The organism is Pseudobutyrivibrio sp. YE44 (assembly GCF_900104335.1).
Taxonomy (GTDB): Bacteria; Bacillota; Clostridia; order Lachnospirales; family Lachnospiraceae; genus Pseudobutyrivibrio.
This window is the reverse complement of the sequence record NZ_FMXT01000001.1, coordinates 692,059-891,515: the sequence shown is the minus strand read 5'-3', so window position 1 is coordinate 891,515 and position 199,457 is coordinate 692,059. Positions and strand designations below refer to the sequence as shown.

General features: G+C 38.0%; 202 protein-coding genes, 5 tRNA genes, 1 rRNA gene, 1 pseudogene and 1 riboswitch (1 of these 210 running past the window's edge). Of the genes and pseudogenes, 195 read left to right on the top strand and 14 right to left on the bottom strand.

What is annotated here, in order from left to right; all coding sequences use genetic code 11:
• The 9 genes from BLR54_RS04230 to carB form a co-directional block, all read left to right on the top strand.
• Positions 1 to 368: ribosomal RNA gene (locus BLR54_RS04230) — 23S ribosomal RNA — on the top strand; the annotation flags it as partial.
• Positions 369 to 478: 110 nt separating this feature from the next.
• Positions 479 to 551 (top strand) — tRNA-Ala (locus tag BLR54_RS04225).
• Between the two features lie 165 nt (positions 552 to 716).
• A tRNA-Trp gene (locus BLR54_RS04220) sits at positions 717 to 787 on the top strand.
• Positions 788 to 989: 202 nt separating this feature from the next.
• Positions 990 to 2,210 (top strand): EAL and HDOD domain-containing protein, encoded by a 1,221-nt coding sequence (locus BLR54_RS04215; protein WP_090417236.1) that lies wholly within the window; start codon positions 990 to 992, stop codon positions 2,208 to 2,210.
• A 227-nt stretch (positions 2,211 to 2,437) separates the two neighbouring features.
• On the top strand, positions 2,438 to 2,665 hold the full coding sequence (locus tag BLR54_RS04210; protein ID WP_090417234.1) for an HPr family phosphocarrier protein: 228 nt from the start codon (positions 2,438 to 2,440) through the stop codon (positions 2,663 to 2,665).
• 189 nt (positions 2,666 to 2,854) lie between these two features.
• Positions 2,855 to 5,260, top strand: a complete 2,406-nt coding sequence (locus BLR54_RS04205; RefSeq protein WP_090417232.1) for an ATP-dependent DNA helicase — start codon at positions 2,855 to 2,857, stop codon at positions 5,258 to 5,260.
• A 211-nt stretch (positions 5,261 to 5,471) separates the two neighbouring features.
• Positions 5,472 to 9,272 (top strand): phosphoribosylformylglycinamidine synthase, encoded by a 3,801-nt coding sequence (locus BLR54_RS04200; RefSeq protein WP_090417230.1) that lies wholly within the window; start codon positions 5,472 to 5,474, stop codon positions 9,270 to 9,272.
• 20 nt (positions 9,273 to 9,292) lie between these two features.
• Entirely contained in the window at positions 9,293 to 10,363 is a 1,071-nt protein-coding gene (locus tag BLR54_RS04195; protein ID WP_090417228.1) for a carbamoyl phosphate synthase small subunit, read from the top strand.
• Complete coding sequence (gene carB / locus BLR54_RS04190) at positions 10,363 to 13,566, top strand: carbamoyl-phosphate synthase large subunit (RefSeq protein ID WP_090417226.1); 3,204 nt, start codon at positions 10,363 to 10,365, stop codon at positions 13,564 to 13,566. The genes BLR54_RS04195 and carB overlap by 1 nt, the downstream gene beginning before the upstream one ends.
• Before the next feature lie 177 nt (positions 13,567 to 13,743).
• On the opposite strand, the gene BLR54_RS04185 is transcribed toward carB, so the two are convergent.
• A complete protein-coding gene (locus BLR54_RS04185) occupies positions 13,744 to 14,301 on the bottom strand; it encodes a TetR/AcrR family transcriptional regulator (protein ID WP_090417224.1) in 558 nt (185 codons plus the stop codon).
• Positions 14,302 to 14,508: 207 nt separating this feature from the next.
• On the opposite strand from BLR54_RS04185, the gene BLR54_RS04180 reads away from it, so the two are divergent.
• From BLR54_RS04180 to BLR54_RS04145, 8 genes are all read left to right on the top strand, one after another.
• Positions 14,509 to 15,855, top strand: a complete 1,347-nt coding sequence (locus BLR54_RS04180) for a glycosyl hydrolase 53 family protein (protein WP_090417222.1) — start codon at positions 14,509 to 14,511, stop codon at positions 15,853 to 15,855.
• 211 nt (positions 15,856 to 16,066) lie between these two features.
• Entirely contained in the window at positions 16,067 to 17,272 is a 1,206-nt protein-coding gene (gene nifS / locus BLR54_RS04175; protein ID WP_090417219.1) for a cysteine desulfurase NifS, read from the top strand.
• A gap of 40 nt (positions 17,273 to 17,312) precedes the next feature.
• A complete protein-coding gene (nifU, locus tag BLR54_RS04170; protein WP_090417217.1) occupies positions 17,313 to 17,750 on the top strand; it encodes a Fe-S cluster assembly scaffold protein NifU in 438 nt (145 codons plus the stop codon).
• Between the two features lie 77 nt (positions 17,751 to 17,827).
• Positions 17,828 to 19,138, top strand: coding sequence for a Na+/H+ antiporter NhaC family protein (locus BLR54_RS04165; protein ID WP_090417215.1), 1,311 nt, complete (start codon positions 17,828 to 17,830; stop codon positions 19,136 to 19,138).
• Between the two features lie 16 nt (positions 19,139 to 19,154).
• A complete protein-coding gene (locus BLR54_RS04160) occupies positions 19,155 to 19,913 on the top strand; it encodes a tRNA threonylcarbamoyladenosine dehydratase (RefSeq protein WP_090417212.1) in 759 nt (252 codons plus the stop codon).
• 106 nt (positions 19,914 to 20,019) lie between these two features.
• Positions 20,020 to 20,880: an ATP-dependent sacrificial sulfur transferase LarE gene (gene larE / locus BLR54_RS04155; protein ID WP_090417210.1), complete on the top strand. Its 861-nt coding sequence runs from the start codon at positions 20,020 to 20,022 to the stop codon at positions 20,878 to 20,880.
• Between the two features lie 5 nt (positions 20,881 to 20,885).
• Positions 20,886 to 22,055, top strand: coding sequence for a PP-loop family protein (locus BLR54_RS04150; RefSeq protein ID WP_090417209.1), 1,170 nt, complete (start codon positions 20,886 to 20,888; stop codon positions 22,053 to 22,055).
• Positions 22,056 to 22,133: 78 nt separating this feature from the next.
• Positions 22,134 to 23,078, top strand: coding sequence for a LysR family transcriptional regulator (locus BLR54_RS04145; RefSeq protein ID WP_090417207.1), 945 nt, complete (start codon positions 22,134 to 22,136; stop codon positions 23,076 to 23,078).
• Between the two features lie 48 nt (positions 23,079 to 23,126).
• On the opposite strand, the gene BLR54_RS04140 is transcribed toward BLR54_RS04145, so the two are convergent.
• Positions 23,127 to 23,528, bottom strand: a complete 402-nt coding sequence (locus tag BLR54_RS04140) for an RrF2 family transcriptional regulator (protein WP_090417205.1) — start codon at positions 23,526 to 23,528, stop codon at positions 23,127 to 23,129.
• 244 nt (positions 23,529 to 23,772) lie between these two features.
• Between BLR54_RS04140 and BLR54_RS04135 the strand changes: the two genes are divergently transcribed.
• From BLR54_RS04135 to BLR54_RS04045, 19 genes are all read left to right on the top strand, one after another.
• The gene (locus BLR54_RS04135; RefSeq protein ID WP_090417203.1) at positions 23,773 to 24,393 is read left to right on the top strand and encodes a GDSL-type esterase/lipase family protein; all 621 of its coding nucleotides are present in this window, start codon (positions 23,773 to 23,775) and stop codon (positions 24,391 to 24,393) included.
• Between the two features lie 36 nt (positions 24,394 to 24,429).
• Complete coding sequence (locus tag BLR54_RS04130) at positions 24,430 to 25,323, top strand: transporter substrate-binding domain-containing protein (protein ID WP_090417201.1); 894 nt, start codon at positions 24,430 to 24,432, stop codon at positions 25,321 to 25,323.
• A 44-nt stretch (positions 25,324 to 25,367) separates the two neighbouring features.
• Positions 25,368 to 26,027, top strand: coding sequence for an amino acid ABC transporter permease (locus BLR54_RS04125; protein ID WP_090417199.1), 660 nt, complete (start codon positions 25,368 to 25,370; stop codon positions 26,025 to 26,027).
• A complete protein-coding gene (locus BLR54_RS04120) occupies positions 26,008 to 26,682 on the top strand; it encodes an amino acid ABC transporter permease (RefSeq protein ID WP_090417197.1) in 675 nt (224 codons plus the stop codon). Before BLR54_RS04125 ends, BLR54_RS04120 begins: the two co-directional genes overlap by 20 nt.
• Positions 26,683 to 27,423 (top strand): amino acid ABC transporter ATP-binding protein, encoded by a 741-nt coding sequence (locus BLR54_RS04115; RefSeq protein ID WP_090417195.1) that lies wholly within the window; start codon positions 26,683 to 26,685, stop codon positions 27,421 to 27,423.
• 193 nt (positions 27,424 to 27,616) lie between these two features.
• A complete protein-coding gene (locus BLR54_RS04110; protein ID WP_090417193.1) occupies positions 27,617 to 28,225 on the top strand; it encodes a DUF3793 family protein in 609 nt (202 codons plus the stop codon).
• A 35-nt stretch (positions 28,226 to 28,260) separates the two neighbouring features.
• Positions 28,261 to 28,692 carry a flavodoxin gene (locus BLR54_RS04105; RefSeq protein WP_090417311.1) on the top strand — a complete coding sequence of 144 codons (432 nt, stop codon included), beginning with the start codon at positions 28,261 to 28,263 and terminating at the stop codon, positions 28,690 to 28,692.
• Positions 28,693 to 28,892: 200 nt separating this feature from the next.
• Positions 28,893 to 29,201 carry a hypothetical protein gene (locus BLR54_RS04100; protein WP_090417190.1) on the top strand — a complete coding sequence of 103 codons (309 nt, stop codon included), beginning with the start codon at positions 28,893 to 28,895 and terminating at the stop codon, positions 29,199 to 29,201.
• A gap of 58 nt (positions 29,202 to 29,259) precedes the next feature.
• Positions 29,260 to 30,324 carry a metal ABC transporter substrate-binding protein gene (locus BLR54_RS04095; RefSeq protein WP_090417188.1) on the top strand — a complete coding sequence of 355 codons (1,065 nt, stop codon included), beginning with the start codon at positions 29,260 to 29,262 and terminating at the stop codon, positions 30,322 to 30,324.
• Positions 30,324 to 30,995, top strand: a complete 672-nt coding sequence (locus tag BLR54_RS04090) for a metal ABC transporter ATP-binding protein (RefSeq protein ID WP_090417186.1) — start codon at positions 30,324 to 30,326, stop codon at positions 30,993 to 30,995. The genes BLR54_RS04095 and BLR54_RS04090 overlap by 1 nt, the downstream gene beginning before the upstream one ends.
• On the top strand, positions 30,989 to 31,822 hold the full coding sequence (locus tag BLR54_RS04085) for a metal ABC transporter permease (RefSeq protein WP_090417184.1): 834 nt from the start codon (positions 30,989 to 30,991) through the stop codon (positions 31,820 to 31,822). The genes BLR54_RS04090 and BLR54_RS04085 overlap by 7 nt, the downstream gene beginning before the upstream one ends.
• Positions 31,823 to 31,825: 3 nt before the next feature.
• Positions 31,826 to 32,362, top strand: a complete 537-nt coding sequence (locus tag BLR54_RS04080; protein ID WP_090417182.1) for a hypothetical protein — start codon at positions 31,826 to 31,828, stop codon at positions 32,360 to 32,362.
• Positions 32,363 to 32,494: 132 nt separating this feature from the next.
• Positions 32,495 to 33,118: a TetR/AcrR family transcriptional regulator gene (locus BLR54_RS04075; RefSeq protein WP_090417180.1), complete on the top strand. Its 624-nt coding sequence runs from the start codon at positions 32,495 to 32,497 to the stop codon at positions 33,116 to 33,118.
• A gap of 94 nt (positions 33,119 to 33,212) precedes the next feature.
• On the top strand, positions 33,213 to 34,991 hold the full coding sequence (locus BLR54_RS04070) for an ABC transporter ATP-binding protein (RefSeq protein ID WP_090417178.1): 1,779 nt from the start codon (positions 33,213 to 33,215) through the stop codon (positions 34,989 to 34,991).
• A gap of 2 nt (positions 34,992 to 34,993) precedes the next feature.
• Positions 34,994 to 36,727 (top strand): ABC transporter ATP-binding protein, encoded by a 1,734-nt coding sequence (locus BLR54_RS04065; RefSeq protein WP_334292235.1) that lies wholly within the window; start codon positions 34,994 to 34,996, stop codon positions 36,725 to 36,727.
• 10 nt (positions 36,728 to 36,737) lie between these two features.
• Positions 36,738 to 37,505, top strand: a complete 768-nt coding sequence (locus tag BLR54_RS04060) for a ZIP family metal transporter (protein WP_090417174.1) — start codon at positions 36,738 to 36,740, stop codon at positions 37,503 to 37,505.
• 137 nt (positions 37,506 to 37,642) lie between these two features.
• Positions 37,643 to 38,023, top strand: a complete 381-nt coding sequence (locus tag BLR54_RS04055) for a hypothetical protein (RefSeq protein ID WP_090417172.1) — start codon at positions 37,643 to 37,645, stop codon at positions 38,021 to 38,023.
• Between the two features lie 16 nt (positions 38,024 to 38,039).
• Positions 38,040 to 38,348 carry a hypothetical protein gene (locus BLR54_RS04050; RefSeq protein WP_090417170.1) on the top strand — a complete coding sequence of 103 codons (309 nt, stop codon included), beginning with the start codon at positions 38,040 to 38,042 and terminating at the stop codon, positions 38,346 to 38,348.
• 328 nt (positions 38,349 to 38,676) lie between these two features.
• Positions 38,677 to 39,966: a GNAT family N-acetyltransferase gene (locus tag BLR54_RS04045; protein ID WP_090417168.1), complete on the top strand. Its 1,290-nt coding sequence runs from the start codon at positions 38,677 to 38,679 to the stop codon at positions 39,964 to 39,966.
• An 18-nt stretch (positions 39,967 to 39,984) separates the two neighbouring features.
• Here the strand turns inward: BLR54_RS04045 and BLR54_RS04040 are convergent, their stop codons facing one another.
• Positions 39,985 to 40,881 carry a LysR family transcriptional regulator gene (locus BLR54_RS04040; protein WP_090417166.1) on the bottom strand — a complete coding sequence of 299 codons (897 nt, stop codon included), beginning with the start codon at positions 40,879 to 40,881 and terminating at the stop codon, positions 39,985 to 39,987.
• 152 nt (positions 40,882 to 41,033) lie between these two features.
• Here BLR54_RS04040 and BLR54_RS04035 point away from each other — a divergent pair, with 152 nt between their 5' ends.
• The 15 genes from BLR54_RS04035 (at position 41,034) to BLR54_RS03960 (ending at position 55,823) form a co-directional block, all read left to right on the top strand.
• Positions 41,034 to 42,149 (top strand): 5-methyltetrahydropteroyltriglutamate--homocysteine S-methyltransferase, encoded by a 1,116-nt coding sequence (locus BLR54_RS04035; protein WP_090417164.1) that lies wholly within the window; start codon positions 41,034 to 41,036, stop codon positions 42,147 to 42,149.
• A 69-nt stretch (positions 42,150 to 42,218) separates the two neighbouring features.
• A complete protein-coding gene (locus BLR54_RS04030; protein WP_090417162.1) occupies positions 42,219 to 42,692 on the top strand; it encodes an NUDIX hydrolase in 474 nt (157 codons plus the stop codon).
• Positions 42,693 to 42,703: 11 nt separating this feature from the next.
• Positions 42,704 to 43,597: a hypothetical protein gene (locus tag BLR54_RS04025; RefSeq protein WP_090417161.1), complete on the top strand. Its 894-nt coding sequence runs from the start codon at positions 42,704 to 42,706 to the stop codon at positions 43,595 to 43,597.
• A gap of 185 nt (positions 43,598 to 43,782) precedes the next feature.
• Positions 43,783 to 45,081 carry a phosphopyruvate hydratase gene (gene eno / locus BLR54_RS04020; protein ID WP_090417159.1) on the top strand — a complete coding sequence of 433 codons (1,299 nt, stop codon included), beginning with the start codon at positions 43,783 to 43,785 and terminating at the stop codon, positions 45,079 to 45,081.
• A gap of 92 nt (positions 45,082 to 45,173) precedes the next feature.
• On the top strand, positions 45,174 to 45,791 hold the full coding sequence (locus BLR54_RS04015) for a formate/nitrite transporter family protein (protein ID WP_090417157.1): 618 nt from the start codon (positions 45,174 to 45,176) through the stop codon (positions 45,789 to 45,791).
• 111 nt (positions 45,792 to 45,902) lie between these two features.
• Positions 45,903 to 46,850 carry an L-lactate dehydrogenase gene (locus BLR54_RS04010; RefSeq protein WP_090417155.1) on the top strand — a complete coding sequence of 316 codons (948 nt, stop codon included), beginning with the start codon at positions 45,903 to 45,905 and terminating at the stop codon, positions 46,848 to 46,850.
• Positions 46,851 to 47,007: 157 nt separating this feature from the next.
• The gene (locus BLR54_RS04005) at positions 47,008 to 47,715 is read left to right on the top strand and encodes an ABC transporter ATP-binding protein (protein ID WP_090417153.1); all 708 of its coding nucleotides are present in this window, start codon (positions 47,008 to 47,010) and stop codon (positions 47,713 to 47,715) included.
• A gap of 166 nt (positions 47,716 to 47,881) precedes the next feature.
• Positions 47,882 to 50,218: an ABC transporter permease gene (locus BLR54_RS04000; protein ID WP_242871194.1), complete on the top strand. Its 2,337-nt coding sequence runs from the start codon at positions 47,882 to 47,884 to the stop codon at positions 50,216 to 50,218.
• A 244-nt stretch (positions 50,219 to 50,462) separates the two neighbouring features.
• Positions 50,463 to 51,623 (top strand): DUF4332 domain-containing protein, encoded by a 1,161-nt coding sequence (locus BLR54_RS03990; protein WP_176761845.1) that lies wholly within the window; start codon positions 50,463 to 50,465, stop codon positions 51,621 to 51,623.
• Positions 51,623 to 52,210, top strand: a complete 588-nt coding sequence (locus BLR54_RS03985; RefSeq protein WP_090417144.1) for a hypothetical protein — start codon at positions 51,623 to 51,625, stop codon at positions 52,208 to 52,210. The genes BLR54_RS03990 and BLR54_RS03985 overlap by 1 nt, the downstream gene beginning before the upstream one ends.
• Positions 52,211 to 52,252: 42 nt before the next feature.
• On the top strand, positions 52,253 to 52,861 hold the full coding sequence (locus BLR54_RS03980; protein WP_090417142.1) for a hypothetical protein: 609 nt from the start codon (positions 52,253 to 52,255) through the stop codon (positions 52,859 to 52,861).
• A gap of 55 nt (positions 52,862 to 52,916) precedes the next feature.
• Complete coding sequence (locus tag BLR54_RS03975) at positions 52,917 to 53,585, top strand: hypothetical protein (RefSeq protein ID WP_090417140.1); 669 nt, start codon at positions 52,917 to 52,919, stop codon at positions 53,583 to 53,585.
• A 79-nt stretch (positions 53,586 to 53,664) separates the two neighbouring features.
• Positions 53,665 to 54,567: a hypothetical protein gene (locus tag BLR54_RS03970; RefSeq protein ID WP_090417138.1), complete on the top strand. Its 903-nt coding sequence runs from the start codon at positions 53,665 to 53,667 to the stop codon at positions 54,565 to 54,567.
• On the top strand, positions 54,548 to 55,198 hold the full coding sequence (locus BLR54_RS03965; RefSeq protein ID WP_090417136.1) for a hypothetical protein: 651 nt from the start codon (positions 54,548 to 54,550) through the stop codon (positions 55,196 to 55,198). The genes BLR54_RS03970 and BLR54_RS03965 overlap by 20 nt, the downstream gene beginning before the upstream one ends.
• A gap of 4 nt (positions 55,199 to 55,202) precedes the next feature.
• Positions 55,203 to 55,823 carry a tetratricopeptide repeat protein gene (locus BLR54_RS03960; protein ID WP_090417134.1) on the top strand — a complete coding sequence of 207 codons (621 nt, stop codon included), beginning with the start codon at positions 55,203 to 55,205 and terminating at the stop codon, positions 55,821 to 55,823.
• Positions 55,824 to 55,853: 30 nt separating this feature from the next.
• Here BLR54_RS03960 and BLR54_RS03955 read toward each other — a convergent pair whose 3' ends face one another.
• A complete protein-coding gene (locus BLR54_RS03955; RefSeq protein ID WP_176761844.1) occupies positions 55,854 to 56,837 on the bottom strand; it encodes a radical SAM/SPASM domain-containing protein in 984 nt (327 codons plus the stop codon).
• Positions 56,838 to 56,848: 11 nt separating this feature from the next.
• Positions 56,849 to 58,570, bottom strand: coding sequence for a DUF2207 domain-containing protein (locus BLR54_RS03950; RefSeq protein WP_090417130.1), 1,722 nt, complete (start codon positions 58,568 to 58,570; stop codon positions 56,849 to 56,851).
• A 206-nt stretch (positions 58,571 to 58,776) separates the two neighbouring features.
• On the opposite strand from BLR54_RS03950, the gene BLR54_RS03945 reads away from it, so the two are divergent.
• From BLR54_RS03945 to BLR54_RS03850, 20 genes are all read left to right on the top strand, one after another.
• Positions 58,777 to 59,115, top strand: a complete 339-nt coding sequence (locus BLR54_RS03945) for a metal-sensing transcriptional repressor (RefSeq protein WP_176761843.1) — start codon at positions 58,777 to 58,779, stop codon at positions 59,113 to 59,115.
• 8 nt (positions 59,116 to 59,123) lie between these two features.
• The gene (locus tag BLR54_RS03940; RefSeq protein ID WP_090417129.1) at positions 59,124 to 61,694 is read left to right on the top strand and encodes a heavy metal translocating P-type ATPase; all 2,571 of its coding nucleotides are present in this window, start codon (positions 59,124 to 59,126) and stop codon (positions 61,692 to 61,694) included.
• A 10-nt stretch (positions 61,695 to 61,704) separates the two neighbouring features.
• Entirely contained in the window at positions 61,705 to 62,229 is a 525-nt protein-coding gene (locus BLR54_RS03935; protein WP_090417127.1) for a 2'-5' RNA ligase family protein, read from the top strand.
• A 378-nt stretch (positions 62,230 to 62,607) separates the two neighbouring features.
• A tRNA-Cys gene (locus tag BLR54_RS03930) sits at positions 62,608 to 62,677 on the top strand.
• A 36-nt stretch (positions 62,678 to 62,713) separates the two neighbouring features.
• Positions 62,714 to 62,857, top strand: coding sequence for a YezD family protein (locus BLR54_RS03925; RefSeq protein ID WP_090417126.1), 144 nt, complete (start codon positions 62,714 to 62,716; stop codon positions 62,855 to 62,857).
• Positions 62,858 to 63,005: 148 nt separating this feature from the next.
• Complete coding sequence (gene metK / locus BLR54_RS03920; protein ID WP_242871193.1) at positions 63,006 to 64,250, top strand: methionine adenosyltransferase; 1,245 nt, start codon at positions 63,006 to 63,008, stop codon at positions 64,248 to 64,250.
• Positions 64,251 to 64,276: 26 nt separating this feature from the next.
• Positions 64,277 to 65,353: an aliphatic sulfonate ABC transporter substrate-binding protein gene (locus BLR54_RS03915; protein ID WP_090417124.1), complete on the top strand. Its 1,077-nt coding sequence runs from the start codon at positions 64,277 to 64,279 to the stop codon at positions 65,351 to 65,353.
• Between the two features lie 14 nt (positions 65,354 to 65,367).
• Positions 65,368 to 66,063 (top strand): SDR family NAD(P)-dependent oxidoreductase, encoded by a 696-nt coding sequence (locus BLR54_RS03910; RefSeq protein ID WP_090417122.1) that lies wholly within the window; start codon positions 65,368 to 65,370, stop codon positions 66,061 to 66,063.
• Positions 66,064 to 66,076: 13 nt separating this feature from the next.
• Positions 66,077 to 67,261 carry a radical SAM protein gene (locus BLR54_RS03905; RefSeq protein ID WP_090417120.1) on the top strand — a complete coding sequence of 395 codons (1,185 nt, stop codon included), beginning with the start codon at positions 66,077 to 66,079 and terminating at the stop codon, positions 67,259 to 67,261.
• Positions 67,254 to 68,033 (top strand): ABC transporter permease, encoded by a 780-nt coding sequence (locus BLR54_RS03900; RefSeq protein ID WP_242871192.1) that lies wholly within the window; start codon positions 67,254 to 67,256, stop codon positions 68,031 to 68,033. Before BLR54_RS03905 ends, BLR54_RS03900 begins: the two co-directional genes overlap by 8 nt.
• Positions 68,034 to 68,052: 19 nt before the next feature.
• Positions 68,053 to 68,841: an ABC transporter ATP-binding protein gene (locus tag BLR54_RS03895; RefSeq protein ID WP_090417117.1), complete on the top strand. Its 789-nt coding sequence runs from the start codon at positions 68,053 to 68,055 to the stop codon at positions 68,839 to 68,841.
• Between the two features lie 9 nt (positions 68,842 to 68,850).
• A complete protein-coding gene (locus BLR54_RS03890; protein ID WP_090417114.1) occupies positions 68,851 to 69,729 on the top strand; it encodes a nucleotide-binding protein in 879 nt (292 codons plus the stop codon).
• Positions 69,730 to 69,748: 19 nt separating this feature from the next.
• Entirely contained in the window at positions 69,749 to 71,152 is a 1,404-nt protein-coding gene (locus BLR54_RS03885; protein WP_090417112.1) for a nitrogenase component 1, read from the top strand.
• A 1-nt stretch (position 71,153) separates the two neighbouring features.
• Positions 71,154 to 72,581 (top strand): nitrogenase component 1, encoded by a 1,428-nt coding sequence (locus tag BLR54_RS03880; protein WP_090417110.1) that lies wholly within the window; start codon positions 71,154 to 71,156, stop codon positions 72,579 to 72,581.
• 135 nt (positions 72,582 to 72,716) lie between these two features.
• Positions 72,717 to 73,418, top strand: coding sequence for a 5'-methylthioadenosine/S-adenosylhomocysteine nucleosidase (gene mtnN / locus BLR54_RS03875; protein ID WP_090417108.1), 702 nt, complete (start codon positions 72,717 to 72,719; stop codon positions 73,416 to 73,418).
• A gap of 19 nt (positions 73,419 to 73,437) precedes the next feature.
• A complete protein-coding gene (locus tag BLR54_RS03870; protein ID WP_090417106.1) occupies positions 73,438 to 74,439 on the top strand; it encodes an ABC transporter substrate-binding protein in 1,002 nt (333 codons plus the stop codon).
• A 10-nt stretch (positions 74,440 to 74,449) separates the two neighbouring features.
• Entirely contained in the window at positions 74,450 to 75,232 is a 783-nt protein-coding gene (locus tag BLR54_RS03865) for an ABC transporter permease (protein ID WP_090417104.1), read from the top strand.
• A gap of 18 nt (positions 75,233 to 75,250) precedes the next feature.
• Entirely contained in the window at positions 75,251 to 76,498 is a 1,248-nt protein-coding gene (locus BLR54_RS03860) for a radical SAM protein (protein WP_090417102.1), read from the top strand.
• A 15-nt stretch (positions 76,499 to 76,513) separates the two neighbouring features.
• Positions 76,514 to 77,854 carry an MATE family efflux transporter gene (locus BLR54_RS03855; RefSeq protein ID WP_090417100.1) on the top strand — a complete coding sequence of 447 codons (1,341 nt, stop codon included), beginning with the start codon at positions 76,514 to 76,516 and terminating at the stop codon, positions 77,852 to 77,854.
• Between the two features lie 22 nt (positions 77,855 to 77,876).
• Positions 77,877 to 78,311: a pyridoxamine 5'-phosphate oxidase family protein gene (locus tag BLR54_RS03850; protein WP_090417097.1), complete on the top strand. Its 435-nt coding sequence runs from the start codon at positions 77,877 to 77,879 to the stop codon at positions 78,309 to 78,311.
• Positions 78,312 to 78,352: 41 nt separating this feature from the next.
• On the opposite strand, the gene BLR54_RS03845 is transcribed toward BLR54_RS03850, so the two are convergent.
• The gene (locus BLR54_RS03845) at positions 78,353 to 79,483 is read right to left on the bottom strand and encodes an aldo/keto reductase (RefSeq protein WP_090417095.1); all 1,131 of its coding nucleotides are present in this window, start codon (positions 79,481 to 79,483) and stop codon (positions 78,353 to 78,355) included.
• A gap of 173 nt (positions 79,484 to 79,656) precedes the next feature.
• Here BLR54_RS03845 and hemA point away from each other — a divergent pair, with 173 nt between their 5' ends.
• The 42 genes from hemA to rsmH all read left to right on the top strand — a co-directional run bounded on the left by hemA (position 79,657) and on the right by rsmH (position 124,858).
• Positions 79,657 to 80,766 carry a glutamyl-tRNA reductase gene (gene hemA, locus BLR54_RS03840; RefSeq protein WP_090417093.1) on the top strand — a complete coding sequence of 370 codons (1,110 nt, stop codon included), beginning with the start codon at positions 79,657 to 79,659 and terminating at the stop codon, positions 80,764 to 80,766.
• A 2-nt stretch (positions 80,767 to 80,768) separates the two neighbouring features.
• Positions 80,769 to 81,740: a porphobilinogen synthase gene (hemB, locus tag BLR54_RS03835; protein ID WP_090417091.1), complete on the top strand. Its 972-nt coding sequence runs from the start codon at positions 80,769 to 80,771 to the stop codon at positions 81,738 to 81,740.
• 2 nt (positions 81,741 to 81,742) lie between these two features.
• Entirely contained in the window at positions 81,743 to 82,996 is a 1,254-nt protein-coding gene (gene hemL, locus BLR54_RS03830; protein WP_090417089.1) for a glutamate-1-semialdehyde 2,1-aminomutase, read from the top strand.
• A gap of 177 nt (positions 82,997 to 83,173) precedes the next feature.
• On the top strand, positions 83,174 to 84,265 hold the full coding sequence (locus BLR54_RS03825; protein ID WP_090417086.1) for a sulfate ABC transporter substrate-binding protein: 1,092 nt from the start codon (positions 83,174 to 83,176) through the stop codon (positions 84,263 to 84,265).
• A 71-nt stretch (positions 84,266 to 84,336) separates the two neighbouring features.
• Positions 84,337 to 85,170, top strand: a complete 834-nt coding sequence (gene cysT, locus BLR54_RS03820) for a sulfate ABC transporter permease subunit CysT (protein ID WP_090417084.1) — start codon at positions 84,337 to 84,339, stop codon at positions 85,168 to 85,170.
• 11 nt (positions 85,171 to 85,181) lie between these two features.
• A complete protein-coding gene (cysW, locus tag BLR54_RS03815) occupies positions 85,182 to 86,012 on the top strand; it encodes a sulfate ABC transporter permease subunit CysW (protein WP_090417082.1) in 831 nt (276 codons plus the stop codon).
• A gap of 13 nt (positions 86,013 to 86,025) precedes the next feature.
• Entirely contained in the window at positions 86,026 to 87,087 is a 1,062-nt protein-coding gene (locus BLR54_RS03810) for a sulfate/molybdate ABC transporter ATP-binding protein (RefSeq protein ID WP_090417079.1), read from the top strand.
• 11 nt (positions 87,088 to 87,098) lie between these two features.
• Positions 87,099 to 88,829: an adenylyl-sulfate reductase subunit alpha gene (locus BLR54_RS03805; RefSeq protein ID WP_090417077.1), complete on the top strand. Its 1,731-nt coding sequence runs from the start codon at positions 87,099 to 87,101 to the stop codon at positions 88,827 to 88,829.
• The gene (locus BLR54_RS03800; protein WP_090417075.1) at positions 88,826 to 89,137 is read left to right on the top strand and encodes a 4Fe-4S dicluster domain-containing protein; all 312 of its coding nucleotides are present in this window, start codon (positions 88,826 to 88,828) and stop codon (positions 89,135 to 89,137) included. Before BLR54_RS03805 ends, BLR54_RS03800 begins: the two co-directional genes overlap by 4 nt.
• A 15-nt stretch (positions 89,138 to 89,152) precedes the next feature.
• Entirely contained in the window at positions 89,153 to 90,058 is a 906-nt protein-coding gene (gene cysD / locus BLR54_RS03795) for a sulfate adenylyltransferase subunit CysD (protein ID WP_090417073.1), read from the top strand.
• Positions 90,058 to 91,695 (top strand): sulfate adenylyltransferase subunit 1, encoded by a 1,638-nt coding sequence (locus tag BLR54_RS03790; protein WP_090417071.1) that lies wholly within the window; start codon positions 90,058 to 90,060, stop codon positions 91,693 to 91,695. The genes cysD and BLR54_RS03790 overlap by 1 nt, the downstream gene beginning before the upstream one ends.
• A gap of 189 nt (positions 91,696 to 91,884) precedes the next feature.
• The gene (locus BLR54_RS03785) at positions 91,885 to 92,352 is read left to right on the top strand and encodes a M67 family metallopeptidase (RefSeq protein ID WP_090417069.1); all 468 of its coding nucleotides are present in this window, start codon (positions 91,885 to 91,887) and stop codon (positions 92,350 to 92,352) included.
• Between the two features lie 4 nt (positions 92,353 to 92,356).
• The gene (locus BLR54_RS03780; RefSeq protein ID WP_090417066.1) at positions 92,357 to 93,814 is read left to right on the top strand and encodes a ThiF family adenylyltransferase; all 1,458 of its coding nucleotides are present in this window, start codon (positions 92,357 to 92,359) and stop codon (positions 93,812 to 93,814) included.
• A gap of 58 nt (positions 93,815 to 93,872) precedes the next feature.
• Complete coding sequence (locus BLR54_RS03775; RefSeq protein ID WP_090417064.1) at positions 93,873 to 94,832, top strand: family 2A encapsulin nanocompartment shell protein; 960 nt, start codon at positions 93,873 to 93,875, stop codon at positions 94,830 to 94,832.
• Positions 94,819 to 96,450, top strand: coding sequence for a cysteine desulfurase (locus BLR54_RS03770; RefSeq protein ID WP_090417062.1), 1,632 nt, complete (start codon positions 94,819 to 94,821; stop codon positions 96,448 to 96,450). Before BLR54_RS03775 ends, BLR54_RS03770 begins: the two co-directional genes overlap by 14 nt.
• Positions 96,443 to 97,465 carry a serine O-acetyltransferase EpsC gene (epsC, locus tag BLR54_RS03765; protein WP_330388132.1) on the top strand — a complete coding sequence of 341 codons (1,023 nt, stop codon included), beginning with the start codon at positions 96,443 to 96,445 and terminating at the stop codon, positions 97,463 to 97,465. Before BLR54_RS03770 ends, epsC begins: the two co-directional genes overlap by 8 nt.
• 14 nt (positions 97,466 to 97,479) lie before the next feature.
• A complete protein-coding gene (locus BLR54_RS03760; RefSeq protein WP_090417059.1) occupies positions 97,480 to 98,700 on the top strand; it encodes an O-acetylhomoserine aminocarboxypropyltransferase/cysteine synthase family protein in 1,221 nt (406 codons plus the stop codon).
• A gap of 11 nt (positions 98,701 to 98,711) precedes the next feature.
• Positions 98,712 to 99,581 carry a 4Fe-4S binding protein gene (locus BLR54_RS03755; protein WP_090417057.1) on the top strand — a complete coding sequence of 290 codons (870 nt, stop codon included), beginning with the start codon at positions 98,712 to 98,714 and terminating at the stop codon, positions 99,579 to 99,581.
• 39 nt (positions 99,582 to 99,620) lie between these two features.
• Entirely contained in the window at positions 99,621 to 99,869 is a 249-nt protein-coding gene (locus tag BLR54_RS03750) for a sulfurtransferase TusA family protein (RefSeq protein ID WP_090417055.1), read from the top strand.
• A gap of 1 nt (position 99,870) precedes the next feature.
• On the top strand, positions 99,871 to 100,188 hold the full coding sequence (locus BLR54_RS03745; RefSeq protein WP_090417053.1) for a thioredoxin family protein: 318 nt from the start codon (positions 99,871 to 99,873) through the stop codon (positions 100,186 to 100,188).
• A gap of 17 nt (positions 100,189 to 100,205) precedes the next feature.
• The gene (gene thiS, locus BLR54_RS03740) at positions 100,206 to 100,412 is read left to right on the top strand and encodes a sulfur carrier protein ThiS (RefSeq protein WP_090417051.1); all 207 of its coding nucleotides are present in this window, start codon (positions 100,206 to 100,208) and stop codon (positions 100,410 to 100,412) included.
• Positions 100,412 to 101,248, top strand: a complete 837-nt coding sequence (thiF, locus tag BLR54_RS03735; protein WP_090417050.1) for a thiazole biosynthesis adenylyltransferase ThiF — start codon at positions 100,412 to 100,414, stop codon at positions 101,246 to 101,248. The genes thiS and thiF overlap by 1 nt, the downstream gene beginning before the upstream one ends.
• A 49-nt stretch (positions 101,249 to 101,297) precedes the next feature.
• Positions 101,298 to 101,732 (top strand): M67 family metallopeptidase, encoded by a 435-nt coding sequence (locus tag BLR54_RS03730; protein WP_090417048.1) that lies wholly within the window; start codon positions 101,298 to 101,300, stop codon positions 101,730 to 101,732.
• Positions 101,733 to 101,968: 236 nt separating this feature from the next.
• Positions 101,969 to 102,874 (top strand): hydroxymethylbilane synthase, encoded by a 906-nt coding sequence (gene hemC, locus BLR54_RS03725; RefSeq protein ID WP_090417046.1) that lies wholly within the window; start codon positions 101,969 to 101,971, stop codon positions 102,872 to 102,874.
• Between the two features lies 1 nt (position 102,875).
• Positions 102,876 to 104,390, top strand: coding sequence for a uroporphyrinogen-III C-methyltransferase (gene cobA, locus BLR54_RS03720; protein WP_090417044.1), 1,515 nt, complete (start codon positions 102,876 to 102,878; stop codon positions 104,388 to 104,390).
• A 14-nt stretch (positions 104,391 to 104,404) separates the two neighbouring features.
• Entirely contained in the window at positions 104,405 to 104,998 is a 594-nt protein-coding gene (locus tag BLR54_RS03715; protein ID WP_090417043.1) for a precorrin-2 dehydrogenase/sirohydrochlorin ferrochelatase family protein, read from the top strand.
• 133 nt (positions 104,999 to 105,131) lie between these two features.
• Positions 105,132 to 105,785: a DUF3990 domain-containing protein gene (locus tag BLR54_RS03710; protein ID WP_090417041.1), complete on the top strand. Its 654-nt coding sequence runs from the start codon at positions 105,132 to 105,134 to the stop codon at positions 105,783 to 105,785.
• 1 nt (position 105,786) lies between these two features.
• On the top strand, positions 105,787 to 106,428 hold the full coding sequence (locus BLR54_RS03705; protein ID WP_090417039.1) for a helix-turn-helix domain-containing protein: 642 nt from the start codon (positions 105,787 to 105,789) through the stop codon (positions 106,426 to 106,428).
• Positions 106,429 to 106,570: 142 nt separating this feature from the next.
• Complete coding sequence (locus BLR54_RS03700; RefSeq protein ID WP_090417037.1) at positions 106,571 to 107,497, top strand: ABC transporter substrate-binding protein; 927 nt, start codon at positions 106,571 to 106,573, stop codon at positions 107,495 to 107,497.
• Positions 107,498 to 107,518: 21 nt separating this feature from the next.
• Positions 107,519 to 108,280: an ABC transporter permease gene (locus BLR54_RS03695; RefSeq protein ID WP_090417035.1), complete on the top strand. Its 762-nt coding sequence runs from the start codon at positions 107,519 to 107,521 to the stop codon at positions 108,278 to 108,280.
• On the top strand, positions 108,280 to 109,053 hold the full coding sequence (locus BLR54_RS03690; RefSeq protein ID WP_090417033.1) for an ABC transporter ATP-binding protein: 774 nt from the start codon (positions 108,280 to 108,282) through the stop codon (positions 109,051 to 109,053). Before BLR54_RS03695 ends, BLR54_RS03690 begins: the two co-directional genes overlap by 1 nt.
• Before the next feature lie 16 nt (positions 109,054 to 109,069).
• Positions 109,070 to 111,190: an anaerobic carbon-monoxide dehydrogenase catalytic subunit gene (gene cooS, locus BLR54_RS03685; RefSeq protein WP_090417031.1), complete on the top strand. Its 2,121-nt coding sequence runs from the start codon at positions 109,070 to 109,072 to the stop codon at positions 111,188 to 111,190.
• A 119-nt stretch (positions 111,191 to 111,309) separates the two neighbouring features.
• On the top strand, positions 111,310 to 112,695 hold the full coding sequence (locus tag BLR54_RS03680; protein WP_242871191.1) for an MATE family efflux transporter: 1,386 nt from the start codon (positions 111,310 to 111,312) through the stop codon (positions 112,693 to 112,695).
• A 269-nt stretch (positions 112,696 to 112,964) separates the two neighbouring features.
• Entirely contained in the window at positions 112,965 to 114,296 is a 1,332-nt protein-coding gene (locus BLR54_RS03675; protein ID WP_090417029.1) for an O-acetylhomoserine aminocarboxypropyltransferase/cysteine synthase family protein, read from the top strand.
• A gap of 62 nt (positions 114,297 to 114,358) precedes the next feature.
• Complete coding sequence (gene cysK, locus BLR54_RS03670; RefSeq protein ID WP_090417027.1) at positions 114,359 to 115,291, top strand: cysteine synthase A; 933 nt, start codon at positions 114,359 to 114,361, stop codon at positions 115,289 to 115,291.
• A gap of 119 nt (positions 115,292 to 115,410) precedes the next feature.
• Positions 115,411 to 117,096 (top strand): two-component system response regulator, encoded by a 1,686-nt coding sequence (locus tag BLR54_RS03665; RefSeq protein ID WP_090417025.1) that lies wholly within the window; start codon positions 115,411 to 115,413, stop codon positions 117,094 to 117,096.
• A gap of 38 nt (positions 117,097 to 117,134) precedes the next feature.
• Entirely contained in the window at positions 117,135 to 119,495 is a 2,361-nt protein-coding gene (gene feoB, locus BLR54_RS03660; protein ID WP_090417021.1) for a ferrous iron transport protein B, read from the top strand.
• Between the two features lie 54 nt (positions 119,496 to 119,549).
• On the top strand, positions 119,550 to 119,957 hold the full coding sequence (locus BLR54_RS03655; protein WP_090417019.1) for an ATP-binding protein: 408 nt from the start codon (positions 119,550 to 119,552) through the stop codon (positions 119,955 to 119,957).
• A 22-nt stretch (positions 119,958 to 119,979) separates the two neighbouring features.
• Positions 119,980 to 120,276 (top strand): STAS domain-containing protein, encoded by a 297-nt coding sequence (locus tag BLR54_RS03650; protein ID WP_442960227.1) that lies wholly within the window; start codon positions 119,980 to 119,982, stop codon positions 120,274 to 120,276.
• 128 nt (positions 120,277 to 120,404) lie between these two features.
• Complete coding sequence (locus tag BLR54_RS03645; RefSeq protein WP_090417015.1) at positions 120,405 to 121,316, top strand: LysR family transcriptional regulator; 912 nt, start codon at positions 120,405 to 120,407, stop codon at positions 121,314 to 121,316.
• A 5-nt stretch (positions 121,317 to 121,321) separates the two neighbouring features.
• On the top strand, positions 121,322 to 123,760 hold the full coding sequence (locus tag BLR54_RS03640; RefSeq protein WP_090417013.1) for a homocysteine S-methyltransferase family protein: 2,439 nt from the start codon (positions 121,322 to 121,324) through the stop codon (positions 123,758 to 123,760).
• Positions 123,761 to 123,814: 54 nt separating this feature from the next.
• The gene (gene rsmH / locus BLR54_RS03635) at positions 123,815 to 124,858 is read left to right on the top strand and encodes a 16S rRNA (cytosine(1402)-N(4))-methyltransferase RsmH (RefSeq protein WP_090417011.1); all 1,044 of its coding nucleotides are present in this window, start codon (positions 123,815 to 123,817) and stop codon (positions 124,856 to 124,858) included.
• Positions 124,859 to 124,977: 119 nt separating this feature from the next.
• Here rsmH and BLR54_RS03630 read toward each other — a convergent pair whose 3' ends face one another.
• Positions 124,978 to 126,036 carry a metallophosphoesterase gene (locus BLR54_RS03630; protein ID WP_090417008.1) on the bottom strand — a complete coding sequence of 353 codons (1,059 nt, stop codon included), beginning with the start codon at positions 126,034 to 126,036 and terminating at the stop codon, positions 124,978 to 124,980.
• Between the two features lie 182 nt (positions 126,037 to 126,218).
• Between BLR54_RS03630 and BLR54_RS03625 the strand changes: the two genes are divergently transcribed.
• The 33 genes from BLR54_RS03625 to BLR54_RS03465 all read left to right on the top strand — a co-directional run bounded on the left by BLR54_RS03625 (position 126,219) and on the right by BLR54_RS03465 (position 147,446).
• On the top strand, positions 126,219 to 126,764 hold the full coding sequence (locus tag BLR54_RS03625; RefSeq protein ID WP_090417006.1) for a prolyl-tRNA synthetase associated domain-containing protein: 546 nt from the start codon (positions 126,219 to 126,221) through the stop codon (positions 126,762 to 126,764).
• A 26-nt stretch (positions 126,765 to 126,790) separates the two neighbouring features.
• Positions 126,791 to 127,327, top strand: a complete 537-nt coding sequence (locus BLR54_RS03620; protein WP_090417004.1) for a BUD32 family EKC/KEOPS complex subunit — start codon at positions 126,791 to 126,793, stop codon at positions 127,325 to 127,327.
• A 56-nt stretch (positions 127,328 to 127,383) separates the two neighbouring features.
• Complete coding sequence (locus BLR54_RS03615) at positions 127,384 to 127,902, top strand: isochorismatase family protein (RefSeq protein WP_090417002.1); 519 nt, start codon at positions 127,384 to 127,386, stop codon at positions 127,900 to 127,902.
• Between the two features lie 170 nt (positions 127,903 to 128,072).
• Positions 128,073 to 128,489, top strand: coding sequence for a pyridoxamine 5'-phosphate oxidase family protein (locus tag BLR54_RS03610; RefSeq protein WP_090417000.1), 417 nt, complete (start codon positions 128,073 to 128,075; stop codon positions 128,487 to 128,489).
• Between the two features lie 147 nt (positions 128,490 to 128,636).
• Entirely contained in the window at positions 128,637 to 129,080 is a 444-nt protein-coding gene (locus BLR54_RS03605; RefSeq protein WP_090416999.1) for a hypothetical protein, read from the top strand.
• 223 nt (positions 129,081 to 129,303) lie between these two features.
• Positions 129,304 to 129,771: an HIT family protein gene (locus BLR54_RS03600; protein ID WP_090416998.1), complete on the top strand. Its 468-nt coding sequence runs from the start codon at positions 129,304 to 129,306 to the stop codon at positions 129,769 to 129,771.
• Positions 129,768 to 129,956 (top strand): hypothetical protein, encoded by a 189-nt coding sequence (locus tag BLR54_RS03595; protein ID WP_090416996.1) that lies wholly within the window; start codon positions 129,768 to 129,770, stop codon positions 129,954 to 129,956. Before BLR54_RS03600 ends, BLR54_RS03595 begins: the two co-directional genes overlap by 4 nt.
• A 94-nt stretch (positions 129,957 to 130,050) precedes the next feature.
• Complete coding sequence (locus BLR54_RS03590; protein ID WP_090416994.1) at positions 130,051 to 130,836, top strand: class I SAM-dependent methyltransferase; 786 nt, start codon at positions 130,051 to 130,053, stop codon at positions 130,834 to 130,836.
• Between the two features lie 20 nt (positions 130,837 to 130,856).
• On the top strand, positions 130,857 to 131,402 hold the full coding sequence (locus tag BLR54_RS03585; RefSeq protein ID WP_090416992.1) for a GNAT family N-acetyltransferase: 546 nt from the start codon (positions 130,857 to 130,859) through the stop codon (positions 131,400 to 131,402).
• A gap of 185 nt (positions 131,403 to 131,587) precedes the next feature.
• On the top strand, positions 131,588 to 131,761 hold the full coding sequence (locus tag BLR54_RS03580) for a chorismate--pyruvate lyase (RefSeq protein WP_090416991.1): 174 nt from the start codon (positions 131,588 to 131,590) through the stop codon (positions 131,759 to 131,761).
• A gap of 73 nt (positions 131,762 to 131,834) precedes the next feature.
• On the top strand, positions 131,835 to 132,245 hold the full coding sequence (locus BLR54_RS03575) for a peptide deformylase (protein ID WP_090416989.1): 411 nt from the start codon (positions 131,835 to 131,837) through the stop codon (positions 132,243 to 132,245).
• A 29-nt stretch (positions 132,246 to 132,274) separates the two neighbouring features.
• Positions 132,275 to 132,895, top strand: a complete 621-nt coding sequence (locus BLR54_RS03570; RefSeq protein ID WP_090416987.1) for a glycoside hydrolase family 25 protein — start codon at positions 132,275 to 132,277, stop codon at positions 132,893 to 132,895.
• A gap of 119 nt (positions 132,896 to 133,014) precedes the next feature.
• Complete coding sequence (locus BLR54_RS03565) at positions 133,015 to 133,452, top strand: GNAT family N-acetyltransferase (protein ID WP_090416986.1); 438 nt, start codon at positions 133,015 to 133,017, stop codon at positions 133,450 to 133,452.
• 70 nt (positions 133,453 to 133,522) lie between these two features.
• The gene (locus tag BLR54_RS03560; RefSeq protein ID WP_090416983.1) at positions 133,523 to 133,978 is read left to right on the top strand and encodes a GNAT family N-acetyltransferase; all 456 of its coding nucleotides are present in this window, start codon (positions 133,523 to 133,525) and stop codon (positions 133,976 to 133,978) included.
• Positions 133,979 to 133,988: 10 nt separating this feature from the next.
• Positions 133,989 to 134,426, top strand: coding sequence for a GNAT family N-acetyltransferase (locus tag BLR54_RS03555; protein WP_090416981.1), 438 nt, complete (start codon positions 133,989 to 133,991; stop codon positions 134,424 to 134,426).
• A gap of 58 nt (positions 134,427 to 134,484) precedes the next feature.
• Positions 134,485 to 135,078, top strand: a complete 594-nt coding sequence (locus BLR54_RS03550) for an HD domain-containing protein (RefSeq protein WP_090416979.1) — start codon at positions 134,485 to 134,487, stop codon at positions 135,076 to 135,078.
• A 5-nt stretch (positions 135,079 to 135,083) separates the two neighbouring features.
• On the top strand, positions 135,084 to 135,536 hold the full coding sequence (locus BLR54_RS03545; RefSeq protein WP_090416977.1) for a GNAT family N-acetyltransferase: 453 nt from the start codon (positions 135,084 to 135,086) through the stop codon (positions 135,534 to 135,536).
• A gap of 114 nt (positions 135,537 to 135,650) precedes the next feature.
• Positions 135,651 to 136,163 carry a DJ-1/PfpI family protein gene (locus BLR54_RS03540; RefSeq protein ID WP_090416975.1) on the top strand — a complete coding sequence of 171 codons (513 nt, stop codon included), beginning with the start codon at positions 135,651 to 135,653 and terminating at the stop codon, positions 136,161 to 136,163.
• Between the two features lie 371 nt (positions 136,164 to 136,534).
• A complete protein-coding gene (locus BLR54_RS03535) occupies positions 136,535 to 137,047 on the top strand; it encodes a GNAT family N-acetyltransferase (protein WP_090416973.1) in 513 nt (170 codons plus the stop codon).
• A 33-nt stretch (positions 137,048 to 137,080) separates the two neighbouring features.
• Positions 137,081 to 138,031 (top strand): ketopantoate reductase family protein, encoded by a 951-nt coding sequence (locus BLR54_RS03530; RefSeq protein WP_090416971.1) that lies wholly within the window; start codon positions 137,081 to 137,083, stop codon positions 138,029 to 138,031.
• Positions 138,032 to 138,112: 81 nt separating this feature from the next.
• Entirely contained in the window at positions 138,113 to 138,829 is a 717-nt protein-coding gene (locus BLR54_RS03525; protein ID WP_242871190.1) for a sulfite exporter TauE/SafE family protein, read from the top strand.
• A gap of 19 nt (positions 138,830 to 138,848) precedes the next feature.
• On the top strand, positions 138,849 to 139,448 hold the full coding sequence (locus BLR54_RS03520) for a 5' nucleotidase, NT5C type (RefSeq protein ID WP_090416969.1): 600 nt from the start codon (positions 138,849 to 138,851) through the stop codon (positions 139,446 to 139,448).
• Between the two features lie 68 nt (positions 139,449 to 139,516).
• A complete protein-coding gene (locus BLR54_RS03515; protein ID WP_090416967.1) occupies positions 139,517 to 140,068 on the top strand; it encodes a GNAT family N-acetyltransferase in 552 nt (183 codons plus the stop codon).
• 47 nt (positions 140,069 to 140,115) lie between these two features.
• Complete coding sequence (locus BLR54_RS03510) at positions 140,116 to 140,889, top strand: class I SAM-dependent DNA methyltransferase (protein WP_090416965.1); 774 nt, start codon at positions 140,116 to 140,118, stop codon at positions 140,887 to 140,889.
• Positions 140,883 to 141,632, top strand: coding sequence for a nucleoside phosphorylase (locus BLR54_RS03505; RefSeq protein ID WP_090416963.1), 750 nt, complete (start codon positions 140,883 to 140,885; stop codon positions 141,630 to 141,632). Before BLR54_RS03510 ends, BLR54_RS03505 begins: the two co-directional genes overlap by 7 nt.
• Before the next feature lie 20 nt (positions 141,633 to 141,652).
• On the top strand, positions 141,653 to 142,294 hold the full coding sequence (locus tag BLR54_RS03500; RefSeq protein WP_090416961.1) for a methylated-DNA--[protein]-cysteine S-methyltransferase: 642 nt from the start codon (positions 141,653 to 141,655) through the stop codon (positions 142,292 to 142,294).
• A gap of 5 nt (positions 142,295 to 142,299) precedes the next feature.
• Positions 142,300 to 142,674 carry a DUF1284 domain-containing protein gene (locus tag BLR54_RS03495; RefSeq protein WP_090416959.1) on the top strand — a complete coding sequence of 125 codons (375 nt, stop codon included), beginning with the start codon at positions 142,300 to 142,302 and terminating at the stop codon, positions 142,672 to 142,674.
• Between the two features lie 66 nt (positions 142,675 to 142,740).
• Entirely contained in the window at positions 142,741 to 143,505 is a 765-nt protein-coding gene (locus BLR54_RS03490) for a P-loop NTPase family protein (RefSeq protein WP_090416957.1), read from the top strand.
• A 133-nt stretch (positions 143,506 to 143,638) separates the two neighbouring features.
• The gene (locus tag BLR54_RS03485) at positions 143,639 to 144,403 is read left to right on the top strand and encodes an amidohydrolase family protein (RefSeq protein ID WP_090416955.1); all 765 of its coding nucleotides are present in this window, start codon (positions 143,639 to 143,641) and stop codon (positions 144,401 to 144,403) included.
• Position 144,404: 1 nt separating this feature from the next.
• Complete coding sequence (locus BLR54_RS03480; protein ID WP_090416953.1) at positions 144,405 to 144,908, top strand: ECF transporter S component; 504 nt, start codon at positions 144,405 to 144,407, stop codon at positions 144,906 to 144,908.
• A gap of 152 nt (positions 144,909 to 145,060) precedes the next feature.
• Positions 145,061 to 145,381, top strand: coding sequence for a PepSY domain-containing protein (locus BLR54_RS03475; RefSeq protein WP_090416951.1), 321 nt, complete (start codon positions 145,061 to 145,063; stop codon positions 145,379 to 145,381).
• Between the two features lie 156 nt (positions 145,382 to 145,537).
• Positions 145,538 to 146,245 (top strand): hypothetical protein, encoded by a 708-nt coding sequence (locus BLR54_RS03470; RefSeq protein ID WP_090416949.1) that lies wholly within the window; start codon positions 145,538 to 145,540, stop codon positions 146,243 to 146,245.
• A complete protein-coding gene (locus BLR54_RS03465; RefSeq protein WP_090416947.1) occupies positions 146,232 to 147,446 on the top strand; it encodes a hypothetical protein in 1,215 nt (404 codons plus the stop codon). The genes BLR54_RS03470 and BLR54_RS03465 overlap by 14 nt, the downstream gene beginning before the upstream one ends.
• A gap of 62 nt (positions 147,447 to 147,508) precedes the next feature.
• Here BLR54_RS03465 and BLR54_RS03460 read toward each other — a convergent pair.
• Both BLR54_RS03460 and BLR54_RS03455 read right to left on the bottom strand, forming a co-directional pair.
• A tRNA-Met gene (locus BLR54_RS03460) sits at positions 147,509 to 147,582 on the bottom strand.
• Between the two features lie 28 nt (positions 147,583 to 147,610).
• Positions 147,611 to 147,683, bottom strand: a tRNA-Val gene (locus tag BLR54_RS03455).
• A 164-nt stretch (positions 147,684 to 147,847) separates the two neighbouring features.
• Here BLR54_RS03455 and BLR54_RS03450 point away from each other — a divergent pair.
• The 5 genes from BLR54_RS03450 to alr all read left to right on the top strand — a co-directional run bounded on the left by BLR54_RS03450 (position 147,848) and on the right by alr (position 153,119).
• Positions 147,848 to 148,597, top strand: a complete 750-nt coding sequence (locus BLR54_RS03450) for a sce7726 family protein (RefSeq protein WP_143008395.1) — start codon at positions 147,848 to 147,850, stop codon at positions 148,595 to 148,597.
• Positions 148,598 to 148,684: 87 nt separating this feature from the next.
• Entirely contained in the window at positions 148,685 to 149,443 is a 759-nt protein-coding gene (locus BLR54_RS03445; protein WP_090416945.1) for a response regulator, read from the top strand.
• Between the two features lie 116 nt (positions 149,444 to 149,559).
• Positions 149,560 to 151,059, top strand: coding sequence for an ABC transporter permease subunit (locus BLR54_RS03440; RefSeq protein ID WP_090416943.1), 1,500 nt, complete (start codon positions 149,560 to 149,562; stop codon positions 151,057 to 151,059).
• Positions 151,060 to 151,074: 15 nt separating this feature from the next.
• Positions 151,075 to 151,812: an amino acid ABC transporter ATP-binding protein gene (locus BLR54_RS03435; protein WP_090416941.1), complete on the top strand. Its 738-nt coding sequence runs from the start codon at positions 151,075 to 151,077 to the stop codon at positions 151,810 to 151,812.
• A 137-nt stretch (positions 151,813 to 151,949) separates the two neighbouring features.
• Positions 151,950 to 153,119: an alanine racemase gene (gene alr / locus BLR54_RS03430; protein WP_090416939.1), complete on the top strand. Its 1,170-nt coding sequence runs from the start codon at positions 151,950 to 151,952 to the stop codon at positions 153,117 to 153,119.
• A gap of 113 nt (positions 153,120 to 153,232) precedes the next feature.
• Here the strand turns inward: alr and BLR54_RS03425 are convergent, their stop codons facing one another.
• Positions 153,233 to 153,781, bottom strand: a complete 549-nt coding sequence (locus BLR54_RS03425; RefSeq protein WP_090416937.1) for a YgjV family protein — start codon at positions 153,779 to 153,781, stop codon at positions 153,233 to 153,235.
• A gap of 155 nt (positions 153,782 to 153,936) precedes the next feature.
• On the opposite strand from BLR54_RS03425, the gene BLR54_RS03420 reads away from it, so the two are divergent.
• The 4 genes from BLR54_RS03420 (at position 153,937) to BLR54_RS03405 (ending at position 157,678) form a co-directional block, all read left to right on the top strand.
• Positions 153,937 to 154,404, top strand: a complete 468-nt coding sequence (locus BLR54_RS03420) for a LeuD/DmdB family oxidoreductase small subunit (protein ID WP_090416935.1) — start codon at positions 153,937 to 153,939, stop codon at positions 154,402 to 154,404.
• Positions 154,405 to 154,527: 123 nt separating this feature from the next.
• The gene (locus tag BLR54_RS03415; RefSeq protein ID WP_090416932.1) at positions 154,528 to 155,775 is read left to right on the top strand and encodes a 3-isopropylmalate dehydratase large subunit; all 1,248 of its coding nucleotides are present in this window, start codon (positions 154,528 to 154,530) and stop codon (positions 155,773 to 155,775) included.
• Positions 155,776 to 155,937: 162 nt separating this feature from the next.
• Entirely contained in the window at positions 155,938 to 156,423 is a 486-nt protein-coding gene (locus tag BLR54_RS03410) for a LeuD/DmdB family oxidoreductase small subunit (RefSeq protein ID WP_090416930.1), read from the top strand.
• Positions 156,424 to 156,436: 13 nt separating this feature from the next.
• Positions 156,437 to 157,678, top strand: a complete 1,242-nt coding sequence (locus tag BLR54_RS03405; RefSeq protein ID WP_090416928.1) for a 3-isopropylmalate dehydratase large subunit — start codon at positions 156,437 to 156,439, stop codon at positions 157,676 to 157,678.
• A 102-nt stretch (positions 157,679 to 157,780) separates the two neighbouring features.
• On the opposite strand, the gene BLR54_RS03400 is transcribed toward BLR54_RS03405, so the two are convergent.
• A complete protein-coding gene (locus BLR54_RS03400) occupies positions 157,781 to 158,713 on the bottom strand; it encodes a GTP-binding protein (RefSeq protein WP_090416926.1) in 933 nt (310 codons plus the stop codon).
• Positions 158,714 to 158,810: 97 nt separating this feature from the next.
• Here BLR54_RS03400 and BLR54_RS03395 point away from each other — a divergent pair, with 97 nt between their 5' ends.
• From BLR54_RS03395 to BLR54_RS14910, 16 genes are all read left to right on the top strand, one after another.
• Positions 158,811 to 159,743 carry a carbohydrate kinase family protein gene (locus BLR54_RS03395; RefSeq protein WP_090416925.1) on the top strand — a complete coding sequence of 311 codons (933 nt, stop codon included), beginning with the start codon at positions 158,811 to 158,813 and terminating at the stop codon, positions 159,741 to 159,743.
• 102 nt (positions 159,744 to 159,845) lie between these two features.
• Positions 159,846 to 159,974, top strand: coding sequence for a hypothetical protein (locus BLR54_RS15150; RefSeq protein WP_255396672.1), 129 nt, complete (start codon positions 159,846 to 159,848; stop codon positions 159,972 to 159,974).
• A gap of 78 nt (positions 159,975 to 160,052) precedes the next feature.
• Positions 160,053 to 160,667: a cyclodeaminase/cyclohydrolase family protein gene (locus BLR54_RS03390; RefSeq protein ID WP_090416923.1), complete on the top strand. Its 615-nt coding sequence runs from the start codon at positions 160,053 to 160,055 to the stop codon at positions 160,665 to 160,667.
• Positions 160,668 to 160,678: 11 nt separating this feature from the next.
• A complete protein-coding gene (locus BLR54_RS03385) occupies positions 160,679 to 161,533 on the top strand; it encodes a bifunctional 5,10-methylenetetrahydrofolate dehydrogenase/5,10-methenyltetrahydrofolate cyclohydrolase (protein ID WP_090416921.1) in 855 nt (284 codons plus the stop codon).
• Positions 161,534 to 161,630: 97 nt separating this feature from the next.
• Positions 161,631 to 162,317: a PilZ domain-containing protein gene (locus BLR54_RS03380; protein ID WP_090416919.1), complete on the top strand. Its 687-nt coding sequence runs from the start codon at positions 161,631 to 161,633 to the stop codon at positions 162,315 to 162,317.
• A complete protein-coding gene (locus BLR54_RS03375) occupies positions 162,307 to 163,236 on the top strand; it encodes a hypothetical protein (RefSeq protein ID WP_090416917.1) in 930 nt (309 codons plus the stop codon). The genes BLR54_RS03380 and BLR54_RS03375 overlap by 11 nt, the downstream gene beginning before the upstream one ends.
• A 107-nt stretch (positions 163,237 to 163,343) precedes the next feature.
• Positions 163,344 to 163,802 carry an HD domain-containing protein gene (locus BLR54_RS03370; RefSeq protein ID WP_090417300.1) on the top strand — a complete coding sequence of 153 codons (459 nt, stop codon included), beginning with the start codon at positions 163,344 to 163,346 and terminating at the stop codon, positions 163,800 to 163,802.
• Between the two features lie 117 nt (positions 163,803 to 163,919).
• On the top strand, positions 163,920 to 165,119 hold the full coding sequence (locus BLR54_RS03365; protein ID WP_090416915.1) for an efflux RND transporter periplasmic adaptor subunit: 1,200 nt from the start codon (positions 163,920 to 163,922) through the stop codon (positions 165,117 to 165,119).
• A complete protein-coding gene (locus BLR54_RS03360) occupies positions 165,119 to 165,823 on the top strand; it encodes an ABC transporter ATP-binding protein (protein ID WP_090416913.1) in 705 nt (234 codons plus the stop codon). Before BLR54_RS03365 ends, BLR54_RS03360 begins: the two co-directional genes overlap by 1 nt.
• On the top strand, positions 165,807 to 167,372 hold the full coding sequence (locus BLR54_RS03355; RefSeq protein WP_176761842.1) for an HlyD family efflux transporter periplasmic adaptor subunit: 1,566 nt from the start codon (positions 165,807 to 165,809) through the stop codon (positions 167,370 to 167,372). Before BLR54_RS03360 ends, BLR54_RS03355 begins: the two co-directional genes overlap by 17 nt.
• A 3-nt stretch (positions 167,373 to 167,375) precedes the next feature.
• Entirely contained in the window at positions 167,376 to 168,629 is a 1,254-nt protein-coding gene (locus BLR54_RS03350) for an ABC transporter permease (RefSeq protein ID WP_090416909.1), read from the top strand.
• An 81-nt stretch (positions 168,630 to 168,710) separates the two neighbouring features.
• Positions 168,711 to 169,466: an exodeoxyribonuclease III gene (locus BLR54_RS03345; RefSeq protein ID WP_090416907.1), complete on the top strand. Its 756-nt coding sequence runs from the start codon at positions 168,711 to 168,713 to the stop codon at positions 169,464 to 169,466.
• Positions 169,467 to 169,659: 193 nt separating this feature from the next.
• Complete coding sequence (locus BLR54_RS03340) at positions 169,660 to 170,136, top strand: DUF2975 domain-containing protein (RefSeq protein ID WP_090416905.1); 477 nt, start codon at positions 169,660 to 169,662, stop codon at positions 170,134 to 170,136.
• 20 nt (positions 170,137 to 170,156) lie between these two features.
• Entirely contained in the window at positions 170,157 to 170,390 is a 234-nt protein-coding gene (locus BLR54_RS03335) for a helix-turn-helix domain-containing protein (protein WP_090416903.1), read from the top strand.
• A gap of 14 nt (positions 170,391 to 170,404) precedes the next feature.
• Positions 170,405 to 171,970 (top strand): DUF4153 domain-containing protein, encoded by a 1,566-nt coding sequence (locus tag BLR54_RS03330; protein WP_090416901.1) that lies wholly within the window; start codon positions 170,405 to 170,407, stop codon positions 171,968 to 171,970.
• A gap of 66 nt (positions 171,971 to 172,036) precedes the next feature.
• Positions 172,037 to 172,201 carry a hypothetical protein gene (locus tag BLR54_RS14910; protein ID WP_176761841.1) on the top strand — a complete coding sequence of 55 codons (165 nt, stop codon included), beginning with the start codon at positions 172,037 to 172,039 and terminating at the stop codon, positions 172,199 to 172,201.
• A gap of 58 nt (positions 172,202 to 172,259) precedes the next feature.
• Here the strand turns inward: BLR54_RS14910 and BLR54_RS03325 are convergent, their stop codons facing one another.
• Together BLR54_RS03325 and BLR54_RS03320 are read right to left on the bottom strand one after the other, a co-directional pair.
• Positions 172,260 to 173,132 carry a hypothetical protein gene (locus BLR54_RS03325; protein WP_143008394.1) on the bottom strand — a complete coding sequence of 291 codons (873 nt, stop codon included), beginning with the start codon at positions 173,130 to 173,132 and terminating at the stop codon, positions 172,260 to 172,262.
• A complete protein-coding gene (locus BLR54_RS03320; RefSeq protein ID WP_090416897.1) occupies positions 173,125 to 173,604 on the bottom strand; it encodes an RNA polymerase sigma factor in 480 nt (159 codons plus the stop codon). Before BLR54_RS03320 ends, BLR54_RS03325 begins: the two co-directional genes overlap by 8 nt.
• A 136-nt stretch (positions 173,605 to 173,740) precedes the next feature.
• Between BLR54_RS03320 and BLR54_RS03315 the strand changes: the two genes are divergently transcribed.
• From BLR54_RS03315 to BLR54_RS03295, 5 genes are all read left to right on the top strand, one after another.
• Entirely contained in the window at positions 173,741 to 174,598 is an 858-nt protein-coding gene (locus BLR54_RS03315) for a TraX family protein (RefSeq protein WP_090416895.1), read from the top strand.
• Positions 174,595 to 175,260, top strand: coding sequence for a response regulator transcription factor (locus BLR54_RS03310; RefSeq protein WP_090416893.1), 666 nt, complete (start codon positions 174,595 to 174,597; stop codon positions 175,258 to 175,260). Before BLR54_RS03315 ends, BLR54_RS03310 begins: the two co-directional genes overlap by 4 nt.
• A complete protein-coding gene (locus BLR54_RS03305; RefSeq protein WP_090416891.1) occupies positions 175,242 to 175,967 on the top strand; it encodes a histidine kinase dimerization/phospho-acceptor domain-containing protein in 726 nt (241 codons plus the stop codon). Before BLR54_RS03310 ends, BLR54_RS03305 begins: the two co-directional genes overlap by 19 nt.
• 119 nt (positions 175,968 to 176,086) lie before the next feature.
• Positions 176,087 to 176,620, top strand: a complete 534-nt coding sequence (locus BLR54_RS03300) for a hypothetical protein (protein WP_090416889.1) — start codon at positions 176,087 to 176,089, stop codon at positions 176,618 to 176,620.
• Between the two features lie 2 nt (positions 176,621 to 176,622).
• A complete protein-coding gene (locus BLR54_RS03295; RefSeq protein WP_090416887.1) occupies positions 176,623 to 176,814 on the top strand; it encodes a helix-turn-helix transcriptional regulator in 192 nt (63 codons plus the stop codon).
• Between the two features lie 49 nt (positions 176,815 to 176,863).
• Here the strand turns inward: BLR54_RS03295 and BLR54_RS03290 are convergent, their stop codons facing one another.
• Positions 176,864 to 177,337: a hypothetical protein gene (locus tag BLR54_RS03290; protein ID WP_090416885.1), complete on the bottom strand. Its 474-nt coding sequence runs from the start codon at positions 177,335 to 177,337 to the stop codon at positions 176,864 to 176,866.
• Positions 177,338 to 177,493: 156 nt separating this feature from the next.
• Here BLR54_RS03290 and BLR54_RS03285 point away from each other — a divergent pair, with 156 nt between their 5' ends.
• The 19 genes and pseudogenes from BLR54_RS03285 to xseA form a co-directional block, all read left to right on the top strand.
• Positions 177,494 to 178,111 carry a class I SAM-dependent methyltransferase gene (locus BLR54_RS03285; protein WP_090416883.1) on the top strand — a complete coding sequence of 206 codons (618 nt, stop codon included), beginning with the start codon at positions 177,494 to 177,496 and terminating at the stop codon, positions 178,109 to 178,111.
• A 2-nt stretch (positions 178,112 to 178,113) separates the two neighbouring features.
• Positions 178,114 to 178,338, top strand: coding sequence for a hypothetical protein (locus BLR54_RS03280; RefSeq protein ID WP_090416881.1), 225 nt, complete (start codon positions 178,114 to 178,116; stop codon positions 178,336 to 178,338).
• Between the two features lie 120 nt (positions 178,339 to 178,458).
• On the top strand, positions 178,459 to 179,028 hold the full coding sequence (locus tag BLR54_RS03275; RefSeq protein WP_090416879.1) for a flavodoxin family protein: 570 nt from the start codon (positions 178,459 to 178,461) through the stop codon (positions 179,026 to 179,028).
• Positions 179,029 to 179,038: 10 nt separating this feature from the next.
• Entirely contained in the window at positions 179,039 to 179,662 is a 624-nt protein-coding gene (locus BLR54_RS03270; RefSeq protein WP_090416877.1) for a TetR/AcrR family transcriptional regulator, read from the top strand.
• A gap of 150 nt (positions 179,663 to 179,812) precedes the next feature.
• Positions 179,813 to 182,725, top strand: a complete 2,913-nt coding sequence (locus BLR54_RS03265; protein ID WP_090416875.1) for a glycosyl hydrolase 115 family protein — start codon at positions 179,813 to 179,815, stop codon at positions 182,723 to 182,725.
• Positions 182,726 to 182,906: 181 nt separating this feature from the next.
• A complete protein-coding gene (locus BLR54_RS03260; protein WP_090416873.1) occupies positions 182,907 to 186,305 on the top strand; it encodes an endo-1,4-beta-xylanase in 3,399 nt (1,132 codons plus the stop codon).
• Positions 186,306 to 186,450: 145 nt separating this feature from the next.
• Complete coding sequence (locus BLR54_RS03255; protein WP_090416871.1) at positions 186,451 to 188,115, top strand: bifunctional metallophosphatase/5'-nucleotidase; 1,665 nt, start codon at positions 186,451 to 186,453, stop codon at positions 188,113 to 188,115.
• 91 nt (positions 188,116 to 188,206) lie between these two features.
• Positions 188,207 to 188,302: riboswitch (THF riboswitch) on the top strand.
• 66 nt (positions 188,303 to 188,368) lie between these two features.
• Complete coding sequence (locus BLR54_RS03250) at positions 188,369 to 188,887, top strand: folate family ECF transporter S component (protein ID WP_090416869.1); 519 nt, start codon at positions 188,369 to 188,371, stop codon at positions 188,885 to 188,887.
• Positions 188,887 to 190,203: a bifunctional folylpolyglutamate synthase/dihydrofolate synthase gene (locus BLR54_RS03245; RefSeq protein ID WP_090416867.1), complete on the top strand. Its 1,317-nt coding sequence runs from the start codon at positions 188,887 to 188,889 to the stop codon at positions 190,201 to 190,203. The genes BLR54_RS03250 and BLR54_RS03245 overlap by 1 nt, the downstream gene beginning before the upstream one ends.
• Before the next feature lie 32 nt (positions 190,204 to 190,235).
• Entirely contained in the window at positions 190,236 to 191,306 is a 1,071-nt protein-coding gene (mnmA, locus tag BLR54_RS03240) for a tRNA 2-thiouridine(34) synthase MnmA (RefSeq protein WP_090416865.1), read from the top strand.
• A gap of 422 nt (positions 191,307 to 191,728) precedes the next feature.
• Positions 191,729 to 192,418: pseudogene (locus tag BLR54_RS03235) on the top strand (methionine ABC transporter ATP-binding protein); the annotation flags it as partial.
• 100 nt (positions 192,419 to 192,518) lie between these two features.
• The gene (locus BLR54_RS03230) at positions 192,519 to 193,181 is read left to right on the top strand and encodes a methionine ABC transporter permease (RefSeq protein WP_090416862.1); all 663 of its coding nucleotides are present in this window, start codon (positions 192,519 to 192,521) and stop codon (positions 193,179 to 193,181) included.
• Positions 193,182 to 193,230: 49 nt separating this feature from the next.
• Positions 193,231 to 194,091, top strand: coding sequence for a MetQ/NlpA family ABC transporter substrate-binding protein (locus tag BLR54_RS03225; protein WP_090416860.1), 861 nt, complete (start codon positions 193,231 to 193,233; stop codon positions 194,089 to 194,091).
• A gap of 231 nt (positions 194,092 to 194,322) precedes the next feature.
• Positions 194,323 to 196,173: a diguanylate cyclase gene (locus BLR54_RS03220; RefSeq protein WP_090416858.1), complete on the top strand. Its 1,851-nt coding sequence runs from the start codon at positions 194,323 to 194,325 to the stop codon at positions 196,171 to 196,173.
• 41 nt (positions 196,174 to 196,214) lie between these two features.
• Positions 196,215 to 196,973, top strand: coding sequence for an SDR family NAD(P)-dependent oxidoreductase (locus BLR54_RS03215; RefSeq protein WP_090416856.1), 759 nt, complete (start codon positions 196,215 to 196,217; stop codon positions 196,971 to 196,973).
• Between the two features lie 35 nt (positions 196,974 to 197,008).
• Entirely contained in the window at positions 197,009 to 197,725 is a 717-nt protein-coding gene (gene surE / locus BLR54_RS03210) for a 5'/3'-nucleotidase SurE (protein ID WP_090416854.1), read from the top strand.
• A 41-nt stretch (positions 197,726 to 197,766) separates the two neighbouring features.
• Entirely contained in the window at positions 197,767 to 198,141 is a 375-nt protein-coding gene (locus BLR54_RS03205; protein ID WP_090416852.1) for an Asp23/Gls24 family envelope stress response protein, read from the top strand.
• A gap of 137 nt (positions 198,142 to 198,278) precedes the next feature.
• Entirely contained in the window at positions 198,279 to 198,701 is a 423-nt protein-coding gene (gene nusB, locus BLR54_RS03200; protein ID WP_090416850.1) for a transcription antitermination factor NusB, read from the top strand.
• Positions 198,701 to 199,457 carry the 5' portion of an exodeoxyribonuclease VII large subunit gene (xseA, locus tag BLR54_RS03195; RefSeq protein WP_090416848.1) on the top strand. It continues 455 nt past the right edge of the window, so 757 of the gene's 1,212 nt are visible here — the first part of the coding sequence; the start codon lies at positions 198,701 to 198,703; the stop codon falls past the right edge of the window. The genes nusB and xseA overlap by 1 nt, the downstream gene beginning before the upstream one ends.

The following is a 199,457-nucleotide window of genomic DNA, read 5'->3' as shown; positions in this document are numbered from 1 at the left end:
AGCAGGTCCCAAGGGTTGGGCTGTTCGCCCATTAAAGCGGTACGCGAGCTGGGTTCAGAACGTCGTGAGACAGTTCGGTCCCTATCCGGCGCGGGCGGAGGATATTTGAGAGGAGCTGCCCCTAGTACGAGAGGACCGGGGTGGACGGACCACTGGTGTATCAGCTGTCGACCAACGGCATAGCTGAGTAGCCAAGTCTGGACGGGATAAACGCTGAAGGCATCTAAGCGTGAAGCCCCCCTCAAGATGAGATATCCCCTCCTTCAAGGAGATAAGATCCCTTAAAGACGATAAGGTAGATAGGTTCAAGGTGTAAGTGTAGTAATGCATTCAGCTGATGAATACTAATAGATCGAAGGTTTATTCTAAAAGATGTATAGTGAAGGATACTAAGTCCTACTGTGTGAAGTTTTGAGGTTGCTATTTATATAATTAGCAAGCAATCAGCTTGCTATTTTTCATAAATAAGCTTCACTTTGGGGGCGTAGCTCAGTTGGGAGAGCACCTGCCTTGCAAGCAGGGGGTCAAGAGTTCGAATCTCTCCGTCTCCACTAAAAGTTCTTGCTATTTGTAAGAACTTTTTTTATGAAAAAAACTAGAAAAAAATGTGAAGTTTTTGTGATTTTTCTATTGAAAGCGTCTAGATATTGTGATAGTATAATCTAGTCGCGTGGGTGAGGGACTCAAATCAATTTTGGGTTTTTCGCTTACGATATAGGGGATTGGTCAAATGGTATGATAGGGGTCTCCAAAACCTTTGGTGGGAGTTCGATTCTCTCATCCCCTGTTCTCAAGTAGAGCACTAAACGATTATAGCGTTTGGTGCTCTTTTTTGTATATAGAAAAGCAATACTAAACTAGGGGGTGAGGCATTGAATATAAAAAAACGTAGTGCTATAATAATTATAAATATTCAGACAATTCTGTCAGAATGTTTTTGGGTTTAATCATTACTATATTATGGGGTATTACACAAAAGGAGAGGGATTATGCTTGCTACATTAGTACCACTATTTTATGAGGATATGTCAGTTGCTTCGTATTGCTTGTATGCTCAGAAGGAGAACATGTTTGAAAATCCACATATGCTAGGAGCTGCAAGATATGATGGTGCTGGTTCTATCGTAGGTATTGAGGTTTTTGAAAGTGTATCAGAGGATGATTTAGTTGCAAATTGTGATATTATCATTCCAATTAACAATATATCGTTATTTGCAAACATTGAGCAGCAATTAACAGGTTTTGATGGCCGAATTGTTCTTCTGTTGGATCAGTCTATTAAGCCTGAGGAATCTTATAATAAGCGATTACAAGATTTAAAGAGCAAAGGCTTTAAGATTGGTATAAAGGATTTACCTTTGAATACGATTGAAAGCTATAAATTTATGCTTGGCAACTTTGATCTTTTCTTAATAAATAGTGATGCTGGCAATGTTATTGAACAGGCTAAAGAATTTAGAAAAATTATGCCAGATATGGTTTTCTGTGCTGAAAATCTTCACTCTAAAGAGGAGTTTGACGCAGCAAAAGATTCTGGACTTTTCAAAATATTTGAAGGCACTTTCTTTAGAGTTCCTATTAATACTCAGGATACAGAAGTAACACCTATAAAGATTAACTACATGAAGTTGATGACTGTGATTAATCAGTCGGATTTTGATTTGGAAGAAGTTGCAAATGTTGTTGCACAGGACCCAGCTCTTTCTATTGAATTATTAAAGATTGCAAATAAGCTTACAATTAATTCAAATATTAGATCAATCAATCAGGCTACTGCTTTACTTGGACAGAAGGAAATTAGACGTTGGTTAAATACCACATTGTTTAATGAACTTGCAGCCGGTAAGCCAAATGAGATAACAAGATTATCTCTTATTAGAGCAAGATTTGCAGAAAACTTAGCAACTGCTTTTGATTACGCAATGCGTAAGGACGAGCTTTTCCTTATGGGATTGTTCTCATTGTTAAATCTTATTCTTGATATGCCTATGGAAGATGCTTTAGAGCAAGTAGGTGTAAGTAATGAGATTAAGAAGGCTTTGATTAGCGATGATGGTATTTTCTCTCCTCAGCTGGAATTCCTTCTAAGTTATGAGGCTGGAGATTGGCAGGAGGTATCCCGTTTAATGGTTCTACACGATATCGAGATGCATGTGGTATATGATGCATATGTAGAAGCTCTTAAATGGTATGGTAAGATGTTTATCTAGTAATCAAATTCTTTTAAAAATAATCAAAAGTAATTCAAAATTCAGTATGTTTTAGCCGCAGGTTTACAAGCCTGCGGCTTTGTTTTTGAATAAATACATTAATTACGCCACATAGTGCATGAATTTGATATTTTTGAACAATTTTTACATTGACATGTGTGAATAAGATGATAAAATCGTAACAGAAATTGTAATTGGATTGTTTTTTGTAATAGGAGTTGAATTTTATGATGTTTAAAATTAGATTAGAAAACACAAATGATGCAGAGGAATTTGTAAAGGCTGCTTCACAGTGTGGGGGAGATGTTGATCTTCACAGTGGTGTTGTTTATATTGATGGCAAGTCACTTTTAGGTGTTATTGCAATGGGAATCAAGAGAGAGCTTAATGTTTCTATTCATGATCCAGCAGATAAAGTTTTCAAGAACGCTGTTCAGAAGTTCGTTGTTGCTTAATTTTGAATAATGTATAATTAGCCTGTGAGTTTATCTCACAGGCTTTTTTGTTAGAAATAATATTATGTATTTTTTATTAGAAATGGTTTTATTGTTTTTATTAGAAATACTTTCTTATATTTTTATTAGCTTAATAAAGATTTGCTAATAAGAGACTAAATTTTATCATCAGGTTATGAGTGTTATTGAATGAAGGTTTCAAGATTAATCACTCCAGAGGGAGAAAAGGCACAAATAAATATATCCGTTAGAAACCTAGTGGAATTTCTGCTAAGAGAAGGCGATATCGATGACCGAAAGGGCTCCGTTGATCCTTTTGAAGCAATGCAGGAGGGTAGTAGGATTCATAGAAAGATTCAAAGCTCTATGGGTCCTTTTTATCGTGCAGAAGTTCCGTTGAAATATCAGGTTGAATATGATGATTATATCCTTGGATTGGAGGGACGTGCCGACGGTGTAATATTAGAGCATGATGAGGATGGCACAGTATGGTCTGCAACGGTAGATGAAATAAAAGGCATGTACATGGATGTTATGACCTTTGAGAAACCTGTGCTAGTTCACGAAGCTCAGGCAAAATGCTATGCATATATAATTGCAAAGGAATATGAGCTAGATGAAATAGAAGTTCAAATGACCTATGTCAGTTTAGAGACTGAAGAAATAAAGCACTTTAACCAGGTATATACCTTTCAAGAGATTGAGAATTGGTTTTTAACTATACTTAATATATTTAAGAAGTGGACCGATTTTCAATACTATCATAAGCAGGAGCTTATAGAGTCGATTCAAGGATTAGAATTCCCATATTCATATCGTGATGGACAAAAGAAGCTAGTGGCAGATGTTTATCGCAGTATATATAGAAGAAAGATTTTATTTATGCAAGCACCGACAGGCACTGGCAAGACCATAGCCAATGTATATCCTGCAGTAATGGCATTAGGGCAGAATCTTGCAGAACGTATTTTTTATCTTACGGCCAAGACTGCAACAGCCCTGGCTGCCAGAGATGCATATAGCCTTTTGGTTGATAAGGGTTACGAGGGCAGGACCATTATGCTTACGGCAAAAGAAAAAATGTGTATGTGTGATGAGGCTGATTGTAATCCTGACAACTGTCCATACGCTAGAGGACATTTTGACAGAGTCAATGATGCTATATATGAAATTATCACTAAGGAAACCGTTATTACTAGAGATGTGCTTTTAAGTTATGCTGAAGAATTTGTGGTTTGTCCCTTTGAACTAGGACTGGATGTAAGCACTTGGTGCGAAGGTGTAATCTGTGACTACAATTATGTGTTCGATCCTAATGTATATTTAAAGCGTTTCTTTGCGGAGGGCAGAGCAGGTGAGCATATTTTCTTAATAGACGAGGCTCACAACATGGTGGATAGAGCCAGAGAAATGTATTCAGAAACTCTCATTAAAGAAGAGGTTCTTTCTATTAAAAGATATGCAAAGCCTGTGAGCAAAAGATTGACCAATGCTTTAGAAAAGGTAAATCGTATTCTTTTAGAGTATAAAAGGGAATGTGATAAGGAAATAACTGTTCTTTCTGATATAGATATGCTGCTTAATGCCTGTGATAATCTTCAAATGATTATGGAGCAGTTATTCAAAAAGGAAATAAAGTTTGGAATATATCAGGATGAGGTTCTTGATTTTTATTTTAGGTTGAGAAACTTTACAGCTATTGCATACCAAGTGGATAATGATCATTATCGAATTTACTGTGATTTTGATGATGATAAAAATTTCAATTTACACTTATACTGTATTGACCCGTCTGCACAGTTGCAGGATAGACTGAAGCTTGCTAGGTCTACGGTTTATTTTAGTGCAACCCTATTACCTATAGACTATTACAAGGATTTGCTTTGCAATATAACAGATGTCTATGCCATTTATGTTGATTCTGTTTTTGACAACTCCAATAGAATGCTTGTGTTAGGTACGGATGTTACTAGCAAATACACCAGACGTGGTGCAGGGGAATACGCAAAGTTTGCCGCATATATAAAAGCAGCAGTAGATGCAAAGCAGGGTAATTATATGGTCTTTGGACCATCCTATAAATTCTTAGAGGATATACAAGCAGAGTACGAACCTATTGCTGGTGATGTGGAAATAATTACTCAGCAGCAAAACATGACAGAACAGGAACGTGAAGAATTCCTACTTGAGTTCGAACAGAAGAGAGATAAATCCTTGGTAGCATTTTGTACTTTGGGCGGTATCTTTTCTGAGGGAATAGATTTAGTTGGAGGAAAGCTAATAGGGGTAGTTGTTCTTGGCGCTGGTCTTCCACAGGTTGGCAATGAGAGAAAGCTTATGTCGGATTTCTTCGATGAGCAGGGAAAGAATGGATTTGAATATGCATATTTATACCCTGGCATGAACAAGGTTATCCAAGCTGCTGGAAGATTAATTCGAACCAAGGATGATGTGGGAGTTATTGAGCTATTAGATGAGCGATTTAGATTCTCTAGTTACCGAAAGACATTTCCTCGAGAATGGAATGACGCCTGTTATACCACAGTAAATGACGTTTCGTTAAAATTAACAAATTTCTGGAAGAAAAAAGGCTAAAAACTTATTAGGAGTTGTGAATTTTTTGTGTTATACTTTCTTTAACTGTGAGGCTGCCTGCCAAATTACTAGTTTTTGAGACATAATTTGCTAGATTTTGAGGCATAATAATTACTAGTTTTTGCGGCACAACTTTACTAGAGAATAGAGACAAAATTATAGGCAGGGGTCCTGTCTCACAGATTTCAAGTTAATATTATGGAGGTGTAATGTGGGCAAAGTAAGAAGAGTTTACGTTGAAAAGAAACCACAATTTGCAGTATCTGCCAAGTCACTGTTTTCCGAAATAGGAAGTTACTTAGGCATCAAGGATGTTACAGGAGTTAGAGTTCTGATTCGTTATGACGTTCAGGATGTATCTGACGACGTTTTTAAGAAAGCAGTCAAGACAGTGTTTTCTGAGCCTCCTGTTGATGATGTTTACGAAGAGACATTTGATTACAATGGACGTGTCTTTTCAGTTGAATTTTTACCAGGTCAGTTCGACCAGCGTGCCGACTCTGCTGAGCAGTGTCTTAAGCTCTTAAATGAAAATGAAGAGCCTACTATTCACACCGCTACTACCTATGTTATTGAGGGTAGCATTACTGACGACGAATTCGATGCTATCAAAAAGCATTGTATTAATCCTGTTGATTCTAGAGAGACTTCTCTTGATAAGCCAGAGTCTCTTTCTAATAATTTCGATGAACCAGCCGACGTCAATACATTTGACGGTTTCATTTCTATGGCTGAGAATGATTTACGCACTTTATATGATTCCTTAAATTTGGCTATGACCTTTAAGGATTTCCTTCACATTCAGAACTATTTTTCCAATGACGAACATAGAGATCCAACTGTTACAGAAATCAGAGTTTTAGATACTTATTGGTCTGATCACTGTAGACATACTACTTTCTCTACAGAATTAAAGAACGTTACTATCGAAGATGGCTATTACAAGGCTCCTATCCAGGATACTTTCAATGACTATCTTGATAACTTTAAGATTCTCTATAAGGATAGAGATGACAAGTTTGTATGCCTTATGGACCTTGCACTTCTTGCAATGAAGCGTCTTAAGGCTGATGGCAAGCTTGAAGATCAGGAAGAGTCTGATGAGATTAACGCATGTTCAATCGTTGTACCTATCAATGTAGATGGTACAGAAGAAGAGTGGCTCATCAACTTCAAGAATGAGACACACAACCATCCTACAGAAATCGAGCCATTCGGTGGTGCTGCTACATGTCTTGGTGGTGCAATCCGTGATCCACTTTCTGGACGTACTTATGTATACCAGGCTATGCGTGTTACAGGTGCTGCAGACCCTACAGTATCTGTAAAGGATACAATCGAAGGAAAGCTTCCACAGAAGAAGCTTGTTCGTGAGGCAGCTCATGGTTACAGCTCATATGGTAACCAGATTGGTCTTGCTACAGGTTATGTAAAAGAAATTTACCATCCAGATTATGTTGCAAAGCGTATGGAGATTGGTGCTGTAATGGGTGCTGCTCCAAGACGTGCTGTTCAGAGATTAAACTCTGATCCAGGAGATAAGATTATCCTCCTTGGTGGACGTACAGGTCGTGATGGTATCGGTGGTGCTACTGGTTCTTCAAAGGCACACAATACAGAGTCTACTGCAGTTTGTGGTGCAGAGGTTCAGAAGGGTAATCCACCTACAGAGAGAAAGATTCAGCGTCTCTTCAGAAGAGAAGAAGTTTCTTATATTATCAAAAAGTGTAATGACTTTGGTGCTGGTGGTGTATCAGTAGCTATCGGTGAGTTGGCACCTGGTCTTGTAGTTAATCTTGATTTAGTGCCAAAGAAGTATGCAGGTCTTGATGGAACAGAGCTTGCTATTTCAGAGTCACAGGAGCGTATGGCTGTAGTTGTTGCTCCAGCAGATGTAAACAAGTTCTTACAGTATGCATCAGAAGAAAACCTTGAGGCAATTGAGGTTGCTGAAGTTACAAAGGAGCCACGTCTGGTTCTTAAGTGGAGAGGTAAGGAAATTGTTAATCTTTCAAGAGCCTTCCTTGATACAAACGGTGCTCATCAGGAGACAGATGTTTATGTAGAGCTTCCAGACGCAACAGATAAATACATCGACAAGATTGGTATGGAAAAGGTTGCAAAGGATGTTGAAGCAGGAGACTTTAAGGCTGCTTGGTTAGATGCTCTTGCCGATTTAAATGTTTGCTCACAGAAGGGCCTTGTTGAAATGTTTGACGGCTCAATCGGTGCAGGCTCAACACTTATGCCATTCGGTGGAAAGTATCAGCTCACAGAGACACAGGCTATGGTTGCTAAGGTACCTGTAGCTGACGGAAATACAGATGCAGTTACAATGATGGCTTATGGCTTTAATCCTTATGTTAGCTCATGGTCACCATATCATGGAGCTCAGCTTGCAGTATTAGAGTCAGTAGCACGTATCGTTGCAACTGGTGGTGATTACAAGAAAATCAGATTTACTTTCCAGGAGTACTTCCGCAGAATGAGCGAAGATCCAAAGAGATGGAGTCAGCCATTCGCAGCACTTCTTGGTGCCTATAAAGCACAAATGGAATTCGGTCTTCCATCAATCGGTGGTAAGGATTCAATGTCTGGAACCTTCAATGAAATTGATGTTCCTCCTACACTTGTTTCCTTTGCGGTGGATGTTGCAAAGCAGCAGGACATTGTTACCCCTGAGTTAAAGGATGCGGGAGACAAACTCTATTTACTTAGAGTGCTTCGTGATAATTTCGATCAGCCAAACTACCAGCAGGCTAAGGCAATCTTTGAGGTTGTTAGACAGATGGTAGAGCTTGGAAATATTAAGGCTGCATATGCGCTTGATGCTTACGGACTTGTACCAGCTGTATCAAAGATGGCATTTGGTAACAAGCTTGGAGTTAAGCTTTATGATGAGTGTCAGTCAGTATTAATGTTTGGCTGTGTTATCGGCGACATTGTTATGGAAGTTACAGAGGATGGAGCTCTTGCTATTATCAATGAGCTTGAAAAGAGAGGCTTGTCAGATTGTGGCTATGAGGTTGGTGAAGTAACTGACGATGCAACCTTTACATATCGAGATGTAAAGATTCCTGTTGATGAGGCAATTGCTGCTTGGACTGGAACCCTTGAAAAGGTATTCAAGACTCGCAGCCACGAGGACACATCTCTTGTAGACACAGGAGTATATGAGACAAAGAACTTCTACGTTTGCAAGAACAAGATTGCTAAGCCAAGGGTATTTATTCCAGTATTCCCAGGCACAAACTGTGAGTACGATTCAGCAAGAGCCTTTGAAAAGGCCGGCGCTATAGCAAATGTGAAGGTATTTAAGAACCAGACAGCAGAGGATATTAGAGAGTCTGTAGATGAGTTCTCAAGAGCAATTGCTCAGTCTCAGATTGTTATGTTCCCAGGTGGTTTCTCAGCAGGTGATGAGCCAGAGGGTTCTGCTAAGTTCTTTGCTACCGCATTTAGAAATGAAAAGATGAAGGAAGCTATCCATGGACTCCTTGAAAACAGAGATGGACTTATGCTTGGTATCTGTAATGGTTTCCAGGCCCTCATTAAGCTTGGTCTTGTTCCTTATGGTGAGATTCATACACAGGCAGAGGATGCTCCAACTCTTACATACAATACAATCGGACGTCATATTTCAAAAATCGCATATACAAAGGTTGTAAGTAACAAGTCTCCATGGCTTGCAGGTACACATCTTGGAGAGACTTACTGTGCTCCTGCTTCACATGGTGAAGGAAGATTCGTTGCTTCAGGTGAGTGGCTTAAGAAGCTCCTTGAAAATGGTCAGGTGGCTACTCAGTACGTTGATGAAAAGGGTAATCCAACAATGGATGAGGAATGGAATATCAACGGAAGCTACTGCGCAATCGAGGGTATTACAAGCCCTGATGGACGTGTATTCGGTAAGATGTGCCACGCAGAGCGTATTGGCGACGGCGTCGCTCTCAACATCTACGGCAACCAGAATATGAGATTATTCGAATCAGGCGTAGATTACTTCAAATAAAAGGGTAGAAAAGAGGAAAGATGAAAGCATTTTTAATTTTGGAAGATGGTACAGTATTTGAAGGTACAAGCATTGGCTCAACAAGGGAAGTGATTAGCGAGATCGTTTTCAACACTTCCATGACCGGCTACCTGGAAGTTCTTACAGATCCTTCTTATGCAGGTCAGGCTGTTTGTATGACATATCCATTGATTGGTAATTATGGTATTACAGATGATATGGAAAGTGGCAGACCTTGGCCAGATGGATTTATTGTTAGAGAGCTTAGTAGAATACCTTCGAATTTCCGTTGTAAGGGTACTATTCAGGATTTCTTAGTAAAGCACGATATTCCAGGTATTGCAGGAATTGACACCAGAGCGCTTACAAAGATTCTTAGAGATCGTGGTACCATGAACGGAATGATTACCACAAATGAGAATTACAAGTTTGAGGAGATTGAGCCAAAGCTAAAGGCTTACTCTACAGGAGATGTAGTATCAAAGGTTACTTGTGATTCTAAATCAGTGTTAAATGGTAATGGCAAAAAGGTTGCTCTTCTTGATTTTGGAGCAAAGAAAAATATTGCTAAATCTCTCAATGATAGAGGTTGTGAGGTTACTATCTATCCAGCTCACACAAAGGCTGAGGAAATCCTTAAGACTAATCCAGACGGAATTATGCTTTCAAACGGCCCTGGAGATCCAAAGGATTGCGGTCCAATTATAGATGAAGTTAGAAAGCTTTACGAAAGCAATACACCAATCTTTGCAATTTGCCTTGGGCATCAGCTTATGGCTCTTGCAACTGGTGCAGACACTCACAAGCTTAAGTATGGACATAGGGGTGGAAATCATCCTGTAAAGGATTTGGAGACTGGAAAGGTTTATATCTCATCTCAGAACCACGGCTATGTTGTTGATACAGACAAGCTTGATCCAAAGGTAGCAACTCCTGCCTTTGTAAATGTAAACGATGGAACTAATGAGGGTCTGAAATACACAGGAAAGAACATATTCACTGTTCAGTTCCACCCTGAGGCTTGCCCAGGTCCACAGGACAGCGGATACTTGTTTGATAGATTTATTAAGATGATGGGAGGAGCGCAGTAATGCCAAAGAGAAGTGACATTAAAAAGGTAATGGTAATTGGCTCTGGTCCTATCGTTATCGGACAGGCGGCTGAGTTTGATTATGCAGGAACTCAGGCTTGTCGTTCTTTAAAGGAAGAGGGCATGGAAGTATGCTTGGTTAATTCAAACCCAGCAACTATCATGACAGATAAAGAAATTGCAGATCAGGTTTATATTGAACCTCTTACTGTAGATGTTTTAAAACAAATCATTATTAAGGAAAAGCCAGATTCGCTACTTCCAACACTTGGTGGTCAGGCTGGTCTTAACCTTGGTATGGAGCTTGCAGAGTCAGGTTTTCTTGCAGAGCAAGGTGTAAAGCTTATTGGTACCACAGCAGAGACAATCTTTAGAGCTGAGGACAGACAGGCATTTAAGGACACTATGGAAAAGCTCGGCGAGCCTGTGGCAGCATCCCTTGTTGTTAACACAGTAGAGGATGGTATTAAGTTTACAAATACAATTGGTTATCCAGTTGTTCTTCGTCCAGCATACACGCTTGGTGGTTCAGGCGGTGGTATCGCCCACAACCAGACAGAACTTGTAGAAATCCTTACAAACGGACTTCGTCTTTCTCGTGTGCACGAAGTACTTGTTGAAAGATGCATCGCCGGCTGGAAGGAAATCGAGTACGAGGTTATGAGAGATGCAGCAGGAAACTGCATCACAGTATGTAACATGGAAAACATCGACCCAGTTGGTGTTCATACAGGTGATTCAATCGTAGTTGCTCCTTCCCAGACCCTTGGTGATAAGGAGTATCAGATGCTTCGTACATCTGCACTTCGTATTATCGATGAGCTTGGCATCACTGGCGGTTGTAACGTACAGTATGCGCTTCATCCAGAGAGCTTTGAGTACTGTGTAATCGAGGTTAATCCTCGAGTGTCTCGTTCATCAGCCCTTGCTTCAAAGGCAACAGGTTACCCAATTGCTAAGGTGGCTGCGAAGATTGCTCTTGGATACACACTCGATGAGATTCCAAACGCTATCACAAAGAAGACCTTCGCATCCTTCGAGCCAATGCTTGATTACTGCGTAGTTAAGATTCCACGTCTTCCATTTGATAAGTTTATTACAGCTACAAGAAAGCTAACCACTCAGATGAAGGCTACCGGTGAGGTTATGTCTATATGTAACAACTTCGAAGGCGCTCTTATGAAGGCTATTCGTTCTTTGGAGCAGCATGTGGATTCACTTATGAGCTACGATTTCTGTGATATGACAGATGATGAGCTTGCAGAGGCGCTTACAGTTGTTGATGATAGAAGAATTTACTGTATCGCTGAGGCCCTTCGTCGTGGTGTATCTTATGAAAAGATTCATGAGATTACAAAGATAGATATTTGGTTCATCGATAAGATTAAAATCTTGGTTGAGATGGAGCAGCGCTTGGCTAACGAGGAACTTACAGTAGAGCTTCTTAAGGAAGCAAAGCGTATTGAGTTCCCTGATAATGTAATTGCGGAATTAAACGGAAAACTCACAGAGGAAGAAGTTCGCAAGATGCGTTATGACAATGGCATTATTGCTGCATACAAGATGGTAGATACCTGTGCAGCAGAGTTTGATGCTATGACTCCTTACTACTACAGCGTATATGGAAGTGAGAATGAGGCTGTTCAAACAAAGGGACGTAAGAAGGTCCTTGTTCTTGGTTCTGGACCAATCCGTATCGGACAGGGTGTTGAGTTTGATTACTGTTCAGTTCACGCTACTTGGGCCTTTGCAAAGGAAGGTTGGGAGACAGTTATCGTAAACAACAACCCAGAGACAGTTTCAACTGACTTTGATATTGCTGATAAGCTTTACTTCGAGCCTCTTACAAATGAGGATGTAGAGTCAATCGTAAATCTTGAAAAACCAGACGGAGCTATCGTGCAGTTCGGTGGACAGACAGCTATCAAGCTTACTGAGCATCTTATGAAGATTGGAGTGCCAATCCTTGGTACCAAGGCAGAGGATGTTGATGCAGCAGAGGATAGAGAGCTCTTTGACAAGATTCTTGAGCAGACACAGATACCTCGAGCTGCCGGTGGAACAGTTTTCACTGCAGAGGAGGCAAAGGAGGTTGCAAACCGCCTTGGATATCCAGTTCTTGTTCGTCCTTCATATGTTCTTGGTGGTCAGGGTATGCAGATTGCCTTCAACGATGAAGAGATTGAAAAGTTCATGGATATCATTAATCAGATAGCACAGGATCATCCAATCCTTGTAGATAAATACTTACAGGGTAAAGAGATTGAGGTTGATGCCATCTGTGATGGTGAAAATATCCTAATTCCTGGTATCATGGAGCATATTGAGCGAACTGGTATCCACTCAGGAGATAGTATTTCGGTATATCCTGCTCACACAATCAGCCAGGATATTAAAGATAAGATTGTAGATTATACAGAGCGACTTGCTAAGGCCCTTCACGTACTTGGTATGATTAACATCCAGTTTATCGCCATGGACGGAGAGGTATATGTAATTGAGGTTAATCCTCGAAGCTCTCGTACAGTACCATACATCAGCAAGGTAACTGGTATTCCAATCGTTGACCTTGCAGCAAAGGCAATCCTTGGTCACAAGATAACAGATATGGGCTATAAGCCAGGTCTTCAGCCAGAGGCAGATTACATTGCAATTAAGATGCCAGTATTCTCCTTTGAAAAGCTTCGTGGTGCCGAGATTTCTCTTGGTCCTGAGATGAAGTCTACTGGTGAGTGCTTAGGTATTGCAAAGACCTTTGAAGAGGCTCTTTACAAGGCATTCCTTGGTGCAGGAGTTGTACTTCCAAAGCACAAGCAGATGATTATCACTGTAAAGGATGCTGATAAGCCAGAGGCTCTTGAAGTTGCTAAGAGATTCGAAAAGCTTGGCTACAAGATTTATGCTACACGTTCTACAGCTAAGTATCTGCAGGATGGTGGAGTAGATGCTCGATGGGTAAACAAGATTACTCAGGAATCTCCAAATGTTATGGACCTTATCCTTGGACATAAGATTGACCTAGTTATTGATACACCTACACAGGGACATGGAGATAAGACCAGAGATGGTTTCCTTATTAGAAGAAATGCTATTGAAACAGGCATTAACTGTATCACAGCAATGGATACAGCCGTTGCTCTTGCCACATCTCTTGAGAGTGCAACCACAGAGTACACACTTGTAGACGTAGCTAAGATTGGTTAATTGAATAACCAAACAGACAAGAAAAGCTTAGGATGACGAATCATCCTAAGCTTTTTATTTTTGGAATTATGCCATAAGCATACGGAACAATTCTGATGTTTTCAACCGAGGTAGTGCGCATGCAGGTCTTCATCGCTTCTGCTAATTTATATTTAATATCCATATTTATTACACCTTTTATGAATTATTTGTGGTAGTTATATTGTGGTTGCACTGGAAAATAAGTGAAGCCATTTCTGGTACAGCCATATCAAAGTCATTCATTATCCATGTTCTAAGTACATTCAAAGAGCCATTCATTATAAATACGAAAATGTATTTATCTGATTTCATTTGGTTGAAATCAGGAACAGATTCTTTTACATGATTAGAAATCTTTTCTATGATGGCATTTTGAAAATCTATAGTATCGGTCTGACAGAGCAAGACTCCAAAGGTTTCTTTGCTGGATTTAACATAGTTAAGAAAGTTTTCTATAGATTCTATAGTATTAAAATCACCACCCAAATCTTCCAATGCTTCAAAGGATTTATCTAAAACTTCATTTTCAATATCTTTAAGCAGTTCAAACTGATCCTGATAGTGCAAATAAAATGTGGAACGACTCATTTCTGAAAGGTCGCATATTTCTTTAATAGAAATCTTTGTGATAGGCTTTTCAGCCATAAGTGAAAGAAGAGATTCTTTTAGTATTCTTTTGGTAACAAGAGTTCTTCTATTGTTTTTGACAGCCATTTTTATTTCTCCTTAATACATTTAAGAAAAAGTTTAGATTTTAAACGATACAACATTGCATCGAACAAGTTCTAAACACTACATAATTTTAAAAAGTGTAGTAAACAATACGTTCTAAAAAATATTGCAAGTTGTAAACTGTACACCGTGTCTATATTATACAGTCAAGAGCCCACAAAAACAAGCAAATGAAAAAGGAGTAAAACCATGAAGCAGGCAATATCAAGCTTTGTTGGGAGAATTAAGAGATGGAAAAGAAGTAAAAAAATAGTAACAGCAATTATTGTTCTGGTTTCTATTATTGCTGTAAAGATTTTATCAGCTCAGTTCTTATATTCGGAAATTGGATATAAGCCAGTTGATACAGAAGAAGAATTTAGAATGGCATTATCAGTAAGTCCATTTACAGCAACTGGATTTGATAAGGGCTATACATATGAATATGAAGGAAAGCAGATAACTAATATTGAACAGCTTGAAAAGCTTTATATGGAAAAAGGTGCTACAGAGATGTATGTACGAATTGCAACTAAGCGTCATGTAACAGATAAGGATGAGACAGATGGTGTAGTTGATACAAATGCAAATGTACATACCCTTGATCAAGGAATAGAGCTTTGCAAACTTGCAGCGAAGCTGAACATTCCAATCAACCCTGAGGTTATGTGTGCATATACATATATGGATATGGAAACACAACAGGCTCCACGATTTGAAGAATATCCAGAGATTTATGCATTACAGAATGGCAAGGATTGGAGCGAGCTTTCACTTGATGAAATCAATACAGTCTTACATGCATATGGAAAATTTTTGGCAACTGAGATTTTAAATACAGGTTGTACAGTGGATAACTGGAATCTGGGTAACGAGGCAAACTTTGGCTTCGCTGGAGTAAGCCTTGGCCTGAAGACTGCAGTTAATCCTAAGCTTGAAAATGTTCCTGATTTTGCTAGATATTTGCTTCCGCTTTTTAATCCAAGATGGTTGGAAAAGAATATATGGCAATATAACGCCAAGGAATTTGTAGCAGTGAAGTCAGGAATTCTAGAAGCTTATGAGGAACAAGGAATTGATTCAACTAACGTAAAATTCTCTACTCATATAGCAACAGTAGTTATGACTCCAAATTCAAGTGCAAGATATTTTAACTGTATGGCAAAAAATGGATATGCAGTGGATACAGCAGGTATCAGCTATTATCCAAGTGCTCCTTCTATGTACAAGGATTCTACAATCCTATTTAAGAAGACTGTTATGGCTATAAATAAAAAATGTGGAGTCCCAGTATTCATTGGTGAGTTCTCATATCCTTCTGGAGAAATGTCAGGAGCATTTGCAGGATGGAATAAGGCTACAAAGGGATATGCCAATAGTGAAGAGGGACAAGCTGCAATCTACAAGGATGTTGTTGAGTGGGGCAAGACACATGGAGTGATTGGTATTAGATATTGGGCTGCCGATTATGAGGATTGGGGCACAATGCCAATGTTTAATTTTGATGAGAATAAGCATGGAACTCCAAAGGAGAGCCTACTTATAGATATTAAGTAAAAGGATAGCAGAAGATGGATGTGATTATGAGATTATTGCCTGCGACATACCAAATGGTAAGCATAGAGTTGAGAAGTAGTAATTGATAAAAACTCGCAATAAGCATATTTTTGGAAATCACCTATTGACTAGATAGGTGATTTCTTTTATATTATTCGCAGACTTAAATACTAGGCAAGTAGGTAATATAAAAAAAGGAAGGTAAAAGGATATGTTCGTATACGCAGATAACGCAGCAACAACTGCTGTTTCACCTAAGGTAGTTGAAGCAATGCTTCCATATTTTACAGAGGTTTATGGAAACCCATCCAGCCTCTATTCAGTTGGTCAGAAGGCTAAGGAGGTTCTTGAGGAATCAAGAGAGAGAGTTGCAAAGGTACTTGGCGCTTCACCAAGAGAGATTTATTTCACATCAGGCGGTAGCGAGGCTGATAATCAGGCTATCATTTCAGCAGCAAGAATTGGAGAGAAGAAGGGAAAAAAACATATCATCTCTACAAAGTTTGAGCATCATGCAGTGCTTCATACACTTCAGGCACTTGAGAAGGAAGGCTTTGAAATCGAGCTTCTTGATGTTCACTCAAACGGTGTTGTTACAGCGCAGCAGGTAGCAGATGCTATTCGTGAGGATACAGCACTTGTTACTATTATGTACGCTAATAACGAGATTGGTACAATTCAGCCAATCGCTGAAATCGGTGCAGTTTGCAAGGAGAGAGGAGTTCTTTTCCACACAGATGCTGTTCAGGCTGTTAGCCATGTTCACATCGATGTGAAGGAGCAGAACATAGATATGCTTTCTATTTCAGCTCATAAGTTCCACGGTCCTAAAGGCGTAGGAGTACTTTATGCAAGAGGCGGAATCGTTCTTACTAATGTAATCAACGGTGGTGCTCAGGAGAGAGGTAAGCGTGCAGGTACAGAGAATCTTGCAGGTATCGTAGGTCTTACTGTAGCTCTTGAGGACGCAGTTGCTCAGATTGATGAGACAAATGAAAAGCTTGCAAAGCTTCAGGACAGATTAATCGAGGGTCTTTCAAAGATTCCATATTCAGAGCTTAACGGTGACAGAAATCTTAGAGTTAAGTCAAACGTAAACTTCTGCTTTGAAGGAATCGAGGGAGAATCACTTCTTCTTTTGTTAGATGATAAGGGAGTGGCAGTTTCTTCTGGTTCAGCCTGCACATCAGGCTCACTTGATCCTAGCCACGTACTTCTTGCAATCGGCAGACCACATGAGGTAGCTCACGGTTCACTTCGTGTTTCTCTTGGCGAGGATGCTACAGAGGAGCAGGTTGATTACATTATCAAATCAGTTTCAGAAGTAGTTGAGTATCTTCGTGGATTTTCACCATTCTGGGGTGATTTAGTAAGTGGCAAGCGTCCACACGTTTTTTCAGAGCATAGCGTAGCTTAACTCATATATATATTTAGAGAGTAATTGGAGGAATAACAAAATGGCATTATATAGTGAAAAGGTAATGGATCACTTCAGAAACCCAAGAAACGTAGGAGTAATTGAGGATGCTTCAGGTGTCGGTGAGGTTGGTAACCCAGTCTGTGGCGACATCATGAAAATCTATCTTAAGATAAATGACGAACAGATTATTGAGGATGTTAAGTTTGAGACTTTTGGTTGTGGTAGTGCAATTGCATCTTCATCAATGGCAACAGAGCTTATTATGGGAAAGCCAGTTTCTGAGGCTCTTCAGCTTACAAATAAGGCTGTTACAGAAGCCCTTGATGGACTTCCACCACACAAGCTTCATTGTTCAGTTCTTGCAGAAGAAGCAATCAAGAGTGCAGTAAAAGATTATTATGATAAGAACGGTATTGAGTATGATCCAAAGGATTTCCCAGAGGAGCATGATTGTGAATCATGTCATATGCATTAATAAAGCCATTTATTTGCAAATAGAGGCTTAAATAAGTTAAAATAGTTTCTATCGAGATTTAGAAGGGAAACTATTAAATGAGTAATACAAACAAACAGCCAAAACCAAATGCTAAGGCATTACTTCCTATAGCATTGTTTTTGGCTTTATATCTTGGTAATGGAATTTATTTTCAATACATTTCACCAATTGAAGGGCAGATGGGATTTTACGTAGTCTCAGTGGTTCTGTCCTTTACTTTTGCGCTTATTCTTGCTTTTGCTCAAAACCGAGGAAAAAGCTTTGAAGAAAAGATTCACATCTGCGCAGAAGGCATTGGCGATGACAACATCGTGACAATGCTTTTTATTTTCATATTGGCAGGAGCTTTTAGTGGCGTAGCAGGTGAAGCTGGTGGAGCAGCATCTACAGCAAACCTTTTACTTAGTATTATTCCAGGTCGTTTTGCGATACCAGGGCTTTTTATTATTGCATGCCTTATATCTATGGCAATGGGAACTAGCGTTGGAACTATTTCTGTTCTTGCACCAATAGCATGCGCAGTTTCAAAAAGTGGAAATCTTAAGTTGGCTTTTTGTGTAGGTGTTGTAGTTGGTGGTGCAATGTTTGGAGATAATCTTTCTTTCATTTCAGACACAACAATCGCCGCTACAAAAACACAGGGCATTGCTATGAAGGAAAAGTTTGAGGCAAATCTTAAATTAGCACTTCCTTCAGCAATCGTTACTTTAGTAATTCTTACAGTCTATGCTTTTAAATCAGGCGGAGCTGCTATTGGTAATTATGAGTACAACATTTGGCAAGCACTTCCATATTTTATAGTTTTGATTTTATCAGTAATGTCTGTAAATGTATTTATAGTTTTATTGCTGGGATGTTTTTTATTTGTAGCCGTAGGAATTTTCACAGGCTCTCTTACATATGTGTCTGGCCTCTCATCAATGGGCACAGGTATATCTGGTATGTTTGAGACTATGATTGTTACAATCCTTGTTGCTTCTGTTGCGTCCTTAATTAGAGAGCATGGTGGCTTTGAGGCTATATTGTCATTAATTAGAAGTAAGGCTGGAAACAAGAAGGGAGGAATGCTTGGAATAGCTTTCCTTACAATGTTTATGGATTTAGCTACAGCCAACAACACAGTTGCTATTGTTATTGCGGCGCCAATTGCAAAGCATATTAGTGAAGAATATGGTGTGGAGCCAAAGAAGACTGCTTCACTTCTTGATACCTGTTCATGTATTATGCAGGGAATTATCCCTTATGGTGCGCAGCTTTTGGTAGCAGCTAATATTGCGAAGCTTGCCAGCTTTTCGCTTATTCCATGGCTAATATATCCTTTTGTGTTATTGGTATTTGTAGCATTTTCAATTATCAAAGAGAAATAGAATATTAGAGGTACGTATGTTAAATCAGTTTTCAAGAACTCAGCTTCTTCTCGGCAAAGAGGCTATGGAGACATTAGCAAACAAGCGAGTTGCTATATTTGGTATAGGTGGTGTAGGTGGCTATGTTTGTGAATCGCTTGTTAGAACAGGCATAGGCCATTTTGATATTGTGGATGATGATAAGGTATGTCTTACAAACCTTAATCGACAAATTATAGCTACTCGTAGCACTGTGGGAAAAGATAAGGTTCAGGTTATGAAGGAGCGAATGCTTGATATCAATCCTAAAGCTGATATTAATGTTCATAAATGCTTTTTCTTACCAGAGAATGCTGATGACTTCCCTTTTGAAGAATATGATTATGTGGTTGATGCAGTTGATACTGTGACAGCCAAGATTGAAATAATTATGAGATGCCAGGAGAAGGGCGTGCCTGTAATTAGTTGTATGGGTGCAGGCAACAAACTAGACCCTAGCAGATTTAGAGTAGCAGATATTTATAAGACAACTATGTGTCCTTTGGCGAAGGTCATGCGCCGTGAAATGAAAAAGAGGGGTGTAAAGAAGCTTAAGGTGGTATTTTCTGATGAGAAGCCAGTTACACCACAGGAAGATATGGCTATTAGCTGTAGGACAAATTGCATATGTCCACCAGGTGCTGAGCGAAAGTGTACAGATAGAAGAGCTATTCCTGGTTCTACAGCTTTTGCGCCAGCAGTTGCAGGATTAATTTTAGCCAGTGAGGTTGTTAAGGATCTAATTGCTGATATATAGCCTTCCCCTTGAGGGTTGCTAGGCTCCAGTGGAGCCTGTTTAGCAACGACCGAGCCGGGAGGCGAGACAAGCGGACCGCTTTAGCGATGGATGAGGTGTGATTATAATGACAAAAGAATTATTAGTAAAATATGACGACCTAAAAGCATATCTCAAATCCCTTGGTTCTGTTGCAGTAGCTTTTTCCAGTGGTGTGGATTCCACTTTTTTGCTTTATGCTGCACACGAAGCACTAGGAGATAATGCTATTGCACTTACAGCGTCATCATGCTCCTTTCCAAAACGTGAGCTGAATGAGGCTATAGATTATTGTAAAGCTATTGGGGTAAAGCATTTTGTGACAGAGTCGGAGGAACTTTCCATTGAAGGCTTTGCTCAAAATCCTACTAATAGATGTTACCTGTGTAAGCATGAGCTTTTTGAAAAGTTTATTGCTCTGGCAAAGGAACAGGGTATAACAAATATAGTTGAAGGCTCTAACTTAGATGACGATGGCGATTATAGACCAGGTCTTCAGGCTGTCGCAGAGCTTGGTATACTTAGTCCACTTAGAAAGATTGGGTTTACAAAGCAGGAAATAAGAGAGTTATCAGAGTATTTTGGACTGCCTACTGCAAAAAAGCAGTCCTTTGCATGTCTGTCAAGTCGTTTTCCTTATGGAGAGACTATCAGTGAAAAGAAGCTTGGAATGGTCGATAGGGCAGAACAGTTTCTTTTAGATGAGGGCTTTAACCAATTTAGAGTTCGCATTCATGGAGAGGATGTGGCACGAATTGAGGTGCAGCCTGAAGATTTTGCTAGATTTTTGGACACTGAATACAGAATTCGTATTTACGATATATTTAAAGAATATGGCTTCAATTATGTATCACTTGATTTAAAGGGATACAGGACTGGAAGCATGAATGAAGCATTAGGCCTTACTCTTGAGAAGAAGGTGTCATCGAAGCTGACGGATGAGGTGTAATTATTTTGAAAGAAATAACATATAAAGAATTAACTGAATTAGATAAAGAAAGCTACACTTTGGTTGATATTAGAAATGAAGGAAGCCTTAAATATGGAATTATTCCAGATTCCATCAGTATCACCCATGAATTATTTGAAACTGATATTGAGGGAGTAGTGGCTCGTCTTGATAAATCTAAAAAAGCCGTTTTGTATTGTACTCGTGGACAGGTTTCCTTGGAGGATGCTGAAACACTTTGCGATTTTGGATTTGATGCAGTAAGCCTTGCTGGTGGATACAATAGTTATCTTTCGGCTTTAATGGAACAACAGGATAATGCAAAAGAAGACGAGTTGGCTGAAAAAACTGCTGAGATAGAGTTAAGCATAAGAAAGAAATTTCATAAGGCTATTTTTTCACCTTTTGCAAAGGCTTGTAAAGAGTATGAGCTTATTAAGGAAGGTGACCATATTTGCGTTTGTATTTCCGGGGGCAAGGATTCAATGCTTATGGCAAAGCTTTTTCAGGAGATTCAGCGTCATCGAAAAGTGAACTTTGATTTGACATTTCTTGTTATGGATCCTGGATATAGTGAGGTTAATCGTAAGCTTATTGAAAGTAATGCTAAGCTTATGGGAATTCCAATCATCATATATGAATCTGACATTTTTGATGCAGTAGACACAGTAGATAAAAATCCATGCTACCTGTGTGCTAGAATGCGTCGAGGTCACCTTTATGCAAAAGCGAAGGAACTTGGCTGCAACAAGATTGCCCTTGGACATCATTATGATGATGTTATTGAGACAATTCTTATGGGTATGCTTTATGGGGCTCAGATTCAGACTATGATGCCAAAGCTTCATTCAACAAACTTTGAAGGTATGGAGTTGATTCGTCCGCTTTACCTTGTGAGACAGGACGATATTATTGCTTGGCAACGATACAATGGTCTTCGTTTCTTGCAGTGTGCTTGTCATTTTACTGAAACCTGTGATAGTTGCTCTGTGGATGGAACCAGTGCATCAAAGCGTCTTGAAACAAGAAATCTTATAGCTGAGCTTAAGAAGGTAAATCCATATGTGGAATCTAATATTTTCCGCAGTGTTGAAAATGTAAACCTTGCTACAGTTATTGCCTATAAGCAAGATGGAGTTCGTCATCATTTTCTTGATTCTTACGATGAAATCTAGCATATTCGTTGACAAATTCTTTAGGGCTTAATACAATATTACCTAGTTGACCAGTAGGAGAATAGGAGCAGGTAAATTATGACACTTCAGCAGGTATTATACGCACTTACAATTCAGGAATATGGTTCAATGAACAAGGCTGCAGAAAAGCTTTACATTGTTCAGCCTACTCTTACAAGTGCCATTCAGGAACTTGAAAATGAGGTGGGAATTACCATCTTTATGCGTACCAACAAGGGTGTCATAGTTACACCAGAGGGAGAGGAATTCCTTAACGATATTAGAGGCTTTTATCGTCAATACGATATGGTAATGCAAAAGTATAGTGGAGAGGGCACTTACAAAAGAAAGTTTGGTGTTTCAACTCAGCATTACACCTTTGCTGTTCGTGCCTTTGTTGATATGGCAAAGCAGTATGATATGAATGAATTCGACTTTGCCCTTCGAGAAACCACCACTATGGATATCATAAAGGATGTAAGCTCTCTCAAAAGTGAAATTGGTATCCTTTATATCAACGAGCTTAATCGTAAGGGACTTAATCGTCTTTTTACAGAGCATAGCTTAGAGTTCCATTCTCTTATTAAATGTAAAGCCTTTGTGTATTTGTGGCATGAACATCCACTTGCAAAGATGGAATCCATTGGTATAGAGGATTTGGAGGAATATCCATGTATGTTCTTTGAGCAGGGAGATAACAGTGAGTATCTTGCAGAGGAAATTCTTAGTGAAAACTTCTATCCAAAGATGCTTCGTGTAACAGATCGTTCTACAATGCTTAATCTGGTACGTGCTCTTAATGGATACACTCTTTGTTCTGGAATTATATGGGGAGACCTTAATGGAGATGGATATATAGTTGTTCCTTTCCGTGGTGATGAAGAAAATCCTAACAGAATAATGGATATTGGATATATTACAAAGAAAAATACTGTTATGTCTAAGATGGGGCAGCAGTTTTTAGAAGAAGTAAACAATGCCTTAGATCAGATTGATAAATCTGTTATCTATGAAGAGGATTAAAATAAAAACTCAGGATTCGTAAATACGAAATTCCTGAGTTTTATTTTTTTATGAATTAACTAAATCACTGAGCTTCTTTCCATAGAAGAAGTCTCGTTCTAGCATATAGAACTCTGTCCACATTGGAAGTGTCTTGCAAACCGATTCTCTTGGACATTGCATATTTTCGTCTGCTAAGCAAGCTACAGGAGAAAGGCTACCTTCCATTAGCTCTATGATTTCACCTACGGAATATTCATCAGGCTTTCTGGTGAGCTGATAGCCACCGCCTTTTCCACTGACACCTTTTACAAAGCCGCCGTGTACAAGCTCCTTTACAATAATCTCTAGATACTTCTTTGAAATATCCTGACGTTCAGCAATATCCTTTAATGGAATGTATTCCTCAGGATTCTGCTGTGACAAATCTATCATAACACGTAGTGCATATCTTCCTTTTGTACTAAACATATAACAACCTCCATGTATGTCTGTTACACTCGTTAGTTACAGACGCATCTAATTATTTACACTATTATACGATAGGTTAGTAGGCGAATCAAGATACGCACTGTACGCTAGTTATAAATTGATTTGATAGCGGGCTATAGATTTTGACGATTATTAAACCTATTGACTCAGTAGGCAAATAGGTTTAACATACCAACATGTAAAGCAGATGAGACAAAAAAGACTTGCTAGAAAGGAGGCCAGCATGAAAAGTGTACTTTGTTTTGGAGATTCTAATACATATGGATTAAAGCCAGATGGTAGCGGAAGATATGATAAGAATGAAAGATGGACAGGTATTCTTTCAGAGATGCTTGGTCATAGTGATTACGAAGTAATAGAGGAAGGGCTTGTTGGTAGAACTACAGTTTTCGAAGATAGCACAAGAATCGGTCGTAACGGTTCAAAGCTTCTTCCAGTATTGTTAGAAAGTCATGGTCCTGTTGATACAGTGGTGTTGATGCTTGGCACAAATGATTGCAAAACAGTTTATAATGCATCACCTGCACTTATTGCTAGGGGCACAGAAATTCTTCTTAAACAGATAAAGGCAAATAATAATAAGGCAAAGATATTGCTTTTGTCTCCAATTTATTTGGGAGAGCAGGTATGGAAGAGTGAGTATGACCCAGAGTTCGACGAGAAATCAGTGGTTACTTCCAAGGAGCTTAAGGCAGTGTTTGCAAAGCTTGCAGAGGAATTTGACTGTATGTTTTTGGCAGCATCTGATGTGGCGAAGCCTTCAGAAACAGATCAGGAACATATGGACGTTGATAGCCACAAGTTCCTTGCAGAAGCTGTATATAAAAAATTGATAGCAGCATAATAATCATAATAAAAAGTAGAAAAGAGGAAGAAAAGAATGAATAAGAAATTAGTAAAGAGATTAACAGGTGGACTTTTAGTGGCTGGACTTGTTGGAGCATCACTTACAGGTTGCGGTTCTAGCTCATCATCTAGTGATGTGGCAGCAACAGGAGAAGACACAGTAGAGGCTGGTTCAAATGCAGGTTTTAGAACTTTAGATGAGATTAAGAAAAGCGGCACAATCAACATTGGTGTTTTCTCAGATAAGAGCCCATTTGGTTATGTAGACGAGAACGGTGAGTATGCTGGTTACGATGTTTATTTTGCAGAGCGCATCGGTGAGGATCTTGGTGTAGAAATCAATTATGTTTCTACAGAGGCCGCAAACAGAATTGAATACCTTCAGACAGGAAAGGTTGATATTATCCTTGCAAACTTTACAGTTACAGAGGAACGCGCTCAGGAGGTTGATTTCGCACTTCCATATATGAATGTAGCTCTTGGTGTTGTTTCACCTGAGGATGCAGTTGTAGAAAGCCTTGATGATCTTGGAGCAGATGATCAGATTATTGTAATCTCTGGTACAACAGCAGAGACATATCTTACAAAGAATTACCCAGATATCAAGCTTCAGAAGTATGATGCATACGCAGAGGCCAAGACAGCTTTTGAAAATGGTAATGGTGTAGCATGGGCGAACGATAACACTGAGGTTATAGCGTTCTCATTGGAGAATGAGGGTTACACAGTAGGTATTCCATCACTTGGTGACCAGGATACAATTGCACCAGCTGTAACAAAGGGAAATGAGACACTTCTCAACTGGCTTAACGAGGAAATTGAGACTCTTGGAACAGAGAACTTCTTCCATGCTGACTATGAAGAGACACTTCTTGATACTTATGGTGCTGAATACGAGGAGACTCTTGTATTAGAGGGTGGTAAGTAAAAAAATCGTATTTACGATATGAAAGGAACAGTTAACCTGAAGTAATGGATAAGGATATTCTTATTGAATATCTCCCACTATACAAGGAAGCACTTTTATTAACACTAAAAATTGGATGGCAGGGCATAATTCTCGCTTTTGTGATTGGACTTATTGGCTCTGCCATCTTACATTTCAAAGTAGCTGTGCTTAAATCAATTGTGGGAGTATATATTGAAATTTTCAGAAACACACCTCTTTTGGTGCAGTTATTTTTTATTTATTTTGCTTTACCAAAGGTGGGAATACAAGTTACCGCAGAAGCCTGTGGTGTACTTGGCTTAGGCCTTTTGGGCGGAGCATATATGATTGAAACTTTCCGTAGTGGCTTGGAGGCAATCCCAGTCATTCAAACAGAAAGTGCGGAAAGCCTTGGTATGAATAATTTTCAGGTTTTATGGCATGTAATATTGCCACAGGCAATTACCATAAGCGTACCAGGACTACTTGCAAATGTTATTTTTCTTTTGAAGGAAACTTCTGTATTTTCCACAATCAGCCTTATGGACTTAATGTTTACAGCAAAGGATTTGATTGGAATGTATGCAAAAACAATAGAATGCCTTTTCCTATTGGTAGTGTTCTATTTAATAATGCTTCTTCCTATTTCTATCTTAGGAGCACTAGTAGAAAGGAGGATGCGTTATGGCCAGTTTGGGGATTGATGTTTTATTTAAAGGAACAAATTTCCTAAGACTTCTTCAGGGACTTTGGGTATCCATTGAAATTAGCTTGATTTCAGTAGTATTAAGCATCCTATTAGGTCTATTAGTAGGAGTTCTGATGACAGTAAATAATAAAGTCTTACATGCCATACTTAAGGTGTATCTTGAAACCGTAAGAATCATGCCTCAGATGGTACTATTATTTATAGTTTACTTTGGAACCACAAGAGTTTTTGGCTGGGATATGTCAGCTGAATCATCAGCTATATTCGTATTTACATTTTGGGGAACGGCAGAAATGGGTGATTTGGTTAGAGGATCAATAAAAAGTATTCCTACTATCCAGTTTGAATCTGCAGCAGCCCTTGGAATGGATAAGGTTCAGACTTATTTTTATATTATCCTTCCACAGACAGTAAGACGTCTTATTCCACTTTCTATAAATCTTATTACAAGAATGATTAAAACCACATCTCTTGTTATGATGATTGGTATTGTAGAGGTTTTGAAGGTGGCGCAGCAGATTATAGAAGCAAATAGAAAAACTTCTCCTAATGCTGCATTTGGAATATTTTTGGTGGTGTTTTTACTTTATTTTATTGTTTGCTGGCCAATCAGCAGGCTTGCAACATATTTAGAGAAAAGGTGGGCTTAGATGAGCGAATTATTAAAGGTTACACATTTACATAAAGAGTTTGGACCGAATGTAGTTTTAAAGGACATTAATTTGTCGGTAAAAAAAGGAGAAGTAGTTGTAATCATTGGTCCTTCCGGATGTGGAAAAAGTACCTTCCTCCGATGTTTGAACGGATTAGAGGAAATTCAAAGTGGAGTAATTACAGTGGATGGACTTCCTGTGGAAGCAGGAAAGCGTGATATTACCAAGCTTCGACAGAAAATTGGAATGGTGTTCCAGTCCTATGAATTATTTCCACATAAAACTGTTTTAGAAAATATTATATTGGCACCAACAAAGGTTCAGAAGAGAACAAAGGAAGATGCCACAAGAGAAGCTCTTGAATTACTTGATAAGGTTGGATTGGTAGACAAAAAGGATTATTATCCTCGCCAGCTTTCAGGTGGTCAGAAGCAGAGAGTGGCAATTGTAAGAGCACTTCTTATGCATCCTGATGTGATTCTCTTTGATGAGGTTACAGCGGCTTTAGATCCTGAAATGGTTCATGAGGTTTTGGAAACCATGTTAGATCTTGCTAAGAGCGGATCTACAATGCTTATCGTCACACACGAGATGGCATTTGCTGAGGCAGTGGCAGATAGAATTATCTTCCTTGATAAAGGAGATATAGTTGAAGAAACCAGCGATGTAAAGGATTTCTTTATTAAACCAAAAACTGAGAGGGCACAGAAATTCTTGAAAACCTTTGCATATGAATAATATATAAAGAACTTAAGTTGGTCAGTTCACCTTTATAGGTGGATTGGCCTTTTTTATAAAAACAGAATTCACTTGTTTATTGAGAGCATTTATCAAAAGTGAAAAAAGTGTGAAAAAGGTGTTGACGTAGAACTGATATTAGTATAATATAACCACAGTTAGAGATAACTAATACAAAAGAGGGCATACGGGGATGAGCGAAGAAGTATTTTACTTGTTACAGACTATGGACAGAAAAAGAATTGAACTACAGATTGTTTTACAGTGTGCACCAACGATTGCTGGTCTTAAAACATCTAATTTTCTTATTGTTCCAAAAGAACAGGAAGAACAAGTTAGAATGGTAATGAGATACACAGGCTTATTTAGCTATAGATTGGTGTATGATGGAAATCGAGTCATCTTTTTGGTTTTTAACAAGCAGAAACTTTTAGAATACTTATCTCGCGAGGATGTTAAAAGATTCCTTAAAAACTATGGATATTCGGACAAAGCTTTTGGTTATTCCTTAAGATTTTTCCAAGAGAGATATTCAAAGTTTGTAGAGTCGAGAGAAGACTTTCCTCATGAAGCCGGAGTTTTTCTTGGCTATCCACTCTGCGATGTTAAAGGTTTTATCTCTAAAGGGGGAGAGAATTACAGGGCATCAGGTTATTGGAAGGTATACGGGGATACCGAAAACACCTTGAAGTTATTTGAAAAATTTGATGATGCGAAAGATGAAATGGTTTGCATGCTTTCAGAAGGAAATTCCCTGCACGAGATTATTAGAAGTCAAAACACTCTTTTGAAGGTTGGATGACAAACAGTTTCAAAGAAAACAAGGAGAGAGTAAAAATGAGCAAAGTGAATGTTGTTTTTTGGTCTCAGTCAGGAAACACTGAAGCTATGGCAAATGCTGTTGGCGAAGGTGTAAAAGCTGCTGGTGGCGATGCAAATGTTGTTTATGTTGGTGATGCTTCTTTAGATGAATTAAAGAATGCAAAAGCCTTTGCTCTTGGTTGTCCAGCAATGGGCGCTGAGGTTTTAGAAGAAGGTGAAATGGAGCCTTTTGTTACAGATTTAGAGGGTTTTGTTTCAGGTAAGACTATTGGTCTTTTCGGTTCCTATGGATGGGGCGATGGCCAGTGGATGCGTGACTGGGTTGATCGAATGACAGCCGCAGGCGCAACTGTAGTAGGTGGTGAAGGTGTTATCTGTCAGGAAGCTCCTGATGGTGCAGCTGAAGAAGCGTGCAAAGATCTTGGAAGAGCCCTTGCTGCAGTATAATAATTAAATTTTGGTTATTTCTTATTCCCAAGTTTCTAACCGGGTTTCTTGGGAAGTTATTAGACTCCTTTTACAGCCCTCAGGTATGCCAGTGCCTGAGGGACTTTCTTTTGTTAGGATAAATTCGGTTGACATTGTGCTGGATTAACATTATGATTGCAGTTGAAAAATGCTTGGTAAAATTAATTAGGAGAAATTTAATGAGCAAGAATAAGAGTTTTAATAGAATAATTGCTCTAGTAGCTATTTTAGCTACTGTTTTTCTTATGCATTTTTCTGATTTGTATATTTCAGAGCATGCTAATCATCATTGCAATGATTCAGATTCATGTCCTGTTTGTACAATGCTTGTTCAGTGTCAGTCTAACCTTAAGACACTAAGTTCAGGTCTTTCATTAGTAGTTGTGGCGTTATTTGTTGTTGCCGCTGTTCTTGTAGAGGCTTCTAATTTTGATTATCAGTCTATTCAGACTACACTTGTTTCCCAAAAGGTTCGTTTAGATTCTTAAAATGCGTGCATAACTTAATAATTTTGCACACATGAAAGGATTATAAAACGAAATGAAAATGAAAAATTTAATATCGAAGGTGTTTACTCGAAGACTTCTTATCAGAAATCGTCGAATGTTGTCCCTTGCTGTTGTGGCTGCTATTTCTGCAGGTGCTTTTTCTGGGTGCGGAAATTCATCATCTGCTAGTCAGAAGATAGATGATGAAGCAGTAGCTATGTCTGATGCTAAGAACATCTCAGTCGTTACAACAATTTTCCCAGAGTACGATTGGGTAAAGGAGATTGTAGGTGATAACGGTAATGTGGATATCACTATGCTTCTGGATAACGGAGTGGATCTTCACAGCTATCAGCCAACAGCTGAGGACATTATGAAGATTTCTACTTGTGATGTTTTTGTCTATGTAGGTGGAGAATCTGATGACTGGGTAGAGGACGCTCTTAGTGAAGCTGTTAATGAAAACATGCAGGTTGTAAATCTTTTAGAGGTTCTTGGAGACTCTGTAAAGGAAGAAGAAGTTGTAGAAGGTATGGAAGCTGAGGAAGAGGAAGAAGAGGGTGAAGAAGGCGAAGAGGAAGGCCCAGAGTATGACGAGCATGTATGGCTTTCTCTTAAGAATAGCCAGGTGCTTGTAAGTGCTCTTGCAGATTCACTTGCAGCAGTTGATTCAACTAATGCTGATTCTTACAAGGCTAACGCAGATGCATATAATAATAAGCTTGCAGAGCTGGATAAGAAGTATGAGGATACAGTTTCAAGTGCGGCTACAAAGACAATTCTATTTGGCGACAGATTCCCATTTAGATATATGGTAGATGATTATGGCCTTGATTATTATGCAGCATTTGTTGGTTGCTCAGCAGAGACAGAGGCAAGCTTTGAGACAGTAAAATTCCTTGCAGACAAGGTAGATGAGCTTGGTCTTAAATCCGTATTTACGATTGAAAACTCAGACCAGAAGATTGCACAGACAATCGTAGAAACCAGCTCGTCTAAGGATGCAAAGATTCTTACAATCGATTCAATGCAGTCAACAACAAGTGATGATGTGGAAAAGGGCGCTACATATTTATCAATCATGGAAAACAATCTTGAAGTATTAAAAGAAGGAATTAATTAATGTCATTAATAAATATCACTAATCTAAAAGTAGGCTATGAAGGACAGCCAGTACTATCAGATATCAATTTAAAAATTGAAGCAGGAGATTATCTTTGTATTGTTGGGGAAAATGGTTCCGGTAAATCTACTCTAATGAAGACAATACTGGGGTTACAGGCACCAATATCGGGGAAAATAGAGTTTTCAGATGGGCTTGCTCAGACTGAAATTGGATACTTACCACAGCAATCAGATGTACAAAGAGATTTCCCAGCATCGGTTTTTGAAATTGTTTTATCTGGCTGTCAAAGCAGACTTGGACGCAGATTCTTTTACACAAAGGAGCACAAGGCAATAGCAGAGGAAAATATAAAAAAGCTTGGTATAGCAAAACTAAAAAAAAGGTGTTATAGAGAGCTTTCGGGAGGACAGCAGCAGCGTGTTCTTCTGGCGAGAGCTTTGTGTGCCACTAAAAGAATTTTGCTTTTAGATGAACCTGTGGCGGGATTGGACCCTCAGGTTACAGAGGAAATGTATGAACTGATAAAACAGCTTAATGACGAGGGGCTTACTATCATAATGATTAGTCATGATATTGCAAACGTTCAGACATACGCTACAAAAGTATTTGATGTTAACAAGATATCGCCAGCAGGGTCTGCTGTGTTAGGAGGTGAATCATTATGTTAGAAAAGTTAATGATGTATTTCGCCTTTCCGTTTGTTCGATATGCAGTTATTGTAGGAGTACTTATAGCACTGTGTTCATCCCTTTTAGGGGTGACTCTTGTACTTAAGAGATATTCCTATATAGGTGACGGTTTATCACATGTTGCATTTGGTGCTCTTGCTATAGCTTCAGTGGCTAATCTTACAAACAAGATGATAATTGTACTTCCAATTACTGTTTTTGCTGCCATTATGCTACTTAGAAGAGGACAAAGTGCAAAGGTAAAGGGGGATGCTGCTATAGCTATGCTGTCTGTAGGAGCATTAGCCTTCGGTTATATGCTGATGAATCTTTTTCCGACCTCTTCAAATATATCAGGTGATGTTTGCTCTACATTGTTTGGTTCAACATCAATCCTTACATTGACAGTTTCAGAAGTTTGGTTAAGCGTTGTTCTTTCAATAGCCGTACTAGTGATATTTATACTATTTTATAACAGAATTTTTTCGGTGACTTTTGATGAGAATTTTGCAAAAGCTGTCGGAACAAAGGTAGGCTTTTATAATCTTCTAATCGCAACTGTAATTGCTGTGATTATTGTGCTTGCAATGAATCTTGTAGGTTCATTGTTAATATCAGCATTAGTTATCTTCCCGGCCCTTTCGGCTATGAGTGTATTCAAAAGCTTTAGAGCTGTGACCGTCTTTTCTGCTGTTAGTTCTGTGATATGTGCATTTATTGGAATAATAGTTTCTATTTTGGCAGGTACACCTGTTGGTTCCACAATAGTTACTGCTGATGTTTTTTTGTTTTTTATATGTTATTTACTGGGAAAGATTAGAGGTTAGGAAATGAAAAGGTTTTTAGTTTTATTGATGTCAAGTATGATAGCGTTTTCGTTTGCAGGATGTGGTGACAATGTAGAGAATGCTGAAAAAGATATGGTAAATACAGATTCTATAGAGGGGCAGGAGGAGCCTATGTCAGATTCTCAGAATTCTGGTGATCCACAGCCAGATTCTGAAGCAGAATCCACTGCGGACCCTACCGTGGATATTGATTTAACAGCCATGTCTTCAACCTTTATCTATTCCGAAGTTTATAATATGATGATGGAACCATTGGCTTATGTTGGAAAGACGGTAAAAATGGAAGGTAACTGTGGAATCTACGTGGATGAGCAGACTGGTAAAAAATACTATGCTTGTATAGTTCAGGACGCCACACAATGTTGTTCCCAAGGATTGGAATTTGTCTTAGATGAGAATCAGTACAGTGAAGCAGACTATCCTAATGAAGGTGATGAAGTTACTATAACAGGTGAGTTTTCAACTTATGAAGAGAATGGTGGAACCTATTTAACTATGAAAAATGCTGTAATGCAATAACGAAAGGCAACGGAAATCCGCTGCCTTTATTATACTAGTAAGAAATGACTAAATAGAGTTTGATATAACGAACTATAAATGTTACTATATGATAGCTAACAGTGATAACTTATATTATTCAAGGAAAGAATAATGCCTAGAGACAAATCATTTAGTCATGAAAAAGTTAATAGAGCAATAAGAGAAGAATTCTTGGCAAAAGGATATGAAGGTGCTTCCATAAGGAGTATTGGAGAGCGGGCAGGAATGACCTCGGCAGGGCTTTACAGACATTATGCTGACAAAGCTGCTATGTTTGATGCAATGGTGGAACCACTTGTAAAAGATATAAAAGCATGGATATCTTCCCATAAGAATAAAAAATATTCTTTAATTGAATCAGAAGGACCATCTGTTAAAGATGAGGTTTTTGGAGAAAGCTTTTTTGATTTGATAGAGGATATTATTCTCCCAAAGAAAGCGGAGTTTCAAATGCTAATAAATTGCTCTAAGGGAACAAAATACGAGAATTTTATTCATGACTTTGTTATTCAAAATCAAGATGATTTTCTTTATGCAATTCAACTCATGAAAAAATCTGGTTACCCAGTGGTAGAGTTAAGTCAGGAGGAATTACACATGTTGTTATCAGCATATACAACTGCATGTTTTGAGCCAATCATACACAATTATGATGATGATAAAATTAAAAAATACCTTACCACTTTGCAAGATTTTTTCATGCCAGGTTGGATTAAAATAATGGGATTAAGTTAAAGAGCCGTAAGGCTCTTTTTTCTTTGGTTAGTTATCAAAATGCTGTTAGTGATAACTAAAAATTTTTCAAGAAAAGGGAGGAAGGGAATAAATCATGGAAGAGAAGAAGAAAAGTGTTTTACCTCAGCTATTTAATTATGCTGGGAAGCACAAGTATCTCATGATTGCTTCTTGGATACTTGCGGGAATTAGTGCGCTTTTAGCGCTGGCACCTTTTTATTATATTTGGTGCATTATCCGAGAGGTGGTTGAGGTTAGACCAAATTATGAAGAGGCAGTGAATATCACCTCATATGGATGGCATGCTGTTGGAGTGGCGTTGCTTTCTATGCTGATTTATTTAGGTGGATTAATGTGCTCTCACTTGGCAGCCTTTAGAGTTCAAGTGAATATGCGTGTTGCTTTGATGGAACACATTATGAAGCTTCCAATGGGACATATTGAGGCAGAGGGAAGTGGAAAGATTAGAAAGATTGTTGCAGATTCTACAGCAGCTACAGAGACTTTTATTGCACATAGTCTTCCTGACAAGGCTGTAAGCTATGTGACTCCTATTGGTATTATTGGAATGCTTTTATACTTTGATTGGAGAATAGGGTTAATCTGTATGATTCCAGCCCTTCTTGCATTCCTTTGCATGGGCAAAATGATGGGAAAAGAGATGCAGGTAGCTATGACTGAATATCAGAATGCCTTGGATGAAATGAGTTCTGAGGCTGTGGAGTATGTACGTGGCGTTCCTGTAGTAAAGACCTTTGGTCAGTCTATTTTTTCATTTAAACGATTTAAGGAAGCAATCGATAAATATGAGCAATGGGTTATTAACTATACCGTGAGTCTTCAAATTCCGATGGTAGGCTTTGTAACTTTATGTAACGGAATTTTTGCTGCACTGGTTGCTTGTGGCTTCGTATTTACGAAGGCGGGAGTTGAGAATGAATTTTTGTTTAACATATTGTTCTACATTATCATTACTCCAATTCTCACAGTGACTTTGATGAAGGTCGCATATGCGGGAGAAAGTGAAATGATAGTTATGGATTCTCTAAATAGAATGGATTCTATACTTGGAGTAGAGCCTCTAAAGGAATCTGATAATCCTAAACATCCTATTGATTCGGGAATAGTTCTTGAGAATGTAAACTTCGCATATTCGGATTCAAAGTGTAATGCGGTGGACTCAATTAGTCTTAGCATTAATCCAGGGGAGCATGTAGCTCTTGTGGGACCATCAGGTGGAGGAAAGACCACACTTGCATCCTTGGTTGCAAGATTTTGGGATGTGAATTTGGGAAGTATAAAAATTGGTGGAGTAGATGTAAAGGATATTGCCAGCGCTGAGCTTATGAAAAATGTTTCTTATGTATTTCAGGATAGTAAGCTTCTTAAGATGTCTATTCTTGAAAATGTTAGACTTGGAAATCCTGAGGCTAGTGATGCCCAGGTAATGCAGGCACTTAAGGATGCCCAGTGTATGGATATTATAGAGAAATTTCCAGAAGGGGTTCACACAGTTATTGGAACAGAGGGAGTATATGTTTCAGGTGGTGAAGCACAGCGTATTTCAATAGCCAGAGCCTTCCTTAAGAATGCTCCAATTCTTATTTTAGATGAGGCTACTGCTTTTGCTGACCCTGATAATGAGGCGAAGGTGCAGCAGGCTTTTGCTAATCTATCAAAAGATAAGACTGTAATTATGATTGCACATCGCCTGTCAACCGTTGTGGATGCTGACAAGATATGTGTTCTTTCTGGTGGAAAGATTATAGAGTCGGGAAAACATGATGAGCTTGTAAAGACTGATGGTATGTATAAACATATGTGGACTGAGTATAACAAGTCAGTAAATTGGAAGGTAGGTAAGGGAGCATGAGTATAGTAGAAAAATTACAACATAAATACGCCCTTTCTGAGAAAGGTGCGAAGGATATTATAAAGGCTTTTGGTGCCTGCACACTTTCGAACATTTCCATGATGTTTCCTGTAGGTGTGTTATACAAGTTTTCAACAGATTTGTTAGAGGGAAACAATTTAAGAGATAATATGTCCTTCTATATTATGGGAACTATTATTTGTCTGATATTAATAGCAGTTACCCAGTATATACAATATAATGCTACTTTTTATTCCACATATGTGGAAAGTGGTGTGCGTAGACGTTCACTTGCTGAAAAGCTTAGAAGGATTCCGTTATCCTTCTTTGGAAAAAAAGATTTAGCAGACTTAACAAACACTATTATGGCAGACTGCGCAATGCTAGAAACAGCATCCTCTCATTGGTTGCCAGAGCTTGTGGGAGCTATGATTTCTACAACCATAGTGGTTATTTCATTGTTCTTCTTTGACTGGAGAATGGCGCTGGCAGCAATGTGGGTACTGCCTGTTGCATTTATTATTGTATTTTTCTCTAGACCTTTTATGCATAAGATGAATCGAAAAGGCAATAAGTATAAAATTGCTTGTTTAGATGGAATTCAGGAAGCTCTTGAGACTGTTAGAGATTTAAAGGCTTATAACGCTCAGGATGAGTACATGGTAGGACTTAAGAAGAAAATCAAGGCTGTTGAAAGTCACACTATTGCCAGCGAGTTTTTAAATGCTGCTTTTGTTGGTAGTGCGCAAATGATTCTTAAGCTAGGAATAGGTACTGTTGCTGTTGTTGGTTCAGCTCTTTTAGTGAAAGGTGACATTAACGTAATTACATTTTTTATGTATCTACTTGTAGTTTCTAGAATGTATGAACCACTTCAGATTTCATTACAGAATTTCTCTGCAATGATTGCAACAGATACTCAGTGTGAGCGAATGGATGTTATTCTTTCACATCCAGAACAGACCGGAGTGGAACAGCTTTCTAACAATGGATATGACATTGAGTTTAAGGATGTAAAGTTCTCATATGAGGATGGAGAGGCAGTTCTTAATGGAGTAAGTTTTACTGCAAAGCAAGGAGAGGTCACAGCTCTTATTGGACCATCAGGCGGAGGTAAAACTACAGTATCAAGACTGGCTGCAAGATTCTGGGATATTGATTCTGGACTGGTTACTGTTGGTGGAATGGATGTAAGTAAGGTTGATCCTGAAACATTGCTTTCTATGTATTCTATTGTGTTCCAGGATGTGACCTTATTTAACAACTCTATAATGGAAAATATTAGAATTGGAAAAAAAGATGCTACAGATGAGGAGGTTATTGCAGCGGCAAAGCTTGCTCGTTGCGATGATTTTGTTCAGAGTCTTCCAGAGGGATATAACACAATGATAGGAGAGAATGGTTCTGAGCTTTCAGGAGGTGAGCGTCAACGTATTTCTATTGCAAGGGCCTTCCTTAAGGACGCACCAATAATTCTAATGGATGAAGCTACAGCATCCCTTGATGTGGACAATGAGTCCCTCATTCAGGAAGCTATCTCAGACTTGATTAAGAATAAGACTGTTCTTATTATTGCACATCGCATGCGTACAGTTGATGGAGCAGATAAGATTGTAGTTCTTAAGGATGGAATTGTAGCCGAACAGGGTGTGCCATCTGAACTACATGGTGTGAAGGGAATCTATTCTCACATGATTAATATGCAGATGGAATCTGATACTTGGAGGATGGCTTAGAGGTATTTTTATGTGGCAAATAATTTTAATTCCATTTATAGGTACAAGCCTTGGAGCAGCAAGTGTTTTTCTGTTTAAAACACGAATGAGTGAAAAACTTCAAAGAGCTCTTACTGGATTTGCCTCTGGTGTAATGGTGGCAGCTTCCTTTTTTAGTCTTATTGTGCCCGCTTTAGAACAGGCTGATGAAATGGGGAAATTAAAATTTATTCCTGTTTCTATTGGGTTTGCAATTGGAATGTTATTTTTGCTTGTCCTAGATATGGTAACTCCTCATATGCATTTTAATAATTGTGAAGAGGGACCTAGAAGCGGATTAAAAAGAACCACTAAGCTTGTGCTTGCAGTTACTCTTCATAACCTACCAGAGGGTATGGCTGTTGGTATTGTTTGCGCAGGATGGATGTACGGAAATGCCTCTATTACCTTTACGGGAGCATTGGCGCTTTCACTTGGTATCGCCATTCAAAACTTTCCTGAAGGAGCTATAGTTTCAGTTCCACTTTTAGGTGAAGGTGTACCAAAAGGAAGAACTTTCTTATATGGAGTATTATCTGGAATAGTAGAACCGATAGGAGCATTACTTGTTATAGCGGCATCAGCACTGTTGATTCCTACAATGCCATATCTTTTAAGCTTTGCTGCAGGAGCAATGATTTACGTAGTAGTAGAAGAGCTTATACCAGAAATGTCAGAGGGGCCACATTCCAATATTGCTACTATTTGTTTTGCGGTGGGGTTTATTCTAATGATGTCGCTGGATGTGGGGTTAGGATGATTGAATGATATTCCATTCTGGAATATATTGGATATCAATATGAATGAGCGAAAAGCCTTGGAATTGTGAAGTTTCAGGGCTTTTTTTGTTATAATTCTATTTGCTGAAATCTAGTGTTATAGAGGAGGAGAATAGATATGGCATGTTTTTTAGTACCAGCTGGTGAAGGTGTGGTAACAGAAATTGTTAAAAAGGTAGAGGCAAAAAAGGAATTAAATGGAGATAATAAAAAGACTGAAGTAGCAGTTCCACTTAGTAAAAAGCTTGGATGGCTTTCAAAGCTTCTTTGGGGTGGCTCAGTGCTTCTTGCATTTGAGCATGTATGGCATGGAGAGGTTGTACCTTTCTTCCCATTTTTAACTGCAATGTCAGATCCAACAGATAAGGGTGAGATGCTTCATGAAATGTCAACAGTTGGTGTTTCAATGGCAGTGCTTATCACAGTAATCTGGATTGGTATGTGCGTAACAGCAGATATTATTGTTAAGAGACCTCTTTCTACATCAAAGCAGGTCTAATAAGGGAGGAAAAGTCATGACTTTATTACTTACAGTATTCGCAGCAGTTATTACAACAATTGTATGGTACAACCGCAAGAATGATGAAATGAAGCTTGGTGTACTTATGTATATGTTTTGGGGAGCATCAATTATGTGGTTTGTGGATGCTATTTTTGAATATGCAGAGCTTGGTGCAGATTATTTTGCACCAGCAGTTGAGGATATGATAAACGATTCATTCCTTGGACTTTCAGTTATTGCATTAGCCTTTGTGATTTGGCTTGTATATCTTTTGATTAAGGATCCAAAGGGAACTGTGAGAAGGTCAATTACAGCAAAATAGGGTTAGTATTTAGGGACCTCATAAAATTGAGGTCCTATTTTATATTATGTTTGACAAGATGATTACAAAAGCTTATACTGTCAAAAAATATACAGAAGGATATATTTGTACATGAAAACCTATACATTCGCTAATAATTTCATAGCCCCTAATAATGGCGCCGGTTCAGTGAACCCGGGGTTTTATTTTGCTATGTTTGGTGAGTGTGTTTATAAGTGTATAAATTAGTATCATACACTTTACTTGAGTTTATTAGCCTCATCAAACATTTATAGTTTGATGGGGCTTTTTATATTATAAAAATATGAGACATCAGGAGGATATGCTAATGGAACTAGTAAGAGTACAGGATAGTGATTTTCAAAAGGCATATGAGCTATTTATGACCTTTCCACAGGATGAAAATGGATTCATAAATTGTGCCTATGGATACGATTATGATCAGTTCTTGGAGTGGGTAGAGAAAAAGAGAAACTGGTCTGAAGGTAAAGAGCTTCCAGAAGGTTTTGTGCCAGATACAACCTTTGTTTTATCAGATGATGATAACTATGTGGGTGTTTTTAATCTTAGACATTGTCTGAATGATTTCTTAAGAGAAGGTGCTGGTCATATTGGATATGGCATATCACCAAAATATCGTGGTAAAGGTTATGCATCAGAAGGACTTAGACTTACTCTTGAAAAAGCTCGTGCTATGAGTATTCATGAAGCATATCTTTCTGTAAATAAGGATAATCCAGCTAGCCTTAAGGTTCAGCTTAAAAATGGTGCATACATTCATCATGAGGATGATACAAAATATTATACTAGAATAAATGCCATTGATGAAAATGGATCAAGACAGGAAATTGTAAGTGATTTTTATACTGATTATGATGAAGATACAAGATTGGATAGAACAAGACATGGTCAGCTAGAATATGCTATCACCATGGAATATGTTCATAAATATTTGAAGCAGGATTCTAAGGTTCTTGAGGTGGGAGCAGGTACTGGACGATATTCAATAGCCCTTGCAAAGGAGGGATATGATTTAACGTCATTGGAGCTTGTTGAAAAGAATCTTACTATTCTCAAGGATAAGAGTAAGGGAATTTCGAATATCAAAGCCTTACAAGGAGATGCCACAGATTTAAGCAAATTTGAGAATGATACTTTTGATGTAACCTTGGTATTGGGTCCAATGTATCATCTTTACGAGGAGGAAGATGTGCAAAAGGCTATTGATGAAGCTATAAGAGTTACAAAAACTGGCGGTACAATCATTTTTGCCTTTATATCTGTATTTGCAATCATGTATTCAAACTTCTTCCAAGGAAACTGGAAATCTGGAGAGAAGATGAATTTCACATCAGACTATAAAACCAGACATTTTAAAGAACAGCTCTTTACTGGCTATGATGTGGTAGAGTTTGAACAGCTCTTTAAAACTAAACCAGTGGAATGGATTACCACAGCAGGTGTAGATGGATTGCTTGAACCAGTAGAGCATAGACTAGATTTCTCAATTCCAGAGGAAGATTTTGAAAGCTTTAAAAACTGGTACCTTGCCTTTTCTGAAAGGCGAGAGCTTTTAGGGCATACAAATCATTTGCTTTATATTTGCAGGAAAAAATAAGCCTAGGTGCGTTAATGATTATACTAAGGTCTTAATCATCTCAATATAGTGTAGCGTAAGCTGTGAAGGTCGTATTGCAGTTGGTAGAATATAGCCAATCTCCATGTAATCATCAACGTCTAATGGTTTTGCGATTATATTGGGGCCGTTTAATTCTTCGCTTATGACGCCACTACAAATTGTATATCCGTTAAGGCCTATGAGCATGTTAAAGAGAGTGGCACGGTCACAGACTATAAGTTCCTTGTCACTATCTAGGGTGCTTAGTATTTCTTCTGAAAAGTAGAAGGAATTGTGGCTGCCTTGTTCATAAGAAAGACGTGGATAAGGCTTTAGGTCATCAGGTGTTAGTGATTTCTTCTTTGCAAGAGGACTATTTTTTCCAATAAAAACATGAGGCTTTGCTGTGAATAATGGCTCGAAAGTTAGGCCGTTATCACGCAAAGTCTTTTTTATTACAGTTTCATTGAAGTTATTGAGATAGAGAATTCCAATTTCACTTCTAAGATGTGCAACATCATCAATAATATCGAAGGTTTGAGTTTCTCTCATATGAAATTCATACTTATCTTTTCCATATTCTTTTAAAAGCTTTACAAAGGCTTCCACTACAAAAGAATAATGTTGAGAGGAGACAGAAAATCGTTGCTTTCCAATTTCTTTGCCGGTATAGCGTTCGTTAATAAGAGCAGCTTGTTCTAAAACCTGACGTGCATACCCTAAGAATTCATCTCCATCTGGAGTTATTTCTATTCCTTTGTTAGAACGAGAAAATAGAGTTATATCATATTCTTTTTCTAGTTCATGAATTGCAGAGGTAAGACTAGGCTGCGCAATGAAAAGCTTCCCAGCAGCCTCAGTGATATTTCCTGTTTCTGCAACGGTTACCGCATATTGAAGTTGTTTTAAAGTCATTACCATATCCTCCCATAATAATAGAATTGAAAATACTATATCACAAATCCATAGATTTTATCTATGGAAAAGTGCGCATTTTATATATTTTGCCTATCAACTAAGTAGGTCTATAATTCAATCAATTAATAGCACAGGAGGAGAATAGAAAAATGAGTAAAATAACAACCCCATACAGATATGATTTTGTAGGAAGCTTCCTGCGACCACAAAGACTTAAGGATGCAAAGGCAGATTTTGCTGATGGAAAGATAAACCAAGCAGAGTTTGACGCAATTGTTAATGAAGAAATTACTAAGGTAGTAAATAAGCAGAAGGAACTTGGATACCATGTTATTACAGATGGAGAATTCAGAAGAACCTTTTGGCATCTTGATTTTATGTGGGGCTTTGATGGTGTGGAGCACAAGGCCACAGGTAATGGTGTGGCCTTCAATGGAGAGCTTGCTGTACTTGATGACACATATTTGGTAGGAAAGATTAAAGCAAAGGCACATCCATTTGTAGAGTATTTCAAGTTTTTAAAGCAGTTTGAGGATAAAAACACAGTTGCAAAGTACACCATTCCTGCACCAGCACAGACTTTCCAGCAGATGATTGTACCTCAAAACTATGAGAATACTAAAAAGTATTACGCTAATAATGAGGAGTTAATTAATGATATCGCAAATGCGTATCAGGATGTTATAAAGCAGTTTTACGAGGCTGGTTGCCGTAATCTTCAGTTTGATGATTGTACATGGGGAGCAATTGTAGGGGATGCGGCAAAACAGAGATATGCTTCACTTGGTATTGATATTGAGGACGTGAAAAAACAGCTATTAAGTGTAAATAACAAGGCTTTGGAGGGAAAGCCAGAGGATATGGTAATCACATCACATATTTGTCGAGGTAATTATCATTCTACTTTCTTTACTAGCGGTCCATACGATTCTGTGGCAGATTACGTATTTGCGAAGGAGAATGTAGACGCGTTATTCCTTGAATATGATGATGAGCGTTCGGGAGGATTTGCTCCGCTTGCTAAAGTATCAGAGGATAAGAAGGTGGTACTTGGACTTATCACTACAAAATCACCTAAGCTTGAGGATAAGGAAACAATAATAAAGAGAATTAATCAGGCTGCTAAATATGTTCCACTGGACAGACTTTATCTTAGTCCACAGTGCGGATTTGCATCCTGCGAAATTGGAAACAAGCTTACAGAAGAAGAGCAATGGGCTAAACTTAAGCTTGTAAAAGAAATTGCTGAAGAGGTATGGGGATAGTATTTAATCTATTTGCAAGTATAACGGGTAAACCGTTATACTTGTTTTAGATTGGAGGATATTTAGGCTATGAACTACCTTAAGGATTTAAGAGAAAAAGTCGGTCATGAAATGCTTATGACTGTTGGATGCGGATGTTTGTTGGAAAATGAAAAGGGAGAGGTTCTTTTACAGAAGAGAAGTGATAATGGTCTTTGGTGTGTACCAGGTGGGGCTTTAGAGCTTGAGGAAACTTATGTTGAGGCCGTTAAAAGAGAAGTGTTTGAAGAGGTAGGAATCAAGCTTCTTGATCCTGAACTCTTTGGTTTATACTCTGGTGATGATCGTGTGATTCAGTATCCTAATGGGGATATTGTATATTCACTTGCTGTTATCTTTAAAGCAACAAAGTATGAAGGCACTATTTCCGATGAGGATTCAGAAGTATTAGAGCATAGATTCTTTTCAAAGGATGAGATTCCGCCAAGGGAAATGTTGTTTGAGCCAGATGCAAGACCAATACTTGATTGGGCAAGTGGCGACAATAATTGTATTGTGAAATAGGAGCAAGATAGATGAAAGCATACTATCACCTTCCTGGGTTATTTGAGTTTTATGAATTGTATAAAGTGTTTTTACCGCTGTATAAAAACCATCCTGAATACTTTTATGATTGGTGTGAAATAGGTTCAATATATGGTGCTCCAGCTGATTGCATTTGGGGTGGAGGTCGTGTTGGATTTGGGGATGAGCATCCTGAAAATGTAGCTGATTTGATGAAGGAGTTTAACATAGAAGCTCGTCTTACATTTAGTAATTCGTTACTTCGTCAGGAACACTTAGCCGACAAGAGGTGTAATGCACTTTGTACGTTATTTGAAAATGGCTTTAAAACTCAAAATGGAATAATAGTTCACTCAGACTTGTTGCTGAATTATTTGATGGAGCATTACCCAAACTATTATTTTGTTTCTTCTACAACTAAAGTTATGACAGACTTTGCTCAGTTTGAAGAGGAATTAAATCGACCAGAATTTAAGTATGTAGTTCCAGATTTTAGACTTAATAAAGAAATTGAAAAGTTGACAGCTTTATCATCTAGTCTGAAAGATAAAGTTGAGTTCTTGTGCAATGAATGCTGTTGGTACGATTGTTATGACAGGAAACGCTGCTATGAGAATGTCAGTAGAAAGAATCTAGGAGATGACTGTCCAGACCATGAATGTGTTTCTCCAAATGCAAGTGTAGGGTATAGATTTTCAGAGGCAATGAAAAATCCAGGTTTCATTGGCTTGGAGGATATCCAAAATGTATATCTTAGAAAGGGCTTTTCAAATTATAAAATTGAGGGACGTAGCCTAGGCAGTGCAATAGTCTTAGAGTTCTTGTTGTATTATATGACAAAGCCAGAATATCAACTGAAGGTTCGAGAGGAAATCTATTTGGATAGTATGCTAGATTTATTTTAGTTATTGATAAAATTACACCATTAAGAAAAACCTTTTTATATTGTGGATTTATTGGAGTTCTGCTATGCTACTTTTGGTTAGAGGTTTCTAACTAAAGTGTAAATCATTGCAGAGCTCCTTTTCGTTTATAAGAGTTGCTACCTCTTGAAAAGGAGTTCTAAAATCTCGTGAAAGGATGGTTTTTTATGGATTATTTAGAAATTGAAAAAGTTGTAGGTAGAGAGATTCTTGACTCAAGAGGAAATCCTACAGTTGAGTGTGAGGTTACACTTGTGGATGGAACAGTAGGCAGAGGAATGGCTCCTTCTGGTGCGTCTACTGGTGAGTTCGAGGCTCTTGAGCTTAGAGACGGAGATAAGAATAGATATTTAGGAAAAGGTGTTCTAAATGCAGTTGAGAATATCAATGGGCCAATTGCTGATGTGATTTGTGGTATGGATGCATCTGATATCTATGCTATTGATGCAGCAATGATTAAGGCAGATGGCACAAAGGATAAGTCAAAGTTTGGTGCTAATGCAATTCTCGCGACCTCCATTGCATGTTGTAGAGCAGCAGCCACAGCTCTTGATATTCCACTTTATAGATTTTTAGGTGGTGTTCAGGGTACAAAGCTTCCAGTTCCTATGATGAATATTTTAAATGGTGGTGCTCACGCTGATAGTGCTGTTGATACGCAGGAGTTTATGATTATGCCTGTAGGTGCATCTTCTTTTAGCGAGTGCTTACGTTGGTGTGCTGAGGTATTCCATGCTCTTAAGGCTATCCTTAAGGAAATGGGAGATGTTACAGCAGTAGGTGATGAAGGTGGTTTTGCTCCTAATTCCCTTAAGAATGATGATGATGCTATCGAGACTATTTTAAAGGCTATCAAGGCAGCTGGCTTTGAGCCAGGCAAGGATTTTATGATTGCTATGGATGCTGCATCTAGCGAGTGGAAGTCAGAAAAAGGCAAGGGCTTCTATCATCAGCCAAAGTCTGGCAAGGACTTTACAACAGATGAACTTATTGATCACTGGGCAGCTCTTGTTGATAAGTATCCAATCATCTCTATCGAGGATGGTCTTGATGAGGAGGATTGGGAAGGCTGGCAGAAGATGACAGCTAAGATTGGCGATAAGGTTCAGCTTGTTGGTGATGATCTTTTTGTTACAAACACAGAGCGTCTTTCTAAGGGAATTGATAATGGATGTGGAAACTCTATCCTTATTAAGCTTAACCAGATTGGTTCTGTATCAGAGACACTTGAGGCTATTAAGATGGCACATAAGGCTGGCTATACAGCAATTTCTTCACATAGAAGTGGCGAGACAGAGGATACAACTATTGCAGATCTTGCAGTAGCTCTCAATACTTGCCAGATTAAGACTGGCGCGCCTTCAAGAACAGAGCGTGTTGCAAAGTACAATCAGCTTCTCAGAATTGAAGAGCAGCTTGGTGAGGCTGCAGTATATCCTGGAATGGGTGCGTTTAACGTTAAGTAATTATATAGATTTTTTTCAACAACATAGTTTATTCACATAGAAAGGTTACAATACCCCTATATTGTTGGGAGACAGTGTAGGGGGATTTTGTTATGAATTATAGAAAAACTATTCTAACTTCAATTCTAGCTGGATTTTCTATCGGACTTGGAGGATTTATTTTCCTATCAGTGGACAACAAAATAGTTGGTTCAGCCCTATTTAGCATAGGACTGTTTCTTGTTTTGACTATGCATTTTAGTCTATTCACAGGCAAGGTGTGTTATTTATTTGAGGGTAATTTTGAAAAGAATCTAATCAACATCATTCTTATCTGGTGCGGAAATTTTGTGGGCTCCTTTATTCTTTCATGCATCATTAAGTACACGCGACAAGGAACCAGCATTATGGAAAAGGCAAGTGCACTTTGTCAGGTGAAAAATCAGGATTCCTTTATCAGCCTGTTTTTGCTGGGAATAATTTGTAATATCTTTATTTTCATAGGAGTAGATGAATATAAGAAAAACGAACATGTGCTAGGAAAGTATCTTGCTATAATTCTTAGTGTAATGGGATTTATTTTAGTTTGCTCAGAGCACTGCGTTGCTGATATGTTCTACTACAACATGGCAGGCAATTATTCTGTTGATATGTTCAAACGTCTATTGTTTATAACTTTAGGGAATGCTTTGGGTGGTATAGCTGCTAATCATTTTGTAAAGAAATGCTAAGAGTTAATGAGAAATAGAATCAATAAAAAGTTGCAATTGCAACTTGATTCGGTTGCCATTAACTATAAAATAAGATTGTACAATGAAGTAAAAAAAAGCAGGAGGTGGCTCATGAGTAAATTAAATGAGAGAAAAGTAGCGGTTGTAGGTTGTGGATTTGTTGGCTCTGCATCGGCTTTTGCACTTATGGAAAGTGGATTATTTTCAGAGATGGTTCTCATTGATGTAAATAAGGATAAGGCCGAAGGTGAGGCCTTGGATATTAGTCATGGTTTACCTTTTGCAAAGCCTATGTCTATATATGCAGGGGATTACAAGGATGCCGAAGACGCAGCGGTTGTTGTAGTTACTGCAGGAGCAGGTCAGAAGCCAGGTGAGACCAGACTTGATCTTGTGAAAAAGAACGTGGGAATTTTCAAATCAATTATTCCTGAGATTACAAAGTACAATAAAGATGGAATTCTTCTTATAGTTGCAAATCCAGTGGATATTCTTACATCTGTTGCAGCAAAGCTTAGTGGGTTCCCTGAAAATAGAGTTTTTGGTTCAGGAACAGTTCTAGATACTGCAAGATTCAAGTATCTTTTGGGTGAACATCTTGATGTAGATAGTCGTTCGGTACATGCATTTATTATTGGAGAGCATGGTGATAGTGAGATAGCAGCATGGTCTTCTGCAAATGTATCAGGTATTCCGATCCATGATTTCTGCGAGATGAGGGGCCATTTTGAGCATGAGAAATCCATGAAGAGAATTGCTGATGATGTTAAAAATAGTGCTTATGGCATTATTGAAAAGAAGGGGGCTACATACTATGGCATTGCAATGAGCGTTAGAAGAATTTGCGAGGCTATCATTCGCGATGAAAAATCCATTCTTCCTATTTCTAGCATTCAGCATGGTGATTTTGGTATAGATGGAGTAGCGCTAAGTATGCCGGCTATTGTTGGTAGAAATGGTGTAGAAGGTTCTGTTCCAATCAAACTAAATGCAGATGAAATAGCTGCACTTCAGGAATCAGGAAATACATTGAAGAAGGTGCTAGACGAAGCCTTTTAGTGATGAAGTCTAGAGGATTAATACCTCAAGGTTTATTGACCTTGGGGTATTTTTGTGAAATTTTTGTAAAGATACTTGAAATGAACATATGAATATATTATCATATGTTCAAAGATTAGTTAAGGCTAACTATTATAGCTAGACGGGAGGTATTGATATGTCAGAGAAATTTTTGGAAGTAAAGGACATATATAAGGCTTACGGTACAGGCGACAGCCGACAAGAGGTTCTTAGAGGAACAGACTTTAGTGTTGCCAAAGGAGAGTTCTGTGTTTTACTTGGTCCATCAGGTTCAGGAAAATCTACTTTACTAAACATAATCGGTGGAATTGATAATGCCGATTCAGGTTACATTTCAATTGATGGTGAGAAGCTGAAGGATATGAACGAAAAAGCTCTCACAAATTATCGTAGAAAACATCTTGGATATGTTTTTCAGCTCTATAATCTAATACCAAATCTTAATGTAAAGGAAAACATTGAGGTTGGTGCATATCTTTCTGATAATCCACTTGATATTGATGATTTACTTAATACACTAGGTCTTTTTGAGCACCGCTATAAGCTTCCTAATCAGCTTTCAGGAGGACAGCAGCAGCGTACCTCAATAGGACGTGCTATCGTAAAGAATCCAAACATTTTACTTTGCGACGAACCAACAGGAGCTCTTGATTACAACACATCAAAGGAGATTCTTAGTCTTATTGAAAATGTAAATCAGCGCTACGGAAATACGATAATTATGGTTACTCATAATGAGGCAATTTCACACATGGCAGATCATACCATCAAGCTCCGCGACGGCGTCGTACGTAAGAATATAATCAACGATAACAAACTATCAGCAGCAGAGCTCGAATGGTAGTTAAGTGAGCCTAGGTCGCATAACCTTGGCAAGCGCGAGGAGGAAGGCTCCATGCCAAGGAAGGAGGGACCCTGTGGGAGGTTCCCTTGCTTGAGTATGGAAGGTGGCCTCCGGGAGCATGTTAAACTTGAAGACCTAGGCGGATTAAAGATTGGAGATGAGTATTATGAGAAACCCTTTGAGGAAGCGAATCTTCCGTGAGCTCTTGGCTGACTGGAAGAAATATATTGCTTTATTTGCAATTATGGTAATTACAATAGGTTTTGTCTCAGGCATGTTTGTTGCCAATGATAGTATGAACACTGCAGGTGAGGAAGCCTATGATAAATACAATGTTGAAGATGGTCACTTTGAATTAAAGGAAGAGGCCACTGACAAGCTTTTAGATGCAATTGAAGATGAAGGTGTTGTTACCTACAAGCAGTTTTATAAGCAGGTAAGTGAACGAATTCCAGATAAGAAGGATGCTGAAAAATCCAAGGTCAGAGTCTTTGTTATGAGGGATAAGGTTAACGGAACTTGTCTTATGGAAGGCGAGTATCCTAAGGCTAAGGATGAGATTGCTATTGATAGAATGCATGCCGACAATGTGGGAATAAAAATTGGTGATTTTATCAGGGTCGATGGATATAACATGAAGGTTACAGGCTTTGTAGCTCTCAGTGACTATAGCACTCTTTATGAAGATAATAGCGAGATTATGTTTAACGCTATCACCTTTGATGTGGCTGTAGTAACACAGGAAGGTTTTGACAGTATTAAGGGAGCTACGGTTTATCAATACGCATTTACTTATGACAAAGAACCAAAGGATACCGAGCAACAGAAGAAAAAGTCAGATGATTTTGTGGAGGAGCTTTACAAGCTTGCTGCCACAGGAGGAGATGTTGATAATCCAAATTTTGAGCATTTGAATGAAGTGACAGGATATCTTCCAGAGTATTTGAATCAGGCAACTCACTTTGCTCAAGAGGATATTGGAAAAGATAAGGTAATGGGCGAGGTTCTCCTCATTGTTTTAATTGGTGTTATTGCTTTTATTTTTGCCATAGCAATCAGTAATACCATTTTGAATGAGGCCTCTGTTATAGGCACCCTTAGAGCATCAGGATATAGAAAGGGCGAATTGCTTAGACACTATGTTACAGTTCCAATTCTTGTAACATTACTGGCTGCTGTTGTGGGAAATATATTAGGTTATACATTTTTCAAAAATGTGGTAGTTACAATGTATTACAATTCTTACAGTCTTCCTACTTACGAGACTTTATGGAATTCCGATGCCTTTGTAAAAACTACTGTATATCCGGTATTACTTGTAATTGCCATAAATTTCCTTGTTATTTCAAGTAAGTTACAGTTTTCACCACTTCAGTTCTTGAGAAGAGATTTGAGTAAATCAAAGAGACAGAAAGCGGTACGACTTCCAAAGTGGAGCTTTTTAAATAGATTCAGATTAAGAGTTCTCATGCAGAATGTAACTGGATATTTCACTTTATTCCTTGGTATTTTCCTGGTATTGGTTCTTCTAAACTTTGCAGTTGGTCTTCCAGCTACACTTGAGAATTATAAGAGTCATGCTTCAGAATTTATGATTACTGATTATCAGTATATTTTAAAGAAAACTGTTGATAATGATGGAAATGAAATATCAACTGGTGAAAAAGGTGCGGAAAAGTATAGCTCTAGAGTGCTTCTTACTATTGATGGTGTTCATGTGGATGAGGAGATTACAGCCTATGGCTACAACAAGAACAGCAAATATATAGCTCTTCCAGATGAGGCTAATAAGAATGATATTTGGGTATCAGAATCCTTTGCCGAAAAATTTTCATTGGAGGAAGGACAGAAGATTACTTTGAAGGAACACTACACCAGTGATACCTATGATTTCACAATTAAGGGAATCTATAATCAGCCTGGTATCATGGCGATTTTCATGCCAAATGAAAACTTTAATGATATCTTCGATTACGATGATGACCATTTCACTGGATATTTATCTACCGAAGAAATAACAGATATAGATGATGAGTACATACTTTCTGTTGTTACACAGGAGGATATTCTCAAAATGGTTAAGCAGCTTGATCATTCTATGGGAGCATACATGGATTATTTCGGATATGGATGTATGGCCTTAGCAGTTCTTTTGATTTTGCTTTTGACCAAGATTATCATTGAGAAAAACACTGTTTCTATATCTATGCTAAAGGTTCTAGGTTATACAAATGGTGAAGTAAACAGTGTGTTCATAAGACTTACAACTATCATGGTTATTATATTTGCCATAATTTCAACAAAGCTTAGTGATATTGTTCTTAATACCATGTGGGAAACAATTATGTACGGATTAAATGGTTGGTTCACATTCTATGCATCACCAAAAGACTATGTGAAAATGGTCGTTATGGTTATAGTTGCTTACTTGATAGTAGTGCTTCTTGATATGAGAAGAATTAAAAGGATACCTCTTACAGAGGCTCTAAAAAATGTTGAATAAAAATTTAATTTTTACGATGGGATTCTATGACTTTAAAGGTTATAGAATCCCTTTATTTATGGGAAAAAATGACCTCATTAGAGTAATACTATTCACCGGAGGTATAAGCGACACAATTCACAAAATGAGCACAGCTTGGACATATTTGTATGTTATAAACGAAGATGTTATTCACTCTTTAGGAAGGAGCGAATAAAGTTTAGTTGTAAAAATGGGGTTGGAAAAAATAAAAGGAGAAGTGAGTATGACAACTAAGCTCGTAAGTATTATTGGGGTTGATAGTCAGGTGGTAAGTATCATGGATAAGAAGGCTAAGATTAGGACCTTCAAGCAGTTCTATGATGCGACAAGAACAATTGAACAAAGAATGGAGTTGGCTGAAAAGACCAAGTTTAATGTGGCTACAATTACAAACTGGGCTGTTCAGGCAGAACTCTTAAGAGTGGATGCCATCTATCCAGACCTTGCTTTGGATATGATGAATGCTGGAATATACTCTGTTAAACAGCTGAAATCAATGACCACAAAAGAGGTTTTTGAGCTGGTAAAAAGCAAGGATGTATATTCAACAATTACTGAGGACAAAATTGATAAGATTCTGAAGAGCAGTGTTCGTTCAGCAAAAGCCTTTGAGGATGAATCTATCAGAAAGCATTTGGTGGATGAAGAAAATTCTATAACTGCTCCAACTATCTATAGTGATTTGAGCGATATGATTTCAAATCTTGGAAAGGGAATTGCAGAGGCTCAGTTAGCTTTGGATCAAAGCTCAATTGATATTCAAAATAGAATTCTCCAGGATGATCTTTTATATAATATGGGACTCCAGGCTACCTGGTATGTTATGCCAGAGGCAGAGTTTACCTTGAAGATGGATTATGCAGTCTCAGAAATGAGGGACACTACAGGACAGACATTGACCAGTTCTATAAGTGCTGTGCCAAGCAACGCCACCTTCAACAATATTTTTAAAACTGAAAAACGTGAGGAGAGTACCCTCAAGCTTAGATTTGTTCCTATTCCGGCTGAGGACAAGAAAACAAAAAGAATCTTTATGCCAGATTTTAGCTCATTTACTTCTGTGGAGGAGATTGAGGATGCTATGGAACAGTGCGGAATAGAAAACTATATTATTTCTCCAGAAGGGACTGATAAATACAGAGACGAAACAATCAAAGTTGTTGATCAAAGTCCTGAGCCACATACTTTGATGCTTCTTGATTCAGAGATTCCTGTGGTGACGGTTGAAAAGCAAAAAATGAAAACTGTTTCAACAAAACCGATCTTGCTTGATATAGATCATGGCAAGGTACCGGTGCCTTCATTAGAGGAAGTTTTGGCAGGTGAGATAGCTAAAGATACTGAGGATTCAGATAAGAAAGTAGAGAAAGGGGAGGTTGAGTAATGGCAAGTAAAACTACTGCACTTACATCAATTGGAGCAGCTCAATTGGCTCGTTCAGCAATGAGACGTAATGCATCTAAAAAGGCGGTAGATGCTTTTAACAAGTTGGAAGCTGAAGCAGCAGCATGTGAGCAAAAACAGAAGGAATTAGAGGCAATGCAGGATAAGCTTGCAGAGCAGGCTACTAGGCTTGCAGAGGCAGAAGCTGAAGCAGAGGCCGCTGAGATTAGAGCTAATACGGAAATAGAATATTTTAAACAGCAGAATGATGTTTTAAATAAACAGCTTTTACAGAAACAAGTGGAGGATGAGAAGAGAGTAAGTGCTTTTAATACAGAGGACATTTCAGATTATCTAAATCAGGTAATTAAAGATTTTAATGATAGTAATGCTTCTGACAGTAATATAGCTACCTATGTGATAAACAACATGGAAGTTGATCTTAAGGTGAGAGTATTTGGGGAAGAGACAAAAGATGCGGAGGATAATACGAAGAAGGTTTTGAAGCTTATTGCACCTAGCATTGCAGAAACCTCTGAGGACAGTTTGAGCAGTATCAAGATATCAATCCAGGCAGTCCCTAAGTAATTTTGCGATGTTTAGAATATTGACCAAGAAAGGAGGAGCTATATGGCATCAATAGGTCAAGAACTTTTAAATGTACCATTTGGTGATATGGTCATGCAGTTAGCACTAGCTATAGCCGAAGGCCAATACAAGATGGACAAGGCCAGCTGCGAAATTGCTGCTATGATGGGTGATGTTGATAAAGCACCTGTTGTAATTCCAACAGCAGATGGTTCAGAAAAAGTATCAATGATTGGTGCAGGCTTTCAGCCTACCTTTTATCAATTCACTGATACGATTATTGAAGTAAAGATTTCAATTACTATGAGCAAGTCCACAGAGGCATCTGTATCTGCCAAAGTAAAATGTTTCTGCGCTTCAGTAAATGCATCTTATTCATCAAAGTACTCTTACTCTGTTGAAGGTTCTAGCTTAATTCGAACCAAGATTACACCGGTTCCACCTAATGAGTTTTTACAGAAGCTATTGGAATTAAAGCTTAAAGTGGAACAGAAAAAGTATGAGAAGCTTATAGGTGATTTGGAAGAAGCTGCTGGCGAGAACGAAGAAGAGAATAAGGAAGGAGAAGGTGGTTCTAGCGAGGATACTGACAAGAATTCAAAAAAGGATTCTGACAAGGATAAAAATAAGGACGATGGTAACAAAAAATAAAAAATTATGTCCTAGTGAAGTCTCGTAGAAATCAAAATGTTAAGGAGATTAAATTATGAGTATTGGAACACAGCTTTTGGATGTGCCATTTGCAGATATGGTCACAAGCTTGGGTGAAGCCATTGCTAATGCTCAATACGCGTTGGATCAAAACTCTATTACTCTATTAAAAGAGATGGGAGTTGATGGAACCGTTTCATTACCATTCGTATCAGTATCATATAACAGCTCATATGATCCTAATAAACTAGGTGATGAAGAGAATTCTAACAATCCATTTAGCATTAACGATGCACCAATGCTAACTTCTATGATTGGTGCAGGCTTTCAACCAACTTTCTACCAATTTGCTGAGACTATTATTGAAGTCAAGATTGCAATTAAAATTTCTAGAGAGCGTGAGTACACCAGAAATAGAAATTCTAAGAGAGATGTCGAGGATAAGACAGAGAAAAAGCGTCCTGTTACCAGGTCTACAACGGTGGATGCTACTTACTCAAACAAGTACAATTACAGCGCTGAGGGTTCTAGCTTGCTTAGAACCAGATTGGTGCCTGTTCCACCAAACCAGACAATTTCTCAGCTTATAGACATGAGAAACAAGGTGATGGAAAAGTATTTCGAAATCGAAATTGCTAAATGTCAAAAGAGTCTGGATGATGCAACTGCAGCTTTAGAAAAGAATCAAAAGGAAATTGTTGCATTAGTTAATGAGAACACTTAGCAGTTAAAGGGATAAGAGCATCTCATTGTGCTCAAGCTGGATTCGGTGAGATGCTCCTATTTTGAGGATTGGATGTCAAATGGAAAGCTATGAGATGAAGGGGACAACTGAATTAGACGAATTAGAGCAGCTTCTTTTTTCAGAGGAATGTGAGGACGAAGGGGAAGATTTACCTTGGGAAAATGAAGAAATCTTTGTTTTTAACGAGTCTGCATCAGAAGCTTCATCAGAGGGACAATCCGAGAAGGAAGGGGCTTTAGGAGATGGTTCTTCTGATGAGGTGGATTCTGCGTTTCAGCTGGATAGTCTAGATAAAGATGAGCCAGATGTATTCGATGATTTCACCTTTAGTCTTGATTATAAGCCGGCTACACCAAGAGAATGGATAAAAGTTGTTAGATCTGAGCCTAAAAAGAAAGGCTTTGGCCAATTAAGTGCTGATGATTTTGATAATCTTAAGAAGAAAATGGGGGAAATAAAGAAGCCTAAGAAAAAGACGTATATTTCAAAAACGGTAAAGGCTTCAAAATCATCTAGAGTTTCAAAAGCTACAAAGCCGACAAAGGCACCGAAAACACTTGAGGTTACTAAGAAAACAAAATCCCAAGAAATAAAAAAAGCGGAAACAAAGCCTAAAAAGAAAAAAGTAGAAGTAGAGAGAGTAAAGACTCGTAAGAATCTAGAAATATCTACTAACAAAAAAGATAATAAGAAACTTACTGAAAAAAAAGTTAAAGACGATCCAATTATTAAACCTGTTAAGAAAAAAACATCTAAACCGTCAGTTCGGAAAAATAATATGAGCTTTAATGTAAAGCCAGTAAGTAATCAACGAAAAATGTTTGATAATGGAAAGGCTAAAACGAGTTTTATGTCATTAGATTCCACATCTAGGCACAAACAATCTAATGTCTTTAGTATGGATACTGATAACACAAGTAAAAGAAGGGGGGCACTTGACAATGGCAGATTTAGCATTTGAGGAACAGGTAAAGGCAGTAGGAAATCAATTGAAGGAACGAATCAATCTTGCTATATCCATAGCGGTTGACGAGGATAAGGAGTTTAAGCAGGCTGAGGAAGTTTTTCAGGAGGCTATGACCGTGTTGTCCTTTTACAATTGTAATGATGTAATTGTTGAGCAGCTTGTTAACTTTTCAAAGGTAGCTTATTGTAGGGAACTTTTTGATAAAGCCCTATATTATGCTGAAGAGGCAGTACGTAAAAGCGTAGCTGTTGAGGGTAGATTAACTGCAGAGGAAAATCTCCATTCTATGGCATATCGTATTTTCGAATTAATATTGGTGGCACCAGAGAGAATGAATGGAATAGTGGAAATAGAGGAAGTGGAGGATTTCTTAAAGCCTGAGGATTTCTGTTTTGCATTAGATAATTCCTATAATGCTAAAAAGCAGATCAGGACTGAGGATGATAAAGTTTTTGTTTCTACTATTTTAAAACAAATTTCTCTTGAGATTATGAGACAGGGACTTAGATATGAGAGAAATGGTGATAAAGAAGCAGCCCTTAAACTTTTTAGAGCGGTTATGCCTTATTTAAATGACAAGAGAGCTGAACTAATAAGTGAAGAGATAAAAAAGCTGGAGGTTTAATGTTATGGGCCGAAGTGAGGTAAAGCAAATTGCTGATATTCTCCATGAGATGGATATGAGAGCAGCTATGGCTTTAAACGAATGTAGACTTGATGATGCATTAAATATTTACCATGAAATATTGAAGGCACAGCAACAGCTTAAGCTGGAACAGTTTAGCGGACATACCCTGCTTAACATTGCAAATATCTATATGGCAATGGAAGCATATAGTGAAGCGTTACATTATATTGATGAGGCTGAAAAGCTAAAGACCATTCAGCGTTGCGATGAGGATAGTGCAAATCTACAGATGTTTCGCTCAAACTGTCTGTATAAGATGAATCAAGTGTCTGAAGCAGAAAATATTCTATTGAAAGAACTGAAGAAAAATAAGGATAGACGAGCTTGTGGAAAGATTCAGCTTATGCTTTATTCCTATTATATGGATGCAAAAAAGAACTCCAAGGCTAGAAGTAGCATAGACAGTGCCATCAATAATTTCAAAACTGCTGGTGACAATAATGAGCTTATTAGGGCATTGAATTGTCGAGCTGATTATTTTACAGCGGTTGGACAGAATGTTTATGCAGAATTGGATAGAAGTGCAGTAAACAATCTTGTAAAAAATACCCCAGGGCTTTAAAGCCTTGGGGCATTTTAATATCTTATTCTTCTATTCGTATAAAGCGTCAGTGCAACCAACATCCTTATGGTTTAAATCTTTATAGAGAGCATAGGTTAAGCATTTCAAGCCGCCCTTGCAGAAGGTTTCATGCTCGCAGCCCTTACAATCCTCAGGAGTAGTATCTTCTCTTAACATCTTCAAGGTTGGGCTATTCATGTATAGCTCGTACATATCCTCAGAAAGAAGATTACCTACTACAATAGGCATACGACGACAAGGTACCAGGTCACCGTTTTCCATAACAGTCAGGAGACTATCTCCTGCGGTACACTGGTATGGATAGTCGTTGGTGAAGATGAATTGCAGTGCACGATACATGGAAATCCTGGTTTTGCTATGCTTTTGCATAAGCTTAAAGCGTTCAGCTTGCATCAGCTTAAGATACGCTGCAGTTTCTTTGCTATCCATTATAAGCTCTACATCTTTTTCATCTCCAAGGGGGATAAATCTATCAGACCATACATTATCAACCTTATGCTTCTTGGCAAACTTAACCACCTTAGGAAATTCTTTGCAATTTATCTTTGTGGCGGTGAAGGATATGGAAACAAAGATTCCGAATTTTTTTAGGGAGTCAATTGCTTTACCAACCTTTTTGTATACGCCTTTGCCTCGAATATAGTCATTGGTACGCTTTCCACCTTCAAGGCTCACCTGAACATATTCAGGATTGTAGCTACTTATTTTTTCTGCTACCTCAGGGGTAATAAGGGTACCATTAGTCAGAATAGAAAAGCTGTACAAATCACTATCCTTTTTAAATTCCTCCAACAGTTTATAAAAGTGAGGAGAGCAAAGGGGCTCTCCTCCAGTAAGATTTATATGTCCTTTTACATCAAGCTTTTTAAGAAGCTGTCTATACTGATTGAGGATAGATAAAAGCTGATCATATTCTAATTGTATAGGCGTATGACTTTCCTGATAGCAGTGAAGGCATTTTAAATTACAGGCTTCACCGATATGCCATTGCATTACAAATTCTCCTACCAAGAGCCGCCACCTCCACAAGAGGAACATCCGCCACCACAGCTTGAGCAGCCACCGCCACAGCTTGAACATCCACTAGAAGAGGATGAAGAAGAGGAAGATGATGATCTAGCTGGAGTGTAAACATAGTTGTAATAATTATCCATATTATAGATGTAGTCAAAGGCAGGATCATTAGGAATATCAAATTTGTTAATCCAAATTTTTGAAACATCTAATACGTAGGCATAGGCCATAAGCTCGTATATATAATTAGGATTGTTTTCGGTGTAGTTGTTAATTTGATTCTTATCAACTTCAATCAAGTAATTCCTAAAGGCTTTGATTCGATTGAATAGATCCTCTCCGTACTGAGTCTTTCGCTCCATAACAATGGTAGCAAAAATATGAAGTGCTAATCCGATGGCTGCAAGCAGGTATAAATAATTAAGCTTTGGATTTAAATCTTCTATATTACAATAGGCCAACTTAAGAAGAATTACATTAATTACAAGACATAGACCTGAGTATAGTTTTAGTTTTGCCGACTTCATATCATGGATTTTTTCCTCCAAAGAGGAGACAACACATTTGTCAACTTGATTAAATACCTGATAGAAGGTTTTGTTGGTAGCTAAGTCGGTAGAGCTTCCTGAAGAAAACAGCTGTCTGTAAACCAAAAGCTCATTAGCAGAAAGGAAAGTGTCAGCGCCCTTTTCTCGTTCAACCTTAATGCTTTTTGCATCTGCTGATGTACGGATTGTGATGTAGCCTTTGGCAGCTAATGAAATGATAAGTGCGATTGTTAATTTTCTTCCAGTGGCCTTCTTGTAGGCATAACCAATTTCTGCAGCATCTAAATTATCATGAGCATTAAAAACAATCTCTTCTGCATACTCTTTGAAATCTCGTCCATTTAAAACCCATAAAATGAAAAAGACAATTCCTGCAACAAGACATAGTATACATATTATAAGAGCGACGTAACCATAATTGTTGCTGCCTTCTTCAAAGTAGCCCTCAGGTAATTCTACATCTACAGTAAGGGAGCGATATAAGACGTCGTTATAGCTAGCTGTAAGAGTCGAGCCATTAATTTGATAGGTTACTTTATCGGTATCGTCCCAGTGTCTGGTTTTGTCCGTGAAGAAATGAACCTTAGTATCTTCAGGAAGCTCTTTTGGAAAGTTGATGGTTATGGAACTGTGGTCAATTGATGGTCCCCAGTAATCTCCATAGGCGTGGAAGATAAATTCATCGAAGCCATCATAAGGATCAGTACCCATATCGTATGTATAACTAATGTTGTAGGTATGAGGGCCTGCATCCAAATAGATGTTAGGGTCACCAATTTTAATGCGTTGTTTTCCCTTAATGGTGTCTACTTCGTATTTCTCACCAGAGCATTTTAAGTCTGAAATTTTATACCTATGAGAAGTGGCCTTTCCATCCTTTGCGGTGTAGATTAGCCATTCAGGGATAAATCTATAAATGCCATGGTTATAATCATAATGGAAATTAACATCAATCTTTTCCTGTACCTGGACAGACTTGTGCTCATCAACGTCAAGCTCCACATGGAAATCATTAATATCAAAGCTGTAGCCACTATCAACGGAGTTATCGATACCTTGTCGAATATCTATAGTGTTTAGTACTTTTACTCCAGCCCAAAGGCATAGAGCAACACCAACAACTAATAGGATTGTACTTAGTATATGAGTATATTTGTATGTCATATTGTTCACCTTTTTATTTGTTTATAGTCACCTAAATCATATCATATATGAAATATATTATCATTTGGTGAATTGTGCTGTAGTAGGAGGTAATACATTAGGAGAGGAAGTTCTTAGGATAATATATTGACAAATACCCTGCGGGGGTATATATTGGGGTTAGATATAGATACCCTGAGGGGGTATGTATTATTTAGGAGGTTTATATGGCAGAGTCAAAACATAATCATGATATAGAAGAAACAGCAGAATGTTGCTGTTGTTCAGGCAAAACAAAAGATAGAGACGAAAAAGAGTTTAAGGATTTAATGAATCGTCTCAAACGAATCGAAGGTCAGGTGAGAGGTGTAGAAGGCATGCTTGAAAATGATGCATACTGTACAGATATCTTGATTCAGGTATCAGCAATCACAAGTGCACTTAATAGTTTCAACAAGGTGCTTCTAGCAAATCATATGCGCACCTGTGTAGCAGATAATATTCGTGAAGGTAATGATGAGATTATAGATGAGCTTGTGGTTACTTTACAGAAGCTTATGAAATAGGTGGAGTTATGGAACAATACAATGTAACAGGAATGAGCTGTGCTGCCTGTCAGGCCAGAGTTGAAAAAGCTGTAAATGCCTTAGAAGGTGTTGATAGTTGTGCTGTTAGCCTTCTTACAAACTCTATGGGAGTGGAGGGCAGCGCATCCTCAGAGGAAATAATAAAGGCAGTTGAAGCTGCAGGTTATGGAGCAAGCCTTAAGGGCTCCTCAAGTGGAAGGACAGCAGGTGGTGCTTCGAACTCTTATGAGGATTCTCTTAAAGATACAGAAACACCAAAGCTGAAAAAGCGATTGATAGCCTCAGTGATTCTTTTAATCCCTCTGATGTATGTATCTATGGGCCATATGTTATGGAACTGGCCTCTTCCAGCTTTTATGGATGGCAATCATGTGGCAATGGGCTTGTATGAACTTTTGATTTCTGGATTTATTATGGTAATAAATCAGAAGTTTTTCATAAGCGGTTTTAAGGGGCTGATTCATAGATCTCCAAATATGGATACACTAGTTGCTCTTGGCGCCACAGCCTCCTTTGGATATAGCGTGTATGCTTTATTTGCTATGAGTGGTGCAGTGGTTGCTGGAGATGAAACACAGATAATGTATTTCATGGATCAGTTTTACTTTGAATCTGCCGCAACCATCCTTACTCTTATTACTGTAGGAAAGACTTTAGAAGCTAAGTCAAAGGGAAAGACCACTGATGCTCTTAAGTCTCTTATGAAGATGGCTCCTAAGACAGCAGTTATTATAGAAGGGGATGTGGAAAAGACAGTTCCCATTGAAGAGGTCAAGGTCGGTGATAGATTCGTGGTTCGACCAGGGGAATCAATTCCGGTGGATGGAAAGGTAATTAGTGGAGAAAGCTCTGTTAATGAATCTGCTCTCACAGGAGAAAGCGTCCCTGTTGAAAAGCAGGTGGGAGATAAGGTATCAGCAGCTACCATTAATACATCTGGTTATATGATTTGTGAGGCCACAAGAGTTGGCGAGGATACAACCCTTGCTGGAATCATTCGAATGGTTAGCGATGCAGCAGCCACAAAAGCCCCTATAGCAAAGATTGCAGATAGAGTTTCAGGCGTGTTTGTGCCTGTTGTTATAGGTATAGCTATCATTACATTTGTGGCTTGGTTGATAGCAGGACAGACAGTAGGCTACGCTATTGCAAGAGCCGTTTCGGTGCTGGTTATTAGTTGCCCTTGTGCCCTTGGTCTTGCTACACCTGTTGCCATTATGGTTGGAAATGGTGTAGGAGCAAAGTCAGGAATTCTATATAAAACAGCAGCCTCGCAGGAAATGGTTGGAAAAACTCAGATAGTTGCCCTTGATAAGACAGGAACAGTTACCACTGGTGTAATGAAGGTGACAGATGTTATACCTGCAGAGTGTATCAGCAAAGAAGAGTTGCTTAGAACGGCCTATGCTCTTGAAGTAAAAAGCGAGCATCCTATTTCAAAGGCAATTGTAGAGAAGGCTTTGGAAGATGGAATAGCATTAGCAGAGACAGAGCAGTTTGAAGCTTTATCAGGAAACGGCTTGAAGGCTGTTCTTGAAGGTAAGACAATTGCTGGTGGAAATGAAAAGTTTATAATTGGAATTACTGGTGCTATTGATGAAGCTCACAAGACTAAAATGACAAAGCTTTCAGCACAGGGAAAGACCCCAGTTTTATTTGTAAGAGAGACCTCTGTTATTGGAATGATTGCAGTTGCAGATACCATTAAGGAAGATTCGGCAGAGGCTATTACACAGCTTAAGAATATGGGAATCCACGTGGTGCTCCTAACCGGTGACAATGAAATCACAGCAAAGGCCATTGCTGACCAGGCTGGTGTGGATGAGGTGGTAGCAGGAGTTCTTCCTGATGGAAAGGAAGCTATCATAAAAGAGCTGATGACTTATGGTAAGGTTGCAATGGTAGGTGATGGTATTAACGATGCTCCTGCTCTTACACGAGCAGATATTGGTATAGCCATTGGTGCAGGAACTGATATAGCTATTGATGCGGCAGATGTGGTCTTGATGAAGGGAAGCATTTTAGATGTTGCAGCAGCCATTAGAATTTCTAGGGCAACCATCAGAAATATTCATGAGAATCTTTTCTGGGCATTCTTTTATAATGTAATTGGCATACCTCTTGCAGCAGGATGTTATGTGGCTGCTTTTGGATGGACTCTTAATCCAATGTTTGGTGCAGCAGCTATGGGATTATCAAGTTTTTGTGTGGTATCGAATGCACTGAGATTAAACTGGATAAAAGTCCAGGATAGCAGTAAAGACAAAAGGATAAAAAATGCCATTACAGGCAATATAATTAAATCAGTAACAAATGATTCTTCGGTAGATGAATCAGGAAAGGAAGGTAGAAAAATGAAAATTACAGTTAATGGAATGATGTGTCAGCATTGTGAGGCTCATGTAAAGAAAGCCCTTGAGGCAATCGATGGTATCGAAAGTGCAGTTGCATCTCACGAGGAGAATTTAGTAACTCTTGAAACATCAAAGGATGTAGATGAAGCTCTTATTAAGGCTGCTGTTGAAGAAGCTGGATATGAGTATGTTGGGATAAAATAAGGAGCAAGATATGATTCTTGTATCAGCGTACTTTGATATAAAAACAAACAAGAGTATGGCAGGATATATAGATGGGGTTGCAAAAGCTTGTGGGAATAGTTTTATGCTTGATAATAATGTGCCACCACATATAACCATACTTAGCATAGAGGTTAGGGATGAGGATATGGTAGTAGAGAATGCTGAGACTATAATGAAAGCACTATCTGTAGGAGATATTTATGTTCCTACTTTAGGGCAGATATTACCTGGCGTAATCTATGCAGCTCCTGTAATTAATGAATATCTGATGGGAATGCAGGCAACGCTATATGATGCGTTGAAGGATATAGAAGGAGTATCCTTCAGCAAGTACTATCAGCCTTATTCTTGGATGCCACATATTACTTTGGGGAAGACTCTTGAACCAGAGCAGATGAGGGAGGCATTTTCATATTTGCAAAAATCCTTTGTACCAATGGAGGCAAGGATAGAAGAGCTTGGAATTGCTAAGACTAATCCCCATAGGGATATAGTACGGGTTAAATTACAATAATAGTTAGAAATAAAAGCCAGTTATTAATTCATTTTATGACTGGCTATTATTTTTACCAATTATTAAACCTATTGACTTGATAGGTTTTTAAAGTTATATTATCAGCAAGTTAAATGAATCAGAAATAACACCTCATCAGTCAGCTGAAGCTGACAGCTTCCCCTCAAAGGGAAGCTTTAATGAGAGAAAGGAGCAAGACAATGAGACCATATTTTAATACTGAAATCTGTTGTTGTATGTGTATGTGCGAATCGCTATACTCCCAAGGGCAAAAAGCTTTAGGGTGCATGGCTTCTTGTCTTGCTCCTGAAAGAGATTAATTCGTAAATACGAAATAATCGAAAGCCACTGCTTGGGAGACTAGGCAGTGGCTTTTTTGGTGCTATAGCCGCTGGAATGGCATAGGCTCGCAAAGCTGAAGTTGTTGGTTCGAATCCAACTAGCACCAGTGTAAGTTAAAAATAACAAAGTAAAAGGAGAGGAAATGGCTGAAGTAAAAGAGGTTACCGAAAGACAACTGGCACAAATTAAAGATTACATCGAGTCGATAAAATTTGGCTCCGTAAACATTGTTATTCAGGATGGAAAAATCATCCAGATAGACAAAAGTGAAAAAATAAGATTATAGGGAAGAGTTCATAGAACTGACTAGACAAACTAGAGGTTCAAGATAAAAGCATCATTTGCTAATTAGCAGATGAGTTGTTATCTTGAGCCTCTTTTTTTATAAAAAACAACCCCAATTAGAAAAAATGAAAAGGAAAAGGAGAAAAAATATGGGAAAGTTATTCACATCAGAATCAGTAACAGAGGGACATCCAGACAAAATTGCAGATCAAATTTCAGATGCAATTCTCGATGAGTTATTAGCTCAGGATCCTTATTCAAGAGTAGCAGCTGAGACAACAGTTGCAACTGGACTGGCACTTGTGGTTGGTGAAATCACAACAAAGGCTTATGTAGATATTGCAAAGATAGCAAAGGAAACAATCAGAGAGATTGGATATGTAAACAATGTAGATGGTTACAACGCAGATTCAATAGCAGTGCTTACATCAATAGATGAGCAGTCAGCAGATATCGCACTTGGTGTTGATAAAGCATACGAATCAAAGCAGGAAGGAGAGACAAAGGATTTTGGTACAGGAGCAGGAGATCAGGGAATCATTTTTGGATATGCAACAGACGAAACACCAGAGTTTCTTCCACCAGCTATTTCATTTGCTCATCGTCTTACTAGACAGCTTACAAAGGTTCGAAAGGATGGAACACTTCCATACCTTAGACCAGATGGAAAATCTCAGGTAACAGTTGAATTCGCTGAAGATGGACACACTGTAAAGAGAGTACATACCATTGTTATTTCAACACAGCATGCAGAGGATGTAACTCTTGAGCAGATTAGAGAAGATATCATCAAGTATGTTATCAAGCCGGTAATTCCAGAAGAACTCCTAGATGAAGACACAATTTATTATGTAAATCCAACTGGAAGATTTGTTATCGGTGGTCCACAGGGAGATGCAGGACTGACAGGACGAAAGATAATCGTGGATACCTATGGTGGAACTGGTCGCCATGGCGGCGGAGCTTTTTCAGGAAAGGATCCAACAAAGGTCGATCGTTCTGCAGCCTATGCAGCTAGATGGGTGGCAAAAAATCTTGTAGCAGCAGGTGTTGCTAAGAGAGTTGAGGTTGAACTTGCATACGCTATTGGTGTTGCAAAGCCAGTTTCAATCGCAGTTGAAACATTTGGAACAGGAGTGATTGAGGATGAAAAGATTGTTGAAATTATTGAAAGAGTTTTTGATCTTAGACCAGCAGCAATTATCGATGCCCTTGATTTACGTAGGCCAATCTACAAGCAGACTGCAGCTTATGGACACTTCGGCAGAACAGATGTGGACCTTCCTTGGGAGCATTTAGATAAGGTTGAGGCGATTAAGAAGCAGTTGGATAGTCCAGAATTCAAGATTTTTTTAGAGGTAGTGGCTGAAGCAGTGGAAAAGGCCATTGTATAAAAAATAAATAAAAAAGGGGAAATATAATGAAGAACAAATTTATAAATAGAATAATTTCATTAGCATTAATCGGAGCATTATCAACAGTAGGATTTATTGGTTGTGGAAGCTCATCAAATACAGACAGTGCTGACAATACTACAGATATTGAGGCTGGTAGTCCGGTTGAATTAAATACGGCTAAAAGACTTAATATTGCTACACAGCCTGCACCAGGATACTTACCAATTCAGATTGCCTGGGACAACGGTTGGGTAGAAGAAGCTCTTGCTGAGGCAGGTTATGGTGATGTTGAAGTTACCTATACAGAATTTGAGTCAGGACCACCAGAAAATGAATCCTTTGCAGCAGGACAGCAGGATATTGGTGTAATGGGAAATGTTCCTTCTATATTAGGAAAGGCCTCTGGACAGGATAGAGTTTATCTGGGCATCTCTGAAAATGGTGAAAAGACAGAGGTTATCATTGTTCCTGAAGCTTCTGATATAAAGAATGTTGCAGATTTGAAAGGTAAGAAGATTGGCTTAGTTGTTGGTTCTATTTGCGAGAACTTAGTTTATAACGTACTTAAGACAGAAGGATTAACTCTTGATGATGTAGAGCTCGTTAACCTGGCAACTAGTGAACAGCAGGCAGCTCTTGCAGCTGGACAGGTAGACGCAGTTGCGACCTGGCAGCCAACAGTTGCAAAGCTTACTGCAGATGGAAGCAATCGTCGACTTATTGATGGTGAGAATGGACTTTTCAAGGCTGAAAATACAATCTTCGGAAACAGAGAGTATGTAGAGCAGAATCCTGAAATTGTACAAATTTTTATTCAGCAGTATGCAAGAGCAGCCTATGAGCTTGCAAACAATAAGGAGAAATATTCTGAGCAGTATGCAGAAAAATATGGTTTAACTACTGATTTGTTGTATGCAGCTCTTGAGGATGCCAATTTCCCAATTGTTATTGAGCAGGATGATATCGATGACTTACAGGGAACCGCTGATTTCTTGTATGAAACAGGTAAGGCATCTACCCAGGTTACAATCAAGGATTTTGTTAACGACACATTTGTTAATGACGAGACAGTTAAGGCTTACTTGAATGGTGAGAAATAAGAGGAGAAATAGTTATGGCAAAAAAGGCATTAGTTACAGGTGGAACAAAGGGAATTGGTCTTTCTACAACAATTAAGCTAAAGGAATTAGGATTTGATGTCACTGTTGTAGGACGTGATTTCTCAAACTTTAAAGTAGAGGGGGTTAAGACCATATCCTTTGATCTATCCAATATAGATGAACTACCATCATTGGTTGAAGAGGTTGGAGATATCGATGTATTAGTAAACAATGCGGGAATCGGTAGCCAGAAAAACTATGATGATTATCCTAAGGAGAATATTGAGAAGATTATCAATGTAAATCTTAAGACACCAGTGGAATTAATCACTTTATTCGCACCAACCCTAGTTAAGAACAACGGAAAGGTTGTTAATGTAGCATCTCAGGCTGCGGAAATAGGTCACAGAGATGTTTGGTACGGAATTACAAAGGCCGGACTTGTAAATGCCACAAAGAGCTTTGCTGGTTTGCTTGGACCTGAAGGATTGCAGATTAATGCAGTAGCTCCTGGACCAGTAGAAACAACAATGATTGAAAATTCAAGATTTAGCGATAGATATGAGAAACTGAAAAATCGAACAATACTTGGAAGGATTGCAAAACCAGAAGAAGTAGCGGATGCGATAATCTGGCTGGCAACAGATGCGCCTGAATACATTAATGGTGAGACAATTGATGTAAACAATGGTGCCCAAAGAATTAAGTAAAAGGAGAATAGTTATGAGCTACACATATGAGCAATTGTTAGAGTCTATTAAACTTAAGAATCAAATCCAGGTTGAAGGATTAAGATTTGATCCACATATTTTTGATGCAGCAAGCATTGGTGATAAGTATGCAGAACGTGTAAATGCCTTGTTTACATGCGATAGACATGCCCACAAGAAAATTGAGTTTCCAAGTGTTTTTTATCTTCCAGTTGGAAATTATCGAGTACATATCAGATGGAATCTAGGAAGTCCTTTTGTACTTGTAAATGAGAATGGTGTATTTAATATCAAAAGAGATGGAAAGCTTGTAGTTGAAAACATTTCATTTGCTAAACGAGCTCCATATTATGCAAAGAAAACTTCTGATGGAGCTGATATGAGAACAATTGCTCAGGATGCTGGCTATGGAAATATTTTCATTGTTTATAGTAACGAGTGCTGCTTGAAGGATAAAGGTCAGGATTGCTTATTCTGTAACATCAATGCAACAAAGGATTTGTATGGTGAGGATCAGAATATTAATTGGAAGAATGCAAATCAGATTGCTGAAACAGTTGAAGAATGTTATGCAAATGGATTTGATCATTTAACAGTAAGCGGTGGCTTTGTTCCTGAAAGACGTGAGGTTGATTATTATGCCGATATTGCAGAGGCAATTCAGGATAAGCTTGGAACCGAGGATTTCAATGGTACAGCCTGTGTAGGTGCCCCAGATAATTTTGAGGTAATTGAAAAGTATAAGGAAGCAGGATTTAGCTCAATTGCAACTAACATTGAAATTTGGGATGAGAAAATGTTTGAGGTAATTTGTCCAGGAAAATCTCAGCTTTGTGGTGGAAGAAAGAACTGGATTGATACCTTAAATGCTGAGGTAGATATATTTGGAAAGTTCCATGTACGTTCAACACTGGTATCTGGCATAGAGCCAAAGGATTCGCTGATTGAAGGAATCGACACTTTAGTATCTAAGGGAATAGTTGCACTTCCTAGCCAGTGGTATGTAAATGTTGGTTCTGCCCTTGAAGGACATAGAACACCAGACCCAGATTGGCATTGGGATGTGTTTGAAAAAACTAAGGCTATTTACCTTAGAAATGGATTAACCTGGGAGCTTCTAAGAAATGCTACAGCAGATCCAGACACAGTTATTCATGATTTGATTAGATTGGAAGAAGGGATTGAGATTGTTGAGTAGAAGAAAACAATGGAACGATACAGTAATTGGCTCTACATTTGAGGGATTTATACCAATTATATTCTTATTTACTCTTTGGATTTATGTGGTGAATAAGGGGACTGTAAACACTGTAGTTTTACCAACACCTAATATGGTCCTGAATACATTATCAACCAAAATAGTTAATGGTTCTCTTTTAGCTGAGTTGGGAGTTAGCATTGTACGAGTGTTGGAGGGATATTTTCTTTCAGCTTTCTTTGGAATAGGTTTAGGTATACTTGTTGGCCTTTCAAAAAATATGCAGAAACTTACAGATATAGTTATACAAGTATTAAGACCTATTCCACCTATTGCATGGATTCCTCTTGTAATTTTGTGGATGGGAATTGGTGAAAGCTCAAAAATATTTCTTATATTTTTAGGTGGCTTTTTCACTAATTTAATTAATGTAAGTGAAGGAATTTTATATACTGATTCAAAGATATTAGAGGTAGCTAGGGTTCTTGAAACTCCTAAATGGAAGGTTATTACACAGGTAATCATTCCAGCAGCTTTACCTAGCATTTTCACAGGACTTAGAGTTTCTCTTGGAAGCTGCTGGAGCTGTGTAGTAGCAGCAGAGCTTGTGGCTTCAACAAGTGGAATTGGATACATGATTTCAAATGCAAGAAATTATGGTCAGATGGATACAGTAATTGTAGGAATGCTTGCAATTGGTGTAGTAGGAAAACTCATGGATGTATTCCTTAAGTGGATCGAGAGTAAAGTACTGGCATGGAATATATCTTAAAGAATAGAGGTGACTAAAAATGGCATTACAGGATTCAGAGAAAATAATAGATATTACCCATCTTCATAAGAAGTTTACACTTGAAAATTCAAATGAGCTGACAGTTTTAAATGATATAAATCTATCGGTAAAAAAGGGAGAATTTATTTGTATTGTTGGCGGAAGTGGTTGTGGAAAAAGCACGTTGCTTAGAACAATTGCAGGCCTGGATTTGGAATTTGAAGGAAATGTAGCAGTGTCTGGAAAAGACATAAATGGTCCATCCAAAACAAGAGGACTGGTATTCCAGGAGGCTAGATTATTTCCATGGATGACTGTACAGCAAAATGTTGAATTTGCTTTAGACGGGGTTCCAAAGGCTGAAAAGAAGAGAAGAGCAAAGGAGATATTAGAGCTTGTTCATCTTTCAGATTTTGCTAAATCCTATCCTAAGGAGTTATCCGGTGGAATGGCTCAAAGAGCAAATATCGCGAGAGCTTTGGTGGATAATCCTCCAGTATTATTATTGGATGAACCTTTTGGTGCCCTTGATGCTTTTACAAAAATTCAGCTTCAGGATGAGCTTTTAGCTATCCAGGAGCAGGAGGGAACCACAATGGTTATGGTTACCCATGATATAGAAGAGGCGGTATATTTGGCGGACAGAGTTGTTGTTCTTTCAAATAGACCAGGTCAGATTAAAGACATTATTGATATTGATATTTCAAGACCAAGACATAGAAATGATCAATACTTTGTTCTTAAAAAGAAAAAGATATTCAATTATTTCTTTGAGGAAAAAGAAATCGAAGAAGATTATGTAATTTAGGAGGCAGATATGGCGGAGAAAATTGGAAAGCATATAGCTATATATGGAAAGGGTGGCATTGGAAAATCAACAACCACATCAAACATTAGTGCAGCGTTGGCTGAAGCAGGATATAGAGTAATTCAGATTGGATGTGATCCTAAAAGTGATTCTACAAATACTCTTCGAGGAAATAACTATCTTCCAACAGTACTTGATAGTTTAAGAGAGGGTAACAAAATTCATTTGGATGATATTTCAGTTAAAGGATTTGGTGGAGTTCTTTGCATCGAATCAGGTGGTCCTGTTCCTGGTGTAGGCTGTGCAGGACGTGGAATCAACGCAGCGGTAAATCTTCTGCAGGAGCTTAATCTCTTTGAAGAATTTAAGCCAGATTACGTTTTATATGATGTACTTGGCGATGTAGTTTGCGGCGGCTTTGCAGTTCCTATTCGAGATGGCATTACAGATAGAGCCTATGTTGTAAGCTCATCTGATTTCATGGCTTTATATGCAGCTAATAACTTATTCAAGGCTATCAACAAATATGCTCCAACAGGTGGCGCAAAGCTTGGTGGTGTAATTGCAAATAGTATGAAGCCAGGTTATCACAGAGAGATTGTTGATGATTTCGTTGCAAAGACGGGAACAAGCATTGCAGGTTATGTAAATCGTTCTTTGGATGTACAGCAGAGTGAATTATATGGAAAGACTGTTATTGAGGCAAAGCCAAACAGCGCTCAGGCTGACATTTATAGAAATCTTGCTAAACATATTGCTGAAAATGAAGATCTTGTGGTTCCAAATCCACTTGGTTCTACCGAACTTAGAGATTGGGCAAGAACCTGGGGAGACCGTATATATGATATTGAAAATGGTGTTGTAGGTGGCGTTGCTGAAGCTATCTAAAATTGACTGGAGGTAATTTATGAGTTTTTTAGAAGAGAGAAAAGCTCTCACAAGAGAAAAGAGACTTATGTCATTAAGCCATTTTAATGGAAATCTAGAGGGCTTAATTGATGAAACCTCTGGAACAGAAATCAAGCAGAGAATAAGAACCTTTACACAGATTCATAGAGATGAAACTATAGCAGCCTTTGATGTTCTTTCAAAGATTGAAGATGCTTTTATTATTATAAACGGTGCTATAGGTTGTGGAAGCTTAGGACTAGCTGTTGATGATGATAAATCCTTCAACTGGATTGCTACTGATCTTAATGAAAGGGATACCATATTAGGTGGTGATGACAAACTGAGAGAGGCAGTGGAAAGAGCCTATGAGGAACATCATCCAAAGGTGATTTTTATTATTGGAACCCCTGTTGTGGCAATCAATAATGATGATATTAATTCAGTTATTCTTGAGCTGGAGGATGAGCTGGGAGTATCGATTATTAGTATATATACAGATGGCTTCAAGTCTAAAACGCCTGTTACTGGATATGATATTGTAACTCATAGCCTTCTTAAGTATGTGGTAAAAAAAGAAGTGACAGATAGAGATGATTTTATAAATATCATTTCTTTTTCAGAAGGTCTTCAGGATGTGGTGGAGATTTCAAAGATATTTAAAGCTTTAAATATTAAATTTCAAGTTATCCCACGTTTTTCTTCAATTGAAGAAATAAAGAAAGCATCTTTGGCAAGAGCATCTGTGGTTTTAAATCCAGAGGAGGGTGAATATTTAGCTAAAGAATTAGAAGAGGTATTTGGAGTTCCATATATTTCATCGGAGGCTCCTATAGGCTTCAGAGGAACGAAAAACTTTATTCTTAAGCTGGCAAACTTCTTGAGAATTGAAGATGATGCGATTGCTTATATCGATGAGATTGAAAATGAATTGACAGCAAACTTTAATAATGATTTGCTAACAGACAAAAAGATTTTTGTTGATGCTCCTCTGAGTAAAATACCAGCATTAACAAGATATATTACCAATCTTGGTGGAGAAGTTGTTGGATTTGGCTCACCATTTGTTGATTTGGAAAACAGAAAACAGCTGAAAAGGTTGGATTTTCTTAAGAACAGTGTCTCAACAATAATTGGTAATGGACAGCTATTTGAGAAGGCTAATGAAATTTCAAAAGACCAGGTGGATATTTTTGTGACGGATTTTGAGGGATATGAAGATTTAGGCCATGAAGGTGTTGTCATTGTTAATCTTAGAAAACAGACAAGCTATGGTTTTGCGGGAGTAGATAAATTGAGTAAGGCCTTTACCAAGGCGATACGAGTTTTGGAAAATGATAAAAAGATCCAGAAGGAAAGTATTTACAAACCATCATGGAAAAAGAGAAGTGGTAATTGGTATGTGAAGCAGGAGGTAAGCTAATATGTCAAAGGTTATAGAAAATCCAAGAAGTGGCTGCGTGCTTCACGGTGCACTTCAAACGGTGCAGGAGATAAAGGGGGCTATCCCAGTTGTTCATGCTAATGCAGGCTGTGGAGTAATTAATCAGCTAGTTGATAGCAAAAGTACAAGTGTTGCCAGTGGTGTGTCTGGTGTTGGAATCCCAGGAACAGTAGCACAGGAACGTCATGTAATTTTCGGAGGAGCGTCACGTCTTCGCGAACAGATAAAAAATACAGCAAAAATAATAAATGGCGAATTATTCGTTATCCTAAATAGCTGTGAATCTGCAATGGTTGGAGATGATGTTGATGCCATGACTAGAGAAATCGTGGAACAGGGAGAGCCTGTAGTTGATACTCTAGGAGCTGGTTTCAATGGAAATGCATATCAGGGTTATGAAAATGTGTTGGTTGATATTTTAAAAGGAATTCCAGGTATAAAAAATGTAGAGGAAGAGAAAGATACAAAGCTTATCAATATTTTTGGAATAGTACCTTATAAGGATGTTTATTGGCAGGGAAATCTTGAGGAGATTAAAAGAATCTTTGAAGCTGTTGGCTTAAAGGTAAATTTATTCTTTGGAACATTTGGCGGTGTACAGGATTTGGTGGATGCATATAAAGCATCAGCCAGTATCGTATTTTCACGATGGGGAGAAGCACCTGCAAAGTTTCTAAATGATAAGGCTAATATTCCTGTATTAAATGTAGATACTCTTCCAGTAAATGTGGATGAAGAGGAAAAACTACTTCGTTCGGTAAGTCAATACGCTGAAGTCAGTGAAGAGGATGTCGATGCTTTTATTGAACAGGAAAGGGATTATCAAAATAGTTTCATTTCACAGGTTGTTGCAGCTAGAAATAAAAATGATTTGTCAAAACGAGTGGTTATAATTGGTGATGAAGAACAGTCATATAGATATGCTAAGATTCTTAACGATTATTTCGCTGCAGAGGTTGCCAGCATTGTTATAGTGGATGCAAAGGCAAAGGATGAGCTTCACGAGAGAAATAATTCTGATATTCTTAATGATCTGGCAGAAAAGGTTTATTATTCACAGGATAAAAAGGAAATCGAAGGGATAATAAAATCAAGTAATGCGGAATTGATATTGGGAAGTTCTCTTGAAAAAGGCTTGGAGGAAAAGCTAAATATTCCTTTACTGGAAGTATCATATCCAATATATCATAGTTTTATTTTAAACAGAGCAAGTGTTGGAACTAGAGGTGTTTTAGCATTTGTAGAAAACTATGAATCTCGAATTGAGAAGTATGAGGATGCCGAAAAGACTTCGCTTATATCAAGCTTTAAATCTCTGAAGGCAGAAGATAAATGGATTGATATATCTCAAAGAGGTATAGTTTCTAAGGATTTATCTGCTTCAAGAAGAAAACAATTATACAACTAAATAGCGAACTGACCAGACAACTAGAGGTTCGATCATAAGTTTATCAAGAACTGACCAGACAACTAGAGGTTCAAAATCACTTAAACATTTAGTGGTTTTGGGCCTCTTTTTTTATTCAAAGGAGAAATACGGCATATGAAAAAAGTATTAATAGTCAGTGCTTTAGACAAGGAAGTAGAAAATCTCGAGAAGTACATTTTGAAAAAAGATATTTGGAGAAAGATAGGTGAAAACCAATATATCAATGACAACAATAGTATTGAAGTTTATGTGAAGGTACTAGGAGTTGGAAAGGTAAATGCAGCATTTCAGACGGCAGATGCCATTAATTATTTTTCCCCAGATTTAATCGTAAATATAGGAGTAGCTGGTGGATTGGATGATGACCTTAAGGTTGGCTCAGTTGTCATTGGTAAGGAATATGTGCAGGTTGATTTGAAAACCTTACTTCCAGAAAATTTCCCAACTATTAATGGTACTCCAGCGGAACTGATAACTGAGCTTAGTAAGATAGCTGAGGAAAAGGGAGTTAATTATAAAACAGGAAGACTTGCAACAGGTGATTTTGTTTTATTTGAGGGGAGAAAACGTAGACAGATAAAGAAGCAATTTAAACCATTATCTTTTGATATGGAAACAGCTGCCATAGCCCAGGTCGCCACGGCTAAAGATATTGATTTTGTGGGGATTAGGTCATTTTCTGATATGGCAAATAGAAAGACCATAAAAAAACTTAGCTTGTCTTTGGAAAACGACGAAAAGAAACAAAAACTCAAGGAAAAGGTTTTCGGAATTCCAGGGGAAATCATAGTGGATTATATTGAAAAGATTTCATAGAAAAAAGGAGGAAAAAGAAATGAAGAAATTAGCAATGTTATTACTTTCGGCAGTAGTGTCAATAGGTGTTGTTGGGTGTGGCACCACATCATCATCAACCGTAGAAGCAAACGAAAAAATCGAAGTAGGTAGTGATTTAAAGGATGATACAGTAATAAGAGTTGGAAGACAGCCTGGCGATTTATTAGCGAACATAGCTGAACATAATGGTTATTTTGAGGAGGAGGGTTTGACTATAGATACACAGGTTTTCAGTTATGGACCACCTATTATAGAGGCACTTACTGCTGGGGATTTAGACATTGGATTTATGGGAGATCAACCAGCTTTCTCAGCTATATCAAATGGCGTAGATATTGAAATTATTTCAAAGACTAGAGCATCAGATAAACTTCATGGACTATTGGCTAGAAATGATTCTGGAATAGAAACTCTCGCTGATTTAAAGGGAAAGAAAGTGTCAGTTCCATTTGGTTCTAATGCACAGCCACTGTTATACATTTATCTTGATTCCGTTGGTTTAACAGAAGATGATGTTGAAATCTTAAATTTGGGTGTGGCTGATGGAGTTACAAGTTTATTGGCTGGTGATATTGATGCTGCTATTGTGTGGGAACCTCATTTTAGAGCAGTTGCTGAAAAAGAGGACAGCATTCATGTTGTTGCAAATGCGGAAGGCTATAAACAGTATGTATCAATTACAGTAGACAGAGCAGAATTTGGAAAAGAGCATCCAGACTTGGTGGCTAAGTACTTAAAGGCACTTGATAAAGCTGCAAAATGGTCAGTTGAGAATCCGGAAGAAGCAGCTCAAATTATAAAGGATATTGATGATGTTGATGTTGATACAACATATAAGACAATAATTGATTCTGAAATAAGTGTAGGAATAGATAGCAACAATATTAATGCCCTAGTAGAAGGAGAACAGCAGTCCTTTACCTATGGATTAATCGAAAAGGATTTTGATATTACTGAGTATATCAATACTGACTACTTAGAACTTGCAAATATAAAGTGAGGACACGCCTATGGTAAAAATTAATTCTATTAAAAAATATATTAGTCCAGTATTTATTGCGATTTGGATTCCAATACTGATTGTGATGTTTTGGTATATAGGAACAGAATCAGAAGTGTTGAATAATTCAGTTTTTCCAACTCCAGGTAAGTTATTTTCAACATGGAAAGAGATGGTTTTTGATGGGAAATATTTGAAACATGTTGTAGCTAGTTTTTCTAGAGTCATTAAAGGTTTCTTTATAGGAAGTATTTTAGGGTTGGCTCTTGGTATAGTAATTGGTCTTTATGATTTTGCAAATAAATCAACTATTGCATTGATTGGAATGCTTAGACCAATCCCTGCTATTGCACTGATTCCCCTTATGATTTTATCTATGGGAATTGGGGAGGAATCAAAGGTTGCTGTAATTGCTTTAGGAAGCTTTTGGCCTACATTGATTAATACTATCTCAGGTTTAAAGTCCATAGATGCCAAATTTATAGAGGTTGGAAAAATGTTTGAGAAGAATAAAAAGCAGGTACTATTTTCAATAATAATTCCTGGAGCTACTCCATATATTTTTACTGGCTTGAGACTGGGAGTGAGTAGTTCATGGACTTGTGTTGTTGCAGCTGAGATGATTGCTGCATCTGCAGGAATAGGATTTTTAATATCCTATGGTAGAGAGATGGCCCAACCTGCAACACTTTTCATTGGAATTATATCTATGGGTATTTTTGGATTACTTATCGAATTATTAATGATAAATATTCAAAAGCGAGCATTGTTTTGGGCACCTAGTAACAAATAATTAAAAAAGGAGATTGATATGGCAGAGACAAAATTGGATCAGGAATTGTTGGCGGAGATTAGATTAAAAAATGAGCTTCAGGTAGACGGATTAAATTTTGATCCAGAAATCTTTAAGGATTTGGAGCTTGGTACAAAGTACAAGGAACAGGTGAATGTACTTTTTTCAAGTGATAGACATGCTCATGTGGCATACAATTTCCCAGTATGCCTGATTACACCAAAGGGAGGATATCAGGTACGGGTAGTATGGGATAAGAGTAGTGATTATACCCTCAAATATGAGGATGGTAGATACTTTATTGAGCATAAGAATCAGATAGTATTAGATAATGTTCAGTTTGCTAAACGAGCAAATTACTACAATCTTAAAACCTCAGATGGAACAGATATGAGAACTGTTGCTGTAGATTATGGCTATGGTCATATGTTTGTATCCTATAGTAATGAATGCTTCTTAAAGGATAAAGGTTTAGATTGTCTGTTCTGCAATATAAATGCTACTAAAGCATTATATGGAGAGAGAGATAAGGTTTCCTGGAAGACGCCACAGCAGATAGCAGAGACAATAGCTGCTGGTTACAAAGAAGGCTTTAATAAGATGACAGTAAGCGGAGGTTTCATTCCTGAACGTAGAGAAGTTGAATACTACATTGATGTGGCAGAGGCAATTCAAGAGGCTACCGGATTAGATGACTTTAATGGAACTGCTTGTGTTGGAGCAACTAAGGACTTTTCAGTATTTGAGAATTATAAAGAGGCTGGCTTTAGAACTATTGCTAGCAATATTGAGATTTGGAATCCTAAGATTTTTGATGTTATTTGCCCAGGTAAAACAGAGTATTGTGGAGGTAGAGATAACTGGCTGAAAGCCTTGGAATATGAGGTGGATGTATTTGGCAAGTTCAATGTTAGATCAACAATGGTATCAGGTATTGAACCAAAGCAGTATACAATAGAAGGACTTGAGTATCTGGTTGAGCATGGTGTTGTTGCGTTGCCTAGCCAGTGGAATCCAAATTGCGGATCAGCTCTTGAAGGACACAGAACACCAAATGCAGAGTGGCATTGGGATGTATTTGAAAAAGCTGTGGCGATATATCGTAAAAACGGATTGACATGGCAACAGTTTGCAGATGCTACAGCAGGTAGTGACAGTGTTGCTCATGATCTGTTTAGACTCTACGAAGGTATTCCAACCTCAGAGGTTATAACACCTTCTCCAGTCATTACATCTCCAAAGACACTTATTGCAGATGCTAGCTAAAAGGAATCAAAAACTATGATTTTAGATATGACGAAAGGGAATATTTCAAAAATCCTTTTCAGATTTGCTATACCTATAGCTGCTGGGAATATGCTCCAGCAGCTATATAGTCTTGTGGATGCCGTAATAGTAGGTCAGTATGCAGGAGTGAAATCCATGGCGGCAATTGGAAGTGCAACAAATACAGTTTCACTTCTCATAAATATAGCAGTAGGACTTAATATGGGAACCAATGTTATTCTGGCAGCTCATTTCGGAGGGAATGATTATTCAAGATTAAGCAAAGGTGTTATTTCAGCTTTAAGATTGGCTTTAATCATTAGCATATTATTCTCTGTAGGAGGAGTTTTTGCTGCTCCTTACGTATTTGAATTTATGCTTACACCTCAGGAAATGATGTCAGAATCATTAGCTTATATACGGATTTATTTAAGCGGTCTTCTATTCTTATTTATTTTTAATATAAGCATTGCCATACTACAGGCTTTAGGGGATTCCAAAACAACACTTAAATCACTTGTAGTATGTGCAGTGGTAAATATTGTTTTAGATATTATCTTTATCAGGAATATGAGGCTTGGAGTAGCAGGTGCTGCATTAGCTACGGTAATTGCAGAATTCATTTGTTGTATATGGTCTAGCTCTGTTCTTTATAGGACGTTAATTAGATTAAAGATAAAAGACTGGAATAAAAAAATAGAATTGGAAGAAACACGAAGAATTGTGAATGCAAGTGTTCCAGCTATAGTACAAAGAAGCGTTATAGCGATTGGTGTTACAATTATGCAATCATTAATTAATTCTTATGGGATAAATGTAATGGCAGGATATGCTGCAGCTACAAAGATAACAGCCCTTGTAACTTTACCAGTAATGGATATAGGTAATTCGATTGCAACCTTCACTGCTCAAAATTACGGAGCACATAAAAAGGAAAGGGTTGAAAGGGGAATCTGGTCTGCAATCATGCTAGATATTCCATTTTCTATAATAATTCTTATATTAGTATTCACCTCGGGCACCAGACTTTTGTCATTATTTATAAAGGATGTGGGCAATTATGAGGCAATGAATTTTGGGTTGAGATATTTGTACATTATCTGCATATTTCAAATTATTCAAGGTGTCCTTCAAGTATATAATGGCGCTATTAGAGGTGCTGGGGATTCAAGAGGATTTATGATTAGCTATTCTTTAAATCTGTTATGTAGAGTTTTATCAGGATATATATTAGCCTATTTTGGGGGACTAAACTTTATTCCTTTTGCCTGGCCTATTGGCTGGCTGGTGGGACTTCTAATTGGATACTACTGTTATAGGAAAATATATGATGCAAACATTAGGAACTTTATATGAATTTCATAGGGAGGTAGAATAAATGGGAATTACATTAAAAGAGTATCAGGATTACTTGGTTGAGAATAAGAGCCTTGTTTTAGCAACTGTTACAGAGAATTGCACACCTAATCTAAGGCATATTGGTGCTTACAATGTAGATGGTACAGATATAGTATTTCAAACCAAAAAGGACACTGCAAAGGCAACTGAAATTAATAATAACTCCAATGTGGCTGCTATATTTCAGCATGAGGGACAATCTGGTTTAAAAAATATTACTGTATATGGACAGGCGGAGTTACTTGAATTAGATAAGGCAGATAAGGCTGTTGAATTGATTAAGGAGAGGAGGCCACAGTTTCAGTATAATTCAGAACTAAATAATATATATAAGATTAGAGTTCAGCAGATAAAGAAATTGGATTTTTCGTTAGATGAAAAAGTTCAATTGATAGATGTTGCTCAACTAGCATAGAAGTAAGCCCCATCAGCCATTTGGCTGATGGGGCTTGCTGTTTATTCAAACACGCTGGCGCAGTCTTTTAGTCTTTCAATGATATTTATGTGCTGTGGGCAAACGCTTTCACATTGTCCGCACTGAACACAGGCGCTGGCAACACCTTTGTCCTTAGTTACCTTTTCATAATCCTGCTGGCTAGTCTCAGTCTGTTCCCAGATAAGCTGTTTGTTTCTAGCAGAGAAAATCTCTGGAATAGGAATCTGCATTGGGCAGCCATCAGTGCAATAGTGACATGATGTACAAGGAATGGAATCTATATTGTCCAGAATTTCCTGTGCCTTCTTAATAACATTTTGTTCTTCAGGCGATAATGGTTTGAAATCACTCATGTATGAGAGATTATCAGCCATTTGTTCCTCAGTAGACATACCAGAAAGTACTGTGATAATTCCATCCAATGAGGCAACAAAACGGATAGCCCAAGATGCAATACTCATTTCTGGATTAGCTTCTTTCAATAGCTTTTTGACAGTAGCAGGAGGGTTTGCAAGAGTTCCACCCTTGATTGGCTCCATAACGACGATGGATTTGCCGTGTTTTCTTGCTACCTCGTAGCAGCCCCTAGACTGAACATCAGGGTTGTTCCAGTCAGCATAGTTGATTTGAAGTTGTACAAACTCTGCATCAGGATGGGCAGTCAAAATCTCGTCCAATCTTTCTGGAGTAGAGTGGAAAGAAAAGCCGTAATGCTTAATAAGCCCTTTTTCTTTCATTTCCTTTACATAATCCCAAAGATGCCACTCTTCATATTTTTTATAATTGCCATCCTGAAGGGCGTGAAGGAGATAATAGTCAATGTATCCTGCGCCAGTGCGCTCTAAGCTAGTAAGAAGCTCTAGTTTTGCGCTCTCTTCATCGTGTGCAGCAAAGGAACCAAGCTTGGTAGCCAAGGTATAGCTTTCTCTAGGATATCTATCTACAAGAGCAGCTTTAGCAGCCTTTTCAGATTCACCACCATCATAAACAAAAGCAGTATCAAAATATGTAAGACCTGCATCCATAAACATATCAACCATTTTCTTGGTACGTTCAATGTCAATCTTTGATGGATTATCCTTTTCTTTAGGCAAACGCATTAACCCAAAACCTAGCTTTGGTGTCTGTTCTCCAAAATATTTTTCTTCCATAATTAAACCCCTTTTACTAAACAATTTACCAGTTAAAATAACTATAACATAGCCAATTCTTATAAGGCTAGTATAAAGTCGTTTTATAGTGAAGAAATACCTATTGACTGAATAGGTAAATATATTTATAGTAGTTACAAACTTTGTAAAAATAATAACTAGGGGATATTGTTATGTTTGTAATTTCGCTAAATCATAAAACTTCTGAAGCAGGATTTAGAGAAAAGTTGGCTTTTGATGAAATAAAGAGAATTTCTTTTCTAAATAGATTAAAAGATGAAGGCTACACACAAGTTGTATATGTTTCTACATGTAATCGTTGTGAAATATATAGTGTAGGAAAATCTTCCAAGGTTGTATCAGTATGGGCAGATATGGCAGGAGTTGATATAGATGAATTAAAGGAGTCTCTATTATTCTTTGATGGCAAAGGTGCTGTTAATCATCTGTTTCATGTTGCTGCTGGATTTGATTCCATGGTTCTAGGAGAAGATGAAATACTTAGACAAATAAAGGATGCCTATCAGTTTTCAAAGGAAAAAGGATTTACAGACTATGAGCTGAATACCATCTTTCAAGCGGCTATTAGCTGTTCTAAAAAAATCAAAACCAAGACTAAAATTTCAAAGACAGCTGTATCAATTGCATCCCTTGCGGCTAAAAAGATTCATGGCTTTAAACCTGGAAAAAAGAAGGTTATGATAATGGGGGCCACTGGTGATACAGGAAATAAGGTTTTACTTAATTTACTATCTTATGGCGATTGTAAGATATATGCTACTAAGCATATTCATCATATAGGAAATCCTAATGTAGAATCTATTCCATATTCAGAAATATACGATTATATTAATCAGATGGATGTGATAGTATCTGCTACAAAAAGTCCACATTATACCATCACAGCTGGTAAGCTTAAGAATATTGAGCTGGATGATAAAAAGAGACTTTTCGTAGATTTGGCGGTACCAAGAGATGTGGACGAAGATGTAGTTGAATTTAAGGGGATTGACCTTATAACAATCGATGATTTTTCTGCCATAGCAAAGGAAAACAATGTCCTTAAGAAAAAGGAAAAGGAAAATGGTGAGTCCATTATAGAGGATGAGTTGGATACCCTTTTAAAGGATTTGACCTTTCATAATAATAGAGAGGGATTTGAACTTATGAAGACAACTTGCAAGGAGGACTTTGAACATTTTGTTTATAAGTTTAAAGATATTGCCTCGGCTGAAGAATTTGACAGCTTTATGAACGTTTTAAATAAAATGCAGGAAGTGTAGAAATGAGAAGATTTAGAAGATTAAGACAGACAAAAGAAATGAGAAGCTTTGTTAGAGAACACGAGGTTTCTGTTAAGGACTTGATATATCCTTTGTTTGTTATTGAAGGTCAGAATATTAAGAATGAAGTTCCTTCAATGCCAAACATTTATCAATATTCGTTAGATACAATTGATGAGGAATTAGATAGAGTTGTAGCGGCAAAAATACCTGCAATTCTATTATTTGGTATTCCAGCTTATAAGGATGAAAAGGGCAGTGGTGCCTACGATGACGAGGGAATTACACAGCGTTGTATCAAATATATAAAAGAGAAATATCCATCTCTAATAGTTATTGCAGATATATGTCTTTGTGAATACACTTCCCATGGACACTGTGGGCTTGTATGTGAAGGGCATATTTTAAATGATGAGACACTGCCACTTCTAGCAAAAATGGCTGTATCTATGGCTAAGGCAGGTGCGGATATTGTAGCACCATCAGATATGATGGATGGACGAGTAGCTGCTATAAGAGATGCTCTGGATGTTGCTGGATATATCAATACACCAATTCTCAGCTATAGTGCCAAGTTTGCATCAGGCTATTACGGCCCATTTAGAGATGCTGCAGGCTCTGCACCTCACTTTGGAGATAGAAAGTCCTACCAAATGGATCCAGCAAATGGCAGAGAAGCAATGCGAGAAATAGAGGATGATTTAGAAGAGGGAGCAGACATGATTATTGTAAAGCCTGCTCTTGCATATCTTGATATTATGAAGGAAGCAAGGGAGTGCTTTGATGTTCCTTTTATCACCTATAATGTTAGCGGGGAATATTCTATGGTTAAGGCAGCAGCAGCAAATGGTTGGATTGACGAGAAGCGTATAGTTCTTGAAAATATGACTGCTATGAAGCGAGCTGGTGCAGACAGGATTATTACCTATCACGCTTTAGATGTAGCAAGATTTTTACAGGAAGAGGATAACTAATAATGAGCACAAAATCAGAAACTTTATTTAATGATGCAGTTCAGTGTATCCCAGGTGGAGTAAATTCGCCTGTCAGAGCATTTCGTGCTGTAAAACGTACTCCTGTTTTTATTGATCATGCTAAGGGAAGTCATATTTATGATGTGGATGGTAACGAATATGTAGATTATGTATGTTCCTGGGGTCCGATGATTCTAGGACATGCATATCCTTCAGTAGTAGACGCTGTGAAGGCAGCTTGTGATAATGGTCTATCATATGGAGCTCCTACATCTAAGGAAACAGTACTTGCTAATCTTATTCTTGAAGCGGTTCCATTTATGGGAAAGGTACGTCTTGTAAATTCTGGCACAGAAGCTGTAATGAGTGCAATTAGAGTTGCAAGAGGGTACACAAAAAGGGATAAGATTGTAAAATTTAGAGGGAACTATCATGGACATAGTGATGGTTTGCTGGTTACTGCAGGCTCTGGCCTTCTTACAGAATCCAACCCAGATTCTGCCGGAGTGCCAAAGGGATATACTGCAACAACGCTTCTTGCAGACTACAATGATGTGGCTTCAGTAGAGGCTTTGTTTAATGCCAATAAAGGCGAAATAGCAGCAGTCATAGTAGAACCTGTAAGTGCCAATATGGGTGTTGTACCTCCAAAGGAGGGATTCTTGGAATTTCTTCGTAGAATCACTAAAGACAACGGAACTTTGTTGATTTTTGATGAGGTTATTACTGGTTTTAGATTAGCATACGGTGGTGCCTCAGAGTATTTTGGCATTCAGCCAGATATGATTACCTTTGGAAAGATTGTTGGAGGTGGAATGCCGCTTGCTGCATATGTAGGTACAGACGAAATAATGGAAGTTGTTGCACCTGTTGGTGATGTTTATCAGGCTGGAACTCTTTCTGGAAATCCTATTGCTGTTACAGCAGGCATTGAACAGCTAAAAGCATTAAAGGCAGATAAAGATATTTATATTCGTATAAGCGAATTTGCATCAAGGCTTGAACAAGCGTACTTAGAAAAGGGCATAACTGTTAATAGAGTCGGCTCATTACTTTCGCCGTTTTTTACAGAGGCAAACGTAAATGGATATGATGATGTCTTAAAATGTGATACTGAAAAATTCGCTGAGTATTTTAAGCATATGTTAGACATGGGAATATATGTGGCTCCAAGTCAATTTGAGGCGATGTTCATATCGGACGCACATACAAAAGCGGATTTAGAGAAGACAATAGAGGCAATAAAAAGCTTTTAATATAAAAAAAGCTCATTAATATATAGAGAAAAACAGATTAGTGCTAGTTATAGAATTCATCTATAACTAGCACTAATTTTTTCTTTGAACACAGGGGATTGTGGGGTATTATAACATCTGTTAACATACCTACTAACCCGATAGGTATATAGATAAAAGAAATGGAGGTATGGGAGAATGAAAAGAAGATTTATTGCACTTGGACTTGTTTTAGCGCTTACAGCATCGGTGACTACAGGTTGTGGAAGTACTTCTTCAGCAGCTGCTGCAGATTCAGCTGCTGGTGGAAATAAAGAGACAATAGAACTTACAAATGTTTCTTATGATCCTACAAGAGAGCTTTATGCAGCATACAACGAATTGTTTGCAAAGCATTATGAAGAAGAGTTCGGTCAGAAGGTTGAAGTAACACAGTCACATGGTGGATCTGGCAAGCAAGCTCTTGAGGTTGCAAACGGTCTTGAGGCAGACGTAGTTACACTTGCACTTGAAGGTGATGTTCAGGTGGTGGCAGACGCAGGACTTATTGATGATGGGTTTACATCAGAGTTTGATTTAGATAGCTCACCATATACATCAACAATTGTTTTTCTTGTTCGTTCAGGAAATCCAAAGAAGATCTATGATTGGAACGACTTAATTAGAAAGGATGTTGGAGTTATCACACCAAATCCTAAGACTTCTGGTGGTGCGATGTGGAATTATCTTGCGGCTTGGTATTACTTCGAGCAGCAGGGACAGTCAGAGTCGGAAATTCTTGATTCAATCAAGCAGCTTTATGCGAATGTAGTTGTTCTTGATTCTGGTGCAAGAGGGGCTACAACATCCTTCGTAGAGAACAAGCAGGGTGATGTACTTCTTGCATGGGAAAACGAGGCATTCCTTTCACTTCAGGAATATCCAGGTGAGTATGAAATCGTAGTTCCTTCAGTATCAATCCTTTGCCAGCCTACTGTTGCAGTAGTTGATGAAGTTGCAAAGAAGCATGGTACAGAGGATGTGTCAAAGGAATACTTAAGCTACTTATATTCTGACGAGGCACAGGAGATTGAGGCTCAGAATTTCTATCGTCCAAGCACAAAGGCAATCTATGATAAATACCTTTTCTCAGCTGAATCAAACACTATCACAGAGGTTCCAGCTGATGGCAAGTGGATTAATGACAATATCACATTAACAGACATTAATCACTTTGGTGGATGGACAAAGGCTAGAGCTACACACTTTGCTGATGGTGCAAACTTCGACAGTATTTATGAGCAACAGTAAAAAGCTTACCAGTTAAAAATATTATTGGAATGGGTTTTACCCATTCCAAATTTTGTAGAGAGGACTATAAGATGAGAAAAAGAAGAAGTGTTATACCCGGATTTGGAATTTCATTAGGAGTGACGATTACCATACTTAGCATAGTCGTGTTAATTCCACTTTGTTCTCTTGTAGTCTTTTCTGCAAAGTTGAGTTTTTCAGAATTCGTAAATACGGTGACGACACCCAGGGTGTTATCTGGATATTATGTAAGTATTTCAACAGCTTTTATTGCATCTGTGATAAACGTGATAATGGGACTTATCCTTGCATTTGTTTTGGTTAGATATGATTTCAAAGGAAAGCGATTTATTGATGGAATCATTGAACTTCCGTTTGCGCTTCCAACAGCCGTAGCAGGTATATCCTTAACACACCTTACAACAAATAATGGTTGGATAGGCTCTTTATTTTACAATTTATTCGGAATAGAGATCGCTTACACAAGAATAGGTATTACTATTGCACTTATTTTTATAGGTATTCCATTTGTTGTAAGAAGTGTTCAACCGGTACTTGAAAAAATAGATATTCAATATGAGGAAGCCGCTTTTATTTTAGGGGCAGATTCAAAGACTACATTTTGGAAGGTTATTTTCCCAGAGATATTACCTTCTATTATTTCTGGATTCACCTTAGCCTTTGCTAGAAGTATTGGCGAGTATGGAAGTGTAGTCTTCATCGCAGGTAACACTCCATTTGAAACTGAGATAGCACCTCTTTTAATTATGGCACAGCTTCAAGAATATGATTATTCCGCTGCAACTTCAATCGCGTTAGTGATGCTTGGAATTGCTGTAGTGATTTTATCTGTAAATGCCATAATTCAAAGTGTTGTATCAAAACGTGTTAATGGACTTGCTTAGGAGGTGTCAAGATGGAGCTAAGAAAAGAAAATAGAGTATTAAAGTATACGTTGATAACTATCAGTTATTTATTCCTTGGAATATTTTTGATATTGCCTCTTATTTACATTTTGATTACAGCTTTTAAATCTGGAATAGAGACATATGTAATTTCAGTTACAGATGAATATGCCATTAAGGCAGCACTTCTAACAATAGAGGCAACTATTTTTGCAGTTGTAATTAACACTGTGTTTGGACTTTCAGCAGCTTGGCTAATTACAAAATACGCATTTAAAGGGAAGAAGCTACTGTCTACATTCATAGATTTGCCAGTGACAGTTTCTCCTATTATTGCAGGTTTGATTTATGTTCTTACCTTTGGGCGACAAAGCTTTTTGTATCCTATTTTAGATTCATACGGAATACAGATTATATTTGCGGTTCCAGGTATTGTGCTTGCCACCATATTTGTTACATTTCCTTTTATTTCCAGGGAGCTTATTCCAGTTCTTACAGCTCAGGGAAGTGATGAGGAAGAGGCAGCAGCGTTAATGGGAGCAGGGACCTTTCAGATATTTAAGAAGGTTACATTTCCACACATCAAGTGGGCCTTACTCTATGGCGTGGTGCTTTGTACAGCCAGAGCAATGGGTGAGTTTGGCGCAGTTTCAGTACTGTCAGGTCACTTGAGAGGAAAGACAAATACATTGCCACTATACATTGAGCTTTTATATCAGGGATATGATTTCACAGGAGCTTTTGCAGCGTCATCAATCCTTGTTGTGCTGGCAATCATAGTATTGATTCTTAGATTGGTAATTGAAAAGAACGGAAAAAAAGAGTTGGACGTAAACAAGTAGAGGGTGAATAAATATGGCTTATGTAGAACTTCATGATATAAACAAACACTTCAAAAAATTTCATGCGTCAAAGGATATTAACATCTCTATTGAAAAGGGAAAGTTAGTTGCATTACTTGGGCCTTCAGGAAGTGGTAAGACAACTATTCTTAGAATGATAGCAGGTTTGGAAAATCCTGATTCAGGTGAAATCATTATTGATGGGAAGGTGGTAAATAATATACCGGGAAGCGAGAGAGGAATTGGCTTCGTTTTCCAGAGCTATGCTTTGTTCAGATATATGACAGTATATGACAATATTGCCTTTGGACTTAGAGTGAAAAAAGTTCCAGAAAATGAAATAAAAGAAAGAGTTAATGAGCTGTTAGAGCTAATAAATTGCCAGGGGCTTGAAAAAAGATATCCTAGTCAGCTCTCAGGTGGTCAACGTCAACGTGTGGCATTTGCAAGAGCGCTTGCTCCAAATCCGCAGATTCTTCTTTTGGATGAGCCCTTTGCAGCTATTGATGCAAAGGTTAGACTGGAGCTTCGTTCTTGGCTTAGAGAGATGATTACAAAGCTGAACATCACCAGTATATTTGTTACCCATGATCAGGATGAGGCAATTGAGGTTGCTGACGAAATCATCGTTACAAACCAGGGAAGAGTTGAGCAGACAGGAACACCACAGGAGCTATATAAGAATCCTGCTACTCCTTTTGTGGCACAGTTTATAGGAAACTCTACAGAAGTAAAGAACTTTGACCAGTTTAAATATTTTGAAAAGCAGGAAGCGACCCAGGTAGCATATATACGCCCAGAATTTGTAAGTATATTTAAAAAAGGCGAAAGCGTTCAATTTCAACGTTCAGCTGAGGAAGCGGTTGTTGAGGATATTATTTTTAGGGGAAGCAATCTAGAAGTAAAGACCAGACTTCATGGAAATCTGATTTCTGCTATACGAAGTATAAATGATCCAGCAGTTGAGGTGGGAGAAAAGGTTTTTGTATTTATTTATCGATTGTATGTGGTCACAAATGATGAAGTGACGCTTTCAATAAACAGCTCAATTGCGGAGGAGGCTATTGTTATTTAAAAGGAGTTTCTATGAGTAAAAATATTACAGTAGAAGAACTAAACACGGATGTTCTAATAATTGGTGGTGGAACAGCTGGTTGTTATGGTGCTTATATTTTAGGACAAAATGGAAAACATAAGGTCATCATAGCTGAAAAGGCAAACATAAAAAGAAGTGGCTGTCTGGCGGCTGGTGTCAACGCTATTAATGCATATATTACTGAGGGAAGAGTACCGCAGGATTATGTGGATTATTGTAAAAATGATGCTAAGGGAATTGTAAGAGAGGATTTACTCCTTTCTATTTCCCAGGGATTAAATGAGGTTACAAAAAAGCTTGAGGATAATGGGCTGGTTATTCTTAAGGATGAAAATGGAAAATATGTAACCAGAGGAAATAGAAATATAAAAATAAATGGAGAGAATATAAAGCCAATATTGGCGGAAATGGCAAAGAATGCTCCTAATGTAGAAGTGATAAATCACATTAATATTACAGATTTGCTGGTGGCAGGAAATAGAGTACATGGAGCGGTGGGGTTTGATGTTAATAAGGAGAAGGCTTATGTGATTAAGTCAAAAGCGGTGCTTATGGCTACAGGTGGTGCTGCTGGATTATATAGACCCAACAATCCAGGTTTTTCCAGACATAAAATGTGGTATCCGCCATTTAACACAGGTGCTGGTTATGCCATGGGAATAAATTCAGGGGCAGAGATGACCACCCTTGAAATGAGATTTATTGCCCTTAGATGTAAAGATACTATTGCACCAACAGGAACTATTGCTCAAGGCGTAAAGGCCAAGCAGATGAATGGTCTTGGTGAGATTTATGAGACAAAGTACGGTGTTGTAACATGTGAAAGAGTATATGGTACTACGGTTGAAAACGCCAACGGAAGAGGACCTTGTTATCTGAAGACTGATGAGATTTCTTCAGAGCAGGAAGAGGAGCTTTACAAGGCATATTTAAATATGGCTCCATCACAAACTCTTAAATGGATAGAAGGAGGTCAGGGACCAAAATCACAAAACGTCGAAATTGAAGGTACAGAGCCTTATATCGTAGGTGGACATACTGCCAGTGGTTATTGGGTGGATAATGACAGAGCAACAACTGTTAGAGGTTTATTTGCTGCAGGAGATGTGGCAGGCGGTGCACCACAGAAATATGTAACAGGAGCTCTTGTTGAAGGTGAGCTTGCAGCAAAAGGAATTTTGAAGCAGCTTGCTGAAGAAGAGACAGAGACAATTGAGGTTAACTACCAACAAATCCTTGATAGCTACAATAAGCACTTGAACAACGATGCTTCCAATATTTCTATTGAACAAATAGAAGAAGCAATGCAAAAAATAATGGATGAGTATGCTGGCGGTATCAAAAAGAATTATCAGTACAACGAGGCCGGACTTGTTATAGCAAAGAAGTTAATCAATGGATTATTTGAGGTTTTTGGAAAGCTAAAAGCAAATGATACAGATGAATTACTTCAAATATATGAGCTTAGGGATCGACTTATAGTTTGTCTTTCAGTCATAGAGCATCTTAATGCAAGAAAGGAAACTAGATGGCATAGTTTTGCTGAGAATATGTCTCATCCAAATGAGGATAAAGATTATGCATTATATGTTAATTCAGTTAAAACATCAGAGGGTATTAAGATAGTAAAAAGACCTCTTGTGGTAGATGATTATAAACCATTGAAGTTTACCTTTAATGAGGATAACACCATTAACTATGCAGGAGGTGTAGTGCATTGAGTATAAAAATTAATCAGGATAGATGCGTAGGGTGTAAAAGGTGTATTGAGGTTTGTCCAGGAAATCTTATAAAGCTTGAGTCTGGCAAAGCAGCAATCAAAAGAGAACGAGATTGTTGGGGATGTACTTCATGTCTAAAGGAATGCCACAAGCAGGCAATTGAGTTTTTTCTTGGTGCAGATGTAGGCGGTAAGGGAACTGTTCTTACTTTTAAAGAAGAAGGCCCAATTAAACATTGGATATTTACAGGTAACGATGGTGCTACAAAAACAATAGAGATAAACTCTTTGGAATCAAATAAATATTAAGAAGAGAGGAACAATATGAGTAAGTTGACACACTTAGATAAACTGGAAGCTGAAGCAATCTATATCATAAGAGAAGTTGCTGCAGAATGCGAGAAGCCAGTAATGCTTTATTCTATAGGCAAAGACAGTTCTGTTATGCTACATCTGGCATTGAAAGCCTTTTACCCAGAAAAACCACCATTTCCATTTTTGCATGTGAATACAACTTGGAAGTTTAAAGAGATGATTGAGTTCAGGAATCATGTGGCAGAAAAGTATGGTCTCAATATGCTTGAATATATTAATGAGGAAGGTGTAAAGGCGGGGATTAATCCGTTTGACCATGGCAGTGCTTACACTGATATTATGAAGACTCAGGCATTGAAGAAAGCTCTAGATAATTATGGATTTACAGCTGCTTTTGGTGGTGGTAGACGTGATGAGGAAAAATCAAGAGCTAAGGAAAGAATTTTTTCTTTTAGAAATACAGAGCACGCCTGGGATCCTAAGAACCAGCGACCAGAAATGTGGAAGCTTTATAACACAAAGCTTTTTAAAGGCGAGGAGGTTAGAGTGTTCCCTCTTTCTAACTGGACAGAAAAAGATATATGGCAGTACATAAAAAGAGAAAATATCGAAATTCCATCTTTATATTTTGCTAAGGAAAGACCTGTTGTTTATAGAGATGGAAACATAATCATGGTTGACGATGAAAGGTTTGAAAAGAGACTTGCACCTGATGAAAAGATCGAATATAAAAAAGTGCGCTTTAGAACCCTTGGTTGTTATCCACTTACTGGAGGTGTGGAATCCGAGGCAGAAACCTTGGATGAAATCATTGATGAAACCTTAAGTGCAATTTCAAGTGAGAGAACCACGCGTGTTATTGATAATGAGGCGGCAGGTTCTATGGAAAGAAGAAAGAGGGAGGGATATTTCTAATGCAGTTGCTTAAATTTATTACATGCGGAAGTGTTGATGATGGAAAATCTACCCTTATCGGACACATATTATATGATTCAAAATTGCTATATGCAGATCAGGAAAAGGCACTTGAACTTGATTCAAAGGTTGGAAGTCGAGAAGGTAAAATAGATTATTCGCTTTTATTGGATGGTCTCATGGCTGAGCGTGAGCAGGGAATAACAATTGATGTGGCCTATAGATATTTCACCACAGATAAGAGAAGCTTTATTGTTGCAGACACACCGGGGCATGAAGAATATACCAGAAACATGGCGGTGGGAGCATCCTTTGCAGATTTAGCTATTATCCTTATTGATGCAAAGCAAGGCGTTTTAGTTCAGACAAAGCGTCATGCAAGAATATGTTCTTTAATGGGAATAAAGCATTTCGTATTTGCGATAAATAAAATGGATTTGGTGGGATATAGCCAAGAAAGATTTAATGAGATCAGCGCTCAGATTGATGAGCTTGTTAAGGAGCTTAAGCTTGCAAATGTTATCGCAATTCCAGTATCAGCAACCGAAGGTGATAATGTCACAAAGAAATCATCAAATATAACTTGGTATGATGGTCCGGTTTTACTGGAATATCTTGAGAATCTAGAAGTTGATACAAAAACTGAATCAGGCTTTTATCTTCCAGTACAGCGTGTATGCAGACCAAATCACACCTTCAGAGGTTTTCAGGGACAGGTTGAGGCAGGTCAGGCTTCAGTTGGAGATGAAATAACAGTTTTACCTAGTGGTGAGAAAGCTCATATAAAGAGTCTCCTGATTTTGGATAAAGAGGTTCAGGAGATAAGCGAGGGTCAGCCTGTTACCATCCAATTAGATAGAGAGGTTGATGTATCTAGAGGGTGTGTGCTTGTTAAGGAGATTTCAATAAAGCCATCTTCTTCTTTTGAAACTACCTTGCTTTGGATGGATGATGAGAAATTAACACTAGGTAAGAACTTTTACGTAAAGCTTGGTACAAAGCTTATTCCGGGTGTAGTAAATAACATCAGATATACTATTGATGTTAATAGTGGTGAGAAAAGGGAGGCCAATACTCTTAACAAAAATGAAATAGCTGTTTGTGAGATAAAGGTTGCTGATGAAATTGTTCTTGACGCTTTTGATAAGCATAAGACCATAGGTGAGCTTATTCTCATAGATAGAGTTTCAAATATGACTTCAGCCTGTGGTGTTGTAACCCAAGTATATCAGGCAGAAGAAGGAGAAGTTTCAACCTTTATTGATAGAGAGACTCGAGGACAGTGGAAGAATCAGAGAGCAATTACAGTTGAAATTCCAGTGGGAGAAAATGGATTTACTGTTGAATTCGCTCAGAAGGTGGAAAAGGAATTAAGTATCCTTGGACGTCACACTTATTTATATCATCCTGAAAGTTCTCATGGAATACAAGGCGTTGTAAAACATTTAAATGACGCAGGTATCTTAGTAATTTTAGTAGCAGAAAAAACTGTTGATACATCAGTTTTTGACACTACAAGAGGATACTACAAAAATTGGGCAACTAGAAAAAATCACTCTATATCTGATGTTGTTTCATTTATTTACAAAGCGTCCTCTATACATGAGCAAAGTATAGTTTTGGGCGACTTTATATAAAGCTTCATATAGAAGAATTGGGCTGATTCCAATTGGGGTTGGCCCTTTATTTTTGCAAGATTTTGTTGCTATAGATTCTATTGATAACTGGTTATAATTTTTATCCAACAGTAAACCTATTGACCCGATAGGTGAATATATTTATAGTGTTTACAAAGTTATTCAAACGGTACTGGTTGAGGAATACATATGGGCAATGATATCAGGTATCAAAAAGAGGAATTGAAATATGTTGTAGCTGATAGCTTGTGTAAAAGATTAGTTCGTTCAGTTGAAGAGAAATACCCACGTGAAGCCTGCGGAATTATTCTAGGAAAACTACTTGAAAATAATACTATCGTAATTACGAATTATGTATCAGTTGAAAATAGTGATTCAGAATTTGATCAGGATAGGCATTACACTATTAATCCTTTGAAACTGTATAGCTATGAAAATACATTTGCTAAGGATGGTAATGAAATAATCGGTTTTTATCATTCACATCCTGATGCTATAGCTTATCTTTCAGAAGAAGATAAGAAATATATGATTCCTGAACAGCTTTATTTGATATTAGAAGTACAGGCAGGAATAACTCTTCATAGAAATGTTTGGAAAAAAAGTATTGAAGACGATTCCATTAGCAGAGTAAACATCAAGGTTAAGGGAGAATAGATTCATGAAGGTTTATATATCAGCAACACTAAGAACTTTTTTTGATAAAACAGCACAGACTGAGATTGAGGGAAAAACAGTTGGAGAAATATTAAAGGGATTAACTGATGAATACCCTGAGTCAAAAAAAGGATTATATGATGACGATGGAAAGCTTAGAAGCTTTATCAGGATATTTGTAAACGACGAAGATTTTACAGATGTATCTCGTCATAAGGAAAAGTTAAGTGAGAACTCTGAGGTTTTACTTCTTCCACTTATAGCAGGAGGAAAGCCAAGCGATAGCATTATTTCAGATGAACGCCAAAAGGAAATATCTATTGATGAAAAAGGAATCGAGCGTTTCAATAAGCATTTAATGCTTCGAGAGATTAGCGTTAAAGGGCAGAAGAGAATAAAGGCTGCAAAGGTTGTTGTAATTGGTGCAGGTGCTCTTGGCTCAGCAGCTATCCAGTATCTAGCAGCAGCTGGGGTAGGAACAATTAAGGTTATTGATCACGATAAGGTAGAGCTTGGAAATCTTCAGAGTCAGGTCATTCACGGGGCGAGAGATGTAAATAGACCAAAAGTTGCATCGGCACGAGATACTATCAGAAATATTGATAGAAGCATTGAGGTGATTGACGAGAATCAACAGCTTACTGCTGAAAATGCTATTGATTTAATTGATGGCTTCGATTTGGTTTTAGATTGTACGGATAATTATAAAGCCAGATATCTGATTAATGATGCCTGTATATTGGCAGGTATTCCTTTGGTATTTGCATCAATTTATCAGTATGAGGGATTGGTAAGTGTATTTAACTACAAAGGTGGTCCATGTCTTAGATGTCTCTTTCCAGCACCACCATCACCAGGACTTGTTCCAACATGTACAGAGGGAGGATCAATCAGTCCGCTAGGAGGAATAATAGGAAGTATTCAGGCAAATGAGGCTCTGAAACTAATAATAGGAATCGGTGAACATTTAGATGGAAAGCTACTAACCTTTGACAGCCTTAATCTGAAGTCAAGGGTTGTAAATATAGATAAGGATTGTGATTGTCCAATATGTGGTTTGAATAAAACCATTACAGAAATCGTTGATTTTGATTATGAAGATTTCTGTGGATTAAAGGAAGATGAGACAGAGATTCCTGTGGAAGGCTTTACAGCTGATGAATTTGCAAAACGTTTAGAGGAAGAAGTACCTATGACAATCATTGATGTGAGGGAACCTCACGAGCGCGCAATTCTTCGATTCCCAGGTGCAGTTGTTATTCCTATAGGTCAGCTGGCTAGACGACAGAAGGAATTAAATCCAGATATAGACACAGTATTTATATGTAAGGAAGGAAAACGTAGTATTCTCGCAATCAATACCCTTAGAGAAGCGGGATATGAAGGTCCGTTGTACAACCTGAAGGGAGGAATTGAAGGAATGAAGGATATTATTTTCTCTCATGAAGCAGGTTTGTTGTAGGGCATATGCTCATAAGAGCTTTAACATATGTCAAATATTTTTATAAAGGAGAGTAATGATGGCAAAAGAAACAGAAGTAAAAGACACTGGTATTAATGCCCTTGGAGCAAAAGCGGCATATAACCTGGCTAATGTCACAAAAACAAAGCCTCAGTACGGAGCACTTACACCAAAGTGGCTTACAAAATTCCTTGAGTTTAAGGGATTAGAGACAGGTATTTTTCGCGTGAACAAGGTTGTAGAAGGTGAGACCCCTCTTGATGTGCTTTGCAGCCAGACAAAGAAGTCAGATATTATTCCTGACGGTTATGTAGAGTACGAGACTGAGCCAAGAGAATATCAGCTTAATTCAATTTCTACAATCATCAACATCAACACAGCAATCGAAGATGTTTACAGTGCACCTTATGATCAGGTTCAGGAGCAGTTATCTCTTGCAATCGAGTCACTTCGTGAACGTCAGGAGAGCCAGCTTATCAACAACGATGATTATGGTCTCTTAAAGAACATTGCAGATTCACAGCGTATTCAGACAAGAAATGGTGCACCAACACCTGACGATTTGGATGAACTCATTTCAAAAGTATGGAAGGAGCCTTCATTCTTCCTTGCACATCCAAGAGCTATTGCAGCTTTTGAAAGAGAATGTACAAAGCGTGGTGTTCCACCTGTTGTTGCAAATATCGCTGGTGGTACATTCCTTACATGGAGAGGAATTCCTATCATTCCTACAGACAAGCTTCTTGTAGATGGTCTTAAGAATCCTACTTCACAGAGTGGAAAGACAAACATTCTTCTAATCCGTACAGGCGAGGCTAAGCGCGGAGTTATTGGTCTTTTCCAGGCAAATCTTAAGAATGAACACTCAAGAGGACTTTCAGTTCGCTTTAGAGGAATTGATGATAAAGGAGTTGCATCTTATCTACTTTCATTGTATTGCTCAGCTGCTATTCTTGCAGATGACGCTATTGCAGTTTTGGAAGATGTAGAGGTAGGTGAGTACTATGACTACGACTAATCCATACGCCGTAACAGAGCAAAGCCTGGGATTACCTAGTGCGGCAGAACTCGAGAGCATTGCAAACCAGCTGTTTGGTGGTGCTGAACCTGTTCAGGCACAGACACCAGAAACAACAGAGTCAATTACTCCAGTTGAGCCAGTAATTTCTTCAGCCCCAGAATTGCAGGCGGTCCCTGAGTCTTCTTATGGTAGCTATAGTGATTTTGATTGGGAACATCCTTTCGCAGATGCAGTAACTCAAGCAGTCGCACCTGCACCTAGCTATACTCCGCAGGTACAGTCCAAAGAACAGGCTGCAGAAAGTGACAGGAGAATTGATGTTGCAACAAGCCACAGAGAGGGTGATGTAGTAACTAGCAAGACAACCTCAGAGCGTCCTACATCAAGGAACGACAGTATTCGTATTGGTAGTAAAACTCTTGCTCAGATTAGAGATGATTTCCCAATTCTTTCTGAGAAAATCAATGGAAATCCACTGGTATGGCTTGACAATGGTGCTACTACACAAAGACCTCAAGCGGTAATAGATAGACTTTCATACTATTATCAGCACGAAAATTCGAATGTACACCGTGGAGCACATGCACTTGCGGCACGTTCTACTGATGCTTATGAGGCAGCTAGAGACACAGTAAGAGACTTTATTGGAGCAGGAAGTTCAGATGAGATTATCTTTGTTCGTGGTACTACAGAGGCTATCAACTTGGTTGCTAATGCATATGTGAAGCCAACTTTACAGCCAGGAGATGAAATAATTGTTTCCATTCTTGAGCACCATGCCAATATTGTTCCTTGGCAGCTAATAGCTCAAAAGACCGGTGCGGTAATTAAGGTTATTCCTTGTGATGAAACAGGTCAGCTTATTCTTTCAGAATACGAAAAGTTGTTTACAAAGAATACAAAGTTTGTAGCTGTAACACATGTTTCAAATGTTCTTGGAACAGTTACACCTGTAGAGGAGCTTATAGCAATTGCACATAGACATGGGGTTCGAATCTTAATAGATGGTGCTCAGTCTGTGGCACATATTCCTGTTAATGTTAGAGCGCTTGATGCTGATTTCTTTGTATTCTCAGGACATAAGATTTTTGCACCAACTGGAATTGGTGTTGTTTATGGAAAACGAGAGTTGCTTGAGGCAGCTGAGCCATACCACGGCGGTGGAAACATGATTGCAGATGTTACCTTTGAGCGTACCATCTACAATGGTGCTCCAAACAAGTTTGAGGCCGGTACAGGAAGTATTGCTGATGCAGTAGGACTTGGCGCAGCTCTTAACTATCTTTCAGAGATTGGTATGCCATGCATTTATAGATGGGAGCACGAGCTTCTTCAGTATGCTATGAAAGAGATGAAACAGATTAAGGGCCTTACACTTATTGGCACAGCTTTAAATAAGGCGTCAGTTTTATCCTTCAAGCTTGATGGATATTCAGATGAAGAGGTTGGAAAACGTCTTGATAGTTATGGCATTGCTGTAAGAACTGGTCATCATTGTGCCCAGCCTGTCCTTAGACATTTTGGATATGAGGGTTCAGTAAGACCAACACTTGCACTTTATAATTCGCCAGATGACATTGATGCACTTGTAAAAGTGCTTAGAACTTTTGCATAAATTGATTTTGCTGTCTGCCTTCTTGGCAGATAGCAAAGCTTTTGAGGATGAGGTTATGGATGAATTTATTAGAGAAGATGAAATTGACGGTTTAGTTCGAAGAGTATTAGCAGACTTTGAAGGCGGAAAGAATATTGATATTCTTGATATTTTTAGCAAGCCCGATAAGGATGAGGTAAGAGAGCTTGTGGATAATCTTTTTAAGATTGTTTTTCCAGGCTACTTCAGACATAGAACCTTTAAAATATATAATCCTAAAAATAGTTTTGCTGTAACTATAGAGGATATCTTTTATCACTTGAATAAGCAGATTATTCTTGCGCTTGATTATTGTAACCTTAGAGGAACAATGACAGAGGAGGAACGCAAACTTGAGAGTTATCGTATATGCGTAGCCTTTTTTGAGCGTATTCCTCTTATCAGAGAATATGTAGAGACAGATTTATTGGCGGCCTTTGATGGTGATCCTGCTGCAGGATGTTTGGAAGAAATCATTCTTGCTTATCCAGGAATTATGGCTACAACAGTTTATCGATTGGCCCATGAGCTTTATTTGTTAAAGGTACCTGTGATACCTCGTCTTATGACGGAATATGCTCATTCAGAAACAGGTATTGATATTCATCCGGGAGCTACAATAGGAAAGTATTTCTTTATTGATCATGGAACAGGAATAGTAGTAGGAGAGACAGCTGTAATAGGCAAGAATGTAAAGATTTATCAAGGTGTTACAGTAGGTGCTCTTTCTACCAGAGGTGGACAGAAGCTTTCTGGAAAGAAGCGTCATCCAACTATTGGTGATAATGTAACTATTTATGCGGGAGCATCTATTCTTGGAGGAGAAACTGTAATCGGGGAAAATTCTGTCATAGGAGGTAACACCTTTATCACAGCTTCAGTTCCACCTGATACCAGAGTCAGCATGAAGAACCCTGAGATGGAATATCGAACAACAGGAAATAAGCGAGTTGTTGAGGAAGTGCCACAAAGTGAAGAGTGGTACTACATTATTTAAAGCGAGGTGATTTGGTGGGATTTAATACAGATTTATTACATGCAGGAGTCATCAAGGACTCAAAAGGGGCAACATTGCCACCCATATATCAAAGCAGTGCCTTTGACCAAGAAACTGCAGAGGATTTAGCAGGAATATTTGGAGGAAGGAAAATGGGATTTTGCTACACAAGAGTGGCAAACCCAACGGTAAGTGCTTTTGAGGAGCGAATCACGAAGTTAGAAGGTGGACTTGCTTCGGTGGCTTGTGCATCAGGAATGGCTGCAATATCAATGGCACTTCTTAACATTCTTCAGGCGGGAGATGAGATTATCTCAAGTGCTAGCCTTTATGGTGGCTCAATTGATTTATTCAGAGATATAGAAGCCTTTGGAATAAAAACAGTTTACGTAAAGAACAACGATTGGGAGGCAATCGAAGACGCATTTACGGATAAGACCAAGGTGGTATTTGCAGAGACCATCGGGAATCCCTGTTTGGACGTAACAGATATTGATAAGCTTGCTGAAATATCACATTCACATGGAGTGCCACTGTTAATGGACAACACTACAGCAACACCTTATCTGATAAAAGCTATAGAACATGGTGCTGATATAGTAGTGAACTCATCTTCTAAATATATAAATGGAAGTAGTAATTCTATTAGTGGTGTGCTTACAGATAGCGGTCATTTCAAATGGACGAAGGAAAGATATCCGGTCCTTGGAGAGTATCTTAAGTTTGGACAGTTTGCGTATATAAGTAAGCTTCGAAATGGATTGTACAGAAATGTTGGCGTTTGCTTATCACCATTTAACGCATATTTGAATTTGATAGGTGTTGAAACACTTGGGCTTCGAATGAAGCAGCAATGTGAAAACGCATATGCCTTAGCCAAGTGGTTTGAGGACAACTACTCAGGTATTAAAGTAAATTACCCAGGGCTTGCTTCTAGCAAGTGGCATGACATAGCGGAGAAAGAATTAACCGGTGGCTATGGTGGAATAATTACTATCAGAGTAGGAAGTAAGGAAAAGGCATTTTCGATAATGAATAAGCTAAAGATTCCATATATCCTCTCAAATATTGGTGATACAAAAACCCTGGTTGTTCACCCTTCATCAACGATTTCACTTCACAGCACCGAAAAAGAGTTGGAGGATTCAGGAGTATTCGAAGATTTAATTCGTATATCCGTTGGAATCGAAGATGTTGAAGATTTAATAGAAGATTTTAAGCAAGCTATAGAGTAAAGGAGTTTGAAATGGCAGAAAAAATTGATTATAAGGCACTGAAGGCTGGCGGCTTCATGACTCAAGTGCAAAAGGGATATGGATCCTTAAGACTTGCAGTTGTAGGTGGTAATTTTGAAACTTCAGCATTAAAGGTAGTTGCTGAGGTGGCAGAAAAATATGGACATGGATACATCCATATGACATCCCGTCAGGGAATTGAAATTCCATTTATTCATGTTAATGATTTGGAAAATGTAAAGAAGGAGCTTGAGGAAGGCGGAGTTTTCACTGGTGTCTGCGGTCCAAGAGTAAGAACTATCACAGCTTGTCAGGGTAAGGAGATTTGTCCTTCAGGCTGTATTGATACATACACATTAGCCCAGGAGCTAAATGATAGATATTTTGGTAGAGAGCTTCCACATAAGTTTAAGTTTGGTGTAACTGGCTGTCAGAACAACTGCCTTAAGGCAGAGGAAAATGATGTTGGAATCAAGGGCGGAATGACAGTTGAGTATAAAGAAGATGCATGTATTTCTTGCGGTGTCTGCGTAAAGGCATGTCGTGAGTCTGCACTAAGAATGGAGGATGGCAAGGTCACAATCGACAGAAGCAAGTGTAACAACTGTGCTCGCTGTGTAAAGAGCTGTCCAACCGATGCTTGGGAAGGAACACCAGGATACATCGTATCTTTTGGAGGAACCTTCGGTAATAAGATTTATAAAGCAGAGGAGCTTCTTCCAATCATCCGTGACAAGGAGACATTATTCCGTGTCACAGATGCAGCAATCTCGTATTTCGAGAAAAATGCTAAACCTAGTGAACGATTTAGGGCCACATTACAGAGACTTGGTGATGAGGGTCTTAAAGAAGAAATACAAAAAGCTTATGAAAATGTATAAATAGCCGTAACAGGCGAGTGAAAGACAAGGAGGTTAATTATGGCAGATGTATTAGAGTTTGATGAGAAGATTGATATCACAGATAAGGTGTGCCCTTTGACATTCGTTACTGCAAAGGTTGCAATTGAGGAATTAGATGATGGTCAGGTTTTGGCTATTCGTTTAAATGATGGTGAGCCAGTACAGAATGTACCTCGTTCATTTAAAGAGGATGGACATCAGGTTCTTAAGCTTGATGATAATGAGGATGGAACCTACACATTATATGTAAGAAAAGTGGAGGAATAATATGGCATCTAGAATTTATGTTGATAACTTTAAAGATAAGGTTATAGAGAGTGAACTTCCAGTATTGGTGGATTTTTATTCAGACTCATGTGTAGCCTGTAAAAAGCTTGCTCCAATTTTATGTGAGCTTGAGGAAGACTATGAGGGAAAGCTTAATGTCTTTAAGGTAAACACAAATTATGATCAGATTTTGGCACAGAAATATGAAGTACTTTCAAATCCTACCTTAATTCTTTTCAAGGATGGTAAGGATATTGGAAAGCAGATTGGTGCAAAGGATTATGATGATTTAACAGATTGGATTGACGCAAATATTTAACAGGGAGGATTAGTAAAATGACAATAACAGTTGCTGGAGAGAAGAAAGAATATAAGGAAGGCTTAACACTTCCAGAGCTAATTGAGCTTGAGGATGTTGAGACTCCACAGTATGTTACTGTTTCAATTAACGACGAGTTTGTTGCAACAGAGGATAAGGAAAAGACAGTTCTTAAAGAAGGTGACTCAGTAGAGTTCTTGTATTTCATGGGAGGCGGACAGTAATGGCAATGACAGACGAGCAAATCGAACGCTATAGCCGCCACATCATTCTTAAGGAGGTTGGTGCAAAAGGTCAAAAAAAACTTCTTAACGCAAAGGTACTTATTATTGGTGCAGGCGGACTTGGCGCACCAGCTGCAATGTATTTGGCAGCGGCAGGTGTAGGAACAATTGGTATTGTAGATGCTGATGAAGTTGATTTATCAAATCTTCAACGTCAAATTATTCATAGCACAGCTGATATTGGAAAACCAAAGGTAAAGTCAGCTAAAGAGACTATGAATGCAATGAATCCGGATGTGGAAGTAAAGACTTACCACATGTTTGTAGATTCAACAAATATTAGAGAATTAGTTCGTGAATACGATTTTATAATCGATGGAACAGACAATTTCCCAGCTAAGTTTTTGATTAACGATGCATGTGTAATGGAAAAGAAGCCATTCAGCCATGCAGGAATTATTCGTTTTAAGGGGCAGCTTATGACATATGTTCCAGGGGAAGGTCCATGTTATCGATGCGTATTCAAGAATCCACCACCAAAGGACGCAGTACCTACTTGTAAACAGGCAGGTGTAATCGGTGCAATGGGTGGTGTTATTGGTTCACTTCAGGCCATGGAGGCAGTTAAATATATTGTAGGCGTTGGAAAGCTTCTTACTGGTTACCTACTTACATATGATGCTGTAAACCAGGAATTCAGGAAGGTAAAGCTTCCATCTGATAATAGCGGTTGCGCTGTTTGTGGTGCCCATCCAACCATCACAGAACTCATTGACTACGAGCAGGAGGTCTGCGAAGAAACAGCAGGACGTTTTGAAACAAAGGAAAATCAATAAGCCTTCTCCTTGAGGAGAAGGTGCCCCTGTGGGGCGGATGAGGTGTTTTATGAGTATTATTAGGATAGACTATAAGTTATACGATGACGTAATAAAATACGCCAAGGAACATCTTCCAGAGGAGGCCTGCGGACTTATCGCAGGCACCGAGGATGAAGATGGAAACAGAGTAATAGAAAAAATATATTTCCTTGAGAATATTGACCATGCCGAAGATCACTTCACACTTGACCCAAAGGATCAAATGGCAGCAATAAAGGATATTCGCACTCTTGGTCTAAAGCAGCTTGGAAATTGGCACTCTCATCCAGAGTCGCCATCACGTCCATCTGAGGAAGACATACGTCTTTCCTTTGATTCAAAGGCAAGCTATATGATTCTTTCTCTTATGGCAGAAAATCCTGTACTTAACAGTTACCATGTCGAAAATGGTCAGTATACCAAGGAAGATTTGAGAATCATTTCCGAGGATTATTTCTACTAGTTTATAAAGCTTTTTGACTAATTTTATGCACTCATAAGTTCTAAATTCATAAGTATTCTTCAAAGCTCTGGTCATTTTTGCGGAACTCGCTTCGCTCAAACAGTCCTCAAAATGACCATTTCAGAATACTTATTTATTAAGAACTTATGGTTAATTGTATTAAAATTAGTTAAAAAGCTTTTATAAACTATATAGATATGATAGCGTTAAATAAAAAAAATTTGGCGGTATACGAAATGCATATAAAAATAGGAACACGTGGTTCAAAGCTTGCCCTTGCTCAGACAAATTATGTTATTGAGAAACTTAAGAAGGCTTTTCCTGAAAATGAATATGAAGTAGTTATTATTAAAACTACTGGAGATAAAGATCAGACAAGACCTTTGGATCAGATTGGTTCAAAGGGGCTTTTTGTAGACGAAATTGAGCGAGCATTGCTTGCTGATGAAATTCAGTTGGCAGTTCACTCTATGAAGGATATGCCATCTGAACAGCCAGAGGGTCTTACCTTTGCAAAGTCTTGGAAGCGTGAAGATGCAAGGGATGTTTTGATTCTAAAAGAGGGAAAAACACTCTCTGATTTGCCAAAGGGGGCAAATGTTGCTACAGGTAGCAAGAGAAGAAGCTATCAGCTACTTAAGCTTCGTCCTGATATCAATATCTTTCCTATTAGAGGAAATATTGATACCAGAATTAATAAATTGAAAAATGGACTTGCTGACGGCACTAGACTTGATGGAATTATTCTTGCTGCAGCAGGTTTGAATAGATTAAGCATAGAGAATGAAAATCTATATTACTTTGATATAGATGAAATGATTCCATCACCAGCCCAGGGAACACTTGCTATTGAGATTAAATCCGCAAATACGAAATTACTTGAGATGGTAAATTCTCTATCTGATGAAGTGACAAATAATATTTCATTTTTGGAGAGAGGATTCCTTGAGAAAATTGGTGGGGATTGTCATCTTCCAATCGGTGCATATGCATCAAAAGAAGAGGAGGGTTATGTACTAAAGACACTCTTTGGAAATGAAGATGGAAGTAAATTGGCCACTGCTGTAGTTTCTGCAGAAGAGCCAACTGAAGATATGATAGATAAAGCTGTGGAGGATATTAGAAAGCAGCTGGAGGATTAGAATGAGTTATTTAGGCAATGTTGTTTTGCTGGGGGCAGGCCCTGGAGAGATAGGGCTCCTTACCCTTAAAGGATTAGAATATATAAAAAAAGCAGATTGCATTATATATGACAGATTGCTCAATAAGGATTTATTAGCTTTTGCGCCAGATGGATGTGAGAAGATTTTTGTTGGTAAGGAAAATCATTTTCATACCATGACTCAGGATAAGATTAATGAGTTGCTCTTTGAGAAGGCAAAAGAACATACGCTTATAGTTCGACTTAAGGGCGGTGATCCATATGTTTTTGGTCGAGGTGGAGAAGAGGCTTTGTATTTGAAAGAGCGAGGAGTAAAGGTAGAAGTAGTACCTGGAATTAGTTCTTCAATTGCCGCTTTATCTGCCTCGGGAATTCCTATTACACATCGTGGACTATCAAAGGGGTTTCAGGTTATTACAGCACACAGCAAAAAGGATCAGCTTGCTGATATAGATTACAGTCAGCTTACTGATGAATCGGTGACTTATGTATTTTTAATGGGACTTTCTCATGTAGGTGAGATTGCAGAAGGACTTATGGCAGCTGGCAGAAGCCGTGACACAAAGGCGGCAGTTGTTTCAAGTGGTACCACAAATCATCAGAAAAAGGTGGTAGGTACATTATCTGATATAGATGCTAAGGTGAAGGCTGCTGATTTACAGTCACCGGCAATCATTGTAGTGGGTGATGTAGTTAGTCTTTCAGAGGAGCTTAATTTCTTTGAGGAGAGACCTTTCTTTGGAAAGAAGTATTTCCTTCCTGTAATCAAATCATTTAATTATTCATTAGCAGGATATGAGGAGAATACAGGAATAAATGAATTAGAGAAGAGTTTAACTTCAAAGGGAGCAGAGGTAGTAGCTGTCACAGCAGGAACAATAGCACCGATTAAATGTGACCTTTCATTTTTTGATTCTCTTTCGGAGGATAATTGTATCGTATTTACCAGCGCAAACGGTGTGAAGTCCTTTTTCTGGAATTTGTATGAGATAGCAGGACTTGATGTGCGAGCTATGGGAAAGGCTAAGTTTGCTGCCATTGGTCAAAAGACTGCCGATGTTTTACGCAGCTTTGGCTTTAGAGCAGATTTCATTTCTGAAAAGCAAAATGGCGAAGATTTGGCTGCTCTTTTAAATGAAAAGCTTGAAGCTGGCACTAGCATATACTGGTTATGCCAAAAGTCTTCATCAGAATATTTTGAGGGCAATATATCAAACCAGTTCAATCTTAATAAGATATACTGCTACGAAAATGTTGAGTCAGATGTAGAAGTTACAGATGCTTTATTAGCTCAGGTTGCTTCATGTGATGGTGCAATTTTTACAAGTGGAAGTAATGCGGCTTTTGCAATAAAGCTTTTAGGTGAACATTTACCTAAAGCTATCTATTCAATTGGCCCAGCATGCTCTAAGAGGATTGAAACATCTGGATTTGTTGTTACAGCAGAGGCAACAGTCTCTTCTTATGATGGAGTGATCAAGTGTATTAACAACTAGGTGGTGGTGTAGCTATGGCATATTTTCCAATGATGATTAATATTGAAAGCAAGCCAGTTCTAGTAATTGGTGGAAATGCAGAAGGTCTTAAAAAGATAAAAGTACTTAAAGATTTTGGAGCTGAAGTTACTCTTATTGCATTAGAGGCTTTTCTAGAGGCTAAGGAGTTGGCTGATAAATATTATGAAAAATGCTTTGAAGATATAGATATAAATGAATCAGATTTTGCGCTCATAGTCTCAGCAGTAAATGACAGAGAGCTTGATAAACGTATTTACGAACTGGCTCAGGAAAAATCGATTCCAATAAATGTTGTTGATGATGTGGAGCTTTGTACATTCATTTTCCCTGCAATTGTACAAGAAGAGGATGTAGTAGTGGCTGTCTCATCAGGGGGCAAGAGTCCTTTTGTGGCTAAGCATATCAAAAAGTTAATTCAGGATATTCTTCCTAAAAACATCGGAGAGATAAATAATCATATGGGAGAATACAGACAAAAGGTTAAGCAACAGTCTTCGAATCAAAAACAAAGACGGGAAGCTTTGAAGCAGGAATTTGATAGATGTATAATAGGTAATATAAAACGTGACGATAGTATAGTTTTGTAAAAAACATATGGATGAGTTTTAGATTTTTTTAACCAGGTATAACACAGTTTATGCTTGGTTATTTTTATACTCTTGAAACTATACTTCTGTGGAGTTATAATATATATACTTCTAAGGAAGTATAGGGGGCTATATGGATAAGCTGGTTTTATATCATGGTTCAGAAAAAATTATAGAGAAACCATTGTATAATGGCGGAAAAATCAATAATGATTATGGACAGGGCTTTTATTGTACCAAGCATATTGAGCTTGCTAAGGAATGGGCAGTAGATACTAATCGTCCTGGTATTGTTAATTCCTATGATTTTAATACCAAGGGGTTGAATTTTTTGGATTTAAATAGTAGTGAGTATTCTATATTACATTGGTTGACTGTTTTATTGGAACACCGTGATGTCAGGATAAACACACCTATAGCTCAAGATGGCTTGGAATATTTAAAAAGAAACTATCATGTAGATATAGATGGATATGATTACATTGTTGGATACAGAGCTGATGATTCTTATTTTTCATTTGCAAGAGCATTTATTTCAAACTCAATCAGTATTTCACAGTTGGAGAAAGCTATGTACTTAGGTGATCTTGGAAAGCAGTATTTCATCAAGAGTGAAAAGGCTTTTTCTAAATTGAAATTTATTGAAGCCATTCCTGTAGATTATGATGACTATTATCCTAAGAAAGTGTCTAGAGATATGGGTGCAAGAGAAAGCTTTAATAATATAACAAATACCATGGATAAAGATGGAGTATATCTTTTAGATTTAGTAAGAAAGGAGCAGTAGTATGGTTCATGCATATAATCAGATGTATTTAAATGATGCAATGATGAATTTGGCAGAAGCTTTAGATGTTGCAGCGAATGTTTATAAATTTAACTTGGATTTTTTTATGCATTTATTTATTACTTCTGGTATAGCTGCTCAGTTTGAAGTGGGAAATCCTAGATATGTTTCAGGCAAGTCTGGGACTGAATTAGTGGATGTAGTTGTAACTAAGGTCTATGGGAGTGATAGTCACAAGGAAGTAGATACTTCATATACTCCACCAACAGTAGAATACTGGACTGGATGGGTGTTGGCATACTATCAATGGTCTTCTGGAAAATCATTTAGAGATATTCAGAAGATTATCACAGTAGAAGAACTTAGTAAAAAATATAATCCTTATCATGAGATGGATGAAGAAAAGATTGTTGAATATATTAATAGTAAAGCGGAACATTCAGATACTGTTAGAAGACTTCAGGCATACAGAAAACTTTATGGTTTGTCACAGAGTGAATTGGCAAAGGAGGCAGGGATTAATCTTAGAACTTTGCAGCAGTATGAAATTGGAGCTAAGGATATAAATAAGGCAGCTGCATCTACTGTTTTATCATTAAGTAAAGTTTTAAAGTGCAGGCCAGAGGATTTGTGCAAGGATTAAATGTTTGTTATTAATATATTTGATACCCAGCTATCAGATATTGTGGGAACTAGGTTTATTGACCTAGTTCTTTTATTTTGTTATTATCCTATCAACCTAGTAGGCGATAGGAATTTATTAAGATAAAGTGGAGGATAAGAATATGAAAAGAATTTTACTATTAACATCATTACTAATCGTTACATGCTTTGCTTTTGTTGGCTGTGGCAGTGCAAAAGCAAGTGAATCAGCTGAGACCGTGAAGATTGCTTATCTTCCTATAACTCATTCTCTTGCGGCTCTTGAAGAGGCAGAGGAGCTAGCAAGCAATGACAAGGTAAGAGTTGAACTTGTGAAATATGGTTCTTGGCCAGAGCTTTTGGATGCTCTTAATTCAGGACAGGTAGACGGTGCGTCAGTACTTATTGAGCTTGCAATGAAGTCAAAGGCTGAGGGTGTTGGAATCAAGGCAGTTGCCCTTGGTCATAAGGATGGAAATGTAATCATCGTTTCGAACGACGTAAAGGATGGAGCTGATTTAAAAGGAAAAACAGTTGCTATCCCACATCGTCAATCATCACACAACATACTTGTAAATGATGCTCTTGCTAAAAATGGTCTTACTATTGAAGACATCAATGTGGTAGAGCTAGCACCTACAGAGATGCCTTCAGCACTTGCTGCTGGAACAATTGATGGCTACTGTGTGGCTGAGCCATTTGGTGCAATGGGCGTCTCAATTGGAGCAGGAAAGGTTCTATATACTTCTGAGGAGCTTTGGGAGGATTCAGTTTGCTGCGCTTTAGTTCTTACAGATGATTTTATTGATAATCATTCAGATACAGCAAAGGCTTTTGTGGAAGGATATAAGACTGCTGGAAATAATCTTGATGCAGATACAGCAAAGAGTGTTGCTAAGAAGTATTTAAATCAGAAGGACGATGTACTTGATATTTCACTTAAGTGGATTTCTTATGATGATCTTGAGATTACTGAAGAACAATACAATGAGCTTGCTGAGAAAGTGAAGGCTTATGGTCTTTCAGATAATCCACCAGCATATGATGATTTTGTAAAGAGCGACTTTTAATCGATTGACAAAGGGGAAGGCATGAAGAAATTAATCTCTTTCAAATATGTAGTTGTATCAATATTAATATTAATAGGAATCTGGCAATTGGCATTTATCATAAGTGATTATAGCGAAGCATTATTTCCATCACCTCTTATGGCATTACAAGCCTTGGTGGAAATGATATCAGATGGAACGCTTATTGCATCAATCGCAGCAAGTATGTACAGATTTGTAATTGGCTATGGCCTGTCTGTAATTATTGCAGTTTTCTTAGGATTGATTCTAGGAAGTCTGCCAAGGGTTTTTAACTATGTGAATCCAACCTTGCAGTTACTTCGACCAATATCACCAACAGCATGGATGCCATTTGTGGTTTTACTTTTTGGAATTGGAGATTTACCAGCAATCGTCATCATTTTCATAGCAGCATTTTTCCCAGTTCTTCTATCTACAGTGTCTGCTGTATCAAAAATAGATGATATTTATTTCAGAGTATCTGACAACTTTGGAATAAAGCAGCCGGCACTTATGTGGAAGGTGATATTACCAGCCGCATTCCCACAGATTGCAAACGCTATTCACCTTGCGCTTGGAAGTGCATGGATTTTCCTTGTGGCAGGTGAGATGGTAGGTGCCCAGTCAGGACTTGGCTATCAGATAATTGATGCGAGAAATAACATTAGAGCAGATATTCTTTTAGCTACAATCCTTGTGATTGGTCTCATTGGATTATTGCTTGATTTCTTAATTGGACTTGCAGAGAAGAGAATCTTAAAGGCATGGGGAGGTGAACAGTAATGTCATACATTCATATAGAAAATGCAGGGAAAACCTTCACAGAAAATGGCACAGAGTTCACAGCTCTTACTGAGGTTAACCTTGATATAGAAAAAGGTGAGTTTATATGTCTTCTTGGTCCATCTGGCTGCGGCAAAAGCACATTACTTAACGCTATCGCAGGCTTTGATTTGGCAAATCATGGTAGAGTGCAAATAGATGGAAAAGAGGTTACAGCTCCAAGTACAAAGAACGTAACCATATTTCAAAACTATGGTCTGTTGCCATGGCGCACTGTTGTAAAGAATGTAGAGCTGGGTCTTGAGGCACAGGGCATTGATAAAAAAGCTAGGCGTGAAAAGGCGCTAGAGTATTTGAAGTTAGTAAAGCTGGAAGACTTTGCAAATAGCTTTCCGCGACAGCTTTCAGGTGGTATGAAGCAAAGAGTTGCAATAGCAAGAGCCCTTGCGGTTGAGCCAGATATTATATTCATGGACGAGCCTTTTGGCGCGCTGGATGCTATCACCAGAATGAAGCTTCAGGATGATATTTTGGATATTTGCAAAAACGAAAAGAAGACAATCATCTTTGTAACTCACGATATAGAAGAAGCAGTTTATTTAGCAGATAGAATTGTAGTAATGACACCTAATCCTGGCAAAGTAAAAGGGGTTATTACAGTTCCTCTTCATCATTTCAGAGATAGAACCAGCGGAGATTTCTTGTTAGTCAGAGATAAGATATTTGACTTGCTGAACATGAAGACGGAAGAGAATATTGAATACAACATTTAGTAAAGGGAGAATTAAAATGAGTCACACACATACAGAAGAACATACACATGAGCACTGTCACAGCCATGAACACAATCATTCTCATGGAAAGCATGGTCTTGAGCATATCCACTCACACAGAAATTTAATAGGTTTTGATGAGCATGGAATTCCTACAGTTACACTTAAAGCTAGCGACCATGGCGGAGAGAGCAGCCCAGAGGATTTCACAAAAGATTATATGAATGCTGTCCAGGAATATCGAAAGACCTTTCCATCGAAGCAGGATGTAATTGATCAGACTCCGGACCCAGCAGTAAGGGATATGCTTCTTAGAATGGAGCAGCTTGGAATTGATACAGCCTTCGATAGATTTGATGCTCAAAAGCCTCAGTGTAATTTCGGGTTATGTGGTACCTGCTGTAAGATTTGTAACATGGGACCTTGTAGAATTACAGCAAAGGCTCAGAGAGGTGTCTGTGGTGCAGATGCAGATTTGATTGTAGCTAGAAACCTACTTCGCTCCGCAGCAGCTGGTGCAGCACAGCACGGTATGCACGCCCGAGAGGTAATGCTCACTTTAAAGAAGGTTGCAGAAGGTGAACTTGATATTCCACTTCTTGGCGAACAGAAAATCAGAAGTACAGCTAAGGCTTTTGGTATTAGAGAAAAGAACCGACAGCTTAAGAACGTTGCTAAGGATTTAGCAGATGTTTTGCTGGAGGACTTATCAAGAACTGTACCTGATGATTATAAAACCATCAGAGCCTGTGCTTTGCTAGAGCGCCAAAAGGTGTGGGAGGAATTAGACATCCTTCCTATAAGCGCTTATCACGAGGTGTTTGAAGCATATCACAAGTCAGGTTGCGCAACTGATGGTGACTGGAAGAGCATCATGCAGCAATTCCTTCGCTGTGGTCTTGCCTTTACCTTCTCAGGGGTGGTAGGAGCCAGCCTTGCCACAGACTCGTTATTTGGTGTTGGAGATAGAGTAACCTCTAAGGTTAATATAGGAGCTCTTGAGAAGGGCTATGTTAATGTTGCTGTTCACGGCCATCTTCCAACTCTTGTTAGTCAGATAGTGGCTGCTGGAAAGAGAGAAGATTTAGTAGAACTTGCAAAATCAAAAGGAGCTAAAGGAATTCGTTTTTACGGTATTTGCTGTTCTGGTCTTTCTGCAATGTACAGAGACAGCGGCGTTATTCCTCTTTCAAATGCAGTGTCGGCAGAACTTGTTCTTGGCACAGGTGCTCTTGATTTGTGGGTAGCTGATGTGCAGGATGTTTTCCCATCTATTATGGATGTGGCTAAATGCTTTAAGACAGTTGTTGTTACCACAAGTGATTCGGCTCGTCTTCCAGGTGCAGAGCGCTATGAATATGATCATCATCACAGCAACATTGGTCAGACAAAGGAGCTTGCTGAAAAAATTGTAAGACGTGCCATTGAAAGCTTTGAGGATAGAAAAGGAATTCCAGTTTACATACCACCATATGAGGTAGAGGCAGAGGTGGGATTTTCTGTTGAATACATCCACAGAAGATTTGGCAGCATGAAGCCACTTGCTGAGGCTATTAAATCAGGTCAGATTCTTGGTGTAGTAAATATGGTTGGCTGTAACAATCCTAAAGTACTTTACGAGAAATGTATTATTGATGTGGCAGATGAGCTTCTTAAGAACAATGTACTTATCATCACTAATGGATGTGCATCCTTCCCACTTATGAAGTTAGGATATTGTGCTGTATCAGGAAAAGAAAAGGCTGGAGAGTCTCTTCGAGAATTCCTTGAGCCAGATTTACCACCAGTATGGCATGTGGGAGAGTGTATTGATAATACACGCTCAACAGGAATCTTTGCAGGTATTGCAGGCGAGTTAGGGAAGAATCTTTACGAGCTTCCATTTGCATTTTCATCACCTGAGTGGGGAAATGAAAAAGGAATCGATGCAGCACTTGGCTTCAGACTTAATGGAATCAGTTCATATCACTGCGTGGAGGCACCAATTTATGGTTCAAAGAATGTAATTGAATTCCTGAAATATGGAACAAAGGAATTGCTTGGTTCTACCATGAACGTAAATACGGATCCAGTGGAGCTTGCAAAGCAGATTGTAAATGATATGAAGGAAAAGAGAAAGGCTCTAGGCTGGGATTAAAAAGTAATAACAAAAATTGACTAAGAAGTAATCAATTAAAGACCACCATCTTGATAATCGATTGTGTAAAATGCATACTACAATTATGTGGTATGCATTTTTTATGTGTTGAGGGTATTATGGTGAAACTATTTAATAACACAAAAAAGAAGGATATTGATTTTACACAGGGAAGTCCTTTTAGGCTGATATTGGCTTTCTTTTGGCCACTCTTTATGACAAGCATGCTTCAGCAGGTATATAACTTTGTTGATACCTTAATTGTAGGAAGAGGACTTGGAGATAATGCTCTTGCCGCAGTTGGTAATATGGGCTCGTTGTTCTTTTTAATAGTAGGATTTTCTTTTGGCCTTGCCAATGGTTTTGCTGTTCTCATTGCACAAAGCTATGGCGCGAAGGATGTAGAACAGCTTAGACACAGACTAGCTGCAACCATTGAGCTGGGAGTTATTCTTGCTATTGTGCTATCAACCTTTAGCATAGTATTTCTTCCAAAGCTTCTTATATTTTTGAACACTGACCCTGTTATCATGAAAGACAGTTTAAAATACGGCTACATTGTATTTGGTGGGTTGCCTGTGGGAATTGCCTATAACATTGCTGGATCAGTGTTGCGTTCTTTAGGGGATAGTAAAACACCTTTGAATGCAATTTTGTTTTCTTCAATTGTGAATCTATCCTTAGATAGTCTATTTATCTTTGTGTTGCATTCAGGTGTAGAGGGTGCTGCCATTGCAACTGTAGTTGCTCAAGTGATTTCTGTAATTATATGTATAAATAGTCTTAGACAGATAGATCTGATTAGACTTGAAAAGAAGTACTTCAATAATGAAGGATATATCTTTTGGGAGCTTCTAAAAAACGGTCTTCCAATGGCACTTATGAATTCCATCACTGCAGTGGGATGCATGGTGGTTCAAGCCTTTGTAAATGGATATGGTGTAGTTTACACGGCTTCTTATGCTGTTTGCTCAAAGTACTTGAATTTATTTATGAATCCAGCAGGAACCACAGGAAATGCTATTACTGCATTTACTAGTCAAAACTACGGTGCAAAAGAGTATGGCAGAATCAAAGAAGGGGTTAAGGTTGGACTAAAGATGGTCCTAGCTTTCTATCTTATACTTGGTTCAATTATGGTATTTTTGCCAGCGCAGCTTGGAGATTTTCTTTTGGATGGAAAAGAACAGATTAAGTTGGTTTGTATTTTCCTTCCAAGATGTGGAATAATGCTTATCTTCCTTAACATACTCTTTATAGTGAGGGCTACAGTCCAGGGAATGGGCAAGCCAATGCTTCCTATGATTTCTGGAATAGCAGAGATGATTCTTAGAGTGTTTGTGATTTCTTTCTTCATCGGAAGGATAGGCTTCAAAGCAACGCCATATGCAGAAATTAGTGCTTGGGTAGGAGCGCTTGTTATTAACGCATATGCGTTATACATAAATTTGTTACCGCTATTGAATGAAAAACGAGAGGCATCAAATACTGTAAAGGCACTTTAATAAAAATATAACTATAGCTGGTTATAAATTTCATTGATAACTGGCTATAGTTTTTCTTTATCTTAAAACCTATTGACCTAGTAGGTAATATGTAATAATATCTTTTCAACAAGAAAAAACACAAGAAAATGTATCGAAAGGGTAGGTAGTTCAAAATGAAAAAACTTTTAATTTCTTTTGTAAGACACAATTGCAAATATCAACGAATGCAGGGTTGTTGTTGCTGTTACTGTTGTTAAAAATTTTGTTTAATAAAGGAGATTAAAATTATGGCAAACTATAGATTCGAAACATTAGCACTTCACGTAGGACAGGAAAATCCAGATCCAGCATCTGACGCAAGAGCAGTACCTATTTACCAGACAACTTCATATGTATTTAGAGATTCACAGCACGCAGCTGATAGATTTGGTCTTGCAGATGCAGGAAATATTTATGGAAGACTTACAAATTCAACACAGGGTGTTTTAGAGCAGAGAGTAGCAGCTCTTGAAGGTGGCACAGCAGCACTTGCAGTTGCATCTGGAGCAGCAGCTATCACATACACAATCGAAGCCTTGGCAGCAGGAGGTGGACACATCGTAGCACAGAAGACAATCTACGGTGGAAGCTACAACTTACTTGCACATACACTTCCACAGTATGGTGTTACAGCAACATTTGTAGATGCTCACAATCTTAAAGAGGTTGAGGATGCTATTCAGGAAGACACAAAGGCAATCTACATTGAGACACTTGGAAATCCAAATTCTGATATTCCTGATATTGATGCACTTGCAGAAATCGCTCACAGACATGATTTACCACTTGTAGTAGATAACACCTTTGGTGCAGCATATTGGGTACGTCCTATCGAGCACGGCGCAGACATCGTAGTTCATTCAGCAACAAAGTTTTTCGGTGGACACGGAACAACACTTGGTGGTGTAATCGTTGAGGCTGGTACCTATGATTGGAAGAAGAGTGGAAAGTTCCCTGCCATTGCAGAGCCAAATCCAAGCTATCATGGTATTTCTTTTGCAGATGCAACAGCACCAGCTGCATTTGTAACATACATTAGAGCAATCTTACTACGCGACACTGGAGCTACAATCTCTCCATTTAATGCATTCCTTCTTCTTCAGGGAATTGAGACACTTCCACTTCGTCTCGATAGACATGCAGAAAATACCACAAAGGTTGTAGAGTTCCTTAAGAATCATCCAAAGGTTTCTAAGGTAAATCATCCTTCTTTGGCAGATCATCCAGATCACGAAGTATACAAGAAATACTTCCCTAAGAATGGCGGTAGCATCTTTACCTTTGAAATTAAGGGCGGCAAGGAAGCAGCATACAAGTTTATTGATAATCTTCAGATTTTCTCTATTCTTGCAAACGTTGCAGATGTTAAGAGCTTAGTAATTCATCCTGCTACAACAACTCACTCACAGCTTACAGAGGAAGAGTTACTTGATCAGGGAATTACACAGTCTACAATCAGACTTTCAATCGGTACAGAGCATATTGATGACATCATTGAAGATCTTGAAAAGGGTTTTGCAGCAATTGACGGAATCAATAACGTAAATGCGGATTCAAATTCAAATAGCCAGGCCGTTTAATTATGGCAGACTGAATAAAGAAGATATATAATACTTATAGTTTACATACGGAGGATAATGAAATGTCTAATATTTTTAAGAGCGCATCAGAGCTTATCGGTAACACACCTCTTGTTGAGGTGACAAACATTGAGAAGGAGCTTGGCCTTGAGGCTACAGTTCTTGTAAAGCTTGAATACTTTAATCCAGCTGGTTCAGTAAAGGATAGGGTAGCTCTTGCTATGATTGAAGATGCTGAGAAGAAGGGACAGCTTAAGGAAGGTTCAGTTATCATTGAGCCTACATCAGGAAACACAGGTATTGGTCTTGCAGCCATCGCAGCAGCTAAGGGATATCGTGCAATCCTTACAATGCCAGAGACAATGTCAGTAGAGCGTAGAAATATCCTTAAGGCATATGGTGCAGAAATTGTGCTTACAGAAGGTGCTAAGGGTATGAAGGGTGCTATCGCAAAGGCTGAGGAGCTTGCAGCTGAAATCGAGGGAAGCTTCATTCCTGGACAGTTTGTAAACCCAGCAAACTCAGAGGCGCACCGCAACACAACTGGTCCTGAAATTTGGAAGGACACAGATGGAAAGGTTGATATCTTTATTGCTGGTGTTGGTACTGGTGGCACAGTTACTGGTGTTGGTGAATATTTAAAGTCACAGAACCCAGATGTTAAGGTTGTAGCACTTGAGCCAAAGGATTCTCCAGTTCTTTCTGAGGGCCGTGCAGGTGCTCACAAGATTCAGGGTATCGGTGCAGGATTTGTTCCAGATGTTCTTAACACAAAGATTTATGATGATATTTTCGTAGCAGAGGCTGAGGATGCGTTTGCAGCTGCAAAGCTTCTTGCAAAGAAGGAAGGCATCTCTGTTGGTATTTCATCAGGCGCTGCACTTCACGGTGCAATAGAGCTTGCAAAGAAGCCAGAGAATAAAGGCAAGACAATCGTAGCTCTTCTTCCTGATTCAGGCGATAGATATTATTCAACACCATTATTTACAGAGTAATTTTTTCAGAAGCCTCTTGGTTAATTCCAAGGGGCTTCTTTTTGCCACTTTTGTTTTATTCTTGTGAAAAAAGAGTATAATAAACTTAATGGGGTATTGTAAGTTATGGAGGGTTTAGGATGAAGGAATTTGTTGAAAACAAATTAAAGCTAAAAAGAAAAGTATTGGTGGTTGATGATGGTGCTGTTGAGCGTAAGCTTCTTAAGGATATGTTAGAGGAGCACTATGAGGTTCTTTTAGCAGAAGATGGAAAACAGGCTCTACAGATAATTAAGGATAATTACAATACCTTATCTTTGATTCTTTTAGATTTGATTATGCCAGAGATGGATGGATATGAAGTTCTTTCTATAATTGGTAAGGACGAAACCATGTGTCGGATTCCAGTTATTGTTCTTACAGCTGATGATTCTGCAGAGGTAAAGAGCCTTAGAATGGGAGCGGCGGATTTTATTCAGAAGCCATACAATGTGCCAGAGGTTATCTTTGCCAGAATAGATAGAATTATTCAACTCTATGAAAATAACACCTTGGTTTCAGCTACTAAGGATGATCCTCTTACCGGTCTTTTGACAAAGGAATATTTCATTAACTATGTTGAGATGATTGATCACTATGCTCCTGAAAAGGATTTTGACATTATCGTCTTAGACGTAAACAAATTCCATCTTATAAATGAAATTCACGGCCATGTTTATGGAAATCGTATTCTTAAAGAATTAGGTGTGTGCATACAAAAGTATGTGGATAATAAAGGCGGAGTCGCTTGTAGAAGCAACGGTGACACCTTCATCCTCTGTGTGCCACATCAATCCAATCCAAATGAATTACTCTGGGAGATTCATGTACATCTTAAAGATCACCTAAAGGATGTTAGTACCAGAATCAGAATGGGTGTATACAGCCATTCCGATAGACATGTAGATGTTGAAAAAAGAGTGGACTGGGCTCTTCTTGCATGCAATAGCATAAAGGGAAATTATGGTGCAAGCATAGCTTACTATGATGCAATCATGCATGAGCGAGAGGCTTATGATGAAAAGCTACTACACGATCTGGAATCAGCATTAGAAGAAGATCAGTTTATAGTTTTTTATCAGCCTAAATATTTTATTCAAGAAGATAGGCCAAGGTTGATTTCTGCAGAAGCATTAATCAGATGGAAGCATCCAGAGCTTGGAATGATAAATCCAAGTCTGTTTATACCAGTTTTGGAACAGAATGGATTGATTCAAAAGCTTGATAAGTATATTTGGAAAACTGCTGCTGAACAAGTGGCGGCTTGGAGAGAAAAATTTGGTAGATCTGTTCCTGTATCTGTAAATGTTTCAAGAATTGATTTGTTAGAGCCGAATTTTGTTGAGAACATCACACATATAGTTCGAGAAGCAGGTCTTACCCCTAACGACTATATACTGGAAGTGACAGAATCCGTATATACGGATAATTCTGATGGTATTATTGATATTGTGAAGCAATTAAGATCCCTAGGTTTCAGAATTGAAATGGACGATTTTGGTTCAGGATATTCTTCACTTAATATGATTTCGTCTTTACCATTTGACACCTTAAAGCTTGATATTGGCTTTGTAAGACATATTCATGAAAATCCAAAGGATTATAAAATGGTAGAGATTATTCTTCAAATTGCACGACTTTTAAATGTAAAAGTAGTGGCAGAAGGTGTGGAATATGAAGAACAACACGAGCTTTTAAAGAAAGCCGGGGTTGACATTATCCAAGGATATTATTATTCTAAGCCGGTTGATGCTGAAACTTTTGAGATTTTTATAAAGACAAGCTAAGAACAACCAATTAAAAACTGTAAAAGGAAAATAGTAATTTGAATTTAAGTAAACTTGAAATCGGTAAAACTGCCACAGTTACTACTGTAGGCGGAAGCGGTGCCCTGCGTCAGCATTTTTTGGACATGGGAATCATCCCTGGCTCTGATGTTTCCATGATAAAATATGCTCCAATGGGGGACCCAATCGAGCTTCGCATTTCCGGATATGAGCTTACAATCCGACTGGCAGATGCAAAGCAGATTGAAATAGAAAACATAAGAGATACCGCAGAGGTTGAAAAAAATAATAATATTCACAGCAAAGGAATACCTCATCCAGCACTTGGTGAGGAAGCCTTTACCCATGATTATGAGGTGGAGCATAAAGCAAAAGAGGTTAACACTGGCAAGCTGACCTTTGCTCTTGTTGGTAATCAAAACTGCGGAAAGACGACACTATTTAACCAGCTGACTGGTGCTAATCAGCATGTGGGAAATTTCCCAGGTGTAACAGTTGACAGAAAGAGCGGCTCTATTAAGGGATATCCAAATACTGAGGTAGTTGATTTGCCTGGTATTTATTCGATGAGCCCTTATACAAGCGAAGAGGTTGTATCTCGTAGATTCGTTTTAGAGGAAAAGCCATCAGCCATTATTAACATTGTTGATGCTACCAATATCGAGAGAAATCTTTATCTGACAATGCAGCTTTTAGAGCTTGAGATTCCTACAATCCTTGCACTTAATATGATGGATGAGATGGCAGGAAATGGCGGTTCAGTTCTTATTAATGAGCTTGAGGATTTGTTGCAGATTCCTGTAGTACCAATCTCAGCTTCAAAGAACGAGGGTATCCAAGAGCTTGTGGCTCATGCTATTCATATTGCAAAGTATAATGAAAAGCCAGGCCGTACAGATTTCTGTGGCAAGGAAGACCATAATGGTGCAGTTCATCGTGCTATTCATGGTGTTATGAGCTTGATTGAGGATCACGCTGAAAAGGCAGATATTCCAATTAGATTTGCTGCTACAAAGCTTCTTGAGGGAGATTCTCTTGTTTCAAAGGCGCTTGCTTTAGATGAAAACGAAGCAGACACCTTAGAAAAGATTATTCTTCAAATGGAAAAGGAGAGAGGCTTAGACAGAGCTGCTGCGATGGCAGACATGCGATTCACCTTTATCAATCGTATATGTCAAGAGACTATTATTAAGCCTAAGGAAAGTAAGGAGCATATTAGAAGTAGAAATCTTGATAAGTTCTTTACTGGTAAGTGGACAGCGATTCCTGCTTTTATTGGAATAATGGCTCTTGTTTTTTACCTTACCTTTAATGTGGTTGGCGCTTTTTTACAGGGAGTATTAGAAACAATAATTGGTGCCATAACTGACTCTGTAGATAATGTTCTTACAGCAGCAAATGTGGCAGCACCAATTCATTCGTTGATTATAGATGCTATTTTCACAGGAGTTGGTTCAGTTCTTAGCTTTGTACCAATCATCGTGGTTTTGTATTTCTTCTTATCTATGCTAGAAGATAGTGGATATATGGCCAGAGTTGCCTTTGTGATGGATAAGCTGTTAAGACGAATTGGTCTTTCTGGTCGAAGCATCGTGCCAATGCTTATTGGATTTGGATGCTCCGTGCCAGCTATTATGTCCACAAGAACCTTACCATCAGATAGAGATAGAAAGATGACACAGCTACTTATTCCATTTATGAGTTGTAGCGCAAAGATGCCTATCTATGCATTCTTTGCGGCAGCCTTCTTCCCAAAGAAAGCGGCGCTTGTAATGGTAGGTCTTTATCTAATTGGTGTAGTTGTGGCTGTAATCGTTGCACTTTGTTCTAAGAACACCTTGTTCAAGGGTGAAGCAGTTCCATTTGTTATGGAGCTTCCAAACTATAGATTACCAGGACTTAAAAACGTATTGATGCTTATGTGGGATAAGGCAAAGGATTTCATTCAGAGAGCCTTTACCATCATCTTCCTTGGCACAATTGTGGTATGGTTCTTGCAGAACTTTAATTTTTACTTCCATATGGTAGAGTCCTCAGAGGATAGCATACTTGCAGCCTTAGCTGGCATACTTGCACCAATCTTTGTTCCTCTTGGATTTGGAGATTGGAAGATGGTTACATCATTGATTTCAGGCTTCCTTGCAAAGGAAAGTGTGGTATCAATGCTTACTGTACTTTATGGTGGTGTTGAAGGTCTTCGTGCTGCAATGTCTCCGCTTACAGCCTTTGCATTCTTGGTATTCTGTTTGCTTTACACACCATGTGTAGCTGCAATTGCTGCAGAAAAGCGAGAAGCAGGAAAGCGAGCAGCTTTAAAGATGGTAATATTCCAGTGTGCAGTGGCTTGGATCATTGCCTTCCTGATTAGAGCAACAGGTCTTGCTTTAGGTTTTAACTAATTATGGTATAATAAATTTGTCATTTCGGGATTATTGAGTATTTGGAGACTAAATATGAAGAGTATAGTGGTTGATGCAATACTTGAGAATTTACCAAACGTCATGGAATTTGTTGACCTTGAGCTTCAGCAGGTTGAATGTAGCATGAAAGCTCAAATGCAAATTGATGTGGCAATAGAGGAGCTTTTTGTTAATATAGCAAACTATGCCTATGGGGATGGTACAGGAAAGGCTACAATTGAGTTCTTCTTTGATAAAGATAGTCGAGAGGTGAAAATCTCTTTTGTCGATAGTGGTGCAAAGTTCAACCCTTTGGAGAAGTCAGATCCAGATATTACTTTATCTGCAGAAGAAAGAGAGGTTGGAGGCTTGGGTATTCTGATGGTTAAAAAGACAATGGACGATTTAACCTATGAATACACTGATGGAAATAACAAGACAACTATCTACAAGAAAATATAATTATTAGGAGGGCATTTTTATGTTGAACATCAACGAGACAAAAGCAAATGGAAATCTTACAATTTCTTTGGAGGGCAGATTAGATACTACAACAGCACCTCAGCTTGAGGATTCATTAACAGGAAAGCTTGACGATGTTAAGAGTTTGGTTTTTGATTTAAATAAGCTTGAATATATATCTAGTGCAGGTCTTAGAGTGCTTCTTACAATACAGAAGGTTATGAATAAGCAAGGGGAAATGCTTGTTAAGAATGCCTCTGAGGAAATCTTGGAAATCTTTGAGGTTACAGGCTTTTCAGATATTCTTACTATTTCATAACGTATTTGCGTAACGATATTTTGCTAATAAAATATTTTTATAAGAGCAGTCCTTGTTGGACTGCTCTTTTTTATGCTAAAATACTGTTAATCTTTAGCATACTAAAGTGTATTGGAAGGTAGATTATTATGGAGATAAAACAGCTTAAGTATTTTGTGGTTTCAGCTGATGTGGGGTCCTTTAGTGAGGCAGCAACTGTGCTTTATACCACACAGTCAAGCGTAAGCAAAGTGATTGCATCACTAGAGCACGAACTTGATTACACACTTTTTAAGAGAGAGAGTAAGGGAATCTCACTTACTGAGCAAGGAAAGGTTTTCTACCAAAGGGCCAGTGGTATAGTTTCTGACTTTGATAAGCTTGAAACAGAAAGCGATATGATACAGAAGAATTCGGTTCGAATCGGGATGATTCATAGCTCTTGGCTGGCAAATTCTTTCTCAGAGTTTTACGAGCTTCATAAGGATGAGAATTGCTGTTTTTATATCCATGCAGATGGCACCAGTTCTTTGATTGAAAGATTAAAGTTATCTGAGGATGAGCTGAGCTTTATCTACGTTTTTCCTGATACCAGACCTCAGGTGGAATACCTTATCAAAAAATATAATCTTAGATTTGTAAAGCTAAAGACTGTAGATGGAATGATATATTTTGCCCCTGAGGATGGGGAGGATATTACATCAAAGCAGATAGATTTTCGTGGTGATTTCAGTGGCATGAAATTTATTCAATCTGAGAATGATGAATATCTTAGATTGGGAAATTGGAAAACTGGGGATGGAAAGCCTATTGATATTAGCAAGGATATTTCAGTTGTTACTAATAGCGATTATGTAATGCATAACATGCTTGAAAAGAATAACTTGGCAAATCTTAGCGGTGCATCCTTTAAAAACTATGATGATGCACATAAGCCAGGTGTTGAGATTTACAACGAACATGGTCAAATTGATTTTGGCTATGTTACAAATATGGACTATACACCAAGTCCTATGGCAAGAGAGTTTATTGATTTTATTAGACATGCAATTGAGGAGTAGCATTAATGACAAGACTTGAATTTAGGAAATTACTTGAAACTAGAAATGTATTTATTGATGGCGCAACAGGCACAGAGCTTCAAAAAAGAGGTATGCCAGCAGGGGTTTGTCCTGAAAAGTGGATTATAGATAATCCTTGGGCTATTCAAGAGATTCAAAAAGCATATTATGATGCAGGCTCTGATATTGTGTTGGCCCCTACCTTTACTGCAACTCCAATAAAGCTTGCCGAGTATGGACTTGAAAAGGATTTGGTGGAAATTAATCATAAACTTGTTCAACTTACCCGTCAGGTGGCAGGTGAAACAGGTCTTGTGGCTGCAGATATTTCTATGACAGGAAAGCAGCTTTATCCTCTTGGGGATTTAATGTTTGAGGATTTGGTAGATTGTTACAAGGCACAGGTGAAGGCAATCTTAGAAGAAGGCGTGGATTTATTTGTAGTTGAGACTATGATGAGTCTTCAGGAATGCCGTGCTGCTGTACTTGCTATAAAAGAGACCTGCGATCTTCCTATTATTGTATCTCTTACCTACAATCCTGATGGGAAGACTTTGTATGGTACATCTCCAGACACAGCTATGATTGTGCTTCAGTCTATGGGTGTGGACTGTGTTGGAATGAATTGTAGTACCGGTCCAGATGCCATGTTAGAACTGGTTCAGCAAATGAAAAAGGTGGCAACTGTGCCTATCATGGTTAAGCCAAATGCTGGTTTGCCAGAGCTTGAGAATGGCAAGACAGTTTATAAGATGACTCCAGAAACCTTTGCTGAGGCATCACTTCGTCTTTACGAAGCAGGAGCTGGCCTTTTTGGTGGATGCTGTGGTTCCACTCCAGATCACATCAAGGCATTGGTGGATACCTTAAAAGATAAGCCTGTAAATAAGGTGGAAGACAAGCCACTTCGAGTGGTTACTTCTGAGCGTATGAACACTTGGATTGATTTGGATGGCAAGTTCATGGTTATTGGTGAGAGAATCAATCCTACAGGAAAGAAGAAGTTCCAGGAGACCTTACGAGAAGGCTCACTTTCAATGGTGGTGGATTTTGCCCGTGAGCAGGAGGAAAAGGGAGCCAATATTCTCGATGTAAACATGGGTATGAATGGTATTGATGAAAAGCAAATGATGATTGATAGCATCTATGAGGTAACCTCAGCTGTTGATTTGCCACTTTGCTTAGACACTAGTCATGTTGAGGTTATGGAGGCTGCTCTTCGTATTTATCCTGGACGTGCTCTTATTAACTCTATTTCCGCAGAAGAAGAGAAGATGGAAGCAATGCTTCAGCTTGCGAAAAAGTATGGTGCTATGTTTATCACACTTCCTCTATCAGGCGCAGGTTTGCCAAAGGATATAGAAGAGAAGAAGCAGCATATAAATACTGTTCTATCTAAGGCAGTTGAGCTTGGTCTAAAAAAAGAGGATGCTGTTGTGGACGTTTTAGTGCAGACTGTTGGTGCGGAAGGAACAGCGGCTCTTCAGTGCTTTGAAACTATTGAATACTGTAAATACGAATTAGGTCTTCCAACAGTGTGTGGACTTTCAAACATTTCCTTTGGTATGCCTAATCGACAGTTCGTTAATACAACATACCTTACAATTGCAGTTAGCAAAGGCCTTACCATGGCCATTGCAAATCCTAATCAGGAGATGCTTATGTATTGCGCAGCTGCGGCAGATACTCTTATGAACAAGGAAGGAGCTTTGGAAAAATATGCTTCCCTTCCTGTGGTTGAGGCTAAGGCCGCACCAGCAGCTGGCGCCGCAAAGGCTAGTGCACCTTCTGGTGGATTAAGTGTATCCAATGCCTGCGATGGAGTAGGTCCTGTGGCTGAATGTGTAATCAAAGGCAAAAAAGAGCAGATTGTTAAAGAAATCCAGACTATGCTTGATGCTGGCGTGAATCCTCAGGAAATTATTGAGGAGCACTTGATTAAGGGCATCAACGTGGTAGGTGAGCTTTATGATAAAAAGAAATACTTCCTTCCTCAGCTTATAGCTGGAGCAAATGCTATGGAGCTTGGAATGAAGCATATTGAACCACTACTTGCCAGCTCAGATAGTGAAGCAAAGGCAAAGATTGTTATCGCAACCGTTGAGGGAGATATCCATGATATTGGAAAGAATCTTGTGGCGCTTATGCTTAAAAACTACGGCTTCGAAGTGATTGATTTAGGAAAGGATGTTCCGGCTGAGACAATCATTGATAAAGCCGTTGAGGTAGATGCTGATATTATTGGTCTGTCTGCACTTATGACCACCACAATGATGCGCATGGATGATGTGGTGAAGCTTGCAAAGAATAAGGGTTGCAGAGCTCAAATAATTATTGGTGGAGCCTGCATAAACGAATCCTTTAAGGATGAAATAAATGCGGATGGATATTCTGCTGATGCTGCGGAAGCAGTAAAGCTAGTGCAGCGATTAATGAAGATATAAGGCTTCCCCTTGAGAGGAAGCTGTCAGCTTTAGCTGACGGATGAGGTGTAATTAATGGAAGAAAAACAACATAAACGAAGAGTCAGATACTCTGGAAAATATCCAAAGAAATTTGAGGAGAAATACAAGGAGCATAACCCAGAAAAGTATAAGGATACTATTGCTCATGTTATAAGCAAGGGTTCCACACCTGCTGGTATGCACATTTCTATTATGGTGCAGGAGATTTTAGATTTTTTGCAGATAAAGCCGGGGCAGAAGGGCTTGGATTGTACTCTAGGTTATGGTGGGCATACACGAAAAATGCTTGAACAGCTTCAGGGCCAGGGATGTATTTATGGTCTTGATGTGGATCCTATTGAGTCAGAAAAGACCGTAAAAAGACTTAGAGATGCAGGATTTGATGAGGATAATTTTCAGTTTAGGCTTATCAATTTTGCAAACATAGATAAAGTGGCGGAAGAAGCTGGAAAATTTGATTTTGTACTAGCAGACCTTGGTGTTTCATCAATGCAGATTGATAACCCTGAGCGAGGCTTTTCATACAAGATTGATGGTCCCTTGGATCTGAGACTTGACCCAGCACATGGTCAGTCTGCAGCTGAGCGTCTTCACGACATCACACAGGAAGAATTTGTTGGAATGATGGTGGAAAATTCTGATGAGCCTTATGCAGAGGAGATTGCGCAGAAGGTTTTCTCTTTAATGTCTAAGGGAAATCCTATGGATACCACAACAGCTCTTCGTGAAGCTATAGCTGAAGCTCTTTGGAAGGTGCCAAAGGATGAGAAGGACCAGGCTATCAAAAAATCCTGTGCCAGAGTTTTCCAGGCACTTCGTATAGACGTTAATAGTGAATTCGAAGTTTTATATTCTTTCTTGGAAAAGCTCCCTACGATTTTAAATCCAGGGGCAAGAGTAGCAATCCTTACCTTCCATTCAGGAGAGGATAGATTGGTAAAGAAATCCTTTAAAGAGCTTGCTAGGGCAGGGGTGTACTCTGAGGTTTCCTCAGATGTGATTCGCCCGTCAGCGGAGGAGTGCCGCCTGAACCCACGCAGCAAATCCACCAAAATGCGTTGGGCGGTTAAAATGTAAAATAGTGATTTTTGGAGCCTGGTAGCTAACAAGCTATTATAATTCATAAGCGACACCTTCTATGGTGGAGCGGAGAATTATAATGCTTGTTAGTGTAACCAGGTTCTTATTGTAGGAATTTATTTTATATTTATAATTGTGTATTCAGATCTAGTTCCAGTTTTAAATTTTAGTGCCCAGTCGGAGATTCCGGAGGTAACTATAAAGTCCGTTTTTTCTCTGCGCTCATATCCATAGGTGGCATCATTTACTCCAGTCCATTCGCCAATATAGGTGATTGGAATCATCTGGCCACCATGGGTGTGTCCTGAGACAACAAGGTCACATCCAGCCGCTGCTTCAGCATCATAGTCGGCTGGCTCGTGGTCCATAACAAGTATGTATTTGGATTGGTCTAAATCCTTTACAAGGTCAGCTATTGGCATTCTGTCACTATTTAATCCTTTGTCTAGGCGACCTACCAGATAGAATCTGTTATCTATTAGAGTGTATTCATCCTCTAGGATATTGATTCCATTTTTAGTTAGATTATATCTTAAATCTTCAGCAGTAAAATCTCTATGATTAAAATATCCTTCGTCGTGATTTCCATAAACAAACCAAACCCCATATTTCAAATCTAATTTACCAAGGGCTTCACAGGCTTTTTCCATATCTATATTCTTGCTGCCATCATCTACAAAATCGCCGGCAATCAAAAGAATATCTGGATTTTCAGCTTCGATTTTCTTAAGGTGTTTTGCAAATCCATCACCATCAAAGGTAGTACTCATATGGGAGTCGCCAAACATTGCCACCTTTAGAGTACCTAAGTCTTTCTCAGTTGATAGATTATAATCCTTTGGAACAACAGTGACACACAAATAATAGCCGGCGCCCAAATATAAAACAGAGCAAAGTAAAGCTAGCCAGCCCTGCCAGTAATATTTTGTATCTATTTTCTTTATCAGCTTTCCTAATCCTTCAGCAAACAAAAAGAAAAAGGTCACAAATATAATGATTGTCAGAGCGTTTATCCATCCTAGGGCAAAGTAAAAGAAGGTAAAGGTCAAGGCAATCAAAAGAAAAGATATTTTCTTATTACTAATCAAGCTGAATTTCGCAATGGAGGAAATAAGAAAAACTCCACCCGCGATTGCAGCAACTATTGCTCCCAAAAACATTAAAATCCAAATCATAGCTTTCAATCCTTTAAAACACTAAAAGAACAGTTTTCAAAAATATATCATAGAATTTTTAAAAAAGTTTGACCAGGATGAATGAACCTCAGGAATATTATTTCTGGGGTTTTATTGCGTTGTAGGCTGGGTTTTTATATAATCTTCCATAAGATGAAAAAAGGGGTAAAAGGGAGACCGATATGGAATTATTAGATGGAAGACCAGAGAATACTGAAGGACGTTTGGAGCGAGAGATTCGTACTTACGATATGCTGGATTCTCTAGGAATAGCTTATAAAAGAACAGATCATGACAGAACGGATACTATGGAAGCTTGTAATGAAGTTGATAAGATTCTAGATGTGGTAATCTGTAAAAACTTATTTTTGTGTAATCGACAGAAGACTGCATTTTATCTTTTGATGATGCCAGGAGATAAGAAGTTTAAGACCAAGGAATTGTCATCACAAATAGGCTCAGCTAGGCTTTCCTTTGCAGAGCCTGAGGATATGCTTAGATATCTTGATATTGAACCTGGCTCAGTAAGTATTATGGGACTTATGAATGATAAAGATAATGCAGTGCAACTTCTTATTGATGAGGATGTACTTAAGGATGAGTATTTAGGGTGTCATCCATGCGTGAATACATCTAGTTTGAAAATGAGAACAGAGGATGTAATAAAGAAATTTCTTCCAGCAGTAGAGCACGACTATAAAACTGTGCATTTAGTGGGAGAAGATTAATTACGGCATAAGAGGAGAAGACTAGAATGGATATGTTAAGCGTAAATGGAAAAGACTATGAAATAAAAAAGCTCTTAGGAAAGGGCAAAGGCGGATATTCTTATTTGGCAGAAAAAGATGGTAAGCAATATGTGGTGAAGCAGATTCATCATGAACCATGTTCTTATTATCAGTTTGGAAATAAGATTCAATCTGAAATCGATGACTATAAGAGACTGATTAACATTGGCATCAAGATGCCAGTTATGCTTGATGTGGATGTTGATAATGAGCGTATCGTAAAAGAATTTGTTGATGGGGAAACAATTTACAATCTTGTTCTTGAAGATAAGATGCAACCTGTTTATTTGGAGCAGGTAAAAGAAATGTGCGATTTACTTTATCCAGCAAAGACAAATATCGATTATTTCCCAACAAATTTTGTGGTTAACAATGGTGAGATTTTCTATATCGACTATGAGTGTAACGATTACATGGAAGAATGGAATTTTGAAAATTGGGGAATTAAGTATTGGTCTAAGACACCTGAGTTTTTGGAGTATGTTGAGGAGCATAAGATGTAGCCATACTAAGTGAAAGTAATGGCTTTATAAAAGGTGGCGGAAATTGTGGAGGTAAAATGGTCTTATTAGTCATCGACATACAAAAAGGAATTACAGACAGTAGATTATATAATTATGATGGATTCTTGGAAGCAACCAAGAAGGTTATTGATGCCGCAAGAACTAATAATGTTGAGATAATATATGTTCAACATGATGACGGGCCTGGTACAGGCTTTTCTGTTGGGGATTGGGATTTTGAGATAGCTGATCAGGTGGCACCCAATGAGTTAGATAAGATTTATATGAAGAATATTAATAGCTGTTTTGGTAATAAAGAGTTAGCTGATTATTTAGAGGTGATGGCTGATAAGCGTCTGATGATAGTTGGATTGCAAACTAATTTCTGTATAGATGCAACAGTAAAAGCTGCATTTGAAAGAGGCTTCAAAGTGATTATTCCGAGTGGAACAAATTCTACATTTGATAATGATTACATGGATGCAGCGACAACATATAGATATTATAACGAAATGATGTGGCCAGATAGATTTGCATTGTGTGTATCAGTAGATGAGGCTATTTCGATGATGTAGAACGAGATAAGCTAGATTTTGCAGATGTTTTATTATGCAGGAACTCCTAGGTGGGGTAATCTGAAGTTAATATGCTTTGTTTTACGGAACATTTTATCGAAATTGAAGAAAATAAACCTAATAATCGAGGTTTGTAGGGCAATCATAATCTAAAATTATGGAGGTGTGTTATGGATCACAATAAGATTGAGAGTTTTATCAGAAAACAGAAGGTTGCATTTATCTGTTCCATAGATGAAGAGGGATTTCCAAATGTAAAAGCTATGTTAAAGCCTAGAAAAATGGAAGGTTTACAGAGTTTTTATTTTTCGACAAACACTTCTTCAATGAGAGTAAAACAGTACATGAATAATCCCAATGCTTGTATCTATTTCTATCATAAGGGGGTGATTAAGTATGTGGGTGTTATGCTGAAGGGCAAAATGGAAGTACTTAACGACCAAGAGACAAAAGATATAATCTGGCGTAAAGGTGACACGATGTTCTATAAGGGAGGGGTTACTGATCCGGATTATTGTGTATTGAAGTTTACTGCTGAGAGCGGAAGATATTATTGTGATTTGAAGACGGAAAGTTTCGCAGTCTAATAGTGAGTTATATCGTTGTTTATTGGTGGGGTTGAAAAATATGGTTACGAAAAAATAGGTGATTTTGAGACAATATATGGTACCGTGGATCAGTTGTTTCAAAAACAATTGTCCAGATAACTACAAGTTTATAAGGAAGGATAAATTATGAAAAAAAGATTTTTAATTGCAAGCATGATTGTGGCACTTACATTTGTAGGATGTGGTGCAACCACAGAAGAGAACAATACTGATAATGTATCAACAGAAGTAATTCAGGATGAAAAAGATGTTTCAGCTGATACATCGGCAACATCAGATACAGCGGAATCAGAAGAGACTGATAATGAAGGCGTAGAAGCTGTATGTGAGCCAGAGGGAAAGTATTCCGCAACATTTACTGAAGAAATTGAGGGAGAAGAGATTTCCTATGAGGTTTCTTATACATTCAATTCAGATGGGACGGGTGTTTACGATGGACAAGATACAATAGATTTCACTTGGGATGCTTGTTATATCTACATGAATGACTCGAAGTATCCTTTCGATGTAAATGGTAATTATATTTCTGTATCAGAATATGAAGGAACTCAAGATTACTACAAGGAATAAATTACAGATCAATATTTCAAAATGATGCATTTTCATTTGGTAATTTACAGGTCATTAGAGTTGCAGAAGAATATGATAACTGATGCTATAAAGTTTTATGAGGCGCATGGTTTTCGTTATAGTGGTGAAAAAGAACTTGAAAAAAGTGCTACAGAGTATTTGATTAAAATGGTGCTTTCATAAGTGAATTATATTGATTGAAATTTATGAGGGAGAAGATTTTATGTGTTTTGTATGTGAGAGGGTTAATCAAACTAAGGCAGGAGAGAATCCATGTCTTGTAAAAGAGCTTGATACTGGATATGTGGTCATAGGTGACTTTCAACATTTTTATGGATATACACTTTTCCTATACAAGGAACATGTTGTTGAGTTATTTGATCTCAAAGAGAACGTAAGATCCAAACATTTACATGAAATGACTGTAGTTGCAGAAGCGGTAAAAAATGCTTTTGGAGCTGAAAAAATGAATTATGAATGTTTAGGAAATGGCGAAGGGGGAGCCCATATTCATTGGCATTTATTCCCAAGAAGAAATGGTGACATAGAAAAATATGGAAATAATGGAAAAGGTCCAGTTTGGTGTTATCCAAGGGATAAAATGTATGCCGAGAGTAACAGACCTAGCAATCAGGAAATAGAAGAAATGAAAACAAAGCTTAATATCGAATTGGAGAGACTGTTAGGATGAAAAACAAAGAACTTTTAAAGAGAGTAGGTTATATTGTATTAATTTGTTTATCATTTTTTGTTGCCACAAGGTATTATTTTGAAGATAAAATAATCTTAACTATATGTTGGATTGTCATTGGTGCAAGAAATGTATATGAACTAGTCCGCCGAATCAAAAATTCAAAGAAAGAAGATTATGAATGAAATTCAGATAATCATGCAGTATAAAGGATATGAATATACCTATATTTTAATATAAATAAAAAGATAACTTCAAGTTTATAAAGGGAGAAGATAAATGCAAATTGGAAGTTCAAATGATTCAGCAGCTGTGAAAGCACAGTATGTCACATCCAAAAGTTATGATGTTAGAGTTAATTTCCACGATATGTATTCAACAAATAAGCTAGGTTATAGCAACTGGCTTATTTCTAACTATGATATTCGAAAAGGGATGAAGGTATTGGAACTTGGCGGTGGTCCAGGCGGTATGTGGATAGGCCGTCATGAAATAATTTCACGATGTGAGAAGTTCGTTTTTACGGATTTGTCAGAAGGAATGCTAGAGACTGCAAAAAAGAATATTGGCGAACATGATAATGTGGAATATCGTATAGCCGATATTCAAGATTTAGATTTTGATGATAATTCTTTTGACGTGGTTATTGCTAATGGAATGCTTTACCATGTTCCAAATCTTGATAAGGGGCTCAGTGAAGTTAGAAGAGTTTTGAAGGATGGTGGAGTATTTTACTGCGCTACATTTGGTGAAAATAATTTCACTGATAAACTTGCTGAATGGTTTGAATTAAGTGGTGAAGAGTTTAAGCCTAACCATAATTTTACAATACAAAATGGAGCAAAAAAGCTACAAGGACCTTTTGATGATGTAACAGCTTTAGTTTATGAGGATTCGCTTCATATCACTGAGGTAGATCATCTTGTTGGGTATCTTCAAAGCTTAGCTTCATTTAAGGCAGTATTGAATATTCCATTCCAGCGAATAAGAGAGATTTTGGTAGAACATTTTGTAGATGGAGCAATAGATTTACCAAAAGAATACGGTACATTTGTGTGTAGTTAAATAAAACGGAGTTTATAAAGATGAAATACAGTCAAAAGGTTATTCTAAAAGATGGAAAAGAAGCATGGCTTAAAAATGGTGAGGCATCTGATGGAAGAGCTGTATATGAGACCTTTAATGCCACTCATGCAGAAACAGACTTCTTGCTTTCGTATCCTGATGAAAATAGCTATGATCCAGAGCAGGAAGCAAAATTTCTTGATGATAAAACAAAAAGCAATAACGAAATAGAAATTATTGCTCTGGTGGATGACAAAATCGTGGGAACAGCAGGAATAGAGGCTGTCGGGACAAAATATAAAGTAAAACACAGAGCAGAATTAGGAATAAGTATTTTGCGTGATTACTGGAGGCTAGGTCTTGGGACGGCTCTTATGAAGGCTTGTATTCAATGTGCTAAAGATGCAGGGTATGTTCAATTGGAATTAAATGTAGTGGCAGAAAATGAAAGGGCTATTGCAATGTATAAAGAAATGGGATTTGAGGAATTTGGACGAAATCCAATGGGATTCAACTCTCGTACAGATGGATTCCAGGAATTAGTTTATATGCTTCTGAGATTGTGAATAGCATAGGTTTTTGATTTTCATCAGAAAATCAAGAACCGGAGATGGACCAATATTTTCTGAAAGAAAATGTTGCTCTGCAAAGCAGAGTTCTTGTGGGCTTTTTCATTAAGTAGCACACAAGAAGTCATAGAATTTGAAGGGCAAGATATTCTACTTAAGAATTGCAAGGAGATAAAAAACATATGGAAACATGGTTTTATACAGTTGTAAGTATAGATGGCGATTATGCGAATCTTAAAAGAACAGATATTGAATCAGATGAGCTTAAGTTAGTGGCAAGAGCCCTTCTTCCTTCAGATATTGAAGAAGGTACACAGCTTAAGTATGAGTTGATGCAGTATTTTATAGTTGACTAAGCTTTAGTTTACATGGATAAGGTGGAATTGAAATGAGGATTTTTTTCAAATCAAGTTTATAGAGGAAATTATTATGGTAAGAAAGATTATTAGAGATTCAATGTTTTTGGCGCAGAAGTGTGAGCCTGCTACTGAGAAGGATGCTCAGATTGCGCAAGATTTATTGGATACACTTAGAGACAATATTGATCATTGCGTAGGCATGTGCGCAAATATGATTGGCGAGAAGAAGACTATTATTGCTGTTGCGGCAGGTCCATTTCAGTTTGTAATGATTAATCCAAAGATTACAAAAAAGAGTGGAGAGTACCAGACAGAGGAAGGTTGCCTTTCTTTAGATGGAGTAAGACCATGCACTAGATATGAGGAAATTGAAGTTGATTTCCTTAATCAAAACTTTGAGCCTCAACATGCTAAGTACACAGGGCTTACAGCTGAATCAATTCAGCACCAGATAGACCACTGTAACGGCATAGTAATCTAGTTCCAAAAATAAAAATTAATAATCCATCAATGAAAACACATCCTATTAGAGGAGTAGATGTTTCTCATTATCAAGGTGAAATCGACTGGGATCAATTAGCAAAAGAAGATATTCAGTTTGCTTATATAAAGGCGACAGAGGGGTCAAGCAATAAGGATGAGCAATTTGATGAAAACTGGAGCGGGGCCCAGGCTACAAATTTAAGAATTGGTGCTTATCATTTTTTTAGTCTTGATTCACCAGGAGCAGACCAAGCTAAGAATTTTTGTAAGAATGTAAATGCGATTGATGGAATGCTTCCACCAGTGGTAGATATTGAGCCTTATGGAAAATACCGAGATCCCAACCAGCTTGATCAAGAAAAAATGATCAGTGAGTTGGATGCATATTTAAAAAGTGTGGAATCTTTTTATGGAATAAAGCCGGTTATATATACCACGGAAGAGTGGTGGCCAGTTTTACAGGAAGATTTTAATGATTATAATTTGTGGATTCGAGATGTTTACGGAAAGCCAGATTCATCAATTAAATGGACTTTTTGGCAGTATTCAAATAGACATGTGTTAAAGGGATATTCTGGAACAGAACGATACATTGACATGAATGTGTTTTATGGTGAGGAGAAAGAATTTTATATGTTTGGCATGTGAGAGGGGTAAGCAAACATTTAATCATGATGAGAAAGCGAGATCCAAACACTTGCTGAAATGACATAAATAAGGGGGTAACTCATATTCAGCATGCATTAACAGTAGAAGGGAGAAGAGAGATGCTTGAAATAAGAGATTGTGAAAACTATGATGTTGCGAAAGCATTGATTCTTGAGTATTCCAAGATTAAAGGAGCTGAATCCTGCTTTATTACTCTTGATAAAGAGTTAGCTGATTTAGAAGAATTTTATAAAGGGGGCGCTATTCTTATAGGATATGAGAACGAAAAAACAATTGCCACTATTGCAATCAAAAATATCGACGGAAATTCTTGTGAGGCTAAAAGGCTTTATATCAAGCCAGAATATAGGGGTAAAGGTTATGCGAGATTCTTAATGAATGAGATGCTTAATAAAAGTAGAAAACTTGGTTTTTCTGAGGTTACATTTACAACAAAGCCTGAGGTAATGAGCGTGGGATATGGTTTATATCAGCGGATGGGTTTTGAGGAAACAAGTACTAAGGATGGAGTCGCATCAATGCGTATGGCATTATAAAAGATATCGCTAAGTTCTAATTTATCGAGTAATTATAGGTCAGAATAAATAACAACGGGAGCATGTGATAATGGTTGATATAAGAATTGCAACACAAGATGATATAGATTGCTTGATGAGTATTCGCCTGGAAATGCTTAAGGTGGTGAATAATCTACCAGAAGATTATGAGTTTTCTGATGAAATAATAAATGAAAGTCGTGATTACTTTTTGAATGGAGACCAGATGACTGTTCTTGCCATTGACGGGAATGCTGTTATTGGCTGTGCATCAATGAGTTTTATTAGGATAATGCCAACATTTGGTCACCCAACAGGAAAAAGAGCTCATCTTATGAATGTCTACACAAGACCTGAATATCGCCGACAGGGGATTGCACAAAAGATGGTTGAATTGCTAATCGAGAAAACATGGGAAAAAGGCACGACAGAAATAAGTCTTGATGCAACCACATTAGGAAGACCACTCTATAAAAAAATAGGATTTATAGATTCAGAAGAATGTATGGTTTTGACAAAACACTAGGAGAAAGAGCATGAGAGAAATAGCACAGGACGAGGCAAGCAGGTTGTATGATTGTATTCGTGAGTTATCAGAATATCACAATACAACATCTGTGAATTTCAAAGGATGTTATCCTATAAATCCATATGAAAAGACTCTGAAATCATTTGAAGTAGCATTAGCAAATAAGGATTCGCATATAGCGGTCACTGAAATAGAAAATCAGATTATAGGATTCTGTAAAGTCGATATAAATGGGACGAGCGGTAAGCTGGATTATTTGGTGGTAAAAGAGGAATTCAGAGGAAAAGGATTTGGCAAAGAACTCATGGACTGGGCAATGGGGGTGTTTGCCCAGAATAATGTTATGCATATTGAAGTAAAAGTAGTTGATGGTAATCCAGCGATTCATTTGTATGAGAAGTATGGATTTAAAATTAAATCTCACATATTAGGGATTGAACGATAAAATCTAGTTTATAAGTGACAGAAATGAATAAATAATAAAGGATAAGGGGGATAAAATAATGATTTCAAGGAACGAGGCATTCGAATTATTAAAGAAATACAATAAAGATCCATTTCATATTCAGCATGCACTGACTGTAGAAGCTGTCATGAAGTGGTATGCAAATGACCTTGGATACTCTGATGAAGAAGAGTACTGGGGAATTGTTGGTCTTTTGCATGATATAGATTTTGAATTATATCCCGAGGAGCATTGCATTAAGGCACCTGAACTTTTAAAAGAAGCAGGAGTGAGCGAGGATATCATTCATGCAGTTTGTTCACATGGATATGGAATTACTGTTGGCTGTGGTACAACAATTGATGTTGAGCCAACAAGAGAAATGGAAAAAGTACTCTTCGCAGCAGATGAATTAACAGGATTAATATGGGCAGCAGCTTTGATGCGCCCTTCAAAGAGCACCAAGGATATGGAATTGAAATCTCTTAAAAAGAAATATAAGAGTAAAGGATTTGCGGCAGGATGCTCGCGAGAAGTTATCGAACGCGGAGCAAATCAGCTTGGTTGGGAATTGAATGATTTGTTGGATAAGACATTACATGCTATGGCAGCTAGTGAGGACACTATTAACGAGGCTATGTTAGCGGGGTAATAAAAATGGGAATAGTATATAAAAAACTTACTACAGCTGAATTAGATGTATTCATAAAAATGCGAATTAATCAATTGCGCGAAGAGGGGGCAAAAGAAGATATCGATTTAGTTCCTGCATTGAAGGATTATTACAGTAGACATATGGCGGATGGCACGTTTGTTTCATGGTTAGCTTTTGATGGTGATGAAATCATTGGAACAAGTGGTATGTCTTTTGTAGAGAAGCCGCCTTATTTTGGATGTCCAACTGGTAGAATAGGATTATTATCTAGTATGTATACTAATCCTTCATATAGACGACAGGGAATCGCAAAAGAGCTTCTTGATAGAGTTGTTAGTGAAGCGAAGAAATATGGTTGCGGAACAGTTCAAATTACAGCTTCTGATATGGGAGTAAAGCTTTATTCGGCTTATGGATTTGTCCATAATGATAATTTTATGCAGTATAAGCTGTGATATGAGAGAGTGTGTGTAGTAGGGGAAGATGTATGAACCATTCTAAATTGAAAAAAGTGCTTATATGTACTGCGGCATTGCTTGGAATAGAGGAAAAAATGAAGGAGATTTAGGGTGAAAACAGTTGTATTACTTTATGAAACATGTTGCATTTATGAAATAGTTATTACGAACTATTTCCTTCAGTGTTGTAATCATGAATTGGTGTTTGTTACTACAGATGGAAACTCTGTGGTTGCTCAGGAAAAATTTTCGCTGAATGCGACCTGCGCTTTACAAGATATTGATCCGAAGGAAGTAGAGTTACTTTTGGTGCCTGGTGGAGATATTTCATCTATTGCAAATGAGGAAGTTTATTCTTTTATTCGTGCAGTAGTGGATAATAAACAGTTAGTTGCTGGAATATGCAATGGGGTGGATGAACTGGATAATGCCGGTGTTCTTAAAGGCATAGAATCTACTCATTCATGTAAAGAGCCGCTTGTGGTTGGCGACCATGTAATCACAGCAAGAGCTAATATGTACGTAGATATGGCTATCGCTATTGGAAAGAAAATGAATCTATTTGCAGATGAAGCGGATTTACAGGAGACAGTTGATTTTTGGAAGCTACATAAGACCTTTTAATTATGATAAGGAACCTTTGTGGGAGCTCCTTGGTATGTAATTTATAGTTATTATGCTTTGTTTTACGGAACATTTTTCAAATATGAATCAAAAGTCCGTAGGGTTAATTCTTACTTTGGATTTAATTACGGAACAATGACTGTTTAGTGGATATTGTTCCGTAGGATTTGTTTACTAACATAGAGATGGGCTGAAATTTTGCTGAGAAATTGCATGGATAATTACGGCAATAGATTCTAATAATATGCATTATTCCGTAATTCATTTACAAGTATGAATTTTTAATACGGAAATAATGGGATTTTTCGAGTGATGTTCCGTAAAAGAACGAGATTTAACGAAATCAATTCAAGATTATAAGGGGGATGAAGATGCTAAGACTAATTAGACCAACTAGTGAACATGAAACACAAGCATTGGATTTTAAAGAAGAGTTTTTTAAAAACAATGAAAAAATTATAAATGGAAGTGAATTGCTTGACCAAATGGAAAACTATAAAGATTGGCTAGTTTCTGTTACTAATAACATTTGTGCAGAAACAGTTAATCCAGATTGGGTTGTTACAGATACTTTTTTTGCTGTGGATGAATCTAACAGAATTGTAGGTATTATAGATTTGAGACATACTCTGAATGATTTTTTGAAAGATTTTGGAAATTGTGGATATAGTGTTAGGCCTTCCGATAGAAAAAAGGGATATGCAACAGATATGTTGAGGCAAATTTTAAATGTCGCTAAAGATTGCAATATGTGCGAGCTTCATTTATCAGTAGAACGAGACAATGAACCATCAATAAAAACTATTCTTGCAAATGGCGGTGTCTACGAAAGAAGTTTTGTATTCGAAGGTGAGATGGCTGATATTTACAAAATAGCTCTATAATGGACAATTTGTTTTTAGTTTAAAGGAGACATCATGAGAGTTGCAATCTTGGGACTAGGTGTAATTGGAACAACATATGCTTATGCTTTTCAAAAAGCAGGGCATGAAACTTTTCATATTGTAAGAGAAGGAAAGAAGGATATTCCAGCAGAAATCTTAGTGCGTTTATTGGATGGGAGATATAACAGCAAAGGCGAAGAAAAGCAAGATAATTATAAAGTTGCTTTAGCAAAAAATAACGAAGAATATGACTTTATAATTGTTAGTGTGGCCAGTGGAAAACTTGAAGCAGCCATAAATACAATAAGGGAAAGGAATATCAAAGGGACAATCGTACTGTTCTGTAATTTTTGGAACGAACGTAAAGAGATAGAAAAAATTATAGGTAATCTTAATTACGTTACAGCATTCCCTACAGCAGGGGGACATATGAATTCGAATGGAGTGCTAGATTGTGTTTTATTTGATCATATAATGCTTGAAAGCAGAGAGAAGGCAAATATTGCTAATTATACAGATCTATTATCACTTCTGAATTCTGCTGATATAAAGCAGGAAATCCCTCATGATATGTTTGAGTGGATATGGATTCACATGGCAATAAATGCTGGTGTTACATCTACTGCTGGAAGAAATGGTGAGCTTGATAATCCAAATCAGCTAGCCAAAGATTTAATGTCTGACTCCAAATCACTTAGTTTAGCAGTTAAGTCCATACGTGAGACTGTAAAAACAGTAGAGGCAAGAGGTGTTGATTTAAGCTTGTATAAAAATGAATTATTGCCATATAAAATACCTGCTGGAATTGCAGGTATTGCAATGAAAAAATTATTTTCTTCTAACGAGTTAACATCAAGAATAATGACATTGCACAATGACGTAAATGATATCTTATATGGTTGTAAATGCGTATATGATGAAGGAAAAAAACAAGGTCTACAGCTACCTTTGTTTTATGAAAATATGGAAAAGATTATGAGCTAGATTATTAATTCAAAGGATGACTGAATCTTGATTCTAAATAAAATAAGAATCAAATTATAGTTTTTTCGGGAGGCTTTTTACTTGATTATATGGATATTGGCTACATTGTTGGCTTTTTTTATAAAGGGACTTTGCGGTTTTGCAAATACATTAGTCTTTACATCAGTTTTAGGATTTGGAGTAGCAAATGTTAATATTTCGCCAGTTGAATTATTATTAGGTTATCCGACCAATCTAATTTTAACCTGGAAGAATCGTAATCAACTTGATAGAAAAGTTTACATTCCGTTGTCGTTATTGGTTCTAGGGGGGAGTATACCTGGAGCAATTCTTTTAAAGAATGTGGATGTTGCTTATTTGAAAATATTCTTTGGGATAGTTGTAATTCTTATTGCTATTGAAATGTTTTTAAGAGAATACCAGCACACAACTACCAAGGATTCTAAGGTTTTATTAGGTATCATTGGAGTGCTGTCAGGATTGCTATGTGGTCTATTTGGAATAGGTGCGCTGCTGGCAGCTTATGTTGGAAGAGTAACCACTACAACAGATGAATTTAAGGCTAATATTAGTGCAGTATTTATTGTTGAAAATACTGTAAGAGTTGTCACATATTTTTTGCTTGGAGTATTTACGCTTAATACATTGAAACAGACTGCTATTCTTATCCCATTCATGCTCATTGGATTGTTTATAGGAATGAAAAGCTCCAAAATCTTGGACGAGAGGATTGTAAAAAAGATAGTTATAGTCCTGTTGGCTGTGTCAGGAATGGTTTTGATAGGAATGAATTTGTAAGGCAAGGGAGCGCAGATATATGAATATATATGTAGATTTTGACGATTGTTTATGTGAGACAGCAAGAGCTTTTACGGAGATTGCAGCTAGATTTTTTGGAAAGAGTGTTCCATATGAAGATGTGAGATTTTTTAATCTTCAAAAGTCTTTTGATTTGAAGGATGAGGAATATCAGCAGCTTATGGCGGAAGGACATTTGCCAGAGGTTTTATTGGCATACGAAGAAACCCCAGGATGTTCAGAGGTAATCAATGAGTGGCTAGATAAGGGGTATGACGTAAAAATTATTACAGGACGTCCATATAGTTCTTATGAGGCATCACGTCAATGGCTGGATGAACATGGTCTAGATAGGGTGAAAATTTATTTTCTAAACAAGTATGGAAGAGATGAGTTTTACAAAAATGGAGAACATAATCTGGAGCTAGAGGATTTCTACAAGATGAAATTTGATTTCGCGGTGGAGGATTCACCTTTAGCTTTCCCATATTTAGAACATTTCCAAGATACAAAAGTCATGGTATTTGATAGGCCTTGGAATCAGGATTGTGAGTTCCCAAACAATAATTTCACAAGGTGCTTAGATTGGGATTCAATTCGAACCATGGTAGTAAAGTAAAATCAAATGACCTTTGAGTGGGATAAAAACATTAGAATCAGTAGTATTTCTTTAGTGGAGGAAGAATATTGAGAATAGATCCAATTACAATAAAAGATAAATTAGGAAGAGAAGTAGTACTAAGGGCGGCAAGATCAGAAGATGCAGAAGATTTGATACAGTATCTTAAAGTAACTTGTGGAGAAACTCCTTATTTAATTAGGGAACCTAATGAAGTAACGATTACGATGGAAGAAGAATTGACATTCATCAAGAGTAAACTTGAAAACGACCGGGAGCTTCTGTTAGTAGCATATATAGATGGAAAACATGTCGGCAATTGCTCAATTATGAGCTTTGCTTCATACAAAAGATATCAACACAGATGTGATGTTGCAATTGCTCTTTATCAAGAATACTGCGGATGTGGAATTGGAAGGGCTATGCTTGAAACTGTTCTTGATGTAGCAACTAAGCTTGGATATGAGCAAGCTGAATTGGAAGTTGTAGCTGATAATGAGAATGCAATTTCTCTCTATGAGAAGCTTGGCTTCAAGAAATATGGCACATTCCCAGATAATATGAAATATTCGGACGGAACATATTGTGATGCATATTGGATGATGAAAAAGCTTGTTTGAAAAGTAGGTTGCAGTCAGAGTGTAAAGCATCGTTGGAGGACTAGAATATGAATGAAATTAAAATTGATTGGAATAGTATGGCACGAGCTTATGAAGAGTTCAATAATGCTGAAGATTCGTATAGTTTTAATATAGAATGGCCATGTATTAAAGAGTTACTTCCTGATTTAAATGGAAGGACAGTTGTAGATTTAGGGTGTGGAACAGGGATATTTACTTTCCTTTTAGAAAAAAGCCTCCCCTCAAAACTTATTGGTATTGATTTATCAGAAGAGATGTTGAGCATAGCTAAGAAAAAGTCAGACGAAAACAATTCGAATGCTGTGTTTGTCTTACATGATGCTGCAACTTGTAGAGAGGTTATAAAAGAACCTGTAGACTTTATCTTTTCTTCAACTACAAGCCATTATATAGGTAATCTAGAGCAGTTTTTTGAGAATGTTTCTAGTAGTCTTAAAAATGGGGGAGAATGTATCTTTTCTATAATTCATCCAGTGTATTCAGCAATGTATCCAATTGAACATGCTGATGGTAGCTATCCTGAAGATGAAGAGTGGAATGTAAGATACTTGGATAAGTCGACGAGAGCATATATTCAGCCATGGCTTGAGTATAATGATGATTATGAAAATCATCTTAGTAAAAGTTTTCATCATACCTTTTCAGATTATACGAACGCAATTATAGATGCTGGGTTAACTATTGAAAAGATATGTGAGCCTATGGCTCCAGAATCGTGGAAAGACTCCCAGCCATACAGATATGAAGGGTTTATTGAATCACCAGTTTACATGATATTGAAAATGAGGAAGATATGTTAAAAGACTTTTATGATAAAGAAACAGAACCAGTGGTTAATTTGGAAGCATTTTATGGTGAGCCAAAAAAGTTAACTGATAAATGCTTAATTATTTTTTCAAAAGAGATACATGATTATTTGCTGGAAAACTATTCTTGCGAAGAAATAGGAATAATAACAGCATGTAATGGAAATACAACTATATATCAAACAGAGTATAAAGGCGAAAAAATAGCCTTTTATTTAACTGGAATTGGAGCCCCAATGGCATCAGCAACCTGCTACGAAGTTCATTGGCAAACAGGTGCTACAAAATTTATTATGTTTGGATCCTGTGGAAGCTTAGATGCTGATGTTTCTGCAGGAAAGTTTATTGTGCCTACTAAAAGTTATCGAGGAGAAGGCACGTCCTTCTATTACGCTCCAGCTGATGACTATATTGATATTAAAACTGCGGATAGGCTCGCAGAAATCTTTGATGAACTAAAGGTTCCTTTTGTTAAAGGACCTGTCTGGACAACAGATTCAATGCTCAGAGAGACAAAAGGACTAGTTTCTAAAAGAAGAGCAGAAGGTTGCATAGCCGTAGAAATGGAGCTTGCTGGTGTTCAAGCACTATGTGATTTTTATGGCTTGACCCTATACGATTTCTTGGAAGCTGGTGATGTTCTTTCAGATAGTGGATATGAAATTGAAGGATTAGATGATGCTAATCATAATCTTGGAAAGCTGTTTGTAGCACTAGATATAGCTTTGAGAATATAGGCGCATCATTGGAGGAAACAATGAAGACACGTGAAGAAGCATTAGCATATGGCCTAACATTTGATTATACGTATCAAGAGGCACCATTCCATGATTCAAATTGGCAGCTGATAAGAGTTAAGCCTAGCAAAAAGGCATTTTTGTGGACATATGAAAAGGATGGATATATTTGTCTCAATCTGAAATGTGATCCTGAATGGAGAGATTTTTGGAGAAATACCTATAAAGCTGTTCAGCCTGGATATCATCAGAATAAGGAGCATTGGAATACAGTTATCTTGGATGGTTCCATTCCTGATGAAGATATAAAAAGGATGATAGCAGAAAGCTATGACCTTGTAACAGATACTCCAACAAAACGTATTTACGAAGCTGTAAAACGAATTCCCAAGGGGAAAGTGGCAACTTATGCTCAGGTAGCGGCAATGGCTGGCAATCCAAAGATGTGTCGAGCAGTTGGAAATGCTCTTCACAAAAATCCAGATTTTGAAAATGTGCCATGCTATAGAGTTGTAAACTCCAGGGGAGAGCTGGCAGGAGAATATGCTTTTGGCGGAGCTTGGGCCCAGAAAGAATTACTGGAAGCTGATGGAATAGAAGTTATTGATGGCAAAGTTGATTTGTCTAAATATGCTGTAGAAACTTTGATATATAAGGATTGATTAAAATGAATTTACGACCACATCATTTGCTATGCATACAAAAATATACTGGTCATGGATATGATGAGAATTTTACAAATCATATGGACAATACTGTAGATTCTCTTGCAGAAGGCTGTTCTGTAACGCTTATCGAAGGATGTGATGATTTGTGTATAGCCTGTCCTAACAATATAGATGGAAACTGCAATTCTTTGGATAAAGTAAAACAGATGGATGAAGCAGTATTGGGAGCTTGTGGTTTGTCATATGGCATGTCCAGTGAATGGAGTAAGCTGGCAAACTTGGCAAGAGGAAAAATCTTTGAAACTTCTGAGTTTGATAAGATTTGCTATTATTGCGAATGGTTTGAACTATGCAATAACACGCCAATAATATAAATTATTTTTTGCAGAATCGGAGAAGAAATTCGGAGTGGAAATTGTAAATCGGGAGGTATTTATTAGTTGAATTATTTTATAGAGGGACTTCAGGGAAGTGGAAAGAGTACACTTGTAAGAAAGCTTTCGGAAAAGAATTCAGAATATAGGCCAATATGTGAAGGTGATTATTCTCCAGTAGAGCTAGCATGGTGTGCGTATGTTGATAGAAAAACATACAACGAGATACTTGAAAAGTACGGCATGATTCGTGATGAAATTGAAGCCAAAAGTGTGGAGGAAGATAATCACGTAATCATATGTTATACAAAAATAATTACTGATGTTCCTGGATTTCATAAGGATTTAGAGCACTATGAAATTTATAATGGAAATCGTGATTCTAAGGAGTTTAAGGATATTATTTTGCGACGTCTTAGAAACTGGCATAGTGATAATAACATCTTTGAGTGTTCCATATTCCAAAACATTGTAGAAGATATGATTTTGTATCAGTGTCTTGAAGATCAGGAAATTATAAATTTTTACAGAGAAATTAAAGTAGTTCTTAACGAAAAAGAGTATCAGATATTTTATATCAAGACGGATGATATAGCTGGTAATATTGATGTGATTCGAAAGGAAAGATCTGACGATAATGGAAATGAAATGTGGTTTCCACTGATGCTTGGATATTTTGATAATTCACCTTATGCAAAAGCGAAGGGAATATCAGGTAAAGAAGCGCTTTTTGAACACTTCAGGCACAGACAGGAGTTAGAACTTCGAATCTGCAAAGAAGTATTTGATGGTAAATATACGATATTAAAATCGAAGGATTATAGCTTGTAAGGAATTAGACTAATTTTGACTGAGCACGAGCTAGAAAATAATCTGACCCTTAAAAATTTAATAATACTGACGCTTTTAAAGAGGTCAGATATAAGGTAGCATCATACCCAATAAAAGAAAGGGGTATGATGCTATGTTTAGTTTTAGTGACTTTAAAAAGATTGATATGCATTCGCATATCGGAACCTGGGGTAATCCCTTTAATTATAGCGGGGATATAAATCTTGTTCTGGATTTAATGGAAAAGTTTAATATTGAAAAGACTGTCCTTTGCCCTGCGGATTCCACAAGGAACAGTGAGATGCTAGAAGCATATGAAAGTGCACCAGGAAAGATTATTCCGGTGGCTTGGGTTGACTGTACAAAAGAACAAGAAGCCTATGATGAACTAGAGCATCTGATAAGAGATAAAGGTTGTAAAGGTGCTAAGATACAATCATTATTTGATGGATATGCAGCTGATTCACCTATTGTAGATCCGGTCGCTGAGATTTGTGAAAAATACAATGTTCCGTTTTTTGTTCATTCAGGTCATGAACCTTTTTCTCTACCATGGCAAATTGGTCTTTTGGCTGAACGACATCCAAGGTGTAAATTCGTGATGCTACACATGGGTCATGGGCATGGCATCTATGTGGAAGCTGCTCAGACAATAGCAAAAAGATATAAGAATATTTGGCTGGAAACATCTGGAACGTCTATGAGTGCTCAGATATACAACGCATATAAAAATGTAGGAAACGATAGGGTGATGTTTGGATTGGATACACCTTTTCATGCACCAGAAGTAGAGATACAGAAAATTCTTTCTTGTCCTCTAAGTGAGAAGGATTATGAAAATATCTTTTATAACAATGCAAAGAACTTTTGGGGTAGTTTACTAGAGCAGGAGGCATAATATGAACACAAAGAATATGATTTCAACCAAGGATATTGCAATGGAAGGGATGATGATAGCTTTAGTTTTTCTTGGAACCTTTTATTTCAAGATACCTACACTTTTTGGATATACCCATTTAGGAGATTGTATGATTATACTTACAGTTTCATTACTTGGCTCCAAGAAGGGGGCTCTTGCAGGAGCGTTAGGGGCTGGCTTGTCAGATTTGCTTGGTGGATATACAGCCTGGGTATTACCTACTATGGCAATAAAGGCATCCTGGGCGCTAGTGATGGGATTTGTAGCTTTCAAGCTGATAAAGAATTCAAAGTTTAATTTGGTAATTGGGGCAATTGTAGGAGGATTCATTCATGTTATGCTATATACAATAGTGAAAATACCATTGTTTGGATTAACTTATGCTTTATCAACATTGTTTACTTTAACCCTTCAGACATTTAGTGGAGTTATATTAGGCTGTTTACTTTATAACTTAATTAAAGGGAAGTTATCGGTTAGTTGAAAATACGTTACTTAAATCGTTAAAGGAAAAAGTGTAAAAATTTAAGCGTTACATTTGTCTAATAATTTGCTTTGCAAAACACAATTATAACACAATTTCATAATATACTCCTCCATAGTTTCAAACAGCAATCGCTTATGGAGGATTGAATTATGATGAAGAAAGTTTTAGCATCTGTATTAACATTAGCTATGGCATTATCAGTTTTCACATTTGGAGCTTCAACATTAGCATATGCTGCTGAGGATACTCAGGTGGAAGCTGCAGCTATAACAGAGAGTGATGCTCTTCAGATTGCATTAGGCGCAGCTGGTTACAGCGAAGCTGCTGTTAAATATCCTAAGGTTATGGATGGCCAGGAAGAAGATGGCACAGCTATTTACAAGGTTGTTTTCTATTTAGGATTTGTAGAGTTTGGTTATCATATTGATAAAGCTAACGGAACAATTCTAAAGACTGAGATTAACGACTAAGAAAACTTAATATTGTAATTTAATATAGAGAAATAAGCAGGAATCGCGGGTTCCTGCTTATTTTATGTAGGTAGATTTAGTTGCAGATTTTTCATATCTAGGTATTATAATAACTTGATGGATGATAGTTTTATTTTTTTTTAAAGGAGAAATAAAATGGATATAAATGCAACACATCTAAATTTAAATAATAAAACTGTGATATCATCAAGAACTGGTGCTGATGGTGACAATTCACCAATTCATGCAAAAAAGAATAATCAGGAGGCATATTCTGTTTCGTTATCTAGAGAAGGTGCAGAAAAGTCTAAAAATGTTCCAAATAATAATTTAAATAAGGATTCAGAGGCTTATAGGGATTATGTTTTTAGAATGGATGAAATCCTTGGAAAATTAGCTGAGGGTGAGTCTGTATCAAAGAAGGACCAGCAATGGTTTGACAGTGAAGTTCAAAACTTTGCGTCTGGAAGCTATGATAATATTGAAAGTTTTGGTTTTGAAAGAGCTGATTTACTTAATAAGTATATTCAAGACAGGGAAGCAAAGGAACGAGAATACAACAGACTTACTGAACAGCTAGAAGCGGATAAGGCTATACATGATGGAAGATTATACAGTCATTTGAAGAAGGAACATGATCTTGACGATAAAGAGGAGCTTGTAAAAGTTTTGACAGAGAGTTTGGAGGAAAAGGAGAACTTTCAGACTAAAAAAGATGAGCGGGAGAGGAAAGTGGATGAATCCTACTATAAGGAAGGATTTGTCAGTAGGTATATAGAAAAGGAAATGGAGAAGGTAGAGGAATCTCTAGGTAGGGATTTGAAGAACCAGATTAAGTTAGGACAAAGGGATGAAAAATATTAGAAAAATTGTTTTAATTTGTTTTATTTGTTTTATGGCGAGTGTTACAACAGGATGCTTGTCTGGCTCAGCAACACGCAGGGAGGCAATTAATCATGTAGAAAAAAAATTAGGTCTAGAAAACTATAAAATATCAAGGGTTCCTGAAAGCACGGAGAATGGATCTTCTTGGGAAGTATATGACGAGGATGAAGACTTTAGTTTTTATGTATATTCAACACTCCAAGGGAGCGGCGATATTATTCCAGAAATTAATAGAGTAATAAGCGATGATTATGAAGCAAAGTATGTCCAGAGGTTAGCAAAGGATTTTCCAGATTATATTGTTTATGATGAGTCTATTAAAAGAGATAAGATTCATTTAAGTCATTATTATTTTGAGATTAACTATACAAATAAAGAAGAATTGTATGCAAGATGTAAGGAGTTTTGGAAAATCTCCAAGAAGATTCGTGAAAAAGGAGATTCTCGAATAATGTTTAGATATAGATTGTCTACTCCTCATGATGCTAGTTGGGATAAAATGTATTATCCTCCATTAGACTATTCGTTAGGTGACTTTTACGGATATATTGGTCAAGAGATGAATGCCGATTATTTTGACGATTATCTAGAATATTGCAACTGCAAACAAATCCAGAGTATGGATGAACTTATAGAGCAAGTTAAACTTAAATATTTTACATTTGGATATGTATACCAAGAGGATTCTGTTTTATCAGAAATGACAACATCAGATATCGATTTTACAGTCGAAAATAATGAATTGCTATGGGTATATGTTGTAAAGGATTTAGATAAAGCATTAAATCCTGATGAAAAGAAAAAAGTTTATGCAGCTGATGGAGAGGTGACAAGATTTTGTGGAGAGTGTTTAGCTTACGAGCCAGAACATGACATCCATCGAATAACATATGGTGGTTTATACCAGTTGCTTTTAGCTGAAGGATTTGAAATAAGTGGCACGCCAGAACACTTTACATACCTATCTAATACTGGTGATGTATATGAGTTTTCATATGATTTTTGGAATGATGGTGATGGGTACAGTAGTTATTATCTTAAGAATGGAGAGCAAGTTTTTACAAATTTAAATGAAAAAAATGCTCTGAACCATAAGCAGATTTTGGAAATCTTTGGAATATATGTTGACTTTTGCTATCATTTTCCATATTTATCCAATGATGCGGGGAGGGTGTTTTAATCGAATCCCCCTCTCACTACAAAAATAAAAGCTAGACCAAATGGTCTAGCTTTTATTTTTAGTAGCGAGAGGGGGATTCGAACCCTCGACACCACGGGTATGAACCGTGTGCTCTAGCCAACTGAGCTATCTCGCCTCATTAATGAAATATTTTGATTTAAAAATGGGACCTACAGGGCTCGAACCTGTGACCCTCTGCTTGTAAGGCAGATGCTCTCCCAGCTGAGCTAAGATCCCAGAGCTTTTGCAACGTTTATTGCTTCAAGCGACTGTTAAAATATAACATTCAAATAGGGGATTGTCAACTGGAAATTTAATATTCGCAATACTTTTTTATATTTGTCTAATTGGCTGAAAATCGTTATACTATCTAAAGAAAAAGAGGATTGGAATAAGCATTTATGCTGAAGGATAAGGATATAAGAGAAGCTCTGTTTGATTATCTGGAGCTTGAATATAAGAAGGCTAGATTTTACGAAGAAAAGATGATTGGAAAATCCAGAGCAGATGTATTTATGGTTATAGATGACGCTCTGGTTGGTATTGAGATTAAGTCTGATGCTGACACCTACACCAGATTGGAAGGTCAGATAAAGGATTACAATCGATATTTTGATTATAATATTGTGGCTGTTGGAAGTAGTCACGCTTTACATATCGAAGAGCATGTACCTGATTTCTGGGGAATAATCACTATTGATGAGGTGGATGGAAAGCCTGATTTTTATTTCCTTAGAAGGCCAGAACTTAATAAGAAGGCGAAGATAGAAAGAAAGCTTGATCTTTTGTGGCGGCCAGAACTTTCTATAATATTGGAAAGGTTTAACATGCCAAGCTACAAGGCTTTGGGAAAACCATCCGTCAGAAAAAAGATTATTGAATGGACAAAGCTTCCTCTTACAAAGGTTGAGATTACAAGGCGTAAAAAAGAAGCAAAGGATAAAGGTGTTGAGCCTGTTATTCCAGAAACAAGAATTCAAAAGGAAGAATTAAACGCTGTTATTAGTGAGCTCCTTTTTGAACGTGATTATGAAAAAATGCTTGCAGATATAGAGGAATATCGCAAGGCTAAAAATCCCAAAAAACGGGCACCTAAAAAATCTACCAGAGTAAGAAGAGTTAGAAGATTAGCTAAAAAAGCGACAAAATAAACACATTTAAATGCTAGAATGTACTAGTGAAAGTTTAGATATTTGTTATGTAGATATCTTATTAATTGTTGCCGGAGGTTAACAGAAATGGGATCAAATAGCGTAATGATTATTTGTCATAAGGAGACCTTTATTATTAGAGTGCTTCTTAAAAAGCTTGCAGATGCAGAAATTAGCGCTTTTTGTGTATCACCTAATATAAATCTTATTGAGGAAAAATGGTCTGATGCAGGTCTTATAACTTTCTACTTGGAAAATGATGAAAACTTGCATGAGGATTTGCTTAGGTATGCTGTTGATAAGCTTCGCGACAATAATAAGCAGGCAGTTTTAATTGGTGAGGCTGCTGAGACTGATGAATTAAAACGTCATATAGCTCCAGAATTAATATATAAGGTATTACCTAGACCATTAGATTATGATAATTACATTTCTACGGTAAATGAATATTATAATAAGGCTGCTTCCGACGAGCTGAAGAAGAGCATTCTTGTGGTGGATGATGATCCAAGCTTCATGGGAGTTGTCAGGGAATGGCTAAAGGATGATTACAAGGTTTCTATGGCCAATTCTGGACTTAGAGCTATAAAATGGCTGGCTAGTAACAAGGTTGATTTGATTTTGTTAGATTACGAGATGCCTGTTACTGATGGGCCTCAGGTTCTTGAAATGCTTAGGGCTGATGATGAAACTAAGGATACTCCAGTTATCTTTTTGACTGGTAAGGATGATAAAGAAAGTGTAATGTCTGTGGTAAGTCTTAAGCCTCAGGGGTATGTGCTAAAGAGTGCTGGAAAAGATGAGCTTATGGGTAAGGTTAAAATGTTCTTTACATCACGTATATAACTGAAAAAACAATCTAGATTAAAAAAATAGCATGAAAGTGCTATTTTTTTATTGATATTTATTCAAAATGTGATAATATAGTTGCATAAAAATACATCAAAGAGGAATAATTATACATGAAAAAGAAACTATCCTTAATCCTTTTGGCTCTTACAGCAGCCTTAATGATAGGTTGTGGTGCCAAGGAAGAAACAAAACAAGTTAAAACCTTAGACGATTTAGAGGGAGCAAAAATCGGTGTTCAGCTTGGAACAATCGGTGATATTTATGCTTCAGATTATGAAGGAGATGAGGCAGGTACAGTTGTTGAGCGTTATAATAAAATTGCTGACGCTGTTCAGGCTCTTAAGCAGGGCAAAGTTGACTGTGTTATTGTTGATGAGCAGCCTGCAATAGCAAGTACTGCAAATGAAAGCACACTTGTTATCTTAGACGAGCCATTTGCCCTTGAGGAATATGCTATCTGTATCGCAAAGGATAATGATGAGCTTCTTACAAAGGTGAATGAAGCTTTAAGTGAATTACAGGCAGATGGTACAGTTGACCAGATTATTAACAACTACATCGGTGATGATACAAAGGGTACATGCCCATATGTTAGTCCAGATGATGTTTCATATGATAATGGTACACTGGTTGTTGCTACAAACGTAGCCTTCCCTCCATATGAATATTATGACAAGGGCGAGCCTGTTGGTATCGACATGGAGCTTATCACTGCAATTGCTGACAAGCTTGGAATGCAGGTTAAGGTTGAGGATATTGAGTTTGATAGTATTATTAATGCGGTTGATTCACACAAGGCTGATGTTGGTATCGCTGGTATGACAAAGACAGAAGAGCGTCTTAAGTCAATCAACTTCTCAGAATCATACGTAACTAGTAAGCAGGTTATTATTGCAAGAGACCCATCACTTTCAGGTGACGGAATCGGATTTGTTGATAATTTAAAGAGAAACTTTGTAGATGATGACAGATGGACATTCATCCTTAAAGGTCTTGGAAACACACTTATCATAGCTTTATGTGCTGTTTTAGCAGGTATGATCCTCGGCTTCTTGGTAGCAATTGTTCGTGTTACTTATGATAAGACTGGTGGATGGGCTTTCCTCAACACAATTTGTAAGCTTTATCTTGCAATCATCCGTGGAACTCCAATGATGATTCAGCTTTTGATTATCTACTACGTTGTATTCAAGTCAGTTAGCGTGCCAAAGCTTTTAGTTGCAATCATTGCATTCTCTATTAACTCTGGTGCATACGTTGCTGAAATCATGCGTGGTGGTATCATGTCAATTGATGGTGGTCAGATGGAGGCTGGACGAAGCCTTGGTCTTAATTACAAGCAGACAATGACCTCAATCATTCTTCCACAGGCTGTTAAGAATGTGCTTCCAGCTCTTGGAAATGAGTTTATTTCTCTTATTAAGGAAACATCAATCTGTGGTTATATTGGACTTATGGATTTGACTCGTGGTGGTGATATTATCAGAAGTATCACATATGAGCCATTCCTTCCACTGGTTGCAGTAGCGTTGATTTACCTTCTTCTTGTACAGCTTTTAAATCTTGGAGTTGGTAAGCTTGAAAAGAATCTTAGAAAGAGCGAAAAGTAAAGTCGGAGGATTAACATGAGTAACGAAATTTTAATAAAAGTTGAGAACCTTTCAAAATCCTTCGGGGATAATGAGGTTCTATCAAATGTAAATTTGCAGATTGAAAAGGGAGAGGTTATTGCCATAATCGGACCTTCTGGTTGTGGTAAGTCAACCTTTATCAGAACTCTCAATCAGCTAGAGGAAGTAACAGGCGGTTCGATTTATTTAGATGGTGAGGATATCACTAAAAAGGGAGTAGATATAAATAACGTACGTAGCCGTGTGGGAATGGTTTTCCAGCATTTTAATCTTTTCCCACATCTCACTATCAAAAAGAATCTTACACTTGCTCCTGTAAAGCTTGGTCTTATGACTCAGGAGGAAGCAGACAAGAAGGCAGATGAGCTTTTAGAGCGAGTTGGACTTGCTGAGAAGGCTGATGCATATCCAGATAGTCTTTCAGGTGGACAGAAGCAGCGTATTGCAATTGCTCGTTCCCTTGCAATGAATCCAGAGGTTATGCTTTTTGATGAGCCAACTTCAGCCCTTGATCCAGAGATGGTTGGAGAAGTTCTTGCTCTTATGAAGGAGCTTGCTGATGATGGAATGACCATGGTGGTTGTTACCCACGAGATGGGCTTCGCAAAGGAAGTTGCAGACAGAGTACTTTTCTTTGATGAAAAAGGAATCAAGGAAGAGGGCACACCAGCTGAGATTTTCGAATTCCCACAGAGCCAGCGACTCAAGGATTTCTTATCTAAAGTGTTGTAAGCACTGGCTATATTATAAAGCCTTCTCCCTGAGTAGAAGGTGCCCGAAGGGCGAATGAGGTGTTTGTTATACACCTCTTTTTTTTATGCTTTAAAAGAGTATAATAAAAGTTAATTGCTGATAGGAGAGTTATAAAAATGGAATCTACACTTAGAAGAACATGGGCGGAAATCAATCTAGATGCAATCGCCTATAACTATAAAAAAATCCGTGAGAAAATTGGACCTAATGTGAAATTTCTTGGAGTTGTAAAGGCTGATGCTTATGGTCACGGCAGTATTCAGGTGGGACAGCTTTTGGAGGATATAGGTGCCGATTATCTTGCTGTTAGTAGTGCTGATGAAGCTTTGGAGCTTAGAGTTAATGGAATAAAGATGCCAATCCTTATCCTTGGACACACACCAAAGGAGCAGGTAGGTCGTCTTATTGAATACAATATAACACAGGCTATCACCTGTAAGGCAAAGGCTGATGAATACAGCGCCGAGGCCCTTAAGTGTGGAGGAAAGCTGAAGGTTCACATTAAGGTGGACACAGGAATGTCTCGTCTAGGTTATCTTTGCGATAATGGATATTTTGATACTGGTGTTGAAGGTATTGTTGAGGCTTGTAATATGCCAGGTCTTGAGGCTGAAGGAATCTTCACACACTTTGCTGTTTCTGATGAGCATGGTCCTGAAAACGATAAATATACAAAGCATCAGTTTGAGCTATTCATTAATGTAATCAATTCAGTGGAAGAGAAACTTGGAAGAAAGTTTTCTATTAGACACTGTGCAAACACTGGAGCAACAGTTCGTTTCCCTGAGACATATCTTGATATGGTACGTCCTGGTCTGTTGCTTTACGGCTATGGTGAATTTGCTAAGGAAATGGGCCTTAAGCCGGCTATGACTATGAAAACCACTGTTAGTACCATAAAGATTTATCCAGCTGGAAATGCCATAAGCTATGGTGGAATCTTCGTTACAGACAAGACCACTCGTATCGGTGTAGTTCCATATGGATATGCGGATGGATTCCTTCGTTGTCTTTCAAACAAGTGTAGTCTTTACACAAAGGAGGGGCCAGCAAAGCAGGTTGGTAAAATCTGTATGGATATGTGCATGATTGATATTACAGATATGCCATCGGTAGATGTTGGAAGTGAAGTGGAGATTTTCGGAGAGAAGAACTCTATTGATGAGCTTTCTGAAATCGCAGGAACAATTCCATACGAATTAACCTGTGCGGTTTCAAAGCGAGTCCCACGTGTATACTATCGTGATGGTAAAGTCGTAGAAAAAGAATTAATGTTACGCATGTAATTAAGAAGTAAAAGTAAAAGCAACTTGTAGCTATCAATCTATAGAGTTACTCAAGTGAAACATTTTGCGTTGATCTGAGTAATTCTATGGATTGAGAGCGTAACAAGTTGCTTTTAAAATGGTTCTTTTTTATCTTTGAGGATTCTGTATACCCCAATCAGACTAGTTACCAATGAGAAGCAGTCGAAGGCGAATACTGTCCAGTTGCTTAATATGAAATCATAAGTACCGAAGCATAGGATGCTTCCTATACAACCAAGCTTAATAACCATATCCTTCTTAGAGCTTAAGGTGAGGGTGATGAGAGTGGCTGCTAAGAATGGAAGCCAATCCATTATTCCGTGGACACCCGCCTTCATAGGAAGGAAATTGAACCATACATTGTAAAGTGAAATGTAAGTAATCAATCCCTGAAGGACAATGAAAAATATCTTAAGAGGACGATTTAGATTCCACTTGAGACAGACCAAATTTCTCAAAAGACTAACCATGTTACCAACTACAGCAGCGATACCACCGATGCAGGCGTAAGAAATGGTAAACAAGATAAACTGTATATTCTGCGCAATAAGAATGTTGCGCTTTCTCTTTAAATATCCTATTGCAACCATTAGGATGCAGGCCAAGATAGCAAAAATTTGACTAATAATAAATCTATCCATAGTTAACTCCTATTTTAATAATTTTTCCAGACCACTATAATATAACATAAGAATATGTAAAAAAAGTTTTTAATAGGAAACAGTTGATTTACCTCTTTAAATCGCTAAAGAATTAAGCTAAAATAATACAATAAATTAAACTATTAGGAGGAAATATGGGCAAGGTATTTAGATTTCACAAAGACGTAGATACTGATCAGATTATTGCATCCCAGTATCTACTATTCCCAACAATAGATGAAATGAAGGACCACACCTTCGAGTCCCTAAATTCTGACTTTGCTAGTCAGGTAAAGCCTGGAGATTTTGTTGTGGCTGATGAGAATTTCGGTTGTGGTTCTTCAAGAGAGCAGGCACCTAGTGTACTAAAAGCACTTGGGGTAAAGGCTGTTATTGCTAAATCCTTTGCTCGTATTTTCTATCGCAATTCCATTAATATTGGCATGCCGGTTATTGTCAGTAAGGAGCTTTACGATGTTGTAAAGGATGGGGATGAGATGGAGCTTGATTTACAGGCTGGTGTAATTACTGTTGATGGAAAGCAGTATTCCTGCACTAAGCTCCCTGCGAAGATGCAGGAAATCCTGGACGCAGGCGGACTCCTAGCGTCGTTGAATCAGTAAATTGTTTAGAATAAGCAAAGTAGGCATCAAGCTCTTAGATCTCTCAAGCGAAGCTTTCTATAGCTGAGCGGAGAAATCTAAGGCTTGTAGCCGTGACTTTGCGTGTTATAAGGAGATTTGATTATGGGAATGACAATGGCTGAGAAGATAATTGCTGCTGCCGCAGGCGTGGAGTCCTGCAAAGCTGGCGATATTGAAACAGTTACTATAGATAGACTGATGAGTAACGATGGCACTACCCATCTTACTATTGATATGTACAATAATTTAAAGAATCCTCGTATCGCCGATGTAAATAAGCTGGTTTGGATTATAGATCACAACATTCCAGCCGACAGTCCAAAGACAGCTGCCAGTCATAAAAAGATGCGTGATTTTGCAAAAGAGCATGGTATTACGTTTTATGAGGGTGAGGGTGTTTGCCATCAGGTTATGATGGAGAAACATGTTCGTCCAGGCGAGCTAATCTTTGGTGCCGATTCACATACTTGTGCCTATGGAGCACTTGGTGCTTTTGGTACAGGTGTAGGTTGTACAGATTATCTTTATGGAATGGTTACAGGAACATCATGGTTGTTAGTGCCTGAAACAATTCGTTTCAACCTTCATGGGAAACTAAAAAAAGGTGTTTATGCGCGTGATTTGATTCTTACTATTATTGGAAGAATCAGCGCTAATGGTGCAAACTACAAGGCTATGGAGTTTGCAGGAGAAGGCCTTCATGAGCTTTCAATTGCAGACAGAATATCAATCTGTAACCTTTGTGTTGAGGCAGGTGCAAAGACTGCTCTTATGGAAGTGGATGATGTGGCTATGGATTATCTAACTACCCATGGTCGTGAGCCTAAGGCTCTTTACAAATCAGATGAGGATGCTGTATTTTCAGAGGTTTTTGATATTGATTTGTCTGAGATAGAACCAATAGTTGCAAAGCCTCATTTTGTAGACAATGTTGTGCCTGCAAAGGAATGTGAAGGTGTAAAGATTGACGAAGCTTTCCTTGGAAGCTGTAACAATGGTCGAATCGAAGATTTACGTGTAGGCGCACAGGTTATTAAGGGCAAACATGTTGCCGATAAAGTGAGATTTCTGGTGGTCCCTGCCAGCCGCGAGGTTTATAAGCAGGCCTTGGAGGAAGGTTTGTTAGATATCTTTATGGAGGCTGGAGCTATGGTTATGAATCCTAACTGCTCTGTATGTTGGGGGGCATGCCAAGGAGTAATCGGTGAGGGTGAGACTTTGATTTCTACCGGCACTCGCAACTTTAAAGGACGAGCAGGCCACAAAGATTCTTTCGTATACCTTGCGTCCGCCGCTACCGTAACCGCATCCGCCGTACGTGGATGTATATCTACGGCAGAAGAAGTGTAGAATATTAAGTGAGCATTCCCTATGTAGAAGTTGGTAAGCGCGAGCAGGAAGGCTCCATGCAAACAAGGAGGGACCCATTTATGGGAGGATACCTTGTGAAGTATGGAAGGTGGCCTGCGGGAGCATGTAAGAGTATATGGGAATGCGGACTAGGAGATTAGTATGTTTAATGCAAAGATTTGGAAACTAGGAGATGATATAGACACAGATATCATCCTTCCTACGGAGTATTTAGCATTTGAAACAGTGAATGAAATGAAGCCTTATGCTTTCAGCCCACTGAGACCAGATTTAGCTAGCAAGATTCAGCCTGGTGATATGATTGTGGCTGGACATAACTTTGGTTGTGGTTCTTCGAGAGAGCAGGCACCAGAAGTAGTGAAGGCGCTAGGCGTGTCTTGTATCGTGGCAAAATCCTATGCAAGAATCTTCTTTAGAAACGCCATAAACAATGGACTTCTACTTATTGAACAGCCGGATTTATATGATGAGGTTCAAGAAGGAGATATGGCCCAGGTAGAGCCTGGTAAAGAGATTATTGTAAATGGGAAATCCTATGAGATTGCAAATCTTCCAGACAACTTAATGGAGATTTTAGAAGCTGGCGGTCTTGTTAAAGCCATGAGAAAACGTAACGGATTAGATTAAAATTGGAGATGTTATGGGACACACACTTATTGAAAAGATAATTGGAAACAAGGTTGGACATGAAGTTAAGCCTGGAGATATTGTTACTGTAGACGTGGATTGGTGCATGATTGATGATATTATGGCACCTTTTGCTATACAGAAATTCGAAGAAATGGGATTTGATAAGGTTTATGATCCAAACAAGATCGTATTCATCTATGATCATTTCCTTCCAGCAACTCAGGTGGATGATAGCAGACATTTTAGAATTGCTGACGAGTTTGCAGATAAGCACGGTCTTAAGAATGTTCATCGTACAGATGGTATCTGTCATCAGCTTATGACTGAAGCAGGGTATGTAAAGCCAGGCGATATTGCCTTTGGAACTGACAGTCACACTGTTACTTATGGCTGCGTAGGAGCTTTTTCTACTGGTATTGGCTATACAGAGATGGCTGGTATCCTTGGAACAGGCCAGCTTTGGGTAAAGGTTCCAGAGACCATTAAGGTAGAAATTGATGGAACTCTTTCTGGAAACGTCACTTCAAAGGATATTATTCTAAAGATTATTGGTGATTTGACAGCTAGTGGAGCAACCTATCAGGCTATAGAATTTACAGGAAGCACAGTTGATGCAATGAGTGTTGCTAGCCGAATGACTATGGCTAATATGTCTGTAGAAGCTGGTGCAAAATGTGGTTTGTTTGCTCCAGATGAGAAGACCTGCGATTATTGTAAGATACCATATGATGATAAGGTTAAAGCTTTGTTTGGAGATAATGACGCAGAGTATTCAAAGATACTTAGATATAGGGCAGAGGATTTCGTACCTGTTTGTGCATGCCCATCCTTGGTGGATAATATTAAGCCCGTTTCTGAGCTTAAGGGTACAAAGGTAAATCAAGTCTTTTTGGGTTCTTGTACCAATGGACGTTTGGAGGATTTAAGAACAGCTGCTACAATTCTCAAGGGAAAGCATGTTGCTCCTTTTGTAAAAATGATTGTTACACCTGCAAGTAGAAAGGTTTATCGCCAGGCCCTTGCAGATGGAACGCTTGGTATTCTTTCTGATGCTGGGGCTATAATCACAACACCTGGCTGTGGCTTATGTTGTGGACGTGGAGGCGGAATCCTTTCCGACGACGAGGTGGTAGTATCCACAAACAATCGTAACTTCCTTGGACGTATGGGTACTAGCAAAGTTAAAATATATTTGGCTAGTCCAGCCACCGCAGCTGCGACGGCAATTGCAGGAGAAATTGTAGAAGCCTAGAAAAGAAAAAACTCTGGTAGGCATCAAGCTCTTAGTTCTCTCAAGCGAAGCTTTCTATAGCTGAGCGGAGAGAATCTAAGGCTTGTAGCCGTAACCAGAGTTTTATTTTGTAAAGAATTCCTTAACTTTATCTTCTGCAATTTCTTCGCCGATTACGATGAAGACCTGCTGGCCAACAGGCATCTCGGTTAGCGTAAAGTCTGCTTTGGTCGCATTAAATTGATACCAAGTATCGTTTTCCTGGAAGAAGCCCTTAGCTCGAAGGATAGTTCCAAAGGATGGATCAGACATAAGTGTATCAATCTTTTCCTTTAGACCGTCTTTCTTTAGTGGTAGTTCGAGGAAATAAACAGTTTTAAAGCCGGTATCGTCTGTTCCCAATTTCTTTATATAGGAATGCTTGCTGTAGCCGCAGCTGGCAAGACTTTCATAATCCTGTTCAGTTAGATTGTTCCAATCTTTATCAAATATAATTGAATCAATATCCTTATCAAGCTTTGCCTTATCAGCTGCAGCCTTAAGATGAGAGATTGTATTGTTAATAGTGTCAGTATCAGTAAGCTGAGTTCGGCTGAGAACAATTTTTCCAGCGTTGGCAATTTGTGATGCCAAGAAGAAATCTGAATCTTCAGAAAGAGAATCTTCAAGCTTTGCATCCACGATGGTGATTACATTTCCAATTTCATACCAACGGTCAAGTGGCTCATCCCTTAGAGAATCAAAAAACTCATCAACATCAAAAATACCGGAAGGCTCAATAATAACACGGTCGTAGCCGCTCATACCCATAGATATAAGCTTTGTCTTAAAACGACGGCGGTGACAATCGGCATCACAGCCTCCGGCAACCATTTCAAGCTCACAGTTTTCTGAACGAAGATCATTAAGTAGGAGCATATCAACATTTACTGCTCCGTAGTCATTTTCGAGAATACCTATTTTCTGCCCCTTATCTAGAAAATATTGAACGTATTTTTTTAGGAAAGTGGTTTTTCCACTTCCAAGAAAACCTGTAATTAAATCTACTTTTATCATTTTTAGCTCCATCCAAAACTAATTTATCACAATTACTTGATATTATAACATGTAGTGTTATAATCAAAAATACTATTTTTATAAGGAGTATATATTCATGGGAATCGTTGTTTTAGGTGCAGTATTTATCGATATTAAGGGACATTCAACAGCTAGCTATATTCCAGCTGGTCGAAACGTTGGAACTGTTGAAGAGGTTCATGGTGGTGTTAGTAGAAATGTTGTAGAGGACATTGCAAATGTGGAGCTTCGTCCTACTTTTGTCAGTCTTGTAGATGAAAGCGGTATTGGTACAGGTGTCCTTGATAAGCTTAACAATCACAAGGTTGATACAAGATTTGTTCGTAGAACTCCTGATGGAATGGGAAAGTGGCTTGCAGTTTTCGATAATCATGGTGATGTAGTTGCTTCTATTTCTAAGCGTCCTGACCTTTCTGTTATCAACGATATTTTGGATGAAGAGGGAGATGAGATTTTTAAGGATGCTGACAGTATCGCCCTTGAGATCGATATGGAAAAGGATACTATCAAGCGCGTATTCAAGTATGCAGAGAAGTATAACCTTAAGGTATATGCTGCAGTTTCAAATATGAGCATTGCTGTAGAGCGTCGTGATTTCCTTAAGAATGTAGAATGCTTCGTTTGCAATCAGCAGGAGGCTGGAATCCTTTTCATGGATGACTATTCAGAGAAAACTCCTGATGAGATGATTGAAATCCTTTCAAAGAAGATTCAGGGTGCTCAGATTCCAAAGATGATTGTTACTTTGGGCGGTCAGGGTGCTGTTTATGCTGATATGGAAGGAAACTCAGGATTCGTTCCAGCGAGAAAAGTTGATGTAAAGGATACAACTGGAGCGGGAGATTCGTTCTTTGCAGGTGTAACAATTGGTCTTACCTATGGTAAGACAATGGAGGAGGCATGTGAGATTGGTTCTACACTGGCAGCATCTGTTATTGTTACTTCCGACAATGTATGTCCTAGATTTTTACCAAGCGAGTTTGGCATTGAAATCCCTGAAAAGAAATAATTGCAAGGTTATACCATTATGCTTATAATGAAATCTTGAAAGGATTTTGATTTTTACATGATGGACAGGGAAACAAACAGCTATAGGCAGTTGTATTTTGATATGGATGGGACAATTAAACAAGAGACTTACGTGTTTCATAGAGAAATGACTGCTGAAGAGCAGGAAAACTATGATTCCCTGGTGTCTGATTCAAATCAAATGACAATTTTTGATTTTATAAATGGATGATAAATCACTCCAAAGCTTTGAATGTCCTTCAAGGCTTTGGAGTTTTGTTTTTAGTAGAATTATAAAAGGAGAATATGTATGAGTTTAATTACTACAAGTGTTATGAATTTTACTTGTGAGCTTGCAGCTAAGAAGTCTGTGCCAGGTGGAGGAGGAGCCAGTGCTCTTGCTGGTGCAATTGGAACAGCTCTTGGAAGCATGGTGGGAGAATTTACCCTCGGTAAGAAAAAATATGCTGAGGTTGAAGATGATATAAAAGCTCTTATGAAAAAAGCTGAGGATATTCGTTTTGCTTTGTTAAAATGTATAGATGATGATGCATTTGCTTTTGAGCCACTTTCCAAAGCTTATGGACTTCCAAAGGATGAACCGGGGAGAGATGAGATAATGGAAAAGTGTCTAAAGGATGCAGCCCAGGTTCCTTTTAAAATTTTAGAGCTTGCCTGTGAGTCAGTTGAACTTCAGAGAGACTTTGCAGATAAGGGTTCAGTTATTATGATAAGTGATGCAGCTACAGGTGCAGCCTTGCTTCAGGGGGCAATAAAGGGGGCTGCTGTAAATGTAAAGATAAATACTAAATCCATGAAGGATAGAGCTTATGCTGATGAGTTAGATCAAAAGGTAGATAGTCTGGTTTCAAAGTATACAAAGCTTGCAGATGAAATCTATCAGGATGTTTGGAATAGAATGTAGGAGACTAGAAAATGGCAAAGTTATTAAAGGGAAAAGATGTAGTTGGATTGTTAAATGAAGATTTAATAAATAGAGTAAATGATTTAAATAGTAAAGGTATAGTTCCCACTCTTGGAATTCTACGTGTAGGTGAACGACCTGATGATTTATCCTATGAGAGAGGAGCAATTAAGAAATGTCAGCAGGTTGGGGTTCAGGTTCAGGTTACTGAATTACCAGCAGATGTTAGTTCAGAAGACTTTTTTGATACACTTGAAAAATTAAATAAAGATATAAATATACACGGAATTCTTATGTTTAGACCTTTGCCTAAGCATATAGATGGCGAAAAGGCTAGAGCAAGTCTTAATGCAGCTAAGGATGTGGATGGCTGTACAGATTTATCTCTTGCTGGAGTGTTCACTAATACAGACCTTGGATTTGCTCCATGTACAGCAGAGGCTGCTATGGAAATTCTCAAGTATTATGGCATAGAGCTTTCTGGAAAGAAGGTTGCCGTTATCGGTCGTTCTCTTGTAATTGGTAGACCTGTAGCAATGATGCTTATGCATGAAAATGCTACTGTTACTATCTGTCATACCAGAACAAAGGATATTCCTTCAATCACAAAGGAAGCAGATATTGTTGTGGTAGCCACTGGAAAGATGGAGTCTGTGGGAAAAGAATATTTAAGAGAAGGACAGACTGTAATAGATGTTGGAATAAACTGGAATGATGAAAAGAATAAGCTTTGTGGAGATGTTATTTTTGATGAGGTAGAGTCAATTGTTGATAGTATCACACCAGTTCCAGGTGGAGTAGGCGGAGTAACCACCAGCATCTTGGTTAAGCATGTGGTAGAAGCAGCGGAAAGAACCATATCTTAATAAATTTCTAAAAATTTTGAAAAATATGATAATTAAATGAAAAAAGCCGATTAATATTATGTATAATTAATAATATGAAAGGAACAGGGAGATATTTATGAAGTTAGAACAGCTTGAGGCTGGACAGATAGTTACTTTAGAAGTACTTATCGGTGGTTCATCCTTTGAATTGAAAACAGAGGTGGTTGGCACCAACTCCGGCACAGGTGTGCTGGTAAAGCCTTATGTTTACAATGACAGAGTTGTAGACTTTAGACATGGTGCCCCTGAGAGTATGCGCTTTGCTCTGCACTGCATTGATCCACGTACCAACGGCCGAGTTGTATGGAAGAATGTGGCTGTAAATGTGGTGAATTTTAGGGGCGTTGATTATTATGCTGTAGATTCTAGTAATTTTGGAACTATTGCAGCTTCTAGTGAAAGAAGAGAGGATACTAGAGTTATAGTTAATTCCCCTGGTTCGGCTTGTATGGAGGATGGTAGAAGATTCTCCGTTTCTGTTTTGGATGTAAGTGATGCTGGTGTTTCTTTTATAGGTAATGCAAATAGAGTCACTATAGGAGATGTGGTAGAAATCAATTTTGCTGACTCTGCATGTAATTCAGATTTCAGTCTTGCAATTAAAGCTAAAATTGTTAGGGCTGAGGTAGAAAAAAACGGGATTCTTTATGCCGGCAAGGTAATAGAAAGAGATAACAAGCTTTTAGCATATCTTTGTTTCAAGGGGATGGATGGAAAGAGCGCAAAAGCTTCAAAAATCATAAGGGATGTATATGGACGATGAAAAATTAAAACAAGAATTATTTTACATGGTGCGACTGACATCTAAGTATGATTTTTCAAAGATGCAGGTTGTAGAAGGAATTCTGAGGCTGGAAAATGAAAGACGAATTCTAGTCTCTGTTTTTGGTCGTCGTTTTAAAACACGAATATTTGATATAGCAGCAGAGGTTGCACATGATGGCAATTGCGTCATTTGCGGGCAGCCGGCTGAAAACCAGGTGATTTGTAACCACTGTATGGAGACTATCATGGCCTCCGAGTATGCTCAGGCTAGAATTAAGCCTGAAAAGAAGAAATTTAAAATTGATTTAAGTTTTCTAGCGGGCATAAAGAGTCGCTTAAAGGAAAGATTAAAGACTCTAACCATAAAGAAGAATGTTTCTGAAGAGCCAGAAGAAGCAACTTCATCAGAGGTGAATGCTTCAGTTTCTAAAAAAATAAATATAAAGTCTATCTTAGCTTACATGGCTGCAGCATTCTTGGTTTTGATACTTTGCTTCCAGCTTTGGATTTTAAAGCTATGGATAGCTATTCCAGATTATAATCCAAAAGAAGAACCACAGGTTTCGGCTTATGACTTAACCCCTGTTGCTAACGAAGAAGAGGCAAAGGCTCAATTAGCTCTTGATTTTCCAGAGGAAGAGGGTTATACCATTACCTATGGAAGAAAGGATAATGATTACACAGGTCGCTTCTTAATTGACAAGGGGGCCTGCTGTGAGGAAATAGAAGAGAGCCTTACTGATGATCAGCGCTATGACTATTTCTTTACAGATGAAGTTTATGTATTCTACATTTCTATGAATACAGAAACTGTTGCCAAGGTTGGTTTAGCAGAGGTTAACCCTGACGGTGCCATAGTTGTTATGGGTTCCTTTAATGACGGTAGAGATACAAATAGCCGTTATAGATTTAGATAGTTTTTTAAATATTTTTCTAATTTTCACGCAATGAACATATTTCTCTGATACAATACAAACATACTTCAGAGGGAAGTGTTAGGTTGTATTTTGAGGTATATGTATTTATGAAATTAAAACCAGAAGAAGAGGTGCGTTTAAATCATATTCTTGCTCCTATCAAGAATGATGAACGAGTACAGGATATGAAAAACTACATTCAGCATGGTAGAATAACTACCTTTGAACATGTTGAAAGTGTTACAAGACTTAGCTATTGGATTAATAAAAGGTTCCATTTAGGAGGCGACGACAGGGTTTTATCAATCGGCGCCTTTTTACATGACTATTATCTATATGATTGGCATGAAACAGATGACGGTCATGGACTTCATGGTTTTTCACATTCCAAAACCGCTAAAGATAATGCAGTGGAACATTTTGGAATTGGAAAACATACACAGTCTGTTATTGAAAGCCATATGTGGCCATTAAATATTACAAAGCTTCCAAGAAGCCGTGAGGCATGGATAGTTTGTGTAGCAGATAAATGTGTTTCCACTAAAGAAACATTATTGTGTCGCTAATTCTAAGGAAATCTAAAGGGGCAGTGCAATTTATTGCATTGCCTTTTTTTTAATGTTATAACTGTATTATTGGAGGTAGAACAGTGCCTACAAATAATTAGTTAAAAGGGAAATGCTATGAAGAAAAAAATAATTGCTTTAGTTGTTGTTGCCGCCTTGGCTGTCGCAGGTTTTATTGCATACAAAAAAGGTGCTTTTGATTTCTTTAAGTCTAAGGCTACTGGGGATAATTCCCAGGTCTATGTAATGTCTTTATCAGAGATAATGGGTGAAAACAGCTCATATTCCACAAATGTTTTTATGGGTGTTGTTGAAGGTCAGGAATCCACCAGCATAACAAAAAGTTCAGAACGTGAAATAGATAAGATTTTTGTTTCACAGGGAGATACTGTAACTGTAGGTACGCCATTGTTTTCATACAAGACGGATTCCTTGGAAGCTGAGAACACTCAATATGGATTTGACATTGAAACTCAGAATTTAAATATAAGTGAGTATAAAAGGTCTATTGATAAGCTTACAGAGGATATCGGAAAGATAAAGGGTGAGAAGGACGAGGATAAGCAAAAGCGTGAAGATTTGACTAACCAGATCGAAGGCTTAAAAACAGATATAGCCATTGCAGAAAACTCTATAGCTTCTACCAATGCAAAAATAGAAGAAAACAATAACAAGATTAATAATTCTACCATTAATTCCTCAGTAGACGGAGTTATTACAAAGATTGCTGATGACACCAATCCTTACACTACTGATGGGTCTTTTATCACTATACTTGCTTCAAAAGAAATGAGAGTAAAGGGCCAGATTAACGAGCAGAATGTTTGGGCTATTAATGTGGATGAGCCTGTTACAATTCGTTCCCGCGTGGACAAGGATCAAACCTGGAGTGGTAAAATCACAAAGATTGATACTGAATCCAAGCAGGAAAACCAAAACAATATGGGTGGCGGAGAGTCCTCTGAAGGTAATTCAACAAAATATCCTTTCTATGTGACCTTGGATAATAGCGAAGGTCTTATGATGGGCCAGCATCTTTATATTGAGCTTGGCCATACTGATGGTCAGGAGATGGATTTCTCAGATGGAACCTATATTTACGACTATTATCTTGCTTATGATGATGAGGGAAATCCTTTTGTTTGGGCTGATAATGGTGGAAAACTCGAGAAAAAGAAGGTTGAGCTTGGAGATTACTATGAGGAGCAGATGGTTTATTCTGTTTCCGGCATAGATAAGGATACAAAGATAGCTTATCCTATGGAGGATTTCACTGAGGGAATGAAAACTGTCAGTGGATTTGAAGGTGAAGAGTAATGATAGTTAAACTTGACGGTATAAATAAAGTATATGGCGAGTCTGGAACGGAAACCTCGGTTCCAGCATTAAATAATGTTTCTCTGTCTGTTGATGAAGGGGAATATGTAGCAATCATGGGCCCTTCAGGCTCTGGTAAAAGTACTTTGATGAATGTTATTGGATGCTTAGACAAGCCTAGCTCTGGAACGTATTTTTTTGAGGATAAGGATGTACTAAAGCTGAAGGATAGACAGATGTCAGACCTTCGCCTGCATTCCATTGGTTTCGTATTTCAGAGCTTTTATTTAATGAACGAGGAAAATGCAATTGAAAATGTAGCTTTACCATTAAGCTACGCAGGGGTACCTAAAAAGGAAAGAGAGCGCAGGGCGATTGAAGCCCTTACAAAGGTGGGCTTGGCTGACAGAGTTAAGTTTAGACCTGACCAGCTTTCCGGTGGACAAAAGCAGCGTGTTGCCATTGCAAGAGCAATAGTAAATAATCCAAAGGTTCTTCTTGCAGACGAGCCAACAGGTGCCTTGGATCAAAAGTCTGGCGCCGCTATTATGGATTTGTTTAAGCAGCTAAATGATGAGGGCACCACAATCATAATGATTACACATGATGCTTCCATAGCTAGCCATGCAAAAAAGACTTACAGAATAGTTGATGGAAAGCTATATGATGGATTGGAGGATGCAAATTATGAAGAAGATAATTAAAGTTCTCCTAATCTTAGTGGTGGTAATTGGTGTGACAGTTGCTGGCTTGTACTTTGGTTATAACTACAATAAAAGTAAGAAGGTAGCTGAGGTGGTTAAGCTAGATGACGGTATCGCTATGACTGAATACTGGGGAGATGATATTCAAAGCTATGGTCAAGTAACCTCAGAAAAGGCTCAAACCTGTTATGTTCCTGCCGGTACAGAAATCCGTTCTGTAAACGTTAAGGAAGGGGACCATGTAAATGCTGGTGATGTAATTATCTCTGTAAAAAAAGAATCAAAGGATATAGTTGATAAGGAACTACAGCTTGAAAAGGCAAAGCAGGCCTACAAGGTATCTCAGGTGAAGCTTGACCGTCTTATGAATATGACACCTTCACCGGACCCGGAAAACGTATCATCCAATGATGACACCAGAGAATATGAATATGTTTCCAGTGTGGATTATGTAGCCAAAAAAGAATTTGATAGTGGTTATGGTGGCGTATATAAAAAGGATGATGTGGTGGCAACAGAATCCTTTGATATAAATGGTAAATCTACTGATATGACCTATTATCTTTACGATCATCATGGAACTGGCGAAGATTCTGTTACAACAAAATCTTCAATTTCAAAGGATGAATATAAGGGGAAGGATTTGTCTGATGACGAGTTTATTGGAACTCAGTCAAACACATCAGTACATTCCTATATTCGTAGAACCTACTACTATGATAGTGAGCAACAAAAGGTGGTAGGCGAGATTGTTTATGACATTAATGGCGATGTTGAATACGAGCAAAAGGTTCCTACGGGGCTTTCAGCTAAGCAGATTTCTGAGGATACAGAAACTCTTCAGGCTCAGATGAAAAAGCAGGACCTTGAGATTCGTAAAATGGAGAATGAGTATGAAACTATTGTTAATTCCAAGGATAATGGTGATATTGTGGCAAAGGTGTCTGGCACTGTTTCAAAGGTGCAGGATAAAGATAATTTTAATAAAAATCAGCCATTTTTCATCATAACAGCAACTGACGAATACTATATTTCTGGAAGTATTGGAGAGTTTTATTTAGATAAGATAAATGTGGGGGATACTGTTAGCATTAACTCTTGGGAAACAGGACAAACTGCAGAGGCGGTGATTACATCAATAAGTGACACCCCTAACACCGAAGAAAACTACTTTTATAGCGGGGGAAATTCTAATACCAGCAATTATGAATTTAAGGCGACCTTTGATAAAAGTGCAGGTATTGAGATAGGCACTGCCGTTGATATTACCATGAACCCTGAAGAGGAAGGCCAAAGCGGTCTTTATATTCCTGATTATCTTATAAAAAAGGATGCTTCAGGAAGCTACGTTATGAAAATGAATGAGGCTGGAGTCCTTGAGAAAACCTATATAAAAATTGGAAAGAAGGTTTGGGGCGACATGACCCAGGTTAAGGACGGAATTACAATCGACGATTCCTTGGCATTTCCTTATGGCGTCGGAGCAATTGAGGGAATTAAATGCAAACAGGTGGATTATTTTGAAGATGGTATGGGAGGCTTAGGATAGAAGATGTTAGAAAATATACGATTAGCCTTTCGAGGTATTTGGACTCACAAGCTTAGATCTTTTCTGACTATGCTTGGTATCATCATTGGTATAGCTGCAATTATTGCTATTGTTTCTACCATCGAAGGAACAAATCAGCGAATCAAGGAGAATCTTATTGGTTCGGGTTCTAACACTGTTGATATTCAGCTTTATCAAAATGATTGGCCTTATGAAATGAGCTACAACGAGCCTCCTTATGGGGTCACTCAGATTAGTGAGCAGGTTCTTTCTGATATAAGGGAAGTTCCTGAAATTAAATCTGCAAGCAAATACACCTATCGTCAGATATATGATGGGGTATACTATCAGAATTATCCTATGAGTGGTGGATATGTTAAGGGGGTTGAAACGGACTATTTTTCAACTGCCAACTTAGCAGTTAAGGATGGTCGCCTGTTTTCCAAGGATGAGCTTGAAAGCTATAAAAAGGTTTGCGTGGTTGATGATGCTGTAGTTGAAGATTTGCTTCAAAATGAGGCACCTCTAGGTAAGGTTATTGAAATTGGAGGAGATGCCTATACAGTCATAGGTGTTGTTGGTTCTAGGTCTACCTTTGAACCTGTTATTAACAGTATGTCTGATTATGACACCTACAAGCAGGATGAATCTGGAACAGTTTATATTCCTATCACTGATTGGCCTATTAGCTATAGATATGATGAGCCTGAAAATGTTTTGGTTCGAGCTAAAACCACAGACGACATGACGGCCGCAGGAAAGAAGACTGCCGATATCCTAAATGGAAGCATACATCCTTCAGACACCACAATTAAGTATCAGTCTAAGGATTTGCTAGAGCAGGCTCAGCAGCTTCAGCAGCTTTCATCATCTACCAATAACATGCTTATTTGGATTGCAGCTATATCCCTTTTGGTAGGTGGTATAGGTGTAATGAACATTATGCTGGTATCCGTTACTGAACGTACCGCGGAAATTGGCTTAAAGAAGGCCATTGGAGCAAGAAAAAGCAAGATAATGTGGCAGTTTCTTACAGAGGCCGCCGTGCTTACTTCTTTAGGCGGAATCCTAGGAGTTGCAACGGGAATTGGTCTGGCTCAGATTATTTCTATTATGAGTGGCACACCTGTTGCTATTTCGTGGCCTGCAGCATTTATTGCGGTAATCTTTTCAATGGTTATTGGAATTGTATTTGGTATTTTGCCAAGCCATCAGGCAGCAAATCTTAATCCTATTGATGCTCTTAGAACGAATTAATAAAGCAATGCATTTTAACCCATATTCGAGTATAATTCGGATATGGGTATTTTTATTTAATCTTATAACTAGGAGGCTAGAATGAGTAAATTTATATCATGGAATGTTAACGGCTTACGTGCTGTTCTTGGAAAGAATTTTGATGAGTTTTTTGACAGCATTGATGCTGATATTTTTTGCTTACAGGAAATAAAGCTTTCAGAGGGACAGCTTGAATTGGAAAAGCCAGGATATCAAATATATTGGAACTATGCTGAGAAAAAAGGATATTCAGGTACCGCTATTTTTACTAAGAACGAGCCTGTTTCTGTTAGCTATGGTATTGGAATAGAAGAGCATGACCATGAGGGGCGTGTTATCACTTTAGAATTTGAGGATTATTACTTTATCACTTGCTATACACCAAATTCTCAAAACGAGCTTAAGCGACTTGATTATCGTATGACTTGGGAGGATGATTTTAGAGGGTATCTTTGCAAGCTTAATGAGAAAAAGGGAGTTATTCTCTGTGGCGATTTAAATGTTGCTCATGAAGAAATCGACCTTAAGAATCCAAAGACAAATCGAAAGAATGCTGGCTTTACTGATGAAGAGAGAGCTAAGATGACTGAGCTTTTGTCTTCAGGTTTTGTTGATAGCTTCAGATATTTTTATCCAGATCAGACAGACATTTATTCTTGGTGGTCATATCGCTTTAAGGCCAGAGAAAAGAATGCTGGATGGCGCATTGACTACTTCATTGTATCAGAAGATATAAAGGATAGAATGAAGGATGCAAAGATACACACAGATGTATTTGGATCTGATCATTGTCCAATTGAATTAGATTTTGAGTAATTGAAATTAATCCTAGTTATAGTTAGCTCTGACTAGGATTTTTTATATTTAGAAAAACTGAATTTTTTGAACTACAGAAAATATTTATTGTAAATCGATAAAAAAGTATTGCAAAACAAAAAGAATAGTGATATAACCATTATAGGTTAGATGAGTATTAACTCTATTTGATCAAATTTGTTGGAGGTTTGTCATGGACAACAGACTTAATAAATTCGTAAAGACGATACTTGATATTTGCTTTTGGATTGGAGTGGTCCTTGAGATAGCTGTACCTTTTGGGTTGAAGGCAGCAGTGAAGCTTGTTATGAAGCTATTAGGAGATACTACAGAGTATGCTGAGATTCTTAATCATTACCCATATGCAGTGGTTTCTATTATGCTGGTAGGTTTTTCTACTCTCATGATTCTTCGGGAGCTTAGAAAAATGATGAGGACAGTTATTAAAGATGATTGCTTTGTGAAAGAGAATGTTAATAGCTTGGTTGCAATGTCAATTTATGCATACACTATAGCAGGCCTAAAGCTTCTCAGATGCTTCGTTTATTTCACACCAGCCGCACTTATAATTGCAGGCGTGTTCCTGTTTGCTGGATTGTTTAGTCAGGTTTTGGCTCGAGTCTTTGACAGAGCTGTTGCCTATAAGCAAGAAAACGACTTTACAATTTAGTGTAGAAGGTAGGGTGCGATATGATTGTGATTAATTTAGATGTAATGATGGCAAAACGTAAAATAGGATTGACTGAGCTTGCTGGAAAGGTTGGAATTACTCTGGCGAATCTTTCAATTCTTAAAAATAACAAAGCTAAGGCAGTTCGTTTAGAGACCTTGGATGCAATATGCAAGGCGCTGGATTGTCAGCCTGGCGATATTTTAGAGTATGTAACAGACGACGATGCTGAAGAATCTGCGTCGGAGGCTTAGTAAGGAGGATAATTATGGATAACGCATATAATGGACCAAAGTATTCGGATATCGATACTACAACAGTAATTAATGATAACCAGCCTGTACCAATTTATAATCATGCAGTGGTTGAGGAAGTGAAAGGTGACAAAGAAACCTTTAAAAAATATGGAATAGTTTCTCTTATTTTTGCTATAGTTTATACCTTTTGCTTGTATAAGAATCATTCTGGAATCACTTATCCAATTTTCATGGCTATTACCTTGGGATTATTGCATTTAATTAGAAAAAAGGATGGATTATCTTTGCTTTCATCAAAGAATGGCAGCAAGCTGCTTGGAATCTTTTATGTATCAGCATTGATGTTACTTTCAATACATAAATGTATGTCAACTTCTTGGGCATTACAGTTTTTAGATGCTACAGCAATCTTCCTGTTGTTCTTCAGCTTTGTGCTTTATCTTTATGTAGATACCACAGGCTGGGATATTGCTGGATGGCTTGGTGGAATCGTTGTTTCAATTGTTTTTCCATTATTCCACTTCGCAAAACCGTTTTATGATTTTGGCCATTGGGTAAAAAGCAGAAAAGGCGATATGGATCCAGGAAAGAAGCAGACTGTTACTGCTGTTGTTATCGGTGTTGTATGTGCGATTCCTGCTCTTATGGTAGTTGTAGCCCTTCTTAGTTCTGCAGATTTAGTTTTCTCTCGTATGCTTGAGAAAATGTTTGAGGCCATTTCTCTTCCTGATAATTTCTGGGATATTGTTGGTATTGCATTTACATTATTTTTCTCATTCATGGCAGCATACCTTATTCCATTCACCATGTCTAAGGGTGATGTTAAGATAAAGGCCAGAGGAGAGGGCAAGGGCAATCCTATTATTGCAATTACATTTACAGCTATTCTTGGTGTTGTATACCTTGTATTCTCTTTAATTCAGGTATTGTATTTGTTCACTGGCTCAATGGAGCTTCCATCAGGATATACTTATGCAGAGTATGCACACGAAGGTTTTTATCAGTTGTTGTTTGTCTGTATTTTAAACCTTGTAATGGTATCGGTATGTAACCGTGAGTTCAAGGCATCAAAGGTGCTTACTGGTGTTCTTGTTATTATTGCCGCATGCACTTATATTATGATTGCTTCATCTGCAATGAGAATGATGCTTTATATTGGTGTATATCACCTGACCTTCCTTAGACTTTTTGTTTTATGGTTTTTGGCAGTGCTTTGCATTTGGCTTGCTTTCCTTATGGTGGGTTTGTTTGCAAAGAAATTCCCAATATTTAAGGCTTGTTTGATAGCTATTACAATCGCATATGTTGGCTTCGTATTTGCGAATCCAGATTATCAAATTGCAAAATATGATTTAAAGGCAGCAAATGGAAAGATTGATGAATACGAATCAGTAGAGACATATATTGTAGACAGCCTTTCAACAGACGCAGTTCCAGCACTTGCTTCAGATAAAAAGCTTTTACATCAATTTGAATTGTCAAATATATCATATATGAGAGATAATGATAAGGATTATTCTGGATTTAGAAAGTTTAACTTCTCATATTACAGAGCTCAAAAGATTTTTAACAAATAATAACGTTTTTTATAACGATAAATGTGTTATTATAAGGTTACATAAATAGTTTGGGAGGTGTTTACGATGTCTGAAAAGAAAGATGCTACATTTGTAGTTCATGTAAACAAATGTGAAAACTCTAGCTGGCAAGGCCAGGTTACCTGGGCTGATAGAGATGAAAAAATCAACTTCCGAAGCGCTATGGAGTTGATGCATATTATGGATGCAGCTCTCGATACAAAAGAATAGTTTATGTAACTAAGAAATGGAGTCGTCAGATGACGGCTCCATTTTTACGTTGAAAATATTATTTCTGATTAAGCATTAAGGTTATTGAACCCATGGTTTGAGCTGGTTCCATAGAAAGAGAGTATGAGTAATTAGCATCTTCCCATAGAGCTAAGCTGTATTTGTTTTCTTCATTTCCTTTTAGGGTTATAGATCCATTTCCATTAAATTCTTGTTTTTCGTATTCGTAAGTGTTGTAGTCACCGCTAATATCATTGTGACCGGCAGCCTTGCGATAGCAGATTGCTTTATCATCCTCGCCATAGTAGATAATTTCTGCAGTGGTTCCTCCAATAAGGATATAAGAGGTTGATGTGATTTTGAATGGGAACTTCTTGGTATTTAAATCTTTAATTGTGAATCCTGCAGCATCGCTTAATTCTTTTGCGGAATCATATTCCACAAGGGGATTTGCAATAGTGGTGGATTCTGATTTCTCAGTTTTCTTATCAAAAATATTATCTAATAGATTTCGTTTACCTGATGCGGATTTTGCTGATTCTAATGGTACATCATAGTCAGGATAGCCTTCGTCGGCTTCACCTTCTGTGACAGCATCAGGGGTGGTTGCACCATCCTCTAAAGCTTCTTCAGATGCTTCATAGGTTTCAGTAGAGCCCGCTACTTCTGTTGCTGATTCCATCATTGCTGTATCAGATTTGATATTTGATTGCATATGGATTGCAGAGCCGGCCACAACAACCACAGCAGCGGCTGCAGCAACAGCAGTATATTTTCTCCAATTTGTAAATTTAACTACCTTAGGACTTTCTTCAATTTTATTATCTTTGTTCTCTGAATTATCGTAATTACGAATATTTTCTAAAATCCTGCTTTTAGCTTCATCAGAAAGTGTAACTTGATCCATGATGTCATTATATTTTTTACTCAAAGTCATACACCTCCTTTAATATTTCTTTTAGTTTTTCCCGCCCTCGTTTTAGATTAGAGCGGACAGTGGATTCTTTCATGGTTAATAGGTCTGCTATATCACCGGTGGAATAGCCCTCGTAATAATATAGATGGATGACCTCACCGTACTTTGGCGGCAGCTCCTTCACAGCTTGCCACACAAAGGATAAATCCTCTTTTTCCTCGGCTACCAATTCCTCCATCAACTCGTCTGTCTGTCGAAGCTTGTTATATTTGATTTTGTTTTTAGCAAGATTAGCCGCAACAGTCATGCACCAGCTTTTCTTGTGGGCTTCGTTTTCGAAAACAGGGGCTGCCTTCAGGTATTGGATTAGCGTTTCCTGCACAATTTCTTCACTGTCCTCCATGTTGTGAAGGTAGGAATAAGCAAAGCGAAGCAGGTCATTTCCATAATCTTTAAGTATCTGCTCAGCAGTGGAATAATTATCCATAGGTACCTCCCTTTACCATATATACAATTAAAGTTTAGAAAATGTTGCATTCAATTAAAAATAATTATATCAGTTTTTTCCTTATAAATTCCTTATATTTATCCTTTACTCTTATTGTGTCAGGAGGAAAAAAGTGATGATTAATGAAAAAGGTTTAACAGGGTTTAATTTGAAGTATCTTGCAGTGGTGTTTATGGTATTGGATCATATTCATTATTTTTTTGAATTTACAGGAAAAGTTCCAATCTGGTTTTCTTGGATAGGAAGAATGGCGGCACCATTGTTTTTATTTTGTTTTGTTGAAGGGTTTATCCATACTCATAACAGAAAAAAGTATTTTCTCAAGATTTATTTAATATCTATTTTCATGGGATTGATACAGTTTGGTTTTTATAACGTATTATCTCCAGCTGTACGTGGAGATGGATTCTTTCCTATGAACGGTATGTTATCTTCCTTCACAATTCTGTTTGTGGTAATGCAGGGCATCGATTGGATTAAACAGAAGAAGTATATAAGGGGCTTGGTAGCTGTTATTGTTCCGCTGGTATTGCCACTTTTTATGTATTATCTTGTTTTTCAACCATTTATAAATGCTGGTAATCAAACCGGTCTTATATTTGCCAATATGATTAGTCTTTCGGTTCTTCCTTTGCATACGGGAATAGCTGATGGAGGCACAATAACTGTATTAGAGGGAATGGTATTACTCATTTTTAGTTACTGCAAAAACAAAAAGATTCGTATATACGTATGGGCACTATTCAGCCTTTTAATAAATGTGGTGAGTCTAGTGTTAATGGGTGTTAATCCTAATATGAATACCTTATTTTTTGAAGCCTATGAGTGGATGAGTATTTTTTCAATAATACTCATGTTATGCTACAATGGTGAGCGTGGTAAAGGGAATGCCAAATTTTTCTATTGGTTTTACCCTGCCCATGTGTATGTTTTATATGGATTATCAATTGTAGTATATATGGTGATACGATGAGAATTTTGGCTATTGATGATGAGCTTGATATTTTAAAACTAATAGAAAAAGCCCTAAGAGGGCAGTATCAGGTTGATATTGTCCAATTTCCTTTACAGGAATTACCTAAAGATTTATCAGTTTATAACTTGATAATTATGGATGTGATGATGCCAGAAGAAAGTGGATATAATCTTCTTGGTAAAATACGAGATATTGTTGATTGTCCCATTATATTTCTAAGCGCAAAGGCATTAGAAGAGGATGTTATATACGGACTTTCAATTGGTGCAGATGATTACATCAGAAAACCCTTTTCTATTGCGGAATTAAGAGCTAGAATTGCTGCTCATATTAGAAGGGATAATAGAGAGACAATTGGCAATGTTTTAAGGGATGAACAGGTTTTAATTTACCCTAATGAATGTCGCTTAGAAGTAAAGGGAACGTCAGTAGGACTAACAAAAAGTGAATTTGATATTGCAGTGCTACTGTTCAAAAATAAAGGACAGGTTTTTTCTAAGGGACAAATATATGAAATCATATATGGATACGATAAAGATGGAGATGAATCTGCAATCGTTGAACATGTAAAGAACCTTAGAAAAAAGTTAAAAAAATACGGAATAGAACCTGTAGAAACAGTATGGGGTGTGGGATATAGATGGAAAAGACAAATGTAAAGTTAAGTGGAATAGTTTTAGCGTACTTGTTGGTAGTTGTAGCTTTATTAGGTGCGGTTACGATAGTTGCGGTCATTGTTTTCAATAATATGACGCCATCAAGAGCTGATGATACAGAAAACCAGGTTGAGGCATGGATTGATATGGTAGAGTCTGACAGTGAAATAAACATGGCTTCGTTTCCAAAGAAAGCTGATTATGTATTGGAATCAGATGGGCAGGAAATTAGTTCGAGTATTAGTAATATAAATCCTAAGAAAATGGAAGAGTATATTACTTCATACAAGACTTATGGCCAGGAAAAATATCTTGAAGGTCAAGAGGTATATATTGCTAAGACAATAGGTGAATCAACTATTTATATTCATTATAGTCTTGGTGTGCCGGGAGAATGGATGGCATTATCTTTTATAGTGCTGGCATATATATTGGTGATTATAATTCCTTCTGTTATTCTTATAAGCAAGCTAAAGAAGTTTATATACAAATTGGCTGAAGAAAAGTGGCGAAAGGAATATGAAACAAAGCAAGAAATGGCACAGATAGCGCATGATTTAAAAACGCCTCTTACAGTTATAAGAGGGAACGCTGACTTGCTACTAGAAAAAGATCAGGATGATGATAGTAAGGAGAGTATCGAAGCAATAATAAGTAATGCTGAGCGTATAGCCAGAAGCGTACTGGAGATTTTAGAAAAAGAAAGCTAATGCTATTGATATGAAAAAAGTAGCCCTATAGATGAAATTTGCAAAATATATTTGACAAATTTCATCTATAGGGCTATACTAAGTTCAACTTAAAAAATAACTAGTTGGAGGACAGAAATATGAATAGTTTTAAGCTTGTATTGTTATTGATTCTTATACCTGTTTGTGGATTGTTTTCGTGGATTGCTGGTAAGTATAACCAAGGGCACTATGACGAGAGACAGGAAATGCTGAGAGGCAAAGCCAACAAATATAGTTTGAATGCTATGGCAATATTTTTGGGTGTTTATTTTTGCTACGATGTAATCTTGGGGGATTATCTTTATAGATTGTCGGCTTCTGTACTTGCATTAATAACCATATGTCTTGGCACAATTGTTTTTACAGTTTATAGCATTTGGAAAGAGGCATACAGCTATTTCAACGTTAATCAGAAGGCCACAACATCCTTTATATTATTTGCTTTCATAGCATTATTAAATCTTGGAATATTTGCATTTGGATTTGGCGATATGAAAGCAAAAGAGATTTTTGTTAACGGTGTAATCCAGTATAGTTCACCATTTACACAGCTGTTTGTTGGTATTATATTTGGAACAATGTCTATAACCTATTTTGCAAGATTATTTGTTAACAGAGCACAGGAGGATTAGAAGTGAAGAATCTAAAGCTTAAGGCAGCCCGTGCAGCAAAAGATTTATCTCAGGAAGAGCTGGCTAAAAGATGTGATGTTTCCAGGCAGACTATAAGTGCCATCGAAAAAGGAGATTACAATCCTACAATCAAGCTTTGTATAGCAATTTGCAAGGTCTTGGATAAGACTTTGGATGAGTTGTTCTGGGAGTAAATAACATGAGGGTAAGAGGCTTACAGAAGCCACTTACCCTCTTTTTTATTTAAAAGCTAAGTTTCTCATAGTCTCCCTTATCTATACAGAATGATATGTCAAATTCTGCCTTATCTTTGGAAACAAGCTTAATACTATTTTTACCTTTTGGAAGACTTAATGTTTTTGCGCCATTTATGTTTTCTTTATTAGTAATTTCGAAAATTGTTTCAAGAGTATCATCTGGTGAGATTAAAACCAATTTTACATTTCCTGATTTAAGACTAATGTCATAAGTGATTTGGGCATCTGAATCAGTATCAGCATTATAAGTCCAGACTGTATCCATGCCATCCATGCCATGCACAGAGGCTGTGAAATCTGAATCATTTATGTTTTGGTCAACTGTTTGATAATAGTTGTAACTATTTCCTTGGCTGGCAATTTTAGAATCGTTATCATAGATTGCAGCCATTGGATTACGACTACATGCAACTAAAAGAGTGGATATCAAAAATAGCTTCAGTAAGCAAAATCTTTTCATTACAGAATACTCCTTTGTATCTTGAGTCTATATGCTCGTTTGTAATATTATACACAAAAATATAATAATGAGAAATACTGTATTAGGCTTTTTTAATAATATAAAACCTTTATAATAGAAATATGTATTATTAACTAGCGTATAAGGAGAGACATAATGTTAGACAACAAGGGATTTGATTTATGGGCAGATGGTTATGATGCTGCGGTTGGAATTTCAGAGGAGGCAGATAGTTATCCATTTGCTGGTTATAAGGAAGTATTAGGTGGCATTTTTAAAGAAGTTATGAGTAAGGAAAATGCCAAGGTATTAGATATTGGTTTTGGTACTGGCACACTCACAACTAGGCTGTATGAGAATGGATGTGAGGTGTATGGCCAAGACTTCTCTCAAAGGATGATTGAACTTGCGAAGGAGAAGATGCCAAATGCAAATTTATTCCAGGGAGATTTTTCAAAGGGATTGGTACCTGAATTGTTGGCTCACAAGTTTGATTATATTATTGGAACCTATTCCTTACATCATCTGACAGATGAGCAGAAGATATCATTTTTCACAGGTTTGTTAGCTCAGTTAAAGGAAGGTGGAAAACTTCTTATTGGTGATGTGACTTTTAATACAAGACTTGAGCTGGAGAAATGTAAGAATGAAGCTGGAGATGCCTGGGATGAAGATGAAATCTACTTTGTAGTAGAGGAATTGAGTCAGTCATTTCCACAGCTAGAATTTCAGCAGAAGTCATATTGCTCAGGAATAATAAAGATTGGGAGATAGGCATGAAGGAAAACAACAATATAGATAATAAGAAGGATGATGAGCTTACTTTTTGGCAGTTTCTGTGCAAACACGGTTTTTTTGTCATTATTGTTGGTTGTTTAATTCCGTTTGTTATGAATTATATAAAGAACGGTGTATTCTCATTTGAGGAGTTACCAATATCATTTCTTGTGGCATTAGGATTATGTTTTTGCGCATGGAAAGCAAGTAGGATAAAACTATAAATATGTGATATAGAGTCAGAAAAGCTTGTTAATATTCTGGCTCTATTTTTTTATTGACACCACCTTGCATAAGTGTTTTAATTGAACCAATCAGTTCAATTAATACAAAAGGGGGCTAATATGAATATACTTGCAATACAGGGAAGCTACAGAGACAATGGGAAAACTACAACAATGCTTAAACATGCAGTTAAGCGTGCAGGGGAGCTTGGTCATAACGTAAATACGATAAATCTGTTTGAGAAGAAGTTGGATTATTGTAGAAGCTGTGGAAAATGTGATGAAGTTGGGCATTGCGTATTTACGAATGATGACATTCAAGAAGTGACACAGATGATTAAAGAGGCAGATGTGATTATTCTTGCTGCGCCTGTTTATTGGGGGAATGTTCCCGCTATCGTTAAGAATTTATTTGATAGAATGGTTGGTGCATCCATGAAGCATACCAAGACATTTCCTAAGCCAAGACTTGCAGGGAAAAGGTATATTCTTCTTACAGCTTGCCATACGCCAGCGCCTTTTGATAGAATATTTGGCCAGTCTTCTGGTATAGATAGAAATGTAAAAGAGTATTTCAAAACTGCTGGGGTGAAGAAAATAGGTATGGCGGTGTGCGATAATACAAATAATATAAAAGAGGTTCCTGAAAAAGTTCTTTTGAAGGTAAACAAGTTGGTAGAAAAGATATAGGGGAATTGTTATGGCAAGAAGAAAAAAAGAAGAGGCTATAGTGCATCAGGAGCGCATTGCTGAAGCTGCCATGGAGCTGTTTAAAACAAAAGGGATTAGCAACACCAAAATGGATGAAATAGCAGCAGCTGCAGGTTATGGTAAAGCAACTCTTTATGTATACTTTAAAAATAAGCAAGAGATTATCAGTTTCTTAGCTTATTACAGTTTCTCCAAGTTGAAGGACGCTATAGTTCAAGCAGTTGAAGTTGGAAATGAAAGAAAAGAAATCTTCTTGGGTGTATGCAAATCCATAGAAAGTTTCGAGAAGGATTATCCTGATTTTTTCAGAATGAGTCTTGGGAATGTCACAGAAAGCATTGAGCCAGAAAGTAAGTGGGCTAAGTTCACCTATGAGGTTGGTGAGGAGATTAATAAGATAATAATCCAGTATCTGGAAGATGGTGTTTCTAGCAGAGTCTTCTCAAAAATAGACAACTACTATGAGGGAATCTTTAGAATATGGGGTATGGTCTCAGGACTAATAATGATCTCTGGTAGCAAAGAAAATTATCTTAAGAGTGAGACTAGCTTTGACAGGGAAAAGTTTTTAGAAGAGGGTTATGTGAAGATTTATGAAACCTTGCTTTTATAGGTATTAAGCTTAGGGGAGTCTATTCAAATCCAATACAATAATTTGCTTTTAAAAGGTCAAGAAAAGAACTTCCACACTAGTATACTAATTGGTAAAATCTTGGTTAGATAGTAATACAACCAAGATTTTTTATTTGGGAAAGGGAAGATAATGTTAGATTTTGAATTATTCAAAGCGGGTAAGGTGGCTTCGATTGTCTTGGAGGACAATGGAGTTCATGGTATGAAGAAAATGACTGGGATTTTTGCGGAGGATATTGAAAGGGTGACAGGAACAAAGCCTGAAATCCTAAGTGAAATTCCAGCTGATAAGGAATTTATTATATACGTTGGCTTGGCAGAAAGCGCAACAGTAAGTGGCGCGTTCAAGGACAATGTAAAGGTGACAGAAATAAAGGGGAAGCGAGAGGTTTATGGAATCTCACTTTTCAAAAATCCAGAAAATGCTAATCAAACAGTTCTTGCTATCGTAGGTAGTGATAAGCGCGGAGCTATCTATGGAATGTTTAACATTTCAGAAACTATAGGTGTTTCGCCTTTATATTACTGGGCAGATGCTACTGTTAAAAGACAGAGTCAGGTCATCTTAGGTGAAGATATTGTAAAGCTTTCAAAGGAGCCATCAGTTAACTACAGAGGCTTCTTCATCAATGATGAACAGCCTTGTTTTGGTAACTGGGCAAGAGAGAAGTTTGGAAGCATCCGTCCATGTCCAGAGCTTTATGAAAAGATTTTTGAGCTTTTGCTTAGATTAAAGGGCAATTATCTTTGGCCAGCAATGTGGCGTTCAGATTTCACTTTAGATCACATTGAAAATGCGCAGCTTGCTGATGAGATGGGTGTAATTATGGGGGCCTCTCATCATGAGCCATGTTGTCGATCTGGACAGGAGTTCCAGACTCTCAGACATGACAATCCTCAGTACGGCAAAGATTGGAGCTTCCTTTCAAATCCTGATGGTATTACAGAGTTTTGGAAGGATGGTCTTATCAGAAATAAGAATTTTGAGAATCTTATTACCATAGGTATGCGCGGCGAGAATGATTCATATCTTATGCCAGAGGATGCAACCCTTGAAGACAATATAAATGTTTTAAAATCAGCTATTAAGGTGCAAAAGGAGCTTATCTTAAAATATGCACCGTCTGAGCATCCACAGCTTTTGGCTGTTTATAAAGAGGTGGAGGACTATTATTTCGGCGACGAAAAGACAAAAGGGCTTAAGGATTGGGACGTTCTCGACAATGATATCATGATGCTTTGTGATGACAACTTTGCCAATGTGAGAACTCTTCCTGATGATGAACTTCGTAAGAAAAAGGGTGGCTTTGGAATGTACTATCATTTCGACTACTTTGGTGAGCCAGTTTCTTATCTTTGGATTAATTCTTCACCTCTTACTAAGGTTTGGGAACAGATGTCTATGGCCTATGATTACGGAATTCGCTCAGCTTGGATTGTAAATGTTGGTGATATTAAAAATCAGGAGCTTCCACTTAGCTACTTCTTAGATTTGGCCTATGACTTTGACAAGTGGGGCACAGGTGCCATAAATAAAACTGAAGAATATACTGTGGAATTCTTCAAAAAGCTTGGATTTGATGCAGAGGTAGCTAAGACCTGCGCTGACCTTGCTACAGAATATACAAAGTGGAATGGAAGAAGACGTCCAGAGGCTCTTCATCACAATCACTACAGCCCATGCAATGAGAATGAGGCTAATAGAGTGTTAAATCGTATATTCGAAACCACAGATAAGGCAGAAGAGCTTTATCTGTCATTGAAGGGCACAGACCTTGAGGAATGCTTCTTTGAAGAGGTGTATTATCCTGTTATGTCAGTGGCTGAAATCAATAAGATGCAAATCTTTGGTGGATTAAATGCTCACTATGCTAAACAACGCAAGAAGAAGGCTAACGATTATGCTAAGCTGATTCAGGAATGCATCGAAAGGGAAAGAAGCATTACCGAGGAATTCCATACTAGAAACAATGGTAAGTGGAATCATATGCAGTCTGTATATCATATTGGATTTACAAATTGGAACGACGAGCAGTGTCAGCTTCCTATTAGCTACTTTGTTAATCCTGTAAAGGATAGCCGACTGTTAGTTAGCATTTCAAACCAGGAAGATGTTACTGGTGCTCATCGCTGGACTCGCCATGTGCTTCATATGCCACTATGCTTTGAGTCAAATGATATAGGAGAATTTGAGGTGGCAAACGGCGGAGAGGCTACCCTTGAATACCACATTGACTGGGATGCTGATTGGCTTGAGCTTGTTGATGTTACCACTGGAAAAGTGATTCCAAAGAATGAAGCAGCTGCTACAGAGGTGGCTCAAAGCTATAAGGTGAAGCTTCTAAAGAAAAAATGGGATGGTTCTGATTCTACAATGCTTCGTATTTACGTAGATAACGGTGAGGTTGTAGCTGACGAATCAGAAAATGGTGGAAGCATTCCTATGGTTGAAATCCAGGTAGAAGCAAACACTTATGATTTGGAAACTGTAAAGGAAGCATGCTTCCTTGAGGAAAATGGTGCAATATCTATTGAGGCTGCGCATTTTGCTGCTAAATCTGACGCTGGACAGTGTCAATATAAAGAAATCCAAGACTTTGGTAAAACCTTAAGCGGTATGAAGGTGTTCCCAACTACAGAGCGTTTCGATGATGAAGCGTCAGCTCCAAGCCTTACCTACAACCTGTTTGCTGCTACAGAGGGAGAATACACCTGCCAGCTTTATGCTAGTGCAGCAAACCCTGTAGTTTATCACGGAAAGCTTTCAGTTGGCGTTACCGCAAACGATGGAAAACGCAATATCGTAAATACAATACCAGATAAAGGCTTTGATCCATGGAAGTCAGATAGCTGGAAAAAGGGTGTGCTTGATAACATCCATATAGGTGAGTGTAAGCTTGCTCTTAAGCAAGGCTTTAACCAAGTAAAAATATCTGCAATTGACCCTGCGGTGGTATTAGAAAAAATTGTTTTATGGAATCCAAATGTGACCATTAGAGAGTCATATTTAGGACCACAGGAAAGCAAGAATTATAAAGCCTAGAGCAACTTTTAACCACAGCAGAGTAATAGGTTACAAAGCATTATATTTTGTGGGGGATAATCCTATAGATTATCCCCCCTTTTTCTATATATTTGAATGCTAAAATGAACTTACCCGGGGTGTTTTACAAAGGTTGCTATTAATAGTAACAATAAAAATTATTAGGAGAATAGTGAGGGTTATGGTAAAAAGAAAACTTTATAGGGTTTTGTCTGCAACAGCGATTGCAACAATGCTTGCATCGTCTACAGTTCCAGTTACTGTTAATGCTGAAGAAGCATCTGAAGTAACAGCAGCTGAAGACGTCCTTGAAGCAGGTTCAGAGGTTTCCGACACAGCTGAAGAAACTAAGGGAGAAACAAAAGAGGACGACAGCAAGGCTTCTGAGGAATCTAAGGAAGATAAGGAAACTAAGGAAGATACAAAGAAGGCTGACAAAAAGGATTCAGAGGACAAGAAGGACTCAAAGGAAGATAAGGATTCTAAGGACAAGGATAAGGAAGATAAGTCTGAAGAGGATAAGGATTCTGAAGAGGACTCTGAGGAAGACAAGGATTCCGAGAAAGACAAGGATAAAGACCTAGATAAAGATTCAAAAAAGGCTGACAAAAAAGAAGATAAAGAAGAGGACGAGGAGTCAGAGGAATGTGAAATCACATATCCAATGGCTGACTTTAACAGAGACTATTCAAAAGGTGGCTCATGGGGTGCAGATGTTACCTTAAAGGGTAGTGCTTTTAAAATTGAGTACAGCGGAAATTACGCTGAAAAGGTTGTTGGTTTACCATCAGGCATTAAGGGTGACAAGGTTAAGGCTGTAAAAGTTAACATCAAGAAGGGCGATGTTAGCGGATTCTCTGTAAAGCTTCGTAATGAAGGTGAGGAGCTTAAGGCTGCTTATGGTACAAACGTAATCGAGAATTCAGATGGCGAAGATTTCGATGGAATTGGTTTGATGAATTCTTCTGGTGACGCTGAAACATTTACTATCTCAAGCATCACTCTTACTTTAAAGGGTGAGGAAAAGGATTTCCCTAAGCCATCACAGGCAGACGAGGTAGATGAAAAGGCTGACATTGAGTGGGATATTCCAAACTTAAAGGACTATGTTTCTTCTGACAAGGGTATTGGAAAGAACTCATACACAGGTGCAGCTATTATGCTTTCAGAGATTTCTGATAAGGCTCTTATGGATCTTGTAGAAAAGCATTTCAATGCTGTAACATTCGGTAACGAGCTTAAGCCAGATGCTCTTTTCAACTATCAGAACGACAAACCTTCTGAGGGAATGATTGTTGAAGAGACATGGACAGACGCTAAGGGTGTAACTCATGAAAACATGAAGGTTCCTACACTTAACTTCGATAGAGCTGAGAAGATGCTTGAGGAGATTAAGGATTGGAATGATGAGCACCCAGATGACTTTATTAAGGTAAGAGGTCATGTTCTTACATGGCACTCACAGACACCATCTTGGTTCTTCAAAGAAAACTATGATCCAGACGGAGAATTTGTTTCTCCAGAGGAAATGACACTTCGTCACGAGTGGTTTATCAAGAACGTATTCGAGCATGTATTTTCTTCTGAATACAAGGATATGTTCTATGGTTGGGATTGTGTAAATGAGGCATGCTCTGATGGTACAGGTACATACAGAAGTGCTTCAGAAAACTCTAACTGGGCTAGAATCTACGGCACAGGTAGCGAGGATGATGCTCCAGAGTACATCCTTAATGCGTTTAGATATGCAAACTACTATGCTCATGAGATGGGCCAGGATTCACTTGAGCTTTACTACAACGATTACAACGAGTGTTCAGGCAACAAGCCAGATGCTATCGCAGGCTTACTTTCAAGTGTAAAGAAGCATGAGAGCGATGATGTTCTTCCTACAAGAATTTCAGGTTTTGGTATGCAGGGACACCACAATATGCAGACTCCTACAAAGCAGCAGATTATTGACTGCGGTAGAAGATACGGCAAGATTGTTGGTAAGATTCAGGTTACAGAGCTAGACTTCAAGTGCAGCTCAGACTTTGGTGGTACAAAGGACGAGTATTCAGCTGAGTACACAAAGGAAGCTTACAGATATAAGGATGTATTCGATGCTTACAAAGAGCTTGATGAGGACCCAGATATCGATGTAAATGGTATGACAGTTTGGGGTGTTATTGATCCTAACTCATGGCTTCAGACTAGCAGCAGCGTAGGTGGCGGTGCAAACGGTAGACAGAAGCAGGTACCACTTCTTTTTGATGGTGAGTACAAGGCTAAGCCAGCTTACTGGGCATTTGTGGACCCAACAAAGCTTGAGCCTGCTATCAATAGCATCACCTTAGTTCAGGGTTCTGGCAAGGATGCTTTTGCTCATGGCAAGAAGGTTAAGATTGACGGTACAGAATACAGCTTCGTTCCAGTTTGGAGTGAGAACAAGCTTTCAGTAAAGGTTAAGGCTGAGGGCGCTACATCAGCAAAGCTTTATGTTGATTTCGCACAGACAATGGCTGATGGAGCAGAGGTTAAGACAGCAGAGGCTAACCTTGATGAAAATGGTGAGTGCGTACTTGAGGTTAAGGCTGATGATACACTTCAGGTTTCATCACAGATTGCTTTAGATGTTGTGGTTACTGACGATGAAGGTCAGCATGCATTTAACAATATCCGTCTTACACAGGAAGATGGAAGCAAGTATTTTGCAAAGGGTCTTTGCAAGCCATTCATGACAATTGCAAAGGGTACTCCTAAGGTTGACGGTAAGGTTGATAAGGCTTGGGACAAGGTTGAACCTGTTGAGCTTACAATCACAGGTGGTACAAAGCCACACGCACTTGCAGGTGCTAAGCTTCTTTGGGATGAGGACAATCTCTATGTGCTCCTTTGCGTAAAGGATGATGTTCTTGATGCATCTGCTGATGCAGTTCATGAGAAGGATTCAATCGAAGTATTTATCGATGAGGACAATGAAAAGGCAGACTCATTCCAGCCAGATGACAAGCAGTACAGAATAAACTACCTTAACGAGGCAAGCTTCAATGGTACAAAATGTCTTGAAGAGAACTGTGAGTACGCAGCAACAGTTACTGAGGATGGATATTTTGTAGAAGCAGCATTTGCTTGGACAGACATTACACCAGAGGTTGGTCAGACAATTGGTCTCGATCTTCAGATTAACGATGGCGCAAACGGCGGTCGTATCGGAACAAGAACTTGGTATGATGAGACAGGAAACGGTTGGAGCGCTCCAAGAGTATACGGTGAAGTTACACTTGTAGAGGAAACAGGTGCTGAGGTTTCAGACGTTAATGTTGATATTTCAAAGGCTAAGGTTACAAGAAAGGTTCAGTACGATTCTAAGACACGTACTATCCAGTCTATTGAGGTTCAGTACAAGGTTACTACTGATGAAGAGGCAGCTTATTTTGGCGTAAACAAGGGTGAGTATGTACAGCTTGAGGCTGATAAGGATTTCACAGCTACAATGCTTGATTATCATCCATGGCTCAAGGTTGGCTGTGTTAAGGTTGAAGGAAAGGGAGTATTCTCTGGAAGCAGATTAGCAGTAGTTTCAACTAGAAAATAAACCATAAAATTTATACTGGCTTTGGATTTATTCCAAGGCCAGTTTTTTGTTGAAAATAAACAATTTAAAAAATAAATATATTACTACTCTTTAAAGTAAAAATGGATATAATTAGAAATAGATTAAATTATTTAAGGAGGGTAATATGAAAAAGCTAAATGGTTTCAAGAAAGTATTAACTTTCGTCTTGGCTCTTGCTATGGTATTTACTGTAGCATTGACACCAACCACAGCCTACGCTTATTCAACAAGCGCTGAGACAAAGGTGGTTACTGAGATTCCTAAGGATCTTACAGGAAAGACAGTAATTGTTCACACCAACGATGTTCACGGTGCAATTGATGGATATGCACAGGTTGCAGCTCTTAGAAATGAGATTAAGGCAAGAGGTGCAGAGGTTATTCTTGCAGATGCTGGTGACTACAGCCAGGGTACACCTTATGTAAGTACAACAAAGGGTGTTTATGCTGTAACTATGATGAATGCAGCTGGTTACGACCTTGCAACACTTGGAAATCACGAATTTGATTATGGTTATGAGCAGGTAAAGTCAAACGTTGCTCGTGGAAAGTTTAAGACAATTTGTGCAAACATTTTTGATGCAAAGGGAAAACTTCTCTTTGATCCAACTTATGTTTATACAACTGCAAATGGTGTAAAGATTGGTTTCTTTGGTATGGATACACCAGAGACACAGACAAAGGTAAACCCAGCTCTTATTAAGGGTGTTAAGTTTGCTGAGAAAAACGAGCTTTATACAAGTGCACAGACACAGATTGATGCTCTTAAGGCACAGGGCTGTGATCTTGTTATCTGTCTTGGTCACCTTGGTGTAGACGATGAGTCTGCTCCTGATGGACACAGAAGTGTAGATATGCTTGCACACACAACAGGCATCGACTTAGTTATCGATGGTCATTCACACACAGTTATGACAGCTGGCGAGAACAAGGAAGCTGTTTCTTCAACTGGAACAAAGAATGCCAACGCAGGTATTGTTATCATTGACAATGTTACAAAGAAGATTGAGGATCGTTTCCTTGTTGAGCTTAACGATACTGTCGTTAAGGATCCAGCTATTGAAGCTTTATCAAAGCATATTACTGACCTTGTAGATGCTGAGTATGGTGTTGAGCTTGCAAAGTCTGAGGTAGACCTTAACGGAAATAAGGCTCCTGGTGTTAGAACAGAAGAGACTAACCTTGGCGATTTAATTGCTGATGGTCTTAAGTGGAGCGTTCTTAAGGAAAAAGGCGCTGTTTCTGTAGCTGATGATCACGTTGTAGCTATCACAAATGGTGGTGGTATTCGTGCATCTATCAAGGCTGGTTCTGTAACAAAGAAGGATATCAATACAGTTCTTCCATTTGGAAATACAGTAGCAGTTGTTTATGTAAAGGGTTCAGTACTTCTTGAAGCTCTTGAGGCTAGTACATATTGCACTCCTGGCGCAGTAGGTGGTTTCCCACAGGTATCTGGAATCAAGTTCACTGTTGATACAACAGTTCCATTTGCTCAGGGAGAGGCATATCCAGAGTCTACATACTACAAGCCAGCAGCTATTGGTAGAGTAACTATCGAGAGCATCAACGGAAAGCCATTTAAGGCTGATGATACATACGCTGTTGTGACAAACAACTTCGTAGCAGCAGGTGGTGATACTTACTATGCATTTGGTAGTGCTGTAAATCAGTTTGATACAGGTATCGTAATGGATGAGGCTGTTATGGATTATGTAAATACTCAGCTTGGCGGAAAGATTACTGCTAAGGATTACGGCACAGTAAAGGGTAACATCACTCTTAAATAATTGAATATTAACTAAGCTTGAACTTTTATTGATAAATTGCATTTAGGTATTGAAATCTATTTCAAGGTCATCTATAATGCAAAAAAACAAATGCAGAGTAGACTGTAAAGCGTTAAGTGCTAGGTGAACAGGGAGTTGTCACTTAGACGAAGGTATTACCGCGGTTTTATGGTCGCATCCCGCTGCTACATAGGACGAGCTTTTATGCACCTCCATTGTAGACAAAAGGAACTGCAAAGGAGGTGCATTTTTTATGGAAAAACTTAGAGACACAAAGACACTTACTGTTGCAGCCATGCTTACAGCCCTTGGTATTATCTTAGGGTTCTTTAATCTGCCTATCAGTCAGATTATGGAAATTAGATTTGGTTCAATACCAATATGCATGGCAGGAATGCTATTTGGACCAGGTGTGGCCGGAGTTGTTGGTGGCATCGTAGACATTGGCGCTTATTTTATTAAGCCTACAGGTCCTTTCTTCCCGGGATTTACCCTTAGCAATATTGTTGGAGGTATTATCTTTGGACTTATGCTTCACGGAAAGAAAATTACTTTCCCTAGAGTTTTTATGACAGAAGTCCTTTATACAATTATTGTAGGTGTTATTATGAACAGCTATTGGCTTAGCACGTTATATCTAAAGGATGGATACTTGGCAACCATTGCAGCTCGTTTACCTAAAGAGCTTATAATGATACCAGTATATTCAGTGCTAATCTTTAGCATTTTAAAGGCTTTTGACAGAGTAAAATTAGGGGCACAAGCAAGCTAATGAAAAATCATTCCTATAAAGATTATTCTTATACAGAGGCGATAGAGTTTTTTAGAAACCTACCACATTTCAATCCGCCAAAGGAACCAGGAAAAAAAACGTCTGATTTGTTTTCTTTAGATGCGGAACTGGCATTGCTAGAAAAATTAGACAATCCTCATGAGAGTTTGAAATACATTCATGTGGCAGGTACAAATGGTAAGGGTTCTACTTCAGCATTTATCGCTTCAATCTTGAAGGAAGCAAATATTAAGGTGGGGCTTTTTACCTCACCTTTTTTATATGCTTATAATGAAATGTTCAGGGTGAATGGTGAGCAGATTTCTGATGTGGAGTTTGCGGGGCTTTTCTCAAGAGTGAAGCCTGCTTATGAGCAGCTAGCTTTAGCAGGAATTTATCCAAGTGAATACGAGATTCTTACGGTTATGGCCTTTATGTATTTTAAAGAGCTAGGGTGTGAGTTAGTAGTCCTGGAGGTTAGTATGGGAGGAAGCTTGGACACTACAAATGTGATACCTGCTCCTTGGGTTTCGGTGATTACACCTATAAGCTATGATCATATGACAATCCTTGGAAACACTCTTACAGAGATAGCTACAGAAAAAGCTGGAATCATTAAGCCTGGCACTATTGTTGTTTCAGCGCCTCAGGAGGAAGAGGTTAAGCAAGTGTTGAATGAAACTTGCGTTTCACTAGGTGTTGATGTTTATTACCTTCCTGAGTCAACTTCTAAGGATAGGGATTTATCTGGTCAATATTTTCAAATGCCAGGATACGAAAAGCCATTCTTTACAAAGCTTTTAGGCACCTATCAAATCCGAAATGCCGGTTTGGCTATTCTAGCAATAGAGCAGCTGAAGCAGTATGGAATCAATATACCTGAGCAGGCTATTTATGATGGGGTAAGTACCACTAATTGGTTTGGAAGATTTACTCTGCTTAAAGATAATCCTCCAGTAATAATAGATGGAGGCCATAACAGACAGGGAGCGCTGGTGCTTGCAGAATCCTTGAAAGCATATTTCCCAGATAAAAAGATTACCTTTATCCTTGGTATTCTAAAGGATAAAGAGGTGGATTTAATGCTTGATGCAATTCTTCCTTTAGCAAAAGAGGTTTATACACTTGAGGTTCCAACTGCTAGAACCATGAATCCTTTAGAGCTTTCAGAACTTATTAATAAAAGAGGTGTTAAGTCTCAACCAATAGAGGGACTAAATGAATTAGAATCAATAACTAAAGTGTCTGAGGTTGTGTGCATAGCCGGTTCTTTATATATAAATGGCTATGGCATTGATTTTCAATCTATGGTATAAGTGATGTAAGAATACGGAGGTAGATTATTCTTATGAAGGCACTGATAGCTATGAGCGGCGGCGTGGACAGTAGTGTGGCCGCTCTTTTGATGAAAGAAAAGAATTACGAATGTATAGGCTGCACTATGAAGCTATACGGAAACGAAGATATAGACCTATCTGATACTAGCACCTGTTGTTCTTTAGATGATGTTCAGGATGCAAAGGATGTGGCAAGAAAGCTTGGAATGCCCCATTACACCTGGAATTTCAAGGAGCAGTTTAGGGAAAAGGTTATTGATAATTTTATTGATTGCTACGAGCATGCTATGACACCTAATCCTTGTATAGAGTGTAATAAGCATTTGAAATTTTGCGAGCTTTATAGACGTGCTAGAGAGCTTTCCTGTGATAAGGTTGTTACTGGTCACTATGCTAGAATTCGTAAATGCGAAGATGGCGCGTATCAGCTTCTCAAGGGAAAGGATGAAAGCAAGGATCAGTCTTACGTGCTTTATTCCATGACTCAGGATGAGCTGGCACATACTGATTTTCCATTGGGAGAGTATTCAAAGGATGAAATCAGAAAGATTGCTGAGTCCCATGAATTCGTAAATGCCAACAAGCCTGATAGTCAGGATATTTGTTTCGTTCCTGATGGAGACTATGTTTCAGCTCTTAAGAGATTTACAGGCAAGGAATATGAGCCTGGTGATTTTGTAGATATGGAAGGAAATGTTCTTGGTCGTCACCGTGGTCTTGTATGCTATACTATCGGGCAGCGTAAGGGTCTTGGAATCTCAGCCGCTTACCCTTTATATGTTGTAAAGCTTGATACTGAAAAGAATCAGGTGGTGCTTGGGAAAAATGAGGATTTGTTTTCAAGGGATGTTTATGTTGAAAATATAAATTGGATTAATCCTGAGGCACAGCCAGACGCATTCAATTGCAAAGCAAAGATTCGCTATCGCATGAAGGAGCAGCCTTGTAAGGTGGAAAAGACAGGGCCATGTTCTGCGAAAATCACTTTTGACGAGCCACAGAGAGCAGTGACACCTGGTCAGTCAGCTGTATTTTATGACGGGGATGTTGTGCTTGGTGGAGGAATTATCAAGTTGAAATAGTCAAAAAAGCCTTATATAAGGCTGTAATTGCATAAAGTAAAGCAGATATAGCTTGTTATCAATATAATTGATAACAAGCTATAATTTTTACCTATAAGTATATTCTGTGTCTTTTATTGACAGTGAGTATTCAGAAGATTATATTATAGTCATCTTAATTGTGTAAGAAAATTTGTACAGTTTCTTACAAGGAAAGGAGCAAGACATTATGAAGAAAATAAAGAATATGACAATGATGTACATGTGCATGTTCCGAATGCTATTCTCCCAGGCGTTTAAGGCTGATGGGTGCATGGCTCTTTGTCTTGCGCCTGCGTATGATGATTAGTTAGCACTGATTATTAAGCCATTGCCTGGGAGTAAAACTTAGGCAATGGCTATTTTATTGCCAAAATTCAATCAGAAAAGAGGAAATAATTCGTATGTACGAAATAGAAATCAGAAATTTGTGTAAAAGCTTTGTTGGAAAAGACAATCAGGTAGAAGCTTTAAAGGATATTAACCTAAACATCGAAAAGGGAGATATCTATGGAATTATCGGAATGTCTGGTGCCGGCAAAAGTACTCTCATTCGATGTTTGAACTATCTTGAAAGACCCACAAGTGGTCAGGTAATCGTAGAGGGAAAGGAGCTTGGTCAGTTAAATGACAAGGAGCTTAGAAAAGAGCGCCAGGATATTTCAATGATTTTCCAGCATTTCAATCTTCTTCAGCAAAAAAGTGTAATTGATAACATTATCTTTCCACTTACACTACAGGGAGTTAAGAAGAATGTAGCTAGAAAAAAGGCTTTTGAATTACTTGCAAAGGTAGGACTAGAAGATAAGGCAAAGGCATACCCTTCACAGCTTTCAGGTGGACAGCAGCAAAGAGTTGCAATTGCAAGAGCTCTTTCTACAAATCCAAAGATTCTTCTTTGTGATGAGGCAACATCAGCTCTTGATCCACAGACTACAGCGTCTATTCTTTCTTTGTTAAAGCAGATTAACAAAGAGTATGGCATTACAATAGTCATCATCACTCATCAGATGTCAGTGGTGAAAGCAATCTGTAATAAGGTTGCAGTGCTTGAGGATGGACAGCTAGTAGCCAGCGGAAAGATTGGGGAGGTAGGACTTCCTGAGGACAAATACTTTTGGATAGATGGTGATAGTCAGCTTCCAAAGCATCATTCAAAAGCTGAAAGAATTGAGAAAGTTGAGGTAGATGATTATGTGGGATAGCCAAGTTACAAATATGATTTTAGAAGGAATACTTCAGACAATATATATGAGTGTTGCTTCCACATTTTTAGGATATCTCTTGGGACTTCCTATGGGAGTATTACTTACAATTTCTGATAAAGATGGATTAAAACCAAATCCAGTTTTGTACAAAGTTTTAGACGCTGTTTCTAATGTGGTTCGTTCAGTACCATTTTTGATTTTACTTATTTTATTAATACCACTCACGCGACTCGTTGTTGGTAAATCATATGGTAGTACAGCCACAATAGTTCCTCTTGTAATTTCAGCAGCTCCATACATTGCAAGAATGGTAGAGGCTTCCTTGAAGGAAGTGGATGCAGGTGTTGTTGAAGCGGCCAAATCAATGGGGGCTTCAAATGCACAAATTGTATTTAGAGTTCTTTTACCAGAGGCAAGAACTTCACTTATTACAAACGCTACAATCGCCCTTGGAACAGTGCTTGGTTATTCAGCAATGGCTGGTACCGTTGGAGGTGGCGGATTGGGAGATATAGCAGTTCGTTACGGTTACTACAGATATCAGACAGATATAATGATTGTCACAGTTGTTTTACTTATTGTTTTGTTCCAGATTTTCCAGAACAGTGGAATGGCAATAGCAAAAACACTTGACCATAAAAAGAAATAATAATAAGGGTATAGGGCAGAATTTATTTACAGAAAAGGAGATTATGATTATGACAAAGAAAATTTTAGCAGCAATTCTTGGAACAACACTTACACTTGCAGCACTTACTGGTTGCGGCTCTTCTAATACTGAAGCAACAGATTCTTCAAATGCTGAGGAGACAACAGCATCATCTGAGGATCTTACACCAATTACTGTTGCAGCTTCAGCAACACCTCATGCAGAAATTTTAGAGCAGGCTAAGCCTCTCTTAGCAGATAAGGGTTATGACCTTCAGGTTACAGTATTTGACGATTATGTTCAGCCAAACCTTGTAGTAGAGTCTGGGGAGTTTGATGCAAACTATTTCCAGCATGTTCCATATCTTGATAGCTTTAACGAGGAGCAGGGCACACATCTTGTAGATGCTGGTGGAATCCACTATGAGCCATTTGGAATTTATCCAGGTCAGAAGACATCTCTTGATGATATCGCTGATGGTGATACTATTGCAGTTCCTAACGATACAACAAACGAGGCTAGAGCACTTCTTCTTCTTCAGGACAATGGCTTACTCACTCTCAAGGATGGTGCAGGCCTTACAGCAACTGTAAATGATATTACAGAAAATCCTCACAACATCAAGTTTGAAGAGCTTGAGGCAGCACAGGTTGCTCGTGTTAAGGAAGAGGTTGCATTTGTAGTATTAAATGGTAACTATGCACTTGAGGCTGGTTTCTCAGTGGCAAAGGATGCTATCGCATTTGAGGCTGCTGATTCTGAGGCTGCAAAGACATATGTAAATATCATTGCTGTTGCAGAAGGAAATGAAAACAATGATGGAATCAAGGCTCTTGTAGAGGTACTTAAGTCTGATGAAATCAAGTCTTACATTGAAAAAACTTATGATGGTGCAGTAGTTCCATTCTAAGAAAAATACATTTATATATGGCTGAAATAAACGACTAGAATTATTACAAGGACTGTGGATTTAAGGGGAGAAAATCCACAGTCTTTTTATATTGATTAGTAATATTCATTCTTGTATGATTAAATCAGAGGGAATATCAAATATTAGGATTAAAACTAACAAAAAATACATAATCTTGCTGTAGAATTAATCTGTTAAATATTTGGAAGAATATGTTTTGGGGTGTAACAAATGATTAACGGTAAAAAGATTGTGGCGTTATGTGCATATCGTGTATATGACTCTCAAGTTTTTAGCTTTATAACAGAGCTAAACAAGCTGCTTGAAGACCAAAACTGCGCAATATTTATATATGCTATAAATTCCGAAATTGGTAACGGGGGAGATATTGTTCCTGAAGTAGCAGTGTTTGATCTTATTCCATATGACAAGGTTGATGCAGTTGTTATTATGGATGAAAAGATTAAGAGTCGTGAGGTTGTTCAGGGAATTATTGATAAGGCTAATTCGAAGGATGTGCCTTCTGTAATCATCGATGGAGTTTATGACAATGCATCCTTAGTACGTTTTGATTACTCAAAAGGCTTTGAGGCAGTAGTGCGTCATGTTATTGAGCGCCATAATGTAACAAGGCCTCATTTTATGGCTGGTAAGAGAGATAGCGAATTCTCCAACGATAGAATAAAGGTTTTTAAAAAGGTAATTGCAGAAAATGGCATAAGCTATGATGACAGTATGCTTAGCTATGGTGATTTCTGGTCTGTGCCAGCCCGTGCTGCTGCAGAAGAGCTTCTTAATAGAAAGGAACTTCCAGAGGCAGTAATCTGCGCTAATGACATTATGGCGATAAATGTAGCTGATGTTTTCCAGGCAGATGGAGTGGAAATACCAGGTGATTGTATTGTCTCAGGTTTTGATGGTATGGATGAAGCCTTTTGGGCGAAACCTGGCATTACTACAGCAAAATGCGACAGTATTGAATTGGCCAAGACAATAGCAGAAGTTGTTTTTGCCTTGTTTAAAGGAAAGAGGAACTTGAAGAAATGGATTATTCCAACCTTTATAGCTAATGATTCCTGTGGTTGCCCACGTTGTAATCAAGATTTGCTTTCTGCAATAAGCGGTCTAAATAACAGATTTTATCATCATCAGGATGATATACATATTATGCAGACCTATACCTCAAAGATTATTGGTGGTCAGACACCAGAAGAGACTTTGAAATATATTCGAAATCCTCTTACAGATAACATGTGTATTGTGGTGGAGCACAGTTGCTTCGACTTGGAAAAGAATTTCTTATTAGAGGATGTTGAGCCAGGTGAGAAGGTCGTAATTTATGATTCTTATATAGAAGAGGATAGAATTTCTCATTACAATCCTGAGGAGATTATCCCTCACCTAGATGATGTTATGGAACTGGGCTATCCACTTGTATTCAATTGCCTTGAATATATGGGAAAGGCTCCTGGTTTTGTATGTTATACATATCCAAGATTTGATCTTGTTGATTATTCTAAGACACCAAGCATTACAAATTTCTTCGGAATGGCGCTAGGTGGTTATGTTATTAATCGTTATCAGAAACACTTGAGAGATAAGCTTCAGGAAATGTATCAGCATGATGCTTTAACTGGACTTTTTAATCGTCTTGCATTTAGAGCAAAAATTGAGGAAATGAGATTGGATCCTGCCTATGAAGGAATGCAACTTACCATTCTTATGGCAGATTTAAATGGCCTGAAGCAAATTAATGATACTCTAGGGCATTCCTGCGGTGATAAAGCAATTGCAACAGTTGCAAAAGGTCTTACCACTTATTGTCCAAAGGATGCATTAGGAGTTCGTTTTGGTGGCGATGAAATGATGGAGTTTATCTTTGGAGATTGCAATCCAAAGGCAATCATTCAACAAGTGGATGACTTTCTTACAAAGGAAAGCGAGGCCCTTGGTTTTAAAGTTGCCGCTAGTATTGGTACGCATATTACTACCTTTACAAATGATATTGATATGCACAAAATCCTTGTTGAGGCAGATGAAAAAATGTACGAGACTAAGCGGGCTAGGAAAGAAAAGAGTTAGTTGGAATACTTCAATATATTAATAGGGAGATTAATTATCTTATGAAAACAGCACTTATAACTGGAGCTACTTCAGGAATTGGACGAGAGTTTGCAAGACAGTTGGCCGAGAGAGGTTATAGTCTTATTCTCACCGGACGACGAGTAGAACGTTTGGAAGAATTAAAGGAAGAGCTTCAGGTTCCTGTTGAAATAATAGAAGCAGACTTGAATAAAAAGAAGGCTTGTTTTGCTCTATTGAAAAAACTTGAGAATACACAGATTGATGTATTCATTAATAATGCAGGCTTTGGAGTCGCAGGCTCATTTCTTGATACAGACATGGATAAAGAAGTATCAATGATTAAGGTAAACGATGTGGCCATGCATATTCTCTTCAAAGGAATGCTTCAAAAGATGCATCAGGCAGGAACTGGCCACATATTAAATGTTGGAAGTTCCGCGGGACTTCTTCCAGGAGGGCCATATATGGCAGGCTACTATGCCTCAAAGGCGTATGTTGTTAGTCTTACCAGAGGTGTAGCGGTGGAGCTTAAGGAAAAGGGAAGTCCTGTAAAGGTTAGTGTGCTTTGTCCAGGGCCAGTAGATACTGAGTTTAACGATACAGCAGATGTTGTTTTTTCTTTAAAGGGGATATCTCCAGAGTTTTGTGTGGCAGAGGCCTTAAAGGGAATGGATAGAAACAAACTTATTATAGTTCCATCCTTTAGAATGAAGCTTGCTACCACATTTTCTCATTTGGCACCTTATCCTATTCTTTTGAAGCTTACAGGAAGACAGCAAAAGAAAAAATTGGGATAAAACAGCGGATATTATTTAAAGTCTAAGGAGATGTTATGAAAATATTAATTACAAATGATGATGGAATTGAGGCTGATGGTATAGTGCGCCTTGCCAAAGCAGCAAAAGAATTTGGTGAGGTTTGGGTGGTTGCACCAGAGTCTCAGAGAAGTGCAGCAAGTCATAGTATTTCTCTTCATTCAGCTATAGATATATTTCCCTACCAAGATTTTATAATTCCAGGAGTCCACGCTTATTCTTGTAGTGGCACACCAGGCGACTGCGTTAGAGTGGGCAGTCTTAGTGTTATGCCTGAAAAACCAGATGTGGTTTTGTCTGGTATTAATTTTGGGTTTAATGTGGCAAGTGATATTCAATATTCGGCTACTGCCGGAGCTGCTTTTGAGGCGGCCTTTCAGGGATATCATGCTATAGCTTTATCGGAAGGATGCCACAATCATTCGGTTACTGATAAATATATTCGAGAGATATTAAAAAAGCTTTTAAATGAAAAGCTCCCTGAGGGGTGTATTCATAATGTGAATTTCCCAGATTGTGATTTAGCAGATTGTAAAGGTGTACTATATGATAGAAAGGTTTCTGTCGGTATGTTTTACAAGGATCACTACAACGTGATTGAAGAACTGGAGAATGGCGGCCTTAGATACATGGTGGAGGGCGTTTACACACCAGAGGCAGAGGCTGGAACAGACTTTGCAGCTATTTTAGATAACTATGTATCTGTCGGTGTTGTAAATAATGTTGGATATTGATATAATTACTCTAGTTTTTCCATAAGATTTAGGAGGCAGATATGGCAGAGAATAAGAATTTTGTTATAAATGTAAACGGTGACGGTGGTGTTAATATTTCCGAAGAGGTTGTTGGAATTATTGCAGGCCTCGGTGCTGTTGAGGTAGAAGGTGTAGAATCGCTTGCTGGTAACCTTACATCAGACAACATCTCTAAGGCTGGACAGGGTAAGCTTGCTAAGGCTGTTAGAGTTGAAGATGCTGAGCCTGGCAAAATCGTTGTTCGTATGGCTATCAACATGAAGTATGGCTACGAGATTCCAAAGGTTTCTGGTATGGTTCAGGAAAAGGTAAAGCAGGCTGTTGAGACTATGACAGGTCTTGTTGTTACAGCTGTTGATATCAGAATCGCTACAGTTTCTGTTTCAGGCAATTAATTTTTCTTATATAAGGAAATTCATTAGTTCTGTATAGTTACTTTTTATGCAAAATATTGTATAATTATGGGGTGCTACTAGGTGGGTAGCATCCCTATATTATTCTATAAACAAGTTTTTTCAGGAGTATCATTTTTATGAATAGACATGAAGTAAGAAAAGAAGTATTCAAGGCTGTGTTTATGAACGAGTTCCACGACACAGAGGAGATGAATAACGTAATCAACACCTTCCTTGAGGGGCGTAATAATGCTGAGACTGAGGACTTAGCTAAGAACAATAAGACTCCAGAGGACGAGGAGTACATCAAGACAAAGTCAGAAGCTATTATTGCAAAGCTTCCAGAAATTGATGATTTAATTAACAAGTCTGTAGATGGATGGAAGACTACTCGTATGGCAAAGGTTGATCTTACCTTAATCAGACTTGCACTTTACGAAATCAAGTTTGAGAATCTTCCTGTTGGTGTTGCAATTAACGAGGCAGTTTCTCTTGCAGATGAGTTTGGAACAGACAGTTCAGCTGGTTTCGTTAATGGTGCATTAGCTAAATTAGTATAATGAATAAAAATGTATATAGTGTTTCGCAAATAAATACTTATATTGAGCGAATGTTCGCTGATGATTTTATGCTTGGAAATCTATCTCTTTCAGGAGAGGTTAGTAACTGCAAGTACAATCATACCGGCCACATCTACTTTACTTTAAAGGATGAAAAGTCGGCCATATCCTGCGTTATGTTTGCAGGAAAGAGAGCCAAGGGTCTGAAATTCCAGATGAAGGATGGTGACCAGGTTGTTGTCACTGGATATGTTGGAGTGTACAGTCCGCATGGCAAGTATCAAGTCTATGCTAATGAGATTGAGCTGGCTGGTGTTGGAGATTTATATCAGCGATTTGAAGCTCTTAAGGCGGAGCTTGAAGAAAGTGGTATGTTTGACCCAATGTACAAAAAGCCACTTCCTAGTCATGCAATGAGAATCGGTGTGGTTACAGCCTCTACTGGAGCGGCTGTCCACGATATTATAAGAGTTTCCAAAACTCGTAATCCTTTTGTTTCAATCATCCTTTATCCTGCACAGGTTCAAGGAGAAGGGGCGGTGCCATCCATAATTTCGGGTATACAGCGCTTGGATGAAATGAATTTGGATGTGCTTATAGTCGGCAGAGGTGGAGGTTCAATCGAAGATCTTTGGGCCTTTAACGAAGAGGCAGTAGCTAGAGCAATTTTTAAAGCGAACACCCCTATTATTTCTGCAGTTGGTCACGAAACAGATTTTACCATTGCAGACTTCGTTGCAGATAAGAGAGCAGCCA

Excerpts from the sequence above, each read along its gene's own strand:
- BLR54_RS04040 (WP_090417166.1), bottom strand. The coding sequence starts at position 40,881 with ATGACTTTAAAACAACTTCAATATGCGGTAACCGTTGCAGAAACAGGA.
- BLR54_RS03285 (WP_090416883.1), top strand. The coding sequence starts at position 177,494 with ATGTTAGACAACAAGGGATTTGATTTATGGGCAGATGGTTATGATGCT.
- BLR54_RS03990 (WP_176761845.1), top strand. The coding sequence starts at position 50,463 with ATGACAACTAAGCTCGTAAGTATTATTGGGGTTGATAGTCAGGTGGTA.
- BLR54_RS03305 (WP_090416891.1), top strand. The coding sequence starts at position 175,242 with ATGGAAAAGACAAATGTAAAGTTAAGTGGAATAGTTTTAGCGTACTTG.
- BLR54_RS03280 (WP_090416881.1), top strand. The coding sequence starts at position 178,114 with ATGAAGGAAAACAACAATATAGATAATAAGAAGGATGATGAGCTTACT.
- BLR54_RS03935 (WP_090417127.1), top strand. The coding sequence starts at position 61,705 with ATGATTCTTGTATCAGCGTACTTTGATATAAAAACAAACAAGAGTATG.
- BLR54_RS03665 (WP_090417025.1), top strand. The coding sequence starts at position 115,411 with ATGAAGGAATTTGTTGAAAACAAATTAAAGCTAAAAAGAAAAGTATTG.
- cysK (WP_090417027.1), top strand. The coding sequence starts at position 114,359 with ATGTCTAATATTTTTAAGAGCGCATCAGAGCTTATCGGTAACACACCT.
- BLR54_RS03315 (WP_090416895.1), top strand. The coding sequence starts at position 173,741 with ATGATTAATGAAAAAGGTTTAACAGGGTTTAATTTGAAGTATCTTGCA.
- nifU (WP_090417217.1), top strand. The coding sequence starts at position 17,313 with ATGGCATTATATAGTGAAAAGGTAATGGATCACTTCAGAAACCCAAGA.
- BLR54_RS03945 (WP_176761843.1), top strand. The coding sequence starts at position 58,777 with ATGGCAGAGTCAAAACATAATCATGATATAGAAGAAACAGCAGAATGT.
- BLR54_RS03915 (WP_090417124.1), top strand. The coding sequence starts at position 64,277 with ATGAAGAACAAATTTATAAATAGAATAATTTCATTAGCATTAATCGGA.
- BLR54_RS03445 (WP_090416945.1), top strand. The coding sequence starts at position 148,685 with ATGGGATCAAATAGCGTAATGATTATTTGTCATAAGGAGACCTTTATT.
- BLR54_RS03550 (WP_090416979.1), top strand. The coding sequence starts at position 134,485 with ATGATTTCAAGGAACGAGGCATTCGAATTATTAAAGAAATACAATAAA.
- BLR54_RS03940 (WP_090417129.1), top strand. The coding sequence starts at position 59,124 with ATGGAACAATACAATGTAACAGGAATGAGCTGTGCTGCCTGTCAGGCC.
- BLR54_RS04125 (WP_090417199.1), top strand. The coding sequence starts at position 25,368 with ATGGATAAGGATATTCTTATTGAATATCTCCCACTATACAAGGAAGCA.
- nifS (WP_090417219.1), top strand. The coding sequence starts at position 16,067 with ATGTTCGTATACGCAGATAACGCAGCAACAACTGCTGTTTCACCTAAG.
- BLR54_RS03710 (WP_090417041.1), top strand. The coding sequence starts at position 105,132 with ATGGATAAGCTGGTTTTATATCATGGTTCAGAAAAAATTATAGAGAAA.
- BLR54_RS03705 (WP_090417039.1), top strand. The coding sequence starts at position 105,787 with ATGGTTCATGCATATAATCAGATGTATTTAAATGATGCAATGATGAAT.
- hemA (WP_090417093.1), top strand. The coding sequence starts at position 79,657 with ATGTTTGTAATTTCGCTAAATCATAAAACTTCTGAAGCAGGATTTAGA.
- BLR54_RS03290 (WP_090416885.1), bottom strand. The coding sequence starts at position 177,337 with ATGAAAAGATTTTGCTTACTGAAGCTATTTTTGATATCCACTCTTTTA.
- BLR54_RS03355 (WP_176761842.1), top strand. The coding sequence starts at position 165,807 with ATGAAGAAGATAATTAAAGTTCTCCTAATCTTAGTGGTGGTAATTGGT.
- BLR54_RS04195 (WP_090417228.1), top strand. The coding sequence starts at position 9,293 with ATGAAAGCATTTTTAATTTTGGAAGATGGTACAGTATTTGAAGGTACA.
- BLR54_RS04210 (WP_090417234.1), top strand. The coding sequence starts at position 2,438 with ATGATGTTTAAAATTAGATTAGAAAACACAAATGATGCAGAGGAATTT.
- BLR54_RS03620 (WP_090417004.1), top strand. The coding sequence starts at position 126,791 with ATGGATATGTTAAGCGTAAATGGAAAAGACTATGAAATAAAAAAGCTC.
- BLR54_RS04120 (WP_090417197.1), top strand. The coding sequence starts at position 26,008 with ATGGCCAGTTTGGGGATTGATGTTTTATTTAAAGGAACAAATTTCCTA.
- BLR54_RS03790 (WP_090417071.1), top strand. The coding sequence starts at position 90,058 with ATGCAGTTGCTTAAATTTATTACATGCGGAAGTGTTGATGATGGAAAA.
- BLR54_RS03700 (WP_090417037.1), top strand. The coding sequence starts at position 106,571 with ATGAAAAGAATTTTACTATTAACATCATTACTAATCGTTACATGCTTT.
- BLR54_RS03865 (WP_090417104.1), top strand. The coding sequence starts at position 74,450 with ATGGTAAAAATTAATTCTATTAAAAAATATATTAGTCCAGTATTTATT.
- BLR54_RS04025 (WP_090417161.1), top strand. The coding sequence starts at position 42,704 with ATGAAAGCATACTATCACCTTCCTGGGTTATTTGAGTTTTATGAATTG.
- BLR54_RS04160 (WP_090417212.1), top strand. The coding sequence starts at position 19,155 with ATGTTAAATCAGTTTTCAAGAACTCAGCTTCTTCTCGGCAAAGAGGCT.
- BLR54_RS03475 (WP_090416951.1), top strand. The coding sequence starts at position 145,061 with ATGATGAAGAAAGTTTTAGCATCTGTATTAACATTAGCTATGGCATTA.
- BLR54_RS04035 (WP_090417164.1), top strand. The coding sequence starts at position 41,034 with ATGAGTAAAATAACAACCCCATACAGATATGATTTTGTAGGAAGCTTC.
- BLR54_RS03805 (WP_090417077.1), top strand. The coding sequence starts at position 87,099 with ATGAGTAAAAATATTACAGTAGAAGAACTAAACACGGATGTTCTAATA.
- cobA (WP_090417044.1), top strand. The coding sequence starts at position 102,876 with ATGAGTTATTTAGGCAATGTTGTTTTGCTGGGGGCAGGCCCTGGAGAG.
- BLR54_RS03230 (WP_090416862.1), top strand. The coding sequence starts at position 192,519 with ATGTGGGATAGCCAAGTTACAAATATGATTTTAGAAGGAATACTTCAG.
- BLR54_RS03470 (WP_090416949.1), top strand. The coding sequence starts at position 145,538 with ATGGATATAAATGCAACACATCTAAATTTAAATAATAAAACTGTGATA.
- BLR54_RS03220 (WP_090416858.1), top strand. The coding sequence starts at position 194,323 with ATGATTAACGGTAAAAAGATTGTGGCGTTATGTGCATATCGTGTATAT.
- BLR54_RS04005 (WP_090417153.1), top strand. The coding sequence starts at position 47,008 with ATGTCAGAGAAATTTTTGGAAGTAAAGGACATATATAAGGCTTACGGT.
- BLR54_RS03625 (WP_090417006.1), top strand. The coding sequence starts at position 126,219 with ATGGAATTATTAGATGGAAGACCAGAGAATACTGAAGGACGTTTGGAG.
- BLR54_RS04105 (WP_090417311.1), top strand. The coding sequence starts at position 28,261 with ATGAGCAAAGTGAATGTTGTTTTTTGGTCTCAGTCAGGAAACACTGAA.
- BLR54_RS03975 (WP_090417140.1), top strand. The coding sequence starts at position 52,917 with ATGAGTATTGGAACACAGCTTTTGGATGTGCCATTTGCAGATATGGTC.
- BLR54_RS04075 (WP_090417180.1), top strand. The coding sequence starts at position 32,495 with ATGCCTAGAGACAAATCATTTAGTCATGAAAAAGTTAATAGAGCAATA.
- BLR54_RS04085 (WP_090417184.1), top strand. The coding sequence starts at position 30,989 with ATGTTAGAAAAGTTAATGATGTATTTCGCCTTTCCGTTTGTTCGATAT.
- BLR54_RS15150 (WP_255396672.1), top strand. The coding sequence starts at position 159,846 with ATGGATGGGACAATTAAACAAGAGACTTACGTGTTTCATAGAGAAATG.
- cysW (WP_090417082.1), top strand. The coding sequence starts at position 85,182 with ATGGAGCTAAGAAAAGAAAATAGAGTATTAAAGTATACGTTGATAACT.
- BLR54_RS03600 (WP_090416998.1), top strand. The coding sequence starts at position 129,304 with ATGTGTTTTGTATGTGAGAGGGTTAATCAAACTAAGGCAGGAGAGAAT.
- BLR54_RS04115 (WP_090417195.1), top strand. The coding sequence starts at position 26,683 with ATGAGCGAATTATTAAAGGTTACACATTTACATAAAGAGTTTGGACCG.
- BLR54_RS03695 (WP_090417035.1), top strand. The coding sequence starts at position 107,519 with ATGAAGAAATTAATCTCTTTCAAATATGTAGTTGTATCAATATTAATA.
- cysD (WP_090417073.1), top strand. The coding sequence starts at position 89,153 with ATGAGTAAGTTGACACACTTAGATAAACTGGAAGCTGAAGCAATCTAT.
- BLR54_RS03910 (WP_090417122.1), top strand. The coding sequence starts at position 65,368 with ATGGCAAAAAAGGCATTAGTTACAGGTGGAACAAAGGGAATTGGTCTT.
- BLR54_RS03675 (WP_090417029.1), top strand. The coding sequence starts at position 112,965 with ATGGCAAACTATAGATTCGAAACATTAGCACTTCACGTAGGACAGGAA.
- BLR54_RS04010 (WP_090417155.1), top strand. The coding sequence starts at position 45,903 with ATGAGTAAATTAAATGAGAGAAAAGTAGCGGTTGTAGGTTGTGGATTT.
- BLR54_RS04215 (WP_090417236.1), top strand. The coding sequence starts at position 990 with ATGCTTGCTACATTAGTACCACTATTTTATGAGGATATGTCAGTTGCT.
- BLR54_RS03380 (WP_090416919.1), top strand. The coding sequence starts at position 161,631 with ATGAAGTTAGAACAGCTTGAGGCTGGACAGATAGTTACTTTAGAAGTA.
- BLR54_RS03615 (WP_090417002.1), top strand. The coding sequence starts at position 127,384 with ATGGTCTTATTAGTCATCGACATACAAAAAGGAATTACAGACAGTAGA.
- BLR54_RS04000 (WP_242871194.1), top strand. The coding sequence starts at position 47,882 with ATGAGAAACCCTTTGAGGAAGCGAATCTTCCGTGAGCTCTTGGCTGAC.
- BLR54_RS03905 (WP_090417120.1), top strand. The coding sequence starts at position 66,077 with ATGAGCTACACATATGAGCAATTGTTAGAGTCTATTAAACTTAAGAAT.
- BLR54_RS03400 (WP_090416926.1), bottom strand. The coding sequence starts at position 158,713 with ATGATAAAAGTAGATTTAATTACAGGTTTTCTTGGAAGTGGAAAAACC.
- BLR54_RS03630 (WP_090417008.1), bottom strand. The coding sequence starts at position 126,036 with ATGATTTGGATTTTAATGTTTTTGGGAGCAATAGTTGCTGCAATCGCG.
- BLR54_RS03925 (WP_090417126.1), top strand. The coding sequence starts at position 62,714 with ATGGCTGAAGTAAAAGAGGTTACCGAAAGACAACTGGCACAAATTAAA.
- BLR54_RS03485 (WP_090416955.1), top strand. The coding sequence starts at position 143,639 with ATGTTTAGTTTTAGTGACTTTAAAAAGATTGATATGCATTCGCATATC.
- BLR54_RS03440 (WP_090416943.1), top strand. The coding sequence starts at position 149,560 with ATGAAAAAGAAACTATCCTTAATCCTTTTGGCTCTTACAGCAGCCTTA.
- BLR54_RS04060 (WP_090417174.1), top strand. The coding sequence starts at position 36,738 with ATGTGGCAAATAATTTTAATTCCATTTATAGGTACAAGCCTTGGAGCA.
- BLR54_RS03860 (WP_090417102.1), top strand. The coding sequence starts at position 75,251 with ATGGCAGAGACAAAATTGGATCAGGAATTGTTGGCGGAGATTAGATTA.
- BLR54_RS03535 (WP_090416973.1), top strand. The coding sequence starts at position 136,535 with ATGCTAAGACTAATTAGACCAACTAGTGAACATGAAACACAAGCATTG.
- BLR54_RS03375 (WP_090416917.1), top strand. The coding sequence starts at position 162,307 with ATGGACGATGAAAAATTAAAACAAGAATTATTTTACATGGTGCGACTG.
- nusB (WP_090416850.1), top strand. The coding sequence starts at position 198,279 with ATGAATAGACATGAAGTAAGAAAAGAAGTATTCAAGGCTGTGTTTATG.
- BLR54_RS04090 (WP_090417186.1), top strand. The coding sequence starts at position 30,324 with ATGTCATTAATAAATATCACTAATCTAAAAGTAGGCTATGAAGGACAG.
- BLR54_RS04205 (WP_090417232.1), top strand. The coding sequence starts at position 2,855 with ATGAAGGTTTCAAGATTAATCACTCCAGAGGGAGAAAAGGCACAAATA.
- BLR54_RS03385 (WP_090416921.1), top strand. The coding sequence starts at position 160,679 with ATGGCAAAGTTATTAAAGGGAAAAGATGTAGTTGGATTGTTAAATGAA.
- BLR54_RS03510 (WP_090416965.1), top strand. The coding sequence starts at position 140,116 with ATGAATGAAATTAAAATTGATTGGAATAGTATGGCACGAGCTTATGAA.
- BLR54_RS03855 (WP_090417100.1), top strand. The coding sequence starts at position 76,514 with ATGATTTTAGATATGACGAAAGGGAATATTTCAAAAATCCTTTTCAGA.
- surE (WP_090416854.1), top strand. The coding sequence starts at position 197,009 with ATGAAAATATTAATTACAAATGATGATGGAATTGAGGCTGATGGTATA.
- BLR54_RS03605 (WP_090416999.1), top strand. The coding sequence starts at position 128,637 with ATGAAAAAAAGATTTTTAATTGCAAGCATGATTGTGGCACTTACATTT.
- BLR54_RS03980 (WP_090417142.1), top strand. The coding sequence starts at position 52,253 with ATGGCATCAATAGGTCAAGAACTTTTAAATGTACCATTTGGTGATATG.
- BLR54_RS03610 (WP_090417000.1), top strand. The coding sequence starts at position 128,073 with ATGGATCACAATAAGATTGAGAGTTTTATCAGAAAACAGAAGGTTGCA.
- BLR54_RS04045 (WP_090417168.1), top strand. The coding sequence starts at position 38,677 with ATGGAACTAGTAAGAGTACAGGATAGTGATTTTCAAAAGGCATATGAG.
- BLR54_RS03275 (WP_090416879.1), top strand. The coding sequence starts at position 178,459 with ATGAATATACTTGCAATACAGGGAAGCTACAGAGACAATGGGAAAACT.
- BLR54_RS03640 (WP_090417013.1), top strand. The coding sequence starts at position 121,322 with ATGACAAGACTTGAATTTAGGAAATTACTTGAAACTAGAAATGTATTT.
- BLR54_RS03560 (WP_090416983.1), top strand. The coding sequence starts at position 133,523 with ATGGTTGATATAAGAATTGCAACACAAGATGATATAGATTGCTTGATG.
- BLR54_RS03425 (WP_090416937.1), bottom strand. The coding sequence starts at position 153,781 with ATGGATAGATTTATTATTAGTCAAATTTTTGCTATCTTGGCCTGCATC.
- BLR54_RS04185 (WP_090417224.1), bottom strand. The coding sequence starts at position 14,301 with ATGGCTGTCAAAAACAATAGAAGAACTCTTGTTACCAAAAGAATACTA.
- hemL (WP_090417089.1), top strand. The coding sequence starts at position 81,743 with ATGAGCACAAAATCAGAAACTTTATTTAATGATGCAGTTCAGTGTATC.
- BLR54_RS03360 (WP_090416913.1), top strand. The coding sequence starts at position 165,119 with ATGATAGTTAAACTTGACGGTATAAATAAAGTATATGGCGAGTCTGGA.
- BLR54_RS03645 (WP_090417015.1), top strand. The coding sequence starts at position 120,405 with ATGGAGATAAAACAGCTTAAGTATTTTGTGGTTTCAGCTGATGTGGGG.
- BLR54_RS03350 (WP_090416909.1), top strand. The coding sequence starts at position 167,376 with ATGTTAGAAAATATACGATTAGCCTTTCGAGGTATTTGGACTCACAAG.
- BLR54_RS03850 (WP_090417097.1), top strand. The coding sequence starts at position 77,877 with ATGGGAATTACATTAAAAGAGTATCAGGATTACTTGGTTGAGAATAAG.
- BLR54_RS04095 (WP_090417188.1), top strand. The coding sequence starts at position 29,260 with ATGAAAAATTTAATATCGAAGGTGTTTACTCGAAGACTTCTTATCAGA.
- BLR54_RS03580 (WP_090416991.1), top strand. The coding sequence starts at position 131,588 with ATGGAAACATGGTTTTATACAGTTGTAAGTATAGATGGCGATTATGCG.
- BLR54_RS04050 (WP_090417170.1), top strand. The coding sequence starts at position 38,040 with ATGACTTTATTACTTACAGTATTCGCAGCAGTTATTACAACAATTGTA.
- BLR54_RS03255 (WP_090416871.1), top strand. The coding sequence starts at position 186,451 with ATGAAAAAGCTAAATGGTTTCAAGAAAGTATTAACTTTCGTCTTGGCT.
- BLR54_RS03880 (WP_090417110.1), top strand. The coding sequence starts at position 71,154 with ATGTCAAAGGTTATAGAAAATCCAAGAAGTGGCTGCGTGCTTCACGGT.
- BLR54_RS03770 (WP_090417062.1), top strand. The coding sequence starts at position 94,819 with ATGACTACGACTAATCCATACGCCGTAACAGAGCAAAGCCTGGGATTA.
- BLR54_RS03895 (WP_090417117.1), top strand. The coding sequence starts at position 68,053 with ATGGCATTACAGGATTCAGAGAAAATAATAGATATTACCCATCTTCAT.
- BLR54_RS03330 (WP_090416901.1), top strand. The coding sequence starts at position 170,405 with ATGGATAACGCATATAATGGACCAAAGTATTCGGATATCGATACTACA.
- rsmH (WP_090417011.1), top strand. The coding sequence starts at position 123,815 with ATGGAAGAAAAACAACATAAACGAAGAGTCAGATACTCTGGAAAATAT.
- BLR54_RS03420 (WP_090416935.1), top strand. The coding sequence starts at position 153,937 with ATGGGCAAGGTATTTAGATTTCACAAAGACGTAGATACTGATCAGATT.
- BLR54_RS03410 (WP_090416930.1), top strand. The coding sequence starts at position 155,938 with ATGTTTAATGCAAAGATTTGGAAACTAGGAGATGATATAGACACAGAT.
- BLR54_RS03780 (WP_090417066.1), top strand. The coding sequence starts at position 92,357 with ATGAAGGTTTATATATCAGCAACACTAAGAACTTTTTTTGATAAAACA.
- BLR54_RS03715 (WP_090417043.1), top strand. The coding sequence starts at position 104,405 with ATGGCATATTTTCCAATGATGATTAATATTGAAAGCAAGCCAGTTCTA.
- BLR54_RS03260 (WP_090416873.1), top strand. The coding sequence starts at position 182,907 with ATGGTAAAAAGAAAACTTTATAGGGTTTTGTCTGCAACAGCGATTGCA.
- BLR54_RS03985 (WP_090417144.1), top strand. The coding sequence starts at position 51,623 with ATGGCAAGTAAAACTACTGCACTTACATCAATTGGAGCAGCTCAATTG.
- BLR54_RS03950 (WP_090417130.1), bottom strand. The coding sequence starts at position 58,570 with ATGACATACAAATATACTCATATACTAAGTACAATCCTATTAGTTGTT.
- BLR54_RS03345 (WP_090416907.1), top strand. The coding sequence starts at position 168,711 with ATGAGTAAATTTATATCATGGAATGTTAACGGCTTACGTGCTGTTCTT.
- BLR54_RS03575 (WP_090416989.1), top strand. The coding sequence starts at position 131,835 with ATGGTAAGAAAGATTATTAGAGATTCAATGTTTTTGGCGCAGAAGTGT.
- BLR54_RS03500 (WP_090416961.1), top strand. The coding sequence starts at position 141,653 with ATGAAGACACGTGAAGAAGCATTAGCATATGGCCTAACATTTGATTAT.
- BLR54_RS03465 (WP_090416947.1), top strand. The coding sequence starts at position 146,232 with ATGAAAAATATTAGAAAAATTGTTTTAATTTGTTTTATTTGTTTTATG.
- thiF (WP_090417050.1), top strand. The coding sequence starts at position 100,412 with ATGGCAATGACAGACGAGCAAATCGAACGCTATAGCCGCCACATCATT.
- carB (WP_090417226.1), top strand. The coding sequence starts at position 10,363 with ATGCCAAAGAGAAGTGACATTAAAAAGGTAATGGTAATTGGCTCTGGT.
- BLR54_RS04055 (WP_090417172.1), top strand. The coding sequence starts at position 37,643 with ATGGCATGTTTTTTAGTACCAGCTGGTGAAGGTGTGGTAACAGAAATT.
- BLR54_RS03215 (WP_090416856.1), top strand. The coding sequence starts at position 196,215 with ATGAAAACAGCACTTATAACTGGAGCTACTTCAGGAATTGGACGAGAG.
- alr (WP_090416939.1), top strand. The coding sequence starts at position 151,950 with ATGGAATCTACACTTAGAAGAACATGGGCGGAAATCAATCTAGATGCA.
- BLR54_RS04130 (WP_090417201.1), top strand. The coding sequence starts at position 24,430 with ATGAATAAGAAATTAGTAAAGAGATTAACAGGTGGACTTTTAGTGGCT.
- BLR54_RS03250 (WP_090416869.1), top strand. The coding sequence starts at position 188,369 with ATGGAAAAACTTAGAGACACAAAGACACTTACTGTTGCAGCCATGCTT.
- BLR54_RS03495 (WP_090416959.1), top strand. The coding sequence starts at position 142,300 with ATGAATTTACGACCACATCATTTGCTATGCATACAAAAATATACTGGT.
- BLR54_RS04015 (WP_090417157.1), top strand. The coding sequence starts at position 45,174 with ATGAATTATAGAAAAACTATTCTAACTTCAATTCTAGCTGGATTTTCT.
- BLR54_RS03370 (WP_090417300.1), top strand. The coding sequence starts at position 163,344 with ATGAAATTAAAACCAGAAGAAGAGGTGCGTTTAAATCATATTCTTGCT.
- BLR54_RS03870 (WP_090417106.1), top strand. The coding sequence starts at position 73,438 with ATGAAGAAATTAGCAATGTTATTACTTTCGGCAGTAGTGTCAATAGGT.
- BLR54_RS03755 (WP_090417057.1), top strand. The coding sequence starts at position 98,712 with ATGGCAGAAAAAATTGATTATAAGGCACTGAAGGCTGGCGGCTTCATG.
- hemC (WP_090417046.1), top strand. The coding sequence starts at position 101,969 with ATGCATATAAAAATAGGAACACGTGGTTCAAAGCTTGCCCTTGCTCAG.
- cysT (WP_090417084.1), top strand. The coding sequence starts at position 84,337 with ATGAGAAAAAGAAGAAGTGTTATACCCGGATTTGGAATTTCATTAGGA.
- BLR54_RS03300 (WP_090416889.1), top strand. The coding sequence starts at position 176,087 with ATGAATAGTTTTAAGCTTGTATTGTTATTGATTCTTATACCTGTTTGT.
- BLR54_RS04145 (WP_090417207.1), top strand. The coding sequence starts at position 22,134 with ATGACACTTCAGCAGGTATTATACGCACTTACAATTCAGGAATATGGT.
- BLR54_RS03785 (WP_090417069.1), top strand. The coding sequence starts at position 91,885 with ATGGGCAATGATATCAGGTATCAAAAAGAGGAATTGAAATATGTTGTA.
- BLR54_RS04100 (WP_090417190.1), top strand. The coding sequence starts at position 28,893 with ATGAGCAAGAATAAGAGTTTTAATAGAATAATTGCTCTAGTAGCTATT.
- BLR54_RS03730 (WP_090417048.1), top strand. The coding sequence starts at position 101,298 with ATGAGTATTATTAGGATAGACTATAAGTTATACGATGACGTAATAAAA.
- BLR54_RS03775 (WP_090417064.1), top strand. The coding sequence starts at position 93,873 with ATGGCAAAAGAAACAGAAGTAAAAGACACTGGTATTAATGCCCTTGGA.
- BLR54_RS03225 (WP_090416860.1), top strand. The coding sequence starts at position 193,231 with ATGACAAAGAAAATTTTAGCAGCAATTCTTGGAACAACACTTACACTT.
- BLR54_RS03415 (WP_090416932.1), top strand. The coding sequence starts at position 154,528 with ATGGGAATGACAATGGCTGAGAAGATAATTGCTGCTGCCGCAGGCGTG.
- BLR54_RS14910 (WP_176761841.1), top strand. The coding sequence starts at position 172,037 with ATGTCTGAAAAGAAAGATGCTACATTTGTAGTTCATGTAAACAAATGT.
- BLR54_RS03810 (WP_090417079.1), top strand. The coding sequence starts at position 86,026 with ATGGCTTATGTAGAACTTCATGATATAAACAAACACTTCAAAAAATTT.
- BLR54_RS03885 (WP_090417112.1), top strand. The coding sequence starts at position 69,749 with ATGAGTTTTTTAGAAGAGAGAAAAGCTCTCACAAGAGAAAAGAGACTT.
- metK (WP_242871193.1), top strand. The coding sequence starts at position 63,006 with ATGGGAAAGTTATTCACATCAGAATCAGTAACAGAGGGACATCCAGAC.
- BLR54_RS03595 (WP_090416996.1), top strand. The coding sequence starts at position 129,768 with ATGAAAAACAAAGAACTTTTAAAGAGAGTAGGTTATATTGTATTAATT.
- BLR54_RS03205 (WP_090416852.1), top strand. The coding sequence starts at position 197,767 with ATGGCAGAGAATAAGAATTTTGTTATAAATGTAAACGGTGACGGTGGT.
- BLR54_RS03265 (WP_090416875.1), top strand. The coding sequence starts at position 179,813 with ATGTTAGATTTTGAATTATTCAAAGCGGGTAAGGTGGCTTCGATTGTC.
- BLR54_RS03555 (WP_090416981.1), top strand. The coding sequence starts at position 133,989 with ATGAGAGAAATAGCACAGGACGAGGCAAGCAGGTTGTATGATTGTATT.
- thiS (WP_090417051.1), top strand. The coding sequence starts at position 100,206 with ATGACAATAACAGTTGCTGGAGAGAAGAAAGAATATAAGGAAGGCTTA.
- BLR54_RS03750 (WP_090417055.1), top strand. The coding sequence starts at position 99,621 with ATGGCAGATGTATTAGAGTTTGATGAGAAGATTGATATCACAGATAAG.
- mnmA (WP_090416865.1), top strand. The coding sequence starts at position 190,236 with ATGAAGGCACTGATAGCTATGAGCGGCGGCGTGGACAGTAGTGTGGCC.
- BLR54_RS03690 (WP_090417033.1), top strand. The coding sequence starts at position 108,280 with ATGTCATACATTCATATAGAAAATGCAGGGAAAACCTTCACAGAAAAT.
- BLR54_RS03270 (WP_090416877.1), top strand. The coding sequence starts at position 179,039 with ATGGCAAGAAGAAAAAAAGAAGAGGCTATAGTGCATCAGGAGCGCATT.
- BLR54_RS04180 (WP_090417222.1), top strand. The coding sequence starts at position 14,509 with ATGAAGCAGGCAATATCAAGCTTTGTTGGGAGAATTAAGAGATGGAAA.
- BLR54_RS04110 (WP_090417193.1), top strand. The coding sequence starts at position 27,617 with ATGAGCGAAGAAGTATTTTACTTGTTACAGACTATGGACAGAAAAAGA.
- BLR54_RS03955 (WP_176761844.1), bottom strand. The coding sequence starts at position 56,837 with ATGCAATGGCATATCGGTGAAGCCTGTAATTTAAAATGCCTTCACTGC.
- BLR54_RS03590 (WP_090416994.1), top strand. The coding sequence starts at position 130,051 with ATGCAAATTGGAAGTTCAAATGATTCAGCAGCTGTGAAAGCACAGTAT.
- BLR54_RS03965 (WP_090417136.1), top strand. The coding sequence starts at position 54,548 with ATGGCAGATTTAGCATTTGAGGAACAGGTAAAGGCAGTAGGAAATCAA.
- BLR54_RS03405 (WP_090416928.1), top strand. The coding sequence starts at position 156,437 with ATGGGACACACACTTATTGAAAAGATAATTGGAAACAAGGTTGGACAT.
- BLR54_RS03450 (WP_143008395.1), top strand. The coding sequence starts at position 147,848 with ATGCTGAAGGATAAGGATATAAGAGAAGCTCTGTTTGATTATCTGGAG.
- BLR54_RS03480 (WP_090416953.1), top strand. The coding sequence starts at position 144,405 with ATGAACACAAAGAATATGATTTCAACCAAGGATATTGCAATGGAAGGG.
- BLR54_RS03505 (WP_090416963.1), top strand. The coding sequence starts at position 140,883 with ATGTTAAAAGACTTTTATGATAAAGAAACAGAACCAGTGGTTAATTTG.
- BLR54_RS03960 (WP_090417134.1), top strand. The coding sequence starts at position 55,203 with ATGGGCCGAAGTGAGGTAAAGCAAATTGCTGATATTCTCCATGAGATG.
- BLR54_RS03570 (WP_090416987.1), top strand. The coding sequence starts at position 132,275 with ATGAAAACACATCCTATTAGAGGAGTAGATGTTTCTCATTATCAAGGT.
- BLR54_RS03365 (WP_090416915.1), top strand. The coding sequence starts at position 163,920 with ATGAAGAAAAAAATAATTGCTTTAGTTGTTGTTGCCGCCTTGGCTGTC.
- BLR54_RS03745 (WP_090417053.1), top strand. The coding sequence starts at position 99,871 with ATGGCATCTAGAATTTATGTTGATAACTTTAAAGATAAGGTTATAGAG.
- BLR54_RS03390 (WP_090416923.1), top strand. The coding sequence starts at position 160,053 with ATGAGTTTAATTACTACAAGTGTTATGAATTTTACTTGTGAGCTTGCA.
- BLR54_RS03435 (WP_090416941.1), top strand. The coding sequence starts at position 151,075 with ATGAGTAACGAAATTTTAATAAAAGTTGAGAACCTTTCAAAATCCTTC.
- BLR54_RS03520 (WP_090416969.1), top strand. The coding sequence starts at position 138,849 with ATGAATATATATGTAGATTTTGACGATTGTTTATGTGAGACAGCAAGA.
- BLR54_RS03530 (WP_090416971.1), top strand. The coding sequence starts at position 137,081 with ATGAGAGTTGCAATCTTGGGACTAGGTGTAATTGGAACAACATATGCT.
- BLR54_RS03680 (WP_242871191.1), top strand. The coding sequence starts at position 111,310 with ATGGTGAAACTATTTAATAACACAAAAAAGAAGGATATTGATTTTACA.
- BLR54_RS03335 (WP_090416903.1), top strand. The coding sequence starts at position 170,157 with ATGATTGTGATTAATTTAGATGTAATGATGGCAAAACGTAAAATAGGA.
- eno (WP_090417159.1), top strand. The coding sequence starts at position 43,783 with ATGGATTATTTAGAAATTGAAAAAGTTGTAGGTAGAGAGATTCTTGAC.
- cooS (WP_090417031.1), top strand. The coding sequence starts at position 109,070 with ATGAGTCACACACATACAGAAGAACATACACATGAGCACTGTCACAGC.
- BLR54_RS04165 (WP_090417215.1), top strand. The coding sequence starts at position 17,828 with ATGAGTAATACAAACAAACAGCCAAAACCAAATGCTAAGGCATTACTT.
- BLR54_RS03655 (WP_090417019.1), top strand. The coding sequence starts at position 119,550 with ATGAAGAGTATAGTGGTTGATGCAATACTTGAGAATTTACCAAACGTC.
- BLR54_RS03245 (WP_090416867.1), top strand. The coding sequence starts at position 188,887 with ATGAAAAATCATTCCTATAAAGATTATTCTTATACAGAGGCGATAGAG.
- BLR54_RS04080 (WP_090417182.1), top strand. The coding sequence starts at position 31,826 with ATGAAAAGGTTTTTAGTTTTATTGATGTCAAGTATGATAGCGTTTTCG.
- BLR54_RS03565 (WP_090416986.1), top strand. The coding sequence starts at position 133,015 with ATGCTTGAAATAAGAGATTGTGAAAACTATGATGTTGCGAAAGCATTG.
- BLR54_RS03545 (WP_090416977.1), top strand. The coding sequence starts at position 135,084 with ATGGGAATAGTATATAAAAAACTTACTACAGCTGAATTAGATGTATTC.
- BLR54_RS04140 (WP_090417205.1), bottom strand. The coding sequence starts at position 23,528 with ATGTTTAGTACAAAAGGAAGATATGCACTACGTGTTATGATAGATTTG.
- BLR54_RS04070 (WP_090417178.1), top strand. The coding sequence starts at position 33,213 with ATGGAAGAGAAGAAGAAAAGTGTTTTACCTCAGCTATTTAATTATGCT.
- BLR54_RS03970 (WP_090417138.1), top strand. The coding sequence starts at position 53,665 with ATGGAAAGCTATGAGATGAAGGGGACAACTGAATTAGACGAATTAGAG.
- BLR54_RS03845 (WP_090417095.1), bottom strand. The coding sequence starts at position 79,483 with ATGGAAGAAAAATATTTTGGAGAACAGACACCAAAGCTAGGTTTTGGG.
- BLR54_RS03310 (WP_090416893.1), top strand. The coding sequence starts at position 174,595 with ATGAGAATTTTGGCTATTGATGATGAGCTTGATATTTTAAAACTAATA.
- hemB (WP_090417091.1), top strand. The coding sequence starts at position 80,769 with ATGAGAAGATTTAGAAGATTAAGACAGACAAAAGAAATGAGAAGCTTT.
- BLR54_RS03340 (WP_090416905.1), top strand. The coding sequence starts at position 169,660 with ATGGACAACAGACTTAATAAATTCGTAAAGACGATACTTGATATTTGC.
- BLR54_RS03890 (WP_090417114.1), top strand. The coding sequence starts at position 68,851 with ATGGCGGAGAAAATTGGAAAGCATATAGCTATATATGGAAAGGGTGGC.
- BLR54_RS03825 (WP_090417086.1), top strand. The coding sequence starts at position 83,174 with ATGAAAAGAAGATTTATTGCACTTGGACTTGTTTTAGCGCTTACAGCA.
- larE (WP_090417210.1), top strand. The coding sequence starts at position 20,020 with ATGACAAAAGAATTATTAGTAAAATATGACGACCTAAAAGCATATCTC.
- BLR54_RS03395 (WP_090416925.1), top strand. The coding sequence starts at position 158,811 with ATGGGAATCGTTGTTTTAGGTGCAGTATTTATCGATATTAAGGGACAT.
- BLR54_RS03585 (WP_090416992.1), top strand. The coding sequence starts at position 130,857 with ATGAAATACAGTCAAAAGGTTATTCTAAAAGATGGAAAAGAAGCATGG.
- mtnN (WP_090417108.1), top strand. The coding sequence starts at position 72,717 with ATGAAAAAAGTATTAATAGTCAGTGCTTTAGACAAGGAAGTAGAAAAT.
- BLR54_RS04030 (WP_090417162.1), top strand. The coding sequence starts at position 42,219 with ATGAACTACCTTAAGGATTTAAGAGAAAAAGTCGGTCATGAAATGCTT.
- BLR54_RS04135 (WP_090417203.1), top strand. The coding sequence starts at position 23,773 with ATGAAAAGTGTACTTTGTTTTGGAGATTCTAATACATATGGATTAAAG.
- BLR54_RS03320 (WP_090416897.1), bottom strand. The coding sequence starts at position 173,604 with ATGGATAATTATTCCACTGCTGAGCAGATACTTAAAGATTATGGAAAT.